General features: G+C 59.6%; 172 protein-coding genes and 6 tRNA genes (1 of these 178 only partly in view). 54 read left to right on the top strand and 124 right to left on the bottom strand.

The window, feature by feature from the left end; all coding sequences use genetic code 11:
* The 5 genes from N645_RS0105345 to sdhC form a co-directional block, all read right to left on the bottom strand.
* A protein-coding gene (locus N645_RS0105345) for a 2-oxoglutarate dehydrogenase E1 component (RefSeq protein ID WP_024460481.1) crosses the window boundary here: on the bottom strand, positions 1–690 show its start. It extends 2,145 nt beyond the left edge of the window; 690 of the gene's 2,835 nt are visible here — the first part of the coding sequence; it begins with the start codon at positions 688–690; its stop codon lies beyond the left edge, outside the window.
* 225 nt (positions 691–915) lie between these two features.
* Positions 916–1,620, bottom strand: a complete 705-nt coding sequence (locus N645_RS0105350) for a succinate dehydrogenase iron-sulfur subunit (RefSeq protein WP_024460482.1) — start codon at positions 1,618–1,620, stop codon at positions 916–918.
* Positions 1,621–1,632: 12 nt separating this feature from the next.
* On the bottom strand, positions 1,633–3,396 hold the full coding sequence (gene sdhA, locus N645_RS0105355; protein WP_024460483.1) for a succinate dehydrogenase flavoprotein subunit: 1,764 nt from the start codon (positions 3,394–3,396) through the stop codon (positions 1,633–1,635).
* A 3-nt stretch (positions 3,397–3,399) separates the two neighbouring features.
* Positions 3,400–3,768: a succinate dehydrogenase, hydrophobic membrane anchor protein gene (sdhD, locus tag N645_RS0105360; RefSeq protein WP_024460484.1), complete on the bottom strand. Its 369-nt coding sequence runs from the start codon at positions 3,766–3,768 to the stop codon at positions 3,400–3,402.
* A complete protein-coding gene (sdhC, locus tag N645_RS0105365; RefSeq protein ID WP_024460485.1) occupies positions 3,762–4,136 on the bottom strand; it encodes a succinate dehydrogenase, cytochrome b556 subunit in 375 nt (124 codons plus the stop codon). Before sdhC ends, sdhD begins: the two co-directional genes overlap by 7 nt.
* A gap of 665 nt (positions 4,137–4,801) precedes the next feature.
* On the opposite strand from sdhC, the gene N645_RS0105370 reads away from it, so the two are divergent.
* The 3 genes from N645_RS0105370 (at position 4,802) to xthA (ending at position 9,427) form a co-directional block, all read left to right on the top strand.
* Complete coding sequence (locus tag N645_RS0105370) at positions 4,802–6,079, top strand: citrate synthase (RefSeq protein WP_024460486.1); 1,278 nt, start codon at positions 4,802–4,804, stop codon at positions 6,077–6,079.
* A 237-nt stretch (positions 6,080–6,316) separates the two neighbouring features.
* Positions 6,317–8,503, top strand: a complete 2,187-nt coding sequence (locus tag N645_RS0105375) for a carboxy terminal-processing peptidase (RefSeq protein WP_024460487.1) — start codon at positions 6,317–6,319, stop codon at positions 8,501–8,503.
* Between the two features lie 111 nt (positions 8,504–8,614).
* The gene (gene xthA, locus N645_RS0105380) at positions 8,615–9,427 is read left to right on the top strand and encodes an exodeoxyribonuclease III (RefSeq protein ID WP_024460488.1); all 813 of its coding nucleotides are present in this window, start codon (positions 8,615–8,617) and stop codon (positions 9,425–9,427) included.
* A gap of 87 nt (positions 9,428–9,514) precedes the next feature.
* On the opposite strand, the gene N645_RS0105385 is transcribed toward xthA, so the two are convergent.
* Positions 9,515–12,442, bottom strand: a complete 2,928-nt coding sequence (locus N645_RS0105385; RefSeq protein WP_051174269.1) for a TonB-dependent receptor — start codon at positions 12,440–12,442, stop codon at positions 9,515–9,517.
* A 280-nt stretch (positions 12,443–12,722) separates the two neighbouring features.
* On the opposite strand from N645_RS0105385, the gene N645_RS0105390 reads away from it, so the two are divergent.
* Positions 12,723–13,223 carry a hypothetical protein gene (locus N645_RS0105390; RefSeq protein ID WP_024460490.1) on the top strand — a complete coding sequence of 167 codons (501 nt, stop codon included), beginning with the start codon at positions 12,723–12,725 and terminating at the stop codon, positions 13,221–13,223.
* A gap of 150 nt (positions 13,224–13,373) precedes the next feature.
* A complete protein-coding gene (locus N645_RS0105395) occupies positions 13,374–13,781 on the top strand; it encodes an HU family DNA-binding protein (protein WP_024460491.1) in 408 nt (135 codons plus the stop codon).
* 42 nt (positions 13,782–13,823) lie between these two features.
* Here the strand turns inward: N645_RS0105395 and N645_RS0105400 are convergent, their stop codons facing one another.
* Positions 13,824–14,306 carry an HIT domain-containing protein gene (locus N645_RS0105400; RefSeq protein ID WP_024460492.1) on the bottom strand — a complete coding sequence of 161 codons (483 nt, stop codon included), beginning with the start codon at positions 14,304–14,306 and terminating at the stop codon, positions 13,824–13,826.
* Between the two features lie 131 nt (positions 14,307–14,437).
* On the opposite strand from N645_RS0105400, the gene N645_RS0105405 reads away from it, so the two are divergent.
* Together N645_RS0105405 and N645_RS0105410 are read left to right on the top strand one after the other, a co-directional pair.
* Positions 14,438–16,165: a proline--tRNA ligase gene (locus tag N645_RS0105405; protein ID WP_024460493.1), complete on the top strand. Its 1,728-nt coding sequence runs from the start codon at positions 14,438–14,440 to the stop codon at positions 16,163–16,165.
* 5 nt (positions 16,166–16,170) lie between these two features.
* Positions 16,171–16,779, top strand: a complete 609-nt coding sequence (locus N645_RS0105410; protein WP_024460494.1) for a lytic transglycosylase domain-containing protein — start codon at positions 16,171–16,173, stop codon at positions 16,777–16,779.
* Here N645_RS0105410 and N645_RS0105415 read toward each other — a convergent pair.
* From N645_RS0105415 to N645_RS0105430, 4 genes are all read right to left on the bottom strand, one after another.
* Positions 16,751–17,242 (bottom strand): regulatory protein RecX, encoded by a 492-nt coding sequence (locus N645_RS0105415; RefSeq protein ID WP_081665884.1) that lies wholly within the window; start codon positions 17,240–17,242, stop codon positions 16,751–16,753. The genes N645_RS0105410 and N645_RS0105415 overlap by 29 nt on opposite strands.
* A 6-nt stretch (positions 17,243–17,248) precedes the next feature.
* Positions 17,249–17,815: a DUF4136 domain-containing protein gene (locus N645_RS0105420; RefSeq protein ID WP_024460496.1), complete on the bottom strand. Its 567-nt coding sequence runs from the start codon at positions 17,813–17,815 to the stop codon at positions 17,249–17,251.
* Positions 17,816–17,961: 146 nt separating this feature from the next.
* Positions 17,962–18,993: a recombinase RecA gene (gene recA, locus N645_RS0105425; protein ID WP_024460497.1), complete on the bottom strand. Its 1,032-nt coding sequence runs from the start codon at positions 18,991–18,993 to the stop codon at positions 17,962–17,964.
* Positions 18,994–19,097: 104 nt separating this feature from the next.
* Positions 19,098–19,631, bottom strand: coding sequence for a CinA family protein (locus tag N645_RS0105430; RefSeq protein WP_081665885.1), 534 nt, complete (start codon positions 19,629–19,631; stop codon positions 19,098–19,100).
* Positions 19,632–19,734: 103 nt separating this feature from the next.
* Between N645_RS0105430 and mutS the strand changes: the two genes are divergently transcribed.
* Together mutS and fdxA are read left to right on the top strand one after the other, a co-directional pair.
* Positions 19,735–22,350 (top strand): DNA mismatch repair protein MutS, encoded by a 2,616-nt coding sequence (gene mutS / locus N645_RS0105435; RefSeq protein WP_024460499.1) that lies wholly within the window; start codon positions 19,735–19,737, stop codon positions 22,348–22,350.
* Between the two features lie 54 nt (positions 22,351–22,404).
* Complete coding sequence (gene fdxA, locus N645_RS16635) at positions 22,405–22,728, top strand: ferredoxin FdxA (protein WP_036159885.1); 324 nt, start codon at positions 22,405–22,407, stop codon at positions 22,726–22,728.
* 85 nt (positions 22,729–22,813) lie between these two features.
* Here the strand turns inward: fdxA and rpoS are convergent, their stop codons facing one another.
* The 13 genes from rpoS to tilS all read right to left on the bottom strand — a co-directional run bounded on the left by rpoS (position 22,814) and on the right by tilS (position 35,567).
* Positions 22,814–23,821 carry an RNA polymerase sigma factor RpoS gene (gene rpoS, locus N645_RS0105445; protein WP_024460501.1) on the bottom strand — a complete coding sequence of 336 codons (1,008 nt, stop codon included), beginning with the start codon at positions 23,819–23,821 and terminating at the stop codon, positions 22,814–22,816.
* A 106-nt stretch (positions 23,822–23,927) separates the two neighbouring features.
* Entirely contained in the window at positions 23,928–24,575 is a 648-nt protein-coding gene (locus tag N645_RS0105450) for a peptidoglycan DD-metalloendopeptidase family protein (RefSeq protein ID WP_238559203.1), read from the bottom strand.
* A 261-nt stretch (positions 24,576–24,836) separates the two neighbouring features.
* The gene (locus tag N645_RS0105455) at positions 24,837–25,766 is read right to left on the bottom strand and encodes a DUF368 domain-containing protein (RefSeq protein ID WP_238559204.1); all 930 of its coding nucleotides are present in this window, start codon (positions 25,764–25,766) and stop codon (positions 24,837–24,839) included.
* 41 nt (positions 25,767–25,807) lie between these two features.
* On the bottom strand, positions 25,808–26,452 hold the full coding sequence (locus N645_RS0105460; protein WP_036159888.1) for a protein-L-isoaspartate(D-aspartate) O-methyltransferase: 645 nt from the start codon (positions 26,450–26,452) through the stop codon (positions 25,808–25,810).
* Positions 26,453–26,536: 84 nt separating this feature from the next.
* Entirely contained in the window at positions 26,537–27,538 is a 1,002-nt protein-coding gene (gene truD / locus N645_RS0105465) for a tRNA pseudouridine(13) synthase TruD (protein WP_024460505.1), read from the bottom strand.
* A complete protein-coding gene (locus N645_RS0105470) occupies positions 27,535–28,500 on the bottom strand; it encodes a YheT family hydrolase (protein ID WP_024460506.1) in 966 nt (321 codons plus the stop codon). Before N645_RS0105470 ends, truD begins: the two co-directional genes overlap by 4 nt.
* 13 nt (positions 28,501–28,513) lie before the next feature.
* Positions 28,514–28,993 carry a 2-C-methyl-D-erythritol 2,4-cyclodiphosphate synthase gene (ispF, locus tag N645_RS0105475; RefSeq protein WP_024460507.1) on the bottom strand — a complete coding sequence of 160 codons (480 nt, stop codon included), beginning with the start codon at positions 28,991–28,993 and terminating at the stop codon, positions 28,514–28,516.
* On the bottom strand, positions 28,993–29,718 hold the full coding sequence (gene ispD / locus N645_RS0105480) for a 2-C-methyl-D-erythritol 4-phosphate cytidylyltransferase (protein ID WP_024460508.1): 726 nt from the start codon (positions 29,716–29,718) through the stop codon (positions 28,993–28,995). Before ispD ends, ispF begins: the two co-directional genes overlap by 1 nt.
* 29 nt (positions 29,719–29,747) lie before the next feature.
* A complete protein-coding gene (gene ftsB / locus N645_RS0105485; protein WP_024460509.1) occupies positions 29,748–30,026 on the bottom strand; it encodes a cell division protein FtsB in 279 nt (92 codons plus the stop codon).
* A gap of 213 nt (positions 30,027–30,239) precedes the next feature.
* Positions 30,240–31,529: a phosphopyruvate hydratase gene (gene eno, locus N645_RS0105490; protein ID WP_024460510.1), complete on the bottom strand. Its 1,290-nt coding sequence runs from the start codon at positions 31,527–31,529 to the stop codon at positions 30,240–30,242.
* Positions 31,530–31,585: 56 nt separating this feature from the next.
* The gene (gene kdsA / locus N645_RS0105495; protein WP_024460511.1) at positions 31,586–32,437 is read right to left on the bottom strand and encodes a 3-deoxy-8-phosphooctulonate synthase; all 852 of its coding nucleotides are present in this window, start codon (positions 32,435–32,437) and stop codon (positions 31,586–31,588) included.
* A 49-nt stretch (positions 32,438–32,486) separates the two neighbouring features.
* On the bottom strand, positions 32,487–34,112 hold the full coding sequence (locus tag N645_RS0105500) for a CTP synthase (protein WP_024460512.1): 1,626 nt from the start codon (positions 34,110–34,112) through the stop codon (positions 32,487–32,489).
* A 123-nt stretch (positions 34,113–34,235) separates the two neighbouring features.
* Entirely contained in the window at positions 34,236–35,567 is a 1,332-nt protein-coding gene (gene tilS, locus N645_RS0105505) for a tRNA lysidine(34) synthetase TilS (RefSeq protein ID WP_024460513.1), read from the bottom strand.
* Positions 35,568–36,097: 530 nt separating this feature from the next.
* Between tilS and N645_RS0105510 the strand changes: the two genes are divergently transcribed.
* On the top strand, positions 36,098–38,035 hold the full coding sequence (locus N645_RS0105510; RefSeq protein WP_024460514.1) for a S9 family peptidase: 1,938 nt from the start codon (positions 36,098–36,100) through the stop codon (positions 38,033–38,035).
* 2 nt (positions 38,036–38,037) lie between these two features.
* Entirely contained in the window at positions 38,038–38,559 is a 522-nt protein-coding gene (greB, locus tag N645_RS0105515; protein WP_024460515.1) for a transcription elongation factor GreB, read from the top strand.
* A 49-nt stretch (positions 38,560–38,608) separates the two neighbouring features.
* Here the strand turns inward: greB and N645_RS0105520 are convergent, their stop codons facing one another.
* From N645_RS0105520 to N645_RS0105530, 3 genes are read right to left on the bottom strand one after another with little or no spacing between them, the layout of a single operon-like run.
* Complete coding sequence (locus N645_RS0105520) at positions 38,609–39,115, bottom strand: hypothetical protein (RefSeq protein ID WP_024460516.1); 507 nt, start codon at positions 39,113–39,115, stop codon at positions 38,609–38,611.
* A 57-nt stretch (positions 39,116–39,172) separates the two neighbouring features.
* A complete protein-coding gene (locus N645_RS0105525; protein WP_024460517.1) occupies positions 39,173–39,904 on the bottom strand; it encodes a hypothetical protein in 732 nt (243 codons plus the stop codon).
* A complete protein-coding gene (locus N645_RS0105530) occupies positions 39,901–40,392 on the bottom strand; it encodes an RNA polymerase sigma factor (RefSeq protein ID WP_024460518.1) in 492 nt (163 codons plus the stop codon). Before N645_RS0105530 ends, N645_RS0105525 begins: the two co-directional genes overlap by 4 nt.
* Positions 40,393–40,523: 131 nt before the next feature.
* Here N645_RS0105530 and N645_RS0105535 point away from each other — a divergent pair, with 131 nt between their 5' ends.
* Positions 40,524–41,894, top strand: coding sequence for a S8 family serine peptidase (locus N645_RS0105535; RefSeq protein ID WP_024460519.1), 1,371 nt, complete (start codon positions 40,524–40,526; stop codon positions 41,892–41,894).
* 10 nt (positions 41,895–41,904) lie between these two features.
* Here the strand turns inward: N645_RS0105535 and N645_RS0105540 are convergent, their stop codons facing one another.
* The 8 genes from N645_RS0105540 to cysM form a co-directional block, all read right to left on the bottom strand.
* Positions 41,905–42,894 (bottom strand): hypothetical protein, encoded by a 990-nt coding sequence (locus N645_RS0105540; protein ID WP_152521620.1) that lies wholly within the window; start codon positions 42,892–42,894, stop codon positions 41,905–41,907.
* A 71-nt stretch (positions 42,895–42,965) separates the two neighbouring features.
* Positions 42,966–43,685, bottom strand: a complete 720-nt coding sequence (locus N645_RS0105545; RefSeq protein ID WP_024460521.1) for a hypothetical protein — start codon at positions 43,683–43,685, stop codon at positions 42,966–42,968.
* A 434-nt stretch (positions 43,686–44,119) separates the two neighbouring features.
* On the bottom strand, positions 44,120–44,386 hold the full coding sequence (locus N645_RS0105550; protein WP_024460522.1) for a DUF2442 domain-containing protein: 267 nt from the start codon (positions 44,384–44,386) through the stop codon (positions 44,120–44,122).
* Positions 44,387–44,482: 96 nt separating this feature from the next.
* On the bottom strand, positions 44,483–45,745 hold the full coding sequence (locus N645_RS0105555; protein ID WP_024460523.1) for an HD domain-containing phosphohydrolase: 1,263 nt from the start codon (positions 45,743–45,745) through the stop codon (positions 44,483–44,485).
* A gap of 247 nt (positions 45,746–45,992) precedes the next feature.
* Complete coding sequence (gene mazG / locus N645_RS0105560) at positions 45,993–46,799, bottom strand: nucleoside triphosphate pyrophosphohydrolase (protein ID WP_036159891.1); 807 nt, start codon at positions 46,797–46,799, stop codon at positions 45,993–45,995.
* A gap of 84 nt (positions 46,800–46,883) precedes the next feature.
* The gene (gene relA, locus N645_RS0105565; protein WP_024460525.1) at positions 46,884–49,121 is read right to left on the bottom strand and encodes a GTP diphosphokinase; all 2,238 of its coding nucleotides are present in this window, start codon (positions 49,119–49,121) and stop codon (positions 46,884–46,886) included.
* Between the two features lie 59 nt (positions 49,122–49,180).
* Positions 49,181–50,551: a 23S rRNA (uracil(1939)-C(5))-methyltransferase RlmD gene (gene rlmD, locus N645_RS0105570; protein WP_024460526.1), complete on the bottom strand. Its 1,371-nt coding sequence runs from the start codon at positions 50,549–50,551 to the stop codon at positions 49,181–49,183.
* Complete coding sequence (gene cysM / locus N645_RS0105575) at positions 50,548–51,447, bottom strand: cysteine synthase CysM (RefSeq protein WP_024460527.1); 900 nt, start codon at positions 51,445–51,447, stop codon at positions 50,548–50,550. The genes rlmD and cysM overlap by 4 nt, the downstream gene beginning before the upstream one ends.
* 148 nt (positions 51,448–51,595) lie before the next feature.
* Between cysM and N645_RS0105580 the strand changes: the two genes are divergently transcribed.
* Positions 51,596–54,394 carry a response regulator gene (locus tag N645_RS0105580; RefSeq protein ID WP_024460528.1) on the top strand — a complete coding sequence of 933 codons (2,799 nt, stop codon included), beginning with the start codon at positions 51,596–51,598 and terminating at the stop codon, positions 54,392–54,394.
* A 142-nt stretch (positions 54,395–54,536) separates the two neighbouring features.
* Positions 54,537–56,168, top strand: coding sequence for a sodium:solute symporter (locus tag N645_RS0105585; protein WP_024460529.1), 1,632 nt, complete (start codon positions 54,537–54,539; stop codon positions 56,166–56,168).
* A 659-nt stretch (positions 56,169–56,827) separates the two neighbouring features.
* On the opposite strand, the gene N645_RS18290 is transcribed toward N645_RS0105585, so the two are convergent.
* Entirely contained in the window at positions 56,828–59,011 is a 2,184-nt protein-coding gene (locus tag N645_RS18290; RefSeq protein WP_238559205.1) for a galactose-1-epimerase, read from the bottom strand.
* Between the two features lie 260 nt (positions 59,012–59,271).
* On the opposite strand from N645_RS18290, the gene N645_RS0105600 reads away from it, so the two are divergent.
* Both N645_RS0105600 and N645_RS0105605 read left to right on the top strand, forming a co-directional pair.
* On the top strand, positions 59,272–61,146 hold the full coding sequence (locus N645_RS0105600) for a DUF5060 domain-containing protein (RefSeq protein ID WP_024460530.1): 1,875 nt from the start codon (positions 59,272–59,274) through the stop codon (positions 61,144–61,146).
* Between the two features lie 98 nt (positions 61,147–61,244).
* Positions 61,245–61,832: an SCO family protein gene (locus N645_RS0105605; protein WP_024460531.1), complete on the top strand. Its 588-nt coding sequence runs from the start codon at positions 61,245–61,247 to the stop codon at positions 61,830–61,832.
* A 29-nt stretch (positions 61,833–61,861) separates the two neighbouring features.
* Here the strand turns inward: N645_RS0105605 and N645_RS0105610 are convergent, their stop codons facing one another.
* The 9 genes from N645_RS0105610 to N645_RS0105650 all read right to left on the bottom strand — a co-directional run bounded on the left by N645_RS0105610 (position 61,862) and on the right by N645_RS0105650 (position 71,855).
* Entirely contained in the window at positions 61,862–63,571 is a 1,710-nt protein-coding gene (locus tag N645_RS0105610; RefSeq protein ID WP_024460532.1) for a hypothetical protein, read from the bottom strand.
* Between the two features lie 117 nt (positions 63,572–63,688).
* Entirely contained in the window at positions 63,689–64,408 is a 720-nt protein-coding gene (gene recO, locus N645_RS0105615) for a DNA repair protein RecO (protein ID WP_024460533.1), read from the bottom strand.
* Between the two features lie 15 nt (positions 64,409–64,423).
* On the bottom strand, positions 64,424–65,323 hold the full coding sequence (era, locus tag N645_RS0105620) for a GTPase Era (protein ID WP_024460534.1): 900 nt from the start codon (positions 65,321–65,323) through the stop codon (positions 64,424–64,426).
* 3 nt (positions 65,324–65,326) lie between these two features.
* Complete coding sequence (rnc, locus tag N645_RS0105625) at positions 65,327–66,031, bottom strand: ribonuclease III (RefSeq protein WP_024460535.1); 705 nt, start codon at positions 66,029–66,031, stop codon at positions 65,327–65,329.
* Entirely contained in the window at positions 66,031–66,447 is a 417-nt protein-coding gene (locus tag N645_RS0105630; RefSeq protein ID WP_024460536.1) for a DUF4845 domain-containing protein, read from the bottom strand. Before N645_RS0105630 ends, rnc begins: the two co-directional genes overlap by 1 nt.
* A gap of 31 nt (positions 66,448–66,478) precedes the next feature.
* Positions 66,479–67,360, bottom strand: coding sequence for a signal peptidase I (gene lepB / locus N645_RS0105635; RefSeq protein ID WP_024460537.1), 882 nt, complete (start codon positions 67,358–67,360; stop codon positions 66,479–66,481).
* 22 nt (positions 67,361–67,382) lie between these two features.
* Entirely contained in the window at positions 67,383–69,182 is a 1,800-nt protein-coding gene (lepA, locus tag N645_RS0105640) for a translation elongation factor 4 (protein WP_024460538.1), read from the bottom strand.
* A 182-nt stretch (positions 69,183–69,364) separates the two neighbouring features.
* Positions 69,365–70,756, bottom strand: a complete 1,392-nt coding sequence (locus tag N645_RS0105645) for a DegQ family serine endoprotease (protein WP_024460539.1) — start codon at positions 70,754–70,756, stop codon at positions 69,365–69,367.
* A gap of 163 nt (positions 70,757–70,919) precedes the next feature.
* Positions 70,920–71,855, bottom strand: a complete 936-nt coding sequence (locus N645_RS0105650) for an OmpA family protein (RefSeq protein WP_081665887.1) — start codon at positions 71,853–71,855, stop codon at positions 70,920–70,922.
* A gap of 125 nt (positions 71,856–71,980) precedes the next feature.
* Between N645_RS0105650 and pyrC the strand changes: the two genes are divergently transcribed.
* Entirely contained in the window at positions 71,981–73,036 is a 1,056-nt protein-coding gene (pyrC, locus tag N645_RS0105655; RefSeq protein ID WP_024460541.1) for a dihydroorotase, read from the top strand.
* A 35-nt stretch (positions 73,037–73,071) separates the two neighbouring features.
* Entirely contained in the window at positions 73,072–73,710 is a 639-nt protein-coding gene (gene rnt / locus N645_RS0105660; RefSeq protein WP_036160300.1) for a ribonuclease T, read from the top strand.
* Positions 73,711–73,726: 16 nt separating this feature from the next.
* Here the strand turns inward: rnt and N645_RS18435 are convergent, their stop codons facing one another.
* Positions 73,727–73,861: a hypothetical protein gene (locus N645_RS18435; RefSeq protein ID WP_255327662.1), complete on the bottom strand. Its 135-nt coding sequence runs from the start codon at positions 73,859–73,861 to the stop codon at positions 73,727–73,729.
* Between the two features lie 179 nt (positions 73,862–74,040).
* Here N645_RS18435 and N645_RS0105670 point away from each other — a divergent pair, with 179 nt between their 5' ends.
* Positions 74,041–74,862, top strand: coding sequence for a universal stress protein (locus tag N645_RS0105670; protein WP_024460543.1), 822 nt, complete (start codon positions 74,041–74,043; stop codon positions 74,860–74,862).
* A 198-nt stretch (positions 74,863–75,060) separates the two neighbouring features.
* On the opposite strand, the gene N645_RS16650 is transcribed toward N645_RS0105670, so the two are convergent.
* Together N645_RS16650 and purL are read right to left on the bottom strand one after the other, a co-directional pair.
* Entirely contained in the window at positions 75,061–75,711 is a 651-nt protein-coding gene (locus N645_RS16650) for a DUF3313 family protein (RefSeq protein WP_024460544.1), read from the bottom strand.
* A 16-nt stretch (positions 75,712–75,727) separates the two neighbouring features.
* Positions 75,728–79,594, bottom strand: coding sequence for a phosphoribosylformylglycinamidine synthase (gene purL, locus N645_RS0105680; protein WP_024460545.1), 3,867 nt, complete (start codon positions 79,592–79,594; stop codon positions 75,728–75,730).
* Between the two features lie 314 nt (positions 79,595–79,908).
* Here purL and mltF point away from each other — a divergent pair, with 314 nt between their 5' ends.
* Complete coding sequence (gene mltF, locus N645_RS0105685; protein WP_024460546.1) at positions 79,909–81,393, top strand: membrane-bound lytic murein transglycosylase MltF; 1,485 nt, start codon at positions 79,909–79,911, stop codon at positions 81,391–81,393.
* A 52-nt stretch (positions 81,394–81,445) separates the two neighbouring features.
* Complete coding sequence (locus tag N645_RS0105690) at positions 81,446–82,072, top strand: YigZ family protein (RefSeq protein WP_024460547.1); 627 nt, start codon at positions 81,446–81,448, stop codon at positions 82,070–82,072.
* Between the two features lie 39 nt (positions 82,073–82,111).
* Here the strand turns inward: N645_RS0105690 and N645_RS0105695 are convergent, their stop codons facing one another.
* A complete protein-coding gene (locus N645_RS0105695) occupies positions 82,112–83,314 on the bottom strand; it encodes an MFS transporter (RefSeq protein WP_024460548.1) in 1,203 nt (400 codons plus the stop codon).
* An 86-nt stretch (positions 83,315–83,400) separates the two neighbouring features.
* Here N645_RS0105695 and N645_RS0105700 point away from each other — a divergent pair, with 86 nt between their 5' ends.
* Positions 83,401–85,260, top strand: coding sequence for an ABC transporter ATP-binding protein/permease (locus N645_RS0105700; RefSeq protein ID WP_369755079.1), 1,860 nt, complete (start codon positions 83,401–83,403; stop codon positions 85,258–85,260).
* A 12-nt stretch (positions 85,261–85,272) separates the two neighbouring features.
* Here the strand turns inward: N645_RS0105700 and N645_RS0105705 are convergent, their stop codons facing one another.
* Complete coding sequence (locus N645_RS0105705) at positions 85,273–85,713, bottom strand: DUF6491 family protein (RefSeq protein ID WP_024460550.1); 441 nt, start codon at positions 85,711–85,713, stop codon at positions 85,273–85,275.
* A 136-nt stretch (positions 85,714–85,849) separates the two neighbouring features.
* On the opposite strand from N645_RS0105705, the gene N645_RS0105710 reads away from it, so the two are divergent.
* Complete coding sequence (locus N645_RS0105710; RefSeq protein WP_024460551.1) at positions 85,850–87,958, top strand: TonB-dependent siderophore receptor; 2,109 nt, start codon at positions 85,850–85,852, stop codon at positions 87,956–87,958.
* A gap of 450 nt (positions 87,959–88,408) precedes the next feature.
* On the top strand, positions 88,409–89,236 hold the full coding sequence (locus N645_RS0105715; RefSeq protein WP_024460552.1) for a MipA/OmpV family protein: 828 nt from the start codon (positions 88,409–88,411) through the stop codon (positions 89,234–89,236).
* A gap of 83 nt (positions 89,237–89,319) precedes the next feature.
* Here N645_RS0105715 and N645_RS0105720 read toward each other — a convergent pair whose 3' ends face one another.
* The 12 genes from N645_RS0105720 to pdxH form a co-directional block, all read right to left on the bottom strand.
* Positions 89,320–89,583 carry a type II toxin-antitoxin system RelE/ParE family toxin gene (locus N645_RS0105720; protein WP_024460553.1) on the bottom strand — a complete coding sequence of 88 codons (264 nt, stop codon included), beginning with the start codon at positions 89,581–89,583 and terminating at the stop codon, positions 89,320–89,322.
* Entirely contained in the window at positions 89,570–89,803 is a 234-nt protein-coding gene (locus N645_RS0105725; protein ID WP_024460554.1) for a hypothetical protein, read from the bottom strand. Before N645_RS0105725 ends, N645_RS0105720 begins: the two co-directional genes overlap by 14 nt.
* Positions 89,804–89,899: 96 nt before the next feature.
* On the bottom strand, positions 89,900–90,196 hold the full coding sequence (locus N645_RS0105730) for a hypothetical protein (protein WP_024460555.1): 297 nt from the start codon (positions 90,194–90,196) through the stop codon (positions 89,900–89,902).
* A gap of 252 nt (positions 90,197–90,448) precedes the next feature.
* Positions 90,449–92,077 (bottom strand): RNA-binding domain-containing protein, encoded by a 1,629-nt coding sequence (locus tag N645_RS0105735; RefSeq protein WP_024460556.1) that lies wholly within the window; start codon positions 92,075–92,077, stop codon positions 90,449–90,451.
* Positions 92,078–92,171: 94 nt separating this feature from the next.
* A complete protein-coding gene (locus N645_RS0105740; protein WP_024460557.1) occupies positions 92,172–92,984 on the bottom strand; it encodes a DUF2971 domain-containing protein in 813 nt (270 codons plus the stop codon).
* Between the two features lie 525 nt (positions 92,985–93,509).
* Positions 93,510–94,190: a hypothetical protein gene (locus N645_RS0105745; RefSeq protein WP_152521622.1), complete on the bottom strand. Its 681-nt coding sequence runs from the start codon at positions 94,188–94,190 to the stop codon at positions 93,510–93,512.
* 293 nt (positions 94,191–94,483) lie between these two features.
* Complete coding sequence (locus N645_RS0105750) at positions 94,484–95,677, bottom strand: NAD(P)/FAD-dependent oxidoreductase (RefSeq protein WP_024460559.1); 1,194 nt, start codon at positions 95,675–95,677, stop codon at positions 94,484–94,486.
* Positions 95,674–96,192: a tRNA adenosine(34) deaminase TadA gene (tadA, locus tag N645_RS0105755; RefSeq protein ID WP_255327663.1), complete on the bottom strand. Its 519-nt coding sequence runs from the start codon at positions 96,190–96,192 to the stop codon at positions 95,674–95,676. The genes N645_RS0105750 and tadA overlap by 4 nt, the downstream gene beginning before the upstream one ends.
* The gene (locus N645_RS0105760; protein ID WP_024460561.1) at positions 96,177–96,446 is read right to left on the bottom strand and encodes a DUF1653 domain-containing protein; all 270 of its coding nucleotides are present in this window, start codon (positions 96,444–96,446) and stop codon (positions 96,177–96,179) included. The genes tadA and N645_RS0105760 overlap by 16 nt, the downstream gene beginning before the upstream one ends.
* Positions 96,447–96,484: 38 nt before the next feature.
* Positions 96,485–97,693, bottom strand: coding sequence for a CaiB/BaiF CoA-transferase family protein (locus N645_RS0105765; RefSeq protein WP_024460562.1), 1,209 nt, complete (start codon positions 97,691–97,693; stop codon positions 96,485–96,487).
* The gene (locus N645_RS0105770; RefSeq protein WP_036159897.1) at positions 97,690–98,685 is read right to left on the bottom strand and encodes an NAD(P)H-quinone oxidoreductase; all 996 of its coding nucleotides are present in this window, start codon (positions 98,683–98,685) and stop codon (positions 97,690–97,692) included. Before N645_RS0105770 ends, N645_RS0105765 begins: the two co-directional genes overlap by 4 nt.
* Before the next feature lie 2 nt (positions 98,686–98,687).
* The gene (gene pdxH, locus N645_RS0105775; protein WP_024460564.1) at positions 98,688–99,332 is read right to left on the bottom strand and encodes a pyridoxamine 5'-phosphate oxidase; all 645 of its coding nucleotides are present in this window, start codon (positions 99,330–99,332) and stop codon (positions 98,688–98,690) included.
* A gap of 130 nt (positions 99,333–99,462) precedes the next feature.
* On the opposite strand from pdxH, the gene mobA reads away from it, so the two are divergent.
* From mobA to N645_RS0105795, 4 genes are all read left to right on the top strand, one after another.
* Entirely contained in the window at positions 99,463–100,095 is a 633-nt protein-coding gene (gene mobA / locus N645_RS0105780; RefSeq protein ID WP_024460565.1) for a molybdenum cofactor guanylyltransferase MobA, read from the top strand.
* Positions 100,096–100,373: 278 nt separating this feature from the next.
* Positions 100,374–101,858 carry a SulP family inorganic anion transporter gene (locus tag N645_RS0105785; RefSeq protein ID WP_024460566.1) on the top strand — a complete coding sequence of 495 codons (1,485 nt, stop codon included), beginning with the start codon at positions 100,374–100,376 and terminating at the stop codon, positions 101,856–101,858.
* Between the two features lie 14 nt (positions 101,859–101,872).
* Positions 101,873–102,727, top strand: a complete 855-nt coding sequence (locus N645_RS0105790; protein ID WP_024460567.1) for a universal stress protein — start codon at positions 101,873–101,875, stop codon at positions 102,725–102,727.
* A gap of 2 nt (positions 102,728–102,729) precedes the next feature.
* Complete coding sequence (locus N645_RS0105795; protein WP_024460568.1) at positions 102,730–103,110, top strand: VanZ family protein; 381 nt, start codon at positions 102,730–102,732, stop codon at positions 103,108–103,110.
* Here the strand turns inward: N645_RS0105795 and N645_RS0105800 are convergent.
* The 7 genes from N645_RS0105800 to N645_RS0105830 form a co-directional block, all read right to left on the bottom strand.
* Entirely contained in the window at positions 103,096–103,977 is an 882-nt protein-coding gene (locus N645_RS0105800) for a CHASE domain-containing protein (RefSeq protein ID WP_081665891.1), read from the bottom strand. The two genes, N645_RS0105795 and N645_RS0105800, sit on opposite strands and share 15 nt — an antisense overlap.
* A 47-nt stretch (positions 103,978–104,024) precedes the next feature.
* Positions 104,025–105,020: an alpha/beta hydrolase gene (locus N645_RS0105805; RefSeq protein WP_024460570.1), complete on the bottom strand. Its 996-nt coding sequence runs from the start codon at positions 105,018–105,020 to the stop codon at positions 104,025–104,027.
* Positions 105,021–105,143: 123 nt separating this feature from the next.
* Positions 105,144–107,078, bottom strand: a complete 1,935-nt coding sequence (gene aceF, locus N645_RS0105810; protein ID WP_024460571.1) for a dihydrolipoyllysine-residue acetyltransferase — start codon at positions 107,076–107,078, stop codon at positions 105,144–105,146.
* A 71-nt stretch (positions 107,079–107,149) separates the two neighbouring features.
* Complete coding sequence (gene aceE / locus N645_RS0105815) at positions 107,150–109,801, bottom strand: pyruvate dehydrogenase (acetyl-transferring), homodimeric type (RefSeq protein WP_024460572.1); 2,652 nt, start codon at positions 109,799–109,801, stop codon at positions 107,150–107,152.
* A gap of 205 nt (positions 109,802–110,006) precedes the next feature.
* Complete coding sequence (locus N645_RS0105820; RefSeq protein WP_024460573.1) at positions 110,007–112,835, bottom strand: insulinase family protein; 2,829 nt, start codon at positions 112,833–112,835, stop codon at positions 110,007–110,009.
* 38 nt (positions 112,836–112,873) lie between these two features.
* Positions 112,874–113,986 (bottom strand): AI-2E family transporter, encoded by a 1,113-nt coding sequence (locus N645_RS0105825; RefSeq protein ID WP_024460574.1) that lies wholly within the window; start codon positions 113,984–113,986, stop codon positions 112,874–112,876.
* 37 nt (positions 113,987–114,023) lie between these two features.
* A complete protein-coding gene (locus tag N645_RS0105830) occupies positions 114,024–114,272 on the bottom strand; it encodes a sulfurtransferase TusA family protein (protein ID WP_024460575.1) in 249 nt (82 codons plus the stop codon).
* A 155-nt stretch (positions 114,273–114,427) separates the two neighbouring features.
* On the opposite strand from N645_RS0105830, the gene N645_RS0105835 reads away from it, so the two are divergent.
* Complete coding sequence (locus tag N645_RS0105835) at positions 114,428–115,870, top strand: M48 family metalloprotease (RefSeq protein WP_024460576.1); 1,443 nt, start codon at positions 114,428–114,430, stop codon at positions 115,868–115,870.
* A gap of 16 nt (positions 115,871–115,886) precedes the next feature.
* Here the strand turns inward: N645_RS0105835 and N645_RS18295 are convergent, their stop codons facing one another.
* The 4 genes from N645_RS18295 to N645_RS0105855 form a co-directional block, all read right to left on the bottom strand.
* Positions 115,887–119,219 (bottom strand): EAL domain-containing protein, encoded by a 3,333-nt coding sequence (locus N645_RS18295; RefSeq protein ID WP_024460577.1) that lies wholly within the window; start codon positions 119,217–119,219, stop codon positions 115,887–115,889.
* 125 nt (positions 119,220–119,344) lie between these two features.
* Positions 119,345–119,572, bottom strand: a complete 228-nt coding sequence (locus N645_RS0105845; RefSeq protein ID WP_024460578.1) for a SlyX family protein — start codon at positions 119,570–119,572, stop codon at positions 119,345–119,347.
* Entirely contained in the window at positions 119,569–120,747 is a 1,179-nt protein-coding gene (locus N645_RS0105850; protein ID WP_024460579.1) for an EstA family serine hydrolase, read from the bottom strand. Before N645_RS0105850 ends, N645_RS0105845 begins: the two co-directional genes overlap by 4 nt.
* Positions 120,740–121,123: a cytochrome c gene (locus N645_RS0105855; RefSeq protein WP_152521623.1), complete on the bottom strand. Its 384-nt coding sequence runs from the start codon at positions 121,121–121,123 to the stop codon at positions 120,740–120,742. The genes N645_RS0105850 and N645_RS0105855 overlap by 8 nt, the downstream gene beginning before the upstream one ends.
* 98 nt (positions 121,124–121,221) lie before the next feature.
* Between N645_RS0105855 and yciH the strand changes: the two genes are divergently transcribed.
* Entirely contained in the window at positions 121,222–121,548 is a 327-nt protein-coding gene (yciH, locus tag N645_RS0105860) for a stress response translation initiation inhibitor YciH (RefSeq protein ID WP_024460581.1), read from the top strand.
* A gap of 512 nt (positions 121,549–122,060) precedes the next feature.
* The gene (locus tag N645_RS0105865) at positions 122,061–122,597 is read left to right on the top strand and encodes a hypothetical protein (protein ID WP_024460582.1); all 537 of its coding nucleotides are present in this window, start codon (positions 122,061–122,063) and stop codon (positions 122,595–122,597) included.
* Positions 122,598–122,750: 153 nt separating this feature from the next.
* On the opposite strand, the gene N645_RS0105870 is transcribed toward N645_RS0105865, so the two are convergent.
* The 17 genes from N645_RS0105870 to rpsB all read right to left on the bottom strand — a co-directional run bounded on the left by N645_RS0105870 (position 122,751) and on the right by rpsB (position 142,836).
* On the bottom strand, positions 122,751–123,701 hold the full coding sequence (locus N645_RS0105870) for an acetyl-CoA carboxylase carboxyltransferase subunit alpha (RefSeq protein WP_024460583.1): 951 nt from the start codon (positions 123,699–123,701) through the stop codon (positions 122,751–122,753).
* A 185-nt stretch (positions 123,702–123,886) separates the two neighbouring features.
* A complete protein-coding gene (gene dnaE / locus N645_RS0105875) occupies positions 123,887–127,387 on the bottom strand; it encodes a DNA polymerase III subunit alpha (protein ID WP_024460584.1) in 3,501 nt (1,166 codons plus the stop codon).
* Between the two features lie 508 nt (positions 127,388–127,895).
* Positions 127,896–128,513 carry a ribonuclease HII gene (gene rnhB / locus N645_RS0105880; RefSeq protein WP_051174280.1) on the bottom strand — a complete coding sequence of 206 codons (618 nt, stop codon included), beginning with the start codon at positions 128,511–128,513 and terminating at the stop codon, positions 127,896–127,898.
* The gene (gene lpxB / locus N645_RS0105885) at positions 128,510–129,694 is read right to left on the bottom strand and encodes a lipid-A-disaccharide synthase (RefSeq protein ID WP_024460586.1); all 1,185 of its coding nucleotides are present in this window, start codon (positions 129,692–129,694) and stop codon (positions 128,510–128,512) included. The genes rnhB and lpxB overlap by 4 nt, the downstream gene beginning before the upstream one ends.
* A 9-nt stretch (positions 129,695–129,703) precedes the next feature.
* A complete protein-coding gene (lpxA, locus tag N645_RS0105890; protein WP_202960767.1) occupies positions 129,704–130,486 on the bottom strand; it encodes an acyl-ACP--UDP-N-acetylglucosamine O-acyltransferase in 783 nt (260 codons plus the stop codon).
* 59 nt (positions 130,487–130,545) lie between these two features.
* Entirely contained in the window at positions 130,546–130,983 is a 438-nt protein-coding gene (gene fabZ, locus N645_RS0105895) for a 3-hydroxyacyl-ACP dehydratase FabZ (protein WP_024460588.1), read from the bottom strand.
* A gap of 89 nt (positions 130,984–131,072) precedes the next feature.
* Complete coding sequence (lpxD, locus tag N645_RS16660) at positions 131,073–132,083, bottom strand: UDP-3-O-(3-hydroxymyristoyl)glucosamine N-acyltransferase (RefSeq protein WP_036159900.1); 1,011 nt, start codon at positions 132,081–132,083, stop codon at positions 131,073–131,075.
* 14 nt (positions 132,084–132,097) lie between these two features.
* On the bottom strand, positions 132,098–132,613 hold the full coding sequence (locus tag N645_RS0105905) for an OmpH family outer membrane protein (RefSeq protein WP_024460589.1): 516 nt from the start codon (positions 132,611–132,613) through the stop codon (positions 132,098–132,100).
* Positions 132,614–132,739: 126 nt separating this feature from the next.
* Positions 132,740–135,397 (bottom strand): outer membrane protein assembly factor BamA, encoded by a 2,658-nt coding sequence (bamA, locus tag N645_RS0105910; RefSeq protein WP_238559212.1) that lies wholly within the window; start codon positions 135,395–135,397, stop codon positions 132,740–132,742.
* Between the two features lie 110 nt (positions 135,398–135,507).
* Positions 135,508–136,860 carry a sigma E protease regulator RseP gene (rseP, locus tag N645_RS0105915; RefSeq protein WP_024460591.1) on the bottom strand — a complete coding sequence of 451 codons (1,353 nt, stop codon included), beginning with the start codon at positions 136,858–136,860 and terminating at the stop codon, positions 135,508–135,510.
* 10 nt (positions 136,861–136,870) lie between these two features.
* Positions 136,871–138,058: a 1-deoxy-D-xylulose-5-phosphate reductoisomerase gene (gene ispC, locus N645_RS0105920; RefSeq protein WP_024460592.1), complete on the bottom strand. Its 1,188-nt coding sequence runs from the start codon at positions 138,056–138,058 to the stop codon at positions 136,871–136,873.
* Positions 138,059–138,065: 7 nt separating this feature from the next.
* Positions 138,066–138,932: a phosphatidate cytidylyltransferase gene (locus N645_RS0105925; protein WP_024460593.1), complete on the bottom strand. Its 867-nt coding sequence runs from the start codon at positions 138,930–138,932 to the stop codon at positions 138,066–138,068.
* Positions 138,925–139,638 (bottom strand): polyprenyl diphosphate synthase, encoded by a 714-nt coding sequence (uppS, locus tag N645_RS0105930; protein ID WP_051174329.1) that lies wholly within the window; start codon positions 139,636–139,638, stop codon positions 138,925–138,927. Before uppS ends, N645_RS0105925 begins: the two co-directional genes overlap by 8 nt.
* A gap of 100 nt (positions 139,639–139,738) precedes the next feature.
* Positions 139,739–140,296, bottom strand: coding sequence for a ribosome recycling factor (frr, locus tag N645_RS0105935; protein WP_024460595.1), 558 nt, complete (start codon positions 140,294–140,296; stop codon positions 139,739–139,741).
* On the bottom strand, positions 140,286–141,029 hold the full coding sequence (pyrH, locus tag N645_RS0105940) for a UMP kinase (protein WP_024460596.1): 744 nt from the start codon (positions 141,027–141,029) through the stop codon (positions 140,286–140,288). The genes frr and pyrH overlap by 11 nt, the downstream gene beginning before the upstream one ends.
* A gap of 88 nt (positions 141,030–141,117) precedes the next feature.
* Complete coding sequence (tsf, locus tag N645_RS0105945) at positions 141,118–141,993, bottom strand: translation elongation factor Ts (protein WP_024460597.1); 876 nt, start codon at positions 141,991–141,993, stop codon at positions 141,118–141,120.
* Positions 141,994–142,092: 99 nt separating this feature from the next.
* Positions 142,093–142,836: a 30S ribosomal protein S2 gene (rpsB, locus tag N645_RS0105950; RefSeq protein WP_024460598.1), complete on the bottom strand. Its 744-nt coding sequence runs from the start codon at positions 142,834–142,836 to the stop codon at positions 142,093–142,095.
* 343 nt (positions 142,837–143,179) lie between these two features.
* Here rpsB and uxuA point away from each other — a divergent pair, with 343 nt between their 5' ends.
* The 9 genes from uxuA to N645_RS0105995 all read left to right on the top strand — a co-directional run bounded on the left by uxuA (position 143,180) and on the right by N645_RS0105995 (position 154,930).
* Complete coding sequence (gene uxuA / locus N645_RS0105955; RefSeq protein WP_024460599.1) at positions 143,180–144,367, top strand: mannonate dehydratase; 1,188 nt, start codon at positions 143,180–143,182, stop codon at positions 144,365–144,367.
* 78 nt (positions 144,368–144,445) lie between these two features.
* Entirely contained in the window at positions 144,446–145,216 is a 771-nt protein-coding gene (gene map, locus N645_RS0105960; protein WP_024460600.1) for a type I methionyl aminopeptidase, read from the top strand.
* Between the two features lie 2 nt (positions 145,217–145,218).
* Positions 145,219–147,930 (top strand): [protein-PII] uridylyltransferase, encoded by a 2,712-nt coding sequence (locus tag N645_RS0105965; RefSeq protein ID WP_024460601.1) that lies wholly within the window; start codon positions 145,219–145,221, stop codon positions 147,928–147,930.
* Between the two features lie 370 nt (positions 147,931–148,300).
* Positions 148,301–149,515: a succinyldiaminopimelate transaminase gene (gene dapC / locus N645_RS0105970; RefSeq protein WP_024460602.1), complete on the top strand. Its 1,215-nt coding sequence runs from the start codon at positions 148,301–148,303 to the stop codon at positions 149,513–149,515.
* A 332-nt stretch (positions 149,516–149,847) separates the two neighbouring features.
* On the top strand, positions 149,848–150,519 hold the full coding sequence (gene nth / locus N645_RS0105975) for an endonuclease III (RefSeq protein ID WP_024460603.1): 672 nt from the start codon (positions 149,848–149,850) through the stop codon (positions 150,517–150,519).
* A gap of 45 nt (positions 150,520–150,564) precedes the next feature.
* Entirely contained in the window at positions 150,565–150,954 is a 390-nt protein-coding gene (locus N645_RS0105980; RefSeq protein ID WP_024460604.1) for a SirB2 family protein, read from the top strand.
* A 9-nt stretch (positions 150,955–150,963) separates the two neighbouring features.
* Positions 150,964–152,019 (top strand): lysylphosphatidylglycerol synthase transmembrane domain-containing protein, encoded by a 1,056-nt coding sequence (locus tag N645_RS0105985; protein WP_024460605.1) that lies wholly within the window; start codon positions 150,964–150,966, stop codon positions 152,017–152,019.
* Positions 152,019–154,250, top strand: coding sequence for a glycosyltransferase (locus N645_RS0105990; RefSeq protein WP_024460606.1), 2,232 nt, complete (start codon positions 152,019–152,021; stop codon positions 154,248–154,250). Before N645_RS0105985 ends, N645_RS0105990 begins: the two co-directional genes overlap by 1 nt.
* Before the next feature lie 158 nt (positions 154,251–154,408).
* The gene (locus N645_RS0105995) at positions 154,409–154,930 is read left to right on the top strand and encodes a hypothetical protein (protein ID WP_024460607.1); all 522 of its coding nucleotides are present in this window, start codon (positions 154,409–154,411) and stop codon (positions 154,928–154,930) included.
* Here the strand turns inward: N645_RS0105995 and N645_RS0106000 are convergent.
* From N645_RS0106000 to N645_RS0106010, 3 genes are all read right to left on the bottom strand, one after another.
* Positions 154,927–155,271, bottom strand: a complete 345-nt coding sequence (locus tag N645_RS0106000) for a hypothetical protein (protein WP_024460608.1) — start codon at positions 155,269–155,271, stop codon at positions 154,927–154,929. The two genes, N645_RS0105995 and N645_RS0106000, sit on opposite strands and share 4 nt — an antisense overlap.
* 44 nt (positions 155,272–155,315) lie before the next feature.
* A complete protein-coding gene (locus tag N645_RS0106005) occupies positions 155,316–156,263 on the bottom strand; it encodes a rhodanese-related sulfurtransferase (protein WP_024460609.1) in 948 nt (315 codons plus the stop codon).
* Positions 156,264–156,370: 107 nt separating this feature from the next.
* On the bottom strand, positions 156,371–156,688 hold the full coding sequence (locus N645_RS0106010) for a BolA/IbaG family iron-sulfur metabolism protein (RefSeq protein WP_024460610.1): 318 nt from the start codon (positions 156,686–156,688) through the stop codon (positions 156,371–156,373).
* Between the two features lie 49 nt (positions 156,689–156,737).
* Here N645_RS0106010 and N645_RS16665 point away from each other — a divergent pair, with 49 nt between their 5' ends.
* Entirely contained in the window at positions 156,738–156,974 is a 237-nt protein-coding gene (locus tag N645_RS16665; protein ID WP_152521624.1) for a hypothetical protein, read from the top strand.
* Between the two features lie 24 nt (positions 156,975–156,998).
* Here the strand turns inward: N645_RS16665 and N645_RS0106020 are convergent, their stop codons facing one another.
* The 4 genes from N645_RS0106020 to N645_RS0106035 all read right to left on the bottom strand — a co-directional run bounded on the left by N645_RS0106020 (position 156,999) and on the right by N645_RS0106035 (position 160,008).
* Positions 156,999–157,538, bottom strand: coding sequence for a hypothetical protein (locus tag N645_RS0106020; protein ID WP_024460611.1), 540 nt, complete (start codon positions 157,536–157,538; stop codon positions 156,999–157,001).
* The gene (locus N645_RS0106025) at positions 157,535–158,266 is read right to left on the bottom strand and encodes an OmpA family protein (RefSeq protein WP_024460612.1); all 732 of its coding nucleotides are present in this window, start codon (positions 158,264–158,266) and stop codon (positions 157,535–157,537) included. Before N645_RS0106025 ends, N645_RS0106020 begins: the two co-directional genes overlap by 4 nt.
* The gene (locus N645_RS0106030; protein WP_024460613.1) at positions 158,214–159,533 is read right to left on the bottom strand and encodes a hypothetical protein; all 1,320 of its coding nucleotides are present in this window, start codon (positions 159,531–159,533) and stop codon (positions 158,214–158,216) included. The genes N645_RS0106025 and N645_RS0106030 overlap by 53 nt, the downstream gene beginning before the upstream one ends.
* Positions 159,534–159,636: 103 nt before the next feature.
* A complete protein-coding gene (locus N645_RS0106035; protein ID WP_024460614.1) occupies positions 159,637–160,008 on the bottom strand; it encodes a diacylglycerol kinase in 372 nt (123 codons plus the stop codon).
* 162 nt (positions 160,009–160,170) lie between these two features.
* Here N645_RS0106035 and N645_RS0106040 point away from each other — a divergent pair, with 162 nt between their 5' ends.
* Together N645_RS0106040 and N645_RS0106045 are read left to right on the top strand one after the other, a co-directional pair.
* Entirely contained in the window at positions 160,171–160,722 is a 552-nt protein-coding gene (locus tag N645_RS0106040) for a phosphatase PAP2 family protein (protein WP_024460615.1), read from the top strand.
* A complete protein-coding gene (locus tag N645_RS0106045) occupies positions 160,719–161,792 on the top strand; it encodes an MJ1255/VC2487 family glycosyltransferase (RefSeq protein ID WP_024460616.1) in 1,074 nt (357 codons plus the stop codon). The genes N645_RS0106040 and N645_RS0106045 overlap by 4 nt, the downstream gene beginning before the upstream one ends.
* Positions 161,793–161,832: 40 nt before the next feature.
* Here N645_RS0106045 and arfB read toward each other — a convergent pair whose 3' ends face one another.
* From arfB to rpoE, 5 genes are all read right to left on the bottom strand, one after another.
* Positions 161,833–162,222, bottom strand: a complete 390-nt coding sequence (gene arfB, locus N645_RS0106050; protein ID WP_036159910.1) for an alternative ribosome rescue aminoacyl-tRNA hydrolase ArfB — start codon at positions 162,220–162,222, stop codon at positions 161,833–161,835.
* Positions 162,223–162,267: 45 nt separating this feature from the next.
* The gene (locus N645_RS0106055) at positions 162,268–162,729 is read right to left on the bottom strand and encodes a SoxR reducing system RseC family protein (protein ID WP_024460618.1); all 462 of its coding nucleotides are present in this window, start codon (positions 162,727–162,729) and stop codon (positions 162,268–162,270) included.
* Positions 162,726–163,676 (bottom strand): MucB/RseB C-terminal domain-containing protein, encoded by a 951-nt coding sequence (locus N645_RS0106060; protein ID WP_024460619.1) that lies wholly within the window; start codon positions 163,674–163,676, stop codon positions 162,726–162,728. The genes N645_RS0106055 and N645_RS0106060 overlap by 4 nt, the downstream gene beginning before the upstream one ends.
* A gap of 9 nt (positions 163,677–163,685) precedes the next feature.
* The gene (locus N645_RS0106065) at positions 163,686–164,372 is read right to left on the bottom strand and encodes a sigma-E factor negative regulatory protein (protein WP_024460620.1); all 687 of its coding nucleotides are present in this window, start codon (positions 164,370–164,372) and stop codon (positions 163,686–163,688) included.
* Positions 164,373–164,509: 137 nt separating this feature from the next.
* Positions 164,510–165,100, bottom strand: a complete 591-nt coding sequence (rpoE, locus tag N645_RS0106070) for an RNA polymerase sigma factor RpoE (RefSeq protein ID WP_024460621.1) — start codon at positions 165,098–165,100, stop codon at positions 164,510–164,512.
* A 385-nt stretch (positions 165,101–165,485) separates the two neighbouring features.
* On the opposite strand from rpoE, the gene nadB reads away from it, so the two are divergent.
* Positions 165,486–167,108 (top strand): L-aspartate oxidase, encoded by a 1,623-nt coding sequence (gene nadB, locus N645_RS0106075; protein ID WP_024460622.1) that lies wholly within the window; start codon positions 165,486–165,488, stop codon positions 167,106–167,108.
* A gap of 30 nt (positions 167,109–167,138) precedes the next feature.
* Here the strand turns inward: nadB and N645_RS0106080 are convergent, their stop codons facing one another.
* On the bottom strand, positions 167,139–167,609 hold the full coding sequence (locus tag N645_RS0106080) for a protein YgfX (RefSeq protein WP_152521625.1): 471 nt from the start codon (positions 167,607–167,609) through the stop codon (positions 167,139–167,141).
* Entirely contained in the window at positions 167,575–167,784 is a 210-nt protein-coding gene (locus N645_RS0106085) for a succinate dehydrogenase assembly factor 2 (protein WP_238559213.1), read from the bottom strand. The genes N645_RS0106080 and N645_RS0106085 overlap by 35 nt, the downstream gene beginning before the upstream one ends.
* A gap of 278 nt (positions 167,785–168,062) precedes the next feature.
* Here N645_RS0106085 and N645_RS0106090 point away from each other — a divergent pair, with 278 nt between their 5' ends.
* Both N645_RS0106090 and N645_RS0106095 read left to right on the top strand, forming a co-directional pair.
* Positions 168,063–168,989 (top strand): folate-binding protein YgfZ, encoded by a 927-nt coding sequence (locus tag N645_RS0106090; RefSeq protein WP_024460625.1) that lies wholly within the window; start codon positions 168,063–168,065, stop codon positions 168,987–168,989.
* Between the two features lie 70 nt (positions 168,990–169,059).
* Entirely contained in the window at positions 169,060–169,896 is an 837-nt protein-coding gene (locus tag N645_RS0106095) for an HDOD domain-containing protein (RefSeq protein WP_024460626.1), read from the top strand.
* An 8-nt stretch (positions 169,897–169,904) separates the two neighbouring features.
* Here N645_RS0106095 and N645_RS0106100 read toward each other — a convergent pair whose 3' ends face one another.
* The gene (locus N645_RS0106100; protein WP_024460627.1) at positions 169,905–171,164 is read right to left on the bottom strand and encodes a valine--pyruvate transaminase; all 1,260 of its coding nucleotides are present in this window, start codon (positions 171,162–171,164) and stop codon (positions 169,905–169,907) included.
* Between the two features lie 7 nt (positions 171,165–171,171).
* On the bottom strand, positions 171,172–172,485 hold the full coding sequence (locus tag N645_RS0106105) for a YihY family inner membrane protein (protein WP_024460628.1): 1,314 nt from the start codon (positions 172,483–172,485) through the stop codon (positions 171,172–171,174).
* Between the two features lie 115 nt (positions 172,486–172,600).
* On the opposite strand from N645_RS0106105, the gene wrbA reads away from it, so the two are divergent.
* From wrbA to sppA, 3 genes are read left to right on the top strand one after another with little or no spacing between them, the layout of a single operon-like run.
* Positions 172,601–173,224, top strand: coding sequence for an NAD(P)H:quinone oxidoreductase (wrbA, locus tag N645_RS0106110; protein WP_024460629.1), 624 nt, complete (start codon positions 172,601–172,603; stop codon positions 173,222–173,224).
* A 4-nt stretch (positions 173,225–173,228) separates the two neighbouring features.
* On the top strand, positions 173,229–173,633 hold the full coding sequence (locus N645_RS0106115) for a DUF2069 domain-containing protein (RefSeq protein ID WP_081665899.1): 405 nt from the start codon (positions 173,229–173,231) through the stop codon (positions 173,631–173,633).
* Positions 173,634–173,687: 54 nt separating this feature from the next.
* Positions 173,688–175,571: a signal peptide peptidase SppA gene (gene sppA, locus N645_RS0106120; RefSeq protein ID WP_024460631.1), complete on the top strand. Its 1,884-nt coding sequence runs from the start codon at positions 173,688–173,690 to the stop codon at positions 175,569–175,571.
* Between the two features lie 170 nt (positions 175,572–175,741).
* Here the strand turns inward: sppA and N645_RS16670 are convergent, their stop codons facing one another.
* The 6 genes from N645_RS16670 to N645_RS16675 form a co-directional block, all read right to left on the bottom strand.
* On the bottom strand, positions 175,742–176,452 hold the full coding sequence (locus tag N645_RS16670; protein WP_024460632.1) for a UbiA family prenyltransferase: 711 nt from the start codon (positions 176,450–176,452) through the stop codon (positions 175,742–175,744).
* Positions 176,453–176,676: 224 nt separating this feature from the next.
* A complete protein-coding gene (locus N645_RS0106130) occupies positions 176,677–178,041 on the bottom strand; it encodes an alkaline phosphatase family protein (protein ID WP_024460633.1) in 1,365 nt (454 codons plus the stop codon).
* A 204-nt stretch (positions 178,042–178,245) separates the two neighbouring features.
* Positions 178,246–179,376: a metabolite traffic protein EboE gene (gene eboE, locus N645_RS0106135; RefSeq protein WP_036159916.1), complete on the bottom strand. Its 1,131-nt coding sequence runs from the start codon at positions 179,374–179,376 to the stop codon at positions 178,246–178,248.
* Positions 179,364–180,509: a 3-dehydroquinate synthase gene (locus N645_RS0106140; protein WP_024460635.1), complete on the bottom strand. Its 1,146-nt coding sequence runs from the start codon at positions 180,507–180,509 to the stop codon at positions 179,364–179,366. Before N645_RS0106140 ends, eboE begins: the two co-directional genes overlap by 13 nt.
* A gap of 24 nt (positions 180,510–180,533) precedes the next feature.
* Positions 180,534–181,430 carry a TatD family hydrolase gene (locus tag N645_RS0106145; protein ID WP_024460636.1) on the bottom strand — a complete coding sequence of 299 codons (897 nt, stop codon included), beginning with the start codon at positions 181,428–181,430 and terminating at the stop codon, positions 180,534–180,536.
* Positions 181,431–181,463: 33 nt separating this feature from the next.
* Positions 181,464–182,369: an EboA domain-containing protein gene (locus tag N645_RS16675; RefSeq protein WP_152521626.1), complete on the bottom strand. Its 906-nt coding sequence runs from the start codon at positions 182,367–182,369 to the stop codon at positions 181,464–181,466.
* A 213-nt stretch (positions 182,370–182,582) separates the two neighbouring features.
* On the opposite strand from N645_RS16675, the gene N645_RS0106155 reads away from it, so the two are divergent.
* A complete protein-coding gene (locus N645_RS0106155; RefSeq protein ID WP_024460638.1) occupies positions 182,583–183,011 on the top strand; it encodes an FKBP-type peptidyl-prolyl cis-trans isomerase in 429 nt (142 codons plus the stop codon).
* A 42-nt stretch (positions 183,012–183,053) separates the two neighbouring features.
* On the opposite strand, the gene N645_RS0106160 is transcribed toward N645_RS0106155, so the two are convergent.
* The 4 genes from N645_RS0106160 to N645_RS0106175 form a co-directional block, all read right to left on the bottom strand.
* The gene (locus N645_RS0106160; RefSeq protein ID WP_024460639.1) at positions 183,054–184,496 is read right to left on the bottom strand and encodes a glycoside hydrolase family 28 protein; all 1,443 of its coding nucleotides are present in this window, start codon (positions 184,494–184,496) and stop codon (positions 183,054–183,056) included.
* Between the two features lie 234 nt (positions 184,497–184,730).
* Positions 184,731–184,807, bottom strand: a tRNA-Arg gene (locus N645_RS0106165).
* Positions 184,808–185,169: 362 nt separating this feature from the next.
* Positions 185,170–185,257: transfer RNA gene (locus tag N645_RS0106170), tRNA-Ser, on the bottom strand.
* A gap of 108 nt (positions 185,258–185,365) precedes the next feature.
* Positions 185,366–185,929, bottom strand: a complete 564-nt coding sequence (locus N645_RS0106175) for a nitroreductase family protein (protein WP_024460640.1) — start codon at positions 185,927–185,929, stop codon at positions 185,366–185,368.
* A gap of 261 nt (positions 185,930–186,190) precedes the next feature.
* Between N645_RS0106175 and N645_RS0106180 the strand changes: the two genes are divergently transcribed.
* On the top strand, positions 186,191–187,582 hold the full coding sequence (locus N645_RS0106180) for an adenylate/guanylate cyclase domain-containing protein (protein WP_024460641.1): 1,392 nt from the start codon (positions 186,191–186,193) through the stop codon (positions 187,580–187,582).
* A 41-nt stretch (positions 187,583–187,623) separates the two neighbouring features.
* Here N645_RS0106180 and queF read toward each other — a convergent pair whose 3' ends face one another.
* From queF to N645_RS0106195, 3 genes are read right to left on the bottom strand one after another with little or no spacing between them, the layout of a single operon-like run.
* Positions 187,624–188,454, bottom strand: coding sequence for an NADPH-dependent 7-cyano-7-deazaguanine reductase QueF (gene queF / locus N645_RS0106185; protein WP_024460642.1), 831 nt, complete (start codon positions 188,452–188,454; stop codon positions 187,624–187,626).
* A 20-nt stretch (positions 188,455–188,474) separates the two neighbouring features.
* Positions 188,475–189,248, bottom strand: coding sequence for an ABC transporter permease (locus tag N645_RS0106190; RefSeq protein ID WP_024460643.1), 774 nt, complete (start codon positions 189,246–189,248; stop codon positions 188,475–188,477).
* Positions 189,238–190,233: an ABC transporter ATP-binding protein gene (locus N645_RS0106195; RefSeq protein WP_024460644.1), complete on the bottom strand. Its 996-nt coding sequence runs from the start codon at positions 190,231–190,233 to the stop codon at positions 189,238–189,240. Before N645_RS0106195 ends, N645_RS0106190 begins: the two co-directional genes overlap by 11 nt.
* Before the next feature lie 63 nt (positions 190,234–190,296).
* Between N645_RS0106195 and N645_RS0106200 the strand changes: the two genes are divergently transcribed.
* Entirely contained in the window at positions 190,297–190,713 is a 417-nt protein-coding gene (locus N645_RS0106200; RefSeq protein WP_024460645.1) for a PA2817 family protein, read from the top strand.
* A 355-nt stretch (positions 190,714–191,068) separates the two neighbouring features.
* Here N645_RS0106200 and N645_RS0106205 read toward each other — a convergent pair.
* The 4 genes from N645_RS0106205 to N645_RS0106220 all read right to left on the bottom strand — a co-directional run bounded on the left by N645_RS0106205 (position 191,069) and on the right by N645_RS0106220 (position 191,439).
* Positions 191,069–191,144: transfer RNA gene (locus N645_RS0106205), tRNA-Gly, on the bottom strand.
* Between the two features lie 14 nt (positions 191,145–191,158).
* Positions 191,159–191,234, bottom strand: a tRNA-Glu gene (locus tag N645_RS0106210).
* Between the two features lie 51 nt (positions 191,235–191,285).
* Positions 191,286–191,361 (bottom strand) — tRNA-Gly (locus tag N645_RS0106215).
* A 2-nt stretch (positions 191,362–191,363) separates the two neighbouring features.
* Positions 191,364–191,439: transfer RNA gene (locus tag N645_RS0106220), tRNA-Glu, on the bottom strand.
* Between the two features lie 230 nt (positions 191,440–191,669).
* Here N645_RS0106220 and N645_RS0106225 point away from each other — a divergent pair.
* Positions 191,670–192,452 carry a hypothetical protein gene (locus tag N645_RS0106225; protein WP_024460646.1) on the top strand — a complete coding sequence of 261 codons (783 nt, stop codon included), beginning with the start codon at positions 191,670–191,672 and terminating at the stop codon, positions 192,450–192,452.
* A gap of 23 nt (positions 192,453–192,475) precedes the next feature.
* On the opposite strand, the gene msrB is transcribed toward N645_RS0106225, so the two are convergent.
* Entirely contained in the window at positions 192,476–192,874 is a 399-nt protein-coding gene (gene msrB, locus N645_RS0106230; RefSeq protein WP_024460647.1) for a peptide-methionine (R)-S-oxide reductase MsrB, read from the bottom strand.
* Between the two features lie 112 nt (positions 192,875–192,986).
* Here msrB and N645_RS0106235 point away from each other — a divergent pair.
* Positions 192,987–193,784 (top strand): aminotransferase class I/II-fold pyridoxal phosphate-dependent enzyme (locus N645_RS0106235; protein ID WP_024460648.1); only part of this gene is annotated, 798 nt, incomplete at its 3' end.

Below are 193,784 nucleotides of genomic sequence, written 5' to 3' on the forward strand. Positions count from 1 at the left end.
GGGGTATTTGCTATCAAGGTGCCGCTCCAGCCCTTCGGCCGCCACCAAACGGTCCAACACGGCCAGGCGCTGCTCATCGCTGAAGTCCGGCTTGGAACGCACGCTCTCCAGACGCTGCTGAAGCCACTGCTTCTCCGCAAGGTTGGTGATGTGCATGATTTCCGGGCCTACGTGCCCGCAGTAGGTCTGCTCCAGGGCATCGACGATGTCCCTGAGCGGCGCCTCTTCCCGGCCGATGAACAGGTTGCCGGTGTTGAAAACCGTGTCCAGATCCGCTTCTGTCAGACCATGAAATCCCAGTTCCAGGTCGGGAACCCGTTCACGATCCATCAGGCTGAGGGGGTCGAGTTGGGCTTTCTGGTGGCCGCGGAAGCGGTAGGAGCTGATCAGTTGAAGAACTTTGACCTGCTTGCGCTCGTGCTCGAGGCTGACGGAGCCCGCCGCCGTGGCCGACGCGGTCGCTGAGCGGGTTTTGGCGAGGCGCTGGAACTGCTCGCGGATAACGGAGTGCGGAACGTCCTGGGTGACTACCCCGTTGACCCGGGGCAATTGCTCAAAGTAATTGCGCCACTCATCGGGAACCGCATTGGGATCGTGTAGATATGTGTCGTAGAGCGCTTCGACGTAGGCGGCATTCCCTCCGGAGATATGGGACGTGCGCCAAAATTGCTCCATGATGCTGTCTTGCATTACACCCACCTTGTCATGGGGTTCGCCAACCACCGGTTCACCGGGATGGCTGGCGGCCGGATCGGGTGTTACCCGATACTCCCCCTGCTAGTCTCTAGCCGTTAGCTACCATAACGCACTCCGCTTGTGGCAGAGCGCGCCGCTCAAATACTCAGGCACACCCTTGAGGGTGTGCCGAATGGCCGGGCTCTCGGCCCGACCCATGTTGCTCACATCTGAGTGTGATCAGGTCGCACTTTGCAGCAGCATGGTGCGAATATGACCGATCGCCCGGGTCGGGTTCAACCCTTTGGGGCACACGGACACACAGTTCTGAATGCCGTGACAGCGGAAGACGCTGAAGGGGTCATCCAGGTTCGACAAACGTTTCTCTGTGGCCAGGTCGCGGCTGTCCGCCAGGAAGCGGTAGGCCTGGAGCAGACCGGCCGGACCGATGAACTTGTCCGGATTCCACCAGAACGACGGGCAACTGGTTGAGCAGCAGGCGCACAGGATACACTCGTACAGACCGTCCAGCTTGGCACGATCTTCGGGAGATTGTAACCGCTCGATCGCCGGAGCGGGGGTATCATTTTGCAAATAGGGCTCGATTTTCTTGTACTGATCGTAGAACTGGGTCATATCGATGACCAGATCACGAATCACCGGCAGCCCCGGCAGTGGCCTAACCACCAGCTTGTTGTTCTTCACCGCCTGAGACAGCGGCGTGATACAGGCCAGGCCATTGACGCCGTTGATGTTCATGCCATCCGAGCCGCAAACCCCCTCGCGGCAGGAGCGGCGGTACGCCAGGGACTCGTCCTGTTCCTTGAGCATGCCCAGCACGTCGAGCACCATCAGATCCTTACCCTGAGTGTCCACTTCGTAGGACTTCATGTAAGGCGCTTTGTCGGTCTCGGGGTTGTAGCGATAGACTTCAACTTTCAACATAACTCGTACCCCTTAATAAACACGTGCTTTCGGTTCGAACGCGTCCATGGTGCGCGGGGCAAAGTTCACGCCGCGCTTACCCACCCGCTTGTCGACCGGATAGTACATGGAGTGGCACAGCCAGTTCTTGTCGTCGCGCTCCTGGAAGTCCTCGCGGGCGTGGGCGCCGCGAGACTCGGTGCGCTCATTGGCCGCGATGGCGGTGGCTTCGGCCACCTCCAGCAGGTTCTGCAACTCCAGCGCTTCAATCCGGGCCGTGTTGAACGCATCGCTCTTGTCGTCAATGGACACGTTTTCAATGCGCTCGCGCAGGGCGGCCAGCTTTTTGATGCCCTCGGCCATGAAGTCGCCCTTACGGAATACGCCAAAGTGGTTCTGCATCACTTCCTGCAGCTCTTTGCGCAGCACCGCACTGCTCTCCCCACCGGTCGAGCTGTTCAGGCGATTCAGACGGGCCAGAGACGCTTCGATATCGCTCTCGCGCGGCGCCTGCTGCTCGGCGCCTTCACGCAGCACCTTCTCGATGTGCTTGCCGGCCGCCCGGCCGAACACCACCAGGTCCAGCAGCGAGTTGCCACCCAGACGGTTGGCGCCGTGCACCGACACGCAGGCCGCTTCCCCGCAGGCGAACAGACCTTCGATCGGAACGTCCTTGCCATCCGCATCCACGGTCAGGGCCTGACCGTTCACGTTGGTCGGAATGCCACCCATCATATAGTGGCAGGTGGGGACCACCGGAATCGGCTCTTTGACCGGATCCACATGGGCAAAGGTACGGGACAGCTCACAGATACCGGGCAGACGGCTTTCCAGTACTTCTTCGCCCAGGTGATCGAGCTTGAGCAGCACGTGATCGCCATTGGGGCCACAACCGCGGCCCTCCAGAATCTCCATGACCATGGAGCGTGCCACCACGTCACGGCCCGCCAGATCTTTGGCGTTGGGCGCGTAACGCTCCATAAAGCGCTCACCATCCTTATTGATGAGATAGCCGCCCTCACCGCGGCAACCTTCGGTCACCAGGGTGCCCGCACCGTGAATGCCGGTGGGGTGGAACTGCCACATTTCCATATCCTGGACCGGGAAGCCCGCGCGCAGCGCCATACCGATACCGTCGCCGGTGTTGATGTGCGCGTTGGTGGTGGAGGCGTAAATACGACCGGCACCGCCCGTCGCCAGCACTGTGGCCTTGGAGCGGACAAACACCGTCTCGCCGTCTTCAATATTGATGGCAATTACGCCCACAACAGCGTTGTCGGCGTTCTTCACCAGATCCACGGCATACCATTCGTTCATGAACACCGTGTTGCTCTTGATATTGCCCTGGTACAGGGTGTGCAGCAGCGCATGCCCCGTGCGGTCCGCCGCCGCGCAGGTGCGCGCCGCCTGGCCGCCGCGGCCAAAATCCTTGGATTGACCACCAAACGGACGCTGATAAATGCGCCCCTCTTCGGTACGGGAGAATGGCAGCCCCATGTGCTCCAGCTCGAACACGGCTTCCGGACCCACGGAGCACATATACTCAATGGCGTCCTGATCACCGATATAATCGGAGCCTTTTACCGTGTCATACATGTGCCAACGCCAATCGTCATTGGGGTCAGAACTGGCAATGGCACAGGTGATGCCGCCCTGGGCGGACACGGTGTGCGACCGGGTCGGGAATACTTTGGTGATCACCGCGGTTTTGTAACCGGAGCTGGCCAACTGAAGGGCCGCGCGCATACCCGCGCCGCCACCACCGACGACGATGCCGTCAAAGGAAATCGTGCGCATAGTTTAAAACCCCCAAATAATTTCAACACCCCAGAGGGTGTAAGTCACGGCGACTACCGCCAGCAGTACTTGAGCCAGCAGACGCAACACCAGGGCTTTGCCGCCCATCATCCGCTCGGTGATGTAGTCCGTCAGGACCGCCCACAGGCCGATCCAGGCGTGAGCCACCACGGACAGCAGGGTCATGAGGGTGAACACCCGCATCCACAGCTGGCCAAACAGGCCCTGCCACTGCTCAAAACTCAGTTCGGGGGTTATTACGATATAAGCCACAATAAAGACGGTGTAGACGGCCATGATCACAGCGCTCACGCGCTGAATCAGCCAGTCGTACAGGCCGCTGCGGCCGAGATTGGTTACCGCGGTTACCATATCCAGACTCCTGCCAGAACAATCAGTACAACGGCCAGCGCCAGTGCGAGCTTCGCACCGAGGCGACCACCTTTCAGGCTTTCACCAATGCCACAATCCATAATCAGGTGCCGGACCCCCATCACCATGTGATAGGCGAGCGCGGCGACAACGGCCCAGACGACGATTTGCCAGACGGGTTGGGTCAGCGTTTCCTGCAGAGCCACAAACTGCTCTTCGGAGGCAAGACTGCCATCAAGCAGCCAGAGGAGTACGGCCACACCGGCAAAAAGGAAAACACCGGAGACGCGGTGAAGAATGGAAACAATAGCGGTAATCGGAAGTTTGATGGTGGAGATATCGAGATTGACAGGTCTTTGGTTTTTCACGGTTGATAGTCACCTTCTAGCCCAGCTAATGTAGGCAGGTTAGCGAAATAGCGCCAAGCGCATCTCTCCAGAGCACACAGGGCGGTCGCCAGGTTGATTTGTTTATGCGCCGTCCGGGCCAATGTCTCTTCTCAGAGCATGGTCTGGACCGGCGATTGGCTCTCTCACCGCTGCCTGCAAGTCGCGGCGTATTATAGAGAGTCGAATCCTGAAACACAAACAAAAACCCGGGCAAAAATCCCCCGGAAATGCCCGATTGGCGTGCACTGGAGCCGCTTGATGCTCCATTTGGAGGCAAATCACCACCGGATTGTTCACCACCCCGTCCCCGGGGGTAAAATCCGACAGCGCTGTCACCTGTTACGACGTCCCCACCACTGCCGGATCATTGCCTCCAGTCAAAGCCTCCGTGATGCCGGGCACCCCGGCACCAACGGGCCGGCCACTACACGGGCGCCCTTGCCGTCAAGTGGATTTTTTGCCAACCCGATCTCGAAAAACTACCGAAATCAGACCTTCTCCTCTATAATGCCGCCTCCCATCAACCCGTGGGCTGTTTGACAAACCCACGCCGGGGCTTATAGTGACGCCCCGATTAAAAACCCGGTCTGGCCATCCAGCCATTCCTGGAAGCCTTAAAAGTTTGTAAACCACAGGAGTCCGTAATGACTGACAGAAAAGCACGGTTAACGGTCGACGGCCTGGATGCGCCTATTGATCTGCCTGTTTACCCGAGCACTGCCGGCCCTGACGTGATTGATGTCTCCGGCCTGACCAAAAAGGGTTTTTTCACCTACGATCCGGGGTTCATGTCCACCGCCCCCTGCGAGTCCAAAATTACCTTCATCGATGGCGCCAAAGGCGTGCTTCTGCACCGTGGCTACCCCATCGATCAGTTAGCCGAGCACTCTGACTACCTCGAGACCTGCTACCTTCTGCTGAACGGCGAACTCCCCTCAAAAGAACAGAAAGCGACGTTCGCCGACGAAGTCAAAAAGCACTCCAAGGTCGACGACTCAGTGGCTCAGATCATCAAAGGCTTCAGTCGCAACGCTCACCCCATGGCCATCATGGGCAGCGCAGTGAACGCTCTGGCCGCGGTTTACCATGAAGAGACCGACATCACCAGCGAAGAGAGCCGTCGGGTTACGGCCTACCGGTTGATCGGTCAGATGCCGACCCTTGCCGCCATGGCCCACAAGCACCGCCAGGGCGAAGAGTTCATCGCCCCGGACGCCGATCTCGCCTACGCTGAAAACTACCTGAACATGACCTTTGGTACCGCCGGGCAAAGCCCCAAGGTCAACCAGGTATTGGCCAAAGCCATGGACCGGATCTTCCTGCTGCACGCCGACCACGAGCAGAACGCCTCCACCTCCACCGTGCGTCTGTCCGGCTCGTCCGGCACCAACCCCTTTGCCGCCATCGCAGCGGGTATCGCTACCCTGTGGGGCCCCGCACACGGTGGTGCGAACGAAGCCGTTCTCAACATGCTTGAGGAAATTGGCAGCGTCGACAACATCGACACCTATGTCGCCAAAGCCAAAGACAAGAACGATCCCTTCCGTCTGATGGGCTTCGGTCACCGGGTCTACAAGAACTTTGATCCGCGCGCCAAGGTGATGAAACAGGCCGCTGACGAAGTACTGTCCGAGCTGGGCCTGGAAAACGATCCGCTGCTGGCGATCGCCAAGCGCCTGGAGAAAATCGCCCTGGAAGACGAGTACTTCATCCAGAAGAAACTCTACCCCAATGTGGATTTCTACTCCGGCATCATCATGAAGGCCATCGGCATTCCCACCGAAGCCTTTACCGTGATTTTTGCCACAGGCCGCGCCGTCGGCTGGTACGCCCACTGGCAGGAAATGGTGAGCGCACCCTACAAGATCGGCCGTCCACGCCAGCTTTACACCGGCTACAACAAGCGCGATTACCCCGCCTGAGGCCGACACCACCGGGCCTTTACCGACCCACCCTGGGGCCGCACTTAGTGCGGCCCCAGTGCGTTCTGGGGAACTCTTGCGCCGATTTACCTTTCTAAACGTCTCCCGAACCCACTCCGGTAGCCATACTCCGGGGGCTATAGTAGTATGAAACCCAGTATTAACGCCGCTTCCAGTGTCACTGGCGATAGTCAACCACAGTTCGCTGGCCACCGGAAACAAAGCAGGATTGAACCTATGCTCAACGTCCCGAAGTTCCTGCGCAGCAGTCTCGCCATTTCGGCCCTGTTGTTCAGCGCCCCAGCGCTCTGGGCTGCCGCCCTGGCCCCCCTGGAAATCACCGATCAGCACCGCCAGGTCACGGCGAGCGTGGTCCAGCAACTGAGCGAGCACCATTACCGGGACCAGTCCCTCAATGACGACCTGTCGTCCGAGTATCTGGACAATTACCTGAAAACCCTGGACCCCACCAAAAGCTACTTCTTCCAGGCCGATATCGACGGATTCAACCGTCACCGTGAGAAGTTCGACAACTGGCTCGCCAAGGGCAACCTGAATGAAGCCTTCGACATCTTCGATATCTACCGGCAGCGCCTGACGACGCGTCTGGAATCGGTGATTGAGCGGCTGGAGAGTGATGAGATCAAGTACGACTTCACCACCGACGATCAGCTCGTGGTGGATTGGGAGCAGGCCGAGTGGCCCGAGGACAAGAAAACCGCTGATGAGCTCTGGCACCGCAGGGTCAAAGCCAGCCTGTTGGATCTGGTACTGGCCGGGAAGGACCTGGAGGAGAGCAAAGAGCTCCTGCGTAAGCGCTATGAAAACCAGCTGCGCCGGGTTCGCCAGCAGGACAGCGATGACGCCTTTGAGGTCGTAATCAACAGCCTGACCACCCTGTACGATCCGCACACCAACTACCTGTCGCCGAGAACACTGGAAAACTTCAATATCAACATGTCTCTGTCACTGGAGGGCATTGGCGCAGTACTCCAGACCGAGGACGAACATACCAAAGTCATGCGTCTGGTCCCCGCCGGCCCGGCAGACAAGCAGGGCGAGCTTCGCCCCGCTGACCGCATTGTCGCCGTCGGCCAGGGCGAGGAAGGTGAAATGACCGACGTGGTCGGCTGGCGCCTCGACGAAGTGGTAGAGCAGATTCGCGGCAAAAAGGACACGGTTGTCCGCCTTGAGGTGCTCCCCGCCAAGGCCCCCACCGACAGTGCGACCAAAGTCATCACCATCACCCGGGACAAGGTCAAGCTTGAGGAGCAGGCGGCGAAGCACGACGTATTCGAAGTGATGAATGGACGCGACCGCTACAAAATTGGCGTGATTCGCGTACCCACCTTCTACATGGATTTCGAGGCTTATCGCAAGCGCGACCCGAACTTCAAGAGCACCACCCGTGACGTACACCGGATTCTTCAAGAGCTGGAAAAAGAAAACGTCGACGGGATTGTGCTTGATCTGCGCGGCAATGGCGGCGGGTCCCTGCAGGAGGCCACTACCCTGACCGACCTGTTTATCGATCGCGGGCCCGTGGTACAGATTCGCCAGACCAATGAGCTGATTTCACGCAATTATCAATCACACTCCCGGGCGGCCTACCGCGGACCATTGGTGGTGCTGATTGACCGGCTGAGTGCATCGGCTTCGGAAATTTTTGCCGGCGCCATCCAGGATTACGGCCGGGGCATCATTGTCGGCACCCAGAGTTTCGGCAAAGGCTCGGTGCAATCGCTGGTACCGGTTGATGCCGGCCAGTTGAAGCTGACGGAATCCAAGTTCTATCGGGTCTCGGGCGAGAGCACACAGCATCGCGGGGTCATTCCCGACATGACACTGCCCAGCCTGGTCAACATCGACGATGTCGGCGAAAGCACTTACGACAACGCCCTGCCCTGGGACAAGATTCACGCGGTTCCGCACTCGCGCTACTTTGACATTCAGGCGCTTCTACCGCATCTGAACCCGCTGCACGAGCAGCGTGTGGAAAAAAACCCGGATTTTATCTACCTGCGCGATCAGATGGCGCTGACGGAGAAGAATAAAGACCGCACGGTCATCTCCTTGAATGAAGAACAGCGTCGAAACGAACAGGAATCCCTGGAAGCGTCTCTATTGCAGCTGGAAAACGAGCGCCGTAAGGCCAAAGGACTGTCCCTGTATGAAAGCTACGAAGACATTGATCGCCTGGCCGGCAGCGACGACGAAGACGCAACCGAAGGCACGGATACCGAAGAAGCGGCCAACGACGACGAACAAGAAGGCGACCTGGTCAGCTTCAGTGCCCTTTCGCGCAGCGAAATCCACCCGGATAAAGACCCGTTTCTCAACGAAGCCGGACATATTCTGGTGGACTTCATTGAGCAGCTCGAATCCATGGATGAACAGGACCGGGATCGCGTCGCCAACTGGTAACCAACATCCAAACCCGAGCCCCGATACCGCACAAGCCTGTTTCCGCTGTGCGCTTTCGGGGTATTTTTTTAACCCACGCCTCCATCAGATCGGACTCAGGAATTGAACCGCATGAACGCCGTTTCCTTCAACGTAAACAGCATCCGCACCCGCCTCCACCAGTTGCAGGCGGTGATCGATAAATATCAACCGGACTTCATCGGCCTGCAGGAAACCAAAGTCACCGACGAGCAGTTTCCCGAGCAGGAAATCCGGGACATGGGTTACCACGTAGAGTTCTACGGTCAGAAAACGCACTACGGCGTAGCGCTAATGTCCCGCCACCCCTTCAAGCAGGTGATCAAGGGTTTCCCCGGAGATCTGGAAGAATCCCAACGGCGTTTTATCGGAGGGGTATTCGACTCTCCCCTCGGCGGCGAAGTGACCGTTCTGAATGGTTACTTCCCCCAGGGCGAAAGTCGCGACCACCCAGTCAAATTTCCCAATAAGCGCAAGTTCTACCAGGACCTGATGGCCTTCCTGAACGACCAGTGCGACCCCTCTAAACCGCTGCTTGTCATGGGCGATATGAACGTCTCTCATACTGACCGGGATATCGGTATTGGCGAGCAGAACCGCAAGCGCTGGTTGCGCGACGGAAAGTGCAGCTTTTTGCCGGAAGAGCGGGAGTGGCTGGATACTCTGCTGGACTGGGGTCTGAAGGATACCTTCCGTCAACACCAGCCGGACGAAGAGCGCACCTTCAGCTGGTTTGACTATCGTAGCAAAGGCTTTGATGCCGACCCCAAACGGGGCCTGAGAATCGACCTCATTCTGGCAACAGAGCCGTTACTCGAACGATGCACGGAGGCGGGCGTCGATTATGACATCCGGGGTATGGAGCGCCCGTCCGATCACTGCCCCATCTGGGCGTCGTTTTCGTAGCCGGTCCGCACAAAAAAGCGCCGGGGTAAAAACACCGGCGCCAAGCATGCCAACAATATCGGCGGCTTCCCTACCGCCGGGTCTCACCTAAAAATTGGCCCTGAGGGTTAATGCGTAGCGCGTGTCGTTCAGGAAGTAAGAAGCGTAGTGGTTTCCCGCTGCGTTCTGTTTCATGATCGTGCGCGTTTCCGAATTGAGGATGTTGTTCACTTCCAGGCCGAGTGACAGCATGTCGGTGATGTCGTAGAAGATCGACCCATCCATCTGACCGTAATCGTCGTTATACACCGGCAGGCGCCAGGTGATATCGCGATCGGTGCCGTTAAAGCCATTGGGGCCAACGGACATCAGGAAGTCACTGCGCCAGTTATACGCCAGGCGAACAGACAGCGGCCCCTTCTCGTACATACCCACCAGATTGTAGGAATGCTCCGACAGCCCCTCAAAGGGCATCTGCCCGTATTCACTGCCGTCGGTATCGACCGGGTTGGAGCCCTCATCGCGAGGCACATCGGTGCTGCTGTCGATGTAGGTGTAGTTGGCCTGCATACCCAGGCCATCAAAGGGCTCGGGAAGCTGATCAAAGAACTGGCTCCAGCCCAACTCGACACCCCGGATATCAGCGGTGCCGGTGTTGACCGGACGGGTCACCGTATAATCCCACCCACCGTGTTCTTCGCGGATCGTCTGGTTGCGGATAAACCCTTCAATGTCCTTACTGAAGGCATTGACGTGGGCCATACCACCGGCGTCATTGAAGTACCACTCCAGCGAGATATCAAACTGGGTCGCCTCCATCGGCTCGAGCATCGGGTTGGAGCCGGAGGAAGACGTCAGCCGGAAATCCTCCGGCGGCACATACTGGTCTTCCGGCACCCCTTCCGGGCGGCCCGCGCTCAAGGTCTGGAACGCCTGCATCTGATTGTACGCAGGCCGCGCCATGGCTTTGGAGGCGGCGAAGCGCAGGAACAGATCATCACGCAATTCCACGCGCAAGTTCAGGTTCGGGAGCACGTTGGTATAGGAATTCTCCGCCACGATATCTTCCGGATCCTGATACCAGGGGCGGCTTTCCGTCTCCCCATCCTCTCCCACCACGATGGTTTCGGGGTAGCGGATCATGCCCGATGCCGCGCTGTCGGTCTGCACCACGCGAATACCGATATTACCGTCTACCGGCAGCGCCCAGTCGTCGACACCGAAGCCGAGCAGGAAGTACGCCGCGTAGGTCTGCTCTTCCTGTTCGTTAATGCGGCTCGGATCGTCCATGGTTGCCGGCATGTAGTCGTCACAGCAGATATAGTTCTCACTGGCATCCGCATGCAGTTGATCGAAGCTCTCCGGATAGCCCTCAACCAGCGATATGTGAGGCGCATAGACAGCCCCCGGGCTCGGTGCCTTGCCCCGGAAAAAGTTATCAAAGGTGTTGAGCGACATCTGGCTGGCGTCTTCCACCGGAGGCATCTGGTCGTCGGGCAGCTTCCACCAGGCCATCCACGGCTGGTAGATTGCCTGCCAGTGGTAGCCGCTGTTGATGTTGGTGGCTTCCCGGTCCGTCAGCCGAACGCCGGTCTTGATGTAGCGCACAACGTCGGTGTCATTGAAATTGTATTTCACATCCGCACGCCAGGCGAATTGCTCAGCTTCGTTGTCCTCGATAAAGGGCATGGTGAAGCCCCAGTAGTAATTGCCCGGATCGGACAGGTACTCATCGTCGGCCTGAACCAGCGGTCGCTCACCGCGCAGATCAATATCGATGTACGGCAGGTTGATGCCCGTCGCGATGGTGGCATCCAGACCCTCCGTTGTTGCCTTGGTGTACTGGAGGTCGGTACTGAATTCCAGCTGGTCACCCGGCAGCCACTTGTAACCGGCGGAGAAATCGCTGGTGACTGACTCGCGATTGGCAACGCGGATATCGGCCCCGAAGGGGATCCCCCCGGGCTGGGTCAGGCGACCCGACAGAAAGACATTATTGTCATCGACAACAAACTCTTTGCCCTCGCCCGGCTGGATGGCATAGGCATCGTTCTGGACAAAGATGGCATCCTCATCCCACTGCATGTCATATTCGGAACGGAACGCCTGGAAATAGAATTCTGACGCATCGCTGGGCCGCCACTGAGTCGCCAGGTAGGACCCCAACCGCTCGCGATTGAAATCCATGGAGCGCCAGTCCGCCCCACGCGGTACCTGGATGGTAGTCCCCTCGTAACCCTGCAGGTCATCGCGGGGGAAAAACGGACGATTGAAAATGCCGTCGGTGCGGGTCGAAATTTCCGAAAAAGCGACATCCACCAACAGACCGAACTCACCGGCGGAGGTGTCCCAGCGGTTGCTGTAAAGAGCCGATACCGACGGGTCGGCCTCTTCGATAAAGTCACCGTAATTCACGCTGGCCGTCGCCGCCATTACCTGACCATCACTGTCAAAAGGCATACGAGTACGCAGGTTGACGGTGCCGCCCAGGCCACCTTCGATCATGTCCGCCGAAGGGTTTTTATAGACGTCCACCCCGGCCATAAGCTCAGCGGGCACATCTTCAAAGCTCAGGCTCCGCCCACCGTTTGCGGTAAAGCTGTCGCGTCCATTGAGCTCACTACGCACCTGGGTCAAACCGCGCACGGCGACGCCACTGCCTTCGGCCGAGAAGTGCTCCGGATCCCCGAGAGACATGAAGTGATCAATGGTCACACCCGGAATGCGCTGCAAGGTTTCGGTCACCGAGCGATCGGGCAGCTTGCCGATGTCATCCGCCACAATCGAGTCGACGATCTGTTCAGCACTCTGCTTGATCATCTGGGCCGACTGAATGCTGCTGCGCTGACCGGACACCACGATCTCTTCCAGTGCGGTCGGCTGCTCCGGCTCCGCCGGTGGGGCCTCTTGTGCAAAGCCGGCGCCGTGCCAGCCAACCGCACCTGCGACCAGTAACTGTGAACTCCAGTGAATGGCGCGCGCCAGCCTGGTGCGCCGAAATGCCGAACGAGGTGCCAAGCCCTGAGTCTTGTTCATTATTGTCATCGCTTATTCTCCGCTTACCCGATAATGGATCTGCATTGTTTATTGTTGTTGCGCCAGCACGCCTCCCTGCCCCTGTGATTGACCTGCGTCATAGCCGGACGCTGCTGTGGGTGTCACAGGTAGCGCACTGCCTTTATAACTCCATATTTTCATTAGCGCAACCATTTTTCTATATGATATAAGACTAACCCGCCTCCTTCTTTGGCCACGCTTGCTTTATCATGGCGGTTGAGCACTCTGAAAAGTCGAGTACGAACTGGAGCCGAACGTCATGAGCCTCCCGCCGGATACCTCTGAGCAATCTGAGTTGATTGATGGACCAGACGCCTTTCGCCAGGCGCTACTCCACTGCGCGAGCGAGACACGCCGCAATTTCTCACTCTACTCACCCGACCTGGCCAGAGAGGTTTACGACCTGCCGGAACTGGCCGAAGCGCTCTCCGAGATTGCCCGTCGACATCGCCAGGCGCAGGTACAGCTGCTGGTCCGGGATACCCGGGCGCTGGTTGAATACGGGCACAGCCTGGTTCGCCTGGCCCAGAGGCTACCCAGCAAGGTGACCCTGCGCCGACTGACCAACGACATTGAAACCCAGGCCATCGCATTTGCGCTGGGCGACCGGGAGCGCCTGGTCTACCAGAATGATCCGGATAACTATCACGGCTTTTACGATCGGCAGGCGGGTGCGCGAGTGAAAACGCTGAGGGAGATTTTCGATCGGGCCTGGGAAACCGCTGAAGAGGATCCGCGCCTGAGACAATTGGCGCTGTAGCGGTAAAAAAGCGGTTTTTTGGGTTGCTGATCGTCGTTTTATCCTTTATATATAGTGCCAGCCGCACCCGATGCGGTTAATACGCTATATAATCAGGCTTTTTTATCGGTCTGACTCAATAAACACTTGACCATCAACAAGGATCATATTATGGCTGCTCGCAAAACTGCTGCCAAAAAGGCACCCGCAAAGAAAGCTCCCGCCAAGAAAGCTGCTGCCAAGCAGCCGGCCGCCAAGAAAGTAAAGGCAATCTCCGAGCGTTACAACAAAACCCAGATTCTGAATCAGATCGCGGAAAATACCGAGCTGAGCAAGAAGCAGGTCCAGTCGGTACTGGACGAGCTGTCTGACATCATTGAAGGTCACGTCAAGAAGCGTGCCGTGGGCGAGTTCGTACTGCCCGGCCTGCTGAAGATCACCACCGTGAAGAAGCCCGCCACCAAGGCGCGCAAGGGCATCAACCCCTTCACTGGCGAAGAGACCGTGTTCAAAGCGAAACCGGCCTCCATCGCCGTCAAGGTACGTCCTTTGAAGAAGCTCAAGGAAATGGCTCTGTAAGCGCCATACCTGCTCAACAGGGCCCCTCTCGGGGCCCTGTTCTCAATACCAGTCGCCCGGCCCCGTTGTATCGACCAGACTGACCTCCAGATTCTCCAGTGACTCCAACACCTCAAAGTCGTCCCCGACCAGGGCGGATCTCAGGTGATCCAGTCGGTCCTGCAATTGCGCCTCAGAATAGCCTGCCGCGGGCTTGACGCCCCAAATCGGCTGCGGCCAGGCAGGGTCCGTCTCAAAGCGGGCAATGTGGTGTACATGTAACTGGGGGACCACATTGCCGAGCGCCGCCACGTTCATCTTGTCGGCATCAAACACGCTGGTCATCACCTCGGCCAGACGACAGGATTCGCGCATCAGCTGCTGCTGATCCCGCTCACCCAAGTGATGAATTTCAAACACATCCTCCCGCAGTGGCACCAGCAGGCACCAGGGATAGTTGGCATCTTTGCTGAGCAGCAGCAGAGACAGCGGGAAGCGCCCTACCGGCACGGTATCCTCGGCCAGGCGTGAATGCAGTTGAAACATGACCCTCTCCTCATCGACTTCTTTGGGTGGTTCGGTACTCAGTGCGCATCGGGAGTCTGTACCCGAGCCGGTAAGCACCGTAGAATAAGCGTTTTCTCTGTTTACCAGTATAGCCACTAAGAAGCCAATCTATGCGAGCCAGTCGTTTTTTAATCGCCACACTGAAAGAAACGCCCTCCGACGCCGAGGTCATCAGCCACCAATTGATGCTGCGCGCGGGCATGATCCGCAAACTGGCCTCGGGGCTGTATACCTGGATGCCCCTCGGGCTGCGTGTACTGCGCAAGGTCGAGCGCATCATCCGCGAGGAAATGGACCGCTCCGGTGCCCAGGAAGTTCTGATGCCGGTGGTTCAGCCCGCCGAGCTGTGGGAAGAGTCCGGACGCTGGCAACAATACGGCCCCGAGCTGTTGCGCATCAATGACCGCCACCAGCGGGACTTCTGCCTCGGCCCCACCCACGAAGAGGTCATTACCGACCTGATTCGCGGTGAGATCAACAGCTACAAACAGCTGCCGGCCAATTTCTATCAGATTCAGACCAAATTCCGCGACGAAATCCGCCCCCGGTTCGGGGTCATGCGGGCCCGTGAGTTCACCATGAAGGATGCTTACTCGTTCCACTTGAGTCAGGAATCCCTGCAGGAAACCTACGAGGTCATGCACCGCACCTACTGCGCCATTTTTGACCGCATTGGCCTGGCCTATCGCCCCGTGTTGGCCGATACCGGCTCCATCGGCGGCGCTTTCTCGCACGAATTTCACGTACTGGCCGACAGCGGTGAAGATGACATCGCGTTCAGTAACGGCAGCGACTATGCCGCCAACATCGAAAAGGCCGAAGCCCTGGCGCCGAGCGACGCACGCCCCAGTGCCAGCGAAGCCATGACCGAGGTTGCCACTGCGGATCAGCACACCATCGAACAGGTCGCAGGTTTTCTGAAAGTCGCGCCGGCGCAGACCGTCAAGACCCTGATCGTACTGGGCGAAGCCCCGGAAGAGGGCTCCGCGCCCCTGGTGGCTCTGGTGCTGCGCGGCGATCATGAGCTCAATGACATCAAGGCCGAAAAAATCGAGGGCATTGCCGCACCGCTGACCTTTGCCCCGGAGGAGCGCATTGAAGCAGAGCTGGGCGCGGGAGTCGGCTCCCTCGGTCCGGTGGGCCTGACCATTCGCGTATTGGTGGACCGGGCGGCCGCCCAGCTGGCGGACTTCGTCTGCGGGGCCAACCGGAACGGCTACCACCTGACCGGCGTCAACTGGGAGCGCGATGTACCCCTGAACGATGTGGTGGATCTGCGCAACGTGGTGGCCGGAGACCCGAGCCCCGACGGCAAGGGCCAATTGGAGATCAAGCGCGGCATTGAGGTCGGCCACATCTTCCAGCTGGGCACCAAGTACAGCGAGGCGATGAATGCGCGCGTGCTGGATGAGAACGGCAAAGAAAAACCCATGATCATGGGTTGCTACGGTATCGGGGTATCCCGTGTGGTCGCGGCGGCCATTGAGCAGAATCATGATCAGAATGGCATCATCTGGCCCCAGAGTATTGCGCCCTTCCAGCTCGCACTGGTGCCGATCAACCCGCACAAATCCCCGGCGGTGGCCGAACAGTGTGAGACGCTGTACCAGCAGCTCACCGATCTGGGCGTTGAAGTCCTGTACATGGACGAAGACAAAGCGCGCCTCGGTGTCATGCTCGCCAATACCGACCTGATGGGTATTCCACACCGTCTGGTGGTGGGCGACCGCGGCCTGGAAAAAGGCACCCTGGAGTACAAGGGACGCCGGGACGAACAGGCTCAGGACGTTCCACTGGAACAGGTGGTCGAGTTTATCCGCGAGCGCCTGGCGGACTGACCTCGATGCGTGGGCCGGGCGTGAAGAAAACCGCGTTCAGTGTTCTGGTGGCACTGTGGATGGCGAGCGCCACCAGCTTCGCCTGGGCGCAATCGAACACCCTGGCCTACGCCGAACCGGCCATCGAAGTGGATGACCAGCTTCGGCAGAAGCTGCTCGATAACATTCGCGCCGCGGACAGTTTCGAGGATCGCTTTGATGCCGAGGCCTGGCTGATGCTGATGTCGGGACGCCTGGAGCGCTATGTGCGCGATCCGGACCGACGCCTGCGCTTGCTGCGCAAAATCCACAGCGCGGCCCGCCAGACCGATCTGCAACCCGAGCTGGTATTGGCCGTCATTGAGGTGGAAAGCCACTTCAATCACTATGCGGTGTCACCGGTGGGCGCTCAGGGAATCATGCAGGTCATGCCGTTCTGGAAGAACGAGATTGGCCGACCGGAAGACAACCTGATCGACCTGGACACCAACCTGCGCTACGGCTGCACCATCCTCAAACATTACCTGGAACGATCAGAGGGGCGCCTGGCGGAAGCCCTGGCACGCTATAACGGCAGCTATGGCAGTTATCGCTATGCCGCCAAAGTCATGGATGCCTGGGAGCGTTGGCGATAGCCTCTCGCGCCTGCTCGTGGGAAAACCCACGGTATTGAAGGAATCGGGCCTGACGGGCTTTCTCTTTGGGGGTTTCCACCGGCGCATCACCGAAGCGCTTTCGGCGCACTTCATTGGCCAGATCCCACCAGCGCTCATCCCCTTCATCGAGATAAAGGCTGACCAGAGAGTCTAAAACGCCTTTTTGCCGCAATTCCTGGGCAATACGCAGAGGCCCCTTGCCCTGCCGCTCCCGAGCGGTGACAAATGCCTCGGTGAAGCGCTCATCGCTCTGAAGCCCCTGCTCTTCCAACCGGGCCAGCGCCTGATCCACCGTCTTAACCCGTTCACCCTCCGAACCAAAGCGCTTGAGTAATTTGGTCCGAAGCTCGTCACGAGCATGCTCGCGACGAGCCAACAGGTTCATGGCCGCCAGTCGCACTTCGCCCATCGTGGGCTCGCTCGACTCATCCCGCGCTGTCATAACGACTCAACGTACCGGTGGGAAATTCGACAGTACCTCGGTCACTGCGGCAGAGAGCCGTTGACGCTGTTCCTGAGGCGTCAGACCATCATACAGACGCTGCTCGGCGACACCCCGCCACAGCGGTTTGTTGTCCTCAGCGCGAGCGATGTCGATGATCAGAGTTCCCTGGCGGTAGACCCGTGGACTGGGACCGTGGGAATAGGGGTAACGGTACCAGGGGCCATAACCGTAGTACCCAAAGCCATAGCGCTGATCGTAACTGCGTACATCCAGCCGGTCTTCCACCACGATGTGGTAGCGGACCACGAAATCCGCCTCCCCATCTTCGCCCGCAGACTCATAGCGCGAGGCCAAATGGCTTTCAATCACCCGCTGCAGATGACTCAGGGTGAACGGGGAGATCAGCAGGCTGTTACCGTCTTCCTGCTCGGCCAGTTCAACCCGAAAACGCTTGAGCTCTCCAAACGAAAATTCAGGATCGTAATCGGTCACCACCGAGGGCGTACTGGTACAGCCAGCCAGAAGGCCCAGCACCAACAATAGTCCAACACCCAAACGAATCAGTCGCACAGCCGCTTTCCTCTTATTACTTGGCGTTGCCTTGGCGGCGCCACAGGCTCCGCCCAAGGGATTTCATGAGTATCACGTCAGTTGGACCACAGACAAGAGACCCGGGTTCAACCCGGGTCTCTTGTAGTTTGACAGGACGGCGAGGCTCAGGCCTCGCTTTCCTCTTCTTCCTTCTCTTCGGCCTTTACCGGGATGTTCAGCAGTTCGCCGCGTACCCGCTTCTCCATTTCCTGGGCAATGGTGGGATTCTCATGAAGGAACTTCACCACGTTGTTTTTGCCCTGGCCAATCTTGTCGCCATTGTAGCTGTACCAGGCACCCGCCTTGTCCACGATGCCAAGCTTGACGCCGTAATCAATGACCTCACCGAAGCGGTTGATGCCCGTGCCGTACAGAATCTGGAACTCGGTCTGTTTGAACGGCGGTGCCACCTTGTTTTTCACCACCTTCACTCGGGTCTCGTTCCCGATGACCTCATCGCCCTCTTTCACCGAACCAATGCGGCGGATATCCAGGCGAACCGAGGAGTAGAACTTGAGCGCATTACCACCGGTGGTGGTTTCCGGGCTGCCGAACATCACACCGATCTTCATGCGGATCTGGTTAATGAAAATTACCAGGCAGTTGGCGTTCTTGATGTTGCCGGTAATTTTACGCAGCGCCTGGGACATCAGACGGGCCTGCAGGCCCACGTGCTGATCACCCATCTCGCCTTCGATTTCTGCCCGGGGCGTCAGCGCCGCCACCGAGTCCACCACCAGCACGTCAACCGCACCGGAGCGCACCAGCATGTCGCTGACCTCCAGGGCCTGCTCACCGGTATCCGGCTGGGAGATGATCAGGTCATCCACATTTACGCCCAGTTTTTCGGCGTAAATCGGGTCCAGCGCGTGCTCGGCGTCAATAAAGGCACAGGTACCGCCCTGGCGCTGGGCTTCGGCGATCACCTGCAGCGTCAGGGTGGTTTTACCGGACGATTCCGGCCCGTAAATCTCAACCACCCGCCCCTTGGGCAAGCCACCAATACCGAGGGCGGCATCCAGCCCCAGAGAGCCCGTGGAAATGGCGGGAATCGCCACCCGCTCACGATCGCCCATGCGCATGACCGTGCCTTTACCAAATTGACGTTCAATCTGGCCTAAGGCGGCCTGTAGCGCTTTCTCTTTATTCGCGTCCATCCGACACCTCGATCAATGCTGTGAAATTAGAACTTGAAATGGTTTCAATACAACTGCCGACAGCATACACGAAAAACCTGTATGCGCAAACAGTAACTCGATATTTATACAGTAGTTTTGTTCCTGGACGTCAGAGTCAACAACTGCTGCAACGCGGCGGTCACGGTCTGCCCTCGCACGGCGGTCCGATCGCCTTCAAACCGATGCAGATGAGCATCGCTGAGCAGCGCCTCGCCGCGCCGATACGCCCACCCCAACCAGACGGTACCCACCGGTTTTTCCTCAGAGCCGCCGTCTGGTCCGGCCACGCCGCTCACCGCAATGGCCAGGTCCGCGCCAGAGACTCGCGCCGCCCCCTCCGCCATGGCGCGCACCACCGGTTCACTGACTGCACCGTTCTGTATCAGCATCTGCTCGGGAACGCCCAACAGGCGGACCTTGGCGTCGTTGGAATACGTCACCAGACCATAGCCAAACCAGCCCGAACTGCCGGGAATGTCGGTGATCGCGGCGGCAATACCACCACCGGTGCAGGATTCCGCCGCAGCCACGGTCCAGTGGTTTGCCGTCAGCGCCTGTCCCAGGCGGGTCGCGAGGGCCTGCTGTTCGGCAGCGGAAGTGGTCAGGGGTTCGGTCATGGGCTCAAGGTATGCCAGGCGCGAGACGAGTGCAAGCCCCGGATGAATTCCGTAGAATAGCGCAGCTTCCAATCACCCGATAACACCCAGGCAACGCCGTTTTATGAGCAAAACATCCGACGCCCCAAGCCAGCACACGCCGATGATGCAGCAGTACCTGCGGATCAAGGCAGAGCACCCACAGGAGCTGGTGTTCTATCGCATGGGCGACTTCTACGAATTGTTCTACGACGACGCCAAGCGGGCCGCCGAGCTGCTGGACGTAACCCTCACGGCCCGTGGCAAGTCCAATGGTGAGCCCATTCCCATGGCAGGCATTCCGTTTCACGCCGCCGACGGCTACCTGGCCAAGCTGGTCCGGGCCGGGGTGTCAGTGGCCATCTGCGAGCAGATCGGCGATCCGGCGACGTCCAAGGGGCCCGTGGAGCGCAAAGTGGTGCGCATCGTCACGCCGGGCACCGTCAGCGACGAAGCCCTTCTGGACTCCGGTCGGGACAACCTGCTGGTGGCCCTGCACCAGCAGGGCGACACCTATGGACTGGCGTCTCTGGATATCGCCAGCGGCCGTTTTTACGTGCTGGAGGTCGAGGGGCTGGACGCGGCCCTCGGTGAGCTGCAGCGACTGCGCCCGGCCGAGTTGCTGGTCAGCGATGACCTGACCACGCCCGAACTGCTGGAGAACCGCAAGGGCGTGCGCCGCCGGGGCCCCTGGGAGTTCGAGCTGGACAGCGCCCGACGCCTGCTGACCCAGCAGTTCGGCACCCAGGATCTGGCAGGCTTTGGTTGCGACCATCTGGACGCCGCCATCGCCGCCGCCGGCTGTCTGCTCAACTACGCCCGGGAAACCCAGCGCGCCGCCCTGCCCCACGTGCGCGGCCTGAGCCACGAAAACCGGGAGCAGGCGGTGATCATGGATGCCGCCACCCGGCGCAACCTGGAACTGGATATCAACCTCGGGGGCACCGAAGAAAACACCCTGTACAGCGTCCTGAACCGCTGCGCCACCGCCATGGGCTCCCGCCTGCTGCGCCGCTGGCTGAACCGCCCGCTGCGCGACCTGCCGATTCTGCAATCCCGTCAGGACGCAGTGGCGGAGCTGCAACACCAGTACACCTTCGAGGTGATTCACCGGATTCTCAAACGCATCGGCGATATGGAGCGGATACTCGGTCGCCTGGCCCTGCGTTCGGCCCGCCCGCGGGATCTCGCCCGGCTGCACGCCTCCCTGGCCTGCTACCCGGAGCTGCGCAGCGAGCTGGCCAAACTCGGCGCGCCACACCTGTCCGAGCTGGCACAACAGCTGGGAGAATTCCCCAAGGCCGTTGATCTGCTGGGACGCGCCCTGATTGAAAACCCGCCGGTGGTCATCCGCGATGGCGGCGTGATCGCCGAAGGCTACGATGAGGAACTGGACGAGCTGCGCAATATCAGCAATAACGCCGGCCAGTACCTGGTGGACCTGGAGACCCGGGAGCGAGAGCGCACCGGCATCAGCACGCTGAAGGTGGGCTACAACCGGGTGCACGGCTACTTTATCGAGCTCAGCCGCGCCCAGGCCGAACAGGCCCCGGCGGACTATATCCGCCGCCAGACCCTGAAAAACGCCGAGCGTTTTATCACCCCGGAGCTGAAAGAATTCGAGGACAAGGCGCTGTCCGCCAAAAGTCGCGCCCTGGCCCGGGAAAAGCTGCTCTACGATCAGCTGATCGACATTCTCAACGACGACCTGATCCCCCTGCAGCAGTCCGCCGCCGCCGTGGCGGAGCTGGACCTGCTGACCAATCTGGCCGAACGCGCCGACAGCCTTGGCTGGAGCCGCCCCATCCTGAACGCCGACCCCGGTATCGACATTCAGGGCGGGCGACATCCGGTGGTCGAGCACGTCAGCGACGCACCCTTTGTGCCCAACGATCTGTGCTTTGGCGATCAGCGCCACATGCTGGTGGTCACTGGTCCGAACATGGGCGGTAAATCCACCTACATGCGCCAGGCGGCGCTGATCGCCGTGCTGGCCCATATCGGCAGCTTTGTGCCCGCAGCGGAAGCGAGAGTGGGCATGCTGGACCGGATCTTTACCCGGATCGGCTCCTCCGATGACCTGGCCGGTGGGCGCTCCACTTTTATGGTGGAAATGACCGAGACCGCCAACATTCTGCATAACGCCACGCCGCGCAGCCTGGTGCTGATGGACGAGATCGGCCGGGGCACCAGTACCTTTGACGGTCTGGCCCTGGCCTGGGCCTGCGCCCGCCATCTGGCGGAAAACGTCAAGGCGTACACCCTGTTCGCCACCCACTACTTTGAACTGACCCGGCTGCCCGACGAGCTACCGGGCATCGTCAATGTCCACCTGGATGCCACCGAGCACCACGACAGCATTGTCTTTCTGCACAAGGTGCAGGAGGGGCCCGCGAGCAAGAGCTACGGCCTGCAGGTGGCCAAACTCGCGGGCATACCCGATGGCGTGCTGGCCCAGGCCAAGACCCAACTGGCGGAACTGGAGGGCGACGCCCAGCGCGGCAGCCCGATGTTCACGCCCCAGCCGCTCAAACCTGAACCGGCACCGGCGGCCGACACACCCGTTCAGGGCGGCTTGTTCGACAGCGCGCCTCACCCGGTGGTGGAAGCGCTGGGCGAGGTTCAGCCGGATGATCTGAGCCCCCGTGAGGCGCTGGAGCAACTTTATGCCCTAAAGGCGCTTATGACTGGCAAAAGCTAAGAATACTGCTAGAATAAGCGCCCAAAATCCGAACCGTGTTAGCTGGAGTCCGCTATGACATTTGTTGTTGGGGAAAACTGCATTAAATGCAAACACACAGACTGCGTTGAAGTCTGCCCCGTTGACTGCTTTTATGAAGGCCCCAATTTCCTGGTGATTCACCCGGACGAGTGCATTGACTGCGCTCTGTGTGAGCCCGAGTGTCCGGTGGATGCCATCTTCTCGGAAGATGAACTGCCCGAAGGGCAGGAAGTGTTCCTGGAGCTGAACGCCGAACTGGCGGAAGTCTGGCCCAATATTACCGAGAAGAAAGACGCTCCGGCGGACGCCGAAGAGTGGGATGGTGTAGAAGGGAAACTGCAGTACCTCGAACGCTGAGCCGTCTGCACCGACAACTCTGCACCCACAAAAAAGCCGGGCCATCAAAGCCCGGCTTTTTTGTGCCTCAGACAGAGGTACCGCATCAAACGCTGAACAGTGCCTCGCTATTGAGCCCCTGCTTTTCGATGATTTCCCGCAACCGCTTCAGGGCTTCCACCTGAATCTGACGCACCCTTTCTCGGGTCAATCCGATTTCATGGCCCACCTCTTCCAGGGTGCACACCTCATGGCCACGCAACCCGAAACGCCGGGCCAGGACTTCACGCTGCTTCTCACTCAGATCATCCAGCCAACGATCCAGACTGTCATTTAGATCGCCATCCTGCATCAGAAAAGCCGGGTCGGAGTTGTTGATGTCCGGGATGGTGTCCACCACGGTCCGATCGGAGGCATTGCCCACCGGGCTGTCCACCGACGTGACCCGCTCATTCAGCCCCAACATACGTTCCACATCGGCCACCGGCTTGTGCAACAGCGTGGCGATTTCATCCGAGGAGGGTTCGTGGTCCAGCTTCTGAGTCAACTCCCGAGCCGCCCGCAGGTAGATATTGAGCTCTTTCACCACATGGATGGGCAGTCGGATGGTGCGGGTCTGATTCATGATCGCCCGCTCGATGGTCTGACGGATCCACCAGGTCGCGTAGGTGGAGAAGCGAAAACCCCGCTCCGGGTCAAATTTCTCTACCGCGCGAATCAGCCCCAGGTTGCCCTCTTCAATCAGATCCAACAGGGCCAGACCCCGATTGACGTAGCGGCGTGAAATTTTCACCACCAGACGCAGATTGCTTTCGATCATCCGCTTCCGGGACGCCTCATCTCCACGCAGTGCGCGGCGGGCAAAATAGACCTCTTCCTCGGCGGTCAGCAAGGGTGAGAAGCCGATTTCGTTCAGGTAAAGTTGTGTCGCATCGAGACTTTTGGAGAAGTGATCGTCGGAGTGCCGATCAGCGGTGGCGCGCCCTCGTCGGGCGGAGGTGGGTGCTGCGGTGGTCGGTTCCTCTGCAACCACAACATCATCGTTAAAATCAATTTCGTGAACCGCCGCGGCTGACTCACGATCCGCTTTTGTATCCCGTTCTTGCAGTGCCATAGATCACCCCTCGCTCTACATAAGGCTCCTGGTGCCGCCCCTATGGCATCCAACAGCCTCAACCCAAGTTATCGTTATACTGCGACACTATTGTTAACGTTTTGCGTTAACGTTTGGGTAAATACCCAATTGGGTCAACGGGTTTCCCATCACGCCGAATTTCAAAGTGCAGGCGCACACTATCGGTGCCACTGGAACCCATTTCGGCAATCACCTCTCCTGCTTTTACCGCGTCACCTTCGGCTACCTTCAGGCGACGGTTGTGGGCATAAGCGCTGAGGTACGTGTCATTGTGTTTGATGATCACGAGATTGCCATACCCACGCAGCCCGCTGCCCGCATAAACCACTTGCCCGGCAGCAGCTGCTCGTACAGAGTCTCCCAATTTACCGCTGATATCAATACCCTGATTGAGCCCCGTAGAAGCGCCGAAGGCGGCAATCACCCGCCCCTTCACGGGCCACCGCCAATCGGGGTTGCCCGCAACCAGGGCCGGGGCGGCGGACGCCTTTGGGCGAGATGTTTTATTTTCTTGACGGGCAGCAGGCGCTTTAGGGGTCGGCTTACTGGCGACTTTGGGGGGCGTCGCCCGTGGAGAGGGCCTGGAAGGCGCGGCCATATTATGCACATCGAGGCGCAGTGTCTGGCCGGGGTAAATGGTGAAAGGTGGGCTGATACCGTTGTGCTGAGCCAGTTTCCGGTGATCCACATCGTAGCGCCAGGCAATGGAATAGAGCGTTTCTCCGGCGCTCACCCAGTGCTTCTGAATCTCCCGACCCGGCGGCTGGCCCCGCTCCACCACATCCGCCCGCTGGGAAGCGCAACCTCCCAGAACCACCAAACTGATCAATATATAAATCAGTCGGCTGTATTTTCTCCAGCGGTGGGTTGACCAGTCCTGCATAAACACACTCACGTTAAGGGCTGATGCGAAGGCCCCGTTTATTTGGATTCGCAATTAACGCCGGGCCCTTATTAGAAAATACTCTAAAATACGGGTTGCCACTGTGAATTATTAATGAGTCGACCGCTTCGCCCAAAATTCCAGGGCGAGCACCAGCAACAGTCCCAACGCCATGAGAACCAGAACCATTGCTGTCTGTGGGTCAGACCCGACAATATTCTCATAGTGCCACGGCACCAGGTTTTCCTGAACCAGTGGCACCTGCTCACCGTGACGGTCGGTATAGGTCTCCAGGGTATGCTTCCAGGGCCAGATGATATTCAACGAGCCCACCAGAAAACCGGTCAGCACCGCCAATGTCCGGTCATGATAATGCCGCAACAGCCCGCCCAGAAAGTGGGAAAATAACAACAGGCCGGTCACACAGCCCGCGAGAAAGCACGCCAGTATCCACCAGTTCAGATCCACCACCGCCTGGATAAACACCGGGTACATCCCCATCAACAGCAACAGGAAGCTGCCGGAAACACCGGGAAGGATCATGGCGCATATGGCAATGCAGCCGGCCAGGTACACCATCCACCACTCGGCGGGCAGTTGGACCGGCTTGCCTACCGAGATTGCCAGCGCCACCAGAGTGCCAATGCCCAGGCCCAACCATATGACCGGAGAGCGAAGCGGCAACTGTCGGCCGATATAGACGACCGACGCCACCACCAGCCCGAAAAAGAACCCCCAGACCAACAGGGGATGAAATTCCAGCAGGTAGTGCACCAGATTGGCCAGGGAAAAGATGCTGAGCAGTACACCGCCGAAGACTGTCAGCAGAAAGCCGCCGTTGACGTGGCGCCAAAAGGCGGCCGTACCCTGCCGCCGCCAGATACCCAGCGCCGCAGGCGTCCAACGCCGCAGTGAGTCGATCAGTTCTTCGTAGATACCGGATATGAAGGCAATGGTCCCGCCGGAGACACCGGGAACCACATCAGCCGCCCCCATCGCCATCCCTTTCAGGCACAGAATCAGTCGGGCTTGCAGGGTCATGGGAGTCCTTGTCATGGGGCAACAAAATCAGACATGAAACGTCAGCGGCTGGTGCCGGAGAGCAGCGGAACGAATTTGACCGGCTCGAGCACCTGGGTCACAAAGTTCTCGCTGTCACCATCGCGAATGATCAGGTTGAGGGATTGGGTCTGATCACCCACCGGAATCACCAGCACGCCGTTTGGCGCCAATTGATCCAGCAACCCCTGGGGCACAAAGCGCGGGGCGGCGGTGCTCAGGATACCGTCAAACGGCCCCGCCTCCGGCCAGCCGAAACCGCCATCGGCGTGCTTGAGGTGAACGTTGCGCAATCCCAATTCCCGCAGGCGCTCACGGGCCTTATCCTGCAGAGGCTTGATCCGCTCGACGCTGTACACTTCGTCCACCAACTGCGCCAGGATGCTGGTCTGGTAGCCTGAGCCGGTGCCCACTTCCAGCACCTTGTGCAGTCGTTTACCGGCGGCACCGAGCAGAATTTCCGTCATTCGAGCGACGATATAGGGTTGGGAGAGCGTCTGGCCATAACCGATGGGCAGCGCGGTGTCCTCGTAGGCGCGGTGGGACAATGCTTCATCCAGAAACCAGTGCCGGGGCGTGTTGCGCAGGGTGTCCAGCACCTGCAGATTGGTGACGCCCTTGTCGGCCAGCCTTTGCACCAGACGCTCCCGCGTGCGCTGGGAGGTCATTCCCACACCTTCCAAATTAAGACTCGTCACTGCGTATTTCCCCGGAATTCTAGCCGTCAATATTGTTCTGATGAAAAGCGATCACTATAGCACAGTGGCGCCCCGAGCTGCTTCCATCTGGGTGGTATCGAGCTGGGCCAGCTCCGCCAGCAGTGCGGTGGCAAAGGTCCCCGGCGGCAGGGCAAAAGACATCACCAGGTCGCCCTCCTCCCAGTGCCACGCCAGACCCTGTGGGTTTAGTGCCAGGGCGCGTCGCTCCTGGTTCAGGCCAACATGCTCCAGGCCGTCGCACCAGGCTTTCCAGGGTGCCAACACCCGGGACTCCAATTGAGCGGTCTGGGCATCACTCATCAGCCGACCGCGGCCCCAGAGTGGGCCGGAAGGTTCATCCTGCGGTTCGCCCGTAAGGCGCTCAAGCCAGGTACCCTCACGCACACGTTCCGCCAGCACCTGATTGAAAAGCCAGGAGCGGGCAGCGGACATCACCATGCCCCGCTGCTGGCGGTTCTTGATACGCTCACCGTCCACCAACCAGCGCTGCGCCTGTTGCAAATTGCCCGCGTCACGGCCAAAGCGCTGCCCACCAAAGTAGTTGGGTGCACCCTGCTCCGCCACCCGGGCCAGCGTCTGCTCAAGCCGCTCCAGGGCGCCCTCCTCCAGGGCCTGCACGTTCCGCAGTCGGATGACAAAGTGGTTGGCCTGGTGCTGGCCCCGGCGCAGCTTGCGCGAGTGACGGGAGCAGCTGAGCACGGTGGGGCCGGTCTGTTCCAATGCGGTCCAGTCGGGCTCCACGGCTTTGGGTTGATAGATACTGAACCACTGTGTGGTCACCGCGTGGCGATCCTTCAGGCCACAGTAACCCACATCCCGACTGGTGACACCGGCACAGCGCGCCAGTTGCCCGGCCACCCAGGCGGTATTGTCACCGCGTTTGCGAACCTGAACCAGCCAGTGTTCGCCCTCGCCCTCAGGCTCAAACCCGAGGATTTCGTCCACCTGAAAATCTTCCGGTGTCACCCGAAATCCGGCGGACACGCGGGGGCCGCCCCAGGCGGTGGGCATTCGGATGTCAAACTCGGGGGTCATGGCTTCTCCCGGCCAAAGTGTTGCAAAAATCGTCGTTCAAGCCACCAGTCACCCGGGCCCTGCCAGAATCCGACGTGGCCACCAGTGCGGGGCGCTTCAAAAATCAGATGGTCATGGGCCTCGGCTTCCTCGGTCGGGAAACAGCGATCGTTGAAGAAGGGGTCGTTGCGCGCGGTAACCAGCAGGGTGGGAACGCAGATATCCCGCAGAAAAAATCGGCTGCTGCAGCGGGCGTAGTAGTCGGCCGCATCGCGAAAGCCATTGAGGGGGGCCGTGTAGTGTTCATCCAGGGCCCAGAGGGTTTTCATCTGCTTGAGTCGCTGCAGATCGAAATGCCCGGGAAACTGGGCGGCCTTGGCTTTGAGCCGGCGCTTCATCGAGCGGACAAAGTGTTTGTGGTACAACCAGTTGCCCGGACGCTCCAGAGTCAACACGCACGCGAGCAGGTCCAGCGGCACCGAGGCCGTAGCCGCCGCCTCCACACCGCGCTCGCGTGCCGCCTCGCCCTGCTCACCCAGCCACTTCAGGGTGACATTGCCCCCGAGCGAGAAGCCTCCCAGATGCAGGCGAGGAAAGCCCGCACCGGTGGCCCAACTGATCACCGCGTCCAGGTCATCACTACAGCCGGAGTGGTAGATGCGCGGCGTACGATTGAGTTGGTCACCGCAACTGCGCAGATTCCAGGCGAGTACCGACCAGCCCCTGGCCAGCGCCGCCCGGGTCGTCCCGAGGATGTAACCACTGCGGGCACTGCCTTCCAGGCCGTGGGAGAGAATCAGCAGCGGAGCATCCGGTTCAGGGCTGCGATACAACTCGGCGTGCAACTGGTCGCCATCGGGCAGGTCGATATCCACCGGCTCGCCGGTCAGTGTCAGACGACGAATATAGCGGGGCACCAGTGTCTGGAGATGTCCGCCGGGCAGCCATGTTGGTGCCCGGTAATCCGCGTCATTTACCGGCATACGGAAAGCGTCCTCAGGGTTGTTGCGGCTCGAGCAGCACCACCGCCTGAGCGGCGATGCCCTCTTCCCGGCCGGTAAAACCCAGCCGCTCGGTGGTGGTGGCCTTGATGTTGAGCTGTCCCGTGGTGCAGCTTAGATCATCCGCGATCCGCTCAATCATGGCGGGGACGTGACGGGCCATTTTCGGAGCCTGGGCAATCACCGTCATATCCGCATTGACCAACCGCCACCCCTGCGCCCGGACCTTGGCGTAAACCATGCGCAACAGCGCCCGACTATCGGCGTTTTTGAAGCCCGGATCGGTGTCCGGAAAATGCCGACCGATGTCTCCCAGGGCGGCAGCGCCCAATAGCCCATCGCATAGTGCATGCAGCAGCACGTCGCCGTCCGAGTGGGCGACCAGCCCCCGGTCGTGCGCAATGGCCACACCACCGATCACTACTTTATCGCCCGGCCCGAAGGCATGCACATCGAAGCCCTGTCCCACTCGCATCAGTGTTGCTCCTGTCTCTGTAAAATCGCCTCGGCCAGAGCCAGATCCTCCGGCCGGGTCACTTTGATATTGTCGGTGCGCCCTTCAACCATCAGCGGCTGATAGCCTGCCAGCTCCATCGCCGATGCCTCATCGGTCACCACCTCACCTTGCCCCAGGGCCCGGGCCAGACACTGGTGCAGCAACTGGTAGCGGAACAGCTGTGGCGTCTGCGCCTGCCAGAGTCCTCGCCGGTCGCAGGTATCGAGAATCACGTTGAGGGGACCGACACGTTTGAGGGTATCCCCCACCGGAACGCCGAGAATGCCACCGACCGGATGATTGGCGGTGTGTCGCCGCAGGCTGGCTATGGCACTTGGCGTGATGCAGGGACGGGCGGCGTCGTGCACCAGAATCCAGTCCTCCGCCTCGGCTTGCAGGGTCAGGTAGTTCAGGGCGTTGAGCACAGAACGGCTGCGTTCGCTGCCTCCGTCCACAACCGCGATCCGGGCATTGCCGGCCAGCGGCAACTGCTCCCAGTAAGGGTCGGTCGGGCTCAGCGCCAACACCACTCCGGCCAGGTCGGGAATGGCCAGTAGACGTTCCAGCGTATGTTCCAGAAGGGTTTTGCCTCGCAGCCGCAGATACTGCTTGGGCAGATCTGAACGCATGCGGGTGCCGATACCCGCTGCGGGAACAATGGCCCAGCAAGGATTCGAGGCATCGGAACGGCGGTGATTGCCCATATACGTTTCCGAAGACGTTTGAGGTCGGTTTATTCTTGGGGGTCGACGACCATGAAGAAAGTTTCGCCGTCGCGGATCATGCCCAGATCTTCTCGGGCCCGCTCTTCGATGCTGTCCAGCCCTTCCTTGAGTTCATCCACTTCCACGGCCAGCCGACGGTTGCGCGCTTTGAGCCGCTCGTTGGCCAGCTCCTGCGCCCGAATGTCGCGGTCCAGTCGCGTCACGTCCGCCCAACTTCCTTCTGCAATCCACAAGCGGTATTGCAGGGCGGTGAGTAGCACTATCAGGATGGCCAACAGAATTTTCATTGTTACCAGCTCCTGGTTAGTGGATCGTGGGGTAGATGCTCTCGGGTAAGCGGTGGATGACGCGCTTTGCGCTTATCCACCCTACATCGCTGCGGTTACGGCGGATCGTTTGGGTTACGGCGGATGCGGCCTTTGGCCTTATCCGCCCTACGCAAACCACGGTGCCATCCGTAGGGCGGATAAGCGAAGCGCATCCGCCGTAACCTTACCTTCTTACGCCTTGAATTCCGCACGGCCCTTGTACGGCGCCGAACCATTCAGCTCCGCTTCGATGCGCAGCAGGCGGTTGTACTTGGACACACGGTCGGAACGACACAGAGAGCCGGTCTTGATCTGACCCGCTGCGGTCGCCACGGCCAGATCGGCAATGGTGGTGTCTTCGGTTTCACCGGAACGGTGGGAGATCACCGCGGTGTAACCGGCGTCCTGGGCCATCTTGATCGCATCCAGCGTTTCGGACAGCGAGCCGATCTGGTTGAATTTGATCAGGATGGAGTTACCGATCTTCTTGTCGATACCTTCCTGCAGAATCTTGGTGTTGGTCACGAACAGGTCGTCGCCCACCAGCTGAACCTTGTTGCCCAGCTTCTGGGTCAGGTAGGCCCAGCCGTCCCAGTCGCTCTCATCCAGACCATCTTCGATGGAGATGATCGGGTACTTGGCCGACAGGTCTGCCAGGTAATCAGAGAACTCTTCGGCGCTGAACACCTTGCCTTCACCAGACAGGTCGTACTTGCCATCTTTATAGAACTCGGACGCGGCGCAGTCCAGTGCCAGGGTCACGTCTTCACCCAGTTTGTAGCCGGCATTGGCCACGGCCTGACCGATGACCTGCAGAGCCTCTTCATTGGAAGGCAGGTTGGGTGCGAAACCACCTTCGTCACCGACCGCGGTGCTCAGGCCTTTTTCGTTCAGCACTTTTTTCAGGGCGTGGAAAATTTCCGCACCGGTGCGCAGCGCTTCGGAGAAGGTCTTGGCGGAAACCGGCTGAATCATGAATTCCTGAATGTCGACGTTGTTGTCGGCGTGCTCACCGCCGTTCAGGATGTTCATCATCGGTACCGGCATGGAGTACTTACCGGCGGTGCCGTTGACTTCAGCAATGTGCTGGTACAGGGGAATGCCCTTGTCGATGGCAGCGGCTTTGGCAGCGGCCAGGGACACGGCCAGGATGGCGTTGGCGCCAAACTTGGACTTGTTCTCGGTGCCGTCGGCATCGATCATGATTTTGTCCAGCGCGCGCTGATCGGCGGCGTCTTTACCCACCAACAGATCTTTGATGGTGTCGTTGATGTGGCCCACGGCCTTCAGTACGCCCTTGCCCAGGTAGCGGGACTTGTCGCCGTCGCGCAGTTCCAGTGCTTCGCGCGAACCGGTAGAGGCGCCAGAGGGGGCGCAGGCGGAGCCTACGGCACCGCTTTCCAGAATGACTTCAGCGCTGACGGTCGGGTTACCGCGACTGTCCAGAACTTCGAAAGCTTTGATGTCGACAATTTTACTCATGCGTAGATTGCTCCGTTTGCCAATAAATAATGAAAAAGGGTTCGTTACTGCGTTCGTTACTGAATATCCAGTGGCGGCAACTGCTTCACCACATCGTCAATGGCTTTGATCTGGGCCAGGAACGGCTCCAGCTTGTCCAGCGGCAGCGCGCTGGGCCCATCACACTTGGCGTTATCCGGGTCCGGGTGGGCTTCCAGAAACAGCCCCGCCAGCCCCACAGCCATACCCGCACGGGCCAACTCGGCGACCTGATGACGGCGCCCGCCGGAGGCTTCACCCAGCGGGTCACGACACTGCAGCGCGTGGGTGGCGTCAAAAATAATCGGCGCCCCGCCGCTGACTTCCCGCATGGTGCGAAAGCCAAGCATATCCACCACCAGGTTGTCGTAACCGAAGTTGCTGCCGCGCTCACACAGAATGATCTGGTCGTTGCCGCACTCGCGGAATTTCTCCACGATATTCTTCATCTGGCCCGGACTCAGAAACTGCGGCTTCTTGATGTTGATGACCGCCCCGGTCTTTGCCATGGCCTGCACCAGGTCGGTCTGGCGTGCCAGAAAGGCGGGCAACTGAATCACATCACAGACCTCCGCCACCGGCTGACACTGATACTGCTCGTGCACATCGGTAATGACCGGCACACCGAAGGTGTCTTTGATTTCCTGAAAAATCTTCAGGCCTTCTTCCATGCCCGGGCCGCGAAAGGAATGGATGGAGGAGCGGTTGGCCTTGTCAAACGAGGCCTTGAACACATAGGGAATGCCCAGCTTTTCGGTCACCTTGACGTAGGCTTCGGCCACCTGCATTGCCATGTCCCGGGATTCGAGGACATTCATGCCACCGAACAGGGTAAAGGGACGTTGGTTGCCCACCGTCAGCTTGGCAATGGCAATATCTCGATCAGTCACAGCGTTCTCACTCTATCGTTGGCGGGCCCCGCAGGGCCCGCGAGGCGGATCAGGAGGATTGGTTGGTCAGCGCGGCGCGAACAAAGCTGGTAAACAGCGGGTGGCCGTCGCGCGGCGTGGAGGTGAATTCCGGGTGGAACTGGCAGGCGACAAACCAGGGGTGATCCGGCAGCTCCACCGCTTCCACCAGAGTATCGTCCGCCGACCATCCACCGATGCGCAGGCCGGCTTTCTGCAGCTGGTCCACGTAATTGTTGTTCACTTCATAGCGATGCCGATGGCGCTCGACAATCACATCCTTACCATAAATGTCCCGGGTCTTGGAGCCGGCCACCAGACGACTCTCCTGACCACCGAGGCGCATGGTGCCGCCCAGGTCGGAGGTTTCGTCGCGCTGCTCGCGGCGTCCACTGTTATCCACCCACTCGGTAATCAGGCCGATCACCGGGTCCGGGGTATGCTTATCAAATTCGGTGCTGTTGGCGTTTTTCAGGCCGAGCACGTTGCGGGCAAACTCAATCACCACCGATTGCATACCCAGGCAGATCCCCAGGTACGGCACCTTGTTCTCGCGGGCATAGCGCACCGCCATCAGCTTGCCTTCGACGCCGCGGTTACCAAAACCGCCGGGCACCAGGATCGCATCCGCTTCGCGCAGCAGGCTGTCGCCCTGCTCTTCCAGTTGTTCGGCGTCCACGTATTGCATGTTCACTTTGGTACGAGTGTGAATGCCAGCGTGAATCATCGCCTCGATCAGGGATTTGTAGGCATCCAGCAGCTCCATGTACTTGCCGACCATGGCGATGGTGACTTCGTTCTCGGGATGCAGCTTGCCATCCACCACGCGATCCCACTCGCTCAGGTCCGCCGGACCGCAGTCGAGCTCAAACTGCTCGACGATAATGTCGTCCAGGCCGAATTCGTGCAGCATGCGCGGGATGGCGTAGATGGTGCCGGCATCCGGCAGCGGGACCACCGCGCGCTCATCCACGTTGGTGAACAGGGCAATTTTGCGGCGGGAGTCTTCATCCACTTCCCGCTCGGAGCGACACAGCAGAATATTGGGCTGCAAGCCAATTGAGCGCAGCTCTTTCACCGAATGCTGGGTCGGTTTGGTCTTGGTCTCACCGGCGGTGGCAATATAGGGCACCAGAGTCAGGTGCATCAGAATGGAATTCTTGGGGCCCAGCTCGACTTTGAGCTGACGCACGGCCTCGAGGAACGGCTGGGACTCGATATCCCCCACGGTACCGCCGATTTCCACCAGCGCCACATCGGCATCCCGGCCGCCTTCGATAATCCGGCGCTTGATTTCGTCGGTAATGTGGGGAATCACCTGAACGGTGCCGCCCAGGTAGTCACCGCGGCGCTCTTTGCGCAGCACGGTTTCGTACACTCGACCGGTGGTGAAGTTGTTGCGACGGGTCATTTTGGTGCGAATGAAGCGCTCGTAATGCCCGAGGTCCAGATCCGTCTCGGCCCCGTCTTCGGTGACAAACACCTCGCCGTGCTGAAAAGGGCTCATGGTGCCCGGATCCACATTGATGTAGGGATCCAGCTTCATGATGGTGACGTTCACGCCCCGAGACTCAAGAATTGCCGCCAGAGAAGCCGAGGCAATACCCTTGCCCAAAGACGAAACCACACCACCGGTAACGAAAATATATCGCGTCATGTAAAACCTTGTTCAGTACGATCGAGGGACAGACAAATACCGGACGCCAACGCTGTGCTTGTCGTTGGGGTATTTCTCTTCAGGACGGGGCGCCAGAGTACCAGAAAGCCGGGATAGCCTCAATCAAAAGTTGTACCACCTCAGGCGGTAGCCCGGCTGGCCCGGGGCCGCCGAGAAGCCCTTACAGACCCACAGATCTCCGGCGGCCACCAGGGTCTCGCCGCTGTAAACCAGCGGCAGCCGGGCCCGCCACCAGGGGGCCAGGGCGTACTCCTGCAGCAGCTTCTTCAGGGTCTGTGAGTGGGCCCGTCCCTCGGGCTGGCAGCGTTCACCCCCCTGACGCCACCGAATGGACAGCTCCGGCAGCCCCGCCGCCAGGCGGGGACCATTGCCGCCGAAATCCTCCCTTTCAAAGACCAGAACAGCGCCCCCCGGCAACTCCACCCGCCCCGCTCCACTCAATTCCACGGGGATAGGCTCCGAAGGCAGAGGGGCCTCAAGCGAGGTGCTGTTCAGCAAGTACAGGCCCTGACGAAACCGCCGCAACGCCCAGCCCTCCCAGGCCACACACGCCCCGGCGTCCTCCCGCCCGTCAATCAACTGGCGATCGACCTCCGCCAATCGATCACGATTCAACCCGGGCACCCCACGCTCTCTGAGCCAGACCCGCAGCACCTGATGGCGCCGCGCCGGCGACAGGCCCTGTAACCCCGGAAGACTGAGCACCCACCCCGCAGCAGCGTGCGAATCGGCAGACTCAGGCGTCAGACGCGCCAGATCCTCCCGCGCGTAGTCCTCCAGCAACACCTCGGACTCGGCACACAGAGCCGCACTCTGCCCCCAGCCCTCCACCAGATGCGGCCAACGCTCCCGCAACGCGGGCATGACCCGGTGGCGAAGGAAGTTGCGATCAAATTGCAGATCGTCGTTGCTCTCATCCTCAATCCAGGATAAGCGGTGACTGCGGGCATAATCTTCAAGCTCGCGCCGGTTCACGCCCAGCAGCGGACGCCAGAGCTCCCCGGCACCCAACGGCCGCCGCGCCGCCATCCCCGCCAGCCCCCGAACCCCGGATCCGCGCCCGAGGCGCATCAGCAGGGTTTCCACCTGATCGTCCCCGTGGTGGGCGGTGAGCAGTATCTCATTGGGCTGGAGCTGTTGAATGAACGCCTGATAACGCGCTTCACGCGCGGCGTCTTCCAGTCCCTTGCCGTCTTTCCGAACATCGACGGTCACCACGTCTAAAGGCACGCCGAGCTGTTCACACAGTGTTTCGCAGTGACGCTGCCATTGGTCGGCATTAGGAGATAAGCCATGATGAACATGCACCGCCCGCACCCCCGAACACCGACGCGCCACCGCATACAGCAACACGCTGGAATCCAACCCACCACTGAGCGCAACGCAGTAGCGACGATCTTCTGGAAGTGTTTGGATGGACTGTTTTAAGGGCATCTCAGTTACTGTGAAAGTATTGTCTTTACATTGAGTCCGGCGGGCAGGCGGTATACCGGTTCGAGACCCGCCGTGAACCCATCCATGGGGGCTTCTCGTCGACATCCATGTCTCGGCTTTGGCTTCCTGCGTCGCTCTAACACCTACATCCATGTAGGCGTCCGAGAGTCTCGAACCGGTATACCGCCTGCCCGCCTCAGTGCCAACCTGAAATCCTGCAGCAACGTCTCAACCAGTGGAGACAGACAGTATGAAGCTCATCGGTTGGCACGTAGGCCTCGGCAAGGTGAACCCTTTGGAGACTCTCGGAGGCAGGGAGCCGACGAGAAGCCTACAGGGATGTATTCACGGCGGGTCTCCAAAGGGTTCACCTTGCCGAGGCCGGACGCTCCAAGAACCTCGAAGTCACAAAACCGAACCACATTGATAAACCGCCAACGATCACTGACAATGAAGGCATTGTCACCGTTTGGTTAGGGGTTGTCCACGACCACCCACCGAACGACTCAACCAACCGCGACAGGACTCCTATGGCTACCACCGCCCCCTACGGAAGTTGGGCCTCGCCCATCAAAGCCCAGACCCTCACCCAGGGCACCGTCCGCCTCAGCGAACCCGCCATCGACGGCGACGACATCTACTGGCTCGAATCCCGCCCCAGCGAAAAAGGCCGCAGCGTACTCGTGCGGCTCAACGCCCAGGGCCTGCGCCAGGATGTTACCCCCCATCCCCACAGCGTACGCACCCGCGCCAACGAATACGGCGGCGGCAGCTACTGCGTACAGGACGGCGTCGTCTACTGCGTACTCGACAGCGATCAACGCATCTATCGGCTCATCGGCAAAGAGCTCACCGCTATCTCCCCCGAAGGCGATTATCGCTATGCCGACCTCACACTGGATAGCGAGCGTCAGCGTCTGATCTGTGTGCGTGAAGATCACACCGACAGCGGTACCGAGGAGAAAGCGGAGATTGTCGCCATCGCACTGGACGGCAGTGGCGAAACCCGGGTGCTTGCCTCCGGTGCGGATTTTTACAGCAACCCGCGCCTGAGCCCCAATGGAACCCAGTTCTGCTACCTGTGCTGGAATCACCCCAATATGCCCTGGGACAGCACCGAGTGCCATCTGGCGGAGGTGTCCGAGGATGGGGCGCTGAAGAATGTCCGGATGATTGCCGGGGGCGAGGACGAGTCGGTGTTTCAGCCGCAGTGGGCCCCGGATGGTGAGTTGTATTTTGTGTCGGATCGCAACAACTGGTGGAACCTGTACCGCTGGACCGGGGAGGATGCGGAAACCCTGTGTCACCTGGACGCGGAGTTTGCCACTCCCCAGTGGGTGTTCGGCATGTCCACTTACGATTTTCTCGGCCCCAATACCGTACTGTGCACCTACACCCAGGAAGGCTACTGGCTGTTGGCGCGGCTGGACCTGACCCACGGTAGTCTGACCCGGATCGAGACCGGTATGACCGACATCAGCTCCGTGCGCTGTGGCGGCGGCAAGGGGCTCTTCCTGGGGGCCAACGCGCAGCACAACACCTGCCTCTGGGCCTTCCGGCCCGAGGGCACCGAGGCGCTGGTGCCGCTGGCCCGTTCAGCGTCGACGGACCCGGACCATCATTATCTGTCCAACCCGGAACCCATGACCTTCGAAACCGCCGATGGCGAAGAGGCGCACGGTTTCTATTACCCGCCCCACAATCCCGACTTTGTGGCACCGGAAAGCGAACGCCCGCCGCTGCTGGTGATGTGCCACGGCGGCCCCACCGGCGCCACCCAGACTGCCCTGAACCTTAAAATCCAGTTCTGGACCAGCCGCGGTTTTGCCGTGCTGGATGTCAATTACCGTGGCAGTACCGGTTACGGCCGCCGTTATCGCGAACGACTCAAGGGCAACTGGGGTGTGACCGATGTGATCGATGTAAGCAGCGGCGCCGAGGCCCTGGCGCAACAGGGGCTGGCGGATCCGGAACGCTGCGCCATTCGCGGCAGCAGTGCCGGGGGCTACACAGTGCTGGCCGCCCTCACCTTCCGTGACACTTTTCAGGCCGGCGCCAGCCTCTATGGCATTGGCGATCTGGAAGCCCTGGCCCGGGATACCCACAAGTTTGAATCCCGCTACCTCGACACTCTGGTGGGCCCCTACCCCGCACAGCAAGCCGTGTATCAGGAGCGCTCCCCGATCAGGCACATTGAACAACTCCAGTGCCCGGTGATTTTCCTGCAGGGTGAAGAGGACAAGATCGTTCCCCCCAACCAGGCCGAAGCCATGGTCAAGGCACTGACCGACAAGGGCATCGCCAACGCGCTGGTACTGTTTCCCGAAGAGGGCCACGGTTTCCGCCAGGGCCCGAACATCGAGCGAGCCCTGGAGGCCGAGCTGTATTTTTATGGCCAGGTTTTCGGTTTCACGCCAGCCGACAACATTGAACCGGTGCCCATCGCTCACCTGAAGGAGATCCACTGAGTATGGGCCGCTGGCGTCCCCCCGCCCCCCGAAGCTCGCCCTACATCACGCCGACGGGCGCCCGCCGGCTCAAGGAAGAGCTGACCCAACTGTGGAAGGTTGAACGCCCGCAGGTCACCCAGACCGTGCACGAGGCCGCAAAAAACGGCGACCGCTCGGAAAATGGCGATTACATCTACGGCAAAAAACGCCTGCGGGAAATCGACCGCCGGGTGCGCTACCTGAGCAAGCGCCTGGAAAACGTGACCATTGTCGATCGCCTGCCGGAGGACCGGAGCAAGATCTTCTTCGGCGCCTGGGTGACCCTGGAAGATGAAGACGGTGAAGAACGCACCTACCAGATCGTCGGGCCGGACGAGTTTGATCTCAGCAAGGGCCAGCTCAGTGTCGACTCGCCGCTGGCCCGGCAGCTACTCGGCAAGCGGGTGGACGATGAAGTGGTGGTGCGCACCCCGGAGCATGGAGAGCTGGTGTACTGGGTGGCGGCCATTGAATATCGGGCGTATGAGGATGCGCTTCCGTAGGGCCCCGCGAGCCCGGAGCCCTATTGGTGCACTTCCCTGTGCCGCTTCCCTAACTCTCCCGCTTGCGCAAAGTCTCCCGCACTTCCAGCGCATCGTAGCTGTCGCCTTCGGTGGGACGCACTCCCTTACCCAGGCGGATTTCCAGGATCACCTCCGACTCCGCTCGATCACCCGAACGAATCTCGGCACTGTAGGTGGTGGAGGGGCGGGAGCGAGTGGAACAGCCGAGCAGACCGCAGCTGCGCTCCCACTCCCGGGTGCGGCTTGCGCCCAATTTGCTTCCTGACTCCCGCTTCTCGCCATCCACCTGCCGATCAACAACGACAAACCAATCGTGGTCCGCCATCAGGGTCAGCTCGGCGGCCCGCAGCAGAGCGTAATCCATGGCTTCGAATTGGGTATCGCCGCGCATTCTGAACGACACACGGTAGCGGTTATCGGCAATCTGGCTTTCCCGGTAGCCGTAGCCGCCGTCTGAGGCAGGCTGGTAGACCTCAGGTGCCGCGCAGGCGCTGATCAACACAGCCATCATCAGAGCGAGTATTGGCGTTTTCATACACTACCTCCCGGTTATCTGGTCAAGGGCTTTAACGATTGTCCCGATGGCCTCTGGCTACGGCTGCCAATCGCCTTCAATCAATTGTTTTTCCTGCTCCGGTTCAATAATGCCGCCGTCCATCATCTGGTCCAGCGCGCTGTCCAGCAATGAACCACCGCTGGCGGTCTGATAACTGCCGGGCGCTGCGGCCGGCTGCCGAACACTGGCCAACTCTTCCCAGCCGGCATCGGCCTGTTGGGCTCGGCAGGCAATGTGTTCCGAGCGCTCTCCCGCACCGGTCACCGAGTACTGCCGGCAGTGCTGTCCATCGCGATTGACGAAGGTGAGGCGGGGGGTAATTTCCCGACCGTCGGGCAGAGTTTCACTGGTGCCGCTGGGCAGCGTTTCCAGACGCTCGGCGACGGACTGGAACGCATCGGCCTGCGGATTCCCGGCGTTGTCGGTGATCTCGGCCAGCCCGAACCCGAACGCCAGCGCAATAGCAGCGGCAATACCGGTTTGCGCATTCAGGGCCTGACGGGCCCGGCGCCACAGGGGAAAGGCAATCACCTGGGCGGACTCGGCCTTGGTGTCGTCCTCCGCCAACAGCTTTTGTACACCGCTCGGCAGCGGCCGTTCATCAATGGCGTGGGCGCGCTCGCGTACGCGTTTGTCCACGGCACTCAGCTCCGCGAGACGGTCTGCCAGTGCCGGGTCTTCGGCCAGCCGGGCGCGAACCTGCTCCATTTCGGCCGGGGGCAGTTCGCCGTCCAGAAAGGCCGACAGGGTTTCATCGTTGATGTTCATGCGCTGGTCCTCGCAACAGGTGAATTCAGGCTTTGTATAAGAGCGGTTCGGGCGCGAGCCAGGCGGCTCATCACCGTGCCCGGGGGTATTTCCAGCGTGGCGGCCGCCTCCTTGTAGGACAGGCCCTGAACCGCCACCAGCGACAACACCAGGCGCTGGTCGTCCGGCAGTTGATCCATTGCGCGGCTGACCTGGTCGAGCTCGACTTCGCTCGACATGGCCCGCTCTCCATCGACGATTTCGCGCTCCTGCAGCTGTGGATCAAAGGTCGCTTCCTGACGGACCTTCCGGGAGCGGTAACCGTCGATCCACAAATTCCGGCAAACCCGGAACAGCCATTTCGTCAACTCCACTCCTTCGGGTACAGTGCGGTTCAGCGCTCGCTCTACCGTGCTCTGCAGCAGGTCGTCGGCATCGTCCATCGACCCGGTGAGCGAGTAGGCAAACCGCCTCAGTTGAGGCAATACCTCGGTCAATTCGCTTTTCATAGACAGCACCTTTCTGTTGTACCCTGTTAACGGGCCAGCGGTTTTTTTATTCCCGGCCCCAGGAATTTTTTATCGGGTGAGGCCGTTATAGTAACAGGTACCCCACTAGCTTCTTCACCGGATATGCGATTATGAAAGCCAAACGCCGACCCGCCAGATTGACCCGATTGCGCCCACTGGTGCTGTGCCTGCTGGGCCTCGGCACCATCGCCCAGGCCCAAATCGGATTGCCATCGGCGGTGACCGACCGGGTGGAGCGCTCCGTTGATTCGGTAGAGCGCCTGCGCCGGGACTCCCTCCCCGATGTCACCAGTGCCCTGGAGCGCCGGTTCACTGCCCCGTTGCCGGAGCAACTGCCAGACAACCTGCGCCCTCCGGAAGAACCCCTGAGCGCCCTACCGAGCCGCTTGTCGATACTGAATTCCCGGGGCGCCACCCTGTTTATGGAGGTGGAAGTGGAAGACGGCTGGCGCGCCGTACAGAGCGAGTGGCTGCTGATGCTCGCGCCCGAAGAACGGGCGCTGTTGGAACCGCTGAATGTCGAAATCCTGGAGCAGAAGCGTCTGCCAAAACTGGGGTTGGAGATGGTGCGCTTTCGGGTGCCGGCACGACTGGATTCCTACGCCGCTCTGCAGAAAGCCTTGCCGGCCGACCTGGCCGAACGACTGGACCGCAACCATATCTACAACCCCCAGTCCGACACCCCATCGTCGACACCTGTCGAGCGCCCGCGCAAATCTCTGTGCAAACAGCCGGTGAAAGTGGGCATGATCGATACCGCCATCGCCACCGAACATCCGGGGCTGATCAACAGCCGCATCGTGGAACAAGCCTTTTTACCGGACCCCGAGGGCACCGGAGAGCAAGGTCCGCCCACCGGCCATGGCACGGCGGTCGCCGGGCTCATGGTAGGGAGCTTTGACGACGTTCCCGCACGCTTGCCGGAGGCGAGGCTCTATAACGCCTCCGTGTTCTACAGCCGCAATCAATACGCCCAGGGCGCCACCATGATGCATCTGCTGTCGGGCCTGGAATGGCTGGCCGAGCGGGAGGTGAGCGTGATCAATATGAGCCTGACGGGGCCTGACAACCGCATACTCGCCACCGCCATGGAGCGGATCACCGCTGGGGGAACCGCCGTGGTCGCGGCGGCAGGCAATGAGGGGCCCGCGGCCTCACCGCTTTACCCGGCGGCCTACCCCGGCGTAATCGCCATTACCGCCGTGGATGCGGACGGGCAGGTGTATCGCTGGGCCAATCGAGGAGAGCACATCGATTTTGCCGGCCCCGGCGTGTCGGTACGCACCACCCGGGGCAATGGGGAATTTGGCCACGAGAGTGGCACCTCCATGGCCGCGCCGACGGTGACCGCTCATGTGGCCTGTGCCCTGGCCAAGCAACGGGCCTCCAGTGAAGAAGTGGTGCACTATCTGGCCGGGCAGGCAAAAGATCTGGGAGAGAAAGGCCGCGACCCGATTTTTGGCCACGGCCTGCTGGAGTAGCGGGCTAACCTCAGAACTCCACACTCAGTAACGCCGACACCCCGGTTTCCCGGTAATCCGCCGCGTCGAAGTTCGATTGGTAATTACCGTACTCGACCTTGGTTTCCAGCGCCAACCACTGCGTAAAACTCAGCGACCAGATCGCTTCGACCACATGACTGCGGTCATGCCGAGTGTCCGTTCCGGTTGGTGACATGGCGCTACCCGTTCCGGGCAAGCCTCCGTCGCTTACGTTATCGGTTTCAGGCAGCGACGCTTCGCTGTCGTAGTCCCGATCCTGATACCGCCAGCCCAGCTGTATCCGGCTTTCCTTACCCGCCATCGAGCCTGTGTGGGAATAGCGAGCCCGCAGTTTAAGGGCGGCATTGTCGAACGCCAGCGAACGGGCCTCCTCCACTTCGCGGCCCACGCCCAGTGACCAGAAGCTGCGGGCACCGTTGAAAAAGTAATAGACATCGGCGGCCAGTTCTTCACCATCGGCGTTGCGTTCGCGGTTGTTCTCAAACCGTTTTTCGCTGTCGGTATAGGCACCGCGAACATACAGGCCCCCGCTAAACAGTTTGGCGGCGTAGAGGCTGTCTCTGGTCAGATCCAGCAAGGGCTCGGACGCGAGCTCGGCGTCCGCGACATGCCGACTCAGGCCCCAGGTAATGCCCGCCAGATCAATGGCGGCATCAAGCGAAGCGATGCCCAGATCCTGGTCGAATTCGCTGACCTCGTGATACCGGCGTGAGGACAGACTGTAACTGCCTTTCAGGGTGATCCGCTCGGTCGGGTAAAGCTCACCGCCGACCCGGCCGTAAAACACATTCGCCGAGTCGCCCTGATTGGATGTCTGGTCCAGCGAAGCAACCGAAAGCGTTGAATCATAGGCACCGCCGGCATGAAGTTTCACAGTGAAGTCCGCCTTTTTATCCGACGTGCCGTCGTTTTGAGCAAGGGCGGGAACACTGGAAAAAACGGCGGCAACGGTCAGTACCATTCGGGGTAATGTATTCATATTCATGGGAATGACTCCGAAAAAAAGCACCGGTCGGACTGAGGCCCGCCGGTGCTGACTGGAAGTGGGTGTTAGCGGGTGATACTGGCATCGAGTGCCTGTTTGACGGAGGCTTCAGCGGCCCCGGCCGCTTCGCCGGCAACCTGGTCGGCTACCGTTGCGCTCACCTGCTGGGCAACCTCCGCATCAACCGCCGTCGCCGTTGCCGCGCTTACCGAGTTGGACACTTCATTGCCAACCGCCTGGCTGACTTCCGCGGCCACATCGGCACCAGCCGCCGCCGTAACGCTGGCCGACTCCACGGCCGCAGCGGCCTGCTCCTCTGCCTGGGCGCCAGCCTCTGCAGCGGTATCAACGCCACCCTGAACAGCGGCTTCGGCCGTGCCCAGCCCCCGCTCCATGCGCTCACCGGCTTGCTCACCGACGGACGCCGCCGTGGTCAGCCCCGCCTCGGCGCCGGCATTGGCTTGGCCCTCGACATTCTGTGCAGCCGAGGTAGCAACCTCGCCAGTGCTTTCCAGCAGAGTGCGGGGCTCATCCTGGGAAGACGACTCTTCGGACCGCAGGCTCACAGTGGACGAGCCGCCCGCATCGCCGCGGGCTTCTGTAGACGCCGCGTTCCGCTGATCCTGTTCACCTGCCGGCTCACCGGCGTCACGAGTTCCTGAGGTTTGCATCTGCGCATCGGCGTTAACCCGAGCGTCAGCCTCGGCCTCAGAGTTGAAGGTTTGAGCGGAGCTTGGCAGAGCCAAAACAGAAGCGATTGCGAGAACGAGTGTTGATTTTTTCATGACTAAGACCTCCTACTGATTGGGTTTCAACCAGTTAACGTCTTAGTGGGAGATTTATTCCACAGAGGGCCTAAAAATTAACTCCACCGCCATTATAAGGCGGGGGCTATCATTGCCACTGGGGCTGGAGCAAGTTGACTGAATGACATTATTTCGAACAAGGCGCTCTCCGCGTTATCTGAAAACGCTTGTTCCTTCTCAGAGAGACGGACATCCAAATTATAGTTGATTCTGGGAACTGGAAACTCAGGGTGCCCTGCGAGAACAGATTGAACAATAGATTCGACGTGAACTTTCCCTATCGCCACAGACTTTATAGTCGCACCCTACCTTGTGATGAGAAAGTGAGTTACTGCTGAGCGCCTGGCATTCCTAACTAGCCGACAAGCCACTACTTATAGTTCCACCGAAACGCGGTAGCGCGCTCTTATTCGTCATACGCCACTCGCGACATTGGGAAACCGCTCAGGGTGCTCTATAACCTCATCAGTCAGGTCGATATCAAGATCGGGCCAATAGAAATGTCCCGGAGACGGTTCTTCAACATTCAGGATTGCACTGACAGGCTGCTCCTTAAACCACGGGAAGTTGCTGTAGGGCATAAAAAACTCACGGTCATGCGCCAGAAGCCACACACCATGCACAGATATATTGGTTACCTCAACAGCTGAAGTGCTGTCTCCAAGCGCTGACAAGCTCATCGCCCCAACTAATCCGACCAAAGTCAGAAGTGTGCCCTAAACCGTACTTTATGCCAACCCCACTTGGTTCGCACCGCCGAAGCATGGATGCTGCCGTCAGGACGCCGCCCGAAACACCAAGCCCTTCTCCCGGTATTCGGCCACACTGATGCCGTAGGTCCCATCCTTGAGGGCCCGTTGAATCAGGAAGTCTTCTTTCAACTGACCCCGCTCCACATCAGCCAGGTTAATGACCTGTTCTTTCTTGAGTGGTCGTTCGCCTCGTTTGATCAGAATCACCTTGGGCAGGTGGCGGTATTTCTGGCTGGTTTCCAGCACTATGCCCACCAGCTCATTGCGCAGCTGCACAATGGTGCCGGGGGGATAAAGGCCGATGCTTTTAATGAATTCCAGGGCGAGCTTCTCATCGAAGTGGGTGCCGCGATCCTTGTAGATATTTTTCAGCGCGGCGGTGGTCGGTATGGCCTCCGCGTAACAGCGGTTGGCGGTCATGGCATCGTAGGCGTCGACCAGCGCGATGATGCGGGCGAAGCGGGATATTTTTTCCGCTGGCAGTTTGCGCGGATAACCGGTTCCGTCGATGCGTTCGTGGTGGGTGTAGGCCACGTCCACCACCACGTTGAAAATGCCCGGCGTGGACAGCAACAGGTTGCGGCCGTGCACGGTATGGGCCCGGATCATGTTGAACTCTTTCGGGGTGAGCGCGCCCGGTTTATTCAAGATGTCCGGCGGTACCCGCATCTTGCCCACATCGTGGAGCAGACCGCACAGACCCAGCTTTTCCAGGTCCGCCTCTTCCATGCCCAGGTGCCGCCCGAAAGCGATGGCCAGTATGCAGACGTTCAGGCAGTGCTCGGCGGTGTATTCGTCTTCATTGCGGATTTTGGTCATCCACAGGAGCGCATCGGGGTTGCGCAGGATGCTGTCGACGCAGGTCCGAACCGTGGCTTTGGCCTGTTCGGTATTGATGGCACCCCCAAGGCGAATGTCATCGACCAAGGTTTTGGTAAGCTGGCGGGCCTGGCGAAACACCTTGATCGCCTGACCGTGCTCTTCCCGGGCGGAGACTTTGTTGATGTAGGTGGTTTTGGGGCGAATGGCGGCTTTCAGGCCGGTGCGCTGCTCTGGAGGCCGCCAATTCGTCGGCACGGCGTCGATCCAGACGTACTCGGCGTATTCGGCCACGGTGTCGACATCTTCCGGGCCTTCGATCATAAAGCCCTGCACCAGGAACGGCGTCTCGAGCCAATCCCGATCGAGTTTGGAAACGAACATGCCGACTCTGAGCTCGGAGACGTGGATTTTGATGGAGCTTTTGCTCCGGTCCATCGAATCCGGCTGGACGTCTTGCCAATTCACCGTTACTTCTCCTGGCCGAGATTCCATCACTTTTATTGTAGTTCACGGATTGGAGGTTAACCGATTTCATTGGGGTGGTCACAGAGTTTTTGTTTATAAGAACAAGGCGGATTTCGGTGCCAAGGTCATAAGGTGGCGCTGCAATCGATTGACGAGGCGGCGTAGAGGTTCGTAGGTCGGCTTAGGCCGAAGGCCGTAAGCCGACGCTGTGGGGATCGGGTAGGATTGTCGGATTACGCGCTTTGCGCTAATCCGACCTACGGGGTTGGGTTTTGGCTTTGTTCCAGAGGGTGTCGAGGGCTTCGAGGGAGTGATCGTTCAGATTTCCCTCGGCATTCTGCTCGACGTAGCGGAAGCGCTGCTCGAATTTGCGGTTGGCCTGACGCAGGGCCGCTTCGGGGTCGATCTTCAGGTGACGGGCAGCATTGGTGACGGCGAACAGCAGGTCGCCCAGCTCTTCGGTCAGGTGAGCCTGGTCTCCGGTCTCCAAAGCCTCGGTCAACTCGTCGGTCTCCTCCCGGATTTTGCCCAAGGGACCTCCTACGTCCGGCCAGTCGAAGCCGACGTTGGCGGCGCGTTTTTGCAGTTTGGCCGCGCGGCTGAGGGCCGGGAGATTCAGGGGCACGTCGTCGAGTACACCCCGCACGCCCTTCTCTTCCCGCTCCTGCTGTTTGATGGTCTCCCAGCGCTGTTTGACGTCGGCCGGCAAAGAGGCCTGGTCGTCCACGTGACTGTCCAGGGTGCCATCGGGGAAGACGTGCGGGTGACGGCGAATCAGTTTGCTCACCAGGCCATCGACGATCTGCCCGAAATCAAAGCGCTCCTCTTCCTTGCCCAGTTGGCTGTAGAAAATCACCTGAAACAGCAGGTCTCCGAGCTCTTCGCGCAAGTGGTCATAGTCGCCCCGCTCGATGGTGTCGACCACTTCGTAGGCCTCTTCCAGGGTGGAGGGGGCGATGGTGCGGTAGGACTGTTTGAGGTCCCAGGGGCAGCCGGTGTTGGGCTCGCGCAGGCGGGACATGAGGTAGAGTAAGTCGTCTACAGTGTGAGGCATGGTTGTGATGGTCCCGAGTGTTTGGGTTGCGGCGGATGCGGCCGTTGGCCTTATCCGCCCTACGGGTTGTTTTGGTGCCAGCGCTTAGTGTTTGCGGCGGGCCGAGGCGATGTTGGGGAGCTGGTTGAGGCGCGTGAGAATCCGACTGAGCTCGTCGATGCTGCGAATCTCGGCGCTGACCAGCATATCCACGGTGTTCTTGCGCTTGTCGGACAGCGTCTGCATGGCGCTGATGTTGATACGTTCGCTGTCCAGCAGTGTGGTGATGTCCCGCAGCAGCCCCTGACGGTCGTAGGCTTCGATGATGATATCCACCGAGTAGCTGCTCTGAGGCGTCTCACCCCAGGACACTTTGATGATCCGCTGGGGTTCATCGGCCTGAAGCTGCAAGATGTTGCTGCAATCCTGTCGGTGAATGGACACGCCTTTACCCAGGGTGATGTAGCCGGTAATGGCATCCCCGGGAACCGGGTTACAGCAACTGGCAATCTGGGTGAGCAGGTTGCCCACACCTTCGATGTAGACATCCGAATCTTTCTTGCGTTTGCCGGATTTGGCCTTGAACGGGATGACCAGCTCTTCCGGGCGCGAGGCCTTGAGCAGTCGCTGAGCGGCGCTCAGTACTTGGCCGACACCGATATCGCTGGCGCCTACGGCGGCGTAGAGGTCATCCAAACTCTGCATATTCAGTTTGTTGGCCAGGGCTTCGAAATCCAAATCCAGCAGCGCCAACCGTTTGAACTCGCGGTCCAACAGTGCCTGCCCTTCGGCAATGTTCTGATCCCGCGCCTGCACCTTGAACCAGTGCTGCACCTTGGCCCGGGCCCGGGCGGTGTTGATATAGCCCAGTGCCGGCGACAGCCAATCCCGGCTGGGCGCCTCCCGCTTGCCGGTGAGAATTTCCACCTGATCGGCGGTGTTCAGGTGATAGTTCAGGGGCACGATACGGTTATTGACCTTGGCACCGCGACAGCGATGACCCACATCGGTGTGAATACGATAGGCAAAATCCAGCGGGGTGGCGGTTTTGGGCAGATCCACCACGTGGCCTTCCGGGGTAAACACGTAGATGCGATCCTGATCCACCGCGCGCAGGCCTTCCTTAAGCGGCTGGCCGTCGCCACCCAACTCGTCGTGCCACTCGAGTACCTGCCGCAACCAGGCAATTTTCTGCTCGTAGCTTTTTTCACTGGCATCGGTATCGGTACCTTTGTAGCGCCAGTGGGCACACACCCCCAGCTCCGCCTCATCGTGCATGGCAAAGGTGCGGATCTGAATTTCCAGTACTTTGTTGTCCGGACCAATGACCGCGGTATGCAGTGACCGGTAGCCATTTTCTTTGGGCGAGGCGATGTAGTCATCGAACTCGTGGGGGATGTTGCGCCACTGACTGTGCACGATACCCAGCACGGTGTAGCAGTCGCGCACGGTGGGCACCAGTATGCGCACGGCCCGAATGTCGTACACCTGGGAGAAGCTGATGCCCTTGCGCTGCATCTTCCGCCAGATGCTGTAAATGTGCTTGGCCCGGCCGGTGACCTCACCGTCAATATGGGCGTCTTTTAACTCATCTCGCAACACCCTCAGGACGTTGTCGATGTATTCCTGGCGCGCCAGCCGCCGCTCATCCAGCAGTGTGGCAATGCGCTTGTAATCCGCCGGCTCCAGATAGCGGAAAGCCAGGTCTTCCAGTTCCCATTTAATGTGGCCAATGCCCAACCGGTGTGCGAGGGGCGCATAGACGTCCGCCACTTCCCGGGCGACCTGCCGCCGCCGCTGGGGGCCTGAGTCCTTGACCGCGCGTATGGCGCAGGTGCGCTCGGCCAGCTTGATCAGCGCCACGCGCACATCATCGACCATGGCCACCAGCATCTTGCGGATATTTTCCGCCTGCTCTTCGGATTGCCGACCGAACACCCGCTCGTCGCCGTCGCCGCGCTGATAGCTGATCGCGGCCATGCGCAATACGCCCTTGATCAGCTTGGCCACCGTCTCGCCAAAGGCTTTCTGGACGGCCTCAAGGGTGAGGCGTTCTTCGCGCACCGCCCGGTAGAGAATGGCCGCCACCAGGGTGTCCTGATCCAGTTGCAGATCCGCCAGCAACTCGGCCATATCCAGCCCGATACTCAGACAACTGCTGCCCCAGTCATACTCAACCTGGGTATTGACCCGGTCAGCTTCGGCACTGAGGGCGCAGGCCCGGCGCAACTGCGCCTGGCTTTCGTCGGAGCGCTCCGCCGCGCCGGGCAATCGCTCAAGCCAGGCGTCAATATCAATGGTGCCGTCGTCGGCAACGGGATGGTCTTCTCGAACTTTTACCATCGGTCTTGTTCACCCTCGACCCCCGACCGTCAAAAAGCCCGGAGATCGTCCTGTCGGTGTTAGCGGCGCTCGAACAGCGCCATGGATTCCACATGTTCGGTGTGCGGGAACATATCCAGCACGCCGACGGATTGCAAGTCATAACCCGACTTGGCCAATTCGGCGGCATCCCGCGCCAGGGTGGCGGGATTGCAGGACACATAGACCAGGCGGCCCGGACGGAGTTTTATCACTGTGTCCAGAACCTCGCGCGCGCCCTCCCTCGGCGGGTCGATCAGCACCGCATCCGGCGTGCCCCAACGGCGGCGCATGGCGGGGCTGGGGTCGGCCAGGTTGGCCTGGGAGAAGCTTGCCTCCAGGTGATTGCGCCGGGCGTTCTCCTCGCCCCGGCTCACCATGCTGGCGGCCCCCTCCAGCCCCAGCACCCGGGCGCCGGAGCGGGCCAAGGGTAGCGTAAAGTTGCCGATGCCACAAAACAGGTCCAGCACCTGCTCTTCAGGCCGAGGGGCCAACCAATCCATGGCCTGGTGGACCATGCGGCGGTTGACCTCGGCATTCACCTGGGTGAAGTCCTGGGGATGAAACGCCAGGCTGAGATCGAACTCAGGCAGCTCGTAGCTCAGCCGGGGATCACAGGGCTCTCCGCCCAGCGTGAGTAGCGTGCTCTGGTCGTTGATCTGGCGCCAGATCCGCTCCGGCGGGACGGCGGGCAAGGCGGTGGCCAGCGCTTCCCGGTCAGCGTCTTTCAGCGTTTTGATTTCCCGGAGTACCAGCGCGGGGCCCTCACTCGCCAGAATCAGCTCGATATGACTGATCGCGCCCCGCGCCTGAAGGCCAGACAGCCACTGGTTCAGCGGTTCAATCAGGGCATTGAGTTCCGGCGCCAGCACATCACAGTGCCCGATACTCACCAGCTCCCGCTGGCCCCGACGACGAAATCCGAGGGTGACCTGGCCGCGTTTGTCCGTCCAGACCCCCAGACGGGCCCGATGGCGATAGCCTTCGCTGGGGGATTCAATGGCGGGCGCGACCTGGCGAGGTACAACGCCACCCCACCGGGACAACTGGTCCAGCAGGGCCTGCTGCTTGAAGGCGAGCTGTGCATCGGGCCGCACGTGCTGCAACTGACAGCCGCCACACTCCCGAAAATGCGGACAGGGCGGGGTTTGCCGCTCCGGTGCCGGCGCGAGCACTTCGGCGGCGGAGCCCTCGGCGTACCGGCTCTGCTCCCCTTCCAGGAGCACGCGGACCGATTCCCCCGGCAGCGCGCCGGCGACAAACAGGGTCTTGCCCTGCCAGCGGACAATGCCCCGGCCGTCATGGCTCAGGCGCTCCACGGTCAGGGCATCGGGCAGGTGTCGGGGTTGGAACCGGGGTTTACGCCCCGAGCGGGGTCGCCGACCGGGACGCGCGGGTGGCCGGCGGCTCATGCCCGGTATACGCCGGACGACAGGTAGCGATCGCCCCGATCACAGACGATGGCCACAATCACCGCGTTGCTGACGTGTTGGCTCAACTCCAGCGCCGCCGCCACCGAACCGCCGGAAGAGACCCCGGCAAAAATGCCCTCCTGACGGGCCAGGGCCCGCATGGTCTCCTCCGCCAGTTGCTGGGGCATATTGACGATATGGTCGACCCGGGACGCGTCGTAAATTTTCGGCAGGTAGGCTTCCGGCCAGCGGCGAATCCCCGGGATTTTGGCGTTTTCATCCGGCTGCAGACCAATGATTTCAATGTTCGGGTTCTGCTCCTTGAAATACCGGGAGCACCCCATGATGGTCCCCGTGGTGCCCATGGAGCTGATGAAGTGGGTGATCCGCCCGTCGGTCTGGTGCCAGATTTCCGGGCCGGTGGTCTCGTAGTGAGCCTGGGGGTTGGAGGCGTTGCCAAACTGATCGAGCACCCGACCACGTCCCTCGGCCTGCATCTTCAGCGCCAGATCGCGGGCGCCTTCCATGCCCTCCTCCTCGGTCACCTGAATCAGCTCGGCGCCGTAGGCCGTCATGGCATCCTTGCGCTCCTGGGTGCTGTTATCGGGCATGATCAGGATCATCCGGTACCCCTTGATCGCCGCCACCATTGCCAGGGCAATGCCGGTGTTGCCGCTGGTGGCCTCAATCAGGGTATCGCCCGGCTGGATCAAACCCTTGGCCTCAGCCTGCTGGATCATCCACAGGGCTGGCCGGTCCTTGACCGAACCCGCCGGGTTATTGCCTTCGAGCTTGACCAGAATCTCGTTGCTGGTGTCGCCGGGCAGCCGCTGCAGGCGCACCAGCGGTGTATTGCCAACACAGGACTCAATCGTGGGAAAAGGGGATACCGCCATAATCTGAACGCCATAACCATCGATGGGACGGGGCTGGGAACCGCTTCACAGACCCCGCAAAAGCCCGCTATTCTACCGCTGAATATGCTAAGGTGAAACCAAACCAGCGGACTTGGCCGCACATGGAACGGAAACGATAACAAGCCCCATGAGACTGACCGACATCAAAACCCAGATATGGCGCCTGGTACTCTTCCCCGCCCTGGGTGTCACCCTGATCCTCGCCTTCACCCTGACCTACCTGTATCTGGCGCAATTGAACAAGTTTGTCAGCCAGCGGGGGGGCGCGTTGAGCGAGAAACTGGCCGAAATCAGCGCCGAAACCCTGAGCCGGAATGACCCGGATCTGTTGCGTTCGGTCATTCAGGCCTCTCTGGAAGAGCCCTATATCCGGGCGGTCGAGCTGTATCTCAAAGACAGCGGCACCACCATTCACAGCGGCCCTCGCATGCTGCCGCTGGTCAATCCCGCACCGGCGGACCTGAGCCAACCCCAACAGCGGGAAACCCCCAAGTCGATCCGCTTTGCCCATCCGGTCCCGGGCCGGGACGGTGCGCCATCGCCGGGCTGGATCGAGGTGGAGCTGCTGGCCTCACCGTTTCTGGTGCTGCGTTACCAGACCATCCTGATCACCCTGGTACTGACGCTGGTGTGCCTGGCGCTGTGCGCCTGGTTCTCCACCCGTCTTTACAAGCGCTTGACCCGCCCACTGAACCAGATCCGGGAAACAATCCAGGGCATGGCACGCGGCCAGATGGACCGCCGTCTGCCGAGTATGGAAAGCCGTGAGCTGGACGAGCTGGCCCGAGCGGTGAACGACACCGCCGAATCTCTGGAGCAGGCTCACCGGGATATGCAGGTGAACATCGACCAGTCCACCGAGGACCTGCGCGAGACCCTGGAAACCATTGAGATCCAGAACATCGAGTTGAACATGGCCCGCAAGGAGGCCCTGGAAGCCAGCCGGATCAAGTCGGAGTTTCTGGCCAACACCAGTCACGAAATCCGCACACCACTGAACGGCATTCTCGGGTTCACCAATCTGGCCCTGAAAACCGACCTGGACGAACAGCAGAAAGAGTACCTGGAGACCATCCGGGACTCCTCCCAGAACCTGCTGACCGTGATCAACGACATTCTGGACTTCTCCAAAATCGAGTCCGGCAAACTGACGCTGGACTATGTCCCCCTGCCCTTGCGCAAAGTTGTGGAGGAAGCCGTACACATTCTGGCGCCGGATGCCCACGAGAAAAACCTGCAGCTGGTCACGCTGCTCGACGACAACCTACCGCTGCACCTGCTCGGTGACCCACTGCGCTTCAAACAGGTGCTGACCAACCTGGTGAGCAACGCGATCAAGTTCAGCCAGCAGGGCAATATTGTCGTGCATGCCGCCCTGATCAACCGCCAGGAAACCCAGCTCACCCTCAAGGTCAGCGTCAGTGACAACGGCATCGGCCTGACCGCGGAACAGAAAGAGCGGCTGTTCAGCGCGTTCAACCAGGCGGACACCTCCAGCTCCCGGGAATACGGTGGCACCGGTCTCGGCCTGGTGATCTGTAAGGGACTGGTGGAACGCATGGGCGGCGAAATCGGCGTTGAGAGCCAGCCCGAGCAGGGGGCCCGGTTCTGGTTCACCGCCCGCCTGGGTATCGACAAGAGTCTGCCAGACACCCCGGCCGAACGTCTGCTGTTGGGAGAACGGGCCCTGATCTGCAGCGACAACCCCCCGTCCTGCCACCAACTGGAGCAACTGCTGCACCTGTGGCAGGCCGACACGGACACCATCTCCTCCATTCACGATATCTTCCCGGCCCTGCGCAAAGCCCAGGAGCGGGACGATGCGTTTCGCCTGGTGTTCATGGATATCGCACCGAGCGAGCGCAAGCTCCAGGCGCCCCTGCTGGAAAGCCTGACCCAACAGCTGCGCCGCGAATTCGACTGCATTCTGATCGCCTGCTGCACCCCGGCACACCAGCGCCTGTTCCGCCAGGGCGTGGACACCTGCAGCACCACCTTCATCAATAAACCGATCAGCTACGAGGCGTTGCTGGAGACCCTGGCGCGGCAGATGGACATTCCCCTGAAGCGCCCGGGCGACGCCCAGAGCAAAGGCCCGAACGCCGGCGGCAAACCCGCCGCCCGGATTCTGGTGGTCGATGACAACCCCGCCAACCTGCAACTGGCCGGAGAGCTGCTGCGCGGCCTGAACACCGAAGTGGTACTGGCCACCAGCGGCAAGGAAGCGCTGGAGTGGTGTCGGAAGCAGGAATTCGACCTGATTTTCATGGACATCCAGATGCCCGGCATGGACGGCATCGAGACCACCAAACGCCTGCGCATCGATCACCCCCGGCGGCGCACGCCGATCATTGCCCTCACCGCCCACTCCATGACTGAGCAGAAAGCGGAATTGTTGATCGCCGGTATGGACGACTGCGTCAGCAAGCCGGTCAGCGAAAACCAGCTGGCCCATATCGTCAATCGCTGGGTACCGCTGAATGGGCGCCAGGCCGTGGAGGGCCCGATTCAGGGCACGCCGACCCAACCCAGGCTGCCCGCCATTGAACTGGCCGAGGACGAGCAGCCCAGCCCCGTGGACATTCCCCTGTGCCTCAAGCTCGCCAACCACAAGCCCACCCTGGCCCGGGACATGCTGGAAATGCTGATCAAGAACCTGAGCGGTGAGCGGGACGCCATCAACCAGGCCTTCGACAACCAGGATTTCGAGCAGCTGGAAGAGCTGGTGCACCGATTGTACGGTAGCTGCTGCTACTGCGGCGTACCCCGCCTGAAGCGGATCAGTGGCCTGCTCGACAAGATACTGCAGGCCCGTCAGTATGATCAGGTCGCCAGCCCGATCAAGGCGCTCGACAACGAGGTGGACGAGATTTTGCGCTGGGCCTACGAGCGGAATATCAGCGCGCTGTTCGATGTCGACCCGTAAATTTACCGATTCCGGCGCAATCGGTGATTCTCAGACCGCCGCTTAAAATGATATGATAATACTTTAATAAGTAGGTTCCTTTCTTGGGAGCCATCCAATAACGCTAACTCTTAGCCTAAAAAAACCAGGGTGGTAGATAACGATGATTCCATTCAGTGGTCTGGACTGGGCCGTTCTCGGCCTGTTCTTCCTGATTCTTCTTGGGGTAGTGGTCTGGTCCTTCATGGAGAAGGAAAAAGACACCACCGATTACTTCCTGGCGGGCCGCAACGCGGGCTGGCTGGTAATCGGGGCCTCCATTTTCGCCTCCAACATCGGTTCCGAGCATCTGGTCGGCCTCTCCGGCGCCGGCGCCCAGACGGGCATGGCCATGGCTCACTGGGAACTGCAGTCGTGGATTATCATCCTTCTCGGCTGGGTGTTTGCGCCCTTCTACTGGAGCGCCAAGGTCTACACCATGCCCGAGTACCTGGAGCGCCGTTACTCCAGTAGCTCACGCACCTTCCTCTCGTTCATCTCACTGGTCAGTTACGTTCTGACCAAAGTGTCGGTCACGGTCTACGCCGGTGGCGTGGTCCTGAAAACCGTACTGGGTATCGATTCCCTCTGGGGCATCGACTTCTTCTGGATCGCGGCCATGGGCCTGGTCTTGATTACCGGTCTGTACACCGTTGCCGGGGGCATGAAGGCCATTCTGGTCACCTCGGTCATTCAAACGCCGATCCTGATCCTCGGCTCCCTGGTCATCCTGTTTGTGGGCATGGACAAAGTCGGCGGCATGGAAGAGCTGGAGCGCATCAACGCTGAGCGCATGAGCCTGATGCGGCCGCTGGACGATCCGGAATTCCCCTGGCTGGGCGTGATCGGCGGTTCCATCATCATCGGTCTGTGGTACTGGTGTACTGACCAGTACATTGTTCAACGTGTGCTGACCGCCAAAGGCATTCAGGCCGCCCGTCGCGGTACCATCTTCGCCGGTTACCTGAAGCTGCTGCCGGTATTCATCTTCCTGTTCCCGGGCATGATAGCCTACGCACTGCACGAGCAGGGCCAGATCAACCTGGCCAGTGCGGACCAGGCCTTTGCCACGCTGGTAACCGAGCTGTTGCCTTCGGGCATCAAGGGCATTGTGATCGGTGGTCTGATCGCCGCTCTGATGAGCTCCCTGGCCTCGCTGTTCAACTCCTCGGCGACCCTGTTCACCATCGACTTCTACAAGAAGTACAAGCCCCAGTCGAGCGAACAACACCTGGTGAAAGTGGGCCGTTATGCCACCGTAGCGGTGGTGGCGCTGGGTATTCTGTGGATTCCGATCATGCAGTCCATCGCCGATGTGCTGTATGAATATCTGCAGCTGGTTCAGTCGCTGATCGCCCCGGGTATTGCCGCGGTATTCCTGCTGGGTGTGTTCTCCCGCAAGATCACCCCCGCCGCCGGTATCACCGGTCTGGTCGCCGGTTTCGTGATCGGCATGACGCGCCTGGTGCTGACCATTTTCGAAGACAGCCTGCCCGAGGGCAGTATCTGGCTGGGCATGGTTGACCTGAACTGGCTGTACTTCTGCTCGGTCCTGTTTATCGCCATTGTACTGTTGGTCATCGGGGTGAGCTTCTTCACCCGTCAGGCCAGCGACGAGCAGGTGGCCGGTCTGACTTATGGGTCGATCAGTAAGGAACAGCGCGCCGAAATCAAGGCCGGCATTGATAAGTGGGATATCATCCACACCGTTATCATTCTCGGCATCACCGCCTTCATTTACGTGCGGTTCTGGTAAGGCATTGAGCGTTCGGCAAGGAGGCCGATGAATATTCCGAAAACGGCTCACCTTTTGGTGTGGGCCGTTTTTTTTGGGATCAGACAGGAGGGAGCTTCGCATTGGAGTGCTGCGGGTGTGTAACCCGGTTGGAGACCCGCCGTGAACCCATCCATGGGGGCTTCTCGTCGACATCCATGTCTCCGAGAGTCTCCAACCGGGTTACACACCCTCCGCTAGTGCCAACGGAGCCCTCGGTGGAGCTAGCTCCAAAAGTCTCGCGTAGGGCGTGGTAAGCGCAAAGCGCGCACCCGCCGTTCCCGCACTTGGACACCCATACAGAACCTTGATGTGGCGTAACGCAAGGGTAACGGCGGGTGCGCTTCGCTTACCCGCCCTACGCAGCCTGAGGAGGTGGGAGCCAAGCATTCCAAATGATCTATTTCTAACACGGTCTAATTCGGCACTGGCGGAGGGAGGGTGTACCCCTTTGAGACCGTCGCCTGCCTGGACGGCAGGCGATCGAGCCCCCAGGGATGGGTTTACGGCGTGTCTCAAAGGGGTACACCCTCCCGCAGCACTCCACGACGAAGTAACCAAACAATAACCCTCCAAAACAAAAAAAACCGCCCAAGGCCTGCGGCCAAGGGCGGTTCATGCGCTCCGTTCTTTCGAACGTGTTACTTCACATCAAACCGGAAACTCATGCTGGTTTCATACACCTCACCCGGCTCCAGAATGGTGCTCGGGAATTCCGGCTGGTTGGGTGAATCCGGATAGTGCTGGGGCTCCAGGCAGAAGCCGCCGTGGAGGACAAAATCACGCTCGCCATCGGACAGCGAGCCGTCCAGGAAATTACCGGAATAGAACTGAATCGCCGGCTCCTCGGTCAGCACTTCCAGCACCCGGCCGGTGTTTGGGTCTTCGGCGCGGGCCGCTACGATCAACCCATCCTGACCCTCGCGGTTCAAAATAAAGTTGTGGTCAAAACCACCGCCCACGCGCATCAGTTGTGGATGATCCGCATTGATGTCTTCGCCAATCGGCTTGGGCTCGGTGAAATCCAGTGGGGTACCGGCAACGGGTGCCAGCTCGCCGGTGGGAATCAGGCCGCTGTCCACGGGGGTGTAGCGATCGGCATTGATCTGCAGAGTGTGATCCAGAATCTTGCCTTCACCCGACAGATTGAAGTAAGTATGCTGAGTCAGGTTCACCGGCGTCGCCTTGTCGGTTTCCGCGCGGAATTCCGTGATCAGCTCGTTATCATCGGTCAGGACATAACGGGTGGTCACTTCCAGATTACCCGGATAACCCTGATCCCCGTCTTCGCTCAGCAGGAACAGCTCGACCGCCAGACCCCGCTCGTCGGAGACAAACTTGGCGTCCCACAGCTTCTTATCAAAGCCCACAACCCCACCGTGCAGGTGGTTGTCGCCGTCGTTCTGATCCAGCGTGATGGTCTCACCGTTCAGATCAAAACGGCCGTTGGCAATACGGTTGCCATAGCGACCAATCAGCGCGCCGAAGTACGGCGGGTTCTGTTCCAGATAATCGTTCAGCGTCTCAAAACCCAGTACCACGTTATCCAGCTCACCGTTCTGATCCGGTACGGTCAGGTGCGTGATGATGCCTCCGTAGTTCATCAGCTTGACCTCCATGCCTTCACCATTGTTCAGGGTGAAACGGGTCACTTCGCGGCCGTCGGGCAGCTCGCCGAACGACTCCTTGCTGATGTAGGCGCGGCCGTACTCAGAGGCGTCCGCACTGGAATCTTCGTACTGCTCGGAGTTCAGGTGGTGGTTGTCCGGACGGTTCTGATAGAACTCCGGAAACCCGTCCTCATCCCATCCGATCACCCGCACCCGGGCGTGGCGGTTGGGATCGGTCAGCGGATTGCCCTTCAGTTCCTTGTAGCTGCGAGCGTGATAGACCATCAGGTCCGTCTCGCCGTCTTCCGCCACAGTGAAGCTGTTGTGCCCGGGGCCGAAACGCTCCAGAGACTCGTTGGTGTGGAACACCGGCTCGGGGGATTTCTTCCAGGAGGCGGGATCGGTCAGATCGGCGTCATCATCCGCCCACACCATACCCACCGCGTAGTTGTGATCCGTGGCCGCCGCGGAGTAGGTCACGAAAATCCGGCCGTTGCGTTTGAGCACCGCCGCGCCTTCATTGACCTTGTAGCCCACCTGCTCCCAATCGAGCTCGGGCTCGGTAATGGCGATCACCGGTCCGGTAATGGACGTGGGGCTGTCCATTTCGGCCAGGTAGAGTGCGGAATTGTACCGCTCCTGCTGATCGCTCTGGGCCCAGATCAGGTAACGCTTGCCATTGTGCTCAAAGGTCGTGGCGTCGAGGGAGAAGCTCTCCCAGGGCGTCTCGATTGCGCCCTCGTCGGTCCACTCACCGGTCATCGGGTCTTCGTTGGCGTTCGACAGCACATGCATCCGCATGCGGAACGGCTGATCGCCGTGACCCAGCGCCACGTGCACATACCAGACGCCATCAATACGGTGCAGCTCCGGTGCCCAGACGTTCCCCGCCGTGGGGCCTTCGTCCGGACGCTGCCAGATCACCTTGGGCTCGGCGTCGGCCAGGCCATTGAGGGTGTCGGCGGTGACCAGTTCGATCCGGTCAAACTCGGGCGCGGTGGAAATAAAGTAATATTGACCGTCTTCGGTGCGGTGAATCCAGGGATCGGCCCCGAATTCGACCAGGGGTACCTGATACTCAGGCAATCCATTGTCGACATTAGCGTTGGCGGAGGAGGTTTCCTCAGGCGCCTCGGAACAGGCAACCAGACCCAGTCCAGCGGCAACCAGGGCGCCCCCGGCCAACAGCTGTCGCAGAGGAGAGATACTCGTCATAATCCATACCTTCTATCGTTGTCGTTATCAGCGTTATTCGTACCGGTCATTCTACGAAAGGCCTTATTATAATACAATAAATTGACGCCACACGACCGATCTTTCGATACAAACTCCCTCACCAATCACCGCCTCCCCCACCCGCTTCCCTGCCACCGGGAAAGGGGACGAGAATTGTCGTCAGAAACTGTGTAAAGTGACTCCCTACCGGCGACGACCGGTACGGCAAACCACAATAAAATAACGACACTGGAGGCAATATGATCGGTCATTACCTGACGCACAGCACTCGCCGCCTGAGCTACGGAATATGCATGCTCAGCCTGGCCCTGCTCATCGGCTGTTCGGATCCACATCGGGAGTCAGCCACCACGGAGAGCGACCTTCCTGTGTACCAACAGTGGCACAGCGTCACCCTCGATTTTGCGGGACCCGACACCTCAGAGCAAGACGCGGACAACCCCTTTCTGAATTACCGGCTCATGGTCACCTTCACTCATGACGGCCAGGAATACCCCATTCGCGGCTACTATGCCGCCGACGGCCAGGCCAGCGAGAGCGGCGCCGATGCCGGCAACATCTGGCAGGTGAAGTTCAGAGCCCCGGAGACCGGCCAGTGGCAGTACCGCGCCCGACTTGAGCGGGGGGAGAAAATCGCGCTCGGCGCAGACTCCGGTGAAAGCCTGCCACTCGATAACGCCACCGGAACCTTCATGGTTGAGGCCAGCGACAAACGCGCACCGGATTTTCGCGCCCTGGGCCGACTGTCGGTGAACGATGGCTACTTTTACTTCCCCGGTACCGACCGGTACTGGCTCAAGGGCGGCAGCAACAGCCCGGAGAACTTTCTCGCCTACGAAGGGTTCGATGGCACTTACCGGATCGCCGCATCGGCTCGCGATGGTGAAGCGAGCGCCAATAGCGAACTGCACCAGTACGAGTCACACCGACAAGACTGGCAACCGGGCGACCCCACCCTGCGCGGGGAGGCTGGTAAATCCATCTTCGGCGCCGTCAACTACCTCGCCGAAAAGGGTATGAACGCCATTTATCTCCTGACCCTGAATATCGAGGGCGACGGCAAAGATGTCTGGCCTTATACCAGCCCGGAGGATTTCACCCGCTTTGACGTGAGCCGATTGGCACAGTGGGAGCAACTGTTTCAACACATGCAGAATAAAGGCATCCTCATTCACATGGTCACTCAGGAAACCGAGAATGAGCGATTGCTGGATGATGGCGATGTCGGTCCGATGCGCACACTCTACTATCAGGAACTGATCGCCCGCTTTGGCCATCACCTCGGGTTGATCTGGAACCTGGGCGAAGAGAACGGGTACGCCGAGTGGTCTCCTCCGGCGCAAAACACCGAACAACGCAAAGCCATGATACGCTTTTTTGAGCAGGCGGACCCCTACCAGAACCCCGTTCTTCTTCACACCCATGCGGAAATCGGCACCCGTGAGCCAGTACTGGAACCCCTGCTGGGTGTCGAAGGTCTGGATGGCCTGTCACTGCAAGCGGACGACCGCGAGCACGCCCATGAGGTGGTGATGAAGTGGAAACAGCGTTCCGAGCAGGCCGGTCGAGGCTGGTTGATCACCATGGATGAAATCGGCATGTGGCACACCGGTGCCGACACCGACGCGAATGATCCCGGTCACCCGAGCCTGCGCGGCGATGTGCTCTGGGGCACCCTGCTGTCCGGAGCGGCCGGCGTGGAGTGGTATTTCGGTGCCCATAATCCCCACAACGATCTGACCTCGGAAGACTGGCGCCAGCGGGAGGAGCTCTGGTCACTGACCCGCCACGCCATGACGTTCTTCCAGACCTACTTGCCCTGGTGGGACATGGCGCCGGCACACGATCTTTTGGCTCGGGAAGGTGCCTTCTGTCTGGCCAAGCACGACGACATCTATGCCCTGTATTTCCCCACCGGCACCGAGCAGTATCAGATTGATCTGCGCGGGCTGAGCAACGACTTCGAGGTCCATTGGTACAACCCGGTGTCCGGTGGCGACCTGTCCTCGGGAAGCGTGACCAACGTACAGGGCGGCGCGGAGGTCAGTCTGGGCAATCCGCCCAGCCGGCCGACAGAGGACTGGGTGGTTCTGTTGCGCAAAACCGGACGCTAACGGCGACCTTTAAGCCAGCTCAACTGCGCGCTCCTTGCAGTCGCCGGTGGCCCGGAGGATACTGAATCCACTCCTCCGGGCCATCGAGGTCGCCGACCATGTCCAGAGCCCTGCCCGCCTGCTGTCTGTCGTTATTTCTGCTCGCCAGCTGTACTCAGCGAGACGAACCGCTGGTGCTGACCTACGGCACTCTGACCGAGCCGCCCCGACCGATCGCCGAGTTCCGGTTGACCGACCAGACAGGAGCCGCCTTTTCCAGAACCAACCTGCTGGGTCAGTGGACCCTGCTGTTTTCCGGCTTTACCCACTGCCCCGATATCTGCCCACTGACTCTGGGCATCATCCGCAACGCCGAGGATAAACTGGAGACACCCGGGCATCACCGGGTGGTTTTTGTCAGTGTCGATGCCGAACGGGACACGCCGGCGCTGTTGCAGGAGTACCTGGGGTGGTTTGACCCGGACTGGGTGGGCCTGTCCGGAACCCGCGCGGCACTCAACCCCTTGCTCGACAGCCTGGAGTTGGGCTATGTGCGGGTGCCGCTGGGCTCGGAAGGCGACTACACCATGGACCATTCGACGGCTGTGGTATTGATCGATCCGGAAGCACGGCTGGTCGGTTACTGGAAGGCGCCCCTGGACGCGGAGCGACTGGCGGCGGATCTGGCCACCCTGCCCGCCCCTTGAGCGGATCGGGCAGAGCGCCAGGCGATACCTCAGAGCCTGGAAGAGGTCAGGGTAATATCCGCGTGGGCCCAGGCCTTTTCAAAACGCTCGCCAATAGCGTCGGCACTGTCATTTTTCCCCTGGGCGCGCAGCGCCTGCTCCAATCCGAACAGGGACCAACCATTTTCCGGGTTCCGGCGAAGCTCAGCGCGGTAAGTCGCCTCCGCCTCCATCGGTCGCTCGGCCTCGAGCAATATGGCCCCCAGGGTCTGGCGCACGGGGGCATGCCAGGCCGGTGGCTCGTCGTAGGGCAATTCGCCCTCAATGGCCATCCCCTCGTTGAGCGCCGAGAGTGCACCGTCGAGGTCTTTCCGGGCCCAGGCGATTTCCCCGGCGAGCGTCCGCTCGGCCACACGCACGCCGTGCACCAATGAGTACCGATTCCAGACCCGCATGGCCTCAATGCGCGGATCTTCGGTGAGTGCCATCAGCGCCGCATGATGTTCCCGCGCCTTAGATTCCTGTCCACTGCGCAGCGCGGCCATCCCCTGAGCATACTCCCACATGGCGACCATGTAAGGCAGATCCTCCGCCGGCTTGGGCGTGGTGGCGATCTCATCCCACAGCCCGAACCGTACCCGGGCGAACAGGGGAGACAGAGCGAAGTTCTGCATGGCCTCCAGACCTGGCGCCCGCATCAACTCCTCGTCACTGGTTCGCCCGTAGGTCGACTCCGCCGCCGCCAACGCGGTCGCCCGATTACCCGTCATACTCGCGGCAAACCACAGAAAGTGATGGTTGTGGGGAACGTATCCCAGGGGATAGACCCCGGGCCCGGGTCGGCAGGCGGCCAGATAGGTATTGTCGGCTTCGATCGCGCGCTGATTGGCGAGCACCGCGTCTTGCCAGCGCCCCACCCGGGCGTAGATATGGGCGGGCATGTGCACCAGGTGGCCAGAGCCCGGGATCAGATCACGCAGCCGGTCTGCCGCCATCACTCCTCGCTCCGGTTCGTTCGACGCCTCTACCGCGTGCACATAGAGGTGAAGGGCACCGGCGTGTTCGTCATTGCGCTCGATAACGCTTTCCAGCACTTCGACAATCTCGGCCGTATTACCCTTAGGATTGCCTTCGCCGTCCCAGTAATCCCAGGGCTGCAGGTCCATCAGCGCTTCGGCGTAGAAAGCGGCCGCATCCAGATCGTCGGGATACTGCTCCATCAATTCGGCCATGGCATCGGCGTAGGCACGATCCAATGCTGAGCGGTCTTCCGGGGGACTCTCGGCGTAGCGAGCCCCCAGAGCACGAATGTAGGCCTGTTCGCGAGGAGTCGCGTTGTCTGCCAGAGCTTGCGCTGCCTGCAGGCGTTCCCAGGCGGCCTGATTGTTGGCCGGGTCCATGCCGGCATTGACGTGCGGGCCCAGCACCAGCGCCGCACCCCACCAGCACATGGCGCACTCCGGGTCCAGCTCGACGGCTTTCAGAAAGGAGCGTTCGGCGGCCTGATGATTGAACCCGTAGGTCAGCATCAGCGCCTGATCAAACCATCGCTGGGCCTCGGGGTTCTGGTGACTGATCGGAAAGTGGTAATCACCCAAGCCATCGAGCAGGGTGGCGCCAACGGGGGCAATTTCGGGCAGGTAATTATCGGGCGAAGTATCGGAAGTGGCGGTGCGGTCGGTCGTATCGCGCTGGCAGGCTGCAGCCAGCAATGCAATCAGAATCAAACCTGGAAACCAGGGAGGGCGGAACCGTTTCATGGGATTTACCTCACAATTCCGTTTAGGGGCAATCCAAGCTACGCCCCGCCCTACCACCTGTCAATCGATTGTTTTCCGGCCTCGCCGCCATCACCGGACCCAGGCCTCACGCACTCATCAGGCCGGGCGGAACAGGTCCCGACTTTTCAATGGCTTACTCCCCAACAGCGGGTGCAGCATCAGTCGGCTGAGGCGCTTGGCGGTCATCAGGGTCTGGGGCTCGGAAAAGTCGGCCTGGGCGCAGGCCAGCAGATCCGCTCCCACAAACAGCTTGGGCGTTTCCTGCGGGTCACGGCTACTGTAGGTGGGAATGAAGCCGGCTTCGGGGTCGAAGCGGTACAGCGCGTCGGCACGCACCGGTTCGCCGGTGTCCGCCTCCTCGGTAAAGCTGATCCCGTAACCCAGCCCATCCAGCAGGCGCCACTCGAACTGACGCAATACCGGCTCCGGCGAGGCATCCGCCGGGTTGGTGGACAGGGCATTCATCGTCCAACGGTAATCGTCAAACAGATCCGGGTTAGGATCCTGCTCTCCAAGCAGGCGCACAATCAGCTCATTGACGTAAAAGCCACTGTAGAGAGAAAGGCCGGCCAGCCGATGACCGATACCATCCGCCTCCACCGCCGTGAGGGTTTTCAGGCTGCTTCGGCCACCGAGCGAGACCAGTATGGGAATGAAGGGGTTGAGCAAGGGGCGACGCTGGCTTTTACCCCGGCGCACCCCCTTGGCGACGGCGCCAATCCGGCCAAAATCCGGCGTCAAAAGATCCAGCAACAGGCTGGTATCCCGGTAGGGACGGGTGTGCAATACATAGGCGGGCTGGAACTCAATGCGCATATCGCGCCCCCGCCGTTACAGGTCGTCGTAACCCAGACTGCGCAGGGCGCGGCTGTCATCGGACCAACCCGATTTCACTTTGACCCAGAGCTTGAGCATCACCTTCTGATCAAACAGCTTTTCCATATCCAGTCGGGCCTGCTGACCAATCTGCTTGATACGCTCGCCACGGTCGCCGATCAGAATGCGCTTCTGGCCATCCCGCTCCACCAGCACCACGGCGGAGATGTGCAGAATCCGGCCATCGTCTTTGAACTCTTCGATTTCCACCGCCATCTGATAGGGAAGCTCATCACCCAGCTGGCGGGTGATTTTTTCACGCACCATTTCCGCTGCCATGAAGCGCGAGCTTTTGTCCGTCAGCTGATCTTCCGGAAACAGATGTATCCCCTCCGGCAACCGCTCGACAATCAAGTCCTCGAGCCGATCCAGATTGGTGTTGCGCAACGCGGACAGCGGGATCATTTCCGCCTTGGGAAACCGCTCGCTCAGCTTCTGCAGGTGCGGCAACAGCGTGTCTTTCTGTTCAATCTTGTCGACTTTGTTGATGGCCAGAATCAGCGGGCAGGAGAGGTTTTCCAGCCGCTGCGCCACCATTTCATCTTCCTCGGTCCAGGCCAGTCGGTCCACCAGGAAAATCACCACATCCACATCCTTGATGGCGGTGGTTGCCGCCTGGTTCATGTAGCGGTTGATGGCTTTGGTTTCCGCCCGATGCAGCCCCGGCGTGTCGACAAAGACGATCTGGGTGTCGCCTTCCGTCTTGATGCCCTGAACATTGTTCCGGGTCGTCTGGGGCTTGCGGGAGGTGATGCTGACCTTCTGGCCGAGCATATGGTTGAGCAGTGTGGATTTGCCCACATTGGGGCGACCCACAATGGCCACATAGCCGCAACGTTGTTTTGAATCTGTCATGGCCTAACCCTTGCGCTTCGGTTTGAGGGTGATTTTCTGCAACTTTTCCAGCATTTCCGCCGCCGCCTGTTTTTCGGCCACTCGCCGACTGCTGGCCTGGGCCCGGACGGTTTCCTTGATGGGCGTCACCCGGCACTCGATCGTGAACTGATGCGCATGGGCTTCACCCTCCACCTCGACCACGTCATATTCCGGCAGCGGTAGCTTGTGCGCCTGGAGAAATTCCTGCAAGCGGGTTTTGGCATCCTTGGCGGGCTGAGCCAGGGAAAGTGCCTGAAGGCGGGACTGGTACCAGGCATTGACCCGCTCGGCGCAGACCTGAAAGCCGGACTCCAGATAGATGGCCCCGATCAGGGCTTCCACCGTATCGGCGAGAATCGACTCGCGGCGGTGGCCACCACTTTTCATTTCCCCTTCGCCCAAGCGCAGGCATTCGCCGACCTCAAATTCGCGCGCCAACATGGCCAGGGTTTCCCCTTTGACCATCTGGGAGCGCAGGCGGCTCAACTGCCCTTCCCTTGCTTCGGGAAACTGCTGGTAAAGCGCCTCGCCGATAATAAAGTTGAGGATGGAGTCGCCCAGAAATTCCAGGCGCTCGTTATTGCGGGCACCGTGACTGCGATGGGTCAGTGCCAGGTCAAGCTGGGCCGGGTCACGAAACTCGTAACCCAAGCGGGCCTGCAAGCGTTGTTTGAGAAGGTCGGACACTAATTACCACTGTTGCTTTCTAGGGGTTTACAGCAGCGCTCGGGGGCGGAGCTGTCGAGCTGATTATTGAAAGTGAATACCAGCTCAATGTTATGGACGAAGGGAATCCGCTCTTCGTACGCAATGGTGATCAACACCTTACTGGCGCGCTTATCAATATCAATATTGCGTCGGCCTTCGGTGCGGACATTGTTGACCGTATAGAATTTGGTGAGCTGGGCGCGAATGTCCGACGGGCTCATGCTGAACAGGTCATTGTTATTCCTGGCCAACGACTTGAGGGCCGAGGTAATGTATCGGTTCTCGGCGTAAACCGGCACCACCTTGAAAGCGGTGAACAGCACGGCCACAGCGACCAGCACCACAAATACGAACCCAAGGGTAGAAATGCCGCGTTGAGATTGTCGAAATTGCATGCGTACGCCCTCTTTGATGAACGCCTAACGGTTAATGGATGGCGCCGGCGCGCTCGAAGCTCGGAACACTGAACAGGGAATCCCAGTGCATCCAGATAGCAAATGCCTTACCCACAATGGCATCCTCCGATACAAAACTCAGGTCCGGGCCATTCCCGGGGTTGAGCTCGTTCCAGCCCCGACTGTCGTGACTGCCATCGCGGTTATCGCCCATCATGAAGTAGTGCCCCTCGGGCACGACCCAGGAACCGTACCGACTGTAGCGGCCGGGCTCGAGGTGCTTGCGTACAGTATAGGTGTTATCACCCAGAGTTTCCCGAACCACACGGTAGGCCGGACGGGCGGATCGATTGACTTCAACAACCTCTTCCTCCACCGGTTCGCCGTTGATGGTCAGTTGGTGGTCAATGTAAGTCACCGTATCACCGGGCAACCCGATGACCCGCTTGATGAAATAGGTCTCCGGCTGGTGAGGCGGGAAAAACACCATCACTTCACCACGCTCGGGCTTGTTGACCGGAATCACTTCGGTGTTCAGCACCGGCAGCCGGATACCGTAGGTGAATTTGTTCACCACAATAAAATCTCCCACTTCCAGGGTGGGCTCCATGGAGCCGGAGGGAATCTGAAACGGCTCGGCGATAAATGAGCGCAATACAAATACCAGCGCCAGCACCGGGAAGAAGGACTTGGAGTACTCGACCCACACCGGCTCCTTGCCCGCTGCCTCAAGCGCTTGCTGATAGGCCTCTTTCTGGTGTTTGTCCGCCAGGTTGGCGCGCTCGAACTGCTTGTCCACCGCGTCAAGTTTCTGCTTGCGCGGCTTGGCCAGAACCAGGGCGTCATACAACCAGACCAACCCCGTAACGAACACCGCCAGGGTCAGAATCAGGGGTAAATTAATGCTGCTCATAAGCGTTCCATGATTATGGTAATCAGTTATCAACCTTCAGTACGGCAAGGAAGGCGTCCTGGGGAATTTCCACCCGGCCGACCTGCTTCATACGCTTTTTACCGGCTTTCTGCTTTTCCAGCAGCTTTTTCTTGCGCGAGGCATCGCCGCCGTAGCACTTCGCGGTCACGTTCTTGCGCAGGGCTTTGACCGTGGAACGGGCAATCACATTGCCACCGATGGCCGCCTGAATGGCGACATCAAACATCTGCCGGGGAATCAGTTCTTTCATTTTCTCGACCAGCGAACGGCCAATACTCTGGGAGTGATCCCGATGCACGATCAACGCCAGGGCATCGACCTTGTCACCGTTGATCAGCACATCCAGGCGCACCAGGTTGGCCGGTTCAAACCGGTCAAAGCTGTAGTCCAGCGAGGCGAAGCCGCGACTGGCGGACTTCAGCCGATCGAAGAAATCCATCACCACTTCGTTCATCGGCATGTCGTAGCGCAGCGTGACCTGAGTGCCGGTGTACTGCATGTCTTTCTGCATGCCGCGTTTTTCACTGCACAGGGTGATCACATTGCCGAGATACTCCTGGGGCACCAGAATGTTGGCCTCGACAATCGGCTCGCGCATTTCTTCGATCTCGCCCGGATCGGGCAGGTTCGAGGGGCTGGACACATACAGCGTCTCGCCCTTGGTGGTGATCACTTCATACACCACGGTCGGCGCGGTGGTGATCAGATCCAGGTCGTATTCCCGTTCCAGCCGCTCCTGGATGATTTCCATGTGCAGCATCCCGAGGAAGCCACAGCGGAACCCAAAACCCAGAGCATCGGAGCTCTCCGGTTCGAAGAACAGGGAGGCATCGTTCAGGGTCAGTTTGGACAGCGCCTCGCGGAAATCCTCAAAGTCATCGGCATCGACCGGGAACATGCCCGCATACACCTGCGGTTTGACCTTCTTGAACCCCGGCAACGCGGGCGTTTCCGGGGTATTGGCGTGGGTCAGGGTATCCCCCACCGGCGCGCCCAGAATGTCCTTGATACCGGCGATCACAAACCCCACTTCGCCGGCCTTGAGCTCCTTGAGCTTGGTCAGCTTGGGGTTGAACACGCCGACGCTGTCCACCACGTGGGACTTGCCGATGGACTTGGTGATGATTTTGTCTTTGACCTTGAGGGTGCCCTGTTTGACCCGCACCAGCGAGACCACGCCCATGTATTTGTCGAACCAGGAGTCAATGATCAGCGCCTGCAGCGGGGCGTCCACATCCCCTTCCGGCGGCGGCACCAGCCTCACCAGCTCTTCCAGAACATCCTCGATGCCCACCCCGGACTTGGCGCTGCAGCGCACCGCCTCGGTGGCCTCGATCCCGATGATGTCTTCAATTTCCTGGGCCACGCGCTCGGGCTCGGCCTGAGGCAGATCCATCTTGTTCAGAACCGGAATCACTTCCAGCCCCTGCTCGATGGCGGTGTAGCAGTTGGCCACGGACTGGGCTTCCACCCCCTGACCGGCATCCACCACCAGCAGCGCCCCTTCACAGGCAAACAGGGAGCGGGAGACTTCGTAGGAAAAGTCCACATGCCCCGGGGTGTCAATAAAGTTGAGCTGGTAGGTTTTACCATCGCGGGCCTTGTAACTCAGCGTCACACTCTGGGCCTTGATGGTGATGCCCCGCTCGCGCTCCAGGTCCATGGAGTCGAGCACCTGCTCGGCCATCTCCCGATCGGTCAGACCGCCACAGACCTGGATGAAGCGGTCGGCGATGGTGGATTTACCGTGGTCAATGTGGGCGATGATGGAAAAGTTGCGGATATGGCTGAGATCAGTCACTGGGCGTCAAATTCTTAGGTTGGTGCGGTTGGCAAAACGGCGGGAGGGGCCGGGTGCCCGTTGGGGGCACTACCGGAGCCCGATGGAGCCGCCGGACAAAGGCGGCCAGTTTAGCGTATTTGGCTGACCCCGGCTATGGGGAGCCCGGCCAGCCACCCCGTCCCTGGGCCCGTTTGTGAGGGCTACTCAATCCGCAGGGTGGTAAACGCCGGCTGCCCATCGCGCAGGAAGCGCACGGCTACCGGCTCGTTTTTGGGAAGGTCACTGACCAGCGTCCGGTAGCGACTCACCGAGTCGACCATCTCGTAGCCCAACTGCGTAACAATGTCGCCGGGACGCAAGCCGGCGCCTGCGGCGGCACTACCACGGGTAACCCGGGTCACCAATACCCCGGACACCTGGGCATCGGTGGGCAGCGCCTCCACCGTCAGACCCAACGGGTCACCCGAGGACGGACCATCTGGGCCGCTGCTGGCCACCTGCCCATCCCGATCCGGCAACAGGCCGATTTCCACATCAATCGTACGCTCATCGCCCCGTCTCATCACCACCACGGGTACTTCCGAGCCGGGCTCGGTGCGCCCCACCAGCGGTGGCAGATCTCCGGACTCACCGATGGTGCGACCGTCAAACTCGAGAATGATATCGCCCACTTCCAGACCAGAGCGGGCCGCCGGACCCTCAGGATCAATATTGGAAATCAGGGCTCCGGTGGCGCGGCGCAGGCCAAAAGACTGGGCCAGGTCCCGATTCACGCCCTGAATCACCACGCCCAGCCAGCCGCGTTCCACCCGGCCTTTGTCTTTCAACTGAGCGACCACCTCTTTGGCCAGCCCCGCCGGAATGGCGAACGACAGGCCGATGGAGCCACCGGAGCGGGTGTAAATCTGGGAGTTGATACCCACCACTTCGCCGTCGAGGTTGAACAGCGGACCACCGGAGTTACCCGGATTGATCGCCACGTCCGTCTGAATGAACGGTACATAGGTATCGTTGTTCGGGCCGGGAATGCTTCGACCAATGGCGCTGACGATCCCGGAGCTGACCGAGTAATCCAGACCAAAGGGCGAGCCGATGGCCAGCACCCACTGCCCGACCTTGACGCTATCGGAGTCCGCGAAGCGAAGGTACGGCAGATCTTCGGCATCCACCTTCAGCAGGGCGAGATCAGACCGGGCGTCCGTACCGATTACCTCGGCGGTATACTCTCGCCGGTCGATCAGTCGCACGTAGATATTGTCAGCGTTTTCAATGACGTGATAGTTGGTCAGAATATAACCATCTTCAGAAATTACAAACCCGGATCCCATGGAACGCACATCCCTCTCCTGAGGCATGCGCCGTTCAAAAAATTCCCGGAACATATCCGGAATATCTTCCTGATAGGGAATCCGGTTACCGGTTTCAACGCGTCCCTGGGTGGTAATTTTGACCACGGCGGGAGAATGCGCTTCCACCAGTTCGGTGAAATCCGGCAGATCGCGCGCCTGAGCCGGCAGCGCCAGCGCGAGCAGGCAGACCAGACTCATCAGATAAACCGCCAGCGGCGAACGGGACACCTTCGTATCGGTCATGAACCATTCCTCTCAAGTCAATAACGGTAAGTTCAATGGATAGAGCCAGCTTTGACTGACGCTGGCATCATAAATTCCATGGGTCGTCACATTGATTTGTCAGGGATTTATCAGGAACGACAATGAGGGCGGATATCGAAACGTCAAGGGTGGCGATCAGGGGTCAATCCCTTTGGGCAGACAACCGCTCGTCCCGGCGTTCGAGACGAATGGTGACGCGTCGGTTTTCGGCGCGGCCTTCGGGGTCGCGGTTCGAGCCGACGGGATAGCGCTCGCCATGCCAGCGGGTGATGATTTTTTGCTCGGGAACGCCTCGCTCAACCAGATACTGGGTCACCATTTCCGCCCGCTCCCGGGACAGCTCGAGATTTTCGGCTCTGAGTCCGAGGCCATCCGTATGGCCATCCACGTAGAAGTGGGTGACCCGGTCATCGGCCGAGGCGTACAGCGCGATGCGATCCAGCTTTTCCAGCTCGGACTCGGGAAGGTCGACATAACCGGCGGGAAAATACAGGGCATTGCGCTGCACCTGGTCAAAGTTGACCGGCAACAACCCGGACAGACAGTCGTTAAAACCGTCCATACCCGCGCGGAACCCCACCGGCTCAAGCACAATTTCCGCCCTTTGCTCGCGTCCATCCCAGGGGGCATAAGAAATGATCAGGCGTCGCCCGGTGCGCAACTCCGCCGCGAGCCGCTGGGAGCGCTGCCAATCCACGACCAGGGGCTGGGCGCCGGACTGCACCGATACGGCATCCAGCGCCTCGGGCTGAGCGGTCTCGCGCCACTCGGGGTGCTCGGAGCGGATTTGAGCCTCACCGTTTGCCAGATGCCGATTGGCCTGCTGCAACACAAACCGCTGCGCCTCACCGGCACGACGGGTGAATACCGCGCTGCCAAACCGGGGAATAGGCTGAACCAGACGACACTCGAACACGGACGCGTCCAGTTGCCAGTTTGCCTGGGCAACCGGACCGCGAAACTGCTCGGCTCGCGCCCCAACCACCAGCACGCATGCCGACAGCAGACACCATAGCGGCGCCCACAGAACGTTATTGCGGTACTGCGGCACAACACGGGGCCCTGAAGGCGTCATCATGGGTTATCGCTCATCGGCTGTCTCACACTCATACCGTCTCTATCGGCACCGGATGGCTGCGCTTTAACGGCAATTTTGGTAGCATGCCCGCTCTTTAGCCCGATTCCAGCCCAACGACGGTGTCCATGACTCAGCAACTGACCCTTACCCGCCCCGACGACTGGCACATCCACCTGCGCGATGGCGATGCCTTGCCGCGAACCGTGGGTGATGCGGCTGCGCAGTTCCAGCGCGCCATTGTCATGCCCAATCTGGTGCCGCCGGTCACCACGGCCGAAGCCGCCGTGGCGTATCGGGATCGCATCCTGGCCACCCGACCGGCCGGCAGCCAATTTGAGCCCCTGATGGTGCTGTACCTGACCGACAACACGACCCCGGAAGACATTCGCGCCGCCAAGGCCGCCGGCGTGATCGCGTGCAAGCTCTACCCGGCGGGCGCCACCACCAATTCCGACTCCGGTGTGACCGACATTGACGGGCTCTACCCGGTGCTGGAGACCATGGAGAAAGAGGGGCTGCGGTTTCTGTTACACGGTGAAGTGACCGACTCCGACATCGATATTTTTGATCGTGAGCGGATCTTTCTGGAGCGCACCTTCAGCCGCCTGGTCGCCGACTTTCCGGCGCTGCACACGGTGCTGGAGCACATCACCACGGCCGACTCGGTCGATTTTGTCCGCCAGGCCGGCGATCGCGTCGCCGCCACGATTACCGCCCACCACCTGCGCTACAACCGCAACCATATGTTGGTGGGCGGCATTCGGCCACATTATTATTGCCTGCCGATTCTCAAGCGCAACCGCCACCAACAGGCGCTGATTGAAGCGGCCACCAGCGGCAGCCCCAAGTTCTTTCTGGGCACCGACTCGGCACCTCACGCCAAGGGCCGCAAGGAAGCCGACTGTGGCTGTGCGGGCTGCTACACCGCCTATTCGGCGATTGAGCTCTACGCCGAGGTGTTTGAAGACGCCGGAGCGCTGGACAAACTCGAAGCATTTGCCAGCCATTTCGGGCCGGATTTCTACGGTTTGCCCCGGAATACCGACACCGTCACCCTGACCCGGACCGAGTGGCAACTGCCACCGTCGCTGCCCATGGCGGACACCGAAGTGGTGCCACTGGGTGCCGGCGACGCGCTGCGCTGGAAACTGACGACCACTGGGACTGAGGGGGCGGCGTGAATCAACCGGAAGCCGCCAAAGACCCGAATTCACCCATGGCGAGCCGCTTTCGCGGCTATCTGCCGGTCGTCATTGACGTCGAGACCGGGGGATTCAACGCCGCCACCGACGCTCTGCTGGAAATTGCCGCCGTCACCCTCACTATGGACGAGGACGGCACGCTGCGCCCGGACGAGACCTTCGACTTCCACGTCGACCCCTTTGAAGGCGCGAATATCGAGCAATCGGCCCTGGATTTCACCGGCATCGACCTGGAGAGCCCGGACCGCCCCGCCGAACCGGAATCCATGGTGATGCCGGACCTGATGAAGGCGATACGCCGCGCGGTACGCGCCCATGGCTGCACCCGGGCGGTCATGGTGGCGCATAACGCCCATTTCGACTTGGGGTTTGTCAATGCCGCTGTGGCGCGCTGCAACATCAAGCGCAACCCCTTCCACCCGTTTTCCTGCTTTGATACCGCGACCCTGGCCGGGCTGGCCTGCGGACAGACCGTGCTCGCCAAGGCCTGCCGGGTAGCCGGTATAGAGTTCAGCAACAGCGCGGCACACAGCGCCGGTTACGACGCTGAGAAGACCGCCGAGCTGTTCTGCTATATCGTCAACCAGTGGAAGCAATTGGGGGGCTGGACCCCGCCCATGCCGGGCGAGACCGAGGATTCTGAATCAGTGTAGGCGGCCTCTGGGCCGCTTATTTCTCCTGTGCTGACCGCTTCGGGTGGCCACTATTGCGCTGACGGCGCTCCTCTTCCTTGCGCTTGCGGGACTCATGGCTCGCCTTGACCCATTCATCCGACCGTCTCTGCCACTGCTTGTCATTCGGCATGGTGTTCATCTCCTGTCATAGTGGGGAACTTTTGCCCCCATGGTAATCCAAATTCGTCGCTAACCCCATGACCCCGGGGGAAAAATTATCTCTGTAAAAACGTTTCTCCGATTGCTATGCTTAGCGTTTAACACTAAAAACAATCAAGGTATCGAATTCGAACCACAGCAGGAGCCACTATGACGACCCCTCAGCAGAAAATTTTTGTCGTTGTCGATCCCAACGACGAGCAGCACATCGCCCTGGAGCGCGTGGCGGTGACCGCCAAGCTGCTTGATGTAAAACCCTACGTCTATGTGTTCGTCGCCGTTGACGGTGACGCGGTGGATACCCGGGCCAGTAACGACAAGCTGTTCCGCGACCAGCGCTGGTTCGATGCCATGATCAAGAAGCCTCTGGAAGATGCCGGCATTGAGTACCTGATCGAAGTGTCCTGGTCCAGCGAGTGGCAGGCCTCCATCATGCAGTCCGCCAAGCGCTTCAGTGCCGACCTGATTTACCTGCCGGTACACGCCAAGGTGAACTACACCCGCTTCACCTTTACCGAATCCAAGTGGGAGCTGCTCAAAGGGGCGCCCTGCCCTGTGGTCCTGATCCGTCCGGGCGCCAAAGAAGCCCGCAAGGTCATTCTGGCCGCGGTCAACTTCCAGGCGCAGCGTGAGGTACAGCGCGAGCTGAACAAAATCATTCTGGAGCAGGCCCGTCATTACTCCCAGCTTTACAATGCCGAGCTGCACGTTGTGAATGCTTACCTGGATTCCATGAACTACCCGGACCGCGGCCGCCTGGTGCGTGAAACCGGCTTGGAGCAGGATCGCATTCACGTGAACAATGGTTATACATCGGAAGTGGTTGCCGAGGTGGCGGATGAGATCAATGCCGACCTGGTGGTGATGGGTACCCTGGGGCAGAACGGTATGACCACTTCGCGTCGTGGTAACACCGCCGAGCGTCTGATTGCGGGGTTGGATGACGATGTGATGGTGATTAACCACGAGTAAGGTTTAAGGCCACGTTTGGTTACGGCGGATGCGCGCCTGACGGCGCTTATCCGCCCTACGCGACCTGCCCTGCCAACGTAACCGCTTCAACGCTTCTCAAGCGCACAAAGCGCGCACCCCACGACGAATACCACGGAGTTCGCGTAGGGCGGATAAGCGAAGCGCATCCGCCGTAACAATCCCGCTTACTGACCTCCCCTACTGACGCAACGCGTCCAACTCCTCCCGAAACCACGCCATCCATTCGAGAAACGCCCTTTGCACCTGCATGGCGGTCAGCGGGCTATTGCGCTCATTCAATGAACGATCAATCGGTTGCCGGCTGGTCATGGTGGCCACCAGATCGCCGGACACACTGTCGTACAGATCCAACGTCAGCAACATCACGATGGTGCCCCGCGGCGCCCCGGAACCTTCCTCCGGCGCTTGAACCGCCTGACGCAGCTGCCCCCGCACCTCCAGCACACCCGGCCCGGGATCAATGGCCAACGCGTAGTCGCCGCGCATCACCAGGGTATGCACCAGGGACTCGGTATAGGTCTGACGGAAAAACTGGCGGTCATTGCTATTCAGCGCCTGGAGGGGCAGCTCGCGACCGGCCGAGCGCCACTCATCCAGATTCAGCGCCGGCACCCGCAGGGAGTTGTAGCCGCTGAAATCCACCCCCGGCACCACAAAGACACCATCCAGTGCGGGGTCGTCCAGAGTGGCCACCAAGGCGTCGTCCTCACCCGCCGACTCGGCGCGCTCACGCTCCTCGGATTCCGGCGTACTGGCGCAGCCCACCATCAGCAGGCTTACGGCCAGCAAGCCCAGCCAACGAGGTCCACCGGAAATACGACGCTGCATAACCCGCCTCTTCTGATCAGTCTACAAAGACCCGGGCATTGCGGAACATACGCAACCAGGGGCCATCATCGCCCCAACTGTCCGGGTGCCAGGAATTGGTCACCGAGCGGTAAACCCGCTCCGGGTGCGGCATCATGATGGTGACCCGGCCATCGCGACTGGTCACCCCGGTGATGCCTTTCGGCGATCCGTTCGGGTTGGCCGGGTAACGCTCGGTCACCGCCAGGTGATTGTCGAGATAACGCAGGGATACCAGGCCACTGGTGTCACACTGTGACAACTGATCGGCGGAAAATTCCGCCCGACCCTCACCGTGGGCCACCGCCACCGGCAGATGAGAACCGGCCATGCCCTTGAGCAACACCGACGGCGATTCGTCGATACGGACCAGACTGACACGGGCCTCAAACTGTTCGGAGCGGTTGCGCACAAAGTGTGGCCAGTGCTCGGTGCCCGGTATCAGGGACTTGAGGTTGGACATCATCTGACAGCCGTTGCACACCCCGAGGCTGAAGGTATCCGCCCGATCAAAGAAAGCGGCAAACTGATCCCGGGCGCGGGGATTGAACAAAATGGTTTTGGCCCAGCCCTCACCGGCACCCAGCACATCACCGTAGGAGAAACCACCACAGGCCACCAGCCCTTTGAACTCCTCCAGCGAACGACGGCCGGAGAGAATATCGCTCATATGCACGTCCACCGACCGGAAACCCGCGCGGTCAAACGCGGCCGCCATTTCCACCTGACCGTTGACACCCTGCTCGCGCAGCACGGCAATCGCCGGGCGGGCACCGGTCTGAATATAGGGCGCGGCAATGTCCTCGGCGGGATCAAAGGTCAGCTCGGCGCTCAGGCCCGGATCATCGCTCAGCAGTTGTTCAAACTCCTGGCGGGCGCACTCGGGGTTATCCCGCAGGGCCTGCATGCGGTAGCTGGTTTCCGCCCAGAGGGTCTGCAGAATGGCCCGGGACTGATCAAAGATCAGCTCGCCGTCGGCTTTGAGGTGCACCCAATCTTCATCATTAGGCTGGCCGATGACGCTGGCGGGTACCCCGGCCTGCTCAAAACGGGCGAGCACCGTATCGCGGTCTTCGCGCCGGACTTGCAATACCGCACCCGGCTCTTCACTGAACAGCGCCGCCAGAGCGTCGTCACCCAGCCCGGTCAGGTCGGCATCCAGGCCGCAGTGGCCGGCAAAGGCCATCTCCACCAGGGTGGCAAACAGGCCACCATCGCTGCGGTCGTGATAAGCCAACAGCTGCTCTTCAGCCAGACTCGCCTGAACCGCGTTGAAAAAGCCTTTCAGTTGTTCGGCGCTGTCCAGGTCCGGGGACTGCTCACCCATCTGGTTATAGACCTGCGCCAGAATGGAACCGCCCAGGCGATTCTTGCCGTTACCCAGATCCACCAGAATCAGGTCGGTATCGCCCTTATCCAGCCGCAATTGCGGGGTGACCGTCTGGCGGACATCCAGCACGGGCGTGAACGCCGAGATCACCAGTGACAGCGGCGCGGTCACAGCCTTTTCCTGACCCTCGTCCTGCCAGGCGGTGCGCATGGACATGGAGTCCTTACCCACCGGAATGGTGATGCCCAGGGCCGGGCACAACTCCATACCCACCGCCTCGACGGTGCGGTAGAGTTTTTCATCTTCGCCCTTGTGGCCCGCCGCGCACATCCAGTTGGCAGACAGCTTGATGTCGGAGAGTTTCTCGATGCGGGTCGCGGCAATGTTGGTGATGGCTTCGGCAATGGCCAGCCGGCCCGAGGCCGGTGCATCCAGCAGCGCCACCGGGGTGCGCTCGCCCATGCTCATGGCTTCGCCCCGGTAGCTGTCGTAACTGACCGTGGTCACCGCGCAGTCCGCCACCGGCACCTGCCAGGGGCCGACCATCTGGTCCCGGGCCACCATGCCGGTGACCGAGCGATCACCAATGGTGATCAGGAAGTTCTTGCTGGCCACCGCCGGGTGCTTGAGCACCCGCTCGGCGGCTTCATTGAGGTCCAGCTCGGCGGTGCCAAAACTCTGGGTGGCCGCCTGATAGCGCTCGGCGCTGCGGTGCATTTTGGGCGGTTTGCCAAACAGCACGGACATGGGCAGATCCACCGGCTTGGCATCGAAGTGCTTGTCGTTCACCAGCAGGTGCTTCTCGCTGGTCGCCTCACCCACCACGGCATAGGGGCAGCGCTCGCGCTGGCAGAGGGCTTCAAAGCGCTCCAGGTCTTCGGGCTGAATGGCGAGTACGTAGCGCTCCTGGGATTCATTACACCAGATTGCCAGAGGGCTCATGCCCGGCTCGTCATTGGGGACATTGCGCAGCTCAAAGGCGCCACCGCAGCCACCGTCTTTCACCAGTTCGGGGAAGGCGTTGGACAGGCCACCCGCCCCCACGTCGTGAATAAAGGCGATGGGGTTCTGGCCGCCCTGCTGCCAGCAGCGGTCAATGACTTCCTGACAGCGACGTTCGATTTCCGGGTTCTGGCGCTGTACCGAGGCGAAGTCCAGATCCTCGGTGGAGCTACCGGAATCCATAGAGGAAGCAGCACCTCCACCCAGGCCGATCAACATGGCCGGGCCACCGAGCACCACCAGTTTGGCGCCCGCCGTAAACGGCGGCTTGTCGACGTGTTCGGTTTTGATGTTGCCGTAACCGCCGGCCAGCATGATCGGCTTGTGGTAGCCGCGACGCTCGCCGTCAAAGTCGTCCTCGAAGGTCCGGAAGTAACCATTGATGTTGGGGCGGCCAAATTCGTTGTTGAACGCGGCCCCACCAATCGGCCCCTCCAGCATGATATCCAGGGGACTGGCGATGCGGCCGGGGCGACCGTAGCTCTGCTCCCAGGGCTGCTCAAAATCGGGAATCTGCAGGTTGGAGACGGTAAACCCGTTCAGGCCCACCTTGGGCTTGGAGCCCCGGCCCACGGCGCCTTCGTCCCGGATTTCACCACCGGCACCGGTACCCGCGCCCGGGAAAGGGGCAATGGCCGTGGGGTGGTTGTGAGTCTCCACCTTCATCAGCAGGTTGATCGGCTCTTGATGGAAACCGTAGGTCTGGGAGTCCGGGTCCGGATAGAAGCGCCCGGCTTCCGGCCCCTCCACCACCGCCGCGTTATCGGCGTAGGCGGACAGCACCTGCTCGCCGCCCTGCTCGTGGGTGTTCTTGATCATCTTGAACAGGCTGCGCGGCTGATCTTCTCCGTCCAGGGTCCAGGACGCGTTGAAAATCTTGTGGCGACAGTGCTCGGAGTTCGCCTGGGCGAACATCATCAGCTCAACATCGACCGGATTGCGGCCCAGGCCCTGAAAGCTCTCCACCAGGTAGTCGATCTCATCGTCCGCCAGGGCCAGGCCCAGCTCCCGGTTGGCCACAACCAGCGCCTCGCGGCCACCGGAGAGGATATCCACGCTGGTTTGCGGCGCCGGCGCCTGCTTCTGGAACAGACGGCTGGCCTGCTCCAGCTCCGACATCACGGTTTCCACCATCCGATCGTGCAACAGCTCGGCGACGGCCGAGTGATCCGTGTCGCCAAATTCACCGTTTACATAAAATGCTGTGCCGCGCTCCAGGCGACGAACCTGAGTCAGACCGCAGTTGCGGGCGATATCCGTCGCCTTCGATGCCCAGGGAGAAATGGTGCCGGGGCGGGGCACCACCAGAAACAGCTGGCCGTCGTGACCCGCCTCGGTTTCCGGTTTCGGGCCGTAGGTCAGCAGTTGGGCCAACGTCTGTTGCTGGTCGTCCGACAGGGGACTGTCCAGGTCGGCAAAGTGCACATATTCGGCGCTCAGGCCAGTAATGGCGGGAACCCGGGCCTGTAGGCCGGCCAGGAGTTTTTCGGAGCGGAAAGACGAAAGTGCGGGGGCGCCGCGCAAAATCAGCATGTCGATCAGGACCTCAGAGGTTCGGAGGGTTTTGAAGAGGGCGCAATTGTACTTGAAATGACCGCCAATGGCAGCTCTTACCGGGCGCCCACCTCACACGCTCAGTGGAGCCGTTCGTCGGGAATCTGGCACCAAAGTCGACACAGACCGCCTGATCGGCTAAAATTTGAACAGATACCGAGTCACTTAACCCATTTTTGATCAGAAAACAAGCTAGCAGTTCACAGCCACAAGCTTTAGAATTGCGCAAATTTTGCACGGGCCAGATGGGATCTGGCGCCACATCCGACAACATCGGAGAGGAGAAGCCGTCAATGGAAGTCCGCAAAACCCCCCGCCTTATCCAGGCGGCCGCCAAACATATTTTCAGCCTGACGGTCATCAGCGTCAGCCTGCTTCTGGTCGGCAGCAAATTGCCCACCACCCTCGAGCGTGTCTACGCCCTGGGCGAACTGCGTGTGATCTCCCGCAATGGCCCCACCACCTATTATGAAGGCCCTCACGGCCAGACCGGTTTTGAATACCTGCTGCTACAGCAGTTCGCCAATGAACTGGGCGTGCGCCTGGTGATTGAAGATGAAGAGAGCCTCGATGCCATGCTCAACAAGGTCGGCGGGGGCCAGACCCACTTTGCCGCCGCCGGACTGAGCATCACCGAGCGTCGCCGCCAGCGCGTGCGCTTCAACCAACCTTATATGACCATCCGCCAGCAGGTGCTGTATAACAGCCGAACTCCGGCGCCCCGTTCGGTCGAGGACTTGATCGGCAAAGACATTCTGGTTATCGCCAACTCCTCCCACGCCGAACGTCTGGAGGCCATCAAGACTCACTACCCGGCCCTGACCTGGCGTGAGTCCTCCTCGGTGGAAATGATCGACCTGCTGGAAAAAGTACACAGCGGTGAGGTGGACTATGCCATCGTCGACTCCAACGCCTATGAACTGAATCGGCACACCTTTCCCCGAGCCCGAGCGGCGTTTGATTTGGGCGCACCTCAGGAGCTGGCTTGGGCCTTTCCCCGCAGTCGGGATGAAAGCCTGTACCAGGCGGCCGAGGAATATCTGAACCGAATCAAACAGGACGGCACCCTGGCGGCCATCAGCGAGCGGTTCTACGACCACATTGATGAGGTCACCACTGGCGGTGCCCTGCTGTTCTCCTACCGGCTGGAAAAACGTCTACCTCAGTGGCAGACCCTGCTGCAGGAAGCCGCCGACGAGTTTGACCTTGACTGGCAGCTGCTCGCCGCGATCAGCTATCAGGAAAGCCACTGGAACCCCAACGCCCGCTCCCGCACCGGCGTGCGAGGCCTGATGATGCTGACCCTGGCCGCCGCCAGCGACATGGGCATCGACAACCGGATCGACCCCAAGCAGAGCATTCACGGTGGGGCCAAATACTTCCGCAACCTGTACGACCGCCTTCCCGAGCGCATCCAGGGTGAAGACCGCACCTGGCTGGCACTGGCGGCCTACAACGTGGGCATGGGCCACCTGGAAGACGCCCGCAAGATTACCCAGGCACTGGGCGGCAACCCGGACCGCTGGGTGGATGTGCGCGAACACCTGCCGCTACTCGCCAAGCGTTCCTACTACAAGTACACCCGACACGGCTACGCCCGCGGCTGGGAGCCGGTGACCTACGTGCGCAACATCCGCAACTTCTACAGCATCATCGCCTGGCATCAGCAGCAGGAACAGCGACAGCTTGCCGCGCAGGAAGCGGAAACCGAACAGCAACGCATCCAGCGTAAAGTCAGCAGCAACCGCACGCTGAATATGCCCCTGTCGGTGCTCTGACTCCGTTACCACCGGTCACCAGAGCGGGCGCCATTTATGGTTTAATGGCGCCATGAACGATACCCCTCCCCCACAAGCCCCCTACCGTGTGCTGGCCGAACCCTGTCAGCACACACTGGAAGAAAAGCGCAGCCTGTTCCACACCTACCTGTTTCCGGTTCAGGAGCGCGAGCAGGCACTGGCCCATGTCGAGGCACTGCGCCAGTCCCAACCCGGCGCCTCCCACTATTGCTGGGCCTATATTCTGGGCCCGGCGGATCAGCCGCGCAGTCAGGCGTTCAGCGATGACGGTGAACCTTCCGGCACGGCGGGCAAACCCATGTTGCATGTGCTGACCCAGCGCGGCGCAGGCGATACCCTGGCGGTGATTGTGCGGATTTTCGGAGGCGTGAAGCTCGGCGCTGGCGGGTTGGTGCGCGCTTACGGCGGCGCGGTATCCCAGGCGCTGGATCTCGCCCAGTGGCGAGAGATCACCCCGAGCACCGAGATCAGCATTACCGTGGACTTCGCTCTGGAGGAGCGGATTCGACACTGCGCCCAACAGCGCGGACTGGCCGTCATTGAAGTCGACTACCAACAACAGGTTCGCCTGACCCTCGCCGTGCCCGAGGCCGAGGTGGGGGTGTTACAGGACGAGGTTCAGCAGCTGACCAGCGGCCAATTTCAGTGGCAGCCATAATCGGTGCGGGGCGCGGTTTTGTGCCGCGCCCCGGTCAACTCAGGTGGATACCGCCGGCGCCGAGGATCGTATCTGCCAGACGCACAGCGCCACCACCACAGCGATAACCAACGGCACCATGGTCAGGTTCAACACCATCCATCCCCACAGATGAAACAGCGTGCCCGCCAGCAGCGAACCGATCGCCACCAACGATAGGACGATCAGGTCATTGATCCCCTGAACCTTGCCCCGCTCGGACTCCGAGTGAGTGCCGGCCAACATCACGCTGCCGCCGACAAACAGAAAGTTCCAACCGATGCCCAGCAACACCAGGGCCACCCAGAAGTGGGCAAAGCTCTCCCCCGAGGCCGCCGTTGCGCTCGACAGAAGCAGCGCCCCGGCACCGGCCATCAGCACCCGATAAAGCCCCAACCGGGCGATCAGGCTTCCGGTGAAGAACGAGGGCACGAACATACCCAGTACATGCCACTGCATGATCGTGGCCACCTGCCCCATCTCGAACCCTTTGGAGAGCATGGCCAAAGGCGTCGCGGTCATGACCAGAATCATGATCGCGTAGCCGACCGCGCTGGCCAGCACAGCCACCTTAAAGCGACCCTGCCCGGCAATGTCCCTCATGGGCCGCACCACGTCGTCGGCCTGGGGCTCACCCTGGGGCGGCACGCGCAATAGGGCCAACAACAGGCTCGCCAGCACCGCGAGAAACGCCATCACCAAATAGGGCCCACCATCGGGTACCGAGGTCAGCCACTCATAGTTGGCACTGGCATTCCACGGGCCGAGAAAGGCCGCCGCGACACCCCCGGCCATGACCCAGGAAATGGCGCGACTGCGAATCGCCGGACGGGCCACATCCGCTGCGGCAAACCGGTAGTACATGGCAAAACCCTGATACAGCCCCACCAGCAAGTTACCCAGGCAAAAACCGATGAAGGTGCCCTCCACAATGGACCAGAATGACAGAAGGCTGCCGGCCAATCCACCCAGCAGTGCCCCCACCAGAAAGCCCGGGCGGCGCCCTACCCGCTTCATGAAGAGCGACGCTGGCAAGGTGGACACCACCGCGCCAACCATAGTTAGGGCAATCGGCAATGTGGCCAGTGAAGGAGTGTCGCTCAGTCGGCCACCGACCACGCCACTGAGTGTCATCACGGTAATGGCCGCCACCATAAACAGCGTCTGATTGACCACCAGAATCGCAATATTGAGTATTTCCCGGCGCGTTTCAGATCCTGTCACTCGTCGTTCTCCATCATTTTGAATTCCTGTTTGCCAGCATCACAATCCGGACGCGGGCAAAGATTTTTTTGACCCAAGCTGGCATCATGCGCACACAGCTTACCCGCAACCGAGAGCTTCAAATGCGCCGCCCTTACGGACCAACACCACCACGAGACGCCAGCATACCCCGCCTGAACCTGCGGGAGGTATGGGGTTATCTCTGGCCCTACCTCTGGGACTTTAAAGGGCGGGTAATCCTGGCCATTATGGCACTGCTGGCCGCCAAAGGGGCGACGCTGGCCATGCCCTGGGCGCTCAAGCATATCATTGATGGCGTGGACCGAAGCCTGCAGCCCGAGCTGGTGCTGCCCATCGCCTTTCTGTTGATCTACGGGTTTTTGCGCTTTGGCGGGGTATTCTTCGGCGAGCTGCGGGACGCCATCTTCAGCCGGGTCACCGAGCGGGCCATGCGCCGGATCGGGCTGCGGGTGTTCGAACACCTGCACCGGTTGGAGCTGAACTTCCATCTGAGCCGGCAGACCGGCGGCATCAGTCGGGATATTGAGCGCGGCACCAGTGCCATCAGTTTTCTGATGCGCTTTCTGATGTTCAATATCGTGCCGACCCTGTTTGAAATCGTCATGGTCGCCGCCATTTTTACCTTTGCGTTCTCGGTCTGGTACGCCCTGATCATTCTGGTGGCGGTGATCATCTACATCGGCTTTACCGTGGTCACCACCGAGTGGCGCACCCGCTTTGTGCGCGAGGCCAACCAGGCCGACTCCTCCACCAATACCCGCGCCGTCGACAGTCTGCTCAACTATGAAACGGTGAAGTATTTCAACAACGAGACCTTTGAGGCCCAGACCTACGATACCTTTCTGGAACAGTGGGAAAAAGCCAAACTCAAAAACCGTCTGTCGCTACTGGCTTTGAACTCCGGGCAGGCATTGATTATCGCCGCCGCCATCACCGGAATGATGATCATGGCCACCCAGTCGGTCATCGACGAGAACATGACTCTGGGCGATTTGGCCATGGTGAATGCCTATATGATCCAGTTGTTCATGCCGCTTAATTTTCTCGGCTTTGTGTATCGGGAAATGCGCCGGGCGCTAACGGATCTGGAAAACATGCTGGGCTTACTGCAACGCGAACCTAGCATTGAAGATGCACCCGACGCTCGCGAGCTGACGGTGCAACGGGGCGAGGTGCGTTTTCACCAGGTGTCGTTTGGCTACCACACCGATCGGCCGATTCTCAAAGGCCTGGACTTTCAAGTGCAGGCCGGGCAACGAGTCGCCATCGTCGGCGCCTCAGGCGCCGGGAAAAGCACCATCGCCCGACTGCTGTACCGGTTTTATGACATCGATGACGGTCGCATCACCATTGATGGCCAGGACATTCGCGAAGTGACCCTGGACAGCCTGCGCCGGGCTATTGCCATCGTTCCCCAGGACACGGTTCTGTTCAATACCAGCATTCGGGAGAACATCGCTTACGGTAACCCATCGGCCTCGGATGAAGCCATTGATCGGGCCATTCGCATGGCCCACCTGGACGGCTTTATTGCCGCCCTACCCCTGGGGGATCAGACGTTGGTGGGTGAGCGGGGACTGAAGGTCTCGGGTGGCGAGAAGCAGCGCATCGCCATCGCCCGGGTGCTGCTCAAGGGTGCACCGATTCTGATTTTTGACGAGGCCACCTCCGCCCTCGACTCCCGCGCGGAAGCCGCCATTGTGGCCGCCATGCGGGAAGTGTCTTCCGGGCATACCAGCCTGGTCATCGCCCACCGGCTGTCGACCATTGTCGACGCCGACACCATTCTGGTTCTGGACGAAGGGACACTGGTGGAACAGGGCGATCATGCCCAACTGCTGCAGCGCGGCGGGCGCTACGCCGAGCTTTGGGCTCTGCAGCAGTCAGAACACGAGAAAGCGCCGGGGCCGATCAACGGGGAGTGACCCCGAGCCGTATCACTCCTGCTCAGCGGCTTCGCGCAGCGCATCGTAACGCTCGACGGCGTTGCGGTGCGCCTCGAATGCCGCCTCCCGGTTCTCGAACTCGTACATCTGCCGGATCGTACAGTGATCACCACCGGCATAGACCTTGTGCATGCCACCCCCGCACACCTCGCTGAAGCGCTCTTCAAACAGCGCGGACGGGGAGGTATCCAGCGCGTTACAGCCCGGCATCACCGTAGCCAGGTAATAATTGCGCCGCCCGTCGATGGAAATCACGTCGTGATCCAGAACGCCATAGCCCCGGATATCACTGTGACGGACGCAGGCACGGCCATTCTGCCCCGCCGTCTCGGCCAGCACGTCATAAAACGACGGGACCGACTCACCGGTCGTGGTACAGGCGGACAGCGCGGCCAACAGCGGCGCGGTGGCGCACAGCTTCCATAGTTTCATAGCTCACCTCTCTGAATCATCGACATCAAACTGGCGCAAGAAATCATTTCTCTTGACCCTTTAAATGTTAATCACTATCATTTGCATCATCGTTGTCATGTATTTCTGTTCAACACACCTTAGGAGTATCACTACTGTGTCTTTGTTCCGTCCTTCCCTGTTGGCCGTCGCCGTGGGCTCGCTGCTGGCTCCCGGCTACACCCACGCCCAGTCTGCTACCCCTGAAATCCAGGAAATTCAGGTGACGGGGCAACTGTCCCGCTATTCCGCCCTGAAGTCCGATACCCCGATCATGGAAACCGCTCGCTCGGTGTCGATTGAAGGACTGCAGGACATCATCGACAAGGGCGCCATCACCCTGGACGATGTCTTCACCTACTCCTCCGGTGTTTATGGAAAAACCTACGGCTTTGCCACCCGGGGCGACTGGGTAAAGGTCCGGGGCCTGGACGTGCCTCAGTATCAGGATAGTCTGCAATCGCTGTTTGGCAATTACAACAACACCCGCCCGGACGTCTACACCCTGGAACAGGTAGAGGTTCTCAAAGGCCCGGCGTCGGTATTGTACGGCCAGGGTTCTCCCGGCGGTATTGTCAATGTGGTGAGCAAGCTGCCCAAAGCCGACTCCGCGCACGAACTCCTGGCCGAACTGGGCAGCTTTGATCGCCAGCAACTGGCGTTCGACAGCACCGGCGCCATGGATTCAGATGAACAGTGGCTTTATCGTGTGGTGGGCGTCTACCGCGATACCGACACCCAGGTCGATCAGGTGGATGAAAATACCCGGGTATTCGCACCGTCAATCACCTGGCAGCCGAACCAGCAGACCCGGGTCACCGCCCTGCTCAACCGCACCGAAACGGACAGCGACGTCGGCGCCCAGTTTCTGCCGGTGTATGGCACCCTGCTGCCGGCACCCAACGGCCAGTTTATCGACAACGATACCTACACCGGCGATCCGGACTTCAACTACTACGACACCGAGACCACCTCGTTCACCCTGTTGGCCGAGCACCAATTCAACTCGGTATGGAGCCTGGAGCTGACCTCCCGCTACACCGATGCAAAGGCCGACTACCAACAGGCCTGGACCGCGTTCATCGGCGGCGATCGCTACGTGCGTAATCCCGATGGCAGCCTGTACGGCGACGGGCTGGTCCCGCGCTCCTTCTATGGCAGCAAGTCCACCTCCGAACAGGCGGCACTGGACGCCCGCCTGCGCGCCAACTTCCAGACCGGTGCCCTGTTCCACGAAGTGCTGATCGGCACCCAATATCAGGATGTGACTCTGGGTGAAAGCGGCTTTTATGACTATGCCCGTGGTTACGATGTGGCAACCGGAACCGTGCTGGATGACAGCACCTGGATCAACGTGTTTGACCCCCAATACGGCAATATTCCCCCCGCCAGCGAGTTTACCTACGCCGCTTCACCGGACAGCACCACCGAGGACCTGGGCCTGTATATCAATGACCAGATCAGCGTGGGCAACTGGCGCATCACCGCCGGGGTACGTTTCGACGATACCGAAACCAACAGCGGCACCAGCTCCCAGAGTGACGATGCGGTCAGCACCAGTGTCGGCGCCCTGTATCAGTTTGATAATGGACTGTCGCCCTACGTGAGCTTCGCCGAATCCTTCGATCCGGTGATCGGAACCAACGGTCGCGGCGAACCGCTCGAGCCGCAGGAAGGCGAACAGTGGGAAGCCGGTTTCAAATACCAGCCGAGCACCTTCCCTGCCATGGTCACCCTGGCTTACTTTGATATCACCCAGTCCAACCTGAACGACCCCAGCTCCCTGGTGGGCGAGTATCAGCAACAACGAGGCGAGGCTTCAATCACCGGCGTGGAATTGGAAGGTATTGTGTTCATGGGTGACTTGAGCCTTGAGCTCAACGCCAGCCAGTTGGATACCGAGAGCGCCGAAGGCTATCGACTGGCCAGCGTACCGGAGCGGCAGGCGTCCACCTGGCTGACCTGGCGCCCCGGCGGTTTCGAAGGCTTCAAAGCCGGTGCGGGCATTCGCTACGTGGGCGAGAGCTGGGACGGCATCGATCAACTTCGCACGCCCTCTTACACCCTGGGCGACCTGATGATCGGCTACCAGACCGGCCCCTGGGACCTGACCCTGAACGCCCGCAACGTCGCCGATAAAGAGTTCCAGGCCACCTGTCTCGCTCGGGGCGACTGCTTCCCCGGCGAAGCCCGCTCGGTGGTTGGCCGGGTCCGCTATCAGTTCTGATCCCCTCCTCGCGCCGCAGGGACGCGGCGCTACTTCTTGGAAGCTGGCGGTACAAACACCCGCCAGGGCTTGCCCTCACAGCGATCAAAATTCTTGCAGGTCGGCAGACAGCCACGACAGGGTAGACGGTGCGGTGATTCCGGCTTGGATACAGGTTGGTTCACATCAGACTCCGATTGAATGACTTGCTGGCTCTGTTTACGCTCCGGAACCGGATACAGATAACTGTAGCGCATAAGTCGGGCCCGTTATCAGGCTAAGCGCTGATCTGGCACCCGCCCGACACCTCCCAGGCCCCACCTCCCCTCTGCGCTCGATTCCCAGCCGACGGCCCTACCCTGGTATACACTGAAAGAAGTAATGGCAGGTAATCTTTTCCCAAAAATCGTACGTAAAAGTCGTGTCGTCTGAGCAATCGTGCTATGCCATTACATACGGGGGGACACTTACATGAAAACGTCTACAGCTTTACTATCGGCCGCGCTCCTACAGGCCCTTTTTCTGCAACCCGCACTGGCGCAGGACGGAAACACCGCCCTGGTGCCCCTGCCCTCGATTGACGACTTCACCCAGGGTGAAGATGGCTTCGCCTTCGGCCTTGGACTGGCTGTTGAATACGAAACGGCCTACGAAGGGTCCGATGAATTCGGCGTCGAAGTCGATCCAGCGGGCGCCGTGCAATGGCGCAACGACGACGATATCTTCTTCTGGGCCGGTGAGGCGCTCGGATGGCGCGGCCTTCGCTCGGACACCTGGCTATTTGAGGCCGTTGTGGGCTTCGAAGAGGGTCGAGAGGAAAGCGACTCCGATGACGGGCGACTGGATGGACTCGGCGCTACTGATGAGTCGGTCGAATTCGCCCTGCAAGCGCGCCGGGCGTTCGACGCCGACTGGCGTTACTGGCTGGATGGTCGATTGGTCACCAGCGACAACGGAACCCTGGGCATCTTCGGCGTGGGTCGCCGCTTTGGCGACCAGATGGACGGCACCGGCTCTGAACTGGCGATTGTTGCGGTGTACCACGACAGCGATCTCGCCAATACCGAATTTGGCATAACCCCCGCGCAGTCCGCTGCCTCGGGGCTAGCCGAGACGGAACTGAGCGGCGGTTTTCGCTCAATTGGCCTGAATTACACCTACCGTAACTACATCCGTGAGAACTGGCAGATTTTCGGTGAGGTGCTCTATGAGCATTTCAGTAGCGATATTCAGGATAGTCCCATCGCGCGTAGTGACTATGAAGCCGAAGTGGGGATTGGGTTTATTTACGTGTTCTAACGGACGGCGCTGCCAACCTGGCAACGCTCAGCGTGTACCCGCCATCAATTGCACAACGGAAGGAATGGCAATTGATGGCGGCATCAGCCGCGCTTGTAAACCTGCTTTCGATGGCCAATCTTCACAACCGTTACAACAAGAAGCTCATCCACCACTTCATAGATGATTCGGTACACACCCTGCCGGACTCTATAGCGCTCCTGCCCTGAAAGTTTTTCACTGCCGACCGGGCGAGGATCATCCTGCAACGCCTCCACCCGCTGAAGAATGCGAGCAACGTCTTTGTTGGGGATTGAGCGAAGGTCTTTCGAAACGGATTTCTTGAAAACAAGCTTATAGTTTGCCATGAGCCTTCAAATCGTTCAGCAAAGCTTCATAACTCATGGTTGGCTCAGATACCCGCTCCTCAAACGCCGCCAGGTCTTCCTGATCCTCCGCTAATGCCGCGCGAACCGCATCATTAACGATATCGGATAAAGAACGATGCGTATGCGCCGCCTTCAGCCGCAGCGCCGCATGTAACTGAGGGTCAAAATAAACCGTAGAACGCTTCGATGGCTCGCTCATGGAATTCTCCAGATATAACGACATTGACGCACTATAGCGTCATGACATCAAAGCGTCAAGCGTCACCAGCGTAAAGTCCGGAATGGAGAGAGGCGACTAACGGGCTTTTCTTTGCGCGATGTACTCCAACGCCTCTGGGTCGGCGTTGATCTGTCGCTCCAGAACTTTTAGCAGCGTTGCCCTTGAGACATAGCGATGCGAGTCTGCGCCGTATGTGGAGGTTCCCATAATGAACGCCGCCAACACTAAATACTTCGTGTAATCATGAAAGTCCGGCAGGAAGGTCGACAAAGCCGCCATTGCCGCAATCAGTACCGCCAGCGCGTATATGACGTTTGCGTAGGAGAATTTGTCTTTAGCTTTTAGGTACAGCTCTATGTCATCTTTTGTCATAACCGGCTCCCTGATGAGCAACACTGTTTGCCGAAAACCCTGTAAACACAAAGCACCAAATCCGACAACGACACCAATTCAGAAATAAAACGCTAGAGGGGGTTATCTACTTATCGAACTGGCGGTTTTTTAACATTATTTCATCAATCTCTTTTTTGATTTTACTGGCGCCGCCAACACGCGTAACTATGCAATGAGGGCGTAGCAGCAACGGAAAAGTTGTCGTGATAACTGACTTTTTATAATACGATTTTATTTTTTGAAGTGATTTTGCACATACTCGACGAGCTTCGGCCCTTCAAGCTTATCCGTAGCTGGGTTTGTGCGAACATAAAACTCTTTACCGTCGAGATAGCACGGAGAGGTCGCTGGTTTGCAGTCAACCATCAACACATTAGCATTACCGAGCCCCACCAGTCGATGATTAATATAAGGGTAATTTTGTTCGCCTACTCGTTGCTTAAGCTGGTTTTTAAAATGTAGCAGGAATGCATCTGTGCTCTTGTGAAACTTTTCCACCTCGCACCTAACCCCGGGAATGTCTCCCGAGTCAGCCACGCCAATCAAAAGGACTCCCCCATTCGTATTAAGAAACGCAACTATTGTCTTTAGTGCTGAAAGCTCGATGTACTTTTCCTTTGTTCCCTTTCGTACATCAAGGCTGAAACTTTCCTTAAACTCAAGGGTTTCAGACTCTCCCTCCCGAGCCAAGCTCATGACCTTATCTGCTTCGGTAAGACCGCCAATCGTTTCCAGCATACCGTCTACTTGCCCCCGGATTGCGGAGGCACGTCCGGGATTCAGAGCGAGTTCTCTTTGAAAGTTCGCAATAGCCGTTCTCAACGCTTGAAGCTGGCTATGCGAGCGCACAATTTCCTCCTGTTCCTTTAAGCTTGGAACTGCAAATTGCGCTTGAGAAAGATCAGATTTTGTTATCCGCGGTATTACTGTCCCACGCGTCAGAGATCGCAATATCAAAAGGCCTAGCCCGGAGCGAAAGAAGGCTGTAGCGTACTGACTATTGACTGCATCCGACAAAACAACCTGAATGAGGTTGTGATGCTTTATCGTCACCGATGAGAGGTTGTCGGTAACGAGGGACGTCCCGACAGTTGGCACATAAATCGAATTGTCCTTATGCTCGAACGACTCTCTGGACCGAACCGAATTTATTTCAAGAGAGACCTCACCTAGCGCAAAGCTCTTGTAGTCATTATATTGGGTCTTGAGGCGATCAATCTGAAGCCGCGCCTTCAAGCTTTCGAAGCCATCAAATCTCCCATCCGCAAGCGACATTCCTTCATACAGAGAATTCGACTCCGGCTCATCGCCCCGACTAAACGCTTGAGCGATTTCGACAGCTTGGCTCTCATCCCCCAACTCAGCAACAAAAAGGCTCGAACGATCTTGTCGACTAAACGCGACAATTACTGGCCGAATGGCGGATCTAGTCAGTAGCTTTGGAGGAGCATTAAAGACACCATTTAAATAGAAACCCTCGTTCGCCAATGCTTTCTGAAACCTTGGCCACTCCGAGATCCCAAGCGCGGTCGACTCCATTATTGCAACACACAAACCCTTTGAGGTAAGCAGGTTAAGTGCTTTGTACAACTCTATCCAGCTTCCCCGAGCACTGATTGTTGAGCCGCCCATCTCGATCTTCTTTCGGGCCGTCCCCAATGGAAGATCGAGGACCACTAAGTCATACCTCGTATTTGACCCAGTACTGTCAAGCCAATCATAACCTCCGACTATTGCCCCTGCACCCGGAATGTCGAGCAACGGATCACTCGAAAGCTTTATGACTATAGCTGACTCAATCAACCGCGAGGCCGCCAACGCCTCGACGAAACTCCCTACGATGAATTTTGGATGTGTCACTACTCCACCCTCATTATTCCTACAAAGCATTCAACGCCGTCGCTTTTCGGTATAACGAAGTCCCAGCGCGAGTGCGCTCGTCAACAGCCACGGGTTAGCTTTTGTTGATAGATTTTTTTGCGACGAGGTTCCACGATTTAACATCGGGTTCACACTGCATCATCTTGACATCTTTTCTCCCCCAGGACTGAAGCACATCCTTCAACTCTTTGTCAGTAACAGAGCCACCTTTGGTAACATTTCTATATAAATTTCGCCCTAAATAAATTTCTTTAAGCGAGTTTTCCGGCACATCAAGGCAGTATAAAGGTCGACCAGAGACAGTTACTTTATTCCACTCACGATATCGACCACTACCTGTGTGATATCCGAAGGGGATATTTTCAATATTTTTTACAATACGGACTTCTTCTTCGTATGCCCACTCAAGAGACTTATATAGAAAAGCTCTTTTCATCAAATTGTAGGCATTCGAGTCAAAACGAAGTTTACCGCCAATGTTCATCAGCTCATGCTCGCCAATCACAGGGAGATCCTTATGAGGCTTTGTAGCTGAGTAGATCATCTCTCCATACTGGCTTGAAATCACATTGCTTTGCGGGTCTGAAAATCCGGCCAAATCACAATCATACCCAAGGACCACCCCTTGGTGAGAGTCTCCATAATGCGACCACATAAGCGCGTTTAACGGCTGCCGAGTCAACGATAAGACACCGTATTTTCTCGAGAAGCGGTTTCTGCACGCATCCGTGGCTGTTTTCGCGCTTATAGAATCATCGCCATCTCGAAAACCAAAGGCTGTGCACTCAAAAGGATCGTTCAAGTCTTCAAGGCATGAAAATCCTATTGATAGGGAATCGATCACCTTCCGAGCGGCATTGAAGGACATGTACTTGTATAGGATCATGAACCTCTCTCAAAAAAGCTAGCGACCGGCTTTTGGAGCGGATTTGCAGCCATTCAGTAGCGGGAAAGCCGTTCACTCCAAAGGATCAGCAACAACCGTTTATTATGTACTACTTAGCTTCCGCACTCACTGCATTTCCAGCCACCGACCTGCACATTTAAAATCTTCCATACGATGACAAGCAGCAACCACACACCAACAGTTGCGACAGTCAGAATCAGATGCACCAGAAGCATAAACCCGCTTGACTTACTATTATTTCGATGATGCTTGGTAGTTTTAGAACACCTTTTGCAGTACTCCAATTTTTCTTCGATTACTCTTGCCATCACCTTCTCCGCCTATTATTTAGATAATTAATTTTGCACATCCAACAAAACCACATTCAAAAGGGCGACGTCTTCCAAGCAACGGTTACATAAAAAGAAACTTTTCGGACACTTTGGAGCCGCGAAGCGGAAGGGAATTGTCCCGAAATAGCGCATGGTTAAGTCTTGTCTGATCTTTGTTCATAAGTATGATGACTCATGAAATCAATTTTTTGAATAATGGCTCCAAAATATTCTCAGAAGTGCGTTTTTTATAGACATTAAAAAGACGTCTCACTCTAACGTATTGGATAATACCAATAGATTTGGAAACCTTAAGAATATCTGACCTCAATTCGGCCAAAAGATGCTCGACAAGTTCACTCTCCATTTTTGGAAGTTCAGACTCAACATGCTCCGCTGAAAGGTCGTTATCACTAAGCATCTCCAAATAACGAACCCAATACTCACGGACTTGAGGGATAATATCCATTAGCAGCGAATTAGATTTAAGGCGATGTGCTAGCACGGGATTATTTCGAGCAATTCGTTCGAGCTTTTGGACATAACCTGCGTCATCCCAACCATTGACTTGGGATAGCATTGCTTCCAGCTGGGGCTTAACTAGAGGCTCCATAATCCGGAAAAACTCTTCATTTTTCGCCAAGTTCTTGTGGCCTAGACGCTCCATCACTTCAGCGCATGCTTCAAGATAATTTCTTGGTTTGAGGATTTGCGTAGCTCTTAACGAACTATAGACTCCTAGAAGCGTGAATATTAGCCCTCGGAATTCATCTTTATATTCAGCAGAACGTCTGTAGAGAAACCCCACACCTGCCAACAGAGACCCTAATATGGCACCAAACATGGAAGCTAAAAAACTAGGTGGTAAATCCAAAAAAACCCCTCAGAATCTAACAACTGTATATCAAGCCTGTACGTTTATGAGTCAAGGTAGGCCACGGGGTAAAGTGCTGACACTCAACCAACTCCCGACAACAATACCTTCCTCCCTGGGTGTAAAAGTGTGCTGGCACTGTTTCTCCCGACCTGCGGCACGCTTACCTTTAACCAATTTCAGTAAGCCATTGATTTTTCTAAATTTTATTTTATCGGGTCAAAAAAGCGTTAACCGCCTGAATGTAAAGTGTGCACTAATTTTTCAGAAATTCAAATATGAGCTTTAAATCTTCAAATCACCCGCCCTGCACAGTACCCACTGGCCCAAGCCCACTGGAAGTTGTATCCCCCCAGCCAACCGGTCACGTCGAGCACTTCACCGATAAAGTACAGCCCCGGCACTGCTCTTGCCTCAAAGGTCTTGGAGGACACCGCCTGGGTGTCCACCCCGCCGCGGGTGACTTCCGCGGTGCGGTAGCCTTCGGTTCCCGGCGGGACGATCTGCCAGCGGTGGAAGCCTTCGCACAGGGCGTCCATGTCGGCGCGGCTCCACTCCGCCAGTGGTTTGTCCTGTAGGCCGCTCGGGAAGATGGGCAGCTCCAGCCAGGTTTCTACAAAGCGCTTGGGGAGGTGGCGGGACAGGCGATTTTTGAGGGTGGTTTTTTGGCCGTCGGAGCGCCATTGGTTCAGCAGTTCCCCGAGAGCTTCTCCGGGCAGGAAGTCGATGGTGATGGCTTCCTGACGGTGCCAGTAGTTGGAAATCTGCAAGATGGCCGGGCCACTCAGGCCTCGGTGGGTGAAAAGCAGGGCTTCGGCAAAGCGCTGCTCGCCACACTCGACCGTCACCGGCAGTGACACGCCCGAGAGCGAGCGGGCAATCTCCAGCCATTGGCCGCTCAGGGTGAAGGGTACCAGTGCTGCTTCCCGCTCGGTGATCGGCAGGCCGAACTGTTTGGCGATCTGATAACCGAAGCCGGTGGCGCCCATGGTGGGAATGGACAGGCCGCCGGTGGCGATCACCAGGGATTCACACTGCACACCGCCGTTGGTTGTGGTCAAGGTAAAGCCGCTGTCGGCTTTCTCGATTGATTCAATGGCGCAGCGGGTCTGGATGCTCACGCCCGCTCGGTCGCACTCGGCCAACAGGATGTCGAGAATATCCCGGGACTTGTGATCACAAAATAATTGCCCCAGCGCTTTTTCGTGATACTGGAGATCGTAACGCTGCACCAACGCCAGAAAGTCGTAGGGGGTGTACCGGCGCAGGGCGGAGATGCAGAAGTGGGGATTGTCGGAAATGAAGTTCTCCGGCGAGACATCGTAGTTGGTGAAATTACAGCGCCCACCACCGGACATCAGGATTTTTTTGCCCACTTTGTTGGCGTGGTCCAGCACCGCCACGCTTCGCCCGCGAAATCCGGCGGTGGCGGCACACATCAGGCCGGCGGCGCCGCCGCCGATAATCACGCAGTCGTAATATTTCATAAAGGGTTTTGCGCCTGCTTGCGCGCCTTGGCCTCGGCTCGGCGCTGGCGGAAAAATTCGGTCAGTTGCTGCTGGCAGGCCTCGGCGAGTACGCCGCCCTGCACTTCCAGCCAGTGGTTGTAGTAGTCCGTCTGCGCCAGTTTATTGCGGCTTTCAACCACACCGGCTTTGGGTTCGGTGGTGCCGTAGACCAAGCGCGCGACGCGGGCGTGAATCAGGGCGCCGATGCACATGGTGCAGGGCTCGAGGGTCACATAAAGGGTGGTATCCGGCAGGCGGTAGTTCTGCTCCGCTGTGGCGGCCTGACGCAGCGCCACCACTTCGGCATGGGCGGTGGGGTCCTGAGCGCCGATGGGCTGATTGAAGCCTTCACCTAGCACTTCATCGTCGCGGACCAACACGGCACCGACCGGCACTTCGCCCCGCTGCGCACCCTGCTCCGCCAACGCCAGGGCGCGCTGCATCCAGTGTTCGTCCCGCGCGTTCAGGTCGTCCGCTGTTACTGTCCTGCCCACAGGTGATCCTTTTCCATGGGTTCCACATAGGCAAAACGCGGCACGGTTTCCCCCGCCACTTCCACCGATTCGTTAAACATGGACAGCGGCCGGACCCAGAGGCTGTAGTCGCCGTAGAGGCAACGATAGACCACCATGGCCTCCCCGGTTTCACTGTGGGTGGCTACTTCCAGTACCTGATAGTCCTTGCCTTTGTAGTGGCGATAGCGGCCGGGCTTGAGCGGCTCGTCGGGTCGTTCTTCGGTTTTGTTCATAACAGATTACTCGTTCTATCGGGCGTCGTATCGGGCCGCTACACAATGCCCTGTTCGCGCAAATCACTCAAGTCTTCCGCACTCAGGCCCAAAGCGTCCTGCAATACCCCGTCGGTGTGTTGGCCCACTTCGGGGCCCGGCCAGTTGGTTCCGCCGGGGGTGCTGTCCAGGCGCGGCATCATCGCCGGGATTTTCAGCGGCTTGCCATTGATCTCGACCTGCTCAAACAGGCCCCGCGCCTGAAAGTGCGGGTCGGCCATCATATCCGCGACATTGTAGATCGGGCCCGAGGGCACCCGCGCCGCTTCGAGTTTGGCCAGAACCTCGGTGGATTCGAGGGAACCACACCAATCGGACAGTGCACCATCGATTTCTTCCACGCATTCGACGCGCCCGGCGTTGGTGGCCATGCGTGGATCTTCCGCCATCTCCGGCCGGTCCGCCGCGCGCATCAGGCGCTGGAAAATGGAGTCGCCGTTGCCGCCGATCACCACGTATTTGCCATCCTGACACCGGTAGGTGTTGGTGGGCACAATGCCGGTGACGGTGGTGCCCGAGGGCTCGCGAATCACACCGGCGCCGTCGTATTCCGGCACCACCGCTTCCATCAGATTGAACATGGCTTCGTACAGGGCCACATCCACCACCTGACCTTCCCCGCCCGGCTGGCGCTCGCGCTCGAACAGCGCCAGGGTAATGCCCAGCGCCGCGTGCAGACCGGCGATGGTATCACCAATACTCAGGTTCGGGCGCACCGGTGCCTGGTCCGGGTGGCCGTTGACGTAGCGGAAGCCGCTCATGCCTTCACAGACCGAGGCGAAGCCGGGTTTTTTGGCATAGGGGCCGGTCTGACCGAAACCGGAGATCCGGCAGTAGACCAGCGCCGGGTTGCTTTGCTTGATGACGTCGGGGCCGAGGCCCCAGTTTTCCATCACGCCGGGTCGGAAGTTTTCGATCAGGACGTCGGCGCTGTCGATCAGTTGCCGGGCGATGTCCCGGCCTTTGTCCTGTTTGAGGTCCAGGGTCACGCTTTTTTTGTTGCGGCCCAGGCTGCGCCACCAGAGGGAGGTGCCGTCTTCTACCACGCGCCAACCACGTAGGGCGTCGCCTTTGCCCGGGGGTTCGATTTTGATGACCTCCGCGCCGAAGTAGGCGAGCATGCAGCCGGCGAAGGGGCCGGCGATGAGTTGGCCGAGTTCGATGACGCGGATGCCTTCGAGGGGGCGGTGGGGGGTGGTGTTTGTCATAGGTTGATAACGGCTTTGCCGATCAGGGTGTTGGATTCTATTAGTTCGTGGGCTTTCTGGGCGTCACTTAGTGCAAAGCGATGGTTTATCAAGGGTTTTACTCGTCCGAGGGCGATCAGGGGCCAGACGCGTTGTTCCAGTTCTCGGGCGATGCCGGCTTTGGCTTCGGTGCTCTGGGCTCTTAGTGTCGAGCCGGTCAGGGTCAGGCGTTTGAGCATTAGCGGCATCAAGTCTACCTCGACTTTGCTGCCGTTTAGAAAAGCGATATTGACGATGCGCCCTTCTTTGGCCGCTGCTTTGATATTGCGCTGGACGTAGTCGCCGCCGACCATGTCCAGAATCACATCGGCGCCCTGGCCGTCGGTGAAGGCTTTGACTTCGGTGACAAAATCCTCTTCGCGGTAGTTGATCGTCCGGTCGGCTCCTAGCGCCAGGCAAGCCTCGCATTTTTCAGGGCTGCCGGCGGTCACGATGACGCGGTGATCCAGGGCCTTGGCCAGTTGGATGGCGGTGGTGCCGATGCCACTGGCGCCGCCGTGGATCAGCAGGGTTTCGCCCGGCTGCAGCCGGGCCCGCTGCCAGAGGTTGTGCCAGACGGTGAACAGGGTTTCCGGCAGTGCGGCGGCGTCTTCCAGGTCTAGCCCCTCGGGCACCGGTAAGCATTGATCTGCCGGGGCGATGGCGTATTCGGCGTAGCCGCCGCCGTTGACCAGGGCGCAGACCCGGTCGCCCAACTGCCAGCGCTGAACGCCCTCGCCGACCGCGACGACGGTTCCCGAGACTTCCAGCCCCAGCACCGGGGAGGCATCTTCCGGCGGCGGGTAGAGTCCCTGTCGTTGCAATACGTCGGGGCGGTTTACCCCGGCGGCGGCCACTTGAATCAACACTTCATGGGCGCTGGGCTCGGGTACCGGGCCTTCGGTCAGGGCCAGTACGGAGGGCGCACCGGTGGCACTGTGGTGGATGTAACGCATGGTGGCTGGGCCCGGCATATTCAGGGCTCCAGCCGGTCGATGGTCCAGTTGCCGTCGGGCTGCAGGTTGTACTCGAACCGGTCATGCAGCCGATGGGCGCCCCCCTGCCAGAATTCCATCTGCTGGGGACGCACCCGGTAGCCGCCCCAGAAATCCGGCAGCGGGATGTCCTGCCCCTCAAAACGCTGTTCCAGTTCACGAAAATGGGCCATCAGTGCTTCGCGGGATTCGACCGGGCGGCTCTGGTGGGACGCCCAGGCGGAGAGTTGGCTTTCCCGGGGGCGGGAGTGGAAATAGCGCTCGGACTCCTCCGCCGACAGTGGTTCAGCGATACCGCAGACATCCACCTGACGCTCCAGGGTGTGCCAGGGAAAGTGCAGGCTGACTTTGGGGTTGGCGGCCAGCTCGCGCCCCTTGCGGCTGGTGCGGTTGGTGTAGAACACGAAGCCGTCGGAATCCAGCCCTTTGAGCAGCACGATACGCTGGGAAGGCTGCCCGTCCGGGGAGGCGGAGGCGAGCACCATGGCCGTGGGGTCGGGAATCTCCGCCTTCACCGCCTGCTCCATCCAGACTTCAAACTGATCAATGGGGCTGGCGCTCAAATCTTCCAGGTTCAAACCACCGCGCAAGTACTCCCGGCGCAGACTCTGCAAATCAAGACCCATACTCAAGACTCCCGGTGAAAACCGACTCCGCCGATGCGGAACCGTTAAAAAAATCGACATGAAACAGTCGCGCGTTCAATCTCTTACCGCGTATAGTACTGGTAAAACCCGACACCGTTAACCAGAGATTATGAACGACAGATCCCCGATTCTGGGCATTATCCTCGCCGGAGGACTCGCCCGCCGCATGGGCGGCGGCGATAAGTGCCTGCTGCCACTGGGCGGCCAGACCCTGCTCCAGCGGGCGATTGCCAAAGCCAGACCCCAGGTAACCGAGCTGCTACTCAACGCCAATGGCAACCATCTGCGGTTTACCCGCAGCGGACTGACGGTCCTGTCAGACGAGTATCCCAATTTTCCCGGCCCTCTGGCGGGCATTCACGCCGGCCTGCAGTGGCTGGAAAACCATCGCCCGGAGCAACAGTGGCTGGCCAGCTTTGCCAGCGACACGCCGTTTTTCCCGGACAATCTGGTCAGCGAATTGTACCGCCAGGCGCAGGAGACCGATGCGTCTCTGGTCCTGGCCCGCTCCGGCGAGCAGACCCATCCGATCTTCGGGCTGTGGCACCGCTCCCTATTGCCGGCCATTCGTGAGGCGCTGCAATCGGACCAGACACCGCGACTGCAGGATTGGGCGCGGGAACAGAACGCCGAATCGGTGACCTTTGAGCAGACCGGCTACGACCCGTTTTTCAACATCAACCGCCCTCAGGATCTGTACGATGCCGAGGCGCTACTGCCTCTGACCGACCGCGCCCGCTAGCCCCTGTTACCCAGGCCCAGCCCGTGCAATACGGGCCCCTTTCCGGTATACTCCGCCGCCTTCAAACCAAGCCACCGGTCTCGCGACTTGGCAGTTGACCCCCGGGGCATTCGGCCCTGAAGGTTGGCCCTCGGAAATTCCCGTTGCCCGTCCAGTTCACTGGTAAACCGCCGTGTATCGGCCGGTTTGCCAGCCGGTTTTCTCTTTTCAAAACCATCGGTGACGCCCGCCCTGCGCAGCCGTCCACGGTATTGACTTCGAACTGCTGGAAGATACTTATGCTCGCAAACATTCGACAGGAATGGTTCTCGAACCCCAAAGGTGACAGCCTCGCCGGCATTGTGGTGGCGCTGGCGCTGATTCCCGAGGCCATCGCCTTCTCCATCATTGCCGGAGTCGACCCCAAGGTCGGCCTGTACGCCTCTTTCTGTATCGCCGTGGTCACGGCGTTTGTGGGTGGCCGACCGGGCATGATTTCCGCCGCCACCGGCGCCATGGCACTACTGATGGTGACGCTGGTGAAGGAGCATGGGCTGGAATACCTGCTCGCCGCCACGTTACTAACCGGGGTCTTTCAGATCATTGCCGGGATCATAAAGCTGGGGGCACTGATGCGGTTTGTCTCCCGCTCGGTGGTGACCGGTTTTGTGAATGCCCTGGCGATCCTGATTTTCCTGGCGCAGTTGCCGGAAATCACCGGGCAAAATGCTACCCTCCCGGTGTATCTCATGCTCGCGGCGGGCCTCGGTATCATCTATCTGTTTCCGCTGCTGACCAAAGCCGTGCCGTCCCCGTTGGTGTGCATCATTGTTCTGACCGGGATCGCCGTGTACCTGGGTATGGACATTCGCACCGTGGGCGATATGGGCGAGCTGCCGGACAGCCTGCCGGTATTTTTGTGGCCGGATGTGCCGCTGAACTTTGAAACCCTGCAGATCATTTTCCCTTACTCGATCACCCTGGCAGTGGTCGGCCTGCTGGAGTCCATGATGACTGCCACCATCGTGGACGATCTGACCGATACCCCGAGTAACAAAAATCGTGAGTGTATCGGCCAGGGTACCGCCAATATCGGCTCCGGCCTGCTGGGTGGTATGGCCGGTTGCGCCATGATCGGCCAGTCGGTGATCAACGTGAAATCCGGTGGTCGCACCCGCCTCTCCACCCTGACCGCCGGGGTCGTGCTGCTGATTATGGTGGTGTTTCTGGACCAGTGGGTCGCGGCCATTCCCATGGCCGCTCTGGTAGCGGTCATGATCATGGTGTCGATTGGTACTTTCAGTTGGTCGTCGGTCAAAAACCTGAAAGACAATCCCAAGAGCTCCAGTATCGTCATGGTCAGCACCGTGGCTGTGGTGGTCGCCACCCATAACCTGGCACTCGGCGTGTTGGTGGGCGTGCTGTTGAGCGCGCTGTTCTTCGCCCGCAAGGTGGGCGACATTCTGTATATTGGCTCCAACCTTTCCGAGGATGGCGAACACCGCACCTATCATGTGGTCGGCCAGGTGTTCTTCACCTCCGCCGAACAATTTGTTGACGGGTTCGATTTTAAAGAGGCGATCGGACAGGTTACTATCGACCTGCACCGCGCCCACTTCTGGGACATTACGGCGATCAGCTCCCTCGATAAAGTGGTGCTGAAGTTCCGCCGTGAAGGGACCGATGTGGAGTTGATTGGCCTGAACGAAGCCAGTGCCACGCTGGTGGACCGATTTGCCGTGCACGACAAGCCGGACGCTGTTGAACGCCTGATGGGCCACTAACCGAGAGAAAGAGTATGCACAACAAAGTGATTGCCTGTATCGATGACTCTCAGTACGCCGAATCCGTCTGTGATTACGCGGCCTGGTCCGCCCAGCGAATGGACGCACCGCTGAGCCTGGTGCACGTGCTGGACGAGCCCACCCAGGGCAGGAAGCAGAACCTGAGCGGCAGCATCGGCTTTGGCTCTCAGGAGGCGCTGCTGGAAGAGCTCGCCAGCCTGGACGAGCAGCGCTCCAAAGTGGCCATGGAACACGGCCGACTGATGCTCAAGGCTGCCCGTGAACGGGTGGAGCAGAAAGGTGTGAACGAGGTGGAAACCCGCCAGCGTCACGGCGAACTGGTGAGCGCTCTGGCCGAGCTGGAAACCGAAACGCGGATGCTGGTGGTGGGCAAGCGCGGCGCGGACACCGCCTCGGCCCATGGCCATATCGGCAGTCACCTGGAACAGATCATCCGCACCCTGCACCGGCCGATTCTCATTGCCCAGCAAAGTTTTGAACCGCCCAAGGCGATCATGTTTGCCTTTGACGGCAGTGCCACCACCCGCAAAGGTGTGGATATGGTGGCGGCCAGCCCGCTGTTCAAAGGCATTCCCATTCACCTGGTCACGGTCGGTGCGGACGTGGACAGCAACCGCGAACAACTGGACTGGGCCAAGAACAAGCTGATCGAGGCCGGTTTCGAGACCCAGGGCACCATCATCGCCGGTGACCCGGAAACCGTTCTGGAAGAGTATCAGCACACCCACAATATCGATCTGCTGATCATGGGCGCCTACGGCCATTCGCGTATTCGTCAGCTGATTGTGGGCAGCACCACCACTCACATGATCAGCAAAACCCGCATCTCACTGATGGTGCTGCGCTGAGTATGACCGTTCCGGAGTGGTGGCGGCCGCTGTGCCGGTGGCAGTTCGTTCTGCTGCTGGCGATCTTCACCTATTTCGGGCTGACCACCGCCTCTGGCCCCCATATTCCGCAATACAACGACAAGCTGATGCACTTTCTCGGTTATGGTGTTGCCGGCTGGTCAATCACCGTCGCCCTGCCGGGCTGGCCGGTGTGGCAGCGTCTTCTGGTGTTGGTGGTGTACTCGACGGGTATTGAAGTGATCCAGCATTTTTTGCCGCCGCGCACCTTCAGCCTCGGCGATATTCTGGCCAATGTCAGCGGCGCCCTTTTGGGTATTGGCTCGGCCGAGCTGGCCCGCCGGCTCGCTCCCAACCTGAGCCGCGCCTTACTCGAACGCTGATTCCTGACCTCGGGCCCCCTGGGTCAGTCGCTGGCGTCGATGCAGCAAGGCCGAATAGGTGCCCAACCCGGTCACCAATGCCAACACCCAACCGAATATCCGCAACACGAAGATCGGTAGCCAGTGCGCATCCTGAGAGCGGGTCTGCACCGCGAACTCCCAGCCACGTTCAGAGCCCAGGCGCACCACATCCTCGTCCTCAAACAGCGCCTCGTCGCCCCACAGGGACACGGAATTCCCCGGGCGGTTGACCCGCACCGCAAACCGATGGCGACTGTCCCGATCCATCACCCCGAACATGGCGTCCAACAGGGGCTCGGCATCAATCACCGTGGACAATAGCCCCCAATAGACGTCGTCCACATAAATAGGGTCACGGTAGACAAAAGCCTCACCGCCCTGGATCAGCTTCACACCCTCGGACAGCACCGGCTCGCGTTGCTCTACCGCCCTTTTGACGTCCGGCCACTGGGTCTCGAGCTCGCGGTAATCCAGGCCGATGGCCGCCTGATTGCCTTCGGCGGGATAGACATAGCTCAACTGGTAGTCCACGGCCACACCGAAATTCCGGATGACCGGGCTGGTCTGGTAGGCCACCCGCAGAATATTGAGGATCTCTTCACGCTCCAGGGAGTCGTGACGCACGGAAAAGTAACTGCTCAGGCCACGGGTGAGATAAAGCACATTGTTCAGCTCGCGCTCGGCGTTGGCGCGCAGGTCGGCAGCGAAGGTCACGGCTTGAAAGCGCTGATCGCTGTGGAGCTTCCCCTTGTATGCGAAGATCACCCCTTCCACCACACCGATTACCAACAAAAACACCAGTGCGGGCAAAATCAGGGGGGACCGTTTTCCGGACGATGGACTCAAACCGGAATTACCTCCATTTCATAAACGACGCTACGCCATCATACGCTTCACTCTGACGTGGTGCCAGTGCCGCCCCAGATCCCGCGAAGGAAGGCGGACACTTCATCCGCTGTGGGTTGCAGCCAGGGATCAAACAGCCAGAACGTATGCGGTGTATTGTCAAAACGCTGAACGTGATAGCGGATCCCCAGCGGTTCCATCTTGGCGATCATTTCATCGCGCCCCACACCAAATCGTTCCCGGGCACTATTCAGAAACAGAATCGGCGGCATATCGGCGTGGACATAGTAAATGGGCGAGCCTTTATGCCAGAGCTCGGTTTGCTCCGCGTAGCGCCCGCCGAACCAGGAACCGGCGGACGACGGGTTCTTGCTCGGATCATCTTCGTAGTGACGCGCCTCCTCCGAGGTGAAGTCAGACAGACCATCAATATTCAGAATCGCCTGCACATCGCTGGATACCGGGCTGTGTGCCTGCTGCGGATCGAAATACGGATCGCCGGCGGTAATGCCGGTCAGACTGGCAATCTGCCCGCCGGCGGAGGTGCCACCCACGGCAATCTGGTCCGGGTTAACACCATAGGCCTCGGCATGCTCGCGCAGCCACCGAATCGCCGCTTTGACATCGTGAATGGCGGCGGGAAAGCGCGCCTCGGGCGCCAGCCGATAACTGATATTGGCCACCACAAACCCTCGCTCTGCCAAGGCGTTGGCCAGGGGCGTCAGGTTTTCCCGGTAACCCGAACGCCAACCGCCCCCGTGCACCAGAACCACGGCCGGACGAAAGCTCCCCGCCTCTGGCCGATGCAGATCCAGTTGCAGCGCCCGCCGACCGTATTGCACATAAGTCAGGTCCCGCTCGACGCGTACTCCGTCGGGCGTATCGAGACTGGCGATTTCAATATGCGGGAACTGCTTCACTTCCTTTTGATAGGTATTTTCCGCCGTATAGGTGTTTTCAAAAGGCACCGGGGGTTCGGTGATGACGGATGGCGCGCAGCCGAGTAAAAACAGGGGGGCAAATAACGAAGCGAGTTGTTTCATGGTGTTCTCTCATTGGTTTTATCATTTTGAATGGTTGATTTGGCACTGCATGAGTGCCGATAGTGACACAAAAAAGGCCAGCAAACGCTGGCCTTTTTTGTTACTGCAACACTTCACTCGCGCTTAGAGCAACAGGCGACGCACGTCCGCCAGAGCTCCGGCCAGGAAAGTGAAGAAGCGACCGGCATCGGCACCGTTGATGGCGCGATGATCGTAGGACAGACAGATTGGCAGCATATTGCGCGGCACAAACTCTGTGCCATTCCACACCGGCTTGATCTGGGCGCGAGACACACCCAGGATGCCGACTTCCGGGGCATTCACAATCGGCGTAAAGCCGCTGCCACCCATGGCGCCCAGGCTGGAGATCGTAAAGCAACCGCCCTGCATTTCTGCCGCCGTCAGCTTGCCATCGCGCGCCTTCTTGGCCATGGTATTGATCTCTTCGGTCAACTGCCACAAGCCTTTCTTGTTGACGTCACGAATGACCGGCACAACCAGACCATTCGGGGTGTCCACCGCAATACCGATGTGAACGTATTTTTTCTGAACAATATGTTCGCCATCGTGATGCAGAGACACGTTGAAGCTCGGCTCGGCTTCAAGCGCCGCCGCACAGGCTTTAAGCAGGAACGGCAGCGGCGTGAGCTTGGTGCCACGCTTCTCCGCCTCGGTCTTCAGCCCTTTACGGAACTCTTCCATATCGGTGATATCGGCATCGTCCCACTGGGTAACGTGGGGGATATTCAGCCAGTTGCGGGTCATGTTGTCCGCGGTGAGCTTTTTGATCTTGCTCATCTTCACTTCTTCGACTTCACCAAACTTGCTGAAGTCGATCGGCGGAATACGCGGAATGGCACCGCCGCCGGCGGCCGGTGCAGCACCGGACTGAGACGCCGTGACAATGTTCTTCACATAGCTGCGCACATCATCTTTGGTGATACGACCGCGAGGACCGGAACCTTTCACCTTGGCCAGATCCACGCCCAACTGGCGACCCAGTCGACGCACGGCGGGGCCGGCGTAAACATCGCCACTGTTGATGACTTCGGCGCTGGCACCGGTGGCGGTGGCCGGAGAAGACGGCTCGGCTTTGGGCGCCGGCTCGCTCTTGGCGGGCGCTTCGCTTTTGGCCGGGGCGGACGGTGCCGGCGCGGCACTGCCTTCGGCTTCAATCACGCCGATCAGGTCGCCCTGGGATACCTTGTCGCCTTCTTTCAGAGCAATGCTCTTGATCTTGCCAGAGGCGGGAGCGGGAATTTCCATCGACGCCTTGTCGGTTTCCAGCACGATGAGGGTGTCGCCTTCGGACACTTCATCGCCGGCCTTGACGCTGACTTCGATCACTTCCACGCCTTCCGCACCGCCGATATCCGGCACCGGCATGTCCTGCTCACCACCGCCCTGAGGCGCGGCCGGAGCGGCACTTTCTGAAGCGGACTGGCTCGCCGGCTCGCTCTGCGCGGGGGCTTCGCCACCGGCGGTTTTCATTTTCCCGATGACGTCACCTTCAGACACCTTATCGCCTTCTTTCAACGCGATGCTGCTGATGGTGCCGCTGGCCGGAGCCGGGATTTCCATGGAAGCTTTGTCGGTTTCCAGCACGATCAATGAATCCCCTTCGGAGACCTCATCACCGGCTTTGACGCACACCTCAATGACTTCCACACCCTCGGAGCCGCCAATGTCCGGTACCGGGATGTCCATCTCACTGCCGCCGGAGGCCTTGGGGGCTTCTTGCGATGCCTTGGACTCTGCAGCGTTGTCCGAAGCGGACGATTCGGCGCTCTCGGCCTGGGTATCGTCACCGGCGCCCTCGCCTTCCAGTTCCAACTCGAGAATGGCGGAACCTTCCGAGACCTTGTCGCCCTCTTTGACGGAGATGGCGGTCACCTTACCCGCCTTGGGGCAAGGGATGTCCATGGACGCCTTGTCCGTTTCCAGCACAACCAGCGTGTCTTCAGCGGCGACGGTATCCCCCACCGAGACGCTGATCTCAATCACTTCTACATCTTCGGAGCCGCCGATATCGGGGACTTTGATGGTTTCTGTGGCCACAGTAACTCCTCACATATTCTTGGTGTTCGACCCAAAACCCCGGGGACTCAGCCCCGGGGCGTACCGATTCGTTAAACGGTCAGAGGGTCGGCCTTGTCCGGATCAATACCAAACTGCTTGATGGCCTTGCTGACCACCTCGGGCTTCACTTTGCCCTGATCCGCCAGGGACTTGAGCGCGGCAATCACAACGAAGTTGCGATCCACTTCAAAGAAGTGACGCAGTTTCTCACGGCTGTCACTGCGACCGAAGCCGTCGGTACCCAGTACATAGTAGTCGCCCGGCACGTAGGGACGCAGTTGTTCCGAGTAGTTCTTCATGTAGTCGGTCGCGATGATGAACGGACCGTCCTGTCCTTCCAGCTGCTCGGTCAGATACGCCTTGCGGGGCTTCTCACCGGGGTGCAGCAGGTTCCAGCGAGCGGCGCGCTGACCGTCGCGGGTCAGTTCGTTAACGCTGGTAACACTCCAGACGTCGGCTTCTACACTGAAGTCTTTGCGCAGAATTTCGGCGGCTTCACGCACTTCATTCAGAATGGTACCGGAGCCCATGAGCTGGACGCGGTTTTTCTTCTTGCTGGTGCCTTTTTCGAGCTGATAAATACCCTTGATGATGCCTTCTTCGGCGCCCTTGGGCATATCCGGATGAACGTAGTTTTCGTTCATCAGGGTGATGTAGTAGTAGCAGTTTTCCTTTTCCTGATACATACGCTTCAGGCCATCCTGCACGATCACCGCGACCTCGTAGGAGTACGTCGGGTCATAGGTGCGGCAGTTCGGGATGGTGTTGGCCAGAATGTGGCTGTGGCCATCCTGGTGCTGCAGGCCTTCGCCGTTCAGGGTGGTGCGGCCGGCGGTACCGCCGAGCAGGAAACCACGTGCCTGGGCATCACCGGCCAACCAGGCCAGATCACCGACGCGCTGGAAGCCAAACATCGAGTAGTAGATGTAGAACGGCAGCAGCGGCTTGTGGTTGTTGCTGTAGGAAGTCGCGGCCGCAATCCACGCGGACATGGCACCGGCTTCGTTAATGCCCTCTTCGAGGATCTGACCTTTCTGATCCTCTTTGTAGTACATGATCTGACCGGCATCCTGCGGCGTGTACTTCTGGCCTTCGGCCGAGTAAATACCGATCTGGCGGAACATGCCTTCCATACCAAAGGTACGGGCTTCGTCCGGCACAATCGGTACCACTTGATTGCCCACCTTCTTGTCTTTGATCAGCGTGTTGAGTACGCGCACAAAGGCCATGGTGGTGGAGATGGTGCGGTCGCCGGTGCCTTCGAGCTGCTTGCTGAAGGCGTCCAGACCCGGGATTTCCAGGGCTTCGAAATCCGCTTTACGGGCCGGCAGATAACCGTTGAGCTGCTTGCGACGCTCGTGCAGGTACTGCATTTCCGCGCTGTCTTCCGGCGGACGGTAGTACGGGATTTTTTCCAGATCCTTGTCTTCGATCGGGATGTTGAAACGGTCGCGGAAGGTCTTGAGCGCATCGATGTCGAGCTTCTTGACCTGGTGCGCATTGTTGACCGCTTCACCGGTCGGACCCATGCCATAACCTTTTACGGTCTGGGCCAGAATCACGGTCGGCTGGCCTTTGGTATTCACCGCATTGTGGTAGGCGTTGTACACCTTGTGTGCGTCGTGACCACCGCGAGCCAGGTGCAGAATTTCGTCGTCGGTCATGTCTTTGACCAACTCCAGCAGCTCGGGGTATTTGCCGAAGAAATGCTCACGGGTGTAAGCGCCACCGTTGGCCTTGTAGTTCTGCATTTCACCGTCGAGCACTTCGTCCATACGCTTCTGCAGCAGACCGGTTTTGTCTTTCTCCAGCAGCTTGTCCCAGGCACCGCCCCAAAGCACTTTTACCACGTTCCAACCGGCACCGCGGAATACGCCTTCGAGCTCCTGAACCACCTTGCCGTTACCGCGCACCGGACCGTCCAGGCGCTGCAGGTTACAGTTGATGACAAAAATCAGGTTGTCGAGCTTCTCGCGGCCCGCCAGAGAAATGGCACCCAGAGATTCCGGCTCATCACACTCACCGTCACCCAGGAAGGCCCAGATCTTGCGATCGCCCTTTTCAATAAGGCCGCGCTGATCCAGGTAGCGCATCACGTGCGCCTGGTAAATCGAGTTGATCGGACCGAGACCCATGGAAACGGTCGGGAACTGCCAGTAATCCGGCATCAACCAGGGGTGCGGATAAGAGGACAGGCCCTTGCCATCGACTTCGCGACGGAAGTTGTCCAGTTGCTCTTCGGTCAGGCGACCTTCGAGGAAGGAGCGGGCGTACATACCCGGAGAGCTGTGGCCCTGGAAGTACACCAGATCGCCCGGCTTGCCGCCTTCGCTGCCGCGCCAAAAATGGTTGAAGCCGACTTCGTACAGGGTTGCAGCTGAGGAGAAGGAGGCAATGTGGCCACCCAACTCGTCGGCACTCTTGTTCGCCCGAACCACCATTGCAATGGCGTTCCAGCGAATAATGGAGCGAATCTTGCGCTCGATGTAGGCATCGCCGGGGCTCTGCACTTCTTTCGAAACCGGAATGGTGTTGCGATAAGGGGTGGTGATCGCCGAGGGCTGATCAATACCGTGGTCTACCGCATTTTCTGACAGTTGCTTCAGAAGGAAAGTGGCCCGTTCTTTGCCTGCGTGGCGAACAACTGACTCAAGGGCATCCAGCCATTCTCTCGTTTCGAGGGCATCGATATCTTCTTGCATTAAATTCTCCTCAGCCGTGCACGCATTGGCACATCTAATCGTTGCGTTCAATCAATAGGAAATTGAAAACAGGTGTCTCTGCACCGCCATAGAGCCCTTGTGTGGGATGTTATATAGGGTTATGGCCAGTATTGGTAGAGCCGAAAAATCAGCGAATTCTTACATATTCACGCCTTTTTTACCAGTCCGCCGCCGCGCGGCGGACTCAGGGGTAACTCAGGGCCTCAAGGGCCTTCTGGTAATCGGGTATGGCGTCGATCGGGGTCGCCTCCGGGGCCTCTTCCGATCGATCGGTCACCAGCCACAGGCGCCGGGCGGGATCGGCAAACACCTGGCGATAATAAGCCTGCAGGGATTCAGCCGTCACAGCCTCCACCGCCTGGGCCAGGCGTTCGCGCCGATCAAAGCGGGTATCCGCCATCATCAGGTCCTCCCAGTACCGAACGGACTGCTGGTATAGGGTCTTGGCCGGCTCGCGCAACTCGCGGACCAACGCCGCTTTCTGTTCCACCAACCCCTCTTTCAGGTGGCTTTCGGCGCCAGCCAGGAAGCCCTCCATTTCCCGCCAGAGGCGGTCACTGTCAACCGAGGGCGACTGGACCACCAGCACGGTGCCTTCCTGATCTTTGAGCGGTAAGGCAAACACCGTCGCCACATAGCCCAGCTGTTTCTCGGTGCGCAGCTCATGGAAAAATGCCGGTTGCAGCAAGCGTCGGGCCAGCTGCATATGAGCCACATCATCCAGCTTAGTGGAGAGGCCCTGGACGTAGAGCATGGTGACACTGTCATCGTGCTCCAGAGATCGCTCATATACCCAGGGGCCCTGGGATTTCAGGCGGAACACCCGGGCCGGCGCCAGATCCTGGCGCGTCACATCGCCGAGCAATTGATGCTCGAGGTACGCGGCCAGGCGCACGGCCTCCTGGCGATACAGGTTGCCGTATAGCAACACTTCCAGCTCGGCGTCTTTGAGTACCGAATCGGCGAACTGGTGGATGGCCTCGAGATCAATGCCCTCCAGTACCTGGAGCTTGTCCCGCCCAAGCGAATAGGGCTCAAAGTGCAGGCGCGGTATCTGTCTGGCGATCACGCCGTAAGGGGTGTCGAGCGCTTCGTTGTGCCAACGCCGCTCCACCCTGCGTTTGATGTCGTCAAAGCGGTCCTGATCAAAGCGGCCCTTGCGCAAGGCCTCGACAATGCGGGTCAACAGGAGGTTCTGGCGACTGCTGTAACCGAAGATTTCGATGTCCAGGCCCCGGGTGTTGGGGTGCAGCGAGAAATCCAGCCCGGCCAGCTGGGCCGGATAGGCGAATTCATTGAGCTGGTCTCGTACCAATTCGGATAACAGCTCGGCTTTGGCTGCGCCTTCAACCCCGGCCGCCACCTGGGGTAGCTTGAGCCGCAGGCGCATGCTGGTTTTGGGAACCTCAAACTCCTGATCCCATTGATACCAGACTTTGATTCTCGGCTTGTCCACCACCGCCTCGGGGAGACCGGCTTCCGCCTGGTCCGAGGCGCCCGGTCCGGGGAGCAGCGGCGCCTCCTTGACAGCCAGTCGACTGGGGATAAAGTCATTTGGCTTGGGCAAAACCAACTGTTTCTGGATGCGGGCCTTGATTTCTGGCTGCTCCACGGCCTGCTCTTCGACCTGGTACGGCGTCTGGTAATACGGAGAGCGGGCATCCCCCTCTACCTTGGGAGCGACCAAGGACACCAGTACATTCCCGCTATTCAGGTACCCCAGGTATCGCTTGATCAGCTTGGCGTCGTAGCCTGCATACCGGTAATCCCCCCAGAGCACGTTTTCCGGCTCGTAGAGGTGCAGTCGGTAGGCGAGCCCGCGGACCGTGTCCATCGGAGCACTGACTTCCCGAAAACGGAAGTCGATGTTCGCCATCTGCTGGAGCTCTTCGTATCGCCAGGCGTCCAGCCCCCGGGCCTCAATCTGCTCGATGGAGTGAAACACCAGAGCCACAATCTGATCGGCGGCCCGAACCCCGAGCTCGGTCAACTGGATGGATACCTGAAACAGGGCATCGTGACGATCCCGGTGCCGGGTGCCGGCACTCAGGCCTTCCGCCCAACCCAGCTGCTTGAGCAGCGACAATAAGCTGCCCTCCCCTTCATGCCCCAGTAGGTGGCCAATATAGTGCAGCGGCTTATGGGCCTCGCTGTCGGCATTGACCGGCAGCGGAAACAGGAGGGACAGGCGGCGAATGTCTTTTTCGGGCTGAATGGACACCCGCAATGGCAGTTGATCTTTGCCGAACATCGGAGGGTAGGCCTCGGGCAGAGACACCTCCTGGGTGGGGACCGCTTTGAACCGTTCCTTCACCTGTTTCTGCAGCTCATCGAGGCTTTCCCGCCCCAGAACCACCAGCGACATCAGGTCCGATGAGTAGTAGCGCTGGTAAAAGTCGATCAGGTCTTTGCGCAGGGGACGCTCTTCGGTATCCGCCAGAGTAGTGAGATTCCCGACCCCAAAACGGGACGCCGGGTGGGCCGGATTCATCAGTGCCTGGTAGACATCCTGAATGCGTCGGGCATCATCGTTCAGGCGGGCCTTGTACTCCGACTCCACCGCAAACCGCTCCCGTTCGACGTATTCGGGGTTGAAAAGCGGCGCAACAAAAAACTGTGCAAAGCGATCCAGCGCCGGCTCAAGATACTCGGGGTCGATATCAAAATAATAATTGGTGTGCTCGCTCGCGGTATAGGCGTTGTGGCTGCCGCCGTGACGACTGATAAACGCGGGATAGGCACCGGGCTCAGGATATTTTTCCGTGCCGAGAAAGAGCATATGTTCGAGAAAGTGCGCCAGCCCCTCGCGCCCCAGCGGATTCTGATGATGGCCCACATGGACATCCAGGGAAGCCGCGGCTTTTTCCGCCTGCGGGTCCGAAATCAGGAGGACTTTCAGCCCGTTTTCCAGCGTCAGGTAACGGTAATCCCGGTGATCGATATCCCCTTTTACGGGCGTCACGGCCTGAGCCGGGGTTGCCAGCATCACGGTGGTTACCAACAGGGAAGCCATGGTCAGGCTCCAACGGCGAAGAAGGACGGCTGCGTGCATTATGCCTCGCTTTGTTCGGTGTCATGTGAAGCCTGTCCCTGCAGTTCCTGGTTGTGCGCCTCCTTGACGCCGATCGGCCAGGCGTAAAGGATCGCCTTGACCAGCGTAGCCAGGGGGATCGCAAAAAACACGCCCCAGAATCCCCACAGGCCCCCGAAAACCAGTACGGCCAGAATGATGGCCACCGGATGTAAATTGACCGCTTCGGAAAACAGCAGTGGCACCAGCACATTGCCGTCCAGAGCCTGCAGGATGCCGTAGGCGACCAACAGGTACACGAACTCCGGGCCCCAGCCCCACTGAAAGAAACCCACCAGCGCCACCGGTATGGTGGCGACCGCCGCGCCGATATACGGCACCAGCACCGACAACCCGACGGCAATCGCCAGCAAGGCGCTGTAATTCAGGCCAAACAGGACAAAGACTACGTAAGCGGTCGCACCAACGATGACAATTTCGATGGCCTTACCCCTGACGTAGTTGGCAATCTGCTGGTTCATCTCCTGCCAGATCTTGCTCATCAGTGGTCGTTTCTCCGGCAGAAAACCCGCAAACCAACGCATGATGGACTGACTGTCCTTGAGGAAGAAATACACCAGAATGGGTACCAGAACAAAGTAGACGAGCACCGTGGCCAGCACCGGCAGGTTGGATACGGAAAAGCTGACAATGTACTGCCCGACATAACCCAGTTCAGAGCTGGTAACGGACATCATCTGCTCCACCTGCGCCTCGCTGATCAGGCTCGGGTAGCGCTCGGGCAAAAGCAGCATCAGTTCCTGCCACTCACGGAGCATCCTCGGCAATTCGGCAAAAAAGCGGGTGGACTGTTGCCAGATGACCGGCAACAGCCCCAGCATGATGGCCGCCACGCTGGCCATCAGCACCATGAACGTGATCAGCACCGCCAGCCAGTGCGGCACCTTCCAGGATTTCAGCCGGACCACCATGCCCTGCATCAAAAACGCGATGATCAGGCTGGCAATCATGGGCGCCAGCACGGCACCGAGGGTCAGAATGACCACCAGGCCCACCGCGAGCAATACCAGCAGCAGTACTGCTTCCTCATCGGAGAAGTAGCGATCGATCCAGCGGCGAATAATCTTCAGCATAAGTTTCCGTTTTGACCTGTAGCACCCGTAAGGCGGGTCAGGATTTTACCAGAATGTAGACGTAGAGGCCGTCGGGAGATTCTTCCCGCTCCAGCCCATGGCCCGCGAGGGTGGCGAACGTCTGAAAGTCCCGAACCGAACCGCTGTCCGTCGCCAGGATACGCACCGCCTCACCCGGCGCGAGATCACGCAGTGCCTGCTTTGCCTTGAGCAGCGGCAGAGGGCAGCGCAGCCCCTGGGCATCCACCTCCAGCACGACCGGCGCAGCGCCCTCCCGATCGGTCATGGGTGCCCCCCGCTTTGCGGTAACGGCTGAACCGAGTCGGGCGTCCGTGGTCTCAGGAGCAACGCCAGCGCGGAAGCGCGGCCTGCCTCTGGCGCCTCAGGTGCGGCCAAGGCTACACTGTGCGCAACAGGAAGAACACCGGAGTCTGAATCGACGTGAAACATGTTGTCACCCTTGTCTTGAGTCTGATGCTGCTGTCAGGTACCGCCAGCGCGAACCGGGAGCTGCAATTGCCGGTGTTGGGCGATACCAGTTCGGCAATCAGCTCGCCCTATCAGGAGCAGCAACTGGGCCGGGAAGTGCTGCGATTGTACCGCAGTCGGATGCCGACGTCCTCCGATTACCAAGTGGTCAAATACCTGGAGGATCTGCTCAATCAGCTCGCGGTGCACAGCGAGCTGGAGGACCCCAGCCTGCAACTGGTGGTGATTGAGAATCCCAACATCAACGCCTTCGCGGCTCCGGGGGGCATTATCGGGGTGAATACCGGTTTGCTCAACTACGCTGAGAACGAGCACCAACTGGCCTCGGTGCTGGCCCACGAACTGGCGCACCTGAGCCAGCGCCACTACGCCCGGCGCCTGCAGCAACAGCAACAGATGAGCGTCCCCTACTATGCCGCCCTGCTGGGCAGCCTGATCCTGGCCGCCACTTCCGGCTCGGACGCGGGCATCGCCGCCATGATGAGCACCCAGGCCGCTGCACTGGACGCCCAGTTGCGCTTCAGCCGGCAATTTGAGCAGGAAGCCGACCGCCTGGGGATGCAGACCATGGCCCGGGCCGGGCTGGACCCCAACGCCGCCAGCGACATTTTTGAAATCATGCTGCGGGCCACCCGCTATACCGAACGTCCCCCCGAGTTTCTACTGACCCACCCGGTCACCGAGCGGCGGATTGCCGATACCCGCAATCGCGCCATGAACCTGCCCCGCACAGAGCCCGCGGTCAATCTGGAATACCACCTGATGAGGGCCCGCACCCGGGTGGAACACGAGCAATCGGCGCAGCGGGCGGTGCAACTGTTTCAGAGCGAACTGGACGCCAAGCGCGAACCCCTGGCCGCCAGCCGGTATGGCCTGGCGCTGGCGCAGATTCGAGCCGGCCAGTTTGACGCCGCCGAGGCCACTATGGCGCCGCTGCTCGAGGAGGAACCCGACCGCCTGACGTACCAGCTGCTGGCGGCGGAGCTCGCGACCGAACGGGGCAGCCATGAGGCGGCATTAGAGCGCTTGAGAGCCCTTCATCAGACGCAACCGGACCACTATGCGGTGACCATGCACTACGCACTGGCGCTTATGAAAGCCAACCGGTTTGAGCAGAGCACCGAGCTGCTCAATCGTTTTTCCCGTCAGCGCCGGGACGATCCGGCCGTGTGGTATTGGTTGGCAGAGGTGAGCGGCCTGGCCGGCGACATTCAGCAGGTCCACGAGGCCCGCGCCGAGTATTTCATTCAGGTGGGCGCCTACAGCCAGGCCCTGCAGCAACTGCAGAATGCCCTCAAACGCACAGATGACGACAGCACCCATACACGGATTCTGCTAAGAGAGCGCATCAAGCAGGTCGAGGAAATGCAGCGCACAGCGGCGCGAATTCTGTAACGCAACGGGACTGTTATCAGCTGCGGTGTGCAGCGTAGGGCCGCTCGACCCACCGGGAGTCCGTCAGCCAGGCTTCCAGCGCCGCTTGCGGCATCGGTCGGCCGATGTGATAGCCCTGGGCGAGATCACAATCCAGGGCCTGCAGCCGGTGCAGCAGCGCCTCGGACTCCACCCCTTCGGCCACCACGTTCAACCCCAGGTTATGGGCCAGATGAATCGTCGATTTGACGATGATTTCGTCCTGCTCGTCATCGAGCATCTGCCGAACAAATGAGAAGTCGATTTTCAGCGTCTGCACGGGCAAACGTTTCAGGTACGCGAGGGAGGAATAACCGGTTCCGAAATCGTCGATACTCAGACAGATCCCCAACTCATGCAGACGCTCGAGATTGGTCATCGCACGACGCGGATCGGTCATGATCGAGCTTTCGGTAATTTCCAGCTCCAGGGCCCAGTGCGGTAACCCATATTCTTCAAGCAGCAACTCCACCTGTCGAGGGAGAGTGTCGTCCATCAGGTTCCGCGCGGACAGATTGACCGCCACGCTCAGCGGGAATCCCGCGCGCTGCCATTCACAACAGGTGGCTATGCTCTGCTTCAACACCCAGTGGGTCAGCGGGTGGATCAGGTTGGTGGCTTCGGCGATGGGGATAAAGTCCGCCGGTGAAATCATGCCCAGTGTCGGATGTTGCCAGCGCAACAGCGCCTCCAGGCCATAACAGCGCTGACCGTGCAGTTCGATTTTGGGCTGAAAATGCAGGCACAACTGATCGTCCCGAATGGCCCGCCCGAGCTCGTTGATCAATGACAGTCGCTGAGGAGAGTGCGGATCTTTTTCACCATCGTACAGGGCCACACCGGTCATTTCCGATTTGGCGCAGTACATGGCGACATCCGCATAGCGCATCAGGGTACTGACATCGCTGGCCTGATCCGGACTCATGGAAATGCCGATACTGGCGCTGATTTCCGTGGTGTAGCCTTCAATAACAAACTCGTTGCGCAGCGCATCCAGCACCCGATGCCCCAACACCAGCGCCTGTCGGTGATGACGAATATCCGGCAGAAAAATCGCGAACTCATCGCCGCCCAAGCGGGCCACCAGCCCCTCGGTGTCCGCCATTTCGCTACTCAGCCTTGGACCAATCTGACTCAGTAACTGATCGCCCACGGAGTGACCAAGCGTATCGTTGATTTCCTTGAAGCGATCCAGATCGATCAGCAAAAGGGCCGCCTTGCGCCCATCCGACTGTTTCAACCAACGCTCCATCTCCCGGTACAGACGGGTGCGATTGGGCAGTCGGGTCAACGCATCGTGGGTGGCCTGATACTCGAGCTTCTCTTCGTACCGTTTACGCGCGGTGATGTCTTTACTGGTTCCCCAGACGCGACACAGCGCCCCGTTTTCGACTTCACCGACACAGGAAATCTGGAAGTGGATATCGCCCCGGCCGCGCGGATCACTTCGAGCAATTTCATAATCAATCAGTTGATAGCCGTTGCCAATGAATTGTTGGACATCGAAGCGATACCGACTAGAGCCAGTTTCCCGCAAACCGCTGCCCAACAATGACTCGACCGAGGGCGCCCCCATGATCTGGGCCAGCACCCGGTTGCCCTCGGCCAGACGGGCACTGCGGACAATCGCGGCCTCCTGTTCATCCGGCGCCAGATCCGTGGGCACCGGTGGCGTCATATCGTAACGCCAGATGGCCTCGGAGCTGTTGGCAATGAAAGCCCGATAGCGTGCCTCGCTCTGGGCCAGCGCCCGTTCGCGCAGAACACTCTCGGTAATGTCGTTGACCACCAACAGTACCCCGTTGACGTAGCCCTGATTGTTTTTGGTCGGAATCTTGTCGACCGAAAACCAGTGACGCGACCCGTCCCGTTGCGCACTTTCAACGGAATTCAACTGGGCCTCACCCGTGCGGACCACCTGCATCAACTCTCGCTGACGCTCCTCCGGGCTGTCCCACTGAGGGGCGACTTCGAGAAAACTTTTGCCCACCTGCAACGCGGGCCCGAGCAGGCCTCTGGCAAGCTCATTGAAATCCTTCACCAACCCCCAGCGATCGAAATAGCCGATCCCGGCACGCATGGAATCCAGCAACAGCCTCAGTTCCTGCTGCTGACTCTGCAGACTGCGCTCAATGGCTTTCTGACGGGTGATGTCGGTCATGATCTGGCCGATCCCCCGCTGGGCTCCGTCGGGCCCCTCGATGGGGAAACGCACGCAGACAAAGGTGTACTGTCGCCCGTCCGGCCCCGGCAGAACTTCTTCGATTTCCGCCGGCAAAGCGCCGGCCAGCAGCGCCTGCTCCTGCACCCGTCGCTGCTCCGCAATCGGGGCGGGAAACAGGTCATCGTCGGTCTGCCCGCACAGCTCGTCGGCATCCCGGCCGAACCAGCGGGCAAAGCTGTCGTTGACCAACAGGTACTTGCCGTCCAGTGACTTGATCGAAACCAGGTTGTGCGAGTTGTTGATCAGGCTGTAGAGCAGCTGATCCCGGTGTAACAGCTCCTGGTGAGCACTGCGCTCCCCGCTGCGATCCTGACACTGAATCAGCACCCGGGTCACGTCACCGTAGCGGTCCCGCATCGGTAGAAAACTGACCCTGAGCGGAACCTCCTGCTCGGCAAACAGCTTATTGCGGTGCACATTGGCCAGAGGGTAATCCAGGTCGAAGCACTGAATTTCGCCTTGCTGAAACACCCGCCGCACCCGGTTCAACAGATCCGGGCGCGCCTGCAGCACCCGGTCACGCAATACCCGGTAGCGACCAATTCCGGCGGTACTCTGACGGGGTGAGATCTGCAGCAGAGCTTCCAGGGCGTGATTACATTCGAGCATTACCCCGTCCGGATCGGTGACAAAGCTGGCGATCGGACTCTCGGCGAACAGGCGGGAGAGCAGACTCTGAACATACTCGGGCCCTGGATTGGCCAGCCAATGCTGGCTGCTGACCACCGCCCCCACACAGTAGTGATCCCCTGAGTCGGTCCGCCGCCGACGCCCCATAAAGCGCAGCCGGGGCTGGCTTGCCAGGCCGGCCAGACAGACCTCACAGGAGGCGGGCCCATCGCCCTGGCGATGCGCGGAAAACGTCTGCTGAAACAGGTATTGATCCGCCGGAGGCATAAGCGCCAGTAATTGGGTCTCATCGGCGATCTCGCCCAGCTCCGGAACCAAGCGATAGATCGTGTCGGACAGCGTCAGCGTCCGGTCATCCAGCGAGAGCTCCCACAGGGCGATATCCGACGCACTGAGCGCCGACCCCACCAAATCAGGATCGGAGAGCGAGCCGGTTAGCGGAGCGGCATTGGACTGACCGGAGTATCCCTGCGGCATGTTCTGAAGGTCGACTCTTTACTCGAAATGATAATGGGTGACCCAAGTGTAGACGAAAAACGCCCGCTGAATGAGCACTCAAGGCAACGCCTATCGTCAAAAACCACCATACATCCGAAAAGTCGTCAGTAATGCGGCGGGCGCTCGTCGGCCGGACTGCCGCCCTCCTCCCCCGGAGACTGCTCCACCGCATCTCTCAAGTCCCGGTACTTGCCGGCCAGCGCCCGCAGTTGCTGTTCCAGACGATCTATCTGTTCGGTCTGACGCGCCACCACATCGTTGAGGTCGGTCAGTGTCTGCTCCTGAAACGCCAGGCGTGATTGCAGATCTTCCAGGGTATCAGAGTCACTCATGGCGTTTCTCCCAGGCAGTCATAGAGGGCATTGATCAGGCGTTGAGGGCGGGGGTCGATCAGCAGGCTCTGCCCCATTCGCCCGGTGACATAGCCGAAACCAATGCCGTAGTCCGGATCGGCAAAACCGAGGCAACCCCCCGCTCCCGGGTGACCAAAGCCGCCTCGGCCCCGCCCAAAGCGGCAGTCAGCGCGTTTCTGGGACAACATGAAGCCGTGCCCGAAACGCAGCGGCAACCCGAGTACGCGGTCCTGCTCGAAGGTCAGCTCGTCGCCACACAGTGCGAGCTGCTTTTCCGAGAGCAGGCGCACACCGCCCAGATCCCCCCGGTTGGCCAGCGCGCCATACAGGGCCGCCAGGTCGCGTGCGCTGCTGTGGCCATTGGCGGCGGGTATCTCGGCCTGACGCCACTGTTCGGTATTGGCGGCGGTCAGGAGGGTCATGGGGTTGCTGAAGGCTTTGTTGGTGACACCGCGAGGGTCGGCCTTCATGATTTTCCCCAGCGACTGGCTGTCCGCTCCGTTACTGGCGCCACCGAGCGCTTTTTTCAGCGGCCGGGCCTGCGCCAGCGACACCTCACCCCGGGCGCCGAAGCCCAGTCCGAGCCCGAGGGGCTGGGTAATACGATCCGCGACCCAATCATTGAAGCGCTCCGCCCCGGTAATGCGACGCACCAGCTCACCCAGTGCCCAGCCGAACAGAAACGGGGAGTAGCCCTGGGCCGTGCCGGGGGACCACCAGGGTTCGGCCCGCTCGATACGCTCAACCATAGCGTCCCAGTCGAAGATGTCATCCTCCGCGACCCGGTCCTGAAGCGCGGACAGACCCGACCGGTGACTCAGCAGATCCCTGACCCGGATGCCACTTTTGCCCTGTTGGGCAAACTCGGGCCAATAATGAGCCACCGGTTTATCCAGATCCAGCTGCCGGGCATCCACCAGTTGCAGTATGGATAGCGCCACTATCCCCTTACTGGCGGAAAACAGATTGACCTGGGTATCCTCCTGCCAGGGCTGCCCCGGCGAGGCCTCCCCCGCCCAGAGGCTGACCAGCGGCTCGCCGGCACGATACACCGCCAGCGCCGCAGCCTCTTCACCGGCCTCAGCCATATTTTCCTGAAAGGCGTTTACCAGTGGCTGCCAACGATCCGTCCAGTGCCCCTGAACCTCACTCATCACCGGCTCCCGGTAGACTGGCAAAGTAGTGGCTGAGGGAATCGATCGCCTCATCGCTGAGATTGCGCGCGACCGAGCTCATCATGGGATTGTCCCGCTCGCCGCTGCGGAAGGCATGCAACTGCTCCTCCAGATAGTCCTGCGGCAAACCGGCAATGGAAGGATAAGAAGCCACTCGGGAGATCCCTTCGGGCCCGTGACAGCCAACGCACATACGCGCCACCCGTTTACCCTCGGCAATACGCTGCTCTTCGGGACTGAGTGATGCCTGGGCGCTGCCACCCGATTCGCTATCACTGCAGGCCATCAATGCCCAGCCGGCACTCAATAGCAACGCCCCTTTTAACAGACGCCACGGCAGATTATTCGATGTCACTGGTATCCCCTTGTCGATAGGCTTTGGTCAAAAATCGGGAGGGATTCTATCATTGAGGTTGGTATCATGGGGGTTTTGTCCCCGGGGAGATCGTTTCGATGAGCAAGAACAGTCGTCTGGTGTATTCGACGGAAGTGGGTCGCATCAAGCCGCAAGCCGATGAGCCGGAGGCACCACCCGCAGGCGATGGCATTGTGCGTTTGCACCGCGAGACCAAGGGGCGCGGCGGTAAGGCGGTAACGCTGATCAAGGGGATTCCGCTGGCCGGCGCGGAATTGAAGGCGCTGGCGAAGGAGCTGAAGAAGCTCTGCGGTGTGGGCGGCACGATCAAGGACGGTGAGGTGACGATTCAGGGTGATGTCCGGGAAAAGCTGAAGCCGGCACTTGAGAAGAAAGGGTTTACGGTGAAGATTGCTGGGGGGTGAATGTTGCCCTCACGTTGGAAGTCGGGGACTCCGCATTGCAGTGCTGCGGAAGGGTAAGCCCCTTTGAGACACGCTGTGAATACATCCCTGTACGCTCTGCACCGGCCATCCAGGCCGGTGACGGTCTCAAAGGGGCTCACCCTTCCTCCGCCAGGAGTAGCCGAACGTTGGCTGGAGGTAGTGAGTAGGTCGGATTAGCGCAGCGTAATCCGACATGGACTCTCGTCAAGCAGCGGTTTCTCGCCAAGCAATGTCGGATTACACGCTTCGCGCTAATCCGACCTACTCACTCGAATTTGGCAGAGAGGTTCGGTGTGGGGAATACCCTTTGGAGACTCTCGGAGGCAGGGAGCCGACGAGAAGCCTACAGGGATGTATTCACGGCGGGTCTCCAAAGGGTATTCCCCACGCCGGACCGGACGTGACCAAAACCGAAATACCTGGCGCTATTTTTGCATTAATCCGAGACAAACCTTCATAACGTCAAGTTTTTGTCTTCGAGGACTCAAACCGTGGATAGCGCGATCTTTATCGAACTGCTGGATACCTCCCTCAAAGTCGCCCTGGGGGCACTCATCGCCGGGGTGGCCGGATGGTGGGTCATGCGGCGTAACGCCATTGTCGGCTCCCGTTCCCCCCAGGAAAACCGCAAACTCAGCCTGCTGGAAGACGTCTCCGGACAAGTCGGGCGGGTCACCCACACCTTCGCCAAATACTCGTCACTGGCCGCCGAATCCATCCAGTTTGGCAAACGCTGGCCCAAAGAGCGCCGCGCCGAACTGGAACAGATCAGCGCCGAGTTGGTGAACGAGTTCAAAGGGCTGGCGGACGCCGAGGCCAAGCTGCTCATGCTCGGTGAAAACAACCTAGAGCGCAGCCTGCGCCTGTACGGCAGTCAGATTGCTCAGTTCCGCAAGCAGGTGTATGCCGGGCGGGAGGATATCAGCCTGGAGCAGATTGCCGCGTTCAAAAAAGAAGTGGCGCGCACCCGGGAGAAGTTCTACGAGCTGCTGAGTCGCAAGTACGATCGGCTGCTGGCGAGTGCGTAGGGAATTGGCTTGGGTGGATCAGTTGTCGGATTACGCGCTTTGCGCTAATCCGACCTACTGAGATTGAGGATAGCTTTTGGGCGACGTGTAGGTCGGATCGGTCCGACGCATCGGAGCGCAAAGCGCGTAATCCGACCTGCACGTCGCCTAATATCAGGGATTACCGTAGCTCATCAGACGCTGGTAGCGACGCTCCAGCAGATCGTCGATGGGCTCGTTGCTCAGGCGATCCAGTTGCACACTCAAGCGCTCCTTGAGCTTGCTCGCCATGGCGTCGATATCCCGGTGGGCGCCGCCCAGGGGCTCCGGAATGGTCTCATCCACAATACCCAACTCCTCCAGCACGGTGGACGTCACACCCATGGCCTCGGCGGCCTGGGGCGCCTTGGCCACGGTTTTCCAGATGATGTTGGCACAACCTTCGGGCGAGATCACAAAATAGGTGGAGTACTGCAGCATGTTGAGCTGATCGCCCACGCCAATGGCCAGGGCGCCACCGGAGGAGCCCTCACCAATCACGGTGCAGATGATCGGCGTGCGCAGGTGGGACATCACCGCCAGGTTCTGGGCGATGGACTCACTGATACCGCGCTCTTCCGAGTCGATACCGGGGTAGGCCCCCGGGGTGTCGATCAGGGTCAGGACCGGCAACTTGAAACGCTCGGCCATTTCCATCAGGCGCAACGCCTTGCGGTAGCCTTCCGGGCGCGGCATACCGAAGTTGCGGTATACCTTATCGTTGACACTGCGGCCTTTTTCCTCGCCAATCACCATGACGGGCTTGCCGTCCAGGCGGGCAACGCCGCCGATAATGGCGTGATCATCGCCGAAATGGCGGTCACCGTGCAGCTCATCCCAATCGGTGAACAAGCGCTTGATGTAGTCAGAGGTATAGGGGCGATGCGGGTGGCGGGCCACCTGCACGACCTGCCAGGGGGTCAGTTGCGCGTAGATGCTCTCGGTGAGCTTGGTGCTTTTTTCGCGCAGCTTGGCAATTTCCTCGGTGATATTGAGGTCATTATCGCTGCCCACCAGCTGCAGCTCTTCGATTTTGCCTTCGAGTTCGGCGATGGGCTGTTCAAATTCCAGATAATTCAGATTCATAGTCGGCTTTTCAGGCTCAGTGTTGTCGTCCGATCAATAAACGCGGATGGAAAGGCGCCTAAGATACGCGAAACCGTCAAAATAGTCGACCTTTGAGGCGGCGTGTGTGGGTGACGGCGGGTGGGTGACTATGGGTTACGGCGGGTGCGCGCTTTGCGCTTACCCGCCCTACGCCGCCTTACGCGCTATGAGTAGACCAGGTGGACGCTCTCCGGGCCATAGGTGTCGCGCAGGCGTTGGAGCAGATCATCCTCGGGGCGGACCTGCCAGGCCTGTCCCAGGCGCACCTGACCACGGGCGCCCTGACGGGTGTAGTCGATCACGATCGGACAGCGGCCCTCCCGATAGGGATCCAGCAGCTCGCCCAACTGGCGCGAGAAGTTGGCTGAAAGAGCGCCCGCCTCCACCGCCAGACACAGCTCCCGAGCCCGCTCCTGACGCATATCCGACAGCAGGCGCAGTTGATCGGCGCGCATTTTCAGCGAACCGCTGTAGTCGTCGTGGCTCACCTGCCCGGTGATCACCAACAGGCTGTCTTTCAACAGCAGGTCCCGGTATTCATTGAAGGTATCGCTGAACACCGCCACCTCGATGCGGCCGGTGCGGTCATCCAGGGTGACAAAGCCCATGTTGTCACCGCGCTTGGTTTTCATCACCCTCATAGCCACCACCAACCCGGCCACCGTCTGGGACTCTTTCTGGGGTTTCAGATCGCTGATGCGGGAGCTCACCAGGTGGTTCAGCTCACTGTCGTACTCGTCGATCGGGTGCCCGGTCAGATACAGGCCGAGGGTTTCCTTTTCGCCATGCAGGCGCTCTTTCATGCTCCAGCTGCGGACTTTGTGAAACTCCCCGTAGGCATCCCCTTCCGGGTCACCGCCGGGAATCACATCGCCAAACAGATCCACCATACCAGCACTCTGATTGGCGGCTTTCTGCTCGGCGGTTTTCACCGCTTCGTTGATCGCCGCGAACATGACCGCGCGATCGTAATCAATATCCACGCCCGGGCCCAGCTTGTCGGCGGCACCGGAGCGGATCAGGGCTTCCAGGGCCCGCTTGTTCACCTTGCGCGGATCGACGCGGGCACAGAAATCGAACAGGTCCTTGAAGGGACCGTCCTTGCGCGCCGCGATGATGCTTTCCACCGGGCCTTCACCCAGGCCTTTGATGGCACCGAGACCGTAGATGATGTTGTTGTCATCATCCACGCTGAACTGGAACTCACCGGTGTTCACATCCGGTGGCAACAGTTGAAGGTTCATCTGGCGACATTCTTCGATGAATGTCACCACCTTGTCGGTTTTGTCCATGTCCGAGGACATGGTGGCGGCCATGAAGTGTGCCGGGTAATGGGCCTTCAGCCACGCGGTCTGATACGACACCAACGCGTAGGCGGCGGAGTGGGATTTGTTGAAACCGTAGCCGGCGAACTTTTCCACCAGGTCGAAAATCTTCATTGCCAGGTCGGGATCAATGCCCTGCTCTTTCGCCCCCTGCGCAAACACTTCCCGCTGTTTGGCCATTTCCTCGGGTTTTTTCTTACCCATGGCCCGGCGCAACAGGTCGGCGCCGCCGAGACTGTAGCCCGCCAGCTCCTGGGCGATCTGCATCACCTGTTCCTGATACACGATCACGCCATAGGTGGGCTTGAGAATCGGCTCCAGACGTTCGTGCTGATACTGGGCATCCGGGTAGGCGACCTTGGCGCGGCCGTGCTTCCGGTTGATGAAGTCGTCCACCATGCCCGAGTCCAACGGGCCGGGACGAAACAGGGCCACCAGGGCGATCAACTCTTCCAGGCTTTCCGGCACCATGCGCTTGATCAGGTCTTTCATGCCCCGGGATTCGAGCTGGAACACGGCGGTGGTTTCCGCCCGTTTGAGCATATCGAACGTCGGTTTGTCGTCGAGGGGAATCGCGGCGATATCCAGGGGCTCCTCCCCCACCTTGGCGCGCTGCTGATCGATCATCGCCTTGGCCCAGTCGATGATCGTCAGGGTCCGCAGGCCCAGGAAGTCGAACTTCACCAGGCCGGCGTCTTCCACATCGTTCTTGTCGTACTGGGTGACCAGACCACTACCGGTCTCATCGCAGTACAGGGGGGCGAAGTCAGTCAGCTTGGTCGGGGCGATCACCACCCCACCGGCGTGCTTACCGACGTTTCTCGCCAGGCCTTCGAGCTGCCTGGCCATTTCCCAGATTTCCTGGGCCTCCTCGTCGACTTCGAGAAATTCGCGCAGTACCTCTTCCTGCTCCAGCGCCGCTTCCAGAGTCATCCCCGGCGTGGCCGGAATCATCTTGGACAACTTGTCCGCCAGGCCGTAGGACTTGCCCTGCACCCGAGCCACATCGCGCACCACGGCCTTGGCGGCCATGGTGCCGAAGGTGATGATCTGACTGACCGCATCCCGGCCATAGTTGTCGGCCACGTAGGCGATCACCTGGTCGCGGTTGTCCATGCAGAAGTCGACGTCGAAGTCGGGCATGGAAACCCGTTCCGGGTTCAGGAAACGTTCGAACAGCAGGTCGTACTGCAGTGGATCCAGATCGGTAATATCCAGTGAATAGGCAACCAGCGAACCGGCACCGGAACCCCGCCCGGGCCCCACGGGAATGTCGTGGTCTTTGGCCCACTGGATAAAGTCCATTACGATCAGGAAGTAACCGGGGAACCCCATCTGGATGATGATATCCAGCTCAAACTGCAGGCGGGTTTCGTAGGCTTTTTTACGCTCCTGATAATCCGCCGCCTGCGGATCGAGAATTCGCTCCAGTCGTTTGTACAGACCTTCGTAGGAAATTTTCTCGAAAAATTCGTTCTCGGTCATTCCCTCGGGAATGGGGTACTCGGGCAGATAATATTTACCGAGTTCAATATCCAGGTTACAGCGCTTGGCAATTTCAACCGAGTTCTCCAACGCTTCGGGAATGTCGCTGAACAGCTCCGCCATTTCCTCCGGCGAGCGCAGGTACTGCTGATCGCCGTAACGCCGTTCGCGACGCGGGTCATCCAGGGCCCGCCCCTCACTGATACAGACCCGCGCTTCATGGGCCTCGAACTCGTCTTGCCGAAGAAACCGGACATCGTTGGTCGCCACCACCGGACACTGCGCCTGCGCCGCGAGGTCCACCGCCGCGTGCAGATAGTCTTCATCGTTGTCGCGACCGGTACGTTGCAGCTCGAGATAAAACCGGTTGGGGAAATCCGCCATCCAGCCACTGAGCAGTTCTTTGGCCTGATTCTGCCGACTGGCGATCAGCGCCACACCAATATCACCGAACTTGCCCCCGGAGAGCGCGATTACGCCCTCGGCAAGCTCACTGATCCACTCGCGCTGAACATAGGCGATGCCTTGCTGCTGGCCTTTTTGCCAGGCGCGGGAGATCAGTTCAATGATGTTCTTGTAGCCCTTGTTGTTCATTGCCAACAAGGTAATCAACGTCGGCTTGCCGTCGGGGTCGGCATTGGCGACCAGGAAGTCGCTGCCGGCAATGGGCTTGAGGCCGGCGCCCTGGGCGGCTTTGTAAAATTTGATCAGGCCGTAGAAGTTGGTCTGGTCGGTGACGGCCACCGCCGGCATACCCAGTTCGGCCACGCGTTTGACCAGGGGTTTGATGCGCACCAAACTGTCCGAGAGGGAGTATTCGGTGTGTAATCTGAGATGGACGAATTGTGTGGTCATAAAATCTGCCGGGTTTTGTTCGTCGTTACGGTTCTCGTTTCGACCTTAGTTCATCGTGAAATTTGTCGTCCGGCGGCTACGGGGGTAAACCGGTTGGAGACCCGCCGTGAACCCATCCATGGGGGCTTCTCGTCGGCATCCATGCCTCGGCTTTGGCTTCCTGCGTCGCTCTACCACCTACATCCATGTAGGCGTCCGAGAGTCTCCAACCGGTTTACCCCCGCACCCGCCTCAGTGCCAATAGAGACTACGGCGGATGCGCTTCGCTTATCCGCCCTACGCGACTCGAGCCGACTTCCACCGCAGACGCCTCAGTGCCAGTTGCGATACTGCTGGTTTGCCGCGCGATCTTACGAAGTTCGGAGGCGGCGGAGGGGTATAGCATTTGGAGACTCTCGGAGGCAGGGAGCCGACGAGAAGCCTACAGGGATGTATTCACGGCGGGTCTCCAAATGCTATACCCCTCCGCCGCCGGTCGTGCCGCAAACCAATAAAGGCGATCGCAAAATTAAAAGAGTTCAATCTGTTCCAGGCGTTCGCGGATTGGGGCGTAGGAGGTCCGGTGGATGGGTGTGACACCCAGGGTGTCCAGCGCCGCCATGTGGGTTTTGGTCGGGTAGCCTTTGTGCTCCGCGAACCCATAACCCGGATACTGCTGATCGAATGCCACCATCTCACGATCTCGCGCCACCTTGGCCAGAATCGACGCCGCACTGATTGCCGGGTGACGGCTATCGCCCTTCACCACAGCCTCCGCCGAATACGCCCACTTCGGCAAACGGTTCCCATCCACCAGCACATGCTCCGGCGGCGGCGCCAAGCCCTCTACCGCGCGGGTCATCGCCAACAGACTCGCCTGCAGAATATTGAGCCGATCAATTTCCGCCACCGACGCCCGGGCGATACACCAGGCCGCGGCCTTCTGTTGAATCTCATCGAACAACCGCTCGCGCCGCTTCTCGGTGAGTTTCTTTGAATCATTCAGGCCATCAATGGGTTGCTTGGGATCCAGAATCACCGCCGCGGCCACGACGTCGCCCGCCAGGGGGCCTCGGCCCACCTCATCCACGCCAGCGAGCCAGGGGCCAGTGTACGCCGGTTCGAACGGTTCCAACACCACGCTCATCGGGCCCGCGCCTCCAGCAGCTCCGCAATGGCCGCCGCGGCTTTTTCACTGGCGTTGCGGGCGAGATTCCGGTGCATATCCGTGAACGTCTCCACCAGTGCCTCAGTCTGCTCCGGGTGATCGATATAGTCCAACACCGCCGCACTCAGCGCTTCGGGTGTGGCCGCGTCCTGGAGCAGTTCCGGTACCAGGGCGCGGTCGGCCAACAGGTTGGGCAGCGAGACGTACTTCGTTTTCAGCATCCGGGACAGGATCGCGTAGGACAAGCGGGCCATTTTGTAGGCCACTACCATGGGGGTTTTGAGCAACATGGCCTCCAGCGCCGTGGTGCCGGAGGAAATCAACGCAACATCGGCGGCTGCCATGGCCTGCTGGGACTGCCCCTGCACCAGGTGTACCGGTAGATCCACAAACTCGGACAACTGATGATGAATCTGCCGGTAGCGCTCGGGACTGGCGGCGGGAATCACAAACTGCAGGTTGGGTCGGTGCTCCCGGCACAGCCGCGCCGCTTTCAGAAACAGGGGGCCGAGTTGCTCTACCTCGCCACTGCGGCTGCCCGGCAGCAGCGCTACCAGGGGGCCTTTGTGATCGATTCTCAGGGCCGCGCGGGCGCCCATGGCGTCGACCTCCAGCGGAATTTCATCGGCCAGGTGGTGGCCGACAAAGGCCACGGGAACCTGATGCTGCTCGTAAAAGGCCGCCTCAAAGGGCAGCAGGGTCAGCATCAGGTCGACACTGTGGGCAATGCCTTTGATCCGCCCCTGGCGCCAGGCCCAGACCGAGGGACTGACATAGTGCACCGTGGGCACGTCCGCCGAGCGCAGGTGCCGTTCGATATTGAGGGTGAAATCCGGGGAGTCGACGCCAATGAAGACCGCGGGTGGCTGCTCGGTGAAATGGTTTTTCAGAAACTTGCGGATTTTCAGCAGTTCCGGCAGGCGCTTGAGCGGGTCGATCAGGCCCATGACCGACAGTCGATCCATCGGGAAAAACGAGTGGAAACCCTGCTCGAGCATACGCGGCCCGCCGATGCCCGAGAATTCGCAGTCCGGGTAATGCTTTCGCAACGCTTTCATAAGCGCTGCGCCAAGAATGTCCCCGGAGGCTTCGCCTACCACGATACCGATCTGCAGTCGGCCACGGGATGAGGTCGATGTCTGGTGGCTCTGCACTTCCATAGGGTGATCCTAGCGAACAATACCGCGTGAAGAGTTCCGTATAGAATCCACCATCACCCCGAGCGCCTCACAATCGGTCGCCATCGCTTCGAGTTCGGTCAGCGCCTCACCGAGCGTAAGCCCACGGCGATACAGAATTTTGAACGCTTTCTGGATCGTCGCCACTTCCGATTTATCGAAGCCGCGGCGCTTGAGCCCTTCCGCGTTGATACTTTTGGCTTCCGCCGGATTGCCGTTGGCCATGACGTACGCCGGCAAATCCTTGCCCAGAGCGGTGCCCATGCCAGTAAAGCTGTGGGCGCCAATATGGCAGTACTGGTGTACCAGGGTAAATCCACTGAGAATCGCCCAGTCCCCAATGTGAACATGACCCGCGAGGGCCGTGTTGTTGACCAGAATGCAGTGGTTGCCCACAACACTGTCATGGCCGATATGCACATAGGCCATCAACAGATTGTGATCACCGATGGTGGTCTCGCTGCGATCCTGAACGGTTCCGCGGTGAATGGTCACCCCTTCACGGATAATGTTGTGATCGCCGATGACCAGCCGAGTGGGTTCGCCTTTGTATTTGAGATCCGGCGTTGCTTCGCCAATGGTCGAGAACTGAAAGATATGGTTGTGCGCACCGATACGGGTCGGCCCCTTGATGACGACGTGAGACTCAATCACCGTACCCGAGCCGATCTCGACATCAGCACCGATTATCGTCCAAGGCCCGACTTCCACGTCGGGCGCCAAGCGGGCATCAGAATGAATAATCGCAGTGGGGTGAATCAACGCTGTTCTCACTCTTGTCCGGGAAGTTCGGGGGTGGAGGGGCGCTCACACGGAACACCCCGGGGCTTCGATTAAACCTTGCGGTCCGCACACAGAATGTTGGCGGAGGCCGCCAGCACGCCATCAACGGTGGCCTTGCACTCAAACTTCCAGATGCCCCGCTTCACCGAAACCACCCGGGACTCTAACGTCAGACGATCGCCGGGAATGACCTGGCGCTTGAAACGCACATCATCCACACCGGCAAACAGATAGATGGAGCCATCTTCCGGCTTCTTGTTCATGGTTTTAAAGCCCAGAATGCCCGAGGCCTGAGCCAGCGCTTCCAGAATCATGACGCCGGGAAATACCGGGCTTTGCGGGAAGTGACCGTTGAACACCTCTTCGTTGACCGAAATGTTTTTGTAAGCGACGATTGACTCGCCTTCCACCAGCTCCACAACCCGGTCCACCAAAAGAAACGGATAGCGGTGTGGCAGGTATTCACGTATTTCTCGTACATCCATCATAGTCAACGACCCCTGGGTGTTCATGATTGCCCGCCTGAGTTGGCCGGCAGTTTATCTCTGACGCCGCCGTCCGGCAGCGATAGGTTCATCTATTCGTCGAGCTTTTTCAGGCGCGTGGCCAGCTCGTTCAATTGCTTAAATCGCACAGCGTTGCGACGCCACTCTCGGGTGGGCGCCAGTGGGGTCCCGGAGGAGTAGGAACCAGGCTTATGGAGGGAATGGGTGACCAGGCTCATGGCCGTCACGTGTACCCCATCGGCAATCGTCAGATGGCCCACAATGCCCACTCCGCCGGCAATCGTGCAATTCTCCCCTACCGTCGTGCTCCCGGCAATACCTGCTTGTCCCGCAATAGCCGTGTTTCGTCCGATCGAAACGTTGTGCGCAATTTGCACCTGGTTGTCGATTTTTACGCCATCCGCGATTCGGGTATCGTCCAACGCACCTCGGTCTACGGTCGTTCCGGCGCCTATTTCAACATCGTTACCAATGACTACACTGCCAAGCTGGTGAATTTTCAGCCAGCCGTCGGCGGTGGGGGCAAATCCGAATCCGTCTGCGCCAATGACCGCGCCACTGTGGACCACACAGCGTTCGCCCACGCGAACGTCGTGGTAGAGAACAGCTCGGGCGGCAATTCGCGTTCCCGCGCCGATCTGACAACCATCGCCAATGCTGGCGCCTGCCCCGATCTCAACGCCTTCAGCCAGCACCACCTGCCGGCCAATGGTCGCCTGGGGACCGATGCGAACCCCGTCCGCCAGTTGGCAGTCATCGCCGATCACGGCGGTAGGATGACAGCCCGCCGGTACCGCCGGCCGGTCATCAAAGCGCTCTGTCAGCCGGGCATACGTCTCATAGGGGTTAGCCGTGAGCAGCTTGTTCCCCGGGTATTCTGCGGCCAGATCCGGACGCATGATGACCGCCGAGGCACGGGTGCTCGCAAGATACTTCCGATAAATCGGGTTGGCAATAAAGCTCAACTGCCCCGGCAGAGCCGACTGGAGCGTCGCCAGCCCACTCAGAGGGCAGGCGCCGTCGCCTTCAAAATCGGCATCCAGCCACGCAGCCAGCTCTGCCAGAGTCAAGGTGGGTGACACACTCGGGCCCTCTATCAGTTGGCCTTGTTGAGCATCTCAGTTAGGTCATCGGTGATGTCATATTCTGCCGAGGCGTGGAACGCGCTCTGGCTGTTCAGTACCAGACCGATTTTTTCCGCTTCGATCAACTGTGTGAGGGCTGACTGAGTCTGTTCGCCCATTTCCTGCATGATGGCCTGCATCACCTGCTGGCGCTCACCCTGGAGCCCCTGAACGGTGCGCTCATACTGCTCACGCAGCTCGCGCATCTCCTGTTGCTTGGCCTGCTTCTGCTCATCGGACCAGGTCATGCCGTTTTTCTGGGCATCTTCCTGAAACGCCTGAATCTCAGAAGTCAGGCTCTGGTAACGGGTGCGCATAGCGACATAATCCTCGTCCTTTTCCAAGGTTTCCAGACGGGCTTGCGCTTTATCGGTGCCGAGCACGGCAGCCTGCAGGTCCAGGACCACGACTTTACCTTGCGCCAGCGCGACGGAAGAACCCAGAAGCAATACCAGCCCGAGGGCGATTTTCTTTGCATTAGCCAACATGATGTTAATTTCCTCTGTATTATCAATAAGTTAGGAAATGAAAAGGCCCTGCAATCAGGGCCATCGAGTCCCCCGAAGGGGCCATATCCCGCGGGCAAGGCCCGAAAAGGGGCCAATGATACCGCGTTAGAAGGATCCACCCAAAGAAAACTGGAAAAATTCCGCCTTGTCTTCTTCGTTTTCGTTGATTGGGCGGGCCACCGCAAACGTCAGCGGACCAAACCCGGTAATCCAGGTCAGACCAAAGCCGGCCGAGGCACTCAGCCGATCAATATCCGGTTCGTAACAGTTGCGCTGGCGCTCAGAACAAGTGGTGCTGAACACGTTGCCCGCCTCCACAAAGAAGCTGGACTGCAGCATGCGCTGGTCCTTGATGAACGGCAGCGGGAACAGGATTTCCGCGCCGGCCTCAACCTGGATGTTACCGCCAAAGGCATCATAACGACTGTTGCGGTTGCTCAGCTGGCTTTGCCGCACGCCGTACTGAGTAACCAGCTCGCCCGGGTTACACTTGAGTGCGTCCAGGTCATAGTTTTCACCAAACGCTTCCTGATCTTCACACAACAGGTAGCCCGAAGCGGTTTCACTGTCAGAGATGACGCCGTCGCCATTGGCATCGTCCCAGGCAAAAGGCACGGTATAGGAACGCTCTGCCGGCGTTGACCGCGGACCGAGGCTATTGCGTTCAAACCCGCGCACAGAACCAAAACCACCGGCGTAAAAGTGTTCAAAGAATGGCAGCTCGGTATCCCCATAGCTGTCCACAAAACCCAGATTGGTACGCAGCTTCAGGGTCAGAGCACGAGTCAAAGGTTTGTAGGTTTCGCCCTGGAACTGGATCTTGTAATACTCGAGGTCCCCACCGGGAACCGCCGCCTCAATGGAGAATCGCTGCGAGGTGCCTCGAGTCGCGAGCATCCCGCGGTTCAGGGTCGACTTGACGTAATTGAAACCGACCAGCCCATCCTGAAACTCATTGCCATACAGATCAAGATACCCTGGCTCGCCCAATACAGACTCGGTCACCCGGTTATCACTGTAACCATCGGGGAAGTCGCGTCCCATGGCGATATCTTCCCGCATCTGCTCGAGTTCACTTTGAGTGATGTAGGGCGCCCCCTCGCGAATAATGGGAGTACGGATGATTTCTCGCGGAGACGATGCCGACGGCTTGACCGTCAAATCGCGCGCTTCAAAGCTGAACCCGATGCGCTCGATTTCCGAGATCGGATAGCCAAAACTCAATCGTGCACCATAGGTGTCGGTACTATAACCCGCCACACCATAGTTGGCGTAATCACTTTTGGTGTAGTACAGGTTGATGCCGCGGCTCACCCCGTCTTTGGTGAAATAGGGGTCGTTGTAGCTGAAGTTATAGGCGGTCCGGAAGCGGCTGTTACTCAGGGAGAAGCCTACCTGCTTACCGGTACCAAACCAGTTGTTCTGCTGAATGTTCGCCGACAGCAACAAGCCACTGTATTCCGCATAACCGACCTGCAACCCCATACTGCCGGAGGGCTGCTCCTCGACGGTGTACTCCACGTCGACCTGATCGCTGGTGCCCGGAACCTCGTTGGTTTCGACGTTGACCTCTTTGAAGAAGCCGAGGCGATCCAGGCGGATCTTCGAGTGCTCAATCTGGGAGTTGGAGGCGGCACCGCCTTCCATCTGCCGCATCTCCCGGCGCAGTACCTCATCGATCGTCTTGGTATTGCCCTTGAAATTGATACGGCGCACGTAGGCCCGCTGGCCGGGATCAACAAAGAAGGTTACTTTGACCGTCTTGTCTTCTTCGTTTTTCTCGGGGATCCCCTCCACTTCCGCAAACGTATAGCCTTCATTGCCCAGGCGCTGGGTAATGTACTCGGAGGAGTTGGTCATCAGGATCTGAGAGAAATCGTCACCCTCACGCAGCATGATCATGCGCCGAACCAGAGGTTCTGGCAGTTTCAGGTCACCAGCCAGCTCCACCTCACTGACTTTGTAAATCTCGCCTTCGGAAACATTCAGGGTGATATAGATTTTGGATTTGTCCGGGCTCAACGCCACCTGGGTGGAATCAATTCGAAAGCTCAGATACCCGCGATCCAGGTAAAAGGACTCCAGGGTTTCAATATCGCCGGTGAGCTTCTCCCGGGAGTATTTGTCGTCCCCGGTGATCCATGAAAGCCAACCCGAGGACTTGAGCTCAAACCCTTCCAGCAACTCTTCTTCACTGTAGATGTCGTTGCCGACGATATTGATGCCCTTGATCCGAGCCGGCTTGCCTTCATTGACATTGACGGTCACCTTCACCTGGTTGCGAGGCAGATCCTCCACATCAATGTCCACCGAGGCGCCGTAGCGACCCTGGCCGATATACTCTCGCTCCAACGCCTGACTGATCCCTTCCAGAGTAGCGCGCTGAAAAATCTGGCCTTCAAACAGATCGCTGTCGCGAAGACTGCCCATCAGGTCCTCGGTTTTGATGACCTTGTTTCCCTCAATGGTAATTTCGTTAATGGCTGGACGCTCTTCGAGCTTTACCACCAGAACATCGCCGTCCCGGCCCATGGCCACATCGGCAAAGTAGCCCACCTGAAACAACGAGCGGGTGGCCATCCGGATATCTTCAGAGGTCACCTGATCGCCCACTCGCAGAGGCAGGGCACTGAACACGGTACCGGCAGACACCCGCTGCAAGCCTTCCACCCGAATGTCACTGATCTGAAAACTCTGGGCCTGCACCACTGCCGATAGCAACAGGGCCGCCACCAGACTCATCACTCGCATCCAAACTCGCATCATAGAAAAATTCTTTTTCCGGTTGAGATCAATTGCATTCGGCAGCATTGGCACCGCCACGTATCTTGTATGCCCCGATTGCTGTTGGGGCCGTATCTAAAGACGCATCGTCAGAGGCGCATAATATCGTTGTAGAACGCCAGCACCATGAGCCCGACCACCATCACCAGGCCAATCTGATACCCGACCTGCTGAACGCGATCAGAAACCGGGCTGCCTTTAACCACCTCAATGGCGTAATACAGCAAATGGCCACCATCGAGCACCGGAATCGGCAACAGGTTGAACACCCCGAGGAAGATACTGAGCAGCGCCACAAAGCCCACAAAGCTTTTCCAGCCACTCTCGGCGGAATCGCCGGCCACCTTAGCAATGGTGATGGGGCCACTCAAGTTTTTCGTCGAAATTTCGCCCACCACCAACTTCTTCACAGAAAGCAGCACAAAGCCGGCAGTCTCCCAGGTGCGATCCACGCCCGCCACGAAGGATTCCACGAGCCCATAGTGATAGGTCCTGATTCGCTCTTCTGGCCACGGCTGTGGCTGAATGCCCACGCCGACACGGCCAAAGCGTTCTCCATCTTCCTCGATCGTCTCGGGCGTCACCGATAGACTCGTCTGACCGCCATCGCGTTCCACGGTCATCTGGATTTCTTGCCCGGGTCGGGCCCGGACGTAATCCACCCACTCAGACCAGCCCGACACCGATTCGCCGTCGACACTGAGAATACGGTCACCGGAGATCAACCCCGCTCGCTCAGCCGGGCTGTCCGGCACAATCTGTCCGAGGATCGCCTGCGGCTCGGGCCGATCCAGGGTCAGTCCCAGCCCGGCCACCGGGTCCGGCTCTTCAGCGCCGCGCAGCCAGCCATCAAGCGGTGCCTGGGACATGTACTGCAGGTCCGAGCCGGGGTACTTCACCAGGAACTGAATCGTGCCGCTTTCTCCCAGGCGACGCAGCAACTGCTGGTGCAACGCCTGCCAGGTCGGGGTGAGCTCGCCGTCCACGGCCAGAATCTCCTGACCGGCCTCCAGGCCCGCCTGGGCGGCGACCGATCCCGGCTCTACTTCACCGACGATCGGAATCGGCTCCCGGGTGCCGGGTATCATCAACAACCAGAACAGCAGAATCGCCAAGATGAAGTTGGCCACCGGCCCCGCCGCAACAATGGCGATGCGCTGCCAGACGTTTTTCCGATTGAACGAGCGATGCAGCTCCTCTTCCGGCACTTCACCTTCGCGCTCATCCAGCATTTTGACGTAGCCGCCCAACGGTATGGCAGCCAACGCATACTCCGTGCCCTGGCGGTCTGTCCGGCGCCAGAGCACCCGGCCAAAACCAATGGAGAACCGCAGAACCTTGACGCCACAGCGGCGAGCCACATAGAAATGCCCAAACTCATGCACAGCCACCAGAATGACCAGGGCGACCAGAAACCAGATTATTGTCTGAATAAGAGCCACGGATTACCTCTCAGCGTGCTTCGATCAGGGATTGCGCCAGGCGTCTGGCCTCCTGATCCGCGGTTTGGACCACCAGCAGGTCCTCAGGTTCAGTCACAGGTACCCGCTCAAGCACGGATTCGATCACCTTGGGGATATCGGTAAAGCCGATCTGACGCCGCAGAAATGCCGCTACCGCCACCTCATTGGCCGCATTGAGCAGCGCAGGCGCCGTACCGCCCTGCCCGGCCGCCTCCACCGCCAGCCTCAGCGCCGGAAAACGATCCAGATCCGGCGCCTCAAAGTCCAGCCGCGCGGTTCTGATCATGTCCAGGCCGGAAACGCCAGAGGTGATGCGCTCGGGCCAGGCCAGCGCGTGGGCAATGGGCGTGCGCATGTCCGGGTTCCCCAACTGCGCCAGCACCGACCCGTCCACGTACTCAACCATGGAGTGAATGACGCTCTGCGGGTGGACAACCACCTCAATCTGCTCGGGCCGGGCACGGAACAGCCAGCACGCCTCAATCAGCTCCAGCCCCTTGTTCATCAGGGTGGCGGAATCAACGGAAATTTTCTGCCCCATGCTCCAGTTCGGGTGGGCACAAGCCTGCTCGGGGGTGACGGCCTCAAGCTGCTGGCGGGAATATTCACGAAAGGGACCGCCGGAGGCCGTCAAGAGTATCTTCCGCACACCACAGGTCGCCAGGCCTTCGCTCAGGCAATCCTGAGGGTGGGCGGGTAAACACTGGAAAATGGCGTTGTGCTCGCTATCAATGGGCAACAGTGTTGCGCGATGCTGCTCGACCGCCCGGGTGAATAGAGCACCGGCCATAACCAGTGCCTCTTTGTTGGCCAGCAACACCTTTTTACCGGCCTCCACCGCCGCCAGTGTCGGCACTAGACCGGCCGCCCCGACGATGGCCGCCATGACGGTGTCCACGGCAGGCGCTGCCGCAACCTCACTCAGCGCCTGAGTACCCGACAGGACTTCGGTCTCGCTGCCTTTGGCTTTCAGCCACGCCTGTAGAGCCTCGGCTTCGGCCGGCTCGACCACGACCGCATAGCGGGGCCGGTGGGTAAGGCAGGCGTCCGCCAGCTTGCGCCACTGGGAAAACGCGGTGAGCGCGTATACCCGGTAGCGATCCGGGTGCCGGGCCAATACGTCCAGGGTGCTGCTGCCGATTGATCCGGATGCGCCCAAAATAGTAACAAGCTGCATAGTGACCTCAGCCCTGGGGCCAGCCGCCGGCCAGCAGTGCCAGGGCAAATACCGGAGCGGCCGACGTCAGGCTGTCGACCCGATCCAGAACGCCACCATGGCCGGGCAGCAGCGCGCTGCTGTCCTTGATACCCCGCTGGCGCTTGACCATGCTCTCGAGCAGATCCCCGAGCACCGACACCAGGCTGGTCGGCAGAATGATCGCCAGCCAGAACAATACGCTGCCCTGCCAGAAATACCCGACCAGCAGCGCCAGCAGGATATTGGCCGCAACGCCGCCAGCAAACCCTTCCCAGGTTTTGCCCGGACTGACGCTTACCGCCAACTTATGTTTGCCCCACCGACGCCCGGCAAAGTAGCCACCGATATCCGCACAGGCCACAATCGCCACCAACAACACCAGCAGCCACAGCCCGCTGTCCTGAACGCGCAGGTACGAGAGCCCCGCCCAGGCGGGTACCAGAACAAAGAACCCCATCAGGGCCCGCATCCAACGACTGTGCCAGAGCAGTGCACTACTGGGGTAACCCTGTACCCACAGCAATGCCAGCGCCCACCAGATACAGCCCACCATCAGAATATTGCGAAACGCCAGACTCTGGCTTTCCATCAACTCGCGGCTATCAAGGGACTGATCCGGTAGATGATGAACGCCCAGATACGCCGCGCCCAGGCCCAGCAAGGCTCCGACCGCCAACACATAGACTCCGCGCTGCCAGCGCTTTGACAGGCCGGACAGATTGGCCCACTCCCAGGCCCCGATCAGGGTGATGGTGGCGGCAAAGGCGGAGAAAAGTGGCCCCGGCAAAAACACCAGCGCAGCGACAAAAACACTGGCCAGCAGAACCGCCGTAATCACTCGTTGCTTAAGCATGTCTCGCCTCCCCGGCGCGACCCGGCGCATCCAGTTGATCCGCGGTCTTTCCGAACCGACGCTGGCGTCGATAGAAATCATCGGCTGCGGCTTTGAGCTCATCGGCGCCAAAGTCCGGCCAGAGTAATTGACTGAAATACAGTTCGGCGTAGGCCGACTGCCAGAGCAGGAAGTTACTGATACGCACCTCGCCCCCCGTGCGAATCAACAGATCCGGGTCGGGCAGATCGCTCAGGCTTGTATGGCGGTGTAAGGTTTGCTCATCGATATCGGCCGGGTCCAGCGTACCGGCGGCAACCTGCTCCGCCAGCTGTCGGGCGGCGTTGGCGATATCCCATCGACCGCCGTAGTCCGCCGCGATCACCAGCGTCGTATCACCCTCGCGGGTCATGGCCTCGGCATCGGCTATGGACTTCTGCAGAGAGGAACTGAAGCGCTCGCGGTTGCCTACCACACGGAGCCGGACATTTTTCTTGCGAAGCTCTTTGGCCTCCTGCTTCAAATACCATTGAAACAGCGACATCAAGGCTTCCACTTCTTTCTTGGGACGCTTCCAGTTTTCACTGCTGAACGCGAACAGGGTGAGCACTTCAATGCCCAGGTCCTGGCAGGCGGTCATGATGTCCCGGATACGCTCGGCACCGACCTTATGACCGGCCACACCGGACAGTCCTCGCTGCTTGGCCCAGCGGTTGTTGCCGTCCATGATAATAGCGATATGGCGCAGGGAATTGCTGGTCACAAAAAACTCCTGGATCAGTTGCCGCGCGGGCCAAATGGGGCGGTCGGGAGGACCGCCCCACGGCTCAGATTTCCATCAGATCCGCTTCCTTGGCACTGAGAGCCTTGTCAATCTGAGCAATGTATTTATCGGTTATTTTTTGAATCTCGTCCTGAGCACGACGTTCGTCGTCTTCGCTGATTTCCTTGTCTTTGAGCAGCGCTTTCACATCGGACAGAACGTCACGACGCACGCCGCGCACGGCCACCCGGGCATTCTCGGCTTCGTGGCGCGCCTGCTTGATGTAATTTTTACGCGTCTCTTCGGTCAGCGGCGGCATCGGAATGCGAATCACGCCACCGTTGGTGGATGGATTCAGACCGAGATCCGACTTCATGATCGCTTTCTCGATCTCCGGCACCAACTGCTTTTCCCAGGGGGTGATGCTCAAAGTGCGGGCATCTTCCACGTTGACGTTGGCCAACTGGCCCAGGGGCGTTTCCGCGCCGTAGTAGGACACATGAATACCGTCCAGGATGCTCGGATGGGCACGGCCAGTACGGATCTTGTTGAAGTTATTGCCCAACGCGTCGACCGATTTGGCCATACGGGCTTCGGCATCTTTCTTAAATTCATTCAGCATTGTTTTTGCCCTCTTCTATCAGGGTGCCCTCATTGCTACCGACCACAATGTTGAGCAGCGCCCCGGTTTTATTCATGCGAAATACCCGTACAGGCATATCGTGTTCCCGGCAGAGGCAAATCGCGGTCAGATCCATCACACCCAATTTGCGCTCCAGCACTTCGTCGTAGGTCAGGCGGTCGTACTTGGTGGCCGCCGGATCCTGCATCGGGTCAGCGGTGTAAACGCCATCGACCTTGGTGGCCTTGAGCACAATATCGGCCTCGACTTCGATAGCGCGCAAGCAGGCTGCCGAATCGGTGGTAAAGAACGGGTTGCCGGTGCCAGCGGAGAAAATCACCACCTCACCCGAGGTCAGGGCGCGGTTGGCCTGGCGACTGTCGTAGTGTTCGACAATGCCACTCATGGGGATGGCGGACATCACCCGGGAGGAAATATTCGAGCGCTCAAGTGCATCCCGCATGGCCAGCGCATTCATGACCGTCGCCAGCATGCCCATGTGGTCGCCGGTGACGCGATTCAGACCGGCGCTGCTGAGCGCCGCCCCGCGAAACAGGTTGCCCCCGCCAATGACCAGGCCTACCTGGACACCGATGCCAACCAACTGGCCAATTTCCAGGGCCATTTTATCCAGTACCTTGGGATCAATCCCAAAGCCTTCGGAGCCCATCAGCTCTTCGCCGCTGAGCTTCAACAGAATTCGTTTGTACTTCTTGTCGCGCGCGCTTGGCATACCAGGTTCTCCGCAAGGTGCTCATTCAGGTTTAGAAATTCGTCAGGTAGGCCCGGATCAGGCCCACCTGACGAGAGAGCAGCGGCGATTAACCTTTGGAAGAAGCCTTGACCTGAGCGGCCACTTCTTCGGCGAAATCGACGGTCTCTTTCTCGATACCTTCGCCCACTTCAAAGCGCACAAAGCTCTGGATGCTCGCACCCGCGTCAGCCGCCAGCTTGCCCACTTTGATTTCGGGATTCTTGACGAACGGCTGCTCAACCAGGCTGCCTTCCTTCAGGAACTTGTTGATACGTCCCATCATCATCTTCTCGACGATTTCAGCCGGCTTGCCTTCCATATCCGGCTGAGCCTTGATGATTTCCTTCTCTTTTTCCACCAGTTCGGCGGGCATATCGTCCGGGTTGATGACCTGGGGGTTTACCGCGGCTACGTGCATGGCCACATCGCGCGCCAGCTCGGCATCGCCACCGCCCTGCAGTTGGGTAACCACCGCAATGCGGTTGTTGGAGTGAACGTAACCGTCAACCACACCACCTTCTACCACGGCGGCGCGACGTACGGTGATGTTCTCACCAATTTTCTGTACCAGCGCTTCGCGATCGCCTTCCAGCTCGCCGCTCATCAGGGCCGCCACGTCGCTCTGCTTGTCGGCAAAGGCCTTGTCCAGCACCTTGCTGACGAACGCCAGGAAGCCTTCATCGCGGGCGACAAAGTCGGTTTCACTGTTCACTTCCAGAATCACGGCGTAGCTGTTGTCGTCGGCCACCTTGACGGAAACCACACCGTCAGCGGCGGTACGACCGGCCTTCTTGGCGGCCTTCAGGCCACTGGCCTTACGCAAGTTCTCAATCGCCACTTCAACGTCGCCATCGGCTTCGTTCAGGGCCTTTTTACACTCCATCATGCCGAGCCCGGTACGCTCGCGCAGCTCCTTAACCATTGACGCAGAAATCGCTGCCATGTCGCTATCCTCTTGAAATGGGTCTAACTCAGTATTCGAAAAAAGGGGGCCGCCGTCTGGCCTGCCCCCTTGTCTTATGCCGATCGGCCAGGAGCCGGATTACTCGGACGCGGCTTCGCCTTCGGCGGGCACGTATTCGTCTTTGTTGGGCACGGCAGAAGCTTCTTTCGCTCCTTCCAGGCAGGCATCTGCCATGGCGGAAACGTACAGCTTGATGGCGCGGATGGCGTCATCGTTGCCCGGGATGACGTAGTCGATGTCGTCCGGGTTGCTGTTGGTGTCTACGATACCGATGATCGGCAGACCCAGCTTCTTGGCTTCCTGAACGGCAATGCGCTCGTGGTCAACGTCAACAATGAACAGTGCATCGGGCAGGCCGTTCATGTCTTTGATACCACCGATGGAGTTTTCCAGCTTGTCCATCTCGCGGGTGCGCATCAGCGCTTCTTTCTTGGTCAGCTTATCAAAGGTACCGTCCTGGCTCTGGGCTTCCAGATCGCGGTAGCGACGGATAGAGGCGCGGATGGTCTTGTAGTTGGTCAGCATACCACCGAGCCAGCGGTGGCTGACGAAGGGCATACCGGCACGCTCGGCCTGCTCTTTGATGGTCTTCTGGGCGGCGCGCTTGGTACCGACGAACAGTACCTTTTTCTTCTGGGCGGCCATCTTCTTGACCACGTCCATCGCTTCAGCGAAGGCCGGTACGGTCTTTTCCAGATTGATGATGTGAATCTTGTTACGGGCACCGAAGATGAAACGGTTCATCTTGGGGTTCCAATAGCGGGTCTGGTGGCCGAAGTGGGCACCAGCCTGCAGCATATCGCGCATGCTTACTGTAGGCATTTTGTCATTCCTATCGGGTTGGGCCTCCATACACCCCGCCAGCCAACCCACTGATAACCAGTGAGCACCCAGGCTGAACGTGACGGTGCATGTGTGACGTTCATGGTTTATTGACCGCCCGTTTGACCGGGTCGGCACTCCTCGGTCGTGCATGGCACTGGCCGCGGAGCCGCGCTTTATACCATAATTTGTCGACCAGTGGAACCCGAACAACGTCGCTTCCCCGCCCCGGCCGTTGCGCCAGAGCGGCCGCTGTTGTCTAATAGTCACCATGACACTAAATGGCCGATCTCCCTCGATCGGCAGGCAATACACGAACACAGAACCCTGAGAGAGCAACCGAATGAAAGAAACCTGGCGCTGGTTTGGCCCCAATGACACCGTATCCCTTGAGCAGATCGCCCAGGCCGGCGCCACCGGCGTGGTGACCGCACTGCACGACATTCCCACCGGGGAAGTCTGGCCGTTGAAGGCGATCCTCGAGCGCAAGGCACTGATTGAGGCGCGGGGCCTGGAATGGTCCGTGGTCGAAAGCGTGCCGCTGCACAATGACATCAAGACCCGCAGCGGCGACTTTGAGCGACACATCGACAATTACCGGGAAACGCTTACCAACCTCGCCGCGGCCGGGATTCACGACGTCTGCTACAACTTTATGCCCGTGGTCGATTGGACCCGCACTAATCTGGACTACGAGCTGGCCAATGGCAGCCGCGCACTGCGCTTTGAAATGGCCGATTTTGCCGCCTATGACCTGCACATCCTCCAGCGGCGCAACGCAGAGGCCAGCTACACGGACGACATCCTGGAGCGGGCCGAACAGCGCTTCCGCGCCATGTCGGGCGCCGAGAAAGTCCAGTTGGAGAAGAACATCATTGCCGGACTGCCCGGCGGAGAGGGCTCCTACGATCGCGAGGGCATCCGGGTGGCGATCGAGCAGTTTATCGCCTTGGGGGAGGATGGCATGCGCGCCAACCTGATCCAGTTTCTCAAAGACGTCACCCCGACCGCCGAGTCTGTGGGCTTGCGCCTGGCGATCCACCCGGATGACCCACCCTTCTCGCTCTTCGGGCTGCCGCGCGTGGTATCGACCGCCGCCGATGCCCGCGCCCTGCTTGACGCCGTGCCCAGCGAGGCCAACGGCCTCACCCTGTGTGCCGGCTCCTACGGCGCCCGGGCCGACAATGACCTGGTCGCCATGGCCCGGGAGTTCGGCTCCCGCATCTATTTTGTGCATCTGCGCAATATCCGCCGCGAGGCCGATGGCTCCTTTTACGAATCGGACCACCTCGGCGGCGATAACGATATGGTCGGTCTGATCCGGGCCCTGCTGGAAGAAGAGCGGCGCCGGCGCAAGAACCACAGCCGGCTGCCGGAAATCGCCATGCGCCCAGACCACGGCCACCTGATGGCCGAGGAGATCGGCCGCCCCGGCATCAACCCCGGCTATTCCTACGGCGGCCGCATGAAGGGGCTGGCCGAACTGCGCGGGGTCATTCACGCGCTGGAGTACTTGGATACGGCCGCCTGAGGGCGGCCTCTCCCAGACTGTCAGACACTGCCCAGATCGTTTAGAATGGTGGTTTTCCCTTCAATCTAGCGAGTAGACATGTCTGTCAGCATCAAAACCCCGGAAGAAATCGAGAAAATGCGCGTCGCCGGCCGCATGGCCGCCGAGGTGCTGGAACTGATCGAACCCCACGTCCAGCCCGGCGTGACCACCGCCGAGCTGGACCGAATCTGCCACGACCACATCGTCAACGAGCAGAACGCCATCCCGGCGTGCCTCAACTACCGGGGCTTCCCGAAATCCATCTGCACCTCCATCAACCAAGTGGTCTGCCACGGCATTCCGTCGGAAAAGAAGGTGCTCAAGAACGGGGATATCGTCAATATTGATGTGACCGTGATTTATGAAGGTTACCACGGCGATACCAGCAAAATGTATTTCGTCGGCAAGCGCCTGCCCCACGCCGAGCGACTGGTTCAAGTGACCCAAGAGTGCCTGTATAAGGGTATTGAAATGGTCAAACCCGGCATCAAGCTGGGCGACATTGGCCATGCCATCCAGCAGCACGCCGAAAGCAACCATTACTCTGTGGTACGTGAGTACTGTGGCCACGGCATTGGCGCGGTCTTCCATGAAGACCCCCAGGTTCTGCACTACGGCCGCCCGGACACGGGGCTGGAGCTCAAAGAGGGGATGACCTTCACCATTGAGCCCATGATCAACGCCGGCAAGCGCCACACCAAAACCAAAGGCGACGGCTGGACCGTCGAAACCAAGGACGGCCGGCTTTCGGCCCAGTGGGAGCACACCCTGGCGGTGACCAAAGACGGCGTTGAAGTACTGACCGCCCGCCGCGAAGAAGCCTTCTGATCATGGATACCGCTGCCCTGCCCTACTTCGAACGCCCCCTGTTCTTTTTCGACCAGGCGCGGTTTCGCCGCGCTCTGGCAGAGCAGCCCGTCATCACGGTTTTCAAAGACGCCATCACCGCCGCCAACCGGCAGTTTGATGCGCGCTTTCGCGAGGGCGAGGATATCCGCGCGCTGGTTCACGAGCGCGCTCTGTTTGTCGACTGCATGCTCCACTACGCCTGGCATCGCAACCACTGGCCCCTGGGCATCAGCCTGGAGGCCGTTGGGGGCTACGGCCGCTGCGAGCTGCACCCGCACTCCGACATCGACCTGCTGGTGCTGACCGGCAACGATAATATTCGGGACCGCTGCCAGGAGCAGATCGAGCAACTGCTCACCTTTCTCTGGGACATCGGTCTGGAAATCGGCCACAGCGTCCGCTCCCTGGAAGAGTGCGTCGGCTATGCCCGCAACGACATTACCGTCGCCACCAACCTGATGGAATCCCGCACCCTGGTCGGCGACAGCTCGCTGCGCATTCAACTGATGCAGGAAACCGCCCCCGACCAGCTATGGCCCGCGGACGATTTTTTCCGGGCCAAATGGCAGGAGCAGATTCAACGTCATCAGAAGTACAACGATACCGAATACAACCTTGAGCCCAATATCAAGAATGCCCCGGGCGGCCTGCGCGACATCCAGATGATCGGCTGGGTGGCCAAGCGATTCTTTCAGGTCCGGACGCTCAAACAGCTCGAGGGCAAGGGTTTTTTCACCGAGGAAGAATTCTCCCTGCTCCAGAGCGGCGAAGAGTTCCTCTGGCGGGTCCGTTATGGCCTGCACCTGATCGCCGGCCGCGCCGAAGAGCGCCTGCTGTTCGATCACCAGCGCGAACTGGCGGCCATGTTCGGTTATCGGGACAACAGTGAGAGCCTGGCGGTGGAGCAGTTCATGCACCGCTACTACCGCCTGGTGATGTCCCTGCGCGAACTGAACGACGTGCTGCTGCAGTTCCTACATGAGGTCATTCTGCAGAGAGGCGTCAATAAAAATGTGACCGCGTTGAATGAACGCTTTCAGCTACGCGATCACTATATCGAGGCCGCGCACATCTATGTCTTTGAGGAAACGCCCTCAGCGCTTCTGGAAATTTTCGTGCTGATGGCCAAACACCCGGAAATCCAGGGGGTGCGGGCATCCACCATCCGCCTGATCCGCGAAAGCCGCCACCTGATCGACGACGACTACCGCCGTAACCCAACCAACACCCAACTGTTTCTGGAGCTGTTCCACCACCCGAAGGGCCTGGTAGAACAGCTCAAACGGATGTCCCGCTACGGCATTCTCGGGCTGTACCTGCCGGAGTTCGGACTGGTCACCGGGCAGATGCAACACGACCTGTTCCACATCTATACCGTGGATGCGCACACCCTGAAGGTCATGCAGAACATGTGCGACTTCTGGGCGCCGGATGCCAAAGAAGAGTTTCCGATCGCCGCCCATGTGATCAAACGACTCCCCAAGCCGGAGCTGCTCTACATCGCCGGCCTGTACCACGACATTGCCAAAGGACGCGGCGGAGATCACTCCACCCTTGGCGCCGTGGACGCCGAGGACTTCTGCCAGCGCCACGGACTGTCACCGCGGGAGACCCGACTGATCTGCTGGCTGGTGGAGCAGCACCTGCTCATGTCCGCCGTGGCCCAGAAGCAGGACATCTCCGACCCCGATGTGATCCACGATTTTGCCCTGCGGGTGGGCGACCAGCAGCGTCTGGACTACCTGTATACCCTGACGGTCGCCGACATCAACGGCACCAACAAAGAGCTCTGGAACACCTGGCGGGCCAGCCTGATGCGCCAGCTCTATATGGAAACCAAGCGGGCGTTGCGCCGGGGCCTGGAAAACAATATCGACAAGCACGAGCTGATCGAAGAAACCCAGCAGTCCGCGCTGCGTAAACTCGAGCGCAAGGATATTTCCGCGGACACCGCCTGGCAGCTGTGGAGCGACATGGGCGAAGAGTATTTCATGCGCGAGACGGCACTGGATATCGCCTGGCACAGCGAGGCGATGATCCAGCACACCGACGACACACCGCTCATCCTGATCAAGAAGACCACCAACCGGGAGCTCGAGGGCGCGACCCAGATTTTCGTGCGCAGCAAGGGCCGCAAAAACGTCTTCGCCGCCGTGGCCACAGCACTGGATCAGCTTAACCTGAACATTCAGGATGCCCGCATTTACAATTCGAACAGCGGCTACACCGTGGACACCTTTTTTGTTCTGAACCAGGACGGCGAACCGCTGGGCGATGACCCGAAGGTACTCAAGCGCATTCAGGATGCACTGCTGGATGAGTTGCGACTGGTGGATGATTATTCCGAGGTCATCAGCCGCCGCACGCCCCGTCGCCTTAAGCACTTTACGATGCCCACCCGCACGAGTCTGAGCAACGATATGATCAGTGGCTATACGGTGCTGGAGGTGATCAGTCCGGACCGCCCGGGTTTGCTGGCGTGTATTGGCCGGGTTTTTCTGCAGTTTGATATTCTGTTACAGAATGCCAAAATCGCCACTTTGGGCGAGCGGGTGGAGGATGTCTTTTTCATCACCGATAACGAGGGCGAGCCCTTGAGCGACCCGGCGCTATGCGAGGCATTACAGCGGGAAATCTGCGAACAACTGGACAAGCGCGCCACCAAAACCTCAGCGTCGGTGGTAAATTTCTAAAATCCGTTCGCTTTACTCCGGTGCTTCGCATTGTAGTGCTGCGGGAGGGTAGGCCTCTTTGAGACACGCCGTAAACCCATCCATGGGGGCTCATTACCCGCCGTCCAGGCGGGTAACGGTCTCAAAGAGGCCTACCCTCCCTCCGCCAGTACCAACGGATAATGAGGTGGAGATAGATAAGACTCCAACAACATGATGCTGGCACAGAGGCGTTTGCGGGGTTTACCGTTTGGAGACTCTCGGAGGCAGGGAGCCGACGAGAAGCCCCCAGGGATGGGTTCACGGCGGGTCTCCAAACGGTAAACCCCGCAAACGCCGGAACTACATTGAGGCACTCAGCCGTGCACAAGCTTAACGTGAAGATAACCCAATGAACCCAGACCTGAATCACCTTCACCCTTATCCGTTTGAAAAGCTCGCCAAGCTCAAAGCGGGCGTGGAGCCGCCGGAACATCTATCGCATATTGCGCTATCCATTGGTGAGCCCAAACACCAGCCGCCGGCGTTCGTGCTCGACACCCTGAGCCAGAACCTCAACCGCGTCGCCAACTACCCCGCGACCAAAGGCCTGCCGGAATTGCGTCAGTCTATTGCCCAGTGGGCCGAAAAGCGCTTTGCACTGAGCAGGGGGCAGCTCGACCCCGAAACCCAGGTTCTGCCCGTGAATGGCACCCGCGAAGCCCTGTTCGCTTTCGCCCAGGCCGTGGTGGACCGCACCGCCGAACAACCATTGGTGGTCAGCCCCAACCCGTTTTATCAGATCTACGAAGGCGCCGCCCTGCTCGCCGGAGCGCAACCGGCGTTTCTGAACTGTACCGCCGACAACCACTATATTCCCGACTTTGCCGCCGTCGACCCGAACATCTGGAAACACTGCCAACTCCTGTACCTCTGCTCCCCGGGCAACCCCACCGGCGCGGTCCTCACGCTCGAGCACTGGCGCACCCTGTTGGCACTGGCCGACGAGTATGATTTTGTAATTGCCTCGGACGAGTGTTACTCCGAACTCTACTTCGACGAACAGGCACCCCCGCTTGGATTGCTGCAGGCCTGCACAGAGCTCGGCCGTGAGGATTTCAGCCGCTGCGTGGTCTTTCACAGCCTATCCAAGCGCTCCAACCTGCCGGGCTTACGCTCCGGGTTTGTGGCCGGTGATGCGTCGATTCTCGCGGAGTTTTTGCGTTACCGAACCTACCACGGCTGCGCCATGCCGGTGCCCTCACAACTGGCGAGCATCGCTGCCTGGGAAGACGAGGCGCATGTGCGGGCAAACCGGGATCTGTATCGCCAGAAGTTTGCGGCGGTGCTGGACATCCTGGACGGCTGTCTGGATGTTGCCAAGCCTGAAGCGGGCTTCTATCTCTGGCCGCGCACGCCGGTGGACAGTGAGACGTTCGCCCGGGAGCTGTTTGCCCAGCAGAACATTACCGTCCTCCCCGGCAATTACCTGGCCCGCGACACCGAAACCGGCAATCCGGGCGACCACCACGTCCGAATGGCATTGGTGGCATCCCTGGACGAATGCGTCGAAGCGGCACACCGAATCAATAAGTTTATGGCTCAATACGAGGTAAGCGCTTTGTAGGAAATGCTGCGGGAAGGTAGGGGGCTTCGGGACACGCTGTGAATACGTCCCTGTACGCTCTGCACCGGCCGTCCAGGCCGGTGACGGTCCCGAAGCCCCCTACCTCCCCTCCGCGGTGCCACACAGAAAGTCTCGGGAACTAGATAGTTCTACAAAAATCTCTTAGTGGCACTGAGGCGGCTGTGGGGTACACCCGTTGGAGACTCTCGGAGGCATGGATGCCGACGAGAAGCCCCCAGGGATGGGTTCACGGCGGGTCTCCAACGGGTGTACCCCACAGCCGCCGGTCTAGACGATCACCAAGATACTGTTAAAGAACGATGATTCAAAATATGACAAAGCCGGAAAATTTAAAGAAACCCGAACGAGTCGAGTTCATTTTGAATCGACTCCAGGAATTGTACCCCGAGCCGCCGATACCGCTCGATCACAAAGACCCCTACACCCTACTGGTCGCCGTCCTGCTGTCCGCCCAATGCACCGACGAGCGGGTCAACCAGGTCACCCCACATTTATGGCAACTCGCCGACAACCCCGCAGACATGGCCAAAATACCCGTCGAAGACATCCAGGCCGTCATCCGCCCCTGCGGACTCTCGCCCCAGAAAGCCAAAGCCATCTCCAAGCTGTCCCAGATACTCATCGACGAACACGACGGCGAAGTCCCCGATGACATAGACGCCCTGGAAAAACTGCCCGGGGTCGGCCACAAAACCGCCAGCGTCGTCATGAGCCAGGCCTTTGGCGTGCCCGCATTTCCGGTCGACACCCACATCCACCGGCTCGCCCAACGCTGGGGACTGACCAACGGCAAAAATGTCACCCAAACCGAAAAAGACCTAAAACGCCTGTTCCCCAAAGACCGCTGGAACGCCCTGCACCTGCAGATCATCTATTATGGACGCGAGTACTGTTCCGCGCGGCGCTGTGATGGTACGGTGTGCGACATTTGCCGGACCTGTTACCCAGCACGCAAACACCCCAAGAAAGTACACAAACCCTGAACCACCGGCACCAGACACCCAATTCCAGACTGAAGGACACACAGGATGACCGCTCTACTCAAACACCTGCACCTGCTCTTTGTGTTGCTCTCCTTTATCGGCTTCTTTATTCGCGGCATCTGGATGATGCAGGGCTCTGGCTTGCTCAGACGCAAGTGGGCTCGGGTGTTGCCTCATATCAATGACACCCTGCTACTGGTCAGCGCCGTTGCCCTGGCTGTTGCCATGGGTTACTCGCCCGGTGATCATCCCTGGCTGATGACCAAAATCATCGCCCTGTTTGTCTACATCGGTGTGGGCGTGCTGGCCTTCCGGCACCCGAAAAAAACCGTGCGGGTCGCCGCCTGGCTGATCGCGCTCGGAATTTTTCTCTACATTGTCAGCGTGGCCCTGTTCAAGCACCCGCTGGGCTTTATGCTGACTCTGAGCGCCTAAGTCACCACCGTGGCCGACTACGCGCCCACCTCCTGGCGGCGGCTGGCACTGTTCGCCCTGCTGTTTGTGCTGCTGACCGCCGCCGGGCTCTATTCCGTCTGGGGTCAGTTTGCCGGGCGGGAGCTTTCCTTCGATACCCGTTTGCTGCAGCCCTGGGTGCTGCTGTCGCTGTTGGGGTTACTGGCCGTTTACTACCTCAGTGATGCACTGCGATTGGGGTACACCCTGCAGGCGCTGGGACATCGGGTTCCGTTACGGAACCTACTGTCGCTCGTTTTCATCAACCTGTTTTTTTCCAATATCACACCCATGGCCACCGGAGGCGGTTTTGCGCAGATCTGGTATTTGCGCCGCGAAGGTGTGCCGTTAGGCCACGCGACCGCCGCCACGACTTTACGCACCCTGCTGGCGGTGGCGTTTATTTTCACCCTGGCGCCCTTGTGCCTGCTGACCCTGGACGTATTCAGCGAAGGCACCCTTGGAAAAGACATCGGATGGGCGTTGGCGGGCTTTGTGGTGTTGTACCTGGGCTTTTTTATCCTGGTGCTGTTTCGCACCCGCTGGCTGATTGGACTGGTAAGTGTGATATTGCAACAGCTTTACCGTTGGCACGGGCTCAGTGATCGCCGCCACCGCCGCTGGCAATTTCACCTGCGCCGGGAGATGTTGCGATTCACGCGTGCGTTTCGAGAATACGGCTCCGGTAACCACTGGGCGGTGTTCGCCTCCATACTGACCACGGCAATATTTCTGGTAAGCCTGTTCAGCTTTCCCGCGCTGCTGCTATGGGGACTGGGCTACTCGTTCAGTTACATGAACGTTCTGGGGCTACTGCTGGTGACGACTTTTATCATGTACTTTTCGCCCACCCCCGGCGCTTCGGGTATTTCTGAGGGAGTATTTGGCCACTTCTTTCGGTCCCTGATTGGCGGCCCCCACTTATTGCTGGTGACCCTTGCCTGGCGTGCACTGACCATCTACCTGGGCATGGCCATCGGGCTGGTACTGTTCAAGCGAACCCTGGCAAAAAATCTTTTACGCGACGCCCAACGGAATAAACAGTAATGAAAGCGCCACGCCTGATGAAATGGCTGTTCTATCTGAATTTGACGATCGTCGGCTTCCTGATCGGCTACAAGCTCTACCTCAACCTGGACCGCCCCGAGTACAACAGCCTGCACACGGAACAGCTACGCCTACTCAAAAATAACCTCGAATCCCGGGATGACTACCAGTTCGCGGTGATAGGGAACATCAACAACTCAGTGGGCGTGTTTGAAAAGCGCATTATTCCCACGCTGAACCAGTCCGGCGTGAACTTCATGGTCTCAGCCGGCAATGCCGTCAGCGGAGGCGGTGAAGATAAATACCGCGCGCTCCACGGTACCCTGAGCCACCTGGACATTCCCTACCTGCTGACGTTCGGGGAGCAGGAGCACGAGGACTTCGGCAGCTTTCGTTTTTACGAGCATTTCGGCCCCTATTTCTACAACTTCAAGCTGGGCAACAGTCAGTTCATTTTTCTGGACAGCACTGGAAAAACCCCCTGGCGCTGGCAGATCGAGTGGCTCAAGGGGTTGCTGGGCGACGCCCAGCCAGGCCCGGTGTTTCTCTTCCTTGGGCATCCCCTCTACCCCGTTGAGCATGAACTGCTGTTCGATCGGGAAGACCAGTACCTGCAGGACTCGACATTCAGGGATGCACTGCTCGGCCTCATTCACCAGCATGATATCACGGCGGTGTTTTCAGCCAACCTGCCGCTGTATTCCAGGCAAACCCATCAGGACACCGAGTTCGTTACCACGGGCGGTGGCGGCGGGCTGGTCCTGAACGATGACGTCAGCTTTTATCACTACGTCAAGGTCGCCGTGTCGGGTCGCGATGCGGAGATCACCATGGAGCGCCTTGACGTGGGCCAGCACCCGCTGCTCTCCACGCTGGAGAGCTTCTGGTTTTTCATCTATTCTCTGTTCTATGTCGGGTATGTCAACTTCATCCTCCTGGTCAGTGCTTTCACGGTAATTGCCATCAAGCTCTACCAGCGTATCGTGGTCGGAAGGAACTACTATCCGGATTTTGATCTGGACCCCACCCCTTGGCAGAGTGCCCCCTTGCGGGTGGCCATGTTCACCAACAACTATCTACCGTTTATTGGCGGGGTGCCGCTGTCGATTGAACGGCTGCGCCGCGGGCTGATTGCCCTGGGAAATTCCGTACTGGTGGTGGCACCGCGGTATCGACGTCAGGACCCCGAGGAATCCGGTGTGGTTCGCGCCCACTCGCTGCTGACGCTCGGTGTTCGAGGCGAATTCAGGCTCCCCAATATTTTCCTGACGCGGATCCGCCGAACAGTGCGGGCCTTCAGGCCCGACCTCATCCATGTCCACCACCCGATATGGATGGGCACTCTGGGGCTGTGGCTGGCCCGGCGTCTGGACATTCCTTCGGTCTACACCTATCACACCCGGCTCGAGCACTACGCTCATTTCGTGCCACTCCCGGGGGCACTGTTCCGCAACCTGATCTCGCACGGATTGATCAAGCGCTTTGCCAACCGGTGCAGCGGGGTCATCGTACCCACCAACTCCGCCGAGGATTACCTGCGTATGATCGGGGTGAAAACCCCCATCTTTGTACAACCCACCGGTATTGACTATGACCGTTTTCAGACAGTGGACGATGCGGCCTTGGCACGACTTCGCCAGCAATACACTCTGGAAGGAAAGCGGGTTCTGATCAGCGTGTCCCGATTGTCGACGGAAAAGAACATCGATTTTCTGTTGGATGCGGTGGCCCGGCTCAAAGACCAGACCTCGACACCCTTTCACTTACTGATGATCGGCGACGGACATGAGCGCCACCGCCTGCAACAGCGAATAGAACAGGAAGCACTGGCCGACCATGTCACGCTGGTGGGCGCGATCGCCCCAGAGGACATGGCCACTTACTACCGCCTGGGCGATCTCTTTGTTTTCGCCTCCAAATCGGAGACCCAGGGAATGGTCATCCTGGAGGCCATGGCCGCATCCCTGCCCGTTGTCGCGGTGCGCTCCAGCGGCATTGATGATGTGGTCCGGGAAGATGAAAACGGCTATAAAACACCCGATAATCTGGAGGTCTGGTGTCGGCGGGTCCACCAGTTGATCGAGGACGACACTCACCGTGATCGTCTTTCCCGGCAGGCACAATCGTTTGCACAACAATATTCCACCGACGCGTTTGCGCGCAACGTGAAGGGCATTTACAGTTGGTTGATGGCAGCCCACCATCAACATAAAAATCATTCACCGTGGTAGAAGTACTTTTTTACAGCAAAAACTTATAAGTTTCCGTTATCTAGACTGATTCCTAATAACAAAGGTGAGTTAAGTGCCCCACCGTTGACGGTGTCGCCAAAATGTCATATATAGGGCACTACGCTGTACAAAATCCATAACAAACCACTGGCGCGACTATGAAAAAACTATTTATTTTACTCAGCCTTATGGTGTGCCTACCCAGCCAGGCCTGCGATGAAACCTGCAAGCGCGAGGCGGCCATGGAAGAGCACGGTGTCAAATTCCCCAGCTATCTCACAGCATCCTATTGCCAGGACACCAGCGTTGCGTTTCTGTTGCGCGCTCGGGAGAGCCTGCAAAGCTACCGGGATGAGCAACTGACCACTGGCCACAAAGGAGGGATGCGCAACATCAGCAACTTCCTGAAGCAGCGTAAGCAGTGGCTTGAAGAGTGTGATCAGTACCTGGCCCTGACCGGTCAGGGACGGGTATTCCGCGATGAGGCCACCACCCAGAATATTCTGACGGCCATCGATTCAACCACCGAGGAACTCGATCGTCTGGTCGCCAGCGGAGGTGGTGTTCACGCTCCCGCCAGTCAGGCGGAAATAGCAGGTGTGCGTATGGATCAGTTGTTTACGGTGGTCGACAACCACCGGACAGACCTGCAACTGCGCGGTCAACTGGTAATCCGTTAATCCCTTTTTTTGAGCGATAGCTTGGGCCGCGCGGGGCGGTCCTTGCGCTGCTCAGCAAACTGTTTGGCACTTTCTTCCGCCCGACGGGCGCGACTGTTCACGACCGTAGAGCGCTTCTGGGAGCTGGCGTCCGAGCCATTGGCGGCAGCGGCCAACGCCTCCATGCCAGAGCGTAGCAGGCGCGCCTGATCGGCAAAGCTCAACCCTTGCGGATAGTTTGCCGGCGCGACCCCGGAGGGGTTGCGTACATCCCCCTCCACTTCCAGGCTGAAACCACTCGGGTGCTCCGCCCTGCCTCGGGCCAGATCCAGGGTCCACGCTTGGTAATCCAGGGATTCCATGAGTCAATCTCCGTTGGGGGAAGTGGCGTCGGCGCCCTTCCAGATCACGATTTGGTGGCGGCCCGACGCTGGCGCGCCGGCGGCGCGGCGCCAATATGGGCTTCGTTGCGCTGACGCGCCAACTCAATCTGTTTCTGTCGCTCGGCGAAACGGGCCTTCTGATCGTCCGTCAGTTGGTGGTAACAACGCGGACAACTGACGCCTTTCATATACTCTGGCGCCTGCTTGTCTTCTTCCGTGATCGGGTGACGACAGCCGTGGCACTGGTCATAGGTGCCAGGCTCAAGGCGGTGATTGACCGCGACGCGGTTATCAAACACAAAACATTCACCCCGCCAGAGGCTCTCCTCCTCGGGGACCTCCTCCAGGTATTTGAGAATACCGCCCTGCAGGTGGTACACCTCATCAAAGCCCTGGGCTTTCATATACGCCGTGGCCTTCTCGCACCGAATGCCGCCCGTGCAGAACATGGCCACTTTCTTGTAGCGCGACGGGTCGAGGTTGTCCTGCACATACTGGGGAAATTCGCGGAATGTCTCGGTCTCCGGGTCAAGCGCACGCTCAAAGCTCCCGATCGCATACTCGTAGTGGTTACGGGTATCGATAACGAGTACTTCAGGGTCGGAAATCAGCGCATTCCAATCGCTCGGCGGCACGTACGTGCCCACGCTCTGGCGAGGGTCGATACCCTCCACCCCCATGGTCACGATTTCCTTTTTCAGTTTGACCTTCATGCGGTAAAACGGCTGCTCATCGCTCGGAGACTCCTTGTGCTCCAGATCCGCCAGTCGCGGGTCCGAGCGCAGGTAGTCGAGCAGGCCATCGACGCCCTCCCGGGAGCCGGCAACCGTGCCGTTGATGCCTTCATGGGCCAGCAGGAGCGTGCCTTTCAGGCCCAGCGCCACGCAGCGCTCCCGCAGGGGATCACTGATCTCCTGGAAGTCCGGTAGAGACGCAAATTTATACAGGGCAGCGACAACAAAAGCACTCATGGGAAGACAATCAACCTCGGGGAACTGACAGAAAGCGCGCATTATAAACGCTTAAAATTTGAACAACCAGCTTCAACCGGTGAATTGACAGGTCAATTCACCGGATTTCAGGACTTGGCGCCACCGCCCAGGCAAGGAGGCGAGCCCGGAACCTGATTGGCGTCGCGCCACTCCTCCGGGCTGTAGGTGTGCAGCGCCAGGGCATGGACCGGACCTCGCAGCTGCTCGGCGAGCGCCCCATAAACCGCCTGATGACGCTGCACCTGGCGCTTGCCAACAAAGGCCTCAGAGACCAGAACGACCTTGAAATGACTCTCCGAGCCGGGGGGCACATTATGCTGGTGGCTTTCATTGAGCACCTCCAGGTGGAGGGGCTCGAAGGCCTCTGTCAAAGCACGATTGATGGACGCTTCTACCGGTTTCATACACTACTCCACAAAATTTGTCGGCATTTTACCGATTGCCGACTACACTGTGTTAATTCAACCCTCAAAAAAACAACTGACCGCCATGCACCGCCCAGACGCTATTTTTATCAACCGCCGTCGCGGACCGGACCGCCGTCGGGAACCGGACCCCTGCGCCGAAATGCCCATGGACCTGTATCATCGCAAGCGTCGCAAATCACTGGACCGGCGCACCCCGGGCCGTTCGCTGGAACAGGACTACTACGCCTACTTCAGCGAGGTTGGCCTCTACTCCCACCATTGAGGCTCCATCTGCGGTAAGCCCGCTTCAGGCGACGACGTCCAGCGCTCGCAACACCTCGGACGTGATCGGATAGACCGGGTAGTCACGGAAAAAATCCGCCAGATCGAAGGCCTCCAACACCCGTTCGCTGTAGTCCCGATGCCGGGCTCGCGCGGCGTCAAAGCCGCGAAACTGTAGTTGCTGCAGGCATTCCGGGCACACCCGCCAGGGCCAGGGGTCCGGCTCGGGTAACCGGGTGGCCACCGACAAGCGCAGATCCGGTTGCTGTCGACGCAACTGTTGCAGCGTCCGGCAGTACGCCAGGTGGTACCCCGGCGCTGCCCAACTCTCTCCCGGCGCCTGCCCCCACACCAGAACCCGGCTGTTTTTATACGCCAGCGTATAATCGTGCAGGCACCGTAAGGCCGACCAGCCCAGTGTCAGGCCCGTGAGGAGCTCCTCCCGTTCCCGGGCGGTGAGGTGCAGATTCGGATCAAAAAACTCGAACGCTCCCAATTGCTCCGTCCCGAGAGACGCCCGCATGCGGTTGAACGGCTCAAACTCCAGAAAGTCCGGCAGCTTCACGAGCGCTCCTCGGTGAGCAACCCTTCGATGCGGGACTCCGCATCGGTGCGCAGCCGGAACTCAACTCGACGGGAGCGGATCTCGTCCTCTTGGCCGTTTCGGGTCACTACCTTGGAGGAGGACAGTCCATTGGCGGTCAGGTGCGCCTTGATCCAGGCCCGCTCCGGCTCCACCTCCGGCAGGCTGAGCAGGTAGGCCAGGGTCGTGCGGGTTCGAGCCTGGGACAGCGCCATATTGCGAATGTAGGCTTCCCGCTCCGGCAGATTTCCCCAGTCGCTGGAGGTGTGACCTTCAATCCGCACCTCAAGAATGTCATCCCGGTATTTGGGGGAAGTGATGATCGCCAGGTAACGCGGGAAGAAATCGGACAATATCGCCTCAAACGCGGGACGCAGGGTGTCTTCCCCCTGAGGAAAGAGCACTTCGGTGTCGTAAAAGCGCAGGCTGAGATCCCGGTTGAGTTCGGCTCCCCAGCGCGGCAGATCGTCTCCGAACTCTTCCTGAAGATCGTCGTACAACTGGGTTTTCAGGCGGTCGTAGAGCACCGCCACATCGCGAATTTTACGGCTCTCGATCTCGAGCTGAACCATATAGACCACGGCAATCAACAGGAACACCATCATCAGTCCCCCCATCAGATCACTGACGGAGACCCAGTGCTCCTCGTGCTCTACATCATGGTTGGGCCGGGGTGCGAGCGGATTTTGCTGATTGGGACGCTGAGTCATGAGTGGTATCGGGGCCATTGGAATCAGTAACCGCGCCGCTGGCCTGAACCAGTGCGCGCAGCTTGTCAGTCAACGGCGAATAATCGTTGACGAATTTCTCGGACAGTGAGGTCAATTGATAGCCAAAGGTGGTCAGCGCTTTGGTCAGCTCGCGCTCCAGCGCCTTATCAAGCTCCTCCAACTGACTGCCGGTACGGTCCACCAGGGCTTCCACCTGTTGGTGCATACCGTTCTGGGATTGAGTCAGACTGTCGGCCAGGTTGCGATGCACTTCCGCCGACGTATCCCTCAGGGCCCGGGAGGCTTCATCCAGTACCTGGCTCAGTTGCTGTTGGTTGCGGGTCACGCTGTCCGCCAGCTGATCCGTGAGCGCATCCACCCGTCCCTCCAGAGAGGGAAGACCCGCCGCGGCTTTCTCCGCCACCGTCGACAGCTGGGACAGATACTGATCCAACCCCTGGGCCTGCGCCTGCAGCGCTTCCATCAGCCCGCCGAGAGACTCGGACACCTGATTGAACACCTCGGAGTGGGTGACCACTTTCTCATACGCCCGGCTGGCCTTGTCGAGCAGCTCGCCATTGGACTTCTGAGTCACCAGAAGCTCCTGCAGCTCGGTTTTGTAGTTCTGCTGCCAGAGCAGCATATTACCCACCGCTTCATTGAGCTTCTTGAAGTTTTCGCCGTACTGGACGTCGATCTGAGCATTGAAGTCGGTCAGCACGGTCTCCAGCGCGCGAATCAGCGCCTGAGTGTTGGCCTCGGTCATATCGGCCTGATACTGCTCCAGAGACTGTTTCAGCCCCCGGATTTCGTCCTGCTGTTGCTGGCGCAAGCCCTGCACGGCGGCATTCAGACCACCGGCATCGGGGTCGGACAGGGATTGGTGAATATCGGATAGCAAATTGGCCAGATCATCGACCGTGGCCGCCTCGTAACTGGACTGGCGCCGATGCTGGCGCAGCGTGGTGGTCAAATGACGGAACTTGACCAGCAAGGCGCCTAACAGGCCGGCGATGGAGGTCCAGAACGCGGTCTGAAGCCCCTCGATCAACCCCGGAACGCTGGACTGGATATCCGTCGTGTCAAATTCCAGCAGTCCCAGCGCCACCCCGATAAAGGTACCGAAAATACCCGTACTGGTGAGAATGGTCGGGGCGTGTACCGCACTTTGGGAAGAGTAGCCCGGCCCGATAAAGTAGACCGTCATCAGTACGATCAATGCCATCAAAACCAGTGACAGGGTGGAGAATTCGAGCAAGAAGTCCATAGAGGCCTGAGTCTGTATGCCGTCTCGGCGTTAACGTCGGCCCCGAGTGTAGCCTATTCGCCCCCCGGTCGACCACTGCCGAGCACTCTCGCTCCCGCTCCTCTCAGAGAAACCGCGCCGCTCCCACGCTGACCCAGATGATGGCCAGCAGGATCAGACTGACCAGCACCAGTGCCGAGCCCATATCCTTGGCGCGACCCGCAAGCACATGCATTTCATCCCCCGTGCGATCAATCGCCGCCTCAATCGCCGAGTTCGCCAACTCCGCCATGATGACCCAGAACACACTGGCCACCAGCAGCAACCGCTCCATTAGGGTCGTCCCCAGCCAGAGCGAGGCCGGTAGCAGGATAACCGCCAACAGGACCTCCTGACGGAACGCCGCCTCGAAGCGCCAGGCCGCGGCAAAGCCGTGCATGGAGTACCCAAAGGCATCAACAATCCGGCGTAAACCGGTTTTTCCGGGTTTGGGCATAAGGGGGTAACACTCCTGGATGATCGCCAATGCCGCGTACGTTAACGGATTGTTGCGGCGATGGAAATCCCGGCCGTTCACTGTCATGGAAGATTCACAATGGAGTGCTATCAATACGCTGTCGGCGGCTGAAGTCCCAAGACCCAACCAAGGCGGTGACCTATGAACAGTCTCTTTGAACGCGTGCATCGGCTGGATACTCTCGCTTTTCTGTGGCTACACGTCACCAAGCGCTTCCCCTACCGCAAATCGGTTCGCTGGATTTCGAGAACCGGGGACGGCCACCTGTATATTCTGGGCTCCCTGGCACTGGCGCTGCTCGAGCCGGAGCACGGCCAGGCGTTTATCCTGGCGGGCATACTGGCCTACGCGCTGGATATCAGTCTCTACCTTTGGCTTAAAAATGCCATCAAGCGAGACCGGCCCGCCATGAAAATTGATTTCTACGAGGCCTGGATCACCCCCTCGGACCAGTTCAGTTTCCCCTCGGGGCATACCGCCGCCGCCTTTCTGTTTGCCGCGCTGGTTACCAGCTTTTACCCGACCTTTGCCCTGCCCTGCTATCTGTGGGCCAGCATGATTGGCGCCAGCCGGGTGTTGCTGGGTGTGCACTACCCCAGTGATATCGCCGCCGGGGCCTTGCTGGGATCCGGAGCGGCAATGACGGGGCTCTATGCCTCCTCGATAATCTGGCCAACCACAGGCGTTTTATGAAGATACTGTACGGTGTTCAGGGCACGGGCAATGGCCACACCACTCGCGCGCGAATCATGGCAAGAGCACTCAAGGAGGAGGGAGTCGAAGTAGACTGGGTGTTTTCCGGGCGGGCGCCCGAAGACTATTTCGACATGGACACTTTCGGCTCGTACCGATGCTTTCGCGGTCTGACCTTTGTCACTGAGCACGGGCGGGTAAACTATCCTCGAACCATACTCAGCAGCCACCTGCGCACCCTTTACCGGGATATCCGCTCGCTGGATGTCAGCGGCTACGATCTGCTGATCAATGATTTCGAACCGGTAACCGCCTGGGCGGCGCGCCGAGCCGGGCTGCCCAGCATCGGCATTTCCCACCAGTGTGCATTCATGCACCAGATTCCGAAACGGGGCGAAAACCTGTTTGTACGGGCCTTCATGCGGCAGTTCGCGCCGGTAGAGCACGCCATCGGTCTGCACTGGCACCACTTCAACCAGCCGATTCTGCCACCGCTGATTGAGCCCTCGCAGTATCCCAACGAGTGCCACGCCAAAGAGTATCTGGTGTATCTGCCCTTCGCTCAGCCCGAGGACATAGTGCCTCAGCTACGCGCGTTTCCGGACACCCGCTTCTACGTCTATCAGCCGGTACCGAAACCCATCGACGAGGGCCACATCCAGATCCGGCCCTTTTCCCGGGAAGGCTTTCAGGCCGATCTGCACCGGGTCGAGGGAGTCATTTGCAGCGCGGGTTTCGAACTGCCCAGCGAGGCCATTCAGTTGGGCAAGAAGCTGCTGGTGCAACCCGTGGTCGGTCAGATGGAGCAACAGTCGAATGCGTTCGCCTTGAGCCAACTCGGCTATGGTGCCGTGGCTCAGGTATTGACCGAAAAGGCCATTGGCGACTGGCTGGCCATGCCGCGCGCCCGACCGGTAGATTACCCCAACGTTGCCCAGGCCCTGGCGCGCTGGTTGCTCAATGATCGGAAACCGGCGTTCGGGCAGTTGCGGGATGAGCTCTGGCGACAGGTGCCGGAGCCGGAGGCCAAGGTCAATCTGGAGCGTGCGTCCGCCACCGCTCAGCCCTGAACAGGGTGTCGGTGGCGGTTCAACGGTCAGAGGTCAGAGGTCAGAGGTCGACTTTACCGCGATTGCGTTTGATCGCGCCGCGCTGCGTCTTTCGATCCATGCGCTTTTGCCGAGCGGCCTTGGAGGGGCGAGTGGGTCGCCGGGGCTTGGGTCGGTGACTGGCTTTGGCAATCAGCTCCGCCAACCGCTCCAGCGCATCGGCCCGGTTTTTCTCCCAGGTTCTGAAGCGCTGGGCTTTGAGTACCAGGACACCGTCTGCGGTGATCCGCTGATCGCGCATCTGCAGCAGACGCTCCTTGACCGCTCCCGGTAGCGAGGACGCCTGAACATCAAAACGCAGGTGCACCGCGCTGTTGACCTTGTTGACATTCTGCCCCCCCGCCCCTTGGGCGCGAATGGCCGTCAATTCGACTTCGTGCTCCGGAATCATCAGGGAAGGGGGCAAAACGCGATCTCACTCTTGCAGGGATAGGGTTCAGGAGGGAATCAGGGTGACCGGTTGCCGATCGTCGAGCAGCACCGGCTGCAGGCGGCGATCGTAGCGGGTCTGGTGCGCACGCCAGCGGACCAGTGCGCCACCGGCCAGCAGGCCGACCAGGGCGCCAAGGGCGCTCAGGCCATCGGATGCCCAGAGCTGCTGGGCCACGCCGGCACCGGCCAACATGCCAAACAGCGGTGTGAGGTACACAAACAGGGAGCCGTTGACCACAACACTTTCGGGCACTCCAATCTGGATTTCCTGATCAATACGGTAATCCGCCGGATCCCGCCCTTCCAGAAGCACCCACAGGTAACTGGTATGCCCCATGAGCCGCGCCATCAGGCTCTGACCACAACCTTTTTCCGCCGCGCAGCTACCACAGGTGGAGCGCTGGATGGTTTCCACCCAGAGTCCATCGGTTTCAATGGCGACAATGCGGCCGGTTTCGGAAATCATGGTGTTGTTGCCTCACGGGGCCCGGACAAAGGGGTTATGCCTTGGGCCAGCTGCTCGGCGACGGCGCCGGGAATCTCGCCCACCACGGTCACGCGATACTGCTGATTGTCCGTTGCCAACTGCCCCATGAATGCTGAGGTGGCCCCTCGATGGGCACGCCCGGCAATCTCCGAGGAGCTGGCCACCGGCTGCAGGAATACCGAAAAACTGGCCAGACCGTCGGTATACATTAACATATCAATGCCATTGGGAAGACGCTTTTCCCCGGAATAGGCAAACCCCGGGGGCAGCCAATTCAGGCTCCAGCGCGTCGGCTGGCCCGCCTCGGCATCCAGGCAATCGGTGTGATTTTCAGGCCGCTGCTCAGCCTCTTCCGGCAGCGCTTCGGCATCTGGGTTGATATCCAGGTCTACAAATTGGAAACGTTCCAGCAGCCGCTGCTGTTCATCGACCAACAGCGCCTTAAGCAGCAGCCCGGTCTTTTGGTCCACCCCTAGCAGGTAGCCATAGCGAAGCTGATCTCTGGGGCGTACCTCAAGGGTATAGGTCTCTCGACCGGCCACCCGGTCTGAACCTCGGACGGTCAACTGGTAGTAGCGGTCAAGGCGGGCGACCGTTTCGGGGGATACATCGGCGTTGAGCAGGCGATAACCGGTTGTCTGACATCCGGCCATACCATTCAGTTGTTGGGCGGTACCCGCGGGACCGTTCAGATACTCGAGCCGCTCCACGACCCGCTCACCGTCTGACCAGCGGTATACCCGGAAGCTCTCCATGGCATTGCGATGCTCATAGGTGAAAGAGCCCCGGTAATTCAGGTTCTGCCCGGCACGAGCCATGCTCTGGAGCAGGCTCAGCGGATCCGGACTGTCTGCTTGAGCTGGACTGTCTGCCTGAGCCGCCCAGCCTGCGGATAGCAACACCAGGCTTGCGAGCAGTCGCCCCATCACGGCGCTTTACTCCTCGTCTTGATTGGTCACCCGAGCAAAAGGCAGAACACCCTGATTGCTGTTGCGCGCGGCGTGATCACTGTGGGCCTGCATCAACTGGTTCAGGTAGGCGCGGATTTCCTCGGCGGGAATCTGGCCGGATTCGGCGCGCACCGGCACAAAAATGACTTCTCTGGACGGGCGCTGCACCGGGTCATAACCGCTTTCCGCGCTGGCGGTACGGGCCATGGGCAGGGAGGGTGCCTGATAACCCGCCGGCAGAGACACCGGCTCGGAACGGCCGATGTCGCTTTCGGCACTGCTGCTCTCGGCAGGCGAGGTGCCGGCGATCGTGTTGTCGGCTTCCATACCCGGGTACTGCTGGACCCCGATCAATACCGCACCGGCCACCGAGGCGGCCACCGCGACCTGCCCGACGCGCTGCCACCAATGACGGTGTCCGGTCGCCGGCGCCGCCTCGTCGGCCAGCGCTTCACTGATCCGGTCCGCAAAGCCCGAGGGCGCCATGACTTCCAGCTCACGTCGCATTACCGAGCCCGCCAACTGGTAACGGGACCAGCGTGCGTTCAACTCCGAATCCGCTGAGTCGTCAGCGCCGGCTTTCAGTAAACGACGTACTTCCAGCGGAGACGCTTCACCATCGACCAGTGCCGACAGTGACTCATTCAGGGAGTGATTGCTCTGTTCAGTCATCGCGCATGTACCTTCATCAAGCGATATCAATAGTGGCTGAAGCACTGCTGAATGCTTCCAACCCCGGGCCTTCATTGGGTGAGACTGGGCTCTCCCCCAAAGGTTCAGCCGAAAACCAAAAAAATCTTAACAAACATTTACGACTCTGCCACCAGCGGTTCGATGCACCGATCGATGGCTTCGCGAGCCCGGAATATCCGGGATCTGACGGTACCAACCGGACAATCCATGATATGAGCGATGTCCTCATAGCTCAGCCCCTCCATCTCCCGCAGTGTCACCGCGGTGCGCAGATCTTCCGGCAGATCCCGTATGGCCTTGTCCACCACGGCCTGGAGCTCATCGCGCATCAGGCTGCGTTCCGGGCTCTCGATATCCTTCAGAGCCTCGCTGCCGGTGTAAAACTCGGCATCGTCCACTTCCACATCGCTGGCCGGAGGGCGCCGATTGCGCGCCACCAGGTGGTTCTTCGCCGTGTTGATGGCAATCCGGTACAGCCAGGTGTAGAAGGCGCTGTCGCCCCGGAATTTGGCCAGGGCCCGATAGGCCTTGATGAACGCCTCTTGAGCCACATCCTGCACTTCCGCCTGATCGCGGATATAGCGCCCGATAATGGCATAAATTTTGTGCTGGTACTTGATGACCAACAGATCGAAGGCGCGCTTATCGCCCTTCTGTACTCGCTCGACCAGCTGTTGATCGGTGTCCTGCGCGGCGTGCGCTGTCATCCCATAACCCCCAAGCGACCCGGAGCCCACAACCGGACTCCAGTGTCATTCATCTGTTGTTGTTTGCCACTTCTGTGGTTTGCCTCTGTCCGCCCGCAAATGCGAACACGCTTCGTTGCTATGGTAGGTGGCCACCCGGTCACTACCGGTGCCCCACTGACCAAAGGCCCGACAAAAAGTTCATAAGTGCTGCGTCTCATATTACCCAATGATCTCTAAGACACTGGCCACGAGCCTTGCTATTATACGGGTTTATACCATCTACCTCTAACGTTACGGTCGGTCCAGGCCGCATCCGTACCGCAGAACGATGATCCCGGAGCGCGCCCGACGACGTAAATGGCCCTACCGGGCATCGCCCCATGGCAGGACAGGTACACACTGAATGAGCAACCACTTTAGCAGCGATATTCTCGTTATCGGGTCCGGCGCCGCCGGTCTGACACTGGCATTGCAACTGGCCCGGCACGGACGGGTTCACGTGCTCAGTAAAAATGCCGTCAACGAGGGCTCGACCTGGTTTGCCCAGGGCGGTATTGCGGCGGTGCTGGACGATGACGATTCCATTGAAGCCCATGTCAGCGATACCCTAAATGCCGGCGGAGGCCTCTGCCACGAAGACGCGGTCCGGTTTACCGTTGAGCGCAGCGAGGGAGCCATTCGCTGGCTGATTGATCAGGGCGTCAACTTTACTCGGGAAGGCAGCAACGGCGGTTACCACCTGACCCAGGAGGGCGGCCACAGCCACCGGCGCATCATCCACAGTGCCGACGCCACCGGAGAAGCGGTGCACAGCACCCTGATTGACCGGGTACGCGCCGAGCCCAATATCGAACTGTTTGAGGACCATGTCGCCCTCAACCTGATCACCCAGGCCGACAAAGGCTCACCCAAACTGCGCTGCACCGGCGCCTATGCGCTCAACCGGCGCGACGACCATGTGCATGTGTTTCAGTCCCGCGTGGTGGTACTGGCCACCGGGGGCGCCAGCAAGGTCTATCTGTACACCAGCAACCCCGACAGCGCCAGTGGCGACGGGATTGCCATGGCCTGGCGGGCGGGCTGCCGGGTCGCCAACATGGAGTTCAACCAGTTTCACCCGACGTGCCTGTACCACCCCCGGGCCAAGACCTTTCTGATTACCGAAGCGCTGCGTGGTGAAGGCGCCTATCTGCGCCTGCCCAGTGGCGAACGCTTCATGACCCGGTTCGACGAGCGCGCCGAACTGGCGCCGCGCGACATTGTGGCCCGGGCCATCGACCATGAAATGAAGCGCCTCGGCTGCGACTGCCTCTATCTGGATATCAGCCACAAGCCGGCCGAGTTCATCAGCGAACATTTCCCGACGGTCAAAGCCCGCTGCCTGGAGTTCGGCATCGACATCACCAAAGAGCCGATCCCCGTGGTACCGGCGGCCCACTACACCTGCGGGGGAATCATGGTGGACCACCACGGGCAGACCGACCTGCTCAACCTTTATGCCATCGGCGAGACGTCGTTTACCGGCCTGCACGGTGCCAACCGCATGGCGAGTAATTCATTGCTGGAGTGCATTGTGTACGCCCAGTCCGCCGCGGAGCACATCGGTGAGAACTTGCCCCGGATCGACGCCCCCGAAGTCTCCCCCGCCTGGGATGAATCCCGGGTCACCAACTCCGACGAGGATGTGATCATCTCCCACAACTGGGATGAGCTGCGCCGCTTCATGTGGGACTACGTGGGCATAGTGCGCACCCAAAAGCGCCTGCAGCGGGCGACCCACCGCATCAAACTGCTGCAGCGGGAAATCGCCGAGTATTACAGCAACTACAAGGTCAGCAGTGATCTGATTGAATTGCGCAACCTGGCCATGGTCGCCGAGCTGATCATCCGTTCGGCCAGCGCTCGCCGGGAGAGCCGCGGCCTGCACTTCTCTCTCGACTATCCGGAGCGCTCACCCATTGCGCGGGACACCATTCTGGTGCCGATGAATTACGCCGGCCAGAATGTGATTGTGAACAAAGAGTAATGTGATCGGAGGGACGCCGACCGCTCGCGATCAGCGTCCCTCATGCCAACGCCCCATCCGCAACCACACCCGAAGGCGCCGACGGTCGTCAGCACTGGCACTGTCCGGCAGGATGATCAGGGTGTGCACTCGCAGCTTGTCGCCTTCACGAAAACGCACCACCTGGAGCCAGGGCCAGACCAGCCATTCACCGCAGGGGACCACCGTAACCACCCCGGATGCCCCCTCAAGCGTCCAGGCTCCGGCTTCATAGGCCAAAACCGTCGGTTCAGAACGTCGTCCGGTACGCCACCACTCCCAGACCAGCAGCGCATTGAACAGGCACAGGACCATCAGCCAACCAATGGGGACATCGGAATGCCCCACAAAAGCGAGCCAAGGCAGTACCGCCAGAGCGAGTAACAGACACCGATGCAGGCGCCGCAACCAGCGCGACGGCTGCAGGCGGATGGGCGCCAACCGGCGGTTAGCGGGCGTTGATTCCGGTATTGGCCCGGACAATGTCGACAATCCTTTTCAGTTCAGCGTCCTCGGGATCCTGGCGGTGCAGAAACCAGGCGAACATCTCCTGATCCTCGGACTCGAGCAACTTCCAGTAGCGCTCTTTGTCCGCCTGCTCAAGGCCGGGATACACGTTTTCCAGAAAGGGCAGCAGGATCAGATCCAGCTCCAGCATACCGCGGCGACTGCCCCAGAATAGACGGTTGCGTTCCACAGACATCTCCCGTTAGCAACAAGGGCCGCAGTATATCATCGCACCGGAACTCTATGAACGGCGCAAGGCCGGAGATTGCCCGCCCGGGCCCGGACCTCGGAGCGTGACTCGCACTCGGGCGCTTGCCGGGCTTGGAGCCACCGACGTATCGTTCTATCATGCGCCCTCGGTGATCGGCCCTATCGCCCAGCGGCGCAGGTCAATCACGTTCGAATCGCAACCACGGGAGCGCTCTACCCATGCAGACGGCAACTTCCACCCACTGGCTGACTCTGTCCGACTGGACCCTGATGGCCATCACCGGTCCCCAGGCCAAGGCCTTTCTCCAGGGGCAGGTCACCTGTGACATTCGGGAGTTGACGCCGGGCGAAAGCCGACTGGGGGCGCACTGCGACCCGAAAGGTCGGATGCAGGTGAGCTTTCGCGCCCTGGCCACCGGTGAAGAGCAGGTGCTGCTGCGCCTGCCGCGCTCCATGGTGGAGGCCACCACCGCCTCTCTGGGAAAATATATTGTCTTTTCCAAAGCGGAGCTGTCCGACGAAACCGGCCATTACCGGTTACGCGGCCTGTGCGGCCCCGACGCCCGCAAACAGCTGGCCGGGGTACTGGTTGAGCCCGCCCCTGAGCCGGGCCAGTGGGTGGCGCACGACGGGGGCTTTATTGTCACGCTCGACGAGCAGCGCTACGAGTGCTGGCTGACCGAGGCCCAGGCCGAGGTCCTCGACCGACACTTCGGCCAGCCGACGGCCGGTGATACCCAGTGGCGGCTGCTGGATATCCGCGCGGGCCTGGGTGAGGTGCTGCCGCAGACGCAGGGACTGTTTACCCCGCAACTGTTGAATTTTACCCAGATCGGCGGCGTCAGCTTCCGCAAAGGTTGCTTCACCGGCCAGGAAATCGTCGCGCGACTGCACTACAAAGGGAAACTCAAGCAACGCATGCGGCGGTTGAGCGCCACCTGCAGCGATCCCGACGCCCTGCTGCCGGGCACGCTGCTGCACAATGGCGACGGGAAGAAAGTCGGTGAGCTGGTTACGGCCGCCCCGAGCGGGCCCGGCACCTGTGAGTGCCTTGCCGTAGTCGAAGACAGCGCTCTGGAGGGAGAAATCCAGATCGACCACACTTTCCCGGCCGAAGCGCTATCATTACCCTATACTGTCGAATAAACTCCAATGGTTGGCCGCCCGAGAAGCTGGCGGCCCATGAAAACCCTGAAGACCGGAAACAGGAAGCCCCATGAGTCATGTTGTTGAGCGCGTCCGAGACGAAATCATCAGTGCCATCAAAAACGATCAACTGGTCCTGCCCACCCTGCCCGAAGTCGCCCTCCAGGTTCGGGAAGTGGCGGACGACCCGGACGCCAGTCTGGATCAACTGGCCAAGGTGATCGGCAACGACGCCGCCCTGAGCGCCCGCATCATCCGGGTGGCAAACAGCCCCCTGCTCAGGGCCAACCGCCACATCGAAGATCTGAAAACCGCCCTGAGCCGACTGGGCATGGAATATACCTGCAACCTGGCCACCGGCCTGGCCATGGAGCAGATGTTCCAGGCCACCTCGGATCTGGTGGACAGCCGATTGCGGGATGTGTGGATGCGCTCAAGCGAAGTGGCCGGGATCTGCCATGTGCTGTGCCGGCACTACACCAAGCTGCAGCCGGACAAGGCGACCCTGGCGGGCCTGATCCATAAAATCGGCGTTCTGCCCATTCTGACCTACGCCGAGGAGCACCCTTCGCTGCTGACCGACAGCCTGACTCTGGACCGGGTGATTGACGAGCTGCAGGGCCCGCTGGGTGACATGATTCTGAAAGCCTGGGAATTCCCCGAAGAGCTGGTCAATGTGCCGAGCCGGCACCTGAAGTTCGACCGCAAGGCCGAGACCGCCGACTACGCCGACCTGGTCACGGTTGCGCTGCTTCAGAGTCATATGGGCGACGGCTCCGCCATCGGGGAAATGGATTACCAGGACGTCACCGCGTTCGAACGGCTCGGTATGGACCCGGACATGCAGTCGGCCGAAGCGGAAGACCTGAGCGACGAAATGGCGGCGGCCATGATGGCGCTGCAATAAAGCACCGATCAGGCGCCGTCGGTGTACAGGCGGCGCACCTCATCCCCCAGAATCTTGGCCCCCTCGGCAACCCGCTCCGGGGCCTGACAGTAGGTCACGCGCAGACATTCCTGCCGATGCCCCCACGGCTCCTGCAGCCCCGGAAAGAAGTGTTCACCGGGCACCACCAGCACACCCCGTGCCTTGAGGCGCTCGTACAATGCCATGCTGGAAATGGGTAGCCCTTCAAACCAGAGCCACAAAAAGAACGCACCCTCGGGGCGATGAATACGAACCGGCAGGCCGGTCAGTTCGTGCTGAAATACCGCCAGCGCCGACTGCATCCGCTGGTGATAAAACGGCCGTATCACCTCGGGCCCCAACCGAAACAGCTCACCCCTTACCAGCAGCTGTTGCGCCAACGCCGGCCCCAGGTTGCCGCTGGCAAGGCTCAATACCGTATTGGCCCGGGCAAAGGCCTGAATGATCTCCGGTCGGGCAACGACAATGCCCGTGCGCGCCCCGGGCAACCCCAGCTTGGACAGGCTCAGCACCAGTATGGTGTTGTCATTCCAGAAGGGGCGCGTGGACGGGTAAACGATGTCGGGAAAAGGCGCTCCATACGCCACATCCAGAATCAACGGCAGGTCGCGTTCCCGAGCCATTGCATCAAGGTGATTCAATTCATCTTCGGTCACCAGGTTCCCGGTCGGGTTGGTCGGCCGGGACAAGCACAGGGCGCCAACATCCTCCTCCAGGGTCAGTCGCTCAAAGTCGATGTGATACTTGAACAGCCCCTCGGGCAGCAACTCGATGGCCGGCCGGTTCGCACGAAACAGCGACGGGGCCAGGCCGACATCCGCATAGCCCAGATACTCGGGCACCAGGGGCAACTGCACCTTACGGTAGACGCCATCACTCCCCTCTCCGGCCAACAGATTGAACAACACGAAGAACGCCGACTGGCTGCCATTGGCCACCGCGAGGTTCTCTCGGGTGACCGACCAACCGCAGGTGCGACGCAGCTCCCCGGCCAGTGAATCGAGAAATTCCGGATCCCCCTGAGGGGGCTGGTACACACCGAGCATCGGGCGTCGAACGCCGGGGTCGTCCATCACCCCCTGCAGGGCGCTGCTCAGCGATGCCTCCACCTCGGGGATGGATGCGGGATTACCACCGCCCATGAAAATCATCTCGGGATTGACCCGGAGCGCCTCGCCCAGGTCGTCCATCAAGGTGACAATACCGGCATCACCCGCCACTTTTTCACCAAATCGGGACAGCTTCATAAGTCGCTCAGATTCCGCTCGCACGAGACGCAGGATGCTCGGAAAGACGGGCCTCCCGATTCTTATCGGCGGCCTCTTTTTCCATAGCCGCGTCGAACAGTTCCGCGAAGGTCATATCCAGTTGCTCCCCGGAGAACCCCTCAATACGCTTCAGACGCTCGTGCAATTCGGGGTACCAGGGCAGCTTGTCCAGGTCGAGACAGGGGTCGGGCAGAACTTTGGGCAGCCTCAACAGCGGACCCAGCTCCCGGATGCGGCGGCGATGCAGATCCCGGCAGAGGACGAAATCCCCCTGATTGGTCACCGCGATCCAGTGTTCTCTCTGCAGGGCCATACGAATTCGCTGCCACTGGTCCGAAGCCAGGCCAAGCTGCAGCAGTTCACTGTCTTCCAGCCCCCGGCCATCGAGACTGCGGCGATAGAAATGCCACAACACCACCATGGCCGCCACCAGATCCGGGTAGCCCCGGTCGCGCAGCGCGATCTGGTAAACGCCGATGGTATGGACCAGCACGGCGCCGGCCAGAATCACAATCCAGGTCAGGTTTACCCACAGCAGAAACAGCGGAACAATGGCAAAGGCACCGTAAATGGAACTGAGTGCGGAGTTGGCGACAATAACGCCAAACACCGCCTTGAGCAGCTCAAACACCAGCCCGGTCACAACCCCGCCGATCAACGCGTGGCGGATGGGTACCCGGCAGTTGGGCACCGCGGCAAACAGCAGGGTGAAGGTCGCCGAGGTCAGCAACCAGGGAGTGAACTCAAAGATCCAGGTGATCAACCCAAGCGCCTCATAGCCATCCATGAACAGCCGCAAGGAGGCCAGGTAGGTGCTCATGGCCAGACCGACGCCGAGCAGCAGTGGTCCGAGGCTCAGCACCGCCCAGTAGAGCAAGAACTTGGAAATGCCCCGGCGGCCGCGCACAATGCCCCACACCGAATTGAAGTTTTTCTCGATATTGGCCAGCATGAAATAGGCGGAGGCCACCAGAAACACGACCCCCACAATGGTCAGACGGCGTGCCTGTTGCGAGAATTCCCGCAGATGACCGAGCAACTCCTGGCCGGTTTCAGGTACCATATTGGCAAAGATCAGATCCTGGACTTGCTCGCCCAACCCCTGGAAGGCCGGAATGGCGGAAAACATGGAGTAGGTGACCGTCATCAGGGGCACCAGGGCAAACAGAGTGACGTAAGTCAGTTGCGCGGCACTTTTCTGGCAGTCGGTGTCTTTCAGTTGCTGGCCGATCATCTGCAAAAACTGCCATGTCAGGCGCAGATAGTGGCGACGATTTTCCGCGTTGAGCAAGTCCCGCATAATCGGCATTTCCTGTTGTAAAACCTGGGCGCGAAGACCAGGTACCGTATTGAAGGGAGCGTATGATCACACTGTACCACAACCCCCATCGTCTCAAGCCCGGACAGGTCCCCCTATGCCCTACGTTCTGATTCTCTATTACAGCCGAACCGGTTCGGTCGCCGCCATGGCACAACAACTGGCGCGAGGCGTGAGACGCGTACAAGGTATTGAAGCCCGGTTGCGCACGGTACCGCCGGTCTCTGCCGACACTCAGGCGAGCGAGCCGGCCGTGCCCGCCGACGGAGCCCCCTACGCGACGCTGGACGACCTGCGCCACTGCGCCGGTTTATTGCTCGGGAGCCCGACGCGTTTTGGCAATATGGCCGCACCGCTCAAATACTTTCTGGATAGCACCAGCGGCCTTTGGGTCAATGGGGACCTGATTGACAAGCCAGCAGCGGTTTTCACCTCCACCTCGACCCTGCACGGCGGTCAGGAGAGCACGCTGCTGTCGATGATGCTGCCGCTGCTGCATCACGGCATGGTATTGATGGGCCAGCCCTACAGCGAGCCAGCCCTCACCCAAACCCGCAGTGGCGGCACGCCGTACGGTCCGTCCCACTGGGCCGAGGGCGCCGAAGCAACCACCCTGAGCGAACACGAAACCACTCTGTGTCAGACCCTCGGGCAGCGCATGGCGCAATGGGCGCTGCGCGGCCCCCGTGCTGACGACACCCCGACCGCAAGCGGAGATTGATTGTATGGGAATGGCTCCCAAGCCCCCGGAAAATACCGAACAGGCGCAACACATCAAGCGCAAACTGTCGATTGCCCGTGCCCTGGTGCTGGCCACCTACTCGGGACTGCTCCTGATGTTCACCCTCCTGACGCTGTTCAAGGCCGAGCCCAACTGGCCGCTATGGATTGTGCAGGTGGTTCCGCTACTGATCTTTGCGCCGGGGCTGAAGCGTGGCTATCATCGGACCTATAGCTGGCTGTGTTTTGTGGTGCTGCTGTATTTTACCTGGGCCGTGACCAACACACTCTCGCCACTGGCCTACTGGCGCGACTACCTGGCGGTGGCGCTGACCGTGATACTGTTCTCCAGCGCCATGATGGCCAGCCGCTGGCGCCAACAATGGTGGCTCTGGGAAAATCGCCACTGACTGCCTATTGATAACCACAACCGCTCTCACTTCAGGATCGAAAGGACCGACACCGTGACCTACGACGACCAGACTCCTCCTCCCGCCCGCAAACGCCGCGGGTTCATTCGCCGGTTTTTCGGCTTCATCGGACGAAGCATCAGTTGGTTGCGGGTGGTATTGGGCAACCTGATTTTTCTTCTGGTGTTGCTGTTCGTGGTACTCGCGCTTCTCCCCAAGGAGCCCCTGGTGTTGCCGGACGAATTTGCCCTGACTCTGGCGCCGACCGGTTACCTGGTGGATGAGGAAAGCTACGTTGATCCCGTGAACATGCTTCTCAGCGGCAGTGATGACGCCCCTATGGAAACGCCGATTCGCCCACTGATTCAGGCCATCGATGCCGGGCGCACGGATCCAAGAGTCAGCGGCCTGGTGTTGGAGCTGGACGGACTTCTGGGTGGCGGCATCAGCAAGCTTGAAGAGGTGGGCGCGGCCCTGCAGCGATTCAAGGACAGCGACAAACCGATCATCGCCCTGGGCAGCCTGTACACTCAGGAGCAGTACTACCTGGCGAGCTACGCCGATGAGATATACCTGGATCCGATGGGCTCGGTACTGCTAACCGGCTACGCCAACTACCGCAACTATTTCAAAAGTGCCATGGACAAGCTGTCCGTGAACTTTCACGTCTTCCGGGTCGGCAAATACAAAGACTTTATCGAGCCCTATACCCGGGATGACATGTCGCCCGAGTCCCGGGAGCACAACAGCGAATGGCTCAACCAGCTCTGGGGTGTGTACACCAGCCGGGTGGAAGCATTGCGCCAATTACCCAGCGGCGCCGTCAATGACTACATCCGCAACATGGATGTTCAACTGGCGTCAGTGGGCGGTGACAGCGCGCAACTGGCCCTGGAGTCTCAACTGATCGACGGGATTCTGAGCCACCGAGAGCGTCAGCAATTGCTGACCGAACGCTTCGGTCACAGCGACTACGGCGATCATTACAACGGCGTGGGCCACCGGACGTTTTTGGCCGATGTCCGCCGCCAGTCCCCCAGCCCGGCGAACGACCGCGTCGGTCTGATCGTCGCCTCCGGTACCATCTCCACCGGCGAGCAACCCGAAGGCAGTATTGGCAGCGACAGCTTTCTGCAACGGCTGCAGCAGGTCCAGGATGACCCGAACATCAAAGCACTTGTTATCCGCATCGACAGCGGTGGCGGCAGTGCCTATGCCTCAGAAGTCATTCGCTCCGAAATCGCCGCGCTGCGGGCGGAGGGCATGCCGGTATTGGTCTCCATGGGCAGCATGGCCGCCTCCGGGGGTTACTGGATGGCCGCCGGCGCCGACGAAATCTGGGCAACGCCCACCACGCTGACCGGCTCCATCGGCGTGTTCGGCGCATTGCCGACTTTTGAGGACAGTCTTGAGAAAATCGGTATTCATGTCGACGGTGTGGGCACCACACCCCTGGCCGGCTCCATGCGCCTGGATCGCACACTCACACCCCAGGCCAACCGGATCATCCAGCAGACGGTGAATCACATTTACCAGCAATTTATCGACCTGGTAGCCGAGGCCCGGGGACTGACGCCCGAACGGGTGGATCAGTTGGGTCAGGGCCGCGTCTGGACAGGGGCCACCGCTCAGGAATTGGGGCTGGTGGACCGGCTGGGCAGTCTGGAAGAGACCCTCGCCGCCGCCGCAGAGCACGCTGAGCTGGACGACTACGAGGTACGTCAGATCACCCGCCCGCTGGCGCCCTACGAACAGTTTCTCAAACAGCTCAGCGGCAGCGCCGTGAGCGCCTGGGTGCCGCAGGTATCGGGACCGGAGTGGTTGACGCCGAAGCTGAAGAGCCAGCTCGCGCCGTTACTGGAACCTCTGCGGATGTTGAGCGAACTGGATGATCCAAGAGCGGTATACGCACGGTGTATGGAGTGTCTGGCGCCTTAGCGGTATAGCGTTGAGTAACGGCGGATGCGGCTTTCAGCCTTATCCGCCCTACGCAACCCGCGGTGCCAAACCTGCCATTACACGTACGCAACCCACCTGCGGTCCGTAGGGCGGATAAGCCGAAGGCGCATCCGCCGTCACCCCAATCCCAAACTCACCAATAACTCGCCCTAATCCCCTCGAACATACCGTTGACTCAACCGGGTCAACAACGTGGCTGCCACACCAATCGCCAACCACACGGGGTCCACCACAATCGCGAGAAACACCCCGTCAATAATCCCCATGCTCGCAATCATCCAGGGAATCACCGGAAAACCAAACCCGTTTCGACGACTGTTCTCCCAGCGAGCCACCACAGTCACCGCCAGGGTATAAACCGCTTGAATGCCGCCCGCCAGCCACACCAGTGCGGGCACCTCCCCCACCAAGGCCACTGCGGTCACCGCGTAAACCCCAAGCCGGGTCAACGCCATCAGAAACACCGTGCTCCAGTGTTTTTTGTGCAGCGCATCGTACAGAACAATCACCAACAACAACGCCAGGCCCGCCAGGGGTGCCCGGTCGTCCGGGGCAAAAAACAGAAAGACAAAGCCTGTGGCAAACAGCCCCAACGCAATACTCAACACCTGCCGAGGCCGAACCCGCCCCGAAGGAATGGGACGATAAGGCTGATGCTGGGTATCCCAATCCCGATCACAATAATCGTTCAGCGTCATACCACCGGCATAAAAACAGGAAATGGCAAAGATCAACAAACCGATGGTGTAACTACCACCAACGGTAGCACTGACCAACACCGCGGTCGTAAGAATATTCATCCACACCGTCGGCAGGTTACTGACCCGCCCCAGGGCTAACAGGGTTTTTACAGAAGGCATAACACTCTCTATCCGGTTAAAGTTGAGAATTGGCACGGAGGCCGTGCGAGGGGTAGACCGTTTACAGACTCTCGGACGCCTACATGGATGTAGGTGGTAGAGCGACGCAGGAGCCAAAGCCGAGACAAGGATGTCGACGAGAAGCCCCCAGGGACGGGTTCACGGCGGGTCTGTAAACGGTCTACCCCTCGCACGGCCGGACCTGAATCCAACTCTCCACCAAACTACTCAAACAGATGCTTCAACATAAGATCACAGACATCCGTCGCCGGCACTCTTCCGTCGGGAATCAACTGCGGTTCAGTGCTCATCAGCAAAGGCAGCGACTCCGGCGAACCATCACTCACCCCATGGGAACCTTTCACCAACTCCGGCGCAACGGCAATCACATCCATTACATAACGAAAGCCCAGTTTCTTCTGAGCCACCCGACGCGCCGCTTTCAATTTCGGAAACCGCAGTTTCGGGTCAAAAAACAACTCACAGGGATCGAAACCGGGCTTGCGGTGAATCTCCACCTGATGAGCGTAATCCGGCTGGCGCTCATCGTCCAACCAGAAATAATAGGTAAACCAGCTATCGGGCTTCGCCAGCAGCACCAACTCACCGCTGCGCTCATGATCCAGCCCCAGTTCGGCCTGTTCGGTTTTATCCAGAACCCGATCAATGCCTTCCACCCCTTCAAAGACCTGGCGAACGGCGGGAATATCATCGGGGTTGTGCACATAGATATGGGCAATCTGGTGGTCCGCCACCGCGAAGGCGCGGCTGCTGAAGTAATCCAGATACTCTTTACCCAAATCCACCTTCACCGACACCATGCCCGCCTCACGGAGTAGTCGATTCGGGTGCACAGCTCTGTTGACGTTCTGAATACCGTACTCGGACAACACCATCACCCGGCAACCGCGCTGTTCAAAGAAATCGAGCAGATCGCCCACCAGGGTATCGATTTCCTTCAGGTCCTGAACGATATCGCCATCGGGCCCCTCTTTCTGGAGCACATAATCCAGATGCGGCAGGTACACAAGCTGCAGGCTGGGCTGCTTCTCTTCTTCAATATACTTCGCCGCATCCGCAATCCACTGGCTGGATTTGATGCTGGTCATAGGCCCCCAGAAGTTGAACAACGGGAAGTTGCCGAATTTTTCACTGAGGGTGTGGCGCAGCTCCAGCGGGCAGGTATAGCAGTCCGGCTCTTTGCGGCCATCGGCGAGGTACAGTGGGCGCGGAGTCAGGGTCCAGTCGGCATCGGTGGCCATGGCGTACCACCAGAAGGTGTTGCTGCAGGTAAAGCTCGGGTCGCGTTCTTTGGCCAGGTGCCACACTTTGGGACTCTGTACCAGCTTATTACTTTGCCGCCAAAGCCAGACTTCGTTCATGTCCCGAAAATACCAACCATTAGCCACAATGCCATGGTCTTTCGGTGACTTACCAGTGGTGTAAGTGGCTTGGGCAGTACAGGTAACGGCGGGAATGACCGGTTCGATATCGGTAGCCTGATCCCGAAGTCTATTCAGGTTCGGGGTATGTTCGCCCAATAATTTTCTCGTGAGACCTACGACGTTAAGGACAACGGTTCTGTGCATTTCTATACTCGTATTTTCGGCTTGGTGAGGAGCGAGCCATCCGTAGGGCGGTTCAAGACCCGCCGTAAACCCATCCCTGGGGGCTTCTCGTCGACATCCATGTCTCCGAGAGTCTTGAACCGCCCTACGGATGCCTCGCTTGCACGTTTCTAGCGTAATTCTTTAAAGATCTTGAACAGACTCCGGACCGATTGCGTCGAGCGTTCAGTCACAATCCAGTAGTTGGTTTACCCACATTAGCTCTCGAGCGATACTCTCCCCCACCGAATCCGTCTTAAGGTGTTCGGGCAAAACGCCAAAGCTGTAGGTTTCCACTTCCAGGGGAATATCAGTTGCCAGTTTGGGCAGCAGTGTTTTCAGAAAGCCCTGGGTGGTGCCGCAGTCGCCCAGGTGTTCGAGGAAGATCGGTACGTGGAAATGGACTCGGCACTCGGTTGGCGTCAGGCCGGCTTCCATAGCCGCTTCGAATTCGGGTAAGTCGGAGAAGGCGTGTAACGTTCCATCGTTGGTTCGGGCCATGGCCTGGTGTAAGTAGACCGGCTCATTGAAGCCTTTGAGGTGCTCGACTTCTTCCGGAGTGTCGGCCTGTAGGGCGCTCGATACCTGGACTTTGGCGATGGGGATTTCGGCTTCGGCCAGGCGTTGCAGGCAGGTGGCCGGGTCTTCGAATTCGACGGCCTGGTGGCAGCAGTCGAAGCACACGCCGAGGTGGGCGTTTTCGGCCAGGCTCAGACGCGGGCGCAGGCGCTGAAAGAAGTCCAGCAGTTCGTCGGTGGTTTCCAGTACGCAGGCCGGTTCGGGTTCGATGGCGAGCATCAGGTGTACGCCGGTGCTTCGCTTCAGGTTGGCGAAGTGGGCGAGCACGTCCTGGATGTGGCCGAGTACGGTGTTCCAGTCTTCCGGTGCGAAGCCCTGTTTGAAGGCGACCGGTACCGTGGATATCGACAGCTGTCGGGCGTCCGGTTGCAGTTGTACGGCGATATCGCCGAGCTGACAGGTGTAGCGCACGCGCTCCTGGTCGCGCCAGTCCGGCAGGTAGACGTTTTCTTTGACCCGCTCGTTGTGGAAGGCGCCGTAGGGAAAGCCGTTGATGGTCAGCAGATAGGCGTTGTGTTCGCGACACCACTGCTGAAATTCCGCAACGGCCTGGGCGTCCACTTCCGTCGCCGCTTGCCCGGCAATGCGCAGCCCCAGAGGAAAGGGGCGCTGGGCGCTGTCGCCCAGTCGCTCCATCACTTCCAGCCCGTGGCTGTTGAGGTTGTGCATCACATCGGCCCAGCCTTCGCCGGGGTGGATGTTGCTGCAATAGGTGAGCGGTGCGTTCAGCTTGGCCATTGGTTCTCCAGCAATTGCTGACGGCACTGGTGCATGGTGTCCAGATCAATGTGGTCCACTTCTTCCGCTTCGCCTGCCGCGTTGAGCAGGGTAATACACAGCTCGCCGCCCAGGTGCTCACGAAAGCCCTGCAGGGCCGCATCGATATCCAGTGCTTCAAGTGCGGGGTGACGCAGGGTGAAGCCGACGCCTTCGAGCGTGTCGCGAATCGCCAACAGGGTGTGCGTATCGATGGTACCCATGGCGTGGGAGTACAGCGAGTCCAGGGCAATGCCGATGGCCACCGCTTCGCCATGGCGCAGCTCGGAGTTGGAGAGTTCTTCCATCCGGTGGGCGCCCCAGTGGCCGAAATCCAGCGGCCGGGCACTACCCTGCTCAAAGGGATCGCCACTGGTGCGGATATGGTTCAGATGCAGCTCGGCGCAGCGGGCGATCATATGCTCCATGGCCTTGGGTTCAAACTCCCCCAGACGATGGCGCGCTTCGTGTAGCCAGTGGAAGAACTCGCCATCACGAATCAGCGCGACTTTTACCGCCTCGGCGATGCCGCAGCGGCTGTCCCGCTCGGACAGGCTGCTCAGCAGGTCATAGTCGTTGATCACAGCGTAGGGCGCCGCAAAGGTGCCCAGGTAATTTTTCCGGCCCCGGTAGTTGATGGCATTTTTCACGCCGATTCCGGCATCGTTCTGGGCCAGGACCGTGGTGGGCATACGAATCAGCCGGATGCCGCGATGCGCGGTGGCCGCCGCATAGCCCATGGCATCGATCACGGCACCGCCGCCAATCACCAACGCAAAACTGTGCCGGTCGATCCGGTCGGTTTGGGTGCGCTGATAGAACTCATCCACTTCCACCGGGTCGTTCTTGCAGATCTCGCCGCCACGCACCATCAGAGGCGGCTCAATCAGCTCGATCCGGTCCGCGTGAGCCTGGGCGTAAGCGCGCATACGCTCTACCAGATCCGGGTGCCCCTTGAGTACCTGGTCATCAATCACGGGCAGAACCCGGTGACGTTTTTTACCCGCAAACGCGAGCACCTTGAGCAACACATCGCTCTCGGGGTTGAAGGTGTCCCGGTTGAAGTACACCGGGAACTCGTGCGTCATGGTAAACGCCTGGTGAATCTGCCACATGAGTTGCTACCGCTTCTTCTGCAATCAGTTGGGCACCGGCTCATCGACGCGGGGTTGTTGACCGCGCAGCACAGTGTTGTCGTTATAGGATTGGCGCTGGTCGATCACCGCCGGCCGGGAGAGCTCGTCGATGTCGATCTGACCGGACTGGGCGTAGGCGTCCAGGGCGTTCTGCCAACAGGTCAGCTCAATGGCTTTCTCTTCGATACCGCGCTCGCGCATCAGGTTGGCGGTCTTCGGTACCGACAGCGGATCGCTCACGCCCCAGTCGGCGGAGCTGTCGACAATGATGCGTTCCGGCCCGTATTTGCGGACCACTTCCACCATCCGCTCAGAGCCCATCTTGGTATTGGGATAAATGGTAAAGGCCGCCCAGGCGCCGCTGTTCAGCACATCGTCCACGGTCTCTTCGTTGTTGTGGTCAATCACCAGCTTTTCCATGGGAACGCCGATCTCCCGCGCCACATCAATGGAGCGGATGATGCCGTTTTTCTTGTCCCGGTGGGGGGAGTGCACCATCACCACCATGTCGTGCTCGACGGCGAATTCCAGTTGGCGCTGATAGATGTACTCTTCGGCCGGGGTGATCTCGTCATAACCGATTTCCCCGATCGCCACGACCCCTTCTTTCAGGGCAAAGTTGGGCAGGATCTCCAGCGCCTCTCGGGCCAGGCCTTCGTTGTTGGCCTCTTTGGAGTTGATGCCGATGGTGCAGTAGTGAGCGATACCGAACTGGGAGGCGCGGAAGCGCTCCCACCCCACCAGGCTGGCGAAGTAATCGATGAAGCTGCCCACGTTGGTGCGCGGCTGGCCCATCCAGAAGGCCGGTTCGATGACCGCGCGAATCCCTGCGGCGGCCATGTTCTGGTAATCGTCGGTGGTGCGACTGCTCATATGAATATGCGGGTCAAAGTACTGCATAAGCACGCCTCTGTTATTCGGGTACGTTATTGATCAAGCGGAAGGCAGCTCGGCGAACAGGGGCGCAAACTGCGCCTGTTCGGAGCGCCCTGCGGTCGCGTTTTGCCAGTAGGGTAACACTTTCGGGTCGGCCGGCTCGACCGACGCCAGCCACTGCGTCTGCCCGGCACGGGCTGCGCCCAGCAGCATCGCCTGCTGTTCAGTCGTCGTAGCCTCGGGCCAATGCTGCTCCAGAAGCTGGCGGACCCGCTCCGGGTGATGAGGGCCCAGGCAGAGCCAGAGCCCCAGGTGGTAGTAGCGCCCGGCGCTATGGCGCTCTTCGGCCCAGTCCAGCGCCATCCGGGTCAGCTCCGGGGTAAGTCGCTGATCCAGCCCGGACACCCGGTACAGCGGGCAGTCCAGAAACAGCGCCTTGATCACCAACTGGTGCCAGGCGGTATCGTCGAAGTGGGTGACCGGATAGGGCGAGTCCAGGGCAACGGCTTCAAACACCGTCAACATATTGGTACGGCAGGCTTCGGCCGCCCGCCAGGTAAACCGCTCGCCGCGCGGCAGCAGGGGCAGGCTGCGGTAAAGAGCGCAGGTCTCCCCCTCGTCGGCAAAGCGGAACAGCGCCTCGAACTCCTCGGCAAAACTCGCCTGCTCCAGGTCGGGGCGCGCCAGAATCAGGTTGATGCGCAGCAGCTCGAGCCGGTTCCAGGCCCGGGGGCTCCAGCCCGGCAGCGCGCCTTCAGCGGCGGCCAGCTCCGTGTCGGTCAATCCAAGAGGCTGGCGTTTGGCGTGCCGGCTGGCCATGGCCAGGAGGTTGGCAAAGGTCTGACCCTGGGCACCGTCGGCCACCTGGCCCTGCGCTTTGGCCCAGAAAGCCCGGCCGGACTCGGTCAGATGCTCATCCAACAACGCCTGCAATAATTGATGTACTGAATGCTCCGATGCCACTGCCACTACCTATAAATCATATAATTAGACGCTGGATTATACGCAAACGGTCAAGGGTAATCGAGTCACCCCAAGAAGGTAACCCCAGAATCGTAAGGAATCGTTTAACCCGCCCGGTCGCCCCACCCCATACGGGCAACCAGACGCCCACAATTGCAATTCAGGGCATTTTCGGCAAAGCTTGCGCCTTTTAACAACCCGAACGACACGCCTATGCCCTCCAAAAAGCTCAACAAAGGCTCCTCCGGCCAGAACCGCAAAGCCAGTGAACAGTATATGGACAAGTTTCGTCAGAAGCCCGGCGTCCAAGAGACCGATTCCGGACTGCTCTACCGGGAGGTGGAGCCCGGCCAAGGCCTGACGCCCACCATGGACGATAAGGTGGTGGTCAACCAGCGCATTCAACTGGTCAACGGCAAGGTGATTGGCGACACCTATCAGGAGGGAATGCCCGATACCTTCTGGATGAAGGAAGCCATCGCTGGTATTCAGGAGGGGTTACAACTGATGCAGGAAGGCGCCCGCTACGAGTTCGTGGTGCCGCCGGAGCTGGCCTGGGGCAAGAAGGGGGTGGGCAACAAAATCGGGCCCAATGCGGTGCTGATCTTCGACCTGCGCCTGATGGAAGTGGCGTTCGACTAGCCCCGGCACAACGTTGCGCTGCGCCGGGGCTCGCCTAGCGCGCTACAACTGCAGTGGTTCGCCGTTGAGACTAACGGACTCGGTCTCGATGGAGGAGACATTTTCCAGAATACCCAGCTCATCGGCATGCTTGATGGTGACATCGTGCAACGTCACCCCGCTGATGGGCGCGCGCTCAAAGCCGCGCAGATGGAACACCCGCTCGGCATTCTCTACCACCATGTTACTGACATGGAGATCCTTCACCTTTGGCAGGTAGTCCCCGGCATCCCCCTCCTCATAATAAAAGTTGATCACGAAAACATCTTTCACCTGTCCGATCACGATATCCCGAATGGCGATATTCTCGATCAGCCCACCTCGCACCGAATTGGTCTTGATGCGCACTGCGCGGTCCAGCACCGGGCTGTCCATATGACAGCGACGAGCAAACACATTGCGCGCACCACCCGAGATTTCACTGCCAATCACCACCCCACCGTGACCGGCGCGCATCTGGCAATCCTGAATCACAATATTCTGGATCGGTGTGGCCAGACGGCGGCCATCGGCGTTTCTGCCCGACTTGAGCGCGATGCAGTCATCCCCGGTATCGAACAGGCATTTTTCGATCAACACGCGGTTGCAGGACTCGGGGTCACAGCCATCGGAGTTCGGGCCGTGACTGACGCATTGCACACCTCGCACAATCACGTCTTCAGACAGCACGGGGTTGAGCAGCCAGAAGGGGGAGTTGCGGATGGTCACCCCCTCGATCAGGACGCGCTTGCAGCGGTAAGGCTGAACAAAGGGCGGACGCAGGTAATTGTCCTCGAACACCCGGTCCTCGACCGGAACCCCCTGCTCTGCCATTTCAAACAGCGGCGTGCGCGTGTGCTTCTGATCCTCTACCGGATCAATGGGCCACTGAGCTCGACTCCAGCGTCCCTTCCAGGGCCACCAGACAGTATTGGAGCCATTGCCCTCCAGCACCCCTTCGCCCGTCACCGCGATGTTTTCCTGCTCGTAGGCGTAAATCAACGGTGAGTAACCCATCAGCTCGACACCTTCCCAGCGGGTAACCACATAGGGCTTGTAGTACTCGGGGTCAGTGTAGAAAGACAGCACCGCCTCTTTCTGCAGGTGCAGATTGACGCTGGACTTCAGGTGAATGGCGCCGGTGTTGAACTGCCCCGCCGGAATCACCACCCGGCCACCGCCAGCGGCGGCACAGGCCTCGATGGCTCGGGCAATGGGACCGGTGTTATCGGTTTCGCCATCGCCCTTGCCACCAAACTCGGTGACCAGAAAATCCCGTTTCGGGAAGTCTGTTCGTGCGATATTGTCGATGATGTCGTCGGCCTGCTTCCAGAGCGCCTCATCGCGCCCAGCGTAGGCGGGGGAAGTTGGAGAAGTGGTGCTGCATCCGGCCACCGGCATTAAGCCCAAGGCACAGGAAGACAGACCCAGCGCCTTCAGGCTGCCGCGTTTCTGTAGATCGATCATGTTTTCTATCCCGTCGGTTGATTGACTTTAATAAGTAGTTTTTATGACTCATCCGTGATCAAAGCCCTGCTCGTGTCGGCAGAGCCAAGGGGAATATTGAGACAAAGTGGAGGGAGTTTCAAGAAGTGTGCAAACGGGAGGATTGCCTGGCGATCTGTCGAACCAGAGGGAGGTTCTTACCTTCCGAACACGCATAAAAAACCCCGCTTCTTGCGAAGCGGGGTTTTCTGTATGTGGCGCACTCGGGAGGATTCGAACCTCCGACCGCTCGGTTCGTAGCCGAGTACTCTATCCAGCTGAGCTACGAGTGCGTCGTCAACGGGGGCGAATATTAGAGATCTGAAGGCGGTTCGTCAAGTGTTTGATTGAAAAAGTTTTTTTTGGGTCGGGTTGTAGGGTTGGGTGACTGCGGCAAAGTTGGTTTGGTTCCGGCGGATGCGCTTCGCTTATCCGCCCTACCCAACCTGTTGTGCCACCCGTAGGGCGGATAAGCGAAGCGCATCCGCCGTTGCCCGTGGGTGGGGATATACCAGAGCACATCCATGTGCCCTGTCCCTGCGGGACGCCTTCGGCGGTACCGAATGCTCCCGGCATTCGGTCGAACCCGGCGAGGCTTCTCACCCTCCCCTAACGGCCATAAAAAAACCGCCCCCTTCCGGGGACGGTTTTTGTATGGCGGTGAGGGAGGGATTCGAACCCTCGAACGGTTTCCCGTTACACACTTTCCAGGCGTGCGCCTTCAGCCACTCGGCCACCTCACCGTAAAATCGAATTGTCTGTTCTGAACCGGTATGTTTTCATCAAGCCGATTAAACGACCTGCCGTTCAGAGGGTGCGTAATGTACACAAGTGGCGTACTAAACGCAACGCTATTGGCCCGGCCAGGGGTGAAAAAATGTCTCTGGATTCACTGACTTGGGAGGCTGAGGAGGTTTGGCGGGGGTTCCCAGGTAGAGGAAGCCCACGATCTGCTCCAGCTCGCCGAGGCCCAGCCCTTCTTTCACCACCGGATGGTAGGTCATGGCCCCGGTGCGCCAGAAGGCCCCTACCCCCTGGGCGAAGGCGGCGTTGAGCATGTTCTGTACGGCGGCGCCGGCCGAGATCAGTTGCTCGACGTGCGGCACCTTGGGGTTCTGCCGGCAGGCGGCAATGGCGACGAGAATCAAGGGCGCGCGGCGTGGTTTGGCGCGCAGGGATTGTTGATCGGGTTCCGGGGTATCGGGCGTGTCCTTGAGCATCGCCTGCACGAACAGGTCTCCCAGTCGATCCAGCCCTTCATCTTCAATTACCAGAAAGCGCCAGGGCTGCATCAGGCCGTGATCGGCGGCGCGCAGGGCGGCGCGGTAAATGGCGTCGCGCTGTACATCGTTGGGCGCCGGTTCGGTCAATTTGGGGGAGGAAACCCGTTGGTGCAATACGTCTAGTGCGTGCATAGGAGCCTGTGGTCGAATCAATGGGGCGGGAATGATAACACGACTTTATCGGTTGATTTAAGCGCCATTTAGGCGCGGTTAACCGCTGTTCGTGGACTTTTCGCGTAAAAAAACGTCTAATAGGACCCTCAAGGAGTGATACGCGACTCCAGGACCGACCTTGCCACTTGAAAACCATCCGGCGCCCTCACGCTCCCCAGAGACGCTATTTAGCGAGCGTATTGCGTCGAGCAGGACAGCATACAAGGTTTCCCGATAACAATGACTAAGAACTCAGCGCATAAAAAGCCCGAAGAGGCTCAAGCGGAATCACCGCTTCACCAATACTATTTTCGATCACTGATCTGCTTTGCCGCCGCCGGCACCCTGGCGTCCTACATTGAATGGTCGGCCATCCAGCCCGTGTATATTGGCACCATTGTTTTTCTGCTGCTGTACACCTACCTGACCTACCACTTCACCCACACGCTGGATCGCGAAAAACTCAGCCGCGTAACCCGCTATTTGTCCTGGGCCGATGCGGCGCTGATCGGGCTGGTCCTCAGCCTGACCAACTTCAGCCTGCTGCCGCTGGCGCTGTTTCTGACCATGATCCAGTTCAACGCCCTTCTCACCGGCGGACTGAGGCGCTGGGGTGAAGATAACGTGGCCTTTGCCGTCGGTATCCTGCTCAGTTTCCTGGTACACAAACCGCAATGGGTGTTCAGTAGCAGCATTGAAATCAGCGCGGCGAGCCTGATCGGTATCATCACCTACTTTCTGGTGTACGCCCTGTATATGCATCAGAGAATGCGCCGCCTGATCATGAACCAGATGAAGCTGGAGAATGAGCAGAAATGGCACAAGATCCGCTCGTACAAGCTGTCCCGATACCTGCCGCCTCCGGTGTGGCGGGCGATCAATCAGGGCAAGGATCATATGCTTCAGGCGGAGCGCAAGCGCATCACCGTGTTCTTCTCGGATATCAAGAACTTCAGCCAGCTGTCCGAAGAAATGGAAGCCGAGGCGCTTACGGAACTGCTCAATCACTACCTGACCGAGATGTCGAAAATCATCACCCACTTTGGCGGCACCATCGATAAGTTTATGGGTGACGGCATTATGGTCATGTTTGGTGATAGCAACAGCAAGGGCGTCAAACAGGACTGCATGAACTGTGTGTCCATGGCCATCGCCATGAAAAAGCGCATGAAGTCCCTGCAGCAGGAGTGGTACAACCAGGGCATCAAAAAGCCCCTGCAGATCCGGATGGGCATGAACACCGGCTATTGCACGGTGGGTACCTTCGGTACCTCAAGCCATCTGGACTACACCGTGCTGGGCACTCACGTGAACCTGGCCAGCCGCCTGGAGTCCGCAGCCCAGCCCGATGAAATTCTGATTTCCCACGAGACCTGGTCGCTGGTCAAAGACGCCGTCATGTGTCAGGACAAGGGCGAAATCACGGTGAAGGGGTTCAGCCAGCCGGTGAAGGTGTACCAGGTGGCCGGGTTCCGTAAGGACCTGGGTAAAAATCAGAGTTTCTTTGAGGATCGCGCCGAAGGCTTCTCCATGTACCTGGATCTGGAGAAGGTGCGCAATTACGAGAAAGCCAAGGTGATCAAGGCGTTGCAGACCGCCGCCGAAAAGCTCAAGGATAAAGTCATCGTATAACCTTGCTCCGGCGGGCCCGGTCCCGCCGGAGCACCACCAGCCTACTGTCGTACCAGACGCTCAAAATCGGGCGCCGACCCCTGCGCTGAGCTGCGCCAGGGGTTGATATCCAACCCGCCACGACGCGTGTAGCGCGCGAACACCGTCAGAAACTCCGGCTTACAGCGCGCCTGCAGATCGACAAACATCCGCTCAACGCAGTGCTCGTGAAAGTCCTGATGTTCGCGAAACGACACCACGTACTTCAGCAAACCCTCTCGTTCGATTTTTGAGCCGCGATAATGAATTTCCACCGTGGCCCAATCCGGTTGACCGGTTACCGGGCAATTGCTTTTCAACAGATGACTGTGCAGCCGCTCTTCAACCAACTCCTCCCCAGTGGCAAGCAACTCGGGCGCCGGGTGGTAGTGCTCGATGGTAACCGGCAACGCGTCGATACATTCCCCACCCGCCTCGGCTATCGGCAGTTGAGCGTCCGCCACCGGCTCAAGCTGGACGCTGACGTCAGCACCGGCGGCCGCGCTCAAGTCTTGAATCATCTGCGCCCGCACCTGCTCCTGTCCGGCAAAGCGGCTTTGATTGTAGGAGTTCAGATACAGCTTGAATGATTTGGACTCAATCAGGTTCGGACTGGTGCACGGCAATCGAAATTGCGCGACGGCGACGATGGGCTTGCCGCGCTCATCCAGCCAGGAGACTTCATAGCCGGTCCAGAGGTCGGTTCCGTAAAACGGCAGCGCCGACTCACTCAACCCCAGGGACGCCCGAGTCTCGGCCCGGGCGATGGGAAACAACAACCCGGGGTCATAACTCGATGCGTAGGCTGTCTGCTGCCCGAGCGGTCCATGGCTGGTGGATGTGTGCTCACTCATAACGCCCCTACCCTGAAATATTACGCGCGCAGCCGCTTGCCGGTTTTGAGCAGGTGCATGCCAATGGCAAACAGCACCATGACGCACACCACCAGACCACTGAACGCCACGCCAATATTGACGTCCGACACGCCCAACATGCCATAGCGGAAGGCGTTGACCATATACAGAATCGGGTTCAGCTGGGCCACACCCTGCCAGAAGTCCGAGAGCAGGTCGATCGAGAAAAAGACCCCGCCCAGATAGGTCAGCGGCGTCAGCACAAAGGTCGGCACGATGGAAATATCATCAAAGGTGTTGGCGAACACCGCATTGATGAAACCGGCCAGGGCGAACAACACCGCCGTGAGCACCACGATGGACACTGTGATGACCCAGCTGTAGATCGGCAGGTCGGTAAAAAACAGTGACAGGATGGTCACCATAACCCCGATCGCCAACCCACGGGCCACGCCACCGAGCACATAGCCCAACAGAATGACGTAGTTCGGTGTGGGCGAAACCAGCACTTCTTCAATACTGCGCTGAAACTTGGCACTGAAAAAAGACGAGCTGACATTCGAGTAAGAGTTGGTCAGCACCGCCATCATGATCAGTCCGGGCACCACAAACTGGATGTAGTCGAAGCCACCCATCTCGCCGATACGGCTGCCAATCAGCTTGCCGAAAATCACAAAGTACAGTGCCATGGTGATGGCCGGGGGCAACAGGGTCTGAACCCAGATGCGGGTGAAGCGTTTGATTTCCTTACGCAGAATGGTGGTAAACGCGATCCATTGTTCTTTAAACTCCACGACGATCACCTCCGGTCGCTGGTTCGCTGGCTGTGTTCTCTTCGGTTTCTTCAGTGACGGACTCCGCCGGCTCCCCATTGCCGGTCATGGCGACGAAGAGTTCCTCCAGGCGGTTGGCCTTGTTGCGCATACTGACAATATCGAGCCCCTGGGCGGTCAGCGCGTCAAACACCCGATTCAACGACTGACCTTTTTCCAGATCCACCTCAAAGCTGTGCTCATCCAGCAGCCGGGTTTCGAAGCCCTCGATATGTGGCGCTTCCCATACCGAATTGGCGCAATCGAAAATGAACACCTCGCGGTTGAGCTCTTTCAGCAGACTGCGGATGGTGGTGTTTTTTACGATTTTGCCCTGATCGATAATGGCCACATGGCGGCACAGGCTTTCCGCCTCTTCCAGGTAGTGGGTGGTCAGGATGATGGTGGTGCCCTGAGCGTTGATTTCCCGCAGGAACTCCCACATGGAACGGCGCAGCTCGATATCCACCCCGGCGGTGGGCTCGTCGAGAATCAGCAGCTTGGGCTCGTGCACCAGCGCCCGGGCAATCATCAACCGGCGCTTCATGCCGCCGGAGAGCATGCGGGCGGGGGTATTGCGCTTGTCCCACAGGCCGAGTTTCTTCAGGTACTTTTCCGTCTGCACTATGGCGACCGACCGGGGCAGGCCGTAAAAGCCGCCCTGTTGCAGCACGATGTCCTGAACTTTTTCAAACTGGCTGAAATTGAATTCCTGGGGCACGATGCCCACTTCTTTTTTGGCCCGGGAGAAGTGGGTATCAATGTTATGGCCAAAAATTTCCACCTCGCCGCCGGTCTTGCGGACCAGTGAACAGAGAATACCAATAGTGGTGGACTTGCCGGCGCCGTTGGGCCCCAGCAGCGCGAAAAAGTCGCCGGGCTGGACCTCCATGGAAATGCCCTTCAGGGCATGGAAGCCGCTCCCGTAGACTTTGGAGAGATTTCTAATCGAAAGTGCAGCTGTCATAATGTCGGATTCACTCATTCATTTGGGGGCGGCGATGACTCAGCGCCGCCCGGGGAGTTTAGCGTGTCGACTCAGCTCAACCATTACGCGGAAACACAGCATCGAGACTACCATTTGCGCCTGTTGCGCGATTTTATCCAGCAGGCTCAGCAGCAGCCCCCGTTTATTGAGGAAGACTGCCCCGAGGACGACCTGGAGTTTCTGGCCCGCCTGGAAGCGCTCCCCAGAGCCCACCAGGACGAGGACTTCCTGTACCGGGGGCAACAGGTCCTGAGCCGGGTGGTGGCCGCCTACGGCCACCTGGTGCCTCTGCTCCACCGCGACCTGCTCTGGTACTTCGGCGGCGACTGCCTGCATTACATGCCGGATGAAGAGATCGCCAAATACCAGCTCCTGGACGAACGCCGCCACGAAGCCATTGCCGAAGGCCGGGAGTTCTCCTATGAGCACGAACGGGCCAAGGTGTTTGGCCTGCATTAGTCTTCCAGGGTGCCAGCGGGCACGGGAAGCCGCGTAGTTTAGCAGATTCGGATGTAATCGTCTTTTTAACGAGGGCGGTCGCCCGGCGGTGACGGCGGGTGCGGCCTTTGGCCTTACCCGCCCTACGCAAACCGTGAACGCAGGGGGATTTGGCGCCATGTAGGGCACACGGGGGGAATTAGGCACCTTGGAGCGGGACAAACCGGCAGGAAGCCGGTTTGCACAGCCGCAGGCTGCCCGGAGGGCGAGCCACAACGATGTGGCTCGTGAAACGAGACTCGTTTTCCGGGCGGAGCGAAAGCACCCAAATTCCGGACACAAAAAAGCCGGCAACGAAGCCGGCTCTTTCAAATATTGGAGCGGGAAACGAGACTCGAACTCGCGACCCCAACCTTGGCAAGGTTGTGCTCTACCAACTGAGCTATTCCCGCCACATTGCGTAAAATGGCGTCCCCTAGGGGACTCGAACCCCTGTTACCGCCGTGAAAGGGCGGTGTCCTAGGCCTCTAGACGAAGGGGACTAAAACTGGTCTTTAGTGCAGGCTGACGCCAAACGCTTACACTGTATAAACTGGAGCGGGAAACGAGACTCGAACTCGCGACCCCAACCTTGGCAAGGTTGTGCTCTACCAACTGAGCTATTCCCGCAATGGCGTCCCCTAGGGGACTCGAACCCCTGTTACCGCCGTGAAAGGGCGGTGTCCTAGGCCTCTAGACGAAGGGGACCCGGACCTCCCTGAGCGCTGTATGCCGTGGCATTACCCTCAGAAAGTGGAGCGCATTCTAGGGAGCGGACCGGCACCTGTCAACACTTTTTTCGAATTATTCGACCGGGAAAACAACCACTTAGCGACGCCCCTCTTTCGGCCCTCCCGATCATTAGTGCTATACTGCCGTTTTTACGCCAAATTCCCCATTCGACCCGATAAACTTCGAATCAATAACAGCGGCGGCCTATGTCCTCTTTAATGATTGCCAGCATTATTTTCGCCTTGCTCATTGTGCTGGTGGGGTACGCCTTCATTGCCCAGACCCTGGAAAAACGCAAAAAACGGCGCCAACGCCTGCTGACTGCCCTCAAGCACCGTCAACGCAACTTCAAGTACATGGTTTCCGGGTTCCCCGAGGGTCTACTGACCAAAGATCTGACCCTGATCATTTACCGGGCCCTGCTCGATGCCTGCGAACAGCTCAGCCAACTGGAGCCGCGAGAACCGGGCCACATGGAGGACTTCACCTTCTACTCCGGCGAGCTCGAAGCGCTCAAACATCGCGCACCGTCCGAGCGAGCCCGCCCCGCCTCCGCAGAGCAGGCCGTCGAAATCAAGCGGCTGCTGCAGGAGCTGTATCGGTTTATTGCGCACCAGACCGAACGTGGCAATATCGGTCAGGCTCAGGGACAAACCTATAAGGACCAGGTCAAGCGCCTGGCGCTGCTGGTCTCCGTGGATGCCCATGCGGTCTCCGCCCGACAGGCCCAGGCCGCCGGTAAACCCAGGTTGGCCATCCATTACTATAACCTTGCGCGCAAGATGCTGACCCAGGAAAAAGGCGGACAGGGCTTCCAGAAGCAACTGGCCCAGATCAACGGCATCATCAAGAAGCTGGAAAGTCAGTTGGAACAACAATCCGACGCCGGCGCCTCGCCCACCAAAGAAGGCCCCGCGCCGGAAGAAAAGAAAGAGTGGGAAGAGTTCGAACAGGAAAGCGACTGGAAAAAGAAACAGCTGTACGATTGATCCGCCCCCTGCCCCATTTCAGATTATTGCCCCTCATCTAGCTTGATGGAGGCCGAATTGATGCAGTAGCGCAAACCCGTGGGCGCCGGGCCATCGGGGAAAACGTGCCCCAAGTGACTCCCGCAGTTCTTACACATTACCTCGGTACGACGCATGCCGTGGCTGCCATCAAAAGCCTCCTCGATCACCTCTTCGGTTTTGGGCGCGTAGAAACTCGGCCAACCGCAATGGGCGTCAAATTTGGTATCTGAATCGAATAACGGCTCACCGCAAGCGCGACACCGATAGGTACCCTCCGTGAACACATCCCAGTACTCACCGGTAAACGGGGGCTCAGTGCCTTTTTCCCGACAGATTCTATATTGCTCCGGCGACAACTGCTCACGCCACTCGGCTTCGCTACGATTTTTCGGGTCACTCATGAAGACTGCTCCTTGACAGGGGCTGGGAAGAGACGGGATGATTCAGTCATAGTACGGTCTAAACCACCGTAGAGTTTACTTTTCACCCGCCCCCATGGACAAGATACTGTAGATGCGCACCGTCAATAAATCCACCAAGCTCGAAGGGGTCTGCTACGACATTCGCGGCCCGGTTCTCGAGCACGCCAACCGGCTGGAAGAAGAAGGCCACCGAATCCTCAAGCTGAACATCGGCAACCCGGCACCGTTCGGCTTTGCCGCGCCCGATGAAATCATCCAGGACGTCATCTACAACCTGCCCAATGCGGAGGGTTACACCGAATCCCGCGGGCTGTTCGCCGCGCGCAAGGCTATCATGCAGGAAAGCCAGCGGCTGGACATTCCCAACATCGATATCGACGACATTTTCCTGGGCAACGGCGTCAGCGAATTGATCGTGATGGCCATGCAGGCGTTGCTCAACAATGGTGATGAGGTACTCGTACCGGCCCCCGATTACCCGCTGTGGACCGCCGCCGTCAACCTGGCCGGTGGCAAGGCCGTGCACTACCTGTGCGATGAACAGTCCGACTGGTTCCCGGACGTCGCCGATATCGCCAGCAAGATTACCGACCGAACTCGCGGCATAGTGGTAATCAACCCCAACAACCCTACCGGGGCGGTGTACAGCCAGGACGTGCTCGAACAGATCGTGCAACTCGCCCGGGAGCACAACCTGATCATTTACGCCGATGAAATCTACAGCAAGATTCTGTACGACGACGCCGAGTTCGTACCCTTGGCACGTTTGGCTCAGGATGTCTTGTGTGTGAGTTTTAACGGCCTGTCCAAATGTTATCGCCTGGCCGGTTTCCGCTCCGGCTGGATGACCGTCAGCGGTGCAAAGCACAAGGCCAAAGGGTATATCGAG

This window comes from Marinimicrobium sp. LS-A18 (assembly GCF_000463525.1).
GTDB lineage: Bacteria > Pseudomonadota > Gammaproteobacteria > Pseudomonadales > Cellvibrionaceae > Marinimicrobium > Marinimicrobium koreense.

Coding starts and splice junctions, on each gene's coding strand:
- N645_RS0105350 (WP_024460482.1), bottom strand. CDS start 1,620: ATGTTGAAAGTTGAAGTCTATCGCTACAACCCCGAGACCGACAAAGCG.
- sdhA (WP_024460483.1), bottom strand. CDS start 3,396: ATGCGCACGATTTCCTTTGACGGCATCGTCGTCGGTGGTGGCGGCGCG.
- sdhD (WP_024460484.1), bottom strand. CDS start 3,768: ATGGTAACCGCGGTAACCAATCTCGGCCGCAGCGGCCTGTACGACTGG.
- N645_RS0105370 (WP_024460486.1), top strand. CDS start 4,802: ATGACTGACAGAAAAGCACGGTTAACGGTCGACGGCCTGGATGCGCCT.
- N645_RS0105375 (WP_024460487.1), top strand. CDS start 6,317: ATGCTCAACGTCCCGAAGTTCCTGCGCAGCAGTCTCGCCATTTCGGCC.
- xthA (WP_024460488.1), top strand. CDS start 8,615: ATGAACGCCGTTTCCTTCAACGTAAACAGCATCCGCACCCGCCTCCAC.
- N645_RS0105385 (WP_051174269.1), bottom strand. CDS start 12,442: ATGAACAAGACTCAGGGCTTGGCACCTCGTTCGGCATTTCGGCGCACC.
- N645_RS0105390 (WP_024460490.1), top strand. CDS start 12,723: ATGAGCCTCCCGCCGGATACCTCTGAGCAATCTGAGTTGATTGATGGA.
- N645_RS0105395 (WP_024460491.1), top strand. CDS start 13,374: ATGGCTGCTCGCAAAACTGCTGCCAAAAAGGCACCCGCAAAGAAAGCT.
- N645_RS0105400 (WP_024460492.1), bottom strand. CDS start 14,306: ATGTTTCAACTGCATTCACGCCTGGCCGAGGATACCGTGCCGGTAGGG.
- N645_RS0105405 (WP_024460493.1), top strand. CDS start 14,438: ATGCGAGCCAGTCGTTTTTTAATCGCCACACTGAAAGAAACGCCCTCC.
- N645_RS0105410 (WP_024460494.1), top strand. CDS start 16,171: ATGCGTGGGCCGGGCGTGAAGAAAACCGCGTTCAGTGTTCTGGTGGCA.
- N645_RS0105415 (WP_081665884.1), bottom strand. CDS start 17,242: ATGACAGCGCGGGATGAGTCGAGCGAGCCCACGATGGGCGAAGTGCGA.
- recA (WP_024460497.1), bottom strand. CDS start 18,993: ATGGACGCGAATAAAGAGAAAGCGCTACAGGCCGCCTTAGGCCAGATT.
- N645_RS0105430 (WP_081665885.1), bottom strand. CDS start 19,631: ATGACCGAACCCCTGACCACTTCCGCTGCCGAACAGCAGGCCCTCGCG.
- mutS (WP_024460499.1), top strand. CDS start 19,735: ATGAGCAAAACATCCGACGCCCCAAGCCAGCACACGCCGATGATGCAG.
- fdxA (WP_036159885.1), top strand. CDS start 22,405: ATGACATTTGTTGTTGGGGAAAACTGCATTAAATGCAAACACACAGAC.
- rpoS (WP_024460501.1), bottom strand. CDS start 23,821: ATGGCACTGCAAGAACGGGATACAAAAGCGGATCGTGAGTCAGCCGCG.
- N645_RS0105455 (WP_238559204.1), bottom strand. CDS start 25,766: ATGACCCTGCAAGCCCGACTGATTCTGTGCCTGAAAGGGATGGCGATG.
- N645_RS0105460 (WP_036159888.1), bottom strand. CDS start 26,452: ATGACCTCCCAGCGCACGCGGGAGCGTCTGGTGCAAAGGCTGGCCGAC.
- truD (WP_024460505.1), bottom strand. CDS start 27,538: ATGACCCCCGAGTTTGACATCCGAATGCCCACCGCCTGGGGCGGCCCC.
- N645_RS0105470 (WP_024460506.1), bottom strand. CDS start 28,500: ATGCCGGTAAATGACGCGGATTACCGGGCACCAACATGGCTGCCCGGC.
- ispF (WP_024460507.1), bottom strand. CDS start 28,993: ATGCGAGTGGGACAGGGCTTCGATGTGCATGCCTTCGGGCCGGGCGAT.
- ispD (WP_024460508.1), bottom strand. CDS start 29,718: ATGGGCAATCACCGCCGTTCCGATGCCTCGAATCCTTGCTGGGCCATT.
- ftsB (WP_024460509.1), bottom strand. CDS start 30,026: ATGAAAATTCTGTTGGCCATCCTGATAGTGCTACTCACCGCCCTGCAA.
- eno (WP_024460510.1), bottom strand. CDS start 31,529: ATGAGTAAAATTGTCGACATCAAAGCTTTCGAAGTTCTGGACAGTCGC.
- N645_RS0105500 (WP_024460512.1), bottom strand. CDS start 34,112: ATGACGCGATATATTTTCGTTACCGGTGGTGTGGTTTCGTCTTTGGGC.
- tilS (WP_024460513.1), bottom strand. CDS start 35,567: ATGCCCTTAAAACAGTCCATCCAAACACTTCCAGAAGATCGTCGCTAC.
- N645_RS0105510 (WP_024460514.1), top strand. CDS start 36,098: ATGGCTACCACCGCCCCCTACGGAAGTTGGGCCTCGCCCATCAAAGCC.
- greB (WP_024460515.1), top strand. CDS start 38,038: ATGGGCCGCTGGCGTCCCCCCGCCCCCCGAAGCTCGCCCTACATCACG.
- N645_RS0105520 (WP_024460516.1), bottom strand. CDS start 39,115: ATGAAAACGCCAATACTCGCTCTGATGATGGCTGTGTTGATCAGCGCC.
- N645_RS0105525 (WP_024460517.1), bottom strand. CDS start 39,904: ATGAACATCAACGATGAAACCCTGTCGGCCTTTCTGGACGGCGAACTG.
- N645_RS0105530 (WP_024460518.1), bottom strand. CDS start 40,392: ATGAAAAGCGAATTGACCGAGGTATTGCCTCAACTGAGGCGGTTTGCC.
- N645_RS0105535 (WP_024460519.1), top strand. CDS start 40,524: ATGAAAGCCAAACGCCGACCCGCCAGATTGACCCGATTGCGCCCACTG.
- N645_RS0105540 (WP_152521620.1), bottom strand. CDS start 42,894: ATGAATACATTACCCCGAATGGTACTGACCGTTGCCGCCGTTTTTTCC.
- N645_RS0105545 (WP_024460521.1), bottom strand. CDS start 43,685: ATGAAAAAATCAACACTCGTTCTCGCAATCGCTTCTGTTTTGGCTCTG.
- N645_RS0105550 (WP_024460522.1), bottom strand. CDS start 44,386: ATGAGCTTGTCAGCGCTTGGAGACAGCACTTCAGCTGTTGAGGTAACC.
- mazG (WP_036159891.1), bottom strand. CDS start 46,799: ATGCCTCACACTGTAGACGACTTACTCTACCTCATGTCCCGCCTGCGC.
- relA (WP_024460525.1), bottom strand. CDS start 49,121: ATGGTAAAAGTTCGAGAAGACCATCCCGTTGCCGACGACGGCACCATT.
- rlmD (WP_024460526.1), bottom strand. CDS start 50,551: ATGAGCCGCCGGCCACCCGCGCGTCCCGGTCGGCGACCCCGCTCGGGG.
- cysM (WP_024460527.1), bottom strand. CDS start 51,447: ATGGCGGTATCCCCTTTTCCCACGATTGAGTCCTGTGTTGGCAATACA.
- N645_RS0105580 (WP_024460528.1), top strand. CDS start 51,596: ATGAGACTGACCGACATCAAAACCCAGATATGGCGCCTGGTACTCTTC.
- N645_RS0105585 (WP_024460529.1), top strand. CDS start 54,537: ATGATTCCATTCAGTGGTCTGGACTGGGCCGTTCTCGGCCTGTTCTTC.
- N645_RS18290 (WP_238559205.1), bottom strand. CDS start 59,011: ATGACGAGTATCTCTCCTCTGCGACAGCTGTTGGCCGGGGGCGCCCTG.
- N645_RS0105600 (WP_024460530.1), top strand. CDS start 59,272: ATGATCGGTCATTACCTGACGCACAGCACTCGCCGCCTGAGCTACGGA.
- N645_RS0105605 (WP_024460531.1), top strand. CDS start 61,245: ATGTCCAGAGCCCTGCCCGCCTGCTGTCTGTCGTTATTTCTGCTCGCC.
- N645_RS0105610 (WP_024460532.1), bottom strand. CDS start 63,571: ATGAAACGGTTCCGCCCTCCCTGGTTTCCAGGTTTGATTCTGATTGCA.
- recO (WP_024460533.1), bottom strand. CDS start 64,408: ATGCGCATTGAGTTCCAGCCCGCCTATGTATTGCACACCCGTCCCTAC.
- era (WP_024460534.1), bottom strand. CDS start 65,323: ATGACAGATTCAAAACAACGTTGCGGCTATGTGGCCATTGTGGGTCGC.
- N645_RS0105630 (WP_024460536.1), bottom strand. CDS start 66,447: ATGCAATTTCGACAATCTCAACGCGGCATTTCTACCCTTGGGTTCGTA.
- lepB (WP_024460537.1), bottom strand. CDS start 67,360: ATGAGCAGCATTAATTTACCCCTGATTCTGACCCTGGCGGTGTTCGTT.
- N645_RS0105645 (WP_024460539.1), bottom strand. CDS start 70,756: ATGACCGATACGAAGGTGTCCCGTTCGCCGCTGGCGGTTTATCTGATG.
- N645_RS0105650 (WP_081665887.1), bottom strand. CDS start 71,855: ATGATGACGCCTTCAGGGCCCCGTGTTGTGCCGCAGTACCGCAATAAC.
- pyrC (WP_024460541.1), top strand. CDS start 71,981: ATGACTCAGCAACTGACCCTTACCCGCCCCGACGACTGGCACATCCAC.
- rnt (WP_036160300.1), top strand. CDS start 73,072: ATGGCGAGCCGCTTTCGCGGCTATCTGCCGGTCGTCATTGACGTCGAG.
- N645_RS18435 (WP_255327662.1), bottom strand. CDS start 73,861: ATGCCGAATGACAAGCAGTGGCAGAGACGGTCGGATGAATGGGTCAAG.
- N645_RS0105670 (WP_024460543.1), top strand. CDS start 74,041: ATGACGACCCCTCAGCAGAAAATTTTTGTCGTTGTCGATCCCAACGAC.
- N645_RS16650 (WP_024460544.1), bottom strand. CDS start 75,711: ATGCAGCGTCGTATTTCCGGTGGACCTCGTTGGCTGGGCTTGCTGGCC.
- purL (WP_024460545.1), bottom strand. CDS start 79,594: ATGCTGATTTTGCGCGGCGCCCCCGCACTTTCGTCTTTCCGCTCCGAA.
- mltF (WP_024460546.1), top strand. CDS start 79,909: ATGGAAGTCCGCAAAACCCCCCGCCTTATCCAGGCGGCCGCCAAACAT.
- N645_RS0105690 (WP_024460547.1), top strand. CDS start 81,446: ATGAACGATACCCCTCCCCCACAAGCCCCCTACCGTGTGCTGGCCGAA.
- N645_RS0105700 (WP_369755079.1), top strand. CDS start 83,401: ATGCGCACACAGCTTACCCGCAACCGAGAGCTTCAAATGCGCCGCCCT.
- N645_RS0105705 (WP_024460550.1), bottom strand. CDS start 85,713: ATGAAACTATGGAAGCTGTGCGCCACCGCGCCGCTGTTGGCCGCGCTG.
- N645_RS0105715 (WP_024460552.1), top strand. CDS start 88,409: ATGAAAACGTCTACAGCTTTACTATCGGCCGCGCTCCTACAGGCCCTT.
- N645_RS0105720 (WP_024460553.1), bottom strand. CDS start 89,583: ATGGCAAACTATAAGCTTGTTTTCAAGAAATCCGTTTCGAAAGACCTT.
- N645_RS0105725 (WP_024460554.1), bottom strand. CDS start 89,803: ATGAGCGAGCCATCGAAGCGTTCTACGGTTTATTTTGACCCTCAGTTA.
- N645_RS0105730 (WP_024460555.1), bottom strand. CDS start 90,196: ATGACAAAAGATGACATAGAGCTGTACCTAAAAGCTAAAGACAAATTC.
- N645_RS0105740 (WP_024460557.1), bottom strand. CDS start 92,984: ATGATCCTATACAAGTACATGTCCTTCAATGCCGCTCGGAAGGTGATC.
- N645_RS0105750 (WP_024460559.1), bottom strand. CDS start 95,677: ATGAAATATTACGACTGCGTGATTATCGGCGGCGGCGCCGCCGGCCTG.
- N645_RS0105760 (WP_024460561.1), bottom strand. CDS start 96,446: ATGAACAAAACCGAAGAACGACCCGACGAGCCGCTCAAGCCCGGCCGC.
- N645_RS0105765 (WP_024460562.1), bottom strand. CDS start 97,693: ATGACAAACACCACCCCCCACCGCCCCCTCGAAGGCATCCGCGTCATC.
- N645_RS0105770 (WP_036159897.1), bottom strand. CDS start 98,685: ATGCCGGGCCCAGCCACCATGCGTTACATCCACCACAGTGCCACCGGT.
- pdxH (WP_024460564.1), bottom strand. CDS start 99,332: ATGGGTCTTGATTTGCAGAGTCTGCGCCGGGAGTACTTGCGCGGTGGT.
- mobA (WP_024460565.1), top strand. CDS start 99,463: ATGAACGACAGATCCCCGATTCTGGGCATTATCCTCGCCGGAGGACTC.
- N645_RS0105785 (WP_024460566.1), top strand. CDS start 100,374: ATGCTCGCAAACATTCGACAGGAATGGTTCTCGAACCCCAAAGGTGAC.
- N645_RS0105790 (WP_024460567.1), top strand. CDS start 101,873: ATGCACAACAAAGTGATTGCCTGTATCGATGACTCTCAGTACGCCGAA.
- N645_RS0105795 (WP_024460568.1), top strand. CDS start 102,730: ATGACCGTTCCGGAGTGGTGGCGGCCGCTGTGCCGGTGGCAGTTCGTT.
- N645_RS0105805 (WP_024460570.1), bottom strand. CDS start 105,020: ATGAAACAACTCGCTTCGTTATTTGCCCCCCTGTTTTTACTCGGCTGC.
- aceE (WP_024460572.1), bottom strand. CDS start 109,801: ATGCAAGAAGATATCGATGCCCTCGAAACGAGAGAATGGCTGGATGCC.
- N645_RS0105820 (WP_024460573.1), bottom strand. CDS start 112,835: ATGGCTTCCCTGTTGGTAACCACCGTGATGCTGGCAACCCCGGCTCAG.
- N645_RS0105825 (WP_024460574.1), bottom strand. CDS start 113,986: ATGCTGAAGATTATTCGCCGCTGGATCGATCGCTACTTCTCCGATGAG.
- N645_RS0105830 (WP_024460575.1), bottom strand. CDS start 114,272: ATGACCGATCGGGAGGGCGCTGCGCCGGTCGTGCTGGAGGTGGATGCC.
- N645_RS18295 (WP_024460577.1), bottom strand. CDS start 119,219: ATGCCGCAGGGATACTCCGGTCAGTCCAATGCCGCTCCGCTAACCGGC.
- N645_RS0105845 (WP_024460578.1), bottom strand. CDS start 119,572: ATGAGTGACTCTGATACCCTGGAAGATCTGCAATCACGCCTGGCGTTT.
- N645_RS0105850 (WP_024460579.1), bottom strand. CDS start 120,747: ATGAGTGAGGTTCAGGGGCACTGGACGGATCGTTGGCAGCCACTGGTA.
- yciH (WP_024460581.1), top strand. CDS start 121,222: ATGAGCAAGAACAGTCGTCTGGTGTATTCGACGGAAGTGGGTCGCATC.
- N645_RS0105870 (WP_024460583.1), bottom strand. CDS start 123,701: ATGAATCTGAATTATCTGGAATTTGAACAGCCCATCGCCGAACTCGAA.
- dnaE (WP_024460584.1), bottom strand. CDS start 127,387: ATGACCACACAATTCGTCCATCTCAGATTACACACCGAATACTCCCTC.
- rnhB (WP_051174280.1), bottom strand. CDS start 128,513: ATGAGCGTGGTGTTGGAACCGTTCGAACCGGCGTACACTGGCCCCTGG.
- lpxB (WP_024460586.1), bottom strand. CDS start 129,694: ATGGAAGTGCAGAGCCACCAGACATCGACCTCATCCCGTGGCCGACTG.
- fabZ (WP_024460588.1), bottom strand. CDS start 130,983: ATGATGGATGTACGAGAAATACGTGAATACCTGCCACACCGCTATCCG.
- N645_RS0105905 (WP_024460589.1), bottom strand. CDS start 132,613: ATGTTGGCTAATGCAAAGAAAATCGCCCTCGGGCTGGTATTGCTTCTG.
- bamA (WP_238559212.1), bottom strand. CDS start 135,397: ATGCGAGTTTGGATGCGAGTGATGAGTCTGGTGGCGGCCCTGTTGCTA.
- ispC (WP_024460592.1), bottom strand. CDS start 138,058: ATGCAGCTTGTTACTATTTTGGGCGCATCCGGATCAATCGGCAGCAGC.
- N645_RS0105925 (WP_024460593.1), bottom strand. CDS start 138,932: ATGCTTAAGCAACGAGTGATTACGGCGGTTCTGCTGGCCAGTGTTTTT.
- uppS (WP_051174329.1), bottom strand. CDS start 139,638: ATGGACGGCAACAACCGCTGGGCCAAGCAGCGAGGACTGTCCGGTGTG.
- frr (WP_024460595.1), bottom strand. CDS start 140,296: ATGCTGAATGAATTTAAGAAAGATGCCGAAGCCCGTATGGCCAAATCG.
- pyrH (WP_024460596.1), bottom strand. CDS start 141,029: ATGCCAAGCGCGCGCGACAAGAAGTACAAACGAATTCTGTTGAAGCTC.
- tsf (WP_024460597.1), bottom strand. CDS start 141,993: ATGGCAGCGATTTCTGCGTCAATGGTTAAGGAGCTGCGCGAGCGTACC.
- rpsB (WP_024460598.1), bottom strand. CDS start 142,836: ATGCCTACAGTAAGCATGCGCGATATGCTGCAGGCTGGTGCCCACTTC.
- uxuA (WP_024460599.1), top strand. CDS start 143,180: ATGAAAGAAACCTGGCGCTGGTTTGGCCCCAATGACACCGTATCCCTT.
- map (WP_024460600.1), top strand. CDS start 144,446: ATGTCTGTCAGCATCAAAACCCCGGAAGAAATCGAGAAAATGCGCGTC.
- N645_RS0105965 (WP_024460601.1), top strand. CDS start 145,219: ATGGATACCGCTGCCCTGCCCTACTTCGAACGCCCCCTGTTCTTTTTC.
- dapC (WP_024460602.1), top strand. CDS start 148,301: ATGAACCCAGACCTGAATCACCTTCACCCTTATCCGTTTGAAAAGCTC.
- nth (WP_024460603.1), top strand. CDS start 149,848: ATGACAAAGCCGGAAAATTTAAAGAAACCCGAACGAGTCGAGTTCATT.
- N645_RS0105980 (WP_024460604.1), top strand. CDS start 150,565: ATGACCGCTCTACTCAAACACCTGCACCTGCTCTTTGTGTTGCTCTCC.
- N645_RS0105990 (WP_024460606.1), top strand. CDS start 152,019: ATGAAAGCGCCACGCCTGATGAAATGGCTGTTCTATCTGAATTTGACG.
- N645_RS0105995 (WP_024460607.1), top strand. CDS start 154,409: ATGAAAAAACTATTTATTTTACTCAGCCTTATGGTGTGCCTACCCAGC.
- N645_RS0106000 (WP_024460608.1), bottom strand. CDS start 155,271: ATGGAATCCCTGGATTACCAAGCGTGGACCCTGGATCTGGCCCGAGGC.
- N645_RS0106005 (WP_024460609.1), bottom strand. CDS start 156,263: ATGAGTGCTTTTGTTGTCGCTGCCCTGTATAAATTTGCGTCTCTACCG.
- N645_RS0106010 (WP_024460610.1), bottom strand. CDS start 156,688: ATGAAACCGGTAGAAGCGTCCATCAATCGTGCTTTGACAGAGGCCTTC.
- N645_RS0106025 (WP_024460612.1), bottom strand. CDS start 158,266: ATGACTCAGCGTCCCAATCAGCAAAATCCGCTCGCACCCCGGCCCAAC.
- N645_RS0106030 (WP_024460613.1), bottom strand. CDS start 159,533: ATGGACTTCTTGCTCGAATTCTCCACCCTGTCACTGGTTTTGATGGCA.
- N645_RS0106035 (WP_024460614.1), bottom strand. CDS start 160,008: ATGCCCAAACCCGGAAAAACCGGTTTACGCCGGATTGTTGATGCCTTT.
- N645_RS0106040 (WP_024460615.1), top strand. CDS start 160,171: ATGAACAGTCTCTTTGAACGCGTGCATCGGCTGGATACTCTCGCTTTT.
- N645_RS0106045 (WP_024460616.1), top strand. CDS start 160,719: ATGAAGATACTGTACGGTGTTCAGGGCACGGGCAATGGCCACACCACT.
- arfB (WP_036159910.1), bottom strand. CDS start 162,222: ATGATTCCGGAGCACGAAGTCGAATTGACGGCCATTCGCGCCCAAGGG.
- N645_RS0106055 (WP_024460618.1), bottom strand. CDS start 162,729: ATGATTTCCGAAACCGGCCGCATTGTCGCCATTGAAACCGATGGACTC.
- N645_RS0106060 (WP_024460619.1), bottom strand. CDS start 163,676: ATGGGGCGACTGCTCGCAAGCCTGGTGTTGCTATCCGCAGGCTGGGCG.
- N645_RS0106065 (WP_024460620.1), bottom strand. CDS start 164,372: ATGACTGAACAGAGCAATCACTCCCTGAATGAGTCACTGTCGGCACTG.
- rpoE (WP_024460621.1), bottom strand. CDS start 165,100: ATGACAGCGCACGCCGCGCAGGACACCGATCAACAGCTGGTCGAGCGA.
- nadB (WP_024460622.1), top strand. CDS start 165,486: ATGAGCAACCACTTTAGCAGCGATATTCTCGTTATCGGGTCCGGCGCC.
- N645_RS0106085 (WP_238559213.1), bottom strand. CDS start 167,784: ATGCTGGAGCTGGATCTGATCCTGCTGCCCTTTCTGGAAAACGTGTAT.
- N645_RS0106090 (WP_024460625.1), top strand. CDS start 168,063: ATGCAGACGGCAACTTCCACCCACTGGCTGACTCTGTCCGACTGGACC.
- N645_RS0106095 (WP_024460626.1), top strand. CDS start 169,060: ATGAGTCATGTTGTTGAGCGCGTCCGAGACGAAATCATCAGTGCCATC.
- N645_RS0106100 (WP_024460627.1), bottom strand. CDS start 171,164: ATGAAGCTGTCCCGATTTGGTGAAAAAGTGGCGGGTGATGCCGGTATT.
- N645_RS0106105 (WP_024460628.1), bottom strand. CDS start 172,485: ATGCGGGACTTGCTCAACGCGGAAAATCGTCGCCACTATCTGCGCCTG.
- wrbA (WP_024460629.1), top strand. CDS start 172,601: ATGCCCTACGTTCTGATTCTCTATTACAGCCGAACCGGTTCGGTCGCC.
- N645_RS0106115 (WP_081665899.1), top strand. CDS start 173,229: ATGGGAATGGCTCCCAAGCCCCCGGAAAATACCGAACAGGCGCAACAC.
- N645_RS16670 (WP_024460632.1), bottom strand. CDS start 176,452: ATGCCTTCTGTAAAAACCCTGTTAGCCCTGGGGCGGGTCAGTAACCTG.
- N645_RS0106130 (WP_024460633.1), bottom strand. CDS start 178,041: ATGCACAGAACCGTTGTCCTTAACGTCGTAGGTCTCACGAGAAAATTA.
- eboE (WP_036159916.1), bottom strand. CDS start 179,376: ATGGCCAAGCTGAACGCACCGCTCACCTATTGCAGCAACATCCACCCC.
- N645_RS0106140 (WP_024460635.1), bottom strand. CDS start 180,509: ATGTGGCAGATTCACCAGGCGTTTACCATGACGCACGAGTTCCCGGTG.
- N645_RS0106145 (WP_024460636.1), bottom strand. CDS start 181,430: ATGCAGTACTTTGACCCGCATATTCATATGAGCAGTCGCACCACCGAC.
- N645_RS0106155 (WP_024460638.1), top strand. CDS start 182,583: ATGCCCTCCAAAAAGCTCAACAAAGGCTCCTCCGGCCAGAACCGCAAA.
- N645_RS0106160 (WP_024460639.1), bottom strand. CDS start 184,496: ATGATCGATCTACAGAAACGCGGCAGCCTGAAGGCGCTGGGTCTGTCT.
- N645_RS0106175 (WP_024460640.1), bottom strand. CDS start 185,929: ATGCACGCACTAGACGTATTGCACCAACGGGTTTCCTCCCCCAAATTG.
- N645_RS0106180 (WP_024460641.1), top strand. CDS start 186,191: ATGACTAAGAACTCAGCGCATAAAAAGCCCGAAGAGGCTCAAGCGGAA.
- queF (WP_024460642.1), bottom strand. CDS start 188,454: ATGAGTGAGCACACATCCACCAGCCATGGACCGCTCGGGCAGCAGACA.
- N645_RS0106195 (WP_024460644.1), bottom strand. CDS start 190,233: ATGACAGCTGCACTTTCGATTAGAAATCTCTCCAAAGTCTACGGGAGC.
- N645_RS0106225 (WP_024460646.1), top strand. CDS start 191,670: ATGTCCTCTTTAATGATTGCCAGCATTATTTTCGCCTTGCTCATTGTG.
- msrB (WP_024460647.1), bottom strand. CDS start 192,874: ATGAGTGACCCGAAAAATCGTAGCGAAGCCGAGTGGCGTGAGCAGTTG.